At 33.6% G+C, this 230686-nt stretch carries 210 protein-coding genes and 2 pseudogenes (1 of these 212 cut by a window edge); 130 read left to right on the top strand and 82 right to left on the bottom strand.

What is annotated here, in order from left to right; genetic code table 11:
* The first annotated feature begins 111 nt into the window (after positions 1-111).
* The 3 genes from P0R33_RS03375 (at position 112) to P0R33_RS03365 (ending at position 1310) form a co-directional block, all read left to right on the top strand.
* The gene (locus P0R33_RS03375) at positions 112-567 is read left to right on the top strand and encodes a hypothetical protein (RefSeq protein WP_219071281.1); all 456 of its coding nucleotides are present in this window, start codon (positions 112-114) and stop codon (positions 565-567) included.
* Between the two features lie 258 nt (positions 568-825).
* The gene (locus tag P0R33_RS03370) at positions 826-966 is read left to right on the top strand and encodes a hypothetical protein (RefSeq protein ID WP_179005270.1); all 141 of its coding nucleotides are present in this window, start codon (positions 826-828) and stop codon (positions 964-966) included.
* 134 nt (positions 967-1100) lie between these two features.
* The gene (locus tag P0R33_RS03365) at positions 1101-1310 is read left to right on the top strand and encodes a hypothetical protein (protein WP_044047735.1); all 210 of its coding nucleotides are present in this window, start codon (positions 1101-1103) and stop codon (positions 1308-1310) included.
* Positions 1311-1753: 443 nt separating this feature from the next.
* Here P0R33_RS03365 and P0R33_RS03360 read toward each other — a convergent pair whose 3' ends face one another.
* Both P0R33_RS03360 and P0R33_RS03355 read right to left on the bottom strand, forming a co-directional pair.
* Positions 1754-2512, bottom strand: a complete 759-nt coding sequence (locus tag P0R33_RS03360; RefSeq protein WP_219071280.1) for an SDR family oxidoreductase — start codon at positions 2510-2512, stop codon at positions 1754-1756.
* Positions 2513-2746: 234 nt separating this feature from the next.
* A complete protein-coding gene (locus tag P0R33_RS03355) occupies positions 2747-4930 on the bottom strand; it encodes a hypothetical protein (protein ID WP_223704598.1) in 2184 nt (727 codons plus the stop codon).
* Positions 4931-5535: 605 nt separating this feature from the next.
* Between P0R33_RS03355 and P0R33_RS03350 the strand changes: the two genes are divergently transcribed.
* The 7 genes from P0R33_RS03350 (at position 5536) to P0R33_RS03320 (ending at position 12306) form a co-directional block, all read left to right on the top strand.
* Entirely contained in the window at positions 5536-6702 is a 1167-nt protein-coding gene (locus tag P0R33_RS03350; RefSeq protein WP_219071279.1) for a zinc-dependent alcohol dehydrogenase, read from the top strand.
* Between the two features lie 179 nt (positions 6703-6881).
* The gene (locus P0R33_RS03345; RefSeq protein WP_219071278.1) at positions 6882-7169 is read left to right on the top strand and encodes a hypothetical protein; all 288 of its coding nucleotides are present in this window, start codon (positions 6882-6884) and stop codon (positions 7167-7169) included.
* A gap of 414 nt (positions 7170-7583) precedes the next feature.
* Positions 7584-8222 carry a ferritin-like domain-containing protein gene (locus P0R33_RS03340; RefSeq protein WP_149207791.1) on the top strand — a complete coding sequence of 213 codons (639 nt, stop codon included), beginning with the start codon at positions 7584-7586 and terminating at the stop codon, positions 8220-8222.
* A 324-nt stretch (positions 8223-8546) separates the two neighbouring features.
* Entirely contained in the window at positions 8547-8780 is a 234-nt protein-coding gene (locus tag P0R33_RS03335) for a hypothetical protein (protein ID WP_149207790.1), read from the top strand.
* A 267-nt stretch (positions 8781-9047) separates the two neighbouring features.
* Complete coding sequence (locus P0R33_RS03330; protein WP_219071277.1) at positions 9048-10214, top strand: PQQ-dependent sugar dehydrogenase; 1167 nt, start codon at positions 9048-9050, stop codon at positions 10212-10214.
* Between the two features lie 2 nt (positions 10215-10216).
* Entirely contained in the window at positions 10217-11176 is a 960-nt protein-coding gene (locus P0R33_RS03325; RefSeq protein ID WP_219071276.1) for a gluconolaconase, read from the top strand.
* 29 nt (positions 11177-11205) lie between these two features.
* Complete coding sequence (locus P0R33_RS03320) at positions 11206-12306, top strand: catalase family protein (RefSeq protein ID WP_219071275.1); 1101 nt, start codon at positions 11206-11208, stop codon at positions 12304-12306.
* A 96-nt stretch (positions 12307-12402) separates the two neighbouring features.
* Here the strand turns inward: P0R33_RS03320 and P0R33_RS03315 are convergent, their stop codons facing one another.
* The 4 genes and pseudogenes from P0R33_RS03315 to P0R33_RS03300 form a co-directional block, all read right to left on the bottom strand.
* Positions 12403-12627, bottom strand: a complete 225-nt coding sequence (locus P0R33_RS03315; RefSeq protein ID WP_012024726.1) for a hypothetical protein — start codon at positions 12625-12627, stop codon at positions 12403-12405.
* Between the two features lie 306 nt (positions 12628-12933).
* The gene (locus tag P0R33_RS03310; RefSeq protein ID WP_219071274.1) at positions 12934-13089 is read right to left on the bottom strand and encodes a hypothetical protein; all 156 of its coding nucleotides are present in this window, start codon (positions 13087-13089) and stop codon (positions 12934-12936) included.
* Positions 13090-13356: 267 nt separating this feature from the next.
* Positions 13357-13926, bottom strand: coding sequence for a hypothetical protein (locus P0R33_RS03305; protein ID WP_219071273.1), 570 nt, complete (start codon positions 13924-13926; stop codon positions 13357-13359).
* A 352-nt stretch (positions 13927-14278) separates the two neighbouring features.
* A pseudogene (locus tag P0R33_RS03300) lies at positions 14279-14458 on the bottom strand (DNA polymerase IV); the annotation flags it as partial.
* Between the two features lie 545 nt (positions 14459-15003).
* On the opposite strand from P0R33_RS03300, the gene P0R33_RS03295 reads away from it, so the two are divergent.
* Both P0R33_RS03295 and P0R33_RS03290 read left to right on the top strand, forming a co-directional pair.
* On the top strand, positions 15004-16401 hold the full coding sequence (locus tag P0R33_RS03295; protein ID WP_276174212.1) for a Shedu immune nuclease family protein: 1398 nt from the start codon (positions 15004-15006) through the stop codon (positions 16399-16401).
* A 510-nt stretch (positions 16402-16911) separates the two neighbouring features.
* The gene (locus P0R33_RS03290; protein ID WP_276174211.1) at positions 16912-17763 is read left to right on the top strand and encodes a restriction endonuclease; all 852 of its coding nucleotides are present in this window, start codon (positions 16912-16914) and stop codon (positions 17761-17763) included.
* 63 nt (positions 17764-17826) lie between these two features.
* Here P0R33_RS03290 and P0R33_RS03285 read toward each other — a convergent pair whose 3' ends face one another.
* The 5 genes from P0R33_RS03285 to P0R33_RS03265 are packed head-to-tail and all read right to left on the bottom strand — an operon-like array spanning position 17827 to position 23020.
* Positions 17827-18345 (bottom strand): hypothetical protein, encoded by a 519-nt coding sequence (locus tag P0R33_RS03285; RefSeq protein WP_276174210.1) that lies wholly within the window; start codon positions 18343-18345, stop codon positions 17827-17829.
* Positions 18346-18392: 47 nt separating this feature from the next.
* Positions 18393-19325 (bottom strand): phage exclusion protein Lit family protein, encoded by a 933-nt coding sequence (locus P0R33_RS03280; protein WP_276174209.1) that lies wholly within the window; start codon positions 19323-19325, stop codon positions 18393-18395.
* Positions 19326-19340: 15 nt separating this feature from the next.
* A complete protein-coding gene (locus P0R33_RS03275) occupies positions 19341-21431 on the bottom strand; it encodes an AAA family ATPase (protein WP_276174208.1) in 2091 nt (696 codons plus the stop codon).
* 4 nt (positions 21432-21435) lie between these two features.
* Positions 21436-21882, bottom strand: a complete 447-nt coding sequence (locus tag P0R33_RS03270) for a hypothetical protein (RefSeq protein ID WP_276174207.1) — start codon at positions 21880-21882, stop codon at positions 21436-21438.
* Positions 21875-23020, bottom strand: a complete 1146-nt coding sequence (locus tag P0R33_RS03265; RefSeq protein ID WP_276174206.1) for a hypothetical protein — start codon at positions 23018-23020, stop codon at positions 21875-21877. Before P0R33_RS03265 ends, P0R33_RS03270 begins: the two co-directional genes overlap by 8 nt.
* A gap of 522 nt (positions 23021-23542) precedes the next feature.
* Between P0R33_RS03265 and P0R33_RS03260 the strand changes: the two genes are divergently transcribed.
* Positions 23543-27436, top strand: a complete 3894-nt coding sequence (locus tag P0R33_RS03260; RefSeq protein WP_276174205.1) for a hypothetical protein — start codon at positions 23543-23545, stop codon at positions 27434-27436.
* A gap of 46 nt (positions 27437-27482) precedes the next feature.
* Here the strand turns inward: P0R33_RS03260 and P0R33_RS03255 are convergent, their stop codons facing one another.
* From P0R33_RS03255 to P0R33_RS03225, 7 genes are all read right to left on the bottom strand, one after another.
* Positions 27483-28196 (bottom strand): hypothetical protein, encoded by a 714-nt coding sequence (locus P0R33_RS03255; protein ID WP_276174204.1) that lies wholly within the window; start codon positions 28194-28196, stop codon positions 27483-27485.
* A gap of 43 nt (positions 28197-28239) precedes the next feature.
* Positions 28240-28977, bottom strand: a complete 738-nt coding sequence (locus P0R33_RS03250; protein WP_276174203.1) for a UPF0489 family protein — start codon at positions 28975-28977, stop codon at positions 28240-28242.
* A gap of 24 nt (positions 28978-29001) precedes the next feature.
* Complete coding sequence (locus tag P0R33_RS03245) at positions 29002-29619, bottom strand: hypothetical protein (protein WP_276174202.1); 618 nt, start codon at positions 29617-29619, stop codon at positions 29002-29004.
* Between the two features lie 14 nt (positions 29620-29633).
* The gene (locus tag P0R33_RS03240) at positions 29634-30758 is read right to left on the bottom strand and encodes an HNH endonuclease (RefSeq protein ID WP_276174201.1); all 1125 of its coding nucleotides are present in this window, start codon (positions 30756-30758) and stop codon (positions 29634-29636) included.
* Positions 30759-31038: 280 nt separating this feature from the next.
* Positions 31039-33027: a conjugal transfer protein MobC gene (mobC, locus tag P0R33_RS03235; RefSeq protein ID WP_276174200.1), complete on the bottom strand. Its 1989-nt coding sequence runs from the start codon at positions 33025-33027 to the stop codon at positions 31039-31041.
* A 16-nt stretch (positions 33028-33043) separates the two neighbouring features.
* The gene (locus P0R33_RS03230; RefSeq protein WP_276174199.1) at positions 33044-34309 is read right to left on the bottom strand and encodes a relaxase/mobilization nuclease domain-containing protein; all 1266 of its coding nucleotides are present in this window, start codon (positions 34307-34309) and stop codon (positions 33044-33046) included.
* The gene (locus P0R33_RS03225; RefSeq protein WP_276174198.1) at positions 34294-34686 is read right to left on the bottom strand and encodes a plasmid mobilization relaxosome protein MobC; all 393 of its coding nucleotides are present in this window, start codon (positions 34684-34686) and stop codon (positions 34294-34296) included. Before P0R33_RS03225 ends, P0R33_RS03230 begins: the two co-directional genes overlap by 16 nt.
* Before the next feature lie 291 nt (positions 34687-34977).
* Here P0R33_RS03225 and P0R33_RS03220 point away from each other — a divergent pair, with 291 nt between their 5' ends.
* The 3 genes from P0R33_RS03220 (at position 34978) to P0R33_RS03210 (ending at position 37309) form a co-directional block, all read left to right on the top strand.
* Positions 34978-35268 carry a hypothetical protein gene (locus tag P0R33_RS03220; protein WP_276174197.1) on the top strand — a complete coding sequence of 97 codons (291 nt, stop codon included), beginning with the start codon at positions 34978-34980 and terminating at the stop codon, positions 35266-35268.
* Positions 35269-35454: 186 nt separating this feature from the next.
* Positions 35455-36963, top strand: a complete 1509-nt coding sequence (locus P0R33_RS03215) for a MauE/DoxX family redox-associated membrane protein (RefSeq protein ID WP_276174196.1) — start codon at positions 35455-35457, stop codon at positions 36961-36963.
* 88 nt (positions 36964-37051) lie between these two features.
* Positions 37052-37309 carry a hypothetical protein gene (locus P0R33_RS03210; protein WP_276174195.1) on the top strand — a complete coding sequence of 86 codons (258 nt, stop codon included), beginning with the start codon at positions 37052-37054 and terminating at the stop codon, positions 37307-37309.
* Between the two features lie 59 nt (positions 37310-37368).
* Here P0R33_RS03210 and P0R33_RS03205 read toward each other — a convergent pair whose 3' ends face one another.
* Entirely contained in the window at positions 37369-37971 is a 603-nt protein-coding gene (locus P0R33_RS03205) for a prolyl oligopeptidase family serine peptidase (protein WP_276174194.1), read from the bottom strand.
* Between the two features lie 121 nt (positions 37972-38092).
* On the opposite strand from P0R33_RS03205, the gene P0R33_RS03200 reads away from it, so the two are divergent.
* From P0R33_RS03200 to P0R33_RS03165, 8 genes are all read left to right on the top strand, one after another.
* Positions 38093-38461 carry a hypothetical protein gene (locus P0R33_RS03200; protein WP_276174193.1) on the top strand — a complete coding sequence of 123 codons (369 nt, stop codon included), beginning with the start codon at positions 38093-38095 and terminating at the stop codon, positions 38459-38461.
* A gap of 12 nt (positions 38462-38473) precedes the next feature.
* Complete coding sequence (traK, locus tag P0R33_RS03195; protein WP_276174192.1) at positions 38474-39097, top strand: conjugative transposon protein TraK; 624 nt, start codon at positions 38474-38476, stop codon at positions 39095-39097.
* Positions 39098-39177: 80 nt separating this feature from the next.
* Complete coding sequence (locus P0R33_RS03190; protein ID WP_276174191.1) at positions 39178-39546, top strand: hypothetical protein; 369 nt, start codon at positions 39178-39180, stop codon at positions 39544-39546.
* A 4-nt stretch (positions 39547-39550) separates the two neighbouring features.
* Positions 39551-40837: a conjugative transposon protein TraM gene (traM, locus tag P0R33_RS03185; RefSeq protein ID WP_276174190.1), complete on the top strand. Its 1287-nt coding sequence runs from the start codon at positions 39551-39553 to the stop codon at positions 40835-40837.
* 17 nt (positions 40838-40854) lie between these two features.
* A complete protein-coding gene (gene traN, locus P0R33_RS03180) occupies positions 40855-41685 on the top strand; it encodes a conjugative transposon protein TraN (protein WP_276174189.1) in 831 nt (276 codons plus the stop codon).
* Positions 41686-41712: 27 nt separating this feature from the next.
* Positions 41713-42516: a hypothetical protein gene (locus P0R33_RS03175; protein ID WP_276174188.1), complete on the top strand. Its 804-nt coding sequence runs from the start codon at positions 41713-41715 to the stop codon at positions 42514-42516.
* A 27-nt stretch (positions 42517-42543) separates the two neighbouring features.
* Positions 42544-43575 (top strand): hypothetical protein, encoded by a 1032-nt coding sequence (locus tag P0R33_RS03170; RefSeq protein WP_276174187.1) that lies wholly within the window; start codon positions 42544-42546, stop codon positions 43573-43575.
* Between the two features lie 22 nt (positions 43576-43597).
* On the top strand, positions 43598-43885 hold the full coding sequence (locus tag P0R33_RS03165; RefSeq protein ID WP_223704642.1) for a hypothetical protein: 288 nt from the start codon (positions 43598-43600) through the stop codon (positions 43883-43885).
* A 707-nt stretch (positions 43886-44592) separates the two neighbouring features.
* Here P0R33_RS03165 and P0R33_RS03160 read toward each other — a convergent pair.
* Complete coding sequence (locus tag P0R33_RS03160) at positions 44593-45900, bottom strand: site-specific integrase (RefSeq protein ID WP_276174186.1); 1308 nt, start codon at positions 45898-45900, stop codon at positions 44593-44595.
* 879 nt (positions 45901-46779) lie between these two features.
* Between P0R33_RS03160 and corA the strand changes: the two genes are divergently transcribed.
* The 13 genes from corA to P0R33_RS03095 all read left to right on the top strand — a co-directional run bounded on the left by corA (position 46780) and on the right by P0R33_RS03095 (position 68763).
* A complete protein-coding gene (corA, locus tag P0R33_RS03155; protein ID WP_276174185.1) occupies positions 46780-47853 on the top strand; it encodes a magnesium/cobalt transporter CorA in 1074 nt (357 codons plus the stop codon).
* Between the two features lie 66 nt (positions 47854-47919).
* Positions 47920-50013, top strand: coding sequence for a phosphate acetyltransferase (gene pta, locus P0R33_RS03150; protein ID WP_276174184.1), 2094 nt, complete (start codon positions 47920-47922; stop codon positions 50011-50013).
* 113 nt (positions 50014-50126) lie between these two features.
* Positions 50127-51311 carry an acetate kinase gene (locus P0R33_RS03145; RefSeq protein WP_276174183.1) on the top strand — a complete coding sequence of 395 codons (1185 nt, stop codon included), beginning with the start codon at positions 50127-50129 and terminating at the stop codon, positions 51309-51311.
* Positions 51312-51415: 104 nt separating this feature from the next.
* Positions 51416-54160, top strand: a complete 2745-nt coding sequence (locus P0R33_RS03140; protein ID WP_276174182.1) for a histidine kinase — start codon at positions 51416-51418, stop codon at positions 54158-54160.
* A gap of 244 nt (positions 54161-54404) precedes the next feature.
* Complete coding sequence (locus P0R33_RS03135) at positions 54405-57425, top strand: SusC/RagA family TonB-linked outer membrane protein (RefSeq protein ID WP_276174181.1); 3021 nt, start codon at positions 54405-54407, stop codon at positions 57423-57425.
* Positions 57426-57429: 4 nt separating this feature from the next.
* Positions 57430-58884 carry a RagB/SusD family nutrient uptake outer membrane protein gene (locus tag P0R33_RS03130; protein ID WP_276174180.1) on the top strand — a complete coding sequence of 485 codons (1455 nt, stop codon included), beginning with the start codon at positions 57430-57432 and terminating at the stop codon, positions 58882-58884.
* A gap of 18 nt (positions 58885-58902) precedes the next feature.
* A complete protein-coding gene (locus tag P0R33_RS03125) occupies positions 58903-59802 on the top strand; it encodes a LamG domain-containing protein (protein WP_276174179.1) in 900 nt (299 codons plus the stop codon).
* Positions 59803-59876: 74 nt separating this feature from the next.
* Positions 59877-61265 carry a glucoamylase family protein gene (locus tag P0R33_RS03120; RefSeq protein WP_276174178.1) on the top strand — a complete coding sequence of 463 codons (1389 nt, stop codon included), beginning with the start codon at positions 59877-59879 and terminating at the stop codon, positions 61263-61265.
* Positions 61266-61276: 11 nt separating this feature from the next.
* Positions 61277-61990 (top strand): prolyl oligopeptidase family serine peptidase, encoded by a 714-nt coding sequence (locus P0R33_RS03115; RefSeq protein WP_276174177.1) that lies wholly within the window; start codon positions 61277-61279, stop codon positions 61988-61990.
* Between the two features lie 92 nt (positions 61991-62082).
* A complete protein-coding gene (bglX, locus tag P0R33_RS03110; protein ID WP_276174176.1) occupies positions 62083-64383 on the top strand; it encodes a beta-glucosidase BglX in 2301 nt (766 codons plus the stop codon).
* Positions 64384-64473: 90 nt separating this feature from the next.
* Positions 64474-65247, top strand: a complete 774-nt coding sequence (locus P0R33_RS03105; protein WP_276174175.1) for a glycerophosphodiester phosphodiesterase family protein — start codon at positions 64474-64476, stop codon at positions 65245-65247.
* A 32-nt stretch (positions 65248-65279) separates the two neighbouring features.
* Positions 65280-67202, top strand: a complete 1923-nt coding sequence (locus tag P0R33_RS03100) for a discoidin domain-containing protein (RefSeq protein ID WP_276174174.1) — start codon at positions 65280-65282, stop codon at positions 67200-67202.
* Between the two features lie 169 nt (positions 67203-67371).
* The gene (locus P0R33_RS03095; RefSeq protein ID WP_276174173.1) at positions 67372-68763 is read left to right on the top strand and encodes a M20/M25/M40 family metallo-hydrolase; all 1392 of its coding nucleotides are present in this window, start codon (positions 67372-67374) and stop codon (positions 68761-68763) included.
* A 69-nt stretch (positions 68764-68832) separates the two neighbouring features.
* Here P0R33_RS03095 and P0R33_RS03090 read toward each other — a convergent pair whose 3' ends face one another.
* The 16 genes from P0R33_RS03090 to P0R33_RS03015 all read right to left on the bottom strand — a co-directional run bounded on the left by P0R33_RS03090 (position 68833) and on the right by P0R33_RS03015 (position 81550).
* Positions 68833-69135 carry a hypothetical protein gene (locus tag P0R33_RS03090; protein WP_276174172.1) on the bottom strand — a complete coding sequence of 101 codons (303 nt, stop codon included), beginning with the start codon at positions 69133-69135 and terminating at the stop codon, positions 68833-68835.
* A 3-nt stretch (positions 69136-69138) separates the two neighbouring features.
* Positions 69139-69591, bottom strand: a complete 453-nt coding sequence (locus P0R33_RS03085) for a hypothetical protein (protein ID WP_276174171.1) — start codon at positions 69589-69591, stop codon at positions 69139-69141.
* An 89-nt stretch (positions 69592-69680) separates the two neighbouring features.
* Positions 69681-70355 (bottom strand): YiiX family permuted papain-like enzyme, encoded by a 675-nt coding sequence (locus P0R33_RS03080; protein ID WP_276174170.1) that lies wholly within the window; start codon positions 70353-70355, stop codon positions 69681-69683.
* 99 nt (positions 70356-70454) lie between these two features.
* Positions 70455-71360, bottom strand: a complete 906-nt coding sequence (locus tag P0R33_RS03075; protein ID WP_276174169.1) for a hypothetical protein — start codon at positions 71358-71360, stop codon at positions 70455-70457.
* A gap of 20 nt (positions 71361-71380) precedes the next feature.
* Positions 71381-72199 carry a 3-deoxy-8-phosphooctulonate synthase gene (gene kdsA / locus P0R33_RS03070; protein ID WP_276174168.1) on the bottom strand — a complete coding sequence of 273 codons (819 nt, stop codon included), beginning with the start codon at positions 72197-72199 and terminating at the stop codon, positions 71381-71383.
* 266 nt (positions 72200-72465) lie between these two features.
* Positions 72466-73170: a hypothetical protein gene (locus tag P0R33_RS03065; RefSeq protein ID WP_276174167.1), complete on the bottom strand. Its 705-nt coding sequence runs from the start codon at positions 73168-73170 to the stop codon at positions 72466-72468.
* 15 nt (positions 73171-73185) lie between these two features.
* Positions 73186-73638 carry a 2-dehydro-3-deoxyphosphooctonate aldolase gene (locus tag P0R33_RS03060; protein ID WP_276174166.1) on the bottom strand — a complete coding sequence of 151 codons (453 nt, stop codon included), beginning with the start codon at positions 73636-73638 and terminating at the stop codon, positions 73186-73188.
* A 28-nt stretch (positions 73639-73666) separates the two neighbouring features.
* Positions 73667-74347 (bottom strand): lysoplasmalogenase, encoded by a 681-nt coding sequence (locus P0R33_RS03055; protein WP_276174165.1) that lies wholly within the window; start codon positions 74345-74347, stop codon positions 73667-73669.
* An 8-nt stretch (positions 74348-74355) separates the two neighbouring features.
* Positions 74356-75627 carry a sterol desaturase family protein gene (locus tag P0R33_RS03050; RefSeq protein ID WP_276174164.1) on the bottom strand — a complete coding sequence of 424 codons (1272 nt, stop codon included), beginning with the start codon at positions 75625-75627 and terminating at the stop codon, positions 74356-74358.
* Positions 75628-75691: 64 nt separating this feature from the next.
* Positions 75692-75967 carry an ATP-dependent Clp protease adaptor ClpS gene (locus P0R33_RS03045; protein WP_012025489.1) on the bottom strand — a complete coding sequence of 92 codons (276 nt, stop codon included), beginning with the start codon at positions 75965-75967 and terminating at the stop codon, positions 75692-75694.
* Positions 75968-76002: 35 nt separating this feature from the next.
* A complete protein-coding gene (gene prmA, locus P0R33_RS03040; protein WP_276174163.1) occupies positions 76003-76836 on the bottom strand; it encodes a 50S ribosomal protein L11 methyltransferase in 834 nt (277 codons plus the stop codon).
* A gap of 245 nt (positions 76837-77081) precedes the next feature.
* Positions 77082-77834 carry a triose-phosphate isomerase gene (tpiA, locus tag P0R33_RS03035; RefSeq protein ID WP_276174162.1) on the bottom strand — a complete coding sequence of 251 codons (753 nt, stop codon included), beginning with the start codon at positions 77832-77834 and terminating at the stop codon, positions 77082-77084.
* A 90-nt stretch (positions 77835-77924) separates the two neighbouring features.
* Positions 77925-78422, bottom strand: a complete 498-nt coding sequence (locus P0R33_RS03030) for a TlpA disulfide reductase family protein (RefSeq protein WP_276174161.1) — start codon at positions 78420-78422, stop codon at positions 77925-77927.
* Positions 78423-78735: 313 nt separating this feature from the next.
* Positions 78736-79758: a hypothetical protein gene (locus P0R33_RS03025; RefSeq protein ID WP_276174160.1), complete on the bottom strand. Its 1023-nt coding sequence runs from the start codon at positions 79756-79758 to the stop codon at positions 78736-78738.
* A 102-nt stretch (positions 79759-79860) separates the two neighbouring features.
* The gene (locus tag P0R33_RS03020; RefSeq protein WP_276174159.1) at positions 79861-80961 is read right to left on the bottom strand and encodes a BT_3928 family protein; all 1101 of its coding nucleotides are present in this window, start codon (positions 80959-80961) and stop codon (positions 79861-79863) included.
* A 49-nt stretch (positions 80962-81010) separates the two neighbouring features.
* Positions 81011-81550 carry a DUF1599 domain-containing protein gene (locus P0R33_RS03015; RefSeq protein WP_276174158.1) on the bottom strand — a complete coding sequence of 180 codons (540 nt, stop codon included), beginning with the start codon at positions 81548-81550 and terminating at the stop codon, positions 81011-81013.
* 215 nt (positions 81551-81765) lie between these two features.
* Here P0R33_RS03015 and folP point away from each other — a divergent pair, with 215 nt between their 5' ends.
* A complete protein-coding gene (folP, locus tag P0R33_RS03010) occupies positions 81766-82590 on the top strand; it encodes a dihydropteroate synthase (RefSeq protein ID WP_276174157.1) in 825 nt (274 codons plus the stop codon).
* Between the two features lie 138 nt (positions 82591-82728).
* Positions 82729-83361 carry a hypothetical protein gene (locus P0R33_RS03005; protein WP_276174156.1) on the top strand — a complete coding sequence of 211 codons (633 nt, stop codon included), beginning with the start codon at positions 82729-82731 and terminating at the stop codon, positions 83359-83361.
* A gap of 35 nt (positions 83362-83396) precedes the next feature.
* Here the strand turns inward: P0R33_RS03005 and rlmH are convergent, their stop codons facing one another.
* The 7 genes from rlmH to P0R33_RS02970 all read right to left on the bottom strand — a co-directional run bounded on the left by rlmH (position 83397) and on the right by P0R33_RS02970 (position 89129).
* Entirely contained in the window at positions 83397-83870 is a 474-nt protein-coding gene (gene rlmH, locus P0R33_RS03000) for a 23S rRNA (pseudouridine(1915)-N(3))-methyltransferase RlmH (protein WP_276174155.1), read from the bottom strand.
* Between the two features lie 125 nt (positions 83871-83995).
* Positions 83996-84316 (bottom strand): antibiotic biosynthesis monooxygenase, encoded by a 321-nt coding sequence (locus tag P0R33_RS02995; protein WP_276174154.1) that lies wholly within the window; start codon positions 84314-84316, stop codon positions 83996-83998.
* 53 nt (positions 84317-84369) lie between these two features.
* Positions 84370-85785, bottom strand: a complete 1416-nt coding sequence (locus P0R33_RS02990; protein ID WP_276174153.1) for an adenosine deaminase — start codon at positions 85783-85785, stop codon at positions 84370-84372.
* Between the two features lie 412 nt (positions 85786-86197).
* The gene (locus P0R33_RS02985) at positions 86198-86482 is read right to left on the bottom strand and encodes a GNAT family N-acetyltransferase (RefSeq protein WP_276174152.1); all 285 of its coding nucleotides are present in this window, start codon (positions 86480-86482) and stop codon (positions 86198-86200) included.
* A gap of 5 nt (positions 86483-86487) precedes the next feature.
* The gene (locus tag P0R33_RS02980; RefSeq protein ID WP_276174151.1) at positions 86488-86883 is read right to left on the bottom strand and encodes an OsmC family protein; all 396 of its coding nucleotides are present in this window, start codon (positions 86881-86883) and stop codon (positions 86488-86490) included.
* A 3-nt stretch (positions 86884-86886) separates the two neighbouring features.
* Positions 86887-87768, bottom strand: coding sequence for a pirin family protein (locus P0R33_RS02975; protein WP_276174150.1), 882 nt, complete (start codon positions 87766-87768; stop codon positions 86887-86889).
* Between the two features lie 260 nt (positions 87769-88028).
* Entirely contained in the window at positions 88029-89129 is a 1101-nt protein-coding gene (locus P0R33_RS02970; protein WP_276174149.1) for a DNA alkylation repair protein, read from the bottom strand.
* 238 nt (positions 89130-89367) lie between these two features.
* On the opposite strand from P0R33_RS02970, the gene nadC reads away from it, so the two are divergent.
* From nadC to priA, 7 genes are all read left to right on the top strand, one after another.
* Positions 89368-90225 carry a carboxylating nicotinate-nucleotide diphosphorylase gene (nadC, locus tag P0R33_RS02965; protein ID WP_276174148.1) on the top strand — a complete coding sequence of 286 codons (858 nt, stop codon included), beginning with the start codon at positions 89368-89370 and terminating at the stop codon, positions 90223-90225.
* Positions 90226-90304: 79 nt separating this feature from the next.
* On the top strand, positions 90305-91228 hold the full coding sequence (locus P0R33_RS02960) for a YihY/virulence factor BrkB family protein (RefSeq protein ID WP_276174147.1): 924 nt from the start codon (positions 90305-90307) through the stop codon (positions 91226-91228).
* 1 nt (position 91229) lies between these two features.
* The gene (locus P0R33_RS02955) at positions 91230-91658 is read left to right on the top strand and encodes a DUF2147 domain-containing protein (RefSeq protein ID WP_276174146.1); all 429 of its coding nucleotides are present in this window, start codon (positions 91230-91232) and stop codon (positions 91656-91658) included.
* A 10-nt stretch (positions 91659-91668) separates the two neighbouring features.
* Entirely contained in the window at positions 91669-92415 is a 747-nt protein-coding gene (gene bla-B1-FLAV, locus P0R33_RS02950) for a subclass B1 metallo-beta-lactamase (RefSeq protein ID WP_276174145.1), read from the top strand.
* A gap of 66 nt (positions 92416-92481) precedes the next feature.
* Positions 92482-92718: a hypothetical protein gene (locus P0R33_RS02945; RefSeq protein ID WP_276174144.1), complete on the top strand. Its 237-nt coding sequence runs from the start codon at positions 92482-92484 to the stop codon at positions 92716-92718.
* Entirely contained in the window at positions 92718-93122 is a 405-nt protein-coding gene (locus tag P0R33_RS02940; RefSeq protein WP_276174143.1) for a type II toxin-antitoxin system VapC family toxin, read from the top strand. Before P0R33_RS02945 ends, P0R33_RS02940 begins: the two co-directional genes overlap by 1 nt.
* Positions 93123-93166: 44 nt before the next feature.
* Entirely contained in the window at positions 93167-95617 is a 2451-nt protein-coding gene (gene priA, locus P0R33_RS02935) for a primosomal protein N' (protein WP_276174142.1), read from the top strand.
* Here the strand turns inward: priA and P0R33_RS02930 are convergent.
* Complete coding sequence (locus tag P0R33_RS02930; RefSeq protein WP_184163564.1) at positions 95614-96312, bottom strand: LytTR family DNA-binding domain-containing protein; 699 nt, start codon at positions 96310-96312, stop codon at positions 95614-95616. The two genes, priA and P0R33_RS02930, sit on opposite strands and share 4 nt — an antisense overlap.
* A 177-nt stretch (positions 96313-96489) precedes the next feature.
* Between P0R33_RS02930 and rpsF the strand changes: the two genes are divergently transcribed.
* The 9 genes from rpsF to P0R33_RS02885 all read left to right on the top strand — a co-directional run bounded on the left by rpsF (position 96490) and on the right by P0R33_RS02885 (position 115000).
* On the top strand, positions 96490-96831 hold the full coding sequence (gene rpsF / locus P0R33_RS02925) for a 30S ribosomal protein S6 (protein ID WP_026729424.1): 342 nt from the start codon (positions 96490-96492) through the stop codon (positions 96829-96831).
* A 5-nt stretch (positions 96832-96836) separates the two neighbouring features.
* Positions 96837-97133 carry a 30S ribosomal protein S18 gene (gene rpsR / locus P0R33_RS02920; protein WP_002987043.1) on the top strand — a complete coding sequence of 99 codons (297 nt, stop codon included), beginning with the start codon at positions 96837-96839 and terminating at the stop codon, positions 97131-97133.
* A gap of 68 nt (positions 97134-97201) precedes the next feature.
* A complete protein-coding gene (gene rplI / locus P0R33_RS02915) occupies positions 97202-97642 on the top strand; it encodes a 50S ribosomal protein L9 (protein WP_276174141.1) in 441 nt (146 codons plus the stop codon).
* 128 nt (positions 97643-97770) lie between these two features.
* A complete protein-coding gene (locus P0R33_RS02910; RefSeq protein WP_276174140.1) occupies positions 97771-98244 on the top strand; it encodes a DUF6495 family protein in 474 nt (157 codons plus the stop codon).
* Between the two features lie 1201 nt (positions 98245-99445).
* Positions 99446-109153, top strand: coding sequence for a gliding motility-associated C-terminal domain-containing protein (locus P0R33_RS02905; protein ID WP_276174139.1), 9708 nt, complete (start codon positions 99446-99448; stop codon positions 109151-109153).
* Positions 109154-109197: 44 nt separating this feature from the next.
* Positions 109198-110130, top strand: coding sequence for a type IX secretion system membrane protein PorP/SprF (locus tag P0R33_RS02900; protein WP_276174138.1), 933 nt, complete (start codon positions 109198-109200; stop codon positions 110128-110130).
* An 11-nt stretch (positions 110131-110141) separates the two neighbouring features.
* Positions 110142-112079, top strand: coding sequence for an OmpA family protein (locus P0R33_RS02895; protein WP_276174137.1), 1938 nt, complete (start codon positions 110142-110144; stop codon positions 112077-112079).
* Positions 112080-112323: 244 nt separating this feature from the next.
* Entirely contained in the window at positions 112324-114330 is a 2007-nt protein-coding gene (gene ligA / locus P0R33_RS02890) for an NAD-dependent DNA ligase LigA (protein ID WP_276174136.1), read from the top strand.
* A complete protein-coding gene (locus P0R33_RS02885) occupies positions 114317-115000 on the top strand; it encodes a hypothetical protein (protein ID WP_276174135.1) in 684 nt (227 codons plus the stop codon). The genes ligA and P0R33_RS02885 overlap by 14 nt, the downstream gene beginning before the upstream one ends.
* Here P0R33_RS02885 and P0R33_RS02880 read toward each other — a convergent pair.
* Positions 114987-115898, bottom strand: coding sequence for a metallophosphatase (locus P0R33_RS02880; protein WP_276174134.1), 912 nt, complete (start codon positions 115896-115898; stop codon positions 114987-114989). The genes P0R33_RS02885 and P0R33_RS02880 overlap by 14 nt on opposite strands.
* A gap of 132 nt (positions 115899-116030) precedes the next feature.
* Entirely contained in the window at positions 116031-116810 is a 780-nt protein-coding gene (locus P0R33_RS02875) for a 5'-nucleotidase (RefSeq protein ID WP_276174133.1), read from the bottom strand.
* A gap of 47 nt (positions 116811-116857) precedes the next feature.
* Between P0R33_RS02875 and P0R33_RS02870 the strand changes: the two genes are divergently transcribed.
* The 13 genes from P0R33_RS02870 (at position 116858) to P0R33_RS02810 (ending at position 129242) form a co-directional block, all read left to right on the top strand.
* Positions 116858-117370 carry a hypothetical protein gene (locus P0R33_RS02870; RefSeq protein WP_276174132.1) on the top strand — a complete coding sequence of 171 codons (513 nt, stop codon included), beginning with the start codon at positions 116858-116860 and terminating at the stop codon, positions 117368-117370.
* A 14-nt stretch (positions 117371-117384) separates the two neighbouring features.
* Positions 117385-118266, top strand: a complete 882-nt coding sequence (dapA, locus tag P0R33_RS02865; RefSeq protein WP_276174131.1) for a 4-hydroxy-tetrahydrodipicolinate synthase — start codon at positions 117385-117387, stop codon at positions 118264-118266.
* Between the two features lie 135 nt (positions 118267-118401).
* Positions 118402-119196, top strand: coding sequence for an outer membrane protein assembly factor BamD (gene bamD / locus P0R33_RS02860; protein WP_276174130.1), 795 nt, complete (start codon positions 118402-118404; stop codon positions 119194-119196).
* Positions 119197-119204: 8 nt separating this feature from the next.
* Positions 119205-119522: a DNA-directed RNA polymerase subunit omega gene (locus tag P0R33_RS02855; protein WP_007807938.1), complete on the top strand. Its 318-nt coding sequence runs from the start codon at positions 119205-119207 to the stop codon at positions 119520-119522.
* A 9-nt stretch (positions 119523-119531) separates the two neighbouring features.
* The gene (gene coaBC / locus P0R33_RS02850; RefSeq protein ID WP_276174129.1) at positions 119532-120746 is read left to right on the top strand and encodes a bifunctional phosphopantothenoylcysteine decarboxylase/phosphopantothenate--cysteine ligase CoaBC; all 1215 of its coding nucleotides are present in this window, start codon (positions 119532-119534) and stop codon (positions 120744-120746) included.
* A gap of 70 nt (positions 120747-120816) precedes the next feature.
* On the top strand, positions 120817-121701 hold the full coding sequence (locus P0R33_RS02845) for a DUF4835 family protein (protein WP_276174128.1): 885 nt from the start codon (positions 120817-120819) through the stop codon (positions 121699-121701).
* 54 nt (positions 121702-121755) lie between these two features.
* On the top strand, positions 121756-123408 hold the full coding sequence (gene recN, locus P0R33_RS02840; protein WP_276174127.1) for a DNA repair protein RecN: 1653 nt from the start codon (positions 121756-121758) through the stop codon (positions 123406-123408).
* 9 nt (positions 123409-123417) lie between these two features.
* Positions 123418-123939, top strand: a complete 522-nt coding sequence (locus P0R33_RS02835; protein ID WP_276174126.1) for a tetratricopeptide repeat protein — start codon at positions 123418-123420, stop codon at positions 123937-123939.
* Between the two features lie 21 nt (positions 123940-123960).
* Complete coding sequence (gene fabV, locus P0R33_RS02830) at positions 123961-125151, top strand: enoyl-ACP reductase FabV (RefSeq protein ID WP_276174125.1); 1191 nt, start codon at positions 123961-123963, stop codon at positions 125149-125151.
* A gap of 127 nt (positions 125152-125278) precedes the next feature.
* On the top strand, positions 125279-126277 hold the full coding sequence (locus P0R33_RS02825) for a glycosyltransferase (protein WP_276174124.1): 999 nt from the start codon (positions 125279-125281) through the stop codon (positions 126275-126277).
* Between the two features lie 2 nt (positions 126278-126279).
* Positions 126280-126876, top strand: a complete 597-nt coding sequence (coaE, locus tag P0R33_RS02820) for a dephospho-CoA kinase (protein WP_276174123.1) — start codon at positions 126280-126282, stop codon at positions 126874-126876.
* 59 nt (positions 126877-126935) lie between these two features.
* A complete protein-coding gene (locus P0R33_RS02815; RefSeq protein ID WP_276174122.1) occupies positions 126936-128522 on the top strand; it encodes a HAMP domain-containing sensor histidine kinase in 1587 nt (528 codons plus the stop codon).
* A 3-nt stretch (positions 128523-128525) separates the two neighbouring features.
* Positions 128526-129242 (top strand): response regulator transcription factor, encoded by a 717-nt coding sequence (locus P0R33_RS02810; protein WP_008463080.1) that lies wholly within the window; start codon positions 128526-128528, stop codon positions 129240-129242.
* A 217-nt stretch (positions 129243-129459) separates the two neighbouring features.
* On the opposite strand, the gene P0R33_RS02805 is transcribed toward P0R33_RS02810, so the two are convergent.
* The 8 genes from P0R33_RS02805 to P0R33_RS02770 form a co-directional block, all read right to left on the bottom strand.
* Complete coding sequence (locus P0R33_RS02805; RefSeq protein WP_276174121.1) at positions 129460-130206, bottom strand: acyl-ACP thioesterase domain-containing protein; 747 nt, start codon at positions 130204-130206, stop codon at positions 129460-129462.
* Between the two features lie 84 nt (positions 130207-130290).
* Entirely contained in the window at positions 130291-131211 is a 921-nt protein-coding gene (miaA, locus tag P0R33_RS02800) for a tRNA (adenosine(37)-N6)-dimethylallyltransferase MiaA (RefSeq protein WP_276174120.1), read from the bottom strand.
* A 163-nt stretch (positions 131212-131374) separates the two neighbouring features.
* Positions 131375-132214: an ion transporter gene (locus tag P0R33_RS02795; protein ID WP_276174119.1), complete on the bottom strand. Its 840-nt coding sequence runs from the start codon at positions 132212-132214 to the stop codon at positions 131375-131377.
* A gap of 30 nt (positions 132215-132244) precedes the next feature.
* A complete protein-coding gene (locus tag P0R33_RS02790; protein ID WP_276174118.1) occupies positions 132245-133606 on the bottom strand; it encodes an exonuclease domain-containing protein in 1362 nt (453 codons plus the stop codon).
* Between the two features lie 86 nt (positions 133607-133692).
* Positions 133693-134352: a YggS family pyridoxal phosphate-dependent enzyme gene (locus P0R33_RS02785; protein WP_276174117.1), complete on the bottom strand. Its 660-nt coding sequence runs from the start codon at positions 134350-134352 to the stop codon at positions 133693-133695.
* A 6-nt stretch (positions 134353-134358) separates the two neighbouring features.
* Positions 134359-134853: a hypothetical protein gene (locus P0R33_RS02780; RefSeq protein WP_276174116.1), complete on the bottom strand. Its 495-nt coding sequence runs from the start codon at positions 134851-134853 to the stop codon at positions 134359-134361.
* Positions 134854-134867: 14 nt separating this feature from the next.
* Positions 134868-135755, bottom strand: a complete 888-nt coding sequence (locus P0R33_RS02775) for a 3-hydroxyacyl-CoA dehydrogenase NAD-binding domain-containing protein (protein WP_276174115.1) — start codon at positions 135753-135755, stop codon at positions 134868-134870.
* A gap of 90 nt (positions 135756-135845) precedes the next feature.
* Entirely contained in the window at positions 135846-136811 is a 966-nt protein-coding gene (locus P0R33_RS02770) for a Gfo/Idh/MocA family oxidoreductase (RefSeq protein WP_276174114.1), read from the bottom strand.
* Positions 136812-137024: 213 nt separating this feature from the next.
* Between P0R33_RS02770 and P0R33_RS02765 the strand changes: the two genes are divergently transcribed.
* Positions 137025-137666 carry a protein-L-isoaspartate(D-aspartate) O-methyltransferase gene (locus P0R33_RS02765; protein ID WP_276174113.1) on the top strand — a complete coding sequence of 214 codons (642 nt, stop codon included), beginning with the start codon at positions 137025-137027 and terminating at the stop codon, positions 137664-137666.
* 28 nt (positions 137667-137694) lie between these two features.
* Here P0R33_RS02765 and P0R33_RS02760 read toward each other — a convergent pair whose 3' ends face one another.
* From P0R33_RS02760 to smpB, 3 genes are all read right to left on the bottom strand, one after another.
* Positions 137695-138702: a helix-turn-helix domain-containing protein gene (locus P0R33_RS02760; RefSeq protein ID WP_276174112.1), complete on the bottom strand. Its 1008-nt coding sequence runs from the start codon at positions 138700-138702 to the stop codon at positions 137695-137697.
* Positions 138703-138784: 82 nt separating this feature from the next.
* Complete coding sequence (locus P0R33_RS02755; RefSeq protein WP_276174111.1) at positions 138785-139423, bottom strand: hypothetical protein; 639 nt, start codon at positions 139421-139423, stop codon at positions 138785-138787.
* 85 nt (positions 139424-139508) lie between these two features.
* Positions 139509-139964 carry an SsrA-binding protein SmpB gene (gene smpB, locus P0R33_RS02750; protein ID WP_223705569.1) on the bottom strand — a complete coding sequence of 152 codons (456 nt, stop codon included), beginning with the start codon at positions 139962-139964 and terminating at the stop codon, positions 139509-139511.
* A 139-nt stretch (positions 139965-140103) separates the two neighbouring features.
* On the opposite strand from smpB, the gene P0R33_RS02745 reads away from it, so the two are divergent.
* Together P0R33_RS02745 and P0R33_RS02740 are read left to right on the top strand one after the other, a co-directional pair.
* Complete coding sequence (locus P0R33_RS02745) at positions 140104-140760, top strand: hypothetical protein (protein ID WP_276174110.1); 657 nt, start codon at positions 140104-140106, stop codon at positions 140758-140760.
* 107 nt (positions 140761-140867) lie between these two features.
* Positions 140868-141092 (top strand): VF530 family protein, encoded by a 225-nt coding sequence (locus tag P0R33_RS02740; RefSeq protein WP_276174109.1) that lies wholly within the window; start codon positions 140868-140870, stop codon positions 141090-141092.
* Positions 141093-141094: 2 nt separating this feature from the next.
* Here the strand turns inward: P0R33_RS02740 and P0R33_RS02735 are convergent, their stop codons facing one another.
* The 3 genes from P0R33_RS02735 to P0R33_RS02725 all read right to left on the bottom strand — a co-directional run bounded on the left by P0R33_RS02735 (position 141095) and on the right by P0R33_RS02725 (position 143173).
* A complete protein-coding gene (locus tag P0R33_RS02735; protein WP_276174108.1) occupies positions 141095-141649 on the bottom strand; it encodes a DUF3575 domain-containing protein in 555 nt (184 codons plus the stop codon).
* Positions 141650-141761: 112 nt separating this feature from the next.
* Positions 141762-142310: a GNAT family N-acetyltransferase gene (locus P0R33_RS02730; protein ID WP_276174107.1), complete on the bottom strand. Its 549-nt coding sequence runs from the start codon at positions 142308-142310 to the stop codon at positions 141762-141764.
* Positions 142311-142321: 11 nt separating this feature from the next.
* Positions 142322-143173, bottom strand: a complete 852-nt coding sequence (locus P0R33_RS02725; protein ID WP_276175683.1) for an aldose 1-epimerase family protein — start codon at positions 143171-143173, stop codon at positions 142322-142324.
* Between the two features lie 185 nt (positions 143174-143358).
* Between P0R33_RS02725 and P0R33_RS02720 the strand changes: the two genes are divergently transcribed.
* Complete coding sequence (locus P0R33_RS02720; protein WP_276174106.1) at positions 143359-145623, top strand: M1 family metallopeptidase; 2265 nt, start codon at positions 143359-143361, stop codon at positions 145621-145623.
* A gap of 197 nt (positions 145624-145820) precedes the next feature.
* On the opposite strand, the gene P0R33_RS02715 is transcribed toward P0R33_RS02720, so the two are convergent.
* The gene (locus P0R33_RS02715; RefSeq protein WP_276174105.1) at positions 145821-145988 is read right to left on the bottom strand and encodes a hypothetical protein; all 168 of its coding nucleotides are present in this window, start codon (positions 145986-145988) and stop codon (positions 145821-145823) included.
* 201 nt (positions 145989-146189) lie between these two features.
* Between P0R33_RS02715 and P0R33_RS02710 the strand changes: the two genes are divergently transcribed.
* The 11 genes from P0R33_RS02710 to argH all read left to right on the top strand — a co-directional run bounded on the left by P0R33_RS02710 (position 146190) and on the right by argH (position 157505).
* Positions 146190-146837 carry a GNAT family N-acetyltransferase gene (locus P0R33_RS02710; RefSeq protein ID WP_276174104.1) on the top strand — a complete coding sequence of 216 codons (648 nt, stop codon included), beginning with the start codon at positions 146190-146192 and terminating at the stop codon, positions 146835-146837.
* Between the two features lie 55 nt (positions 146838-146892).
* A complete protein-coding gene (locus P0R33_RS02705) occupies positions 146893-148086 on the top strand; it encodes an argininosuccinate synthase domain-containing protein (RefSeq protein ID WP_276174103.1) in 1194 nt (397 codons plus the stop codon).
* Between the two features lie 54 nt (positions 148087-148140).
* A complete protein-coding gene (locus P0R33_RS02700; protein ID WP_276174102.1) occupies positions 148141-148452 on the top strand; it encodes a hypothetical protein in 312 nt (103 codons plus the stop codon).
* 12 nt (positions 148453-148464) lie between these two features.
* Entirely contained in the window at positions 148465-149442 is a 978-nt protein-coding gene (gene argC, locus P0R33_RS02695) for an N-acetyl-gamma-glutamyl-phosphate reductase (RefSeq protein ID WP_276174101.1), read from the top strand.
* A 90-nt stretch (positions 149443-149532) separates the two neighbouring features.
* On the top strand, positions 149533-150672 hold the full coding sequence (locus P0R33_RS02690) for an aminotransferase class III-fold pyridoxal phosphate-dependent enzyme (RefSeq protein WP_276174100.1): 1140 nt from the start codon (positions 149533-149535) through the stop codon (positions 150670-150672).
* A gap of 96 nt (positions 150673-150768) precedes the next feature.
* Positions 150769-151962 (top strand): glutamate-5-semialdehyde dehydrogenase, encoded by a 1194-nt coding sequence (locus P0R33_RS02685; protein WP_276174099.1) that lies wholly within the window; start codon positions 150769-150771, stop codon positions 151960-151962.
* A gap of 192 nt (positions 151963-152154) precedes the next feature.
* Positions 152155-152916, top strand: a complete 762-nt coding sequence (gene proB / locus P0R33_RS02680) for a glutamate 5-kinase (protein ID WP_276174098.1) — start codon at positions 152155-152157, stop codon at positions 152914-152916.
* Between the two features lie 95 nt (positions 152917-153011).
* The gene (locus P0R33_RS02675; protein ID WP_276174097.1) at positions 153012-153965 is read left to right on the top strand and encodes an N-acetylornithine carbamoyltransferase; all 954 of its coding nucleotides are present in this window, start codon (positions 153012-153014) and stop codon (positions 153963-153965) included.
* A gap of 96 nt (positions 153966-154061) precedes the next feature.
* On the top strand, positions 154062-154835 hold the full coding sequence (gene argB / locus P0R33_RS02670; RefSeq protein ID WP_276174096.1) for an acetylglutamate kinase: 774 nt from the start codon (positions 154062-154064) through the stop codon (positions 154833-154835).
* Positions 154836-155082: 247 nt separating this feature from the next.
* Positions 155083-156153 (top strand): M20 family metallo-hydrolase, encoded by a 1071-nt coding sequence (locus P0R33_RS02665; RefSeq protein WP_276174095.1) that lies wholly within the window; start codon positions 155083-155085, stop codon positions 156151-156153.
* A 71-nt stretch (positions 156154-156224) separates the two neighbouring features.
* On the top strand, positions 156225-157505 hold the full coding sequence (argH, locus tag P0R33_RS02660; protein WP_256634510.1) for an argininosuccinate lyase: 1281 nt from the start codon (positions 156225-156227) through the stop codon (positions 157503-157505).
* An 83-nt stretch (positions 157506-157588) separates the two neighbouring features.
* On the opposite strand, the gene P0R33_RS02655 is transcribed toward argH, so the two are convergent.
* The gene (locus P0R33_RS02655) at positions 157589-158905 is read right to left on the bottom strand and encodes a T9SS type A sorting domain-containing protein (RefSeq protein ID WP_276174094.1); all 1317 of its coding nucleotides are present in this window, start codon (positions 158903-158905) and stop codon (positions 157589-157591) included.
* 260 nt (positions 158906-159165) lie between these two features.
* Here P0R33_RS02655 and P0R33_RS02650 point away from each other — a divergent pair, with 260 nt between their 5' ends.
* Together P0R33_RS02650 and P0R33_RS02645 are read left to right on the top strand one after the other, a co-directional pair.
* On the top strand, positions 159166-160167 hold the full coding sequence (locus P0R33_RS02650) for a DUF2157 domain-containing protein (RefSeq protein WP_276174093.1): 1002 nt from the start codon (positions 159166-159168) through the stop codon (positions 160165-160167).
* Complete coding sequence (locus P0R33_RS02645; protein ID WP_276174092.1) at positions 160164-161327, top strand: hypothetical protein; 1164 nt, start codon at positions 160164-160166, stop codon at positions 161325-161327. Before P0R33_RS02650 ends, P0R33_RS02645 begins: the two co-directional genes overlap by 4 nt.
* Before the next feature lie 171 nt (positions 161328-161498).
* Here the strand turns inward: P0R33_RS02645 and ytxJ are convergent, their stop codons facing one another.
* Positions 161499-161888: a bacillithiol system redox-active protein YtxJ gene (gene ytxJ, locus P0R33_RS02640; RefSeq protein WP_276174091.1), complete on the bottom strand. Its 390-nt coding sequence runs from the start codon at positions 161886-161888 to the stop codon at positions 161499-161501.
* Positions 161889-162092: 204 nt separating this feature from the next.
* On the opposite strand from ytxJ, the gene clpB reads away from it, so the two are divergent.
* The 4 genes from clpB (at position 162093) to P0R33_RS02620 (ending at position 167791) form a co-directional block, all read left to right on the top strand.
* Entirely contained in the window at positions 162093-164690 is a 2598-nt protein-coding gene (clpB, locus tag P0R33_RS02635) for an ATP-dependent chaperone ClpB (RefSeq protein WP_276174090.1), read from the top strand.
* A 393-nt stretch (positions 164691-165083) separates the two neighbouring features.
* Entirely contained in the window at positions 165084-165968 is an 885-nt protein-coding gene (locus tag P0R33_RS02630) for a DUF808 domain-containing protein (protein ID WP_276174089.1), read from the top strand.
* Positions 165969-166310: 342 nt separating this feature from the next.
* Positions 166311-166724 (top strand): hypothetical protein, encoded by a 414-nt coding sequence (locus tag P0R33_RS02625; protein WP_276174088.1) that lies wholly within the window; start codon positions 166311-166313, stop codon positions 166722-166724.
* A 176-nt stretch (positions 166725-166900) separates the two neighbouring features.
* Positions 166901-167791 carry a carbon-nitrogen hydrolase gene (locus P0R33_RS02620; RefSeq protein WP_229351629.1) on the top strand — a complete coding sequence of 297 codons (891 nt, stop codon included), beginning with the start codon at positions 166901-166903 and terminating at the stop codon, positions 167789-167791.
* Between the two features lie 287 nt (positions 167792-168078).
* Here P0R33_RS02620 and P0R33_RS02615 read toward each other — a convergent pair whose 3' ends face one another.
* The gene (locus P0R33_RS02615) at positions 168079-169338 is read right to left on the bottom strand and encodes an OmpA family protein (protein WP_276174087.1); all 1260 of its coding nucleotides are present in this window, start codon (positions 169336-169338) and stop codon (positions 168079-168081) included.
* A 203-nt stretch (positions 169339-169541) separates the two neighbouring features.
* Entirely contained in the window at positions 169542-171053 is a 1512-nt protein-coding gene (locus P0R33_RS02610; RefSeq protein WP_276174086.1) for a choice-of-anchor I family protein, read from the bottom strand.
* A 187-nt stretch (positions 171054-171240) separates the two neighbouring features.
* On the opposite strand from P0R33_RS02610, the gene P0R33_RS02605 reads away from it, so the two are divergent.
* On the top strand, positions 171241-172281 hold the full coding sequence (locus P0R33_RS02605; RefSeq protein WP_276174085.1) for an agmatine deiminase family protein: 1041 nt from the start codon (positions 171241-171243) through the stop codon (positions 172279-172281).
* Positions 172282-172755: 474 nt separating this feature from the next.
* On the opposite strand, the gene fahA is transcribed toward P0R33_RS02605, so the two are convergent.
* Positions 172756-174039: a fumarylacetoacetase gene (fahA, locus tag P0R33_RS02600; protein ID WP_276174084.1), complete on the bottom strand. Its 1284-nt coding sequence runs from the start codon at positions 174037-174039 to the stop codon at positions 172756-172758.
* 109 nt (positions 174040-174148) lie between these two features.
* Between fahA and glyA the strand changes: the two genes are divergently transcribed.
* The 5 genes from glyA (at position 174149) to P0R33_RS02575 (ending at position 178666) form a co-directional block, all read left to right on the top strand.
* Positions 174149-175423 carry a serine hydroxymethyltransferase gene (gene glyA, locus P0R33_RS02595; RefSeq protein ID WP_276174083.1) on the top strand — a complete coding sequence of 425 codons (1275 nt, stop codon included), beginning with the start codon at positions 174149-174151 and terminating at the stop codon, positions 175421-175423.
* 125 nt (positions 175424-175548) lie between these two features.
* A complete protein-coding gene (locus tag P0R33_RS02590; RefSeq protein ID WP_026729503.1) occupies positions 175549-176142 on the top strand; it encodes a tRNA-(ms[2]io[6]A)-hydroxylase in 594 nt (197 codons plus the stop codon).
* A gap of 295 nt (positions 176143-176437) precedes the next feature.
* Positions 176438-177478 carry a GMP reductase gene (locus P0R33_RS02585; RefSeq protein WP_276174082.1) on the top strand — a complete coding sequence of 347 codons (1041 nt, stop codon included), beginning with the start codon at positions 176438-176440 and terminating at the stop codon, positions 177476-177478.
* 2 nt (positions 177479-177480) lie between these two features.
* A complete protein-coding gene (locus P0R33_RS02580) occupies positions 177481-177978 on the top strand; it encodes a GNAT family N-acetyltransferase (RefSeq protein WP_276174081.1) in 498 nt (165 codons plus the stop codon).
* A gap of 28 nt (positions 177979-178006) precedes the next feature.
* Positions 178007-178666 carry a hypothetical protein gene (locus tag P0R33_RS02575; RefSeq protein WP_276174080.1) on the top strand — a complete coding sequence of 220 codons (660 nt, stop codon included), beginning with the start codon at positions 178007-178009 and terminating at the stop codon, positions 178664-178666.
* A gap of 31 nt (positions 178667-178697) precedes the next feature.
* On the opposite strand, the gene P0R33_RS02570 is transcribed toward P0R33_RS02575, so the two are convergent.
* Positions 178698-179276 (bottom strand): pentapeptide repeat-containing protein, encoded by a 579-nt coding sequence (locus P0R33_RS02570; protein ID WP_276174079.1) that lies wholly within the window; start codon positions 179274-179276, stop codon positions 178698-178700.
* 156 nt (positions 179277-179432) lie between these two features.
* Between P0R33_RS02570 and aspA the strand changes: the two genes are divergently transcribed.
* The 7 genes from aspA (at position 179433) to P0R33_RS02535 (ending at position 187154) form a co-directional block, all read left to right on the top strand.
* On the top strand, positions 179433-180842 hold the full coding sequence (aspA, locus tag P0R33_RS02565; RefSeq protein ID WP_276174077.1) for an aspartate ammonia-lyase: 1410 nt from the start codon (positions 179433-179435) through the stop codon (positions 180840-180842).
* A gap of 150 nt (positions 180843-180992) precedes the next feature.
* A complete protein-coding gene (locus tag P0R33_RS02560) occupies positions 180993-182267 on the top strand; it encodes a BamA/TamA family outer membrane protein (RefSeq protein WP_276174076.1) in 1275 nt (424 codons plus the stop codon).
* A gap of 101 nt (positions 182268-182368) precedes the next feature.
* Positions 182369-182986: an outer membrane beta-barrel protein gene (locus P0R33_RS02555; RefSeq protein WP_276174075.1), complete on the top strand. Its 618-nt coding sequence runs from the start codon at positions 182369-182371 to the stop codon at positions 182984-182986.
* A 166-nt stretch (positions 182987-183152) separates the two neighbouring features.
* Positions 183153-183827 carry a response regulator transcription factor gene (locus P0R33_RS02550; protein WP_276174074.1) on the top strand — a complete coding sequence of 225 codons (675 nt, stop codon included), beginning with the start codon at positions 183153-183155 and terminating at the stop codon, positions 183825-183827.
* A gap of 1 nt (position 183828) precedes the next feature.
* Complete coding sequence (locus P0R33_RS02545) at positions 183829-185211, top strand: HAMP domain-containing sensor histidine kinase (protein WP_276174073.1); 1383 nt, start codon at positions 183829-183831, stop codon at positions 185209-185211.
* An 83-nt stretch (positions 185212-185294) separates the two neighbouring features.
* On the top strand, positions 185295-186017 hold the full coding sequence (locus tag P0R33_RS02540; protein ID WP_276174072.1) for a hypothetical protein: 723 nt from the start codon (positions 185295-185297) through the stop codon (positions 186015-186017).
* A gap of 189 nt (positions 186018-186206) precedes the next feature.
* Positions 186207-187154 carry a bestrophin family ion channel gene (locus tag P0R33_RS02535; RefSeq protein ID WP_343592115.1) on the top strand — a complete coding sequence of 316 codons (948 nt, stop codon included), beginning with the start codon at positions 186207-186209 and terminating at the stop codon, positions 187152-187154.
* A 215-nt stretch (positions 187155-187369) separates the two neighbouring features.
* Here the strand turns inward: P0R33_RS02535 and P0R33_RS02530 are convergent, their stop codons facing one another.
* Positions 187370-188791 (bottom strand): PLP-dependent aminotransferase family protein, encoded by a 1422-nt coding sequence (locus P0R33_RS02530; RefSeq protein ID WP_276174070.1) that lies wholly within the window; start codon positions 188789-188791, stop codon positions 187370-187372.
* Between the two features lie 107 nt (positions 188792-188898).
* On the opposite strand from P0R33_RS02530, the gene P0R33_RS02525 reads away from it, so the two are divergent.
* From P0R33_RS02525 to P0R33_RS02500, 6 genes are all read left to right on the top strand, one after another.
* Positions 188899-189813: an EamA family transporter gene (locus tag P0R33_RS02525; protein WP_276174069.1), complete on the top strand. Its 915-nt coding sequence runs from the start codon at positions 188899-188901 to the stop codon at positions 189811-189813.
* Between the two features lie 328 nt (positions 189814-190141).
* Entirely contained in the window at positions 190142-192406 is a 2265-nt protein-coding gene (locus P0R33_RS02520) for an acyl-CoA dehydrogenase (protein ID WP_276174068.1), read from the top strand.
* 207 nt (positions 192407-192613) lie between these two features.
* Complete coding sequence (locus P0R33_RS02515) at positions 192614-194260, top strand: DUF6377 domain-containing protein (protein ID WP_276174067.1); 1647 nt, start codon at positions 192614-192616, stop codon at positions 194258-194260.
* A gap of 205 nt (positions 194261-194465) precedes the next feature.
* Complete coding sequence (locus P0R33_RS02510; protein ID WP_276174066.1) at positions 194466-196682, top strand: glycoside hydrolase family 3 C-terminal domain-containing protein; 2217 nt, start codon at positions 194466-194468, stop codon at positions 196680-196682.
* A 138-nt stretch (positions 196683-196820) separates the two neighbouring features.
* Positions 196821-197468 carry a DUF1349 domain-containing protein gene (locus tag P0R33_RS02505; protein WP_276174065.1) on the top strand — a complete coding sequence of 216 codons (648 nt, stop codon included), beginning with the start codon at positions 196821-196823 and terminating at the stop codon, positions 197466-197468.
* Positions 197469-197529: 61 nt separating this feature from the next.
* A complete protein-coding gene (locus tag P0R33_RS02500) occupies positions 197530-198651 on the top strand; it encodes an acyltransferase (protein ID WP_276174064.1) in 1122 nt (373 codons plus the stop codon).
* 476 nt (positions 198652-199127) lie between these two features.
* On the opposite strand, the gene tyrS is transcribed toward P0R33_RS02500, so the two are convergent.
* From tyrS to P0R33_RS02485, 3 genes are all read right to left on the bottom strand, one after another.
* Entirely contained in the window at positions 199128-200330 is a 1203-nt protein-coding gene (gene tyrS, locus P0R33_RS02495; protein WP_276174063.1) for a tyrosine--tRNA ligase, read from the bottom strand.
* A 512-nt stretch (positions 200331-200842) separates the two neighbouring features.
* On the bottom strand, positions 200843-201949 hold the full coding sequence (locus P0R33_RS02490) for an NADH:flavin oxidoreductase (protein WP_276174062.1): 1107 nt from the start codon (positions 201947-201949) through the stop codon (positions 200843-200845).
* 7 nt (positions 201950-201956) lie between these two features.
* A complete protein-coding gene (locus P0R33_RS02485) occupies positions 201957-202259 on the bottom strand; it encodes a metalloregulator ArsR/SmtB family transcription factor (protein ID WP_229351565.1) in 303 nt (100 codons plus the stop codon).
* A 234-nt stretch (positions 202260-202493) separates the two neighbouring features.
* On the opposite strand from P0R33_RS02485, the gene P0R33_RS02480 reads away from it, so the two are divergent.
* On the top strand, positions 202494-202985 hold the full coding sequence (locus P0R33_RS02480) for a TlpA disulfide reductase family protein (protein ID WP_276174061.1): 492 nt from the start codon (positions 202494-202496) through the stop codon (positions 202983-202985).
* Positions 202986-202996: 11 nt separating this feature from the next.
* Positions 202997-203467, top strand: coding sequence for a hypothetical protein (locus P0R33_RS02475; protein ID WP_276174060.1), 471 nt, complete (start codon positions 202997-202999; stop codon positions 203465-203467).
* Positions 203468-203557: 90 nt separating this feature from the next.
* Here P0R33_RS02475 and P0R33_RS02470 read toward each other — a convergent pair whose 3' ends face one another.
* From P0R33_RS02470 to P0R33_RS02460, 3 genes are all read right to left on the bottom strand, one after another.
* Positions 203558-204058: a hypothetical protein gene (locus tag P0R33_RS02470; protein ID WP_276174059.1), complete on the bottom strand. Its 501-nt coding sequence runs from the start codon at positions 204056-204058 to the stop codon at positions 203558-203560.
* An 82-nt stretch (positions 204059-204140) separates the two neighbouring features.
* A complete protein-coding gene (locus P0R33_RS02465; protein ID WP_276174058.1) occupies positions 204141-204986 on the bottom strand; it encodes a chromate resistance protein ChrB domain-containing protein in 846 nt (281 codons plus the stop codon).
* Positions 204987-205004: 18 nt separating this feature from the next.
* Positions 205005-205388, bottom strand: coding sequence for a hypothetical protein (locus tag P0R33_RS02460; protein ID WP_276174057.1), 384 nt, complete (start codon positions 205386-205388; stop codon positions 205005-205007).
* A gap of 212 nt (positions 205389-205600) precedes the next feature.
* On the opposite strand from P0R33_RS02460, the gene galA reads away from it, so the two are divergent.
* The 7 genes from galA (at position 205601) to P0R33_RS02425 (ending at position 214768) form a co-directional block, all read left to right on the top strand.
* Positions 205601-208423: a beta-galactosidase GalA gene (gene galA / locus P0R33_RS02455; protein WP_276174056.1), complete on the top strand. Its 2823-nt coding sequence runs from the start codon at positions 205601-205603 to the stop codon at positions 208421-208423.
* 101 nt (positions 208424-208524) lie between these two features.
* Positions 208525-209394, top strand: a complete 870-nt coding sequence (locus P0R33_RS02450; RefSeq protein ID WP_276174055.1) for a helix-turn-helix domain-containing protein — start codon at positions 208525-208527, stop codon at positions 209392-209394.
* A 229-nt stretch (positions 209395-209623) separates the two neighbouring features.
* Positions 209624-210031, top strand: a complete 408-nt coding sequence (locus P0R33_RS02445; RefSeq protein ID WP_276174054.1) for a cupin domain-containing protein — start codon at positions 209624-209626, stop codon at positions 210029-210031.
* Positions 210032-210163: 132 nt separating this feature from the next.
* Positions 210164-211147, top strand: coding sequence for an aldo/keto reductase (locus P0R33_RS02440; protein WP_276174053.1), 984 nt, complete (start codon positions 210164-210166; stop codon positions 211145-211147).
* Between the two features lie 55 nt (positions 211148-211202).
* Positions 211203-212255 carry an NAD(P)-dependent alcohol dehydrogenase gene (locus P0R33_RS02435; protein WP_276174052.1) on the top strand — a complete coding sequence of 351 codons (1053 nt, stop codon included), beginning with the start codon at positions 211203-211205 and terminating at the stop codon, positions 212253-212255.
* A gap of 185 nt (positions 212256-212440) precedes the next feature.
* Positions 212441-213313: a helix-turn-helix domain-containing protein gene (locus P0R33_RS02430; RefSeq protein ID WP_276174051.1), complete on the top strand. Its 873-nt coding sequence runs from the start codon at positions 212441-212443 to the stop codon at positions 213311-213313.
* Positions 213314-213406: 93 nt separating this feature from the next.
* Entirely contained in the window at positions 213407-214768 is a 1362-nt protein-coding gene (locus P0R33_RS02425) for an amidohydrolase (RefSeq protein WP_276174050.1), read from the top strand.
* 220 nt (positions 214769-214988) lie between these two features.
* Here P0R33_RS02425 and P0R33_RS02420 read toward each other — a convergent pair whose 3' ends face one another.
* A complete protein-coding gene (locus tag P0R33_RS02420) occupies positions 214989-215576 on the bottom strand; it encodes a DUF4142 domain-containing protein (protein ID WP_276174049.1) in 588 nt (195 codons plus the stop codon).
* Positions 215577-215823: 247 nt separating this feature from the next.
* Between P0R33_RS02420 and P0R33_RS02415 the strand changes: the two genes are divergently transcribed.
* From P0R33_RS02415 to P0R33_RS02390, 6 genes are all read left to right on the top strand, one after another.
* Positions 215824-216141: a hypothetical protein gene (locus P0R33_RS02415; protein WP_276174048.1), complete on the top strand. Its 318-nt coding sequence runs from the start codon at positions 215824-215826 to the stop codon at positions 216139-216141.
* A 132-nt stretch (positions 216142-216273) separates the two neighbouring features.
* Entirely contained in the window at positions 216274-216798 is a 525-nt protein-coding gene (locus P0R33_RS02410; RefSeq protein ID WP_276174047.1) for a hypothetical protein, read from the top strand.
* A 260-nt stretch (positions 216799-217058) separates the two neighbouring features.
* Positions 217059-217298 (top strand): Rho termination factor, encoded by a 240-nt coding sequence (locus tag P0R33_RS02405; RefSeq protein WP_276174046.1) that lies wholly within the window; start codon positions 217059-217061, stop codon positions 217296-217298.
* 41 nt (positions 217299-217339) lie between these two features.
* The gene (locus P0R33_RS02400; protein WP_276174045.1) at positions 217340-218434 is read left to right on the top strand and encodes a DNA topoisomerase IB; all 1095 of its coding nucleotides are present in this window, start codon (positions 217340-217342) and stop codon (positions 218432-218434) included.
* An 82-nt stretch (positions 218435-218516) separates the two neighbouring features.
* On the top strand, positions 218517-218678 hold the full coding sequence (locus P0R33_RS02395; protein WP_082586828.1) for a DUF1328 domain-containing protein: 162 nt from the start codon (positions 218517-218519) through the stop codon (positions 218676-218678).
* A gap of 87 nt (positions 218679-218765) precedes the next feature.
* The gene (locus P0R33_RS02390; protein WP_276174044.1) at positions 218766-219410 is read left to right on the top strand and encodes a DUF5661 family protein; all 645 of its coding nucleotides are present in this window, start codon (positions 218766-218768) and stop codon (positions 219408-219410) included.
* An 83-nt stretch (positions 219411-219493) separates the two neighbouring features.
* Here P0R33_RS02390 and P0R33_RS02385 read toward each other — a convergent pair whose 3' ends face one another.
* A complete protein-coding gene (locus P0R33_RS02385) occupies positions 219494-220057 on the bottom strand; it encodes a hypothetical protein (RefSeq protein ID WP_276174043.1) in 564 nt (187 codons plus the stop codon).
* Positions 220058-220246: 189 nt separating this feature from the next.
* Between P0R33_RS02385 and P0R33_RS02380 the strand changes: the two genes are divergently transcribed.
* The 3 genes from P0R33_RS02380 to P0R33_RS02370 are packed head-to-tail and all read left to right on the top strand — an operon-like array spanning position 220247 to position 222321.
* Positions 220247-220822: a ferritin-like domain-containing protein gene (locus tag P0R33_RS02380; RefSeq protein WP_276174042.1), complete on the top strand. Its 576-nt coding sequence runs from the start codon at positions 220247-220249 to the stop codon at positions 220820-220822.
* A gap of 18 nt (positions 220823-220840) precedes the next feature.
* Positions 220841-221611 (top strand): endonuclease, encoded by a 771-nt coding sequence (locus tag P0R33_RS02375; protein WP_276174041.1) that lies wholly within the window; start codon positions 220841-220843, stop codon positions 221609-221611.
* Positions 221608-222321, top strand: a complete 714-nt coding sequence (locus P0R33_RS02370) for a DUF72 domain-containing protein (RefSeq protein WP_276174040.1) — start codon at positions 221608-221610, stop codon at positions 222319-222321. Before P0R33_RS02375 ends, P0R33_RS02370 begins: the two co-directional genes overlap by 4 nt.
* Positions 222322-222430: 109 nt before the next feature.
* Here P0R33_RS02370 and P0R33_RS02365 read toward each other — a convergent pair whose 3' ends face one another.
* Complete coding sequence (locus P0R33_RS02365; protein WP_276174039.1) at positions 222431-222931, bottom strand: pyridoxamine 5'-phosphate oxidase family protein; 501 nt, start codon at positions 222929-222931, stop codon at positions 222431-222433.
* Between the two features lie 199 nt (positions 222932-223130).
* On the opposite strand from P0R33_RS02365, the gene P0R33_RS02360 reads away from it, so the two are divergent.
* On the top strand, positions 223131-223562 hold the full coding sequence (locus P0R33_RS02360) for a response regulator (protein ID WP_276174038.1): 432 nt from the start codon (positions 223131-223133) through the stop codon (positions 223560-223562).
* A 2-nt stretch (positions 223563-223564) separates the two neighbouring features.
* On the opposite strand, the gene P0R33_RS02355 is transcribed toward P0R33_RS02360, so the two are convergent.
* From P0R33_RS02355 to P0R33_RS02345, 3 genes and pseudogenes are all read right to left on the bottom strand, one after another.
* A complete protein-coding gene (locus P0R33_RS02355; RefSeq protein WP_346429616.1) occupies positions 223565-224308 on the bottom strand; it encodes an ATP-binding protein in 744 nt (247 codons plus the stop codon).
* Positions 224309-224350: 42 nt separating this feature from the next.
* Positions 224351-224641 (bottom strand): annotated as a pseudogene (locus P0R33_RS02350) (PAS domain-containing protein); the annotation flags it as partial.
* An 18-nt stretch (positions 224642-224659) separates the two neighbouring features.
* Positions 224660-226378 (bottom strand): PAS domain-containing protein, encoded by a 1719-nt coding sequence (locus P0R33_RS02345; protein ID WP_276174037.1) that lies wholly within the window; start codon positions 226376-226378, stop codon positions 224660-224662.
* A gap of 210 nt (positions 226379-226588) precedes the next feature.
* Between P0R33_RS02345 and P0R33_RS02340 the strand changes: the two genes are divergently transcribed.
* Together P0R33_RS02340 and P0R33_RS02335 are read left to right on the top strand one after the other, a co-directional pair.
* The gene (locus tag P0R33_RS02340) at positions 226589-226930 is read left to right on the top strand and encodes a hypothetical protein (RefSeq protein ID WP_276174036.1); all 342 of its coding nucleotides are present in this window, start codon (positions 226589-226591) and stop codon (positions 226928-226930) included.
* Positions 226931-227257: 327 nt separating this feature from the next.
* Positions 227258-228064: a hypothetical protein gene (locus P0R33_RS02335; protein ID WP_276174035.1), complete on the top strand. Its 807-nt coding sequence runs from the start codon at positions 227258-227260 to the stop codon at positions 228062-228064.
* Between the two features lie 69 nt (positions 228065-228133).
* On the opposite strand, the gene P0R33_RS02330 is transcribed toward P0R33_RS02335, so the two are convergent.
* Together P0R33_RS02330 and P0R33_RS02325 are read right to left on the bottom strand one after the other, a co-directional pair.
* Positions 228134-228394, bottom strand: coding sequence for a SemiSWEET transporter (locus tag P0R33_RS02330; RefSeq protein ID WP_276174034.1), 261 nt, complete (start codon positions 228392-228394; stop codon positions 228134-228136).
* A 188-nt stretch (positions 228395-228582) separates the two neighbouring features.
* Positions 228583-229428 carry an SDR family oxidoreductase gene (locus P0R33_RS02325; protein WP_276174033.1) on the bottom strand — a complete coding sequence of 282 codons (846 nt, stop codon included), beginning with the start codon at positions 229426-229428 and terminating at the stop codon, positions 228583-228585.
* Positions 229429-229816: 388 nt separating this feature from the next.
* Here P0R33_RS02325 and P0R33_RS02320 point away from each other — a divergent pair, with 388 nt between their 5' ends.
* On the top strand, positions 229817-230686 hold the 5' portion of the coding sequence (locus P0R33_RS02320; RefSeq protein ID WP_276174032.1) for a response regulator. 351 nt of this gene lie beyond the right edge of the window; only the first 870 of its 1221 coding nucleotides appear in the window; its start codon is at positions 229817-229819; the stop codon falls past the right edge of the window.

Genomic DNA, 230686 nt, shown 5'->3' with positions numbered 1-230686 from the left:
TTATCAGTGATTTAGTACTGTGTATTTTGTAAGAGCTGTATTTTAATTTTATAACGCAGCGGGGAAAAGCTGTGTTAAATTTGAAGTTTATACGAATAAAATTTAATTATTATGAAAACAGCATACTCATCCACTGTTCCTAAGGAATTAAGCAGCGGCCTGATCATTTTTGCAGGAGTTGCGCTTTTCTTTTTACTCATGGAGTTTTTGAATCTCTCCCATGTATTTTATCTGCGTTTATTGAATGTGTTTTTTATATTTTACGGCGTAAACAGGATTTTAAACATTAACCTTGCCCAAGGACAGAATAATTTTCTTTTTAATGCGGTATCAGCCATGATTACTTCGTTTATAGGCGTAGTGCTTAGTCTTGCTGCACTTATGATCTACAGTTATGCCCGGGGAGGCGACCATTACGTTGAATCCTTGTCCCAGACCTTTATGTTCGGAGCGGAACCTTCGGTTCCCATCTATATCCTTTGCCTTTTATTTGAAGGAAGCGCTTCGTGTATTGTGGTGACACTTGTTCTGATGCTCTGCAGAAACAGCAAGTTTAGAGCCGATTAAATATTTTGTTTTCAATTTTCGGCCTTTCATTGAAACAAGGATCTTTTTCTGCACATACGGAAGGATTTAATTTATTGATTTTTAATTATGTAAGCATTCTGTCAAAAAAAAATAGGGCTTTCTTTCCCAGCTGGCTATTTTATAAAACAGGAATGCAGGATGTTCCAATTATGAAAAACCTGATTTTAAAGCTGTAAGCTTTTTAAATCATGGTGCAGTATTTTTACGTTTTCTTTAAAATTATAAAATCACAGCGTAATGAAACTATTTAAAAGCAATAAAAAGCACATCATCGACCGTGCACAGCAATCACAGAAGAGAAAAGGAGCTATAATAAACGCAATGGTCATTTCAATAGTATTCTTTATTGCCGTGCTGCTGGTTTCAGTAATAGTGTAACGGCGTCTATTTAAAAAAAACTTGCTAATTTTTAGATTTTACCATAAAGTTTTGTAATAAAACACTGAAATTATGTAAGAATATAAGCAGGTTTTCTTTTAACTTGGGATTTCAAACTAAAAAAATATATTGTTATGAAAATCAATTTTAAATCTGGGTTTGCAGTTCTGCTGGTGCTTGCAGGGCTTTCCATTTCGTGTAAAAAAAATGAGACAGTTCCTGCTGAAACCAATGATACTTATGCAGACAGCTCTGCTGTTGTGGCTGATACCATCAGTACGGTTCCAGCCGATACTGTTGGGACCGATACCTCTAAAACTATGACTCCGCCGCCAGCAAAGTAGGTTCTTAATTAAAATAAATGGTTATTATTAATTCAAAAAGCCTGCAGAAATATAATTTCTGCAGGCTTTTTAATTTTTTCCAGCTTAGCCACTGCCTTGTAAATATTTGTATAAGTTTCGACCTAAGCTTTTTAGCAATTGATTTTCCTGGATTCCTATTTTATGGAAAGGCAATGCGCCACGATTTTGCCACAAAACTTAGACCGGTGAAATATCTTTAAAAACCGATTTAACTTTTTGTGGCAAAATTGAAGGCAACTCCAAATCTGGAAATATTCGAAACCATATTTATTTAAACTTGATTTTGCCAAATTTAAGATTTCAAAAAGATTGTGCCAAGGTGATTGGGGGAAATTATTGAGAACGGATTAAAAAACTGTATCTATATCCATGAAATATATATTTACGGATCTTTATCAAAAGCCAGAATAAATGCGTTTCTATTAAATGATCTGCAGGTGCGGACGGATCTGCATCGTGACGATATCGCATCTTTTTGGCTGCGAGAGACAAAACAAAGTGCTCATTGCAATATCGTAAGCTTCCAGCATCTCCAGTTTCTCAACTTTCTCATGCTGCACTTTCTTCGGATCGGTCTGCATGTCACTTGTCACAGCGCCCGGTTCAATAAGGGAAACCTTGATCCCAAGAGGATTTAGTTCCTTGCGAAGTGAGGTGCTGAATCCGCGAATGGCTGTTTTTGTGGCTACATAAATGGTGCTTTCAGGCGTGCGGCTCTCCGCACTCATTGACCCGATATTGATGATATGTCCTGATTTGTGCTTTTTCATTCGTGCAGCAGCTGCCTGAGCAAAGGCAAGATAACCGGTAATGTTGGTATCGATCGCGTATTTGTAATCTTCATAAGTTTCCCCTGTTAGTCCCGGGGCTGCAACGGCCGCATTATTGATAAGGATGTCTATTCCACCGAGTTTGGTATCTGCTATTGACAGTATTTTGTCAATGTCCTCCTTTTTGGTAACATCTGCGGGAGTACCGTAAAGTTCGCTGTCCGGGAACTGCTTTTTTATATCTGCAACGGCTTTTTCAAAATCTTCCCTATCCCTTCCAAAAATAAGTACGCGCCCGCCAAGAGAAACCAAGACATCGGCAATTGCTTTTCCTATTCCGGTTGTTCCACCCGTTATAACTATTTTTTTATCCTTGATGTTCTGTCCAAAGTAATTTGTTAATTTTTCCATAAGTGTTTTTTTTTTTAAGTTATTATTATCTATTCTGTCCGGCATACTAAATTGAAATGTCACGGTAATACAGTGTCATAGTATGAAATTGGTGCGCAAATCTGGTTTTATCTATGCCATGTTACTATGTACAGATGCACATACTAAAAAAAAACCGTACTTGCGATCATTCTTTCCTGTAGATTTTTAGGTTCATTTTTCACATTCTGGGCCTTTAAACTGCAGGATCAAAAATTACCACTGAATTTTTACGGTGCCCCGGCCTGAAATTTTATACTCGTGTATATTCGCATTTGCTGTAAAAGGTTTTTGTGTTTGCTTATCCTGCAAGACCTCCATTTTAATGCTGCTGTTTTTAATTTTTATAATTTTTAAATTGCAGTTCAATTCTTTATCACCATCTAATTTTATGGTGACTGTATTTCCCCTTTTACTTTGATGAATAATGGGATAATCAACAAAAAGTAGAAACTCATCGCCAATTTTGATGTACTGCCTTGGCACGACACCAAAGGCCATTCCGGCGCCATAGACTTCCTGACCGACCTTGCCGCTTTTCTCCCAGCCGTTGTATAAATCTTCAAGTGGAATCCACAGATCAGCCTGAACTTCTCCGGTTTTAACTTCTTCAGAAATCATATCAAAAGGGAGCATAGCGGGATAGTAATAGGCAATCCTGCCGACAGCATATTTTATAAACTCGGGAATTAGTGTTCTCAGTGCCGGAAGAATCTCAACATCTTCTGCCTGAACCATATATTCTGACAATGCTGCATAGACTTCCATCTCCTCATATGCGGCGGTATAAGGGGCATCATTCAAGGGAAAAATGGAGAAGAAATTGGTATAATTTTTACCAAATCCGTATCTGCAGTCATAAAGCTGAATATTTTTAAATAATCCCGTCAGGCATCTGTAACTTAAATCGAGGTAAAGTTTTTTATTGGTAATTTTGTATAATTCCAATAAAGCCCCGGCTGCAAAAGCAGTGTTATTGGCTTGATACAGAATGTTTAATCCGAGTCCTTCCAGTTTTTTTGCCGCTTTTTCTGCTTCGTTTAAGTATCGTTTTTCTTTAGTTATCTTAAAAAGCAGCAGCATCAAATGCGCGTATGCCCCTGGAACATCCCTTTCTCCTCCAGCGCCCGGTGCCGTTTCTTTTTTGATGACCTCAAGGGTTTCCATATTATAAAATACAGGCCACTCATAATTGAAATGGTGTGCCGTTCTTATAACATATTCTATCGAGTCAAGCACAAGTTTTTCTGAAGTTTTATCACCCCATAAGGCAAGTCTGGCCAGATTCATCAATGGATGATGCAGATACCAGGAATCCATCACCATTTCTTTTTTCTGCTCTTCGGACTGATCCAGTTTGTCAACCATCGAGGGAAGCCAGCGGTTTATGCAGTTTATTTTTTCATCATAAAATTCAGGTAATCCTTTAATTAAATCTTCGCAGATAGGCTCTTTTTCGCCGCCCCATTTTTCATATTCTTTAAAAGGAGCCAATACGGCAAGCTGGACCATACTTTCGGGCGGCGTTTCATAGTCGCATAAGTAGGCATTTAAATAGGGGTGTCCTAGCTTTTGTGTCCAGGAACCCTTATTAGTCGTTAAATCTGAAACCACTTTCTGAGCGATTTCCGGCCAGTTGTGATATTCGATCCGCGGCTGTTCAAGCAGTTTATATACCGTGACCAGATTATTTAAAAAATGCTCGCAGATTGTTGTTGTCTGATCAAATATCTCAGTATGAAAAACGACATAGGCATTCGAGATAGTGAAGGCTTTTCCCGCCGGAAGAGGCAGTTTATCAGTGGTCGGTAGTTGAAACCCGATTTCGGGCCAGCTTCCGCCTACTGTATTTTTGGATTCCGTTTCCGTAGCTTCACAATACTCGGATAGTGATGTAAGGTTTTGAAAATAAAAAAACGAACCTGTCTGCGGTTTTGTAATGCTCGCAAAAAGAAGTCCGGAGCGGGATCCTAACTGTTCCATGTGAATTGTTCCGGCAGTATTAGCAATATTCCCGCTTTGCGTCAGCGGAATTATGTCCCTCGGCCAAAATGGCATCAAGAGAGGAATATTAGCATTGAAGGATGTGGTGTAATGCAAAACTGGTGCTTCAGCAGAGGGAAATTCAATACGGACCTCATAATTGCCAAGTCTGGAATTGAGTACTACGATTACAATATCCTGGTCTTCAAAAAGATTGGTAACTTCAAAACAGCTGTTCATGGCAAATGCGGCACGAAAGGCTATTTTCCCAGTACCGGGCATTATAGCAACAATCCAAAGCGAATCGCCCGTATTATAAAATTGATACGTGGAAGAATGAATTTTTTTCTCCAAAAGTATTTCACTATTTTCAATATCTGCCTGGGCAGTTGCGCTCCATGGTGTAACTGTATGCATATTGATCATTTTTAGTTTATAAAAAGTGATATCCAGTGAATAGGGAATGAGAGATTCAGCCTGTATTTAGAAGCACATTAAAATTATTCCCAGTTAAAGAGAACAAAACCAGTCACAACCGCTCCTATAGAGAGCAGAAGGAAATAAGTTAATAGGCCGTAATTTCTAAAAAAGGCATCCATCATCCAATTGGTTTATATCAAATTTCGGCATATCATTAATTTTTCTTCTTACATAATTTGTACTAGTTCTTACAAGATTTTCCAAAGATGAGAATTGGTCATAGTAATTGATTACTCTCCTGAAATGGCTTTGGACCAAAGCTGGTCTCCAGAAAAAGAACGGAGACAGTAAAATAAAAAGCTTGTAGAAAGAAAATTGGAAGCATACTATGCCTATTGGGCTTTCTTGCGCGTGCCAATGACGAACCCTCTAGGCTCATTCACTAACATAAAATTGTCTGCAGGTTATTGCCAATATGTGATGCGGAGCGGAGATCATACCTGAACAACAGTGTTTTATCTGTAAGAATTTAAGATGATCCTGTAAAATTAATGCCTTAAATTATAGTTACTTAGCTATCACTTAATTTTAAAAAGGACATCATGAAAGCAGCAGTTATTCACGGACCTGGTTCGATTAAATATGATACGGTAGAAGATCCAAAAATCATAGCACAGGATGATATTATTCTAAAAGTTACTTCCACGGCAATATGCGGATCGGATCTGCATATTTATTCTGGTGCCATGCCAACAACTCCCATGGTGCTTGGCCATGAATTTATGGGTATTGTGGAGGAAACGGGCTCGGCTGTCACCCACCTGAAAAGAGGGGACCGAGTTGTGGTTCCTTTCCCGATTGCCTGCGGGAATTGTTTTTTCTGCAATCACGATGTTCCGGGCAACTGTGAGCACAGCAACCCCGAACATTACGGTCCTGAGGGTGGAATTCTCACAGAGAAAGGCGGGGCACTTTTCGGTTATACAGACCTCTATGGCGGGTATGACGGAGGTCAAGCACAGTATGTGCGCGTACCATATGCCAATTACGGACCCAGAGTTGTTCCTGAAGATCTAAGTGATGAGCAGCTTCTTTTTCTAACCGACATATTCCCGACAGGCTATACCGGGGTGGACTGGGGGGAAGTCAAGGGCGGGGAAACCGTAGCGATATTTGGTTCGGGACCTGTTGGTATCATGGCGGCCAAAAGCGCCTGGCTTAGAGGCGCGGCGCAGGTCATTGTAGTTGACACACTTCAGTTTAGACTCGATAAAGCTAAAGCTACAGCGGGCTGTACCACAATTCTATGGCAGAATGGGCCTAAAGATGTTGTTGAACAGATCCGTTCTCTTACAAATGGCCGCGGCGCAGATGTCTGCATTGACGCGGTTGGATTTGAACCGGACCGTAATTTAGCTGACCGTATTAAGGCAACCATCAATTTCGAAAAAGGATCAACAAAAGTTTTAGAAGCCTGCATGAGCGCCGTAAGAAGAAGCGGAATTGTTTCTGTTTTGGGTGTTTATCCTGTCAACTATGATAATTTTCCGATAGGACAGTTTTTTGATAAAGGGATAATCCTAAAAGGAGGGCAGGCTCCGGCTCACAAACACATTGATAAACTTTTAGAATATGTGGTTCAGGGAAAGGTGAAGCTAGAAGACATTATAACGCACAGACTGCCGTTGAGTGAGATTTCACATGCTTACGATATTTTCAAAAAACGTGAAGACGGATGTGTAAAAGTAGTACTTGATCCGTGGAAATAGAAATAATTCTTCAACGCGTCATGCTTATTATATCTAAAAACCGATTGCGTTAAATATAATTATCGCTCTGGTTATTAATTGTTTAAAGTACTAAATCTGTAAATACTTCATTTAATGATATAACGATCTCAACTTTTAAGATATTAACTTTGAGGTTATTGAAACTAAAATAGGACATTATGAAAACAATATTAAAAACTTCATTCCTTACACTGATCTTTACCCTGGTGCTATCTTGTAAAAACAATCAGAATTCCAGCACAGATCCATACGCAGATGAAACAGATTCAACGCAGGCAGCTGTTGACAGCATTGGAGCTGACTCGGATACGACCCGTACAAGTACAAATGGAACAACTGGTGCTACCGGCGAGGGTTCGACTGGTTCTGGTTCGGATGGAACTACGCAAAAAGGGACTACAACCATAAACAAAGATTCAACATCTAACAGTAAAGGCAGTAAATAGCTGCCAAGGTTGATTATTTATATTTCTATTTAAACCTGCATCCTGTTTGGATGCAGGTTTTTTTGTGTGCACAATCCTTCTATCTTTTGGAATTTAAACGTTTAAAAAAATCGTGCATCCATGGTGCTTGCTGCCACATTTTATGCTTCTTATAGTTTTTCTCACACATAGTAAGCGCGACGGCGGTTTCAAGTAAACTGGTTCTTCAAAATACTAGCAGCCTTTAGTGTTTTTTAAGTGTAATAGGTTCGAATAATTATTGGCAGCTTTTGTTTCCGATGTATTAGTTCGCGTCTGTAACCTGCTGATCTATATTGCTATGAGGTTTGAATACTGTAAGATATAACGGATCATTATGTAAGGCTCTCTGTTGATGGCTTTGTACATTTGGATATAATATTAAATTAAAAAATTATGGCAACTACAGCAAAAAAAACTACGGCGGATAAAGCAAAAAGTACGGCATCCAAAAGTACTGCATCAAGAAATACTGCATCAAGAAATACTGCAAAAACTGCATCTAAGAGCACAGACGGAAAAGTAAAAGCAAAATCGACTGCTGCCGATGGACTAAGAGAACTATTTGTAGATTCATTGAAAGATATTTACTGGGCAGAAAAAGCCCTGACTAAGGCTTTGCCAAAGATGGCTAAGAATGCGACTTCCGAGAACCTGATAACTGCTATCAACGATCATCTTAGCGTTACAGAAGAACAGGTTAAAAGACTGGAGCAGGTTTTTTCTTTAATTGGCGAGAAGGCTGCGGCCAAGAAATGCGACGCAATGGAAGGACTTATCAAGGAAGGAGAAAGCATTATGGAAGAAACCGAAGCAGGACCTGTTCGTGACGCAGGAATCATAGCAGCATCTCAGAAAATTGAGCATTACGAGATTGCAACATACGGTACATTGGCAGCTTTTGCTACTACACTTGGCGAAGATGATGCGGTACTGCTGCTGGAGAAAACATTGGCGGAGGAAAAAGAAGCAGATACACTGCTTACCGAGGCAGCCTATAATACCATTAATTTTGATGCAAACGAGGAAGATTAGGCCTAGGAATAATATAAAAGTTGGCCTGTACTGTGAGTACGGGCCTTTTTTATAAGCGTTACTAGTATGCAGATTACCTAAAGTTCAGATCAGGTATTGTAATCCGGTTAATAAATACAAATACAGTACCTCGCAGGTTATATAATCTACAGCTCATCGAAAGGAAGGTGAAATTTACAGGTCAGGCCTGCAGTCAGCTTATATTATTTGTATTAAGAACTTATAAGAGATGTCCAGCTGATGCAAGTTTTGGAGTACTGTTTTTTTTCATATATGATATTATATTTATTTTTATTATGCAACATTTAAAAATTACAAGAATAAATGAAAGATTTATTAGAGAAATTTGAAAACGATTTGAAAATACATCTCGAAAGTACTTTTGCTTCGTCCAATCAGGAAGATCCGATCAGAAAGTTGGACGAAACAGAAAAGACTGTCTTTGATTACGTCGACAATTACCTTTTGGAATCTTCCCTTATCGCAAAAGATGTAGAAAGATCTGTACAGCTGATTTTGGACGAATTTGCTAAATCAAAGATTAAATACATCCAATAACCGACGAGGAAATTTAGTTTATAAAAATTTTCGTCCTGTCTCACTATCTAGTACTGCCGCTGAGAACTCAATTCTGCCTGCCAGACCCATTTTACCCATTCCAATCCTACTTGAATTTTCCCATCTGCTGTAAATCCTATAAGTATTAGAGCATATCTTGTAATTGATTACTATTTATTGGTAATACTTTTGGATATGCAAATCAAGACTAATATTCTCATTTTAAAGTATTTGAGCAGCTATTGATAACTAATTAATTTACGCTATATGAAAACGAAATACCAGTTTACTGCATTTCTATGTGTGATGGGGCTGCTTTCCTACGGCCAGAAAGGCATACCTCCTAAAGAAGATACCAAGAAAGTGACCATTACCAATTTCCCTACCCATCTTGAGTACAGTTCCTCACTCGCATCGGGCCTTAAAACGGCAAATGGCTGGCAGGCGACCCCTGCCGCGATGGGACTTGGAAAACCAAGGATGCTGTATATCGGCAAAAAAGGCCAGCTCTATGTTACAAGACGCGATGCGGGAGATGTGCTGATGCTGACCGATACCAACAACGACGGCAGGTTTGACGATATGACACGTGTAGCTGATTTTCCAGGAGTACACGGCATTACGGCCAAAGATGATTTTATGTACCTGTGCAATAACAACAAAGTACTTAGATATGCATTAAATGCTGATGGAACTTTGGGCAAGGCCGCCGATACGCTGATTAAAGATCTGCCGAGCGGCGGGCAGCATGCGAACCGCACGATGGATTTCGGGCCTGACGGCAAATTGTATATCTCAGTGGGAAGCGTCTGCAACGACTGTAAGGAAAGCGATAAGGAAACTGCCGCCATGCTGCAGGTGGACCCGCAGACTTGGAAAAGAACGCTTTATGCGTCAGGGCTTCGAAATACCATCGGTTTTGACTGGCAGCCTCAGACCAAAGAAATGTGGGGTGTGGACAATGGCGGAGACACTAAAGGAGACGACTGGCCTCCCGAAGAATTAAATAAGATTATTATGGGAGGCAATTACGGATTTCCTTTCGCCTACGGCAAGAAGGAAGTGGATCAGAGCAGGGAAGACCCTGTGGGCAATACCAAGGAGGGCTGGGTCAAACCTACTCAGGCATCTATACTGGATTTCCCGGCGCACAGCGCCCCTATTGCTTTTGCATTTTTCGACAGCGGTAAAAATAAAGGAGATGCACTGGTGTGCTGGCACGGCTCATGGAACAGACAAAATCCGAGCGGTTACAAAGTGGAACGCATCAAATTTGACAGCAAGGGCAATCCCACAGGGTCTGAAGATTTCTTAACGGGATTTTTAATCGGCAGCGAACGGTTCGGCAGACCCGCAGGACTGGCGATCGGTTCTGATGTGGTTTATATATCAGATGATGCAAATGGTATTATTTATGCACTCAAACAAAAATAAAGATGAAAAAATATATTATACTACTGTTAGCAGCCCAGTTAACGTGGGCTCAGCAGCCAACAAAACGCATTGAATTTGAAGCGCCTGAAAGTTATCCCGAGGGAGTGGCTTTCGATAAGGCTGCCAATGTGTTTTATGTATCCTCGGCAAGATTGGGTACCGTTGGAAAAGTTACCAAAGAGGGCAGGTATTCGGAATTTTATGCCGATAAAACCCTTAAATCAACCTACGGGCTGAAGGTGCATCCCGACGGAAAAAGGCTTTTTGTCTGTGCAGGCGATGCCAACTATAGCAAATTCAGCACGCCTGATACCAAAAAGAAAATGGCAAGGCTTCTTATCCTTGACCTTAAAACAGGTAAGAAATTAAATGATATTGATCTGGGCGGGTTTATTGCTGGAGAACATTTTCCTAATGACCTGGCTTTTGACAAAGAAGGGAATGCTTATATCACGGATAGTTATGCATACGCTGTGTATAAAGTGGATGCAAAAGGAACAGCGTCAGTATTCAGCACAAACGAACTGCTTAAAACAGCAGGAGTCGGACCCAATGGAATTGTTTATCATCCGGAAGGTTTTCTGCTGGTAGCAAACAATGGGAAAGGAGCACTTATAAAATTGCCGATTTCAAATCCCAATAGCGGGACAAAGGTAAAAATAGAGCAGTTCTTTCCAAGCGCAGACGGTATGCTTTTAAATGACAATTCCACTTTGACACTAGTGCAGAATGGAGGAGTAAACAAAATATTCAAGATTAAAAGCATCGATAATTGGACTACGGCAGAGGTTTCGGAATCCACTTCTGTAGAAGACCGTTTTGCCTTTCCTTCTACTGCGGCTGTTTCGGGCAGTGAAACCTGGATCATGAATGCGAATTTCAGCGAACTTACTGAAGGTAATAACGTACCATCAAAAAAGTTTTCCCTGCAGCAGGCCGTGTTTGCTCCTGTAAAAAAATAAAAGATTAAAAAAACAATAACATACCATACATGATAGAGTATATTCCTTACAGTGATTCGATCGAAGTTATACAGCCCGACGAACAGGAGATCAGCCAGAAAATTATAGATTCGATGGCAAGGGTTAACCGCCTGATGTACGAGAAATACCGACATGCCATACGCGATGCGCATGCCAAAAGCCATGCTGTATTGAAAGGCGAGCTTAAGGTATATGATAACCTGCCCGAACATCTGGCACAGGGGTTGTTTGCCAAGGCCAGAACCTATCCAGTAATTGTGCGCTTATCAACGGCGCAGGGCTCCATCGTACCCGATAAAATGTCAGCATTCAGGGGTATGGCCATAAAAGTAATCGGAGTGGAAGGAGAAAAGCTGCTGCCAGAACTCTCAGACGCCGTGACCCAGGACTTCCTTATGGTAAATTATCCTGTCATTCCAACCGGAACGATAAAGGAATACCTCAAGATGCAGGAGGGGCTGGAAAAGCAGGCCGACAGCGGGGAGCTCTTTCAGGAAATCGCGCAGAAGGCCGCTGTCGGGGTGCAGAATGTACTTGCCGCAGTAGGTCTTGCTGATGATACCAATCAATTGAGCGCACCGGGACCGCATATCCTTGGGGATACTTATTTCAGTATGGCAGCACTGCGTTTTGGGGATTATGTGGCCAAAATAAATGTTAAGCCGCTTTCGGATAATGTAAAGGAATTAGCGGGGAAGAAAATTGATAAGGATATTATCGACGCAGATGAGCACGCTTTTTTAACAAAAATTGTTGCTGATTTTTTCCAGTCTGCTACAGCGGAATATGAAATCGGCGCACAGCTCTGCACCGATTTGGAAATCATGCCCGTGGAAGACGGATCCGTGCAGTGGCCCGAGGACCAGAGTCCTTATCAGCCTGTTGGTAAAATTACTTTTCATCCGCAGCAAACTTTCAGTCCCGAGCGCCGTGTGTATGCAGACGACACGTTGAGTTTTAATCCGTTTCACAGTCTGGCTGATCACCGTCCGCTGGGCAATATTATGCGAGTGAGACAACTGGCCTATGAAACTTCAAGCCGCTACAGGCACCATATGAATGCTAAGGCAAGGATAGAACCAGTCAGCATTGACCAGCTGCCAGATTAATTGCCGCCCTGTAAAATAATAGATTAAAAAAGCCTGCGAGATGATTACATTACGCAGGCTTATATACTTTGGTCATCCTCGGAAAAAGTAATATCTTTAATCCTCATCATCTTCATCTGCCTCAGATTCATCTAAAGTTCTTCTGTCGGCATCGTCATGATCCAGTTCGGTAGGCTGGTGGTCGGCAGACCTTTCGTCTTTATAATGCTGGTTCACGCCAGGATCGGTATGTTCCATGGTTTCGGACTGGATGGATTCTTCCCCCATATGATACAGACTGTCGTCCTGACGGTAAGTATCGTAGTTTTCTTGTGGTATCATAATGTTAAAATTAGATAGTTAATAAATGCTGCTTTATCTGCAGTCTTTTCTTTTCTTGTAATTTAAAGAGCAGTAAAGTTACGGTAGAAAGAGCCGGACTATATTACAGTCTGTATCTGTTTAATTACATTATTTTCAGATTATTATTGTTTTTACTGTCAGCCAATTAAATGCAAAGGTCATTCCTGTGCGCACTGTAGCACGCATCCTGATGGGGAAAGGACGTATTAAAAGGATGCAATACAAGAATGCAGACTCAGAAACTGTTATAAGGCGACTGAGAGCTGCCAAGCTTTCCTGCATTCATTAATTTTTTGAAACAGCAAGTGAGTCGTTTTTGATTATATAATTTTCTTTGCGGTTCGAGGCATCATTTTCATCTTCGCATAGTGCTTCACAGCTGATGTGCAGCGCCGCCATTAAAACCGATAGTATCACAACTTTGGAAAATAGTGCTTTCATAAACATTTGTTTTTTGGTTAGCTTAAAATGTACTTGACTCAATAAAAATAAAGTACGCTCAAAATCCTGTTCTTACATTTTTTTTGCCCTTTGTTATATAATTTTAAGCAGCTAGGATGTATGTGATAATTCAGCATTATAGGCTGATTGGCAATAGGCAGATTATTAAATGGATGGAGTACCCGGCTGTCTGATGCGGTTATAAAAGGAAATCACATAAAAAAAACCGTTATTGGTAACGGTTTTATATGGAAAAAAATAAGAGTATTAAAATTTTCGCTGGGATGGTCTGTAATTGTGGACTGCACCATTATCTGTTTCATCTCGGACGCGTTCATCTTCTTTAAGCTCCTCGTTGCCAAGTTCCCCAATTTCAAATTCCTTGTTTACGGGATTATCGTGATCGGGTTCAATGGTTTCAAAGCCGCCGTTTTGAGTTTCATCACTCTGGGGCGCATCAATGTCAGTTTCAAAACCTTCAGAAGGATCATTATTTATAAGATCCTCTTCAATGTCCTTCTCGGTTATATCTTTGGATCCGCTGTCGGATTCATTATCAAGATTTTCTGAATCGTATGGATTACTGTCTTTATCACTGTCCTGCACGTCTGAATTGCGGACTTTTAATTTCTGCTGCTCCGCGTCTGAAGGTTTTTGTTGATCGGAACTGCTGCCGATCTCTTCCGTGCTCAGATCATCTGCATAATCGGGTTCGGCATTCTCTGTAAACGGGTGGGCGTCAGGGGAGGCAGTTTTCTGCTGTCCCTGCTTGCCTAATGCTGTATTTTGGAAATTTTTGTCATCCTGACGCTCATTTTCCTTTGTATCTGTTTTCATAACATTATATTTTTAAATTAATTTTTTGCTGTCGTCTGTCGCTAAGAGATTGTCCCGCAGGGAGGATCGTTGCGGCCGTGTAATTCTTTCTTACCAAAATTATAGCGGAGAGGTACAATTTTCTTTACAGAATAATGAATTCCAGTTATAAAATAGCTATCAGACAAGCAGGCAGATCCAATATCATACGGGTAAATGCTTCAAATACTGATATGCAGCATAGCTGCTGCATCAAGCTGCTTTGCTGCAAACAATAATTCTCTCGAAAAGAACATTTGTGACAGGGAAAATCATCCAGCCGAATGTTGCCGCAGCACAGGGAATGATAGGCGTGGCAGTTGAGAAACATGATTTATTTTTTGCGTTTTAAAATTTCGTCTTTATTGTTAGGTTTGAAAGAGACGCATGCGCATCTCCTCACGGCGTCAAATCCGTAGTGGGTTTTCATCCTGTCCATTGCCTGATAGAGCGACAGCATTTCTTCAGTATCTTTGAACAGGACAATCTGATAGGTTTCCCTGACCAGTCCGCTGAGTACAACTGTGTAATTGATGTGGGTATACAGTTTCGAACCTAAAGCTGTCAAGCCTTGATTTTGCTGGTTTTTCATTTTTTGAAATGGCGATGTGCCACGATTCTGCCACAAAACTTGATTCAGTAGCTTTTGCAATTTTAGGACTCTGTTTAATAAGCACAAACCTTACTTTGCAGGTGCAAGCTTTCTTAAATTTTATCTGTCTTTAAATTTAACTTTCCACGATTCTGCAACAAAAGCTAAAAGCTGTAACATTAAAAAATTAAAAATAATTCTCCTTAGGTTTTTGTGACAGAAATAGTATAAATTGTATAATGAAAGCTGGTATTTTAACTTTTTTCACCTCAGCAATGTTTCTCTGAAAATAAAGAAACTGGATTGGTCAGGTTTGTGCCTAATTTTTATGAAAGTTCTACTGTTCTTAATTTTTAAAACCACCACTAAAAATAACTTACGGTTTTCCGTAATTATATTTAGATATTTTTTATGTTATTTGTTATTACCGAATTGTTTACAGATGTCTAATATTGCACTAAAGTACAATGGATAATTTTTTAAAATTGATTAAAGATCTGGCATGGCCGGAGTTAATAATTGAAGATGAAATTTCAATTAAGGATACAGATAAGGTAATTTTTAGAAAAAATAGCGGGAAAGGTGAATTGCTCCTGGTGCAGCGGTATCTTGAAACTGTGCCGGCAGTGAATGAAGGTGATGAGGAACTAGAAAGAGTGGCCTTCAGGTACATTTATTCTAATCTAGAAATGATAAAATTCCCTCTTAGTTTCCCTATAGAAGAAGTTCTCACAAAAGATCTGAAACTGAGGCATTATGCTTCCATTGACGATGTGTTTCATTTTAACTCCAGACAAATCAAGATTTTGGAAATCACAGCTGAGACAGACAGATTTGAACTGCAGGAGAACAAACGTACCCTTCTTTTTAACCCTACAGAATTCTTGAGAATATTAAGCACATATAACGGCTTTTATACCGAAGGAAAGAGCTATTCTAAAAAGCTGATAAATTATAAGTCAAATGAATTTCAAAAGAGTTATTTCGGCATTGAAAAGGAGAAGAAAACGCTGTCAAGCAAGGGTGAATTCAGTTTTCTCATAGACCGCTTTAATATCCCGACCAAAAAAAACAAAACGGATTTTGAACGCTATTTAAACGATAATGATCTACTGGCACTCCAGGAACTAAATCTTAAACTAATTCAGAAAGAAGTATTTGGAGCGGATTACCTTACAAAATTAAATGATTATTTTATAAAAGTAAGATTAGAGGAGATAATATCCCTGGGACGCGAAATACTGAATCTGAAAAGTTCCAGTCTGGTGAGTGCTGCGGCCAAAAAAACGATTGCTAAGGTTGAAAGCGATGGCAGGAAAATAAAGCAGATGGAATCTGTATGGCAGAAATATTTCGAAAACTATCTTTCCTTTCTGATTTTTTCATATCAAAAGCTCTATCCTAAAATTGAGTTAAATGTCGATCTAAGTAAAAAGTATCCTGATTTTATAGGTATAAACCATTTTGGAGGAGTGGATATCCTGGAAATTAAGACGCACTTAAAACATGTGGTTACCAAAGATCCAAGCCATGATAACTATGCTTTTTCTTCAGAATTGAGCAAGGCCGTCATCCAGACTATAAATTATATGGATGCCTTGATACAGGAAAAGATAAAGAGTAAAACTATTAAGGAGGATCTCAAAGGAGAGATACTTGAAGGAAACATTTACCGCCCACGTGGAATCATTATTATTTCTTCGTACGAATATCTTGCTAAGGGAATAAAAGTTACGGATCCTGAATTTAAAAAGGTGCAGAGGGATTTTACAAAACTCAGAAATGGGCTTCATAACATTCAGATTCTGACTTTTGACGAACTTTTAAATATGGCGGAAAACTATAAGGACAATATTGTGAAATAAAAACAGATTTTGTATTGGCTCAAATGAGTTCTGAGTCCTTTTGAAGGTTGCTGTTATTTTCCTTCCGTGAAACTGATCATATATAGCAGGGCTGCGTAGCAGCAGTTCTGTAAAAGTTCCAGCTTCAGATTTTATAATTATAGATTAAGTCAAAAAGTATTTTTTAATGCATTTTTTTAACTCATTAAAGCTAATCTGTTCCACCAGTTTTTTCAATCGTTTATGTTTGGTCTTTGCCTAAAGTTTTTTTTAGGTATTTTTATTTAAACAAACAATAAAATACTGACATGAAGAAGGATATCTATTATGTTTTTGTAAATTAGCGTTAAGTAGAGATTGATTTAACAATTATGAGGGAGTTGTTTCAGGTGCAAAACTATTAAGTTTATAAATTCGAGACTACTGTTTCCTTAAATCTTTCGAGAAGTGAAATCGTGATATTTTTTAATGTATAACAATTCGGTTTTAATTACAGTAAACAGAATTTTTTCATTAATTACTGCATAAGCTATGGATGGAACAAATACTTTAGATTGGAAGACTTACGAATCCATTACAAAATATATTTATGAAACCCTTGGGAAAGAAACTGGGGTCAAGGTTAAGGGATATGGCAGCAGTTGCAAGGTTACTGGCAAATCGGGGATAAACCATCAAATAGACGTGCTGACTTCTCATTCTGACGGTGTACATACCTATGATACCGCTATAGAATGCAAGTACTGGAAAGAAAAGGTAAACAAGGATATCGTTATGAAGGTGTCTGAGATTATTGATGATGCCAGTATCAATAAGGGGGTCATTGTTTCGAAAGGCGGTTTTACACCAGACGGCATTACTTTCGCAAAGTACCGAAACATTGGTTTGGTAGAATTAAGGGAAATCAATGACAACGACTTGGAAAAGCATCGCAGAGAAATAGATACGGGGGAATTCAGAATCAACCTGAATATATTGATTACAAGTCCAGTGATACTAAATTTAGATATCGGCAATAATCGAATGCTTGAGTTTGAGCATGAGCTGGATTTTTATAATTATGCAATTATTCTTAGTAATGGAAAGCAGGTTTTACTATCATCATACGCTGAAGATTTCAGGCGTGAGGTGGGTAAAGGTCACAAAGAGAAACTGCAAACAAAACGCCATAAGATTCCAGGAAGTATTCTAGTTCACAGGATAACCAATGCATCTATAAGTCTGGATGAGATAACATTTACAGGCAAGCTTACCGAAATTGACGCGAGCAAAAAAATAGAAGTCAAGCTTGTAGATAAGGTCTGGCTGATTATGAAATCAATTTTTGACGAAAGGATATTTACCTTTTCCCAAACCGGAATTATTTCAGAACATAAAAAATAGGATATTAATAATATGCATATTTCTGGGGAAAAGTACTCATAAATAAATGTGGAATATTATTGATTATATTTCCCAGCGTTTGTCCAGATTTTTTCGCTTAACTTTAAAACCGCTTACAGCGTATTTAACTCCTCTAACAATTGAATATCCGGCAATACCCGCTAAAACGGCACCTGATCCTACAACTATTATACCCGCTGCAGCACCCCCTCCAACTATTGCGCCAGCTGTCGCTAAGCCTGACATTATTCCGGCTCCAGATAATCCCGCCGTTCCAAGTCCTCCGACTATTGTAGGTATACTTGCAAGTCCTAATCCTGCACCTACTAGAGGACCTATTTTTTCAGAGTATTTTTCTTTTTCTGCTTCACTTAATTTTGCATATTTTTCAAAACCAATTACAATTAGAATAGCAGTCTGCTTTAGCATTTCCTCAGATGGTTTACTCTGATTTTGTAACAAGCGGTTCAGAGTAGAAACAGAACAATTAAGTGCTAATGCTATTTTAGGGACATTTAGTTTGTTCTCTATTATATAAGTGGAGAAGACCACATGGTAATTTTCCGAGTTAATATTTGACATATTGAAGATTTGATTGGAATTATTTTGTATTATTTAAAGAAAGGTGATTAGAGATCCTGCTTTTTGATCTGCGAACACATTTGATAAAAAAAAATTTTAAAATCATCTACAAAATTTGGATAAGAAAAACCAAGTTGAAATTGATTATCCCAAAGTTTTATCGCTAAGGTTGCTACTCCCCAGATAGGTTCCTCAGGAGGTGCATCTAAGATTGAGAGATAAGTTTTTATTCTTTCATCGGTATCAGGATGAGTTTCTTGTCCATAAACATTATCCTTTAAAAATAGCATACTAACAAAACCCATGAGAAGGCCGTATTCAACAGTTTTTTTATTTTCATCATCCCGACAATTCAAAAGTAACTCGATTGCTCGATTATCCGCTTCAATCTCCTTTTCAATACTAGTTTGATTCTTTTTATTGAAGTGATCTAATTCTAGATGCGCGTACTCATGTGCCAATATAAAAGTCATAGCATACATATATAAACTATTAGTTCTAAGAACATGAAATTCCTCTTCCTCTGAAAATTCTTCAGGATTTGGAAGATATTTTTTGTCCCAAGGAGAATAAGCTACTACTAAAGATTTGCCATATTGAAAAAGTTCTTCAGTTATATTTAATAAAGCTACGTTCACTTCCTCTATATTTGCTTGCCCTTGCTTTTTTTGCATTGGTTTAGCAACCCCTTCCTCATACATAACAAATAAACTAAAGCAATTTATCCAGACAAATGACATAAAAGTTTCATGAATATTAACTTTACCTGTTTCATCAACGTAAGGCTTCTGTTTCTGTGTTATTGCTCTAGGCGAAACGTGATAATAAATACCAGGAAAAAGTTTGCCAGAATTTATCATTTCTTGAATTTCCTTTGCAAAATCACCATGCAAATTTTCAAACCGATTACTTAAATTGTGCTTTAAGACGCGAATAGGCTGTTCTCCAGTATGACTGGGAAGTTTTATACTTTTTTTCATTAAAAACGCCAAATATTAATATTGCATAGGTTGAATGCATTTGTCTTTTCGATCATGCGAATCGATAATATTAATTGTATAGTCTTGATCTTTAATTAATTTAGTTTCTTCAAGAATATTTAAAAGATCCACCTCTACCTTGTTAATTTGACCATTTTCAGAAATTGTTACTTTATCTTCTTTCGAAATTGCAACCAATATTTGTCGATCCTTATTCTTGCTGGTTTCCTTTAGCAATTCTTTTAAATCCGCAGATGCTATCGCGTGCTGTCCTGGTTCGTCAAGAATTAAGATTCCAAGATGTAGTTCAGCTTTTACTAATAAAGTCATATAGAATGCCCATTGTGCGCGAATGAAATCACTAGCTGACGATAGTAATCTAATAGGTTGCGGTGTAATGGTGCCGACACTTACAACTGGGAATAGTTTATTTGATTCCTCTTGAGAAATGTAAATACGTGAAAGTATTTCTTTGGAATAGCCAAATTTTTCCAAATAGTGAATAAACTGATTTTTGAAATCATAAATCTTTTTCTGATCAAGTTCAAAATGGCGTTTAAGCACTTCTTTTCGAGCTCGTATCTGTGCAAGTTTTTCCGAGATTTCCATTAAGTCTGTCTTAAATCTCTTAAATTGATGCCTAATCTTAGTCATTTTTTCAAGTTCAAACTTTATACGGATTTCTTCGTCAATGCTTATACGTGAGGGAATTCGTGAATCGTCCAATAGCTCTTTATCTAGAATAGACAGAGTGTTTTTTAATTCACTAATTTTCTCTTGGTAATAATTGACAATTTTGTCAAAACGTTCACTAAGATTTTGTGAACTTTTAAGGTAGGATTCGTACAAGCTTCGTTCGGACTTATAAAATGATATCGATTTTGAACCGTCAACTCGGTCTATATTTTTAAGTTCGATGTTGGGATTAGTTAATAAAGATGAGTTGCAGACAGGACAATTTTCCACAGCTCCAATATGAAAAGATTGCAGCTTGTTAAGTTTATTTATCCCTTCAAGAGCTTCGATCTCCCTGCTTAAATGGTCAACTGTAAATAAATAATTTTTTATTTTGATTTCTTCATTTACTTGCTGTTCATTAACTTTCTGTAGTTCCTTATTTAAAAAGGCTAATTTTTTGCTTACTTCTTCTTGCTTTGATAAAATTTCGGTACTGGTTACCTTGGAAAGATCCAAGGTATTGTTTATAGTTAAAATCCGATTTTTTTCGGTAAGATCTGATATTATTTGCTCCAAGGTACTATAATTGCCTTTGGTATCTCTAGTCTGTAAATCAAGTTTTGAGATTTTTGCCGGTGAAAGTTCAGCTGTAAATGTTTCTGTAAGGTTCGCGGTTAACAGATTGTAATATGACGTAATAGTTTGAAAAGTTTCGACAGTATTTGTCCAAACATTTTTATATTCCTTTTCGCGCTGCTTTAGTTTATCGAGTTCAAACTCTTCTATTAATCCGCTAAGACCTAATGTATATTCTACAATTTTTTGTTTGGCTTTTTTTGTGTTAAAAACAGGAATCTGTGCAAAGAAATCTGACCAGCCTTTTGTCTGCTCCACGAATGAGCTCGCAAATATCTGCTGCAGGTACAGTATTTTTTGTGTAGTTCCGTCATCATCGACAAAAAGCGGTATTGGTATTTTTGAAAAATCAGAAAGCCATTTATAAAAGCCGTCAGAATGGTCAGTATCACCTGCAGCGTGTATAAACTTTTCCTGAGGTGATTCATCATTGATCTGGACGCTAATCAAATTAGGGTCTTCCTCATAATGAGATTTTATAACCCTTGTAATTATAGCCTTTTCGCCATCTTGGTTGCTGATTTCTAGTTGTGCGGACGATTCAAAAACATTAAAGTTCTGGTTATTGTACTTGAAACTAGTTTTTAAACATTCTTTCAGGCCGTCAGAATTACCATAACTGGCCAATTGTTCCATACCTAGGCAATAATAGATGCAGGACAATACTGTAGATTTACCGCTAGAATTGTCGCCAGAAAGAATATTTAGTCCAGAACTAAAGCCATATTCGAAACCAAATTTTCCACCTTCAGTTTCTGTGACCAATGCCTTAATTGAGTGAATCTTGATCATTTTTCTACCAGATTAATTGTTGTTTTTTTAGTTCGTTCATACTAACAGCTTTGCACCATTTCGTAATTTCTTTACGAATTTCTGGCATTATATTGTTTTCTTCTATTTCTGTAACTATGGATAGTCCTGTAACACTTAAGCCAAAACTAATAACTCCATTACTGTCTTTTATTACCAAGTACTTTTTCTCATGCGATAAAATTATGTTTTTGCGCAATGAACCGGAGATTTCCCAAGGGGAAGAAAGCAAAGTTGATAGCTTTTTTACGGAAACATTTTTCTTTACGGCATCCAAAATAAATGCGATCTTCTTTAAAGGTACTGAAAGCGTTTTTCCATTAACCGAATATTTTATAATCAGCAAGATCATCAATATGTTAATCTGATCGTTGTCTTGATATCCTTCAAGAATCTTGATCCTATTTCCTTTTATTGTTATTTTTTCATTCATTCCCTAATATACTTAAACTGCAATCTGCTATCCATTCACTAATTCCATAAAATGCCAAAAGCTTTACATCCGAAGCGGAAAATACAGAACCTAAACAATTTTGCAAATAACTTTCATATTCATTTTTGATGTTTGAAACGCCAAGACGAGCCTCCATTTTATTATTTGCATATATATTTTTATCTTCTAGGTCATAAACTCTGTAGGCCTTTTTATATAGAGTAAACAATTGTTCATTATTACGTAATTCGACTGTAATGTATGCTTTGCCAAGAAGCAATTTTTTTATGATATGCCTTTTGTTTTTTTCTAATTGATCTTCAGGATATATGTTAGGAAGTTTGTCGTTAATATATTTAAGTTGCGGTTTATTAAGATCATTATTCTCCCATTCAGTAATAGCATCCTCATCAATGGCATCAAAAATAGCTTCTAAGGAACTTGCGTTCAGAGTTGGATCAAAATTTAGTTCCTCAGAATCCATTATTGGAAGTTCTATGCCTAAAATATTAAGAGCAGATAAAGCATTTACACTTACAAATTGAATTTGCCCGTCATCTCCTTTATTTGGAATTTCGGTCATGACTCCTGCGCATACCAGCTCCGTATGATTTTCAATAAACAGCCCGGAACCTGACCATCCGCCTAACCAGTCACTACCAGAGCTATAAGTGTTGTTAGTTAAAAGAACTTTATCGACATCGCATAGGAAATGATAGGTAATTTTATCGCAATCTGTATTGAAAGTTAATTTTTTGTGAGTCACCGAAGTTTTAGAGCTTTCATACTTTCCGCGAAACATCAGCGAGTGTGCTGGGTTTTTTGGAATTGAGCAGAATTTTGGACATGTGAAATTTGCTAGAGCTGATTTGCAATCTAATTTAAGAATTATAATATCATGCTCTTTTGCCAAATCGTGATTTCCCACCAACTCTAAAATCGGATGTGCAAGACCAGTATGGTCTACGACATTCCATTTTTGGAGGTCAGGTGATTGGTCAAATTTTTTTCCAAATAAATTATGACTTGCTGTTAAACATAGCAGATCTCCATTCCATGGGAAAATTACTGAACTTCCAATAAATTTTCCATCTTTATGAATTAGCCCCGTAGTGGTATTTATATTAGGAGTATTCATTCTTCAGGAAATTTTAAAAATTGAATTACTTGAAAATCCAAATTAAGTGTTTCTTGTTCTTCAAGCGTTAAAAGTTTGTCCAAAGGCAGAGGGTAATTCGAATAAATTGTAATTGGGTGGTCATTTGAAATAGGGGCAGTGTCTCTCTTGATTAAGTAATCAAGAGAGGTTTTAATGATATGCATCTTAGTGATTTTCTGGACTCAGACAATGGGATTGCCTGACTGGTTTTAGGATGCTGGTCGCTGCCTCCAGTCACCTGTTTTTTAGTGCATACTGTGCTTTTGACTGAAAATTCCGCTAATTTTCATTGTAATTACTATATTTACCATATATAAAGCCTAATGCTACTTTTAGGCATTTATAGCCATGAAATGAGGTTTAAAAACAATGAAGGCATAGTTGAAATTTGCCAAATATCAATATGTTTTGTCATTTTTCAGTAAAGATCTGGAATGGAGAAAATTTTATATTTTTTTTAAACCTAGTTCAAATCAATGTTTCGGTAAATAAATATATTTTATGAGTGTTACTAAATCTGGCCCTTCGGGATACCATTACCAGTATTTAACAGGTCTGTATTTATATCTCTACTATAGAACCTTTAAAAGAGTTACAGCAGTAATTATTGACAGTAAAGGCAAGGGGGATATTTGTTTGGTCTTTAAAGAAAAAGGCTTGGATATGCAGTTTGAATTTGAATGCAAAGAAAGAAAACCTGCACTTAATGAAAATTACTTCTTAAAATGCATTACTAAGTTCGATCCTTACAGTAATGATAGTTATGTTCTTTCAAAATTAAATGATAAAACAACGGAAGAATATTTTATTGTTACTTCAGCAAGAGCTGGGCAATTTAGCGAAGATTTGTCGATAATTGCAAATAATGCCAATCTGATAAAGTATCAGCAAAAACGAACTAAGACAGTACTTAAAGAATTTAAAGAGGCAGTCATTAAGCTTCAGGGGGACTCTGAGATGCGAAATAAATTTGTAGATACCCACCTCAAAAAACTAAATATTGAAGAAATTGAACTACTGCTTGATAAAATAACCATCATTGATCAACTTGACGCTTTTTCTATCAGAGAAAAGATTGGCGTTTTACTCAGTAAATCTAAAGTTGCAGTCTCACATCAGGAAACGTTAGTTCTTCAGTTATTAGAGATTATAAGGGATTCTTCAGGGACTGACTATAATATCCTGGACGATTTGAAATCCCTAATTGACCAAAATCTTTCGTTTCAACCTGAGATTTTGCAGCCGTATGTAAAAATCGGAAATGAAGATATCCTTCTTGGTGAACTGAAGAAGAATAAACTTTTGTTGCTTTCCGGTGCTTCATTATGTGGAAAGACTCAGAGATGTCATCAAGTAGTAAGAGAACTTCATAATGAATTTCCGGGATTTAATTATTTGATAACCTCAGACATACGGGAAGCTGAACAGTTCATTTTTAGCGGAAAACCAGAAGAAGGGCGAATCTGTTATCTTGAAGATCCTATCGGACAGCACCCTTCCGATATCGATTATGGCGATGTAAAAAAACTAGAAAATTTTGTTCGTAATTTATCTCCTAATAAGGACCATTACCTGATCTGTACCGCAACATCACAGCTGACAGATAAATTGTCAGAAAGCGGATATCTGTCTGCACACAACTGGCATGATTTAACTTTAACGGATAATTCAAAGGCTTTTGAAATATGGTCTGAATTGACAGATTCGGGAAAGAAGATCCCAGCGCAGTTAAATAAGCTAGTCAGGCAGGCAATTACGTTTTCGACAGGAAAAGATATGCTGCAGCCTGGACAGCTGGCATTCCTTTCCAGAGTAGTCGCTTATAAGTCAATTCCGTCAACATTAGATGAACTCAGACATTTGGCACAATTCAATGCACAGAGCATTACAGATTTGATTAAAAAAGATCAAAATCTAATACAAGCTATGGAGATTTTGGCCATGGGAGCTTCAACAAATTTTGGACCGTCGCAGGCTGATCTTGAATATATTGATGCTGATGAAAAAGATTATTTTCCAGGCATTAATAAAATTACTTCTTCTATTTCTGGTATCTCTATAGGAAAATCAGCTGATTATAAAATTGCTGAATACAAAGAACAATTAAGGGAAAATAAAGCATTCCTAAATTCAGTCTCTAATCTTATAGATTTAGGCTATCTGACGACTTATGGGGAACAATTTGTTTTTGCGCATCCTGTTTACCAGGAGGCTGGTCGTAAATTATGGTCAGGAAACAATCCTATGAGATTTACCGCTTCTCTGCAAAAAGTAAAAATGATAGTTGGATGTCTTAATGCAAAAATGGCGCTTCAGGGGGTCAAAAATTTATACTTACTATTTAAAAACACCTCCAAAGCCGATGATCATCAGGAGCTTATAACCATAGGAGAACTAGCAGCAAATTCTACATTTGTTACAGTCCGTGATGAAGCGGCTCTTTTTTTAATCTCTTGTTTTGATTATTTGAATGCAGATAGTAAAGACAGATTAAGGAGTATATTTGAGAGTCGATTCGAATCTGGGAGCACAAAATATTTCTGGAAGGACAATATTGCATTCGTGCCAGATTATAAGCATATCGAGGTTGGTTGGTTCGGCAATGAGTGTTTGAGCAAAAAGGATACTCAAAAAGCATGGGAAGATTTCGTGGAAGATCCTCGCTTATTACCAGTTGAAACTGCTGCCCTGCTTTTGAAATCACTGATTAGGGCCACTAGAACGAATCCCCAACCGCTTTCTTACGATATAAAAGCGATTAAAACCTTTCTAAATTATGACGAGGCATTTATTCGCGAATATGCGGCATATCTTTTGGCGGCCAGCATAAATGTGGATACTTTCAGTGAACTCAAGGAAATTTATTATGAAAATGATGCCTTTGTTAAATTTCAGCTTATAAAAGGGCTTTTTCGTTCATATCCTTATTTAAGGGATAAAGGCAGGCGAAAGGAAGTTCTTGATTTTATGCGTTCTATTTTTGATGACCGTTTCGTAACTTATGGTGCTGTTGCTTTTTTTACACAATTCTCAGCTGGTTATACCAGTGCAACATTTGACTGGTGGTATGAAATCAAACCCGCAGCCCGTAAACCTATGTGGTATTTGTGGGGCGAATTAATGCCTATATTATTTAAGTACCTGCCATCGGACATAAGGATTAATAATGGGCGTTTTCACAATACGCTAAATGAGGCACCTTTAACAGATAAATGCAAAACAGAGTTATTGGATGCATTCATAGACTGGTTAAAGCTATACTTTAAAGACCCCGATCGACGTTTCGGCCTTGATGATGTTTTCTTTTCTTTTTTTGATGAAACTTTTGAAAAGATCAATAGAACAAAGCGTTTAGAAATGATTAAAAGTTTACTAGAAATCGATTATGAATCTTTTCAGAGCATCATCATAAATCAGTTAGTGAGCAAAAATAAATTGTTGAATAAAGAAGAATTCAAACTGTTATTGGAGAAAATCCCAACCTGTTGCCAGACGGCAAAGTTGGTGGCTTTCACGAATAGTGAATCAAATGATGAGGTTCAAAAGGCTGCCCTAGGTTACATAAGTAACGGAAAGAATGCAAATGAGGTTATCGATATGATACCGGATAATTTAATGGGGAATATTATCTATACGACTTATCTCAACTATTCTATGCTGAACTATTCCAACATAAATACAATTTTATGGGATTCAGTTTTAAAATATTATTTGGAGCATCCGGAAAAAAAGAATTTCGTTTTAGCTGTACTGGTCTTTTTTGAGGATATATTTAAACTACAGAGTACTAGGAACGGACTATGGGTAGATCATGAAAAAATATTTGAAGCCATCGTAAAGGACTGTAGTGATACGAATTTAAAGTTTATATCATTACTGCTTATTCTTCAACTGATGAATGATAGATATGCGGAAAGTGACACATTTTTAGATACATTGTATAAAACTGAAAATCCAGATTTGATTAACTTCATCCAAAAGCATATAATTGATAACATTGAATGCATATCGAATGCATCAAACCTCGAACTTTTAAAGAATTTAATAACAGTGGAATCGGTTAATAAAAATTTATATTATGACTTATTCATAAATAAAATATTTGAACTAGGACTTGATTATACTGATGATGAAGAATTGGAAACTTCCACTTCAACAGTTATTAAATTTGCATTAGAAAGCAGGAATTTGCGACTTTTAAAGAGCTTTGATATTATTGAGCAATGGTATTCGATTAGAAAGGCTTCGCTAGATAGTAGACTTGCTGAAGTTATTGACGCTTCAAGGAATGCTTTCATTGAAAAATGCCAAACTCAGGAAGAAGAAATAGAACTTCAAATTAAATCTATTTTTGAAGAATGTGCAGGAAGGACTGATTTAGAGATTTATTTATAGATAGGTATTGATTGCTGATATTTCACTTTAATAAAAAAAACGATTTTTAATAGTCCTGCCACCAATCGTAATTATTGGAATCCGGAACTATGTCGTAAAGATGATCCAGTTTTCTCGCAAATAATCTTCGTAAATTGTTTCCAATTTGGGTTTCAGCAGAAAGTTCGAGCAGATAATTATCAAGATATTCGTTAAGAAGCCTGCTTAAAATATTTCTGTCGACACGGATCGTACCGTTATCTTCGGTTAAAAAAATATGTTCATTACCATTGTATAGTCTTTTGGCGTTTATTACCCAATTTCCTTTTGTTCTTGCTTCATGCATCAGACCACATCGCACACTGCTGTAAAAATCTTTCGCTTTAAAAGGATCATTTAGAATCTTCACGCCTGCTGTGGTATATCTGTAAAAATGATTTTCAAATATTTTTTCAGTCTGAAGAAATTTTATGAAACAGTGGTCAGCTAATTTGTATTCGAATGAGGGGCTGTTACCGTTTTTTCTGTAATTATGGATTTGGCCTGATTTAAAAGTGGCAAACATTTCTATTAAGGCACATTGAATTGTCATTATCGTGAAGCCCTCACCTTTTAATATTCCTGGAACCTTTACTCTGTTTATGGGTGACAGGTAATAGTTTTCAATCCTAGTTCTGAATAGGTCTATGATATTTTTCCAGTCATCACTATAATCATAATTATTGTTAAGGTTTGTTCTTATACTATGCCATTGATTTTTGTCGAGAATCTGTTTTTCCATTTAAATTCAATAAGTGATTTAATATTGCAACGTCTTAAGAATATTATTTTTTTATTAGATCTAATAAAGTTTCAAGAAGAAACTCTACAGATAAATCAGCGTCGTGTTCACGAACCCAAACCGCAATCCATTTACTTTCTTTTGCAATAGATATCCCTCTGGCTTTTTCGAGAAGCATCTTGAAAAAAGCCGTGTCTTTGGGAGTTATTGATTCCTTTGTCTGGAAAAAGTCTAAGTCGATATCCAATATGTAATTCTTTATCCATTCTTCACGCGGGATGCAGAGATCGAAGAGGCTAAACCTTCTTTCTAAATCGGGACTGTTAATTATCGTTGATGGGAGGTGGTAAGATTGAGAATTATTGATGACGGGCTGTCCGTTATAATTTTCATTTCCATTTATGCAATACACCCGGTCAGGTTTGTTATGATATGAATCATGGCTGTACACAAGCGCCTTTTTTATAATACCGGCTCTGATTGCCGCATCTATATGTTCATCATGCTTCAAATCATTAATTATATTCCAATGTCCGCCAAACATTTCTGAAAGCAGTCTGGATTGTTCTTGATCCCACTCTTCTTGTGATTTCCATCGCTTTCCTGAATATGATATTGTGTCCAAGAATCCTTGGAAGGCTCTGTGAAGATCGGTGTGATGATCAAATGTTAGAAGATATGGCTGCTCATCTCGAAATTGATTCCAAAATTTGAGTACATGGTGGTGCTCCTCACAGATAAAAATCTGTTTATTATTAATTTCAAATTGTTCACTTTCCATTTCTTAAGTATTTTTAAAGACCCTTTAAATGCTGTTCAATAACGCTGCTTTATACATGTCAAGCCGCTCATTGCCTCTTATGGGAGATTGCCCTGAGGATGAAGGTATTATTTCTATCCTTATGGTCCTATTGGTGAATTTTAAAATCGTTGATTTAGGAAGTCTGCCTTTTGGAATTTTAAAGGTATATCCGTTCAGACTGCAATACTGATGCAGCCATGCTAAAGTGCTGCTGCTTTTGGAGCTGCTTGTCACAATAAGCGTTTTGATATTGGGATGGTTGTCGAGCAGACGGAAAATGTCTGTAAATTCAATAGGAAAGAGCGCATTGTCATTTGAACTGGTCTTCTGCCTATATATTACGGTGCAGATATCTGCAATACCAAGCCCCAATTTTGCCAAAACTTGTTTTCTTAATTTTACAGGATCCTTTTCTTGCGAATCTTCTGAGCCTAAACCTGCAATATCAAATAAAATCTTCCAAAATTCATTATTAGGATTAGGATAGTAAAATTTATAACTTCCTCTGTTTCGCTCATGCGTGGGAAAGGTGCCTAATATTATTTTATCAGCCTTTTTTGGAACAAATGGCTGCCACGGGTGTATCTCTTGTGCAAATGTATTTTTGGTAATATAATCCATAAAGATAATGGTTATTAATTTATTATATGATTTCTAATAAGATTTTTATTTAGTTTATAATCCACAATGACCTGAGTAAATCTATTCTGTTCCATTACATTCAGACCTGGAACGAGAAACTGATATGATATCTGTCCGTTAAAAAGGCTGATCCGTGCACTTAAGAATGTTTTTGTCTGATAAAGAAATATATTATGAGTGTTGACTCCAGAATCAAGGATGCTGTTTTTGCGCTCAAGGCCGGCTGAAAATTTTTTGTCTCCCGTGTTGACAAAATCTAAATAGGGCTGCATTACCATCTGGGATCTGGCAGCAGGGTAATAATGGAAGATTGTGTTTAAGGTAATTTTCACCAGTGCCTGTTCACTTTTTTTGGAGTCGAAATTGAAACCAACTGAAATTTCCTTCATATTTTCAGTATTAGGAGCATAAGAAGTCATTAGCCTTTTGGAATCACTGAATTTAAGGAGTGCCAGAATAAATTTTACTGCATCTTTCTTTGTTCTTGCCCTGATTTTTAAATTTCCACTGTCGTCAAGATATATCCGAGGATCCATGAATTTATGCAAATGATGTGAATTTGGAATCTGATTTAGAAAGATTTCATTTTTTATTTTCAGTTGTTCCGAAAAGCTCGTAGGCGAATATTTATTATCTATTTTTTCAATCTGAACAAATTCAGGTGCCTTCTGCTTGGATTCAGGAAGTTTTATGACAATGCGCAAGTTACTATATTTCCATGCCTTAAATTTCTTCATTAGGGTATTGAGATTATCGAGCTGGTCAGTTTCAACATAAAAAACATCATTAATCTGCATGATTTGCGGGCGAATGTAAACCTGCATACTTTCAGACTGTCCCACTTCGTAAACCACTTTTGTGATATCATCTTGACAGAGGAGAATAGGGGCTTTGAAAGCTGAAACTGCGTTTCGGGATTTATTTCCAACAATCCCCTGGCAGCTTCTCATTAAGGCAACAGGAGATTTCTGATAAAGCTCCCTTTCAAGATTAGAAAATGCACTGTTGCAGGAACTGCATACGCATTCCATCATGATGTTTTCTCCTCCCAAACCGAGAGGAAAAACATGTTCCGTATTTTTATCATAATTTGAATTACAGTAAATGCAGGTATACATGGCAGAATTTTAAATTTTTCAAATTTTAATCCACAGTATTTTGCAGCAATAAAATTCATTTAGTATTTATGTGAATGCTCTATTACGATAAGTTGCATAACACTTTTTCTAATTGTATAACAGACTGGATCCATTAAAGATAACTGCGTTAACAAATTTAGGCAATAAATTTTAAGACTATCAGAGTTTAAATTAAAAAGAAGAACATTTCTTATCGTCTATTTTACAAGAATATTGGAGACTATGACTAGATCAAGGCAGCATATTTAGTATAAAAATTTTATTTCTTTTTTTTGATAACTAAATGAGACAGGGCAGGGTCATGCAAAAGACGCTCCATTTCTGAATTTACAATTTCGGATATGTCTTCTTTTATCTGCAGATAATTGCGTTCAATCATTGTGTTGTTTATAATGCGCACCGGGCTGATTCCGTGATATGAGTCTTCTTCTTTTTTAAGCTGCTCGTGATCATTTATTATTTCGGAATGGAATGTTTTCAACTCAATTTTACAGTCGGGATTATCGGCTGTAATGCCGACAAATTCGCCAGAGCTCAAACAGGAAATCTTCGAGGAAGGCACGGCAGCTTCCAATTGTTTTGACCTGCTGATGGAGGTGTCCGAGCTGTTTATCGAAATACTCTCACGGTCCTGCATTATTTTTCCAAAACGTTCAGATAGCTGTTTTGCGGTATCGCCATTGACCTGTCCGCTGATGATATTTCCGGTGATATTGAGTATGACATCCGCCTGCTCTCGGCCATAATCCTTACGCAGCTGGCTGAAGTCCTGAATCCCCAAACAGGTGCTTACTTTATTGCTTCGGGCTGTAGCTATAAGACTGTCCATATTATTGAGATAGATAGTTGGGAATTCATCAAATATAATGCTGCTTTTAATCCTGTCTTTCTGGTTTACCTGCTTGATGAGCCTGCTGACATAAAGCGAAAGTACTGCACCATAGGTCTGGATTTTAAGTGGGTTGTTTCCCATGCATACGATCTTAGGATCTTCAGGATTATTAATGTCAAGTGTGAAGTCATTTCCAGAGAGCACATAATAAAGCTGTGCACTGGAAAGCCTTGCCATTGATATCTTAGCTGAGGCTATCTGGCCCTCCAGCTGCTCCATGACATTCTGAAGGTAGGCACTGACAAATGGATCTATCAGAATCTCTATTTCTTTTTCAGTTCTCAGCAGCGTAAAAAGGCTGTTATATTCAACCTGCATGAGTTCAATTACATGAGGCAGGGTGCAGAACTCGCCGTTATTGTATTTACGCAGATACCATATTACAGCAGTAAGAAAATTGATAGGAGATTCAACGAAAAAGTCTCCTTGCTTTTTTATCCATTCACGGTTTAATCCCAAAAGAATAGTGCGTGCTGATTCAGCCGCATCTGTAATGTCGTCCATTGATTTTGGGTCAAGGGGATTGCATCTGTGCGTACGGCTCAGGTCATCAAAGTTAATTACATAGAATTTCGGTTCAACCTTGTATAAATGCCTGTTCTCAAGCCAAGTATTATAGGTTATTATGCTGAGGTCATCAAACTTAAAATCATATACAAACATTGAGAAACCTTTGCGTATGTGCTGGGTTATGATATGACGGATCACGAAATAGGATTTTCCAGAGCCCGGCGTTCCTGCAACCAAGATTCCCCGAAAAGGGTTTATTATATTAATCCAGCTTTTTCGTACTTTGTTTTTTAAATTATATTGTGCCGGCAGGTTAATGGAATATTCATTTTCAAGGAGCCTTTCTTCCTGCGGAAATGTTTCATTTTCCCTGTTGAAAATGTCCTTGCGACTGAGATTTCTTCTTATGATTCTAGAAAGCAGTGTTCCCCCTGACAGCAAGAGCAGATATCCAGCAGCAGTGAACAGCATATAGAGAACAAGTTTGTTTTCCACATTGGACTGCATGAAGAGAAAAAAGTAACTCAAAAAATAAGACAGAAATCCCAAAGCAATATAGCAAAAAGCAGTTTTGAAGCCCAGCTTTTCATTTTTTCTGCCCTTTGCCCCAAGCAGGGAAATGCATAAAAATGCCATAGAAAACAGTTTGGACAAATGAAAATAATCAAAGAGTCCCGTGCGAAAAATATTGGCTAATATTTGATCGGCAAAACTGCCTGCAAGTCCCCATATTTTAAACACATTATATCCGTAATAATAGAAATGAAGACCTAATAATATAATGCTGATAAGCCTTGTCATATCCAAAATTTTTCTAAGCGCCTGTTCATTTTCACCTGTCTGCATAAACTTAGTTTTTTAGTTAATAATCGGACTGTCCTTTTCCTTTTTTTTGTTTCTTTTTTCTTTTCAGCTGAGAGGGAACAAAATCAGCTGAAAACTCAGGCTGCATAATCGAATCAATTATCTTCTGCAGCTCGCCTGCAGAAATAAACGACGTCTGCGATGGTCTATTTTTTAATGCATTATCTTCAAGATTTTTAACGGCGGCACTGCCTGTGCCGAAACTTTTGATACTGCAGCGTTCTTCGATGCCAGAAGCTGAGTAAGACTTTCCTAGAGAGCTTCCGTTAGAAACACATTTTGTTTTATGGTCTATATAGGTTAAGCCATAAAGAATGCCCTGTTCATTTCTTCGTTCAACGGTCTTGATTCCTTCTTTTATCAGAATTCTGTCAAGATCAAAAACTGACTTTATTCTGTTCTGCATAAAGGCGAGATCAACTGCATTTTTTGCTCTTTTTAAATGAGGATTGCGAGATGTTTTATTTACAGCAAATTTTAATTCCAGATTTTTAAGGGTGGGTTTCATGTAAAAACTGCTGGCTTTTAAGGGAACACCCACAGGATGTTTTTCATCGTTCAGGATCTGGTAAGCGAGACCTTTATGGAGAAACATTCTTGAATCTTTACTGCCCTGCACGGCGGTAACATTGTAGAGATTCAAGACTGCATTTAATTCTCCTATTGTGGTATATTTATAATTAGGAATTACTGCGTTTAATACAGCAGTAATTGCTTTTTTAGTTTCAGCTGTTCCATACTTTATAACACTGCTTTGCGCAGGTTTTATTTTCAGGATCTTTTCCTTTTGGCAGGACTGTGCAGGAACCAGATTGAATGCCTTTTCAATTTCTTTACGAGCTGTTTCAGATTGGTTCCTGCCTATGTTCTGCATGTCAATTCTCTTTCCGTCAGACTTCACTTTTACAGAGACGATATGGATGTGGGGATGTCCTGCATCATGATGCTGGTACACCAGATATGGCTGGAATCCGAACCCGATGTTTTCCATATAGGAATGCGCAATTTTCATCAGCTTTTCTTTAGGAATATTGTTATCAGAGGAATCAAAATTGAGTGAGATGTGCACACTTCCGCGCTTGACATTAGTATTTAATTCCAGCTGTTTTAAAAGAAGTTTCAGCCTTGAATCTTTGTGAAGCTCGGAGGCTTCTACAGGATAATTTCCTTCTCCTATAAGTATTGCTTTTCCTGCTTCTACTTTATTTTCATTGTAATTGAAAATGCTTCTGACCGATGGACCTGTGTTTATGACTGCAACCATTTTTCTGCAAGATTTCGGATAGTCATTCTAATATCTTCAATAGAACTGAAAAGCATTTTTTTATCTGTTTCAAAACCCATAATCCACATTTTGAAATCAGTAATATGTGAAAGGGAGTGCAGCTTTTTCACTGCCTGATTAAAATTATTTCCAATGGGATTCAGCTCTGTTCTGAGTCTAGTTAATTCAGCTATCATCTCATCAAGAGATTCGTTTCTGTATTTTAAAACAACAGGTTTTCGGAGCAGATTTTTTCGGGCAAAATCACTCAGTTTTGGGCAGAGAGAGTCTGCAAAATATTTGTGCAGGATCTTATATTCCTCCTCATTTAGCCTTAGATGAAGCCATCTGTTTCTGTTTTTTTTCTCGTCTTCCATCATTTTTCCTTTTCATTCAACATTACAAATCTTCCAGTTTTCACTGCCAGCGAGTTCCGAGCAGAGAGGCAGCAAGATATCGGTTGTGATACAACCGGACATCTTGCAGATTGCAGGAACGTGGCAATCTTTCGGAGCCTGAATAAAAAACTCAGACTTCTTTCAAATACTCAGACGAATTTATGCAGGAAAATCCAATGCATCCCATCATAGGTAAATTTTGCTTATGATGCTTTGATGCATCATTGCTAACTTTAGGCTTTGATTTATTAATTTAAAAATGCTGAAATTATGAGTGCAAAGAATTATGCAGCCAAGGTGTTTGATACTGTATTGAGCATCCCTGGAATGAGTGAGCCGGTGAAGATTGATTTGAAAATTTCACGCAAAAATGTACTGCTTTTATCCCACTTTATAGAAAGGGGATTGCTGCTGGAAAAGGATGAAAGTAGTCTCATGGGAAGCATAGCACAGGACGAAATTACCGAACTAAAAAACATCTCGCAGGAATGCCTTCAAAAGGCTGGCCTTGTCGAACTCAATCAAAAGCTTTTGACTTTTATCGAAGACGGTAAGGTATAAATAGGAGAAACTGAAAAAACTCGAAAATGCTTTATGGATTTTTAATCTGTAGAGCATTTTTTTATTATTTAAGAGTTAAAAATGAAACTGGTATAGTTTTGATGTTTATTGGTTTGTTTTTGATGTTTTTTCTTTCAATTTGCTGATTTACATTTGTTTTATATTAAAATAAAATTTGCCGAAGACATGGAAAACTCTAGAATTAACAACAATATAGTTTCTATCGTTAGCTTTTTATTTATACTACTATTTGTGTACGCAGCTGTAAATAAATTATTTGAGTTTGAAACTTTTAGGGTGCAGCTAGCACAGTCACCGCTTATAAGTGTTTTTGCGGCATGGGTTTCTATTTTAGTGCCTTTAATAGAGTTACTTATATCGTTGATGCTTTTATTTCCTAAGTCACGTTTTGCAGGACTTTATGCAGCGCTATGCCTGATGACTATGTTTACTGCTTATATTTTTATAGTGCTGCATTTCAGCTCCTTTGTGCCATGTTCATGTGGCGGAATCCTAGAAAAGATGTCCTGGAATGTTCACCTTGTTTTTAATTTCTTTTTTATCATTCTCGCTTTAACTGGTCTACGGTTTTATGATGATTACCAAACAAGAATAAATTCAAATATTACAAAGGCATCCAAGTTAAAAAGGGCTGGACTAATAATGTTTTTCAGCATAAGTGTTGTAATTGTTTTGTTCCTAAGCTCAGAAGAGATCATTCACAAAAATAATCCATTTATTCGGCGATACATTAAAAAGACTGTTAAAGCGGTTTATAATAAAGATTTAAAATTTAACTCGTATTATTTTGCAGGCGTTAGTGGAAGTAAAATTTATCTGGGGAATTTAACGGATCCTTTTGGAGTACTAAGCATAGACACTCTTCAGAATATGAGTGCAGAACATAGAATTAAATTTATTGATGATGGAGAGCCTTTTCGTAAGATTTTTGCAAAGGTGAAGCCACCCTATTTTTATCTGATAGATGGTACCGTTCCAATTGTTTACAAAGGGAATATCAAAGATTGGAAAGTAACAGGTAAAATAAAAGATATTCCACGTTTCACAGCTGCCGAACCAATAGACAGTGTAAGCCTGTTCTTACGAAATAATACAGGTCCCAATTCAGGCCATCAGTTAGGCATATACAGCGAAAGTTTTAAACCAAATACGAAATACTTTCCTGCGCTTTTGCAGAAGCAGATTGACGGTATTTTCGATACAGACGGGATGCTGCTTTATAACAATGATCTCCATGAAATGATATACGTCTATTATTATCGAAACGAGTTTATAATTTCCGATAAGAAAGGAAACTTTAAGAGAAGACATACAATCGATACGATCAGCAGAGCCATGATAAAAGTTTCGGATTTAAAAGATCATACTGAGCGCCGTTTAAGTTCCCCGCCATTTTTTGTAAATGCACTATCAGCCACTATTAAAAACCTGTTGTTTATACATTCGAAAGTTCCGGGACGCTATGAGGATGATCAGATTTGGAAGAGAGCATCAGTGGTTGATGTATATGATATTAACAAAGGAATTTATCTGCTGAGTTTTCCTCTTTTTACAGAAAATAATCAAAAAATAAAAGATATGCGTGCAACTAATACGCATCTATACATTCTCAGCGGTAACAATCTAGATATCTATTCCTTTAGGGGAATCTTGAAAGAACAGCTGAAAGAATAGTAAATTATAATATACCAGCGCTGGTTGCAGGAAAGAGATCAACACCTGCTAAAAAAGTAGATCGATGTTTAATTTAATATTAACTATTATGAAAAAGACATTTTTAAAATCGACCATGCCTTTTACTGCTGCGGTAGTATTAGGAATTTCAGGTGCGTTCTTCACCACCTCTATGCAAAGTGCATCGAAATTAGCACCTCGTGACGGTTATATCAACAGCCTGTCAGGTGTCTGTGATGTCCAAGTGCAATGTTCTGACAATAGCAATAATCCAATTTGTAAAGCAAATGGACAGACTGCTTTTGGTAAAGCGAATAATTGTGGGGAGACACTTTATATGCCATAATTAATTTAAATAATCATTAAAAGCAATGCAGTTCTAAATGAACTGCATTGTATATTTTATTATCCACGATTTTCAATCCATTCAAACGCCTTTTCATTTTTAAGAAAGTGATTGAACCACTGCAGTATTCTAATTGAAAGATCCTTTTGGTTATATGGATCCGAAAATGAATGTTCTTCTTCTGGATAAAGGAGCATTATATTGTTTTTCTCAAGACGATGCATTGCAAGATAAAGTTCAATACTTTGATGCCAGTCAACCTGCTGGTCATTTTTTCCACTCCAAAAAAGAAGCGGTTTGTTGATGTTTTCTACATTGTTCAGCGGCGAATTATTTAAATAAGTAAGAGGCATTTCATAAGCAGAAACTCCTAATCTAAACTGTCCAATATTAAACTTTATCATATGGGGTTTTCCGGTACGCCAGTTAATCGCATGGTAGAAACTGTTCAGATCTATCGGGGCAGCGCCAGCAACCGAAGCTGCAAATATATCAGTCTTACCTGAAATGTATGCAGTCTCATAGCCTCCAAAAGAATGTCCCATAAGTCGGGTTAGCGAAATTCTGAGAATTCTTTTCGAAGCTTCTTCATTGTGTATTGATACTCTCAGAACATTCCAGCTTGTGGTGCTTTCGATTTTAGGACCTCTGGTGTTCGGCATTGCGGTCTTTGACGGATTCCAGCATACCCTGACAGTCTGGCTCGCCAGGTATATAAACATTTATCTCTGGCTTCCCGTTGCAAACATTTTCGGCAGCATTATCGGGAAGATTCAGGAACAGATGCTGAGGCTGGATATCTCACAGATTAATACTTCGGGAGATACTTTTTTCAGCAGGACCGATATCGGATACTTAATTTTCATGATTATAGGAATTGTGGGGTACTTTACTGTGCCTTCCGTGGCCAATTATATCGTGCATGCATCAGGAGGAAGTGCATTGGGACAGAAAGTGACAAGCCTGTTTAGCGGATCAACTTCTACTGTGATTGGTGGTGCTGCCACTGGAGCAGGAATGGTAATGGATTCAATGGGAAATGCAGCAGGCAGAATGAGCCAGAGCATGTCATCTTCAGCAGCTGCGTCACCTTATTTTGAGGAAAAAGGAAATTACATGAGCGAGAAGCTCAAGGGAAACTCTAAAAATTAAAAGCACTCGATTATGTTTAGTAAAATGAAAAATATAGATACTGCTTTTCGTCATATAAGAGGATTTACCATGCTGGTTATCCTTTGCTGCGCTGCCATAACCTCTTATTCTATTTATAAAAGTTTCAGTTCCGTCGCTTTGATGGACGACAAGGTTTATATCCTCGCAAATGGAAAGGCACTTGAGGCATTTGCATCAGACCGTAAGGATAATGTACCTGTTGAAGCAAGGGATCATGTCAGGACATTCCATCAGTTTTTCTTCAGCCTTGACCCAGATGATAAAGTAATTAAAGCCAATGTTACCAAGGCCTTGTATCTGGCTGATAATTCTGTCAAGCGTATATACGATGATCTAAAAGAAAACGGATATTATTCGGGAATTATATCAGGAAATATAAGCCAGACTGTTATTGTAGACAGCGTCCGCATTGATATTAATGAATATCCCTACCGCTTTAAATGCTATGCCCGGCAGAACATCATAAGGACAACAATCATATTGAACAGAAATCTGATTACAGAAGGAACGCTGCGAAATGTTTCAAGGAGCGATAACAATCCGCATGGTTTTCTGATTGAACGCTTCAATACTCTTGAGAACAAAGATCTTGGAACAGTAAATCGAAAGCCATGAGAAGTCTGATGCGAAAACAAAGACAGAATGTAAAGTCTTCAAGGTCATATCTGATGATCAGATTCTGGTGGGTAACAAAAATGAATAGGCTGACTAGAGACCTTTCAAATTCACAGCTTAAGTTTTCAGTAATCATTTTTGCGACCCTTGGAACGATTTTATGTGTTTATAACGCATTGAGCGGTTTTCTGTCAGAAAGTCAAAAATCAATGAACATTGATGCAGTAAAAGTGCTTAAGCCAGCTTATAGTGATAAGGGAGGCCATATGCATTCTCTGGATCTGCCATTTAACAAATATGCTGAGAGATCCAATCTCAGCAGATATATTGACAGTGTGATAAATGCAGCAGACTTAACCGATTTGTCTAAAAATCAAAATTCCAACGCTGAAGATTTTAGCAGCAGTCCAAAGCTCAGGGAAACTAATTCATCTAACTATAAAAAATAAGATTATGGAACATAAAACACTTTTAGCCAGAGAGAAAAAGAATCGCAGTATGATGCTGGTTCTTCCACTGCTTGTTCTTCCATTTATAACCATGCTGTTCTGGGTGCTTGGAGGAGGCAAAGGAACAGAAAATCCAATTTCAACAACTGAAAAAAAAGGATTTAATATGCTGCTTCCAAATCCAAAACTAAAGGAAGATTCCAGTTTGGATAAAATGAGCTATTATGACCAGGCATCAATTGATTCGATAAAACTGCAGGAACAAAAAAAGAAAGATCCTAATTATTCGGTTGTTGCGGAAGATAATGATAATCTTGAATCAAAACGTTTTTTTGATACGGATGGGGTTGCATGGAATGATAAACAAAACGGACTGAAAACAGACTATCTAAAACCAGAGAATGAAAAGAAGATGTACCAGAAACTTGAAGCGCTCAAGAAAGCTATTGCGGAGCCTCCAAAAGAATATCAGAGCGGTCAGGATTTTAATGAATTTCAGTACCAGAAAATGCCTCACGGTGAATCAGCCGAGTTGAAAAATCTTGAACAGCTCATGGCAGCCATGAGTGCGCCTTCTGAGCCTGATCCTGAACTTGCCCAGCTTGGCGGTATGCTGGAAAATATTCTGGATATCCAGCACCCAGAACGTGTACAGGAAAAACTGCGTCAGAACTCAAAGCTTCAAAAAGGAAAAGTTTTTTCAGTGAACAGAAAAGCTGAAGAGCAAAACCTGAGCTCTCTTCAGACCAACAAAGTAAATTATGAGCAGTCAGCAAATTCATTTTATTCGCTTGATGGTGAAATCAAAGATGAACAAAATCAGAACGCAGTTGAGGCAGCGGTTCATGAAACGCAGACGATTGTCAACGGTTCTATCGTAAAAATCAGACTTGCAAGTGACGTTTTTATCAATGGTGTACTAATTCCAAAAAACAGTTTCGTTTTTGGGACAGCGTCACTTAAGGGAGAAAGGCTTGAAATAAAGATCAATACCATAAAATACCAGAATTCCATTTTCCCGGTTGAACTATCCGTCTTTGATATAGACGGCATTAAAGGCATTTACATTCCTGGAACTATAAACAGGGATGTAGCAAAAGCATCCGCTGACGGGTCCATGCAGAGTATTGGACTGGCAGGAGTCAGTGATTCTTGGGGAGCCAAGGCGGCAGGAATGGGAGTGGAGGCAGCCAAATCACTTTTAAGCAGGAAAGTTAAGCTGATAAAAGTAGCAGTCAAGGCAGGTTACAAAGTGCTTCTCTACGATGAAAAAGAAAAGAATGAACAATAACTTTAAACTAAAAGAAAATGAAAAATTTAAAGACACTAATTATCACATTTATTTTTCTGGCTGGTTTTTCAGTTTCTGCACAGTATGATGCTAAAGCCGAATTTAATAATATACAGCTTAGCTATTCAAAAACCACCAGCATTTTATTTCCGTACGCGGTAAAAAGCCTGGATGTCGGAAGCCGTGATGTTCTGGTGCAGAAAGCTAAAGGAGTGGAAAATATACTGCTTCTTAAAGCTGGAAAGCAGAATTTTCCGCAGACTAACCTGACTGTTGTAACATCTGACGGCAATCTTTACAGTTTCATTTTAAATTTTGATGATCTGTGTCCAACATTAAATGTGGATGCACGATTACGAATTGGCGAGGATAAATCGCTGCTGTTTTCCCTTGAGAACGAAAACCAGAAAGAAATAAAAGAATATGCCCTGCTTGCTTTATCCAAGAAAAATAAGGTAAGCGGACTGGGCTCAAAAAATGCAGAAATTGAATTTAAGGTTGACGGCATTTTTATTCATCAGGACGTGATGTATTTCAGAGTGTTTTTAGGGAATGATTCCAGAATTAATTACGATGTGGATCAGCTTCGTTTTTTTATCCGAGACCAGAAAAAATCCAAAAGAACTGCAGCTCAGGAAATAGAACTGACACCGCTTTTATGCACCGGAGAATTTAGCAGGATTTCCGACAAATCACAAACTACAGTAGTATTTGCGATATCTAAATTTACGATACCGGAAAAGAAGAAATTCACAATGCAGGTCTTTGAGAAAAATGGAGGCAGGAATCTTGTACTTAATATAAAAAACAGGCACCTGGTAAATCTTGAAATACTGGGTAACTTATAATCAGTACTAATTTTAAATGTGAATATTATGAACGAGAAAAATGTACAGTATCTGAAAGACCAGTTAAAATATACTGGATTCGGAGAAACTTTTGATACTGAATTAAGAGAGAATATCCAGAAAGGGGATAAGGACTTTAAATTGATGCATACCGGTATTATGAACAATGGTGTCCCTAACAAAGATACAGTAACCGTTGAACTGAATTTTAAAAAGTCCGACCAGAGCGATATGTATTTTTTCAATAGCTATCAGGTTAATCTCCAGAAAGAGGATAATAAGCCGGGATTGGAACAGACTTTTTATATTAATAATGATAATACCAGCATCACTCTTAAAGAGGCGTATAATTTGATGGAGGGCAGATCGGTCAATAAGGATTTAAAGAATAAGGACGGTGAAGCCTATAATTGCTGGATTCGTATGGACTTCAAAGAAAGTGACGACCGTGGAAATTTCAAACTTCAGCATTATCATCAGAACTATGGATATGATCTGGAAGCTTCGCTGGAAAAGCATTCGATAAAAGAACTTCTGACACCTCAGTACAAGGAAGATCTGATGAACTCTCTGAAAAAAGGCAATCTGCAGTCCGTAACTTTTGTGGTGGGAGGAGAGGAGAGAAAACAGTTTGTGGAAGCTAATCCCCAGTTTAAGACTATTAAGGTTTATGATTCTTCTCTACAGAGAATAAATGACCGTGAAAGCAAGAACGAGAAGCAGTCGCAGTCCAAAGGAAAGAGCGCAGACCTGGCTGACAATTCCGATGAGACCTCTCAGAAAGAAAAAAAAAGTAATTCCCGTTCAAAAAATGCGGGCAGATCGGTTTAAGGTGCTTAAACAAATTAAAACTGAGTTATGTCTTCTGAAAACAATCGAGTAGAAAATGAGATAAAAGTCTGGCAGTCCAAGGAAGAAAAATTAAAATTTTTATTTCAGAACAGCCCGCAGATAGAACGCTCTTTTGGCATAGAGAAACTGAAATTTTTTAAGATGCTCCTTTTTAAATATAAAAAGACGAAAGCCGTAGATGAAAAAATAACTCTAAGGTTTCTTAAGCATGAATTTAATAAATTGAAGCATCAAGTCTATCCTAATATCATTGTCCGGCTTTTAAATGAAGTGCTTAGTTCTGTTGTTTTTGAAAGGATAGATAAACAGGATTATCTTAGAGATCTGGAATTAAACAAGAAAACTTTAGAGGAACAGCTTATAAAAAGCGGTTTTCATGTGGCTTATGGCAAAGTATTGGAGCATATGCAGGAGCAGCAGTTAAATTTTTCTATTCCTGTTTCTTATCACATCTCAGAGAATGAAAGACTTGAACATTCACTTCAATTTGTAAAAGATGCGCAGGGGGATTACCAATTTGATGGATTCAGATCAATTCTTTATACAGATTCGTCGCCATCCAGACGCAGTACACATTACTTTAAGAATGAGAAAACTGAGGGCTTCAGCGCTGCAGAGGCATATGAAATGCTGGCAGGAAGAGCAGTGCTTAAAAGCGGGACTTGGAAACAATTTAACTTTAATGATAAAGACCTTAATGAAAATTATCGGATGCATGAATTTCCGCAGGCATATGGCTACAATGTCAGCAATGCTTTAAGAACAGTTCCTCTTAAAAATGATGATTACCAAACATTCGAATCCCTGGCCGATTCTTTGAAAAAGGGGAGGAGGGAAGAAGTTCTTCTTATGATACAAGGGAGAGAAATGAAGGTTTTTTTGGAAGCAAATCCACGCTTTAAAACCTTGAATTTTTATAACGACAGGATGCAGAAACTTAGTCTGGCGGAAATTAAAAACGGTTGTAAAATTAGTCCGCTGCTAAAGCCGCAGCAAAATATTGAGTTGCAGACCGCAAAAAAATCTCATCATATGTGATGTTTATTTATCTTATACAGTTATGGAAAATCTTAATCTTTTATCGGGATTTTTTCAGGCAATCGAAAATGACTTCAGAATCAGCACAACTCACATTGCTATTTTTGCCGCCTTGCTTCAATTTCGTGCAAGCAAAGATTTTGTAAATCCTATTCAGGCTTACAGCATAGAAATCCAGAGTATTTCTAAGATCATGTCTCACAAAACCTATCAAAAATGTATGCGTGAATTGGATGAGTACGGTTATTTGATTTATGTGCCTACAAAGAATAAGAACAGAAGGAGCAGTATTTATTTTCACTTGGAATAAGTTGTACTGAAAAAATTGAAAGTAGACAGAGTTTTGTTTTAAAGCAGATGATCAAATATTATAATGAGTAAAACCAGAATTTTATGGAAGAATTTATAACGAAAGATGATTTAAGACAGTTCGGGCTTTTCATGGCCGATACAGTGCGTACTGCTGTTGCGGAAGCATTTCAGCCAAAAAATTTTGAGCGGTAATCTGAGTGGCTGAAAAGTAAAGCTGTCCGTAGGCTGCTTGATATTTCTGCAGGCTCGGTGCAGAATCTTAGAACCTCGCAAAAAGTACGTTTTAAAAAGGTGCTTGGATCTTATTATTATAACAGGGAAGATATTCAAAAACTCTTTAGCGATGACAAAGATTAATAGATTAAAAGAAAGCCATATAATGAGCTTTTTGTGTATGTACGCTAATGATCCCAAACTAAATGTCTGGCACCTGTCAATTTTGACAGCTATACTAGGGTTAGGATACAGGCAGGGGCAGAGGAGGAGAATAAAAGTAAGTCGCAGTAAAATTATGGAGTTATCCCATGTGAACACTCTGCCAACTTATCATAAGTATTTTAAACAACTTCAGGATTTAGGGTATATTGAGTACACTCCATCTTATCATCCCGGCTATAAGAGCGAAGTAAAACTATGTAAAAAGAGGCTATCTCAAAATATTTGAGATAGCCTCTTCTAAGTTTGAATATGTCTTAAAAATATTTATCAAGAAGAAATGTTGTATTTTTTCTTGATTGCCTGGATTTCTTTTTCCAGTCTACTGAGAACAGCTAAGTCTGGTTTAGATATTTTCTTCTCAGTTTTGTTGAGTTTTCTATTCAGGAGTGACATTTCGCGTCCAATTGTAGCTTGTTCGGTTATAGCATACGCTTCGGTCTGCTTTACTGAGGCGTGCCCAAGCAGTTCTTTTACTACATTTATTGGAACATTATTATTTAATGTTACAGTGCTTCCAAAAGTACGGCGTGCAATGTGTGTATTTAATGTAAATGGAAACCCGCAGAGAATTGCAATCTCTTTAAGGTATTCATTCATCTTCTGGTTGGATGAAACTGGTAGCACCGTTCCGCGTTGAATGCACAGCTTATGATCTTTATATTTCTCGATGATTTTTAGCGCCTGAGGGAGCAGCGGAACATTAGTCGTAGAATTAGTTTTCTGTCTTTCAGACATAATCCAAAGGTTTCCATCGATGCCTTCTTTGATATCAGTTTTCTTTAGCTGGTAAGCATCTATGTAAGCAAGTCCAGTGTAACATTGGAATACAAATACGTCCCTGACAACATTAAGCCTGTCAGTGGTAAAATAGTGCCTTTCCAGTTCATACAGTTCCTGAGTGGTAAGCGGTTTCTTTACCAGTTTTGTTTTTCGCCCCTTAAAGTTCTTAAAAGGATCCTTTGTGATTAATTCCTTATCAATCGCGCGGATTACAATCTTTTTGAAATTTGCAATGTATTTTAGTGTAGTGTTATTGCTGCAGTCGCGCACTGTTCTAAGATAAAACTCAAAGTCCTTGACAAACTCAAGATTCAAATCCGCAAATTCAACATCCTCATTTTTAAACTTGAATTGAATAAAAGCTGTCAAATGGTTTTTAGTAATTGTAAACCTGTCAAGAGTGCCTTTTGCATAACCTTTTCCCAGAAGCGCCTTCATTTCATCGTTGTGTTTTTGAAATTCTTCCAGCACCTTAATCTTTGGTGCTGTTCGTCCGAGAATTTGATCCATGATTTTTTCAGCACTAATTGATTTACCGCTGTACATCATTTCTGTTTTGATTTCATTGATTTTAATAGTCAATGAATCTAGGAAGAAGTTTAAAGATTTAGCATCCTCTTTAGTTCCCACTGCGCGTTCTCCCTTTTGGTCCCATCGCGTAATGTCCCATTTTCTCTTTGTCGATGCTTCTTTTGGAATGCCGTCTACGGTTATTCTGAAATAAACCGTTCTAATTTTACTCTCTTTGCGGGGTATTTTCAAAAAGAAAACTAACCCAAAACTGTTTTCTAACATAATTCAGCTTTTTAGATTAATAAATGTAGAATTATAGCATCAAAAAAACAAGTCGTTAACCTCGTTAACCCCTTTGTTTATAAGGGATTGTTTAAAATTCTGTGGCACATTTTCCCGACACATGAAAGTGCCACGATTTTGCCACAGAGATTTTGTGCGGTTTTAAAAAATATGAAATGCAGGATGAAATAAAAAAAGCCTGCGAATCTTACGATTTGCAGGCTTTACCACGTTTTTTGCGGGTTTTTGAAAAGATTGAAAAACTTTCGTTTCGGCTTCTTTTACCCTTTTTGTGGGGAGAGCAGTATTGAAACCTACGAGGATCAATTTAACCTACTAAAAATATTATTATGGCGTTGCTTGGAATGATGCATCCTTTCTATTTCATCAATATTTTCGGCGCTGATATAGCATAATGAATATAACGGTAAGATTTAAGAAGAGATAAAAAAATGGGAGTTCCAGTTTCCTTTTTAATGATCAGGGAGAATTTCTTTCTTTCTTATTAAAAAACTTAGTTTTATTAAGAAACTATTCCTGCTATAATGAAGTTTAAAATGATTACCTTTCAGAATGGAAATATGTTGTTTTGTAAAATAAAATAAGAGGTTTGTACCATATTTGTACCACGACGTTGTGAAGTACTGATATACTTGGAATGTTATTTTTGAAGAGGTAAAATAATTCTTTTATATTAAGTAATTAATACAAAGTATTAAGATAGAAAACCGAGTCAGAAATGACTCGTTTTTTTTTATGGATATAATTTAATGTAGAGACGCACCGCAGTGCGTCTAACCGCAGTTTTTCTACAAACTGATAATTGTCATTTCCTGTTCAAATTCTTTTTCGTAATATTACTATTGTAAAATTTCTAGAATGAGAAAGATCAAATACAAGAAAGGACGCAAGCTGCAGCATGTTACATTAGAATATACAGGAACGCACAAAGAGCATGAAACTGAGATGCAACTTTTTGTCTACGATGATAATGATGTTGTTGAGTATGATAAGTTTACAGTACTTGCCCTTAATTCTTGTTTTGATTACACTAAAAACAATTGGCTTAATATTCACGGTTTAAACGATATCAATCTGATAAAAACGATTGGAACTCATTTTAAGCTTGATGATTTCCTTCTTGCCGATATTTTAAATACAACTAAAAGAACGAAGTTAGAAGAACAGCAAAATGTTTTATTCTTCAATATAAAATCTCTTTTGCCTTCTGAATATTCAGATAATATTAGTGTAGAACAAATTAGTTTTATTCTAAAAGAAGGTATTCTGATTTCTTTTCAGGAAAAACGAAGTGATTTCTTTACACACATTCGCGAGCGTCTTCGCACGCATGCAGGAATTGTGAGAACCAAAAAAGTAGATTATCTCTTGTATTTGCTTTTAGACGCTGTGATGGAAAACTTCTACATTACCATTGAAGATGAAGAAGATAAAATAGAGGAATTAATCAATTTAACCAAAAAAGGAGCCGATCCTGTTATTTTAGAAAAAATTGAAAATCATAGGGATAACTTTAATTTTTTAAAACGTTCGATCGTGCCTTTGAGAGATTCGTTATATTATCTTAAAACAATTAAAGATGATGATGAAAATAACGGTCTTATACAAAAGGAAACGTTTAATTTTTTTATCAGACTGCATCAAAAGAGTCTGGAGCTTTTAGAACAAATTGAATCGGATATGAGTGCTTTAGAAAGTGCTTCAAATTTTTATTTTTCGGAGCAAAGCCGAAAAATGAATGAAATCATGAAAACGCTAACTATCATTTCGGCAATATTTATTCCATTAACTTTTATCGTTGGGGTTTACGGAATGAACTTTGAAAATATGCCAGAGCTCAAAACAGAAAACGGCTATTTTGTGGTTATGGGAATTATGTTTTTACTTGTAATAGGCTTAATTGTTTATTTCAAGAAAAGGCGTTGGTTTTAACGTTTGTTTCAGCATAAAAAGAATTGAAATATCTAATTTTGTTATTTAGAATAAATATAAATAATTATGAGTAAAGCAATATATATAGCCACTAGCGATCACAATAGTGGGAAATCAATTATCACGCTCGGTTTGATGAGTATTCTGATTGGTAAAACAGCCAAAGTAGGATATTTTAGACCTATAATTGAAGATTTTGTAGATGGCGAAGTGGATAATCATATTGAGACAGTATTGTCTTATTTTAACCTTGATATTCAGTTTGAAGATGCTTACGCAATTACCAAAAGCAGATTAATCAAGAAAAAGAATAAAGGAAAAATAGGAGAGGTCTTAGATACCATTATTGAAAAATATAAAAAGCTCGAAGAACGTTTTGACTTTGTTTTGGTTGAAGGAACAAGCTTTACGGGAGAAGGAACTTCTATTGAACTTGATTTAAATGTCCTGATTGCCAAAAACCTCGGAATTCCAACAATAATTGTCGGTTCGGGCGTTGGTAAAACTTTAGAAGAACTTTTAGACAGTTTGTATTTGGTTTACGATTCTTTCAAAGTAAAAGAAGTTGAAGTTTTATCAGTTTTTGCGAATAAAGTTCAGCCAGAAAATATCGAACTGGTTACAAATAGTCTTAAAAAGACTTTACCTTCAAATGTTTTAATTAATACGATTCCGCTGATTTCGAGTTTGAATAATCCGACGATGCAGGAAATTGTGAACGAATTGAATGCTAAGGTTTTATTTGGGGAAAACTATTTAAACAACGAGATTGGTCATTATAGTGTTGGAGCAATGCAACTTCATAATTATCTGGTTCATTTACATGACAATGCTTTGGTAATTACGCCTGGCGATCGTTCTGATATTATTTTAGGAGCTTTGCAAGCGAATGAATCGGCCAATTACCCAACAATTTCTGGAATTATTCTAACAGGAAATATTGTTCCTGAAGAAAGCATTTTGAAACTTATCGAAGGACTTTCTGCCATAGTTCCAATTATTGCCGTAGATGGTGGAACGTATCATATTACCAATAAAATTGGTTCAATTAAATCTGAGATTTACGCTAACAATACGCATAAAATTGAGACTTCTATAATTACGTTTGCAAAATATGTTGATAATGATGCTTTATCTGAACGATTAATCACTTTTGAAGCAGAAGGTATGACGCCGAAAATGTTTCAATATAACATGGTTAAAAGAGCTAAACAGCACAGAAAACATATTGTACTCCCAGAAGGAAATGACGATCGAATTATTACTGCGGCATCTCGATTGTTAGATATGGATGTGGTTGATATTTCTATTATTGGAGATAAAAAACAAATCGAAAGTAAGGTTGTAGAACTCGGAATTACATTTGATTTTTCTAAAGTAAATATCATCAATCCAAAAGAATCTGAACTTTACGAAGATTATGCCAATACCTATTACGAGCTTAGAAAAGCTAAAAACGTAAGTATTACAATGGCAAGAGATTTGATGGAAGACGTTTCGTATTTCGGAACGATGATGGTTTATAAAGGACATGCAGATGGAATGGTTTCTGGTGCAGCACATACTACGCAACATACAATTTTACCAGCACTGCAATTCATTAAAACAAAACCAAATTCATCTGTGGTTTCTTCTGTATTTTTTATGTGTTTAGAAGACCGAGTTTCTGTTTTTGGTGATTGTGCCATTAATCCAAACCCGACAGCAGAACAATTGGCAGAAATTGCCATTTCTTCTGCAGAATCAAGTTTAGCTTTCGGAATTGAACCTAAAATTGCGATGCTTTCTTATTCTTCTGGCTCATCAGGAAAAGGAGATGAAGTAGATAAAGTTAGAACGGCAACAGCAATCGTAAAAGAAAAAAGACCAGATTTAAAAATCGAAGGGCCAATTCAATACGATGCAGCGGTTGATTTAACTGTTGGAAAAAGCAAAATGCCAGATTCTGAAGTCGCAGGGCAGGCAAGTGTACTTATTTTTCCGGATTTAAATACAGGAAATAATACCTACAAAGCCGTTCAGAGAGAAACTGGAGCATTGGCAATTGGGCCAATGTTACAAGGTTTAAACAAGCCAGTAAACGATTTGAGCCGTGGTTGTACAGTAGATGACATCATTAATACAGTGGTAATTACAGCGATTCAAGCGCAAGGAATGTAAATAGTTGTAAATTGTTAATGATCAATTATAAATTCCTTTTATAAAAATAAAATTAGTCTTAAGAAAAAAACTCAAAACCTTAGAATTTTAGCATCTTAGCACCTTTAAAAAAAATGAAAATACTAATTATAAACTCAGGAAGTTCTTCAATTAAATATCAATTAATGGTAATGCCAGAAAACGAAGTAATTTGCTCGGGAATGATTGATAGAATTGGTTTAGAAACATCAAATGTTACTTTTAAAACAGCGGCAGCTTCGCGCGAAGAAACACTTCCAATCCCGAATCATAAAGTAGGTTTGCAGAAAGTAGCAAATATGCTTTTAGATCCTGAAAAAGGAGTAATTAAATCTACTTCAGAAATTGCGGCCGTTGGACATCGTGTAGTACATGGCGGAAGTGATTTTAGTGATACAGTAAAAATTGATGAGAAAGTAAAAGCAAAAATCAAACAACTTTTTGAATTGGCGCCTCTTCATAATCCAGCAAATCTGGAAGGAATTAACGTAGCGGAAGAAATTTTCAGTTCGGCAGAACAAATTGCAGTTTTTGATACCGCTTTTCATCAAACAATGCCAGAAGTAGCTTATAAATATGCTATTCCAAATTATCTTTTAACAGAAAATAAAGTTCGTGTTTATGGTTTTCATGGAACAAGTCATAAATATGTTTCTGAAAAAGCAATTGGTTATTTGGAAAAGAATTCCAAAATAATTACCATTCATTTAGGAAATGGCTGTAGTATGGCAGCTATTAAAGACGGAAAATGTATCGATACTTCGATGGGATTTTCGCCTTCAAATGGGTTAATTATGGGAACTCGCGCTGGAGATATTGACCAATCTGTAGTTTTTTATATGATTAAAAATTTAGGCTACACTCCAGATGAGGTAAATGCAGTTTTACTAAAACAAAGTGGTATGCTTGGACTTACAGGTTACAGCGATTTGCGTGATATTGAAGCAGAAGCAGAAAAAGGAAATAAAGATTGTCAACTAGCATTGCATATGAACGCTTACAGAATCAGAAAGACTATTGGTTCTTATACAGCTGCTCTTAACGGATTGGATGCTATTGTTTTCACAGCTGGAATTGGAGAAAATTCATCTTACATGCGAAACTTAATTTGTACAGATATGGATTATTTCGGAATCGAAATTGACAAAGAAAAAAATCAAATTCGTTCTAAAGAATTAAGAGAAATTAATTCAGCAAATGCAATTGTAAAAGTCTTAGTAGTTCCAACTGACGAAGAATATGAAATTGCAAATCAGGTTTATCAATTGCTTGATAATTAGAATATTCGTATTTTATATAATGAAAGCTCCTTTATTTAGGAGCTTTTTTTATGCTTTTAGTTTAAGTTTTTTGTCAGTATCTTTGAATTTAAAAACGAAATATCTTGAAATCGATACTTTTAAAATCTCTTTTCTTCTTTTTCATTGCTTTACAGCTTCAAGCACAAGAATTACTTCCATTTGTCGAAAATTACAGCAAATCAGATTATCAAGGTGATAATCAAATTTGGAATGTCGTGCAAGGAAAAGATGATGCCATGTACTTTGCCAATAATCATTATTTACTTCGTTACGATGGAGTAAAATGGGAAAAATATACACTTCCAAACAAAACTATTATTCGCTCAATTTTAATTGAAGGCGATAAAATCTATTCAGGTTCTTATAAAGAATTTGGTTATTGGTATAGAAAAGATGGAACAATGCATTATGTTTCGATAACTAAAAATCTAAGATTGTTTGATGAAAAAGATAATGAAGAAATCTGGAAAATTTTCAGATTTAATGGTTCGTTATATTTTCAATCTTTCAATGATGTTTTTATTTATAACGGAAAATCAATTAAGAAAATTAAATTTCCGTTTCTTATTTCATACTGTTTTGCAGTAGATCAAAATTTATATGTTGCTTCTGTTCAAGATGGAATTTTTAGAATGAAAGATAAACACATTGCCAATCCAAAAGGTTGGGATGTATTAAAAAAGACTGTTGTCCATGCTATCGAAAAATATCAGAACAAAACATACATTTTTACACAGAAAAAAGGTGTTTTTGTTGTGGATCAAAATCGTTTAAAAAGTTGGGACAATCCGATAAATGAGATGCTAAAATCTGCAACAATAAATGTTGCAAGATTTATTAAAGGAGAAAAACTGATTGTCGGAACTGGAAATCGCGGTATTATCATTTTAGATTTAAAAACCAATTCTTATAAAAACATCGAACGTGACAATGTTTTAATGAATAACTCGGTTTTGAGTTTAGGATTTGATAAGGAAGATGATCTTTGGGTTGGTCTCGATAATGGTATCGCGCATGTTGAGGTCAATTCTCCAATTTCTTTCTTTTATGACAATTCGGGTATTTTAGGCTCTGTTTATGCCGTTGCAACAATTAATAAAGGCTATTTGATTGCTTCAAATCATGGTATTTTCGAATATAGTGCCGGAAAATTTAATATGATGTCTAATACGCAAGGGCAGGGTTGGAATATTTCACTAATTGAAGGAAAATATATAATAGGTCATAATGATGGTACATTTTCATATGAGAATAATACTTTAACTAAAATCAATGGAGTTAGTGGTGGTTGGAATATGTCAAAAAGTAGCATAAACAATACTTATTTTCAATCTACTTACAGCGGTATTTTAGTTTACGATGATCCTTCCAATTTGTCTCATTATAAAATAATTAAGGATCTTGCAAAGCCTATTAAATATGTTGCCCAGAATAAAAAGAATGAAATTTGGGCAGCAGACAATTATCGTGGATTGTATCGTGTTTTATTAGATGATAATTATAATACTTTAAAAGTTGAAAATGTTACGCAACAAAGTAAAATCAAAAACGATTTTGGAATAAAGATTTTTGAGTTTAGAAAAGAAATTCTCTTTCTAATTAATAATGTTTGGTATACTTATAATTCAATTTCTAATAAACTAGAAGAAAATGATTTATTTAATGCAAGTTTTAAAAATGTAACAGATATCGTTTCTATAGATGAGGATCATTTTATGGTTTTACAAAACGGAATCTTATATCATATTTATGCAGAAGGCAACAAATTTATTTGGAATATTATTCAGGAAAAATATTATAAGGGAAAATTGATCAATGAAAATTTGAGAATTTTTAAAACAGCAAATGATTATTTGTTTAATCTCGATGACGGATTTATTTCTTTAAAACTTCAGTATGAAAATAAGCAAAATTCGAAAGTTGAATTAGAAGCTTTTAGTAATGATGTTTTAATTCCGAATGAATCAAAAATAAAATTCAATACCGAATTAAAGATTAATGTTATTTCTGGAATTTATGGAGCTAGTAAGCCTAATTTGTTTTATAAACTAGATAAGAGTAAAGAATTTGTTCCAATTTCTGATGGATTAATAATTTTGAACAATTTAAGTAGCGGTTATCATTCGGTACAGATATTTAAACACGATGGTGCAACTTACGACAAAGTTTTATCTTATAAGTTTAAAGTTGCCGAACCTTGGTATTTTTCTTTTTGGATGATCCTTCTTTATTTGCTAATTATTGGTGCCGTTTTATTCTTTTACTATAAATGGAATAAACTTCGTTATATGCAAAAATTAAAACTACAGGCAGAAGAATTAAAACATCAGAGAGAGATTCTAGAAATGGAATTGAAAAAAGAGAATGAACTTAATATTCAGGAATACGAAAAACATATTTTAGAACTAGAACTGCAAACAAAATCTTCTGAGGTCGCTGGTAAATCATTGTCAATTGCCAAACAAACAGAGATGATTGATAAAATTCAGACAATTTTAGAAACTGAGAAAGATTTCAGCAAACTTAAAAACGAAATCAAAAAAGCTATAAAGATTAATGAAGTGAATAAACACGAGTGGGAAATATTTGAAACCAATTTAAATCAAATTCACAACGAGTTTATTATTAATCTTTCTAAGAAATATCCGCACTTGACTCCAAAAGATATTAAATTATGCGTTTATCTTAAAATGAACCTGTCTTCTAAGGAAATTGCACCTATGATGAACATCTCTTTTAGAGGTGTAGAACTGCATAGATATCGTCTAAGAAAGAAATTAAACCTCACTCAAGACGAAAACTTGTCGAAATTTTTATTAACTCTGTAAGTTTTGATTTTGTTTTTTACATAATTTGTATTTTTCAATATCATTTTTTATATAATTACCATACATCATTACTACATCATAATGATATGTTAAATAATTTTTATTAATATTTAAAGTGTTGATTTTGATTTGTTTAAATGTAAAATTTAACATAATGATGTAGCTATGTTGTAGTGGTATTTGATGTACTACAACGTTGTAATTGTTTAATTTGGCTCTACTAACTTAAACGATTACGTACTGTATGAAAAATTTTATTTTTAGCTTTTTAGCACTCTTGTTGCTGCCTACATATATGATGGGGCAGGCACAAGTAATTAAAGGGAAAGTATTAGACAGTAGTGGAATGGGTGTTCCGGGTGCTATTATTAGTGCTTCAGAATCTAGAACTTCTGCTGATGCCGACTTTGATGGTAATTTTACCATTAATGCTAAAGTTGGAGAGACCTTAAAAATCTCCATGCTTGGTTTTGACTCTGTTTCTGTACCAGCAACGGCAGGAGCAATGACAATTACTTTAAAAGAATCGGGTGATACCGCTTTAAAAGAAGTAGTAGTTATTGGTTATGGTACTAGAAAAAAGGTAGATAATACTACTGCAATTTCTTCTATAAAAGCAGAAGATATCACAAAAACTAAAGTTATTAATGCTTCTCAAGCTATTCAAGGTAAAGCTGCTGGGGTGCAAGTAACTGCTTCAGATTTACCAGGAAGTACACCTTCTGTAGTAATTAGAGGTTTAGGTACTGCTTTAGGAGGTAGATCTCCATTATATATTGTTGATGGTATGGCAACAGAAAACATCAATAATATTAATGCTAATGATATTACTTCTTATGATATCTTAAAAGATGCCTCTGCATTAGCTATTTATGGTACAAGAGCAGCAAACGGGGTTATCATTATTACAACTAAAAAAGGTAAAGGTGATAAAGTTTCTGTAGAAGTTGAAAGCTTTGGTGGTGTAAGAACGCCGCTGAAAAGAGTAAAAATGGCTGGTAGTAATAAATATGCTCACTACACTAATTCAGCTTTACAATCAACAACTTACTCTCAAGATCAGCCTGTTAATACAGATTGGTTTGACGAAATTACAAGAACAGGAAGTTATACTCAAAATAACGTATCTGTTTCTGGAGCAACGGAAAGTGTAAAATACTTTTTCAGTTTAGGTAATTATGAAGAAAAAGCTGTTTTAAACGGTTTAGATTTCGGACGTACTACTTTTAGAAACAATAATGAATACAAGATTTCTAAAAAACTGACATTAACTCAAAACTTCAGTTTAACGTCTACAAAATCAACTCCAAAACCTTTGTCAGCTTTTACAAATGCTTACAAACAATCTCCTGTAGTTCCAGTGTTTTTTCCTGATGGAAAATATGGAGTTGCACGTGTTGGTGACAATGGTTTTGCAAGTGAAACAGGATCTGCAATTAATAACGTTGGAAACCCAGTGGCTCAGTTGGATTTCTTCGACGAACAACAGCGCAGTATTACATTGCAAGGAGGTCTAAAATTAGATTATGAAATTTTACCTTCTTTAAAATTCACATCTCAATATAATGGTGAGTATTATACTTGGAAAAATTATAACTACAGCGATACTAAAAATATTTGGGTAGCAGCAAATCCTGACAGACAGGCTAGTGAATATGAGCAATTATTTCCTAATGCAAATATCAATTCATTAACAAAAGGAAGAGAAGAATATTATAACTGGAGTTTGTCAAACTACTTGACTTACAATAAAGTATTTAACGAAATTCACGATGTGGAAGTTACCGCGGGTGTTGAAACATACGTTAAGGGTGCAAGAGAAAAATTGACAATAGTTAGAAAGAATGTAAATTCAGATTCTAATTACTGGGCTCTTAAGGATAATGAATATGCTACAAACATAGTAAGTTATAAAGATGAGGTTTTTAACGAAACTAAATTAGCTTCTTACTTAGGTCGTTTCCAATATAAATTATTAGATAGATATTTATTTACTGGAACTGTTAGACGTGACGGATCTTCAAACTTTGCAAAAGACTACCGTTGGGGAACTTTCCCTGCGCTTGGTGCTGGATGGGTAATTTCTAAAGAAAAATTCTTAGCAGACTCTAAAGGAATCAATTTATTGAAATTAAGAGGAAGCTGGGGTAAATTAGGTAATCAAAATGTACCACTTAATAGTCAAGGATATACTTCAGGACTTAATGCATATTTAGGAGGTTCTATCTTGCTTGATGGAACTACAATTACATCACAAATCGATCCAAGTTTATCTTGGGAGATTACAGAAGAATCTTCTGTAGGTTTAGATTTTGAATTCTTAAACAGCAGATTAAAAGGATCTTTTGATGTGTATGACAAAAATACAAACAACGTAATTTTAAATACAAAACCTTATTTTACATCTGGAATTACAGCTGCATCACCAGCTCACGTTGGAGAAGTATCTAACAAAGGTTATGAGATTTCATTACGTTGGGATGACAAAATTGGAGAAAACTTTAGCTACTATATCGGTGGTAACTTTTCTAACAACAAAAACGAACTTACAGGTTTGAAAAATGTAGTACTATCTCCAGTTATTGGTGGTGGATTAGGAAATGGTCAAGACACAAAATTACTTGACAATACAACTGTAGGTCAGCCATTAGGAAGTTTCTACATCTATGAATATGCTGGTTTTGATCCTGCAAATGGACAAATGTTATACTATAATGCAGCAGGAGATAAAGTAACTCAAGATGCATTAAGCGCTACAGCTGATAAAAAATATGTTGGTTCAAGTTTACCAAAATCTAACTATGGAGTTTCTTTAGGATTTGTTTACAAAAACTTTGATTTCTCTGTTGATGGATATGGTACTTCTGGAGCAAAAGTGTATAACGGTAAAAAAGCACAGCGTTTCTCTGGTGAAAACATTGAAAACTCTCTTGCTACAGATTTCTGGACGTTAAACAATACAACGGCTTCAAATCCTGCACCATTTAATCAAGTACCAGTTGCTTCTACATACTACCTAGAGTCTGGTGATTTCTTTAGAGTTAACAACATTACTTTAGGTTACAAATTACCATTACAAGGAGATGGATTTGTAAATGCATGTAGAATTTACATAAATGCAATTAACCCATTTATTACACAAAAATTCTCAGGATTTTCTCCAGAGTTAAATGGAGACGGAAATCCTTACGGAACTCAGGGAGTAGAGCTGGATGCTTATCCAACTTTAAGATCATTTGTAATTGGTGCTAATTTAAAATTTTAATATTATGAAAAAGATATATATAGCAACGTTTGTATTATCATCATTGTTTTTTACGGGGTGTGCAGACGACTATCTAGATGTAGATCAAACAGAATCTATTTCGACAGACGATACAGAACTGTTTAATAATGAAGCAGGAGCTGCTCAGTTTGTAACAGCAATCTACAATAAGTTTTTAAATTGGGATATGACTTCTTTTGGATGGATTGGTCTTTCAAGTATCACTTCTGATGATGCTGACAAAGGTTCTTCTCCTGGAGATACTGGAACAGATAAAGATGTATTGGACGCCTTGACTTACAACGCTTCTAATCCTTCTGCAGAAAGTACTTTTATTGCTAATTACGATGGAATCAACAAATGTAATCAGGCATTAAATATGCTTCCAAAATTGGATAAAGTTGATGCAGCTTTAAGAAACAGACTAGCTGGTGAAGCTAAGTTTTTAAGAGCATTTATGTATTTCACTTTGGTAAAATGTTACGGAGGTGTTCCAATTGTAGACCATTTACCTGTTCCAGGTTCAGATGCTGACAGAATTATGCAGTTAACACGTAAAACTGCTCCTGAGGTTTATGCATTTATTGAAAGCGATTTAGCTGATGCAATCGCTGCATTACCAGAAAAAACTGCTTATTCTGCAAATGAAAAATCAAGAGTTTCAAAAGGTGCTGCTTATGCATTGTTAGCAAAAGTAAGTTTGTACCAGAAAAAATGGCAGCAAGTTGTTGATAACGCTAACAAAGTAACGGGTTATTCTCTTGTAGCTAATTATGCTTCTATGTTTAGAGCAAGTGGAAAATTTGATTCTGAATCTATTTTCGAAATCTATGCTCAAGGAGCTATACCTGCTAAAGGAATTGAAGGATATTCTAATACACAAGGCGCTCGTGGTACTGGTGGCTGGGGCTGGGGTTTCAATACACCATCTCAAAGTTTAGTAAATGCTTACGAAGCTAATGATGTTAGAAAAGCAGCAACAATCATTTTTAGAGGTTCAACTTTATACGATGGAAGAGTGGTGCCAAATACAGTTGAAAACGAAAGATACAACTATAAAGCGTATTCTTCAGCGTATACAGATGCATGGGAAACAGATGTTGATATTAAGTATTTGAGATTTGCTGAAGTGATCTTAATGAAAGCTGAAGCATTAAACGAATTAGGTCAAACTGGAGAAGCTATTCCTTTATTGAATCAAATTAGAAACAGAGCAGGTTTAGGAAATACTCCAGCAGCTTCACAAGCAGATGTTAGAATTGCAATCTGGAAAGAAAGAAGAGTAGAAATGGCTTTTGAACACGATAGATTTTTTGATTTAGTGCGCACAGGTCAAGCGAAAGCAGCTTTTGCTGTAGATGGAAAAACATTTACTGAAGGCAAAAATGAATTATTCCCTATTCCGGCGACATTCATTAAACAAGCAGACGGCTTATCAGCTCAAAATCCTGGTTACTAATCCTTAAAACTAATTAAAATGAAAAAAAATAAATCTATTTTATTACTTTCTTTAGCTTTAGCTTCAAAAATTTTTGTAAGCTGTGAGGATAGTATAGATAAAACTAACAGTCCAATTCCATACGAGTCAATTGGAGGATATGAGAATTCTGATGAAGTTGCAGCTACACATTTAGTTTCTAAATTTAGTTTCGACGGCACAATTGAAGATTCAAAAGGTGCGATTACTGGCGGAACAGGAACAAATGTTTCTTATGAAACTGGTGTAAAAGGAACTGCTTATAAAGGTTCTACAACTTCTTTTATTGCTTATAATAATGTAGCGAATTCTGTTGTAAATTTAAAGAACATTACGGTTTCTATGTGGATCAAAACTGATCCGCATACAGGAGGAGCTCAGTCATTGTATATGCTGCCTAAGAAAACAGATTTCTGGGGTAATATTTTTACTCTTATTGAAGGAACTGGTCCAGCAACTACAATGTTGATGAAAAATCATATTCAAAGAGATGTGACACCAAGTATTCCTTGGGCAGGTCAATTTATTGAACATGGAGGGACAAATCTTTTGCCTAATATGTTTGGTGCTTGGAAACATGTGGTTTGGTCATACAACGGAACAAGTTCTACTTACAGCTTATACATTGATGGCCAAAAAGTTGTTTTACCAACATCTATTTCAAAGAGGTATGCAAGCGATCCTGCTACAGGTGGTGGTCCTTTTGGAGAGTTGGCTAGTTCTGAAGTGTCAAAATTCATTATTGGAGGTTATCAGCAACATTTAGGTGCTCCTTGGGGGAATCCTGATGGTTGGATGCTACATTACACTGGTTTAATGGATGAATTCAGAATTTATGATTCTGCTCTTACAGATCCAGAAGTTACCGCTCTTTATAAATTAGAGAAAGATAAAAGATAAAGTTTTAAAAAAAACATACACCTGAATTGTATCGGGTGTATGTTTTAATTAATATAATTATAGAAATTGATAAAATGAAGTTAGGTTTATATATTATAATGTTTTTAAGTGCTGTTAGTTCATGTTCTTCTTCTTCATCTGAGGGAGGAAATACGGGAGGTACACCATTACCAACAAATCCAACAACGCCGACAAAACCGTTAACGGATACGGAAGCAATGGATCAAGTTCAAAAAGATGCAATTAAATATTTTTGGGAATATGCTGATCCAAATTCAAAATTGGCAAGAGAAAGATATCTTACAGAAGATCCAAATTTTGAGTCAAACATTATAACTACTGGAGGTTCTGCATTTGGATTAATGAGTATAATTGTAGGTGTAGAAAGAGGTTTTTTACCAAGAACAGAAGCTGTTTCTAGACTTACTACAGCATTAAATTTCCTTGAGAAAGCAGATAGATTTCATGGTGCTTGGTCACATTGGATGGATAATACTTCTGGTAAAGTTATACCATTTGGTACAAAAGATAACGGTGGAGATTTAGTAGAAACTTCTTTTGTTTGTCAAGCTTTAATTACGATTAGAGAATACTTTAAAAACGGAAGTACAACTGAAAAAGAATTAGCATCTAAGGCTGATGAACTTTGGAAAGGTGTAGAATGGGATTGGTATACAAGAGGTGAAAATGCATTGTATTGGCACTGGTCACCAAATTATGGCTGGGATATGAACTTCAAACTTGAAGGTTATAATGAGTGTTTGATTACTTACATTATGGCGGCTTCATCACCAACACATCCAATTTCGGCTGAAGCTTATCACCAAGCTTGGGCAAGAAGTGGCGCTATTGTAAATGGAGGTGTTCAATACGGAATTCCAGTTGTTTTAAGTTACAACGGAGCAGTTGGAAATGTTGGACCAATGTTCTGGTCTCATTATTCTTACTTAGGTTTAGATCCAAATAATCTAAAAGATAAATACGCAGATTATTGGCAATTGACACAAAACCATGCGAAAATTATGGTTCAATATAGTGTTGCTAATCCAAAAGGATTTAAAGATTATTCAGATAAATGTTGGGGATTAACAGCAAGTTATACTCGTAATCCTGATGGAACAACTGGTTATACTGCTCATCAGCCAAATAATGATAATGGAGTAATTTCTCCGACTGCAGCACTTTCATCTTTTCCATATACACCTGTAGAATCAATGAAGTTTTTACATTATTTGTATGATGAAAATAGAGCAAAATATGTTGGAATAGCGGGACCATACGATGCTTTTTCTCCACAGTATAATTGGGTGACGCCACGATATTTAGCAATTGATCAGGGAACTATTGCTCCTATGATTGAAAACTATAGAACTGGTTTGTTATGGAAATTGTTTATGAATGCATCAGATACAAAACAAGGTTTGAAAAAACTCGGATTTACTTCTAGTAAATACGGAATCTAATTCCCTTTTTAATGAAATATAAATTAGTTTTCATATTCCTGATATTTTCAATATTTGGTTTTAGCCAAAGCGAAACAACTGGGAAAATTAATACCGTTATAATTTCCAAATATGAGTTGGGTTATGAACTGCATCGTCCAGCGAATACCAAAGAAAAAAAGCCATTGATTGTTTTTATTTCTGGAGACGGAGAAAAAGGGACAGATATTGAAAAGGTTAAAATAAATGGACCATTTAAGTATTTAAAAACGCATCAACTAGATGCGTATGTTCTAGCTCCGCAATGTAAGGAAGATGAAAATTGGGATATAGAATCCATTTATCAGTTGATTCAAAAAGTTCAGAAAGAGAATAAAATTGATTCAGAAAGAATATATGTTACTGGTTTGAGCTCAGGAGGTTGGGCTTCGTGGAATTTGGCTTTTGCACATCCGGATCTATTTGCAGCAAACGTACCTGTCGCTGGTTTTGTAGATTTAATTCAGTTAGAGCACGCTTGTGAAATAGCCAATATTCCGACCAGAATTTTCCACGGATTGTTAGACGATGTGGTAAATGTGGATTATGCAATCACGATTTACAAAGAATTGAAAAAATGCAATGCAAAAGATGTAAAGCTGACCATTTTTGATGATGCTAATCATGACAGCTGGACAAGAGTGTATGATAATCAAGCAATCTACGACTGGATGTTTCAGCAGAAAAAAACGAATACAAACAAATAAATAGAATAGAATGAAATCACTTTGATTCAAATGAAAAACTGAACGAAGAAAAGTGATTCCATGTTCCGATTAAAAACAAATATTAAATACACATGAAAAACAAATTAGTCTTGCTTTTTTTAGGATGCGCTGTTTTGGGTTATGCTCAAAAGAAGCCTGCTAAAAATACAGTAAAAATTAAACCAAAGTCTGAATTTGTGGCGGAGTTAATGTCAAAAATGACTTTAGACGAGAAATTGGGTCAGTTAAACTTGCCAACATCTGGTGATATTACCACAGGGCAGGCAAACAGCTCAAATGTGGCAAAAAATATTGCTGAAGGTAAAGTGGGCGGTTTGTTCAACATTAAGTCAGTTCAAAAAATTAAAGAAGTACAGAAAATTGCGGTGGAGCAAAGCCGTTTAAAAATTCCGTTGCTTTTTGGTATGGACGTTATTCACGGTTACGAAACAACATTCCCAATTCCGTTAGGATTATCTTGTACTTGGGATATGGCTTTAATTGAAAGAAGTGCGCAAATCGCGGCAAAGGAAGCGAGTGCAGACGGAATCAACTGGACATTCTCACCAATGGTTGACATTTCTCGCGATCCAAGATGGGGAAGAGTTTCTGAAGGTTCAGGAGAAGATCCATATTTAGGAAGCCAAATCGCAAAAGCAATGGTTAACGGTTATCAGCAACGTGATCTTTCTAAAAATAATTCAATCTTAGCTTGTGTAAAACACTTCGCATTATATGGTGCTCCAGAAGGCGGGCGTGATTATAATACCGTAGACATGAGCCATATCAGAATGTTTAACGATTATTTTCCACCTTATAAAGCTGCTGTTGATGCTGGTGTAGGTTCTGTAATGGCTTCTTTCAACGAAGTTGATGGAATTCCTGCAACTGGAAACAAATGGTTAATGACAGATGTTTTAAGAAAACAATGGGGTTTCAAAGGTTTTGTAGTAACAGATTTTACAGGAATTCCTGAAATGATTCCACACGGAATGGGAGATCTTCAAGATGTTTCTGCTTTAGCATTAAATGCTGGCGTTGAAATGGATATGGTTGGAGAAGGTTTCTTAGGGACTTTGAAAAAATCTTTGGATGAGAAAAGAGTTTCTATTGAAACAATTGATAACGCAGTTAGACTTATTTTAGAAGCAAAATACGATTTAGGATTATTCCAAGATCCATATAAATATTGTAATGAGAAAAGAGCAAAAACTGAAATCTTTACAATGGATAGCAGAAAAGAAGCTCGTCAAATTGCAGCACAATCTTTGGTATTATTGAAAAACCAAAACCAGTTGTTGCCACTTAAAAAATCAGGTACAATTGGACTTATTGGACCATTAGCAGATGCTAAAGAAAACATGCCAGGAACTTGGAGTGTGGCTACTAAAATGGAAAATGCTGTTTCATTATTGAGAGGTATTAAAGAAGTGGCTGGAGCTGGAACTAAAGTTTTATATGCAAAAGGAAGTAACTTAGATTACGATGAAACTTTTGAAACTAATGCAACAATGTTCGGTAAAACATTACACCGTGATGCACGTTCAAAAGAAGATTTATTAGCTGAAGCTTTAAAAGTTGCTGAACAATCTGATGTAATTGTGGCGGCTTTAGGAGAATCTGCAGAAATGAGCGGAGAGTCAAGCAGCCGTACGAATTTAGAAATTCCACAAGCGCAAAAAGATTTATTAAACGCTTTATTAAAAACAGGAAAACCAGTTGTTTTAGTTTTATTTGACGGACGTCCGTTAGTAATTACTGATGAAGAAAAAACAGTTCCTGCAATTTTGAACGCTTGGTTCGCTGGTACAGAAGCGGGTTACGCAATTGCTGATGTTTTATTTGGAGATGTAAATCCTTCAGGAAAATTAACTTCAACTTTTCCAAGAAGCGTTGGACAACTACCAATTTATTACGCACACAAAAACACAGGAAGACCGCTTTCTAATACTGAAGGTAAATTCGAAAAATTCAGATCAAACTACATTGACGAAAGAAACGAGCCTTTATTTCCATTCGGATTTGGTTTAAGTTATACCACTTTCGATTATTCAAACATCAAAATTTCTTCTGATAAAATGAATGCATCTGGAAAATTGAAAGTAACTGTTGATGTAACAAATACTGGAAATTTTGACGGTAAAGAAACGGTTCAATTATACATTAGAGATTTAGTTGGTTCAGTAACAAGACCAGTTAGAGAATTAAAAGGTTTCCAAAAAATTGCTCTTAAAAAAGGAGAAAAACAAGCAGTAAGTTTTGATATTACTGTAGAGGATTTAAAATTTTATAACTCTGATTTACAATTCGTAGCAGAGCCTGGGCAGTTTGATGTTTTCGTTGGAGGAAATTCAAATGCCGACAAGAAAGTTAGTTTTGAGTTAACTAAATAGTTGGTTTATTGATTAGTGAAAAGCCCTTCGTATGGAGGGCTTTTTTTCTAAAATCACAAATCATTTTTGTAATTTTTAAACTACATTATTATGAATGTTATTAAAATATCGAGTTTAGCATTTCTTATTGCTTTCTCATCTTGCAATGCGCAAAAAAATGCCATCGTAGCCCATCGTGGCGCGTGGAAAAAGAATAATCTCCCAGAAAACTCAATAGCTTCTTTAAAGCATGCAATCGATTTAAAACTTCCAGGTTCAGAATTTGATGTTTGGAGAACAGCTGATGATTCACTTGTAATCAATCACGACGCGCATTTCAATAAATTGCTTATCGAAGAAACTAATTATGCTGATTTGATAAAATTCAAACTTTCTAACGGAGAAAAACTCCCAACATTACACGAGTATATTTCTGAGGGAATTAAAAACAATAAACATACTCTTTTAGTTTGCGAAATAAAACCTTCGGAAATCAGTAAAGAAAGAGGACAAAAAACTGCTGTAGCAGCAGTCGAAACCATTAAAAAATTAAAAGCCAATAAAAATACCTGCTACATCAGTTTTGATTATGATATTCTAAAGAAAATCAGAGAGATAGATCCAAAAACTTCTTTGCAATATTTAGAAGGAAATAAATCTCCAAAAGAAGTAAAAGCAGATAAAATTAACGGAGTCGATTATCACTATTCTGTATTTCAAAAACATCCAGAATGGATAAAAGAAGCCAAGGATAATAAAATTATCCTGAATGCTTGGACCGTAAATGAAGCAAAGGATATGGATTGGATAATTGATCATAAATTCGATTATATCACAACAAATGAACCCGAACTTTTAAAGGAAAGATTACAGGCAAAAAAATAATCTTTTTGACTTTATAAACTTAAAATCTAACCATGAAAAAAATATATAAGTATTTAACGCTGCCAATTTTTTTGATAACAATGTTTTTCAATCAAAATCTATTGGCACAAAAGTTAGGCAAAACGGAATGGTTTGATCCTAATAAACCTGCAACGACTTATTGTAATCCTATTAATATTGGATACAACTTTACAACCCACAATCATAACGGAATTCCAGAATCTCGTCGTTCAAGCGCAGATCCAGTTATTATAACTTATAAAGGTGAATATTATTTATTTGCAACAAACCAAGCAGGTTTCTTTTGGAGTAAAGATATGTCAGATTGGAATTTTGTTTACGGAAGTTTCCAAAGACAACCAGGCGACGACGATCAATGCGCGCCAGCTGCTTGGGTGGTAAACGATACTTTATTTTATGTAGGTTCAACTTGGAAAAGAGATCATCCAATCTGGAAAACGGCTGATCCAAAATCAGGAAGATGGACACGTCATGTAGATAAAGCAATGCTTCCAACTTGGGATCCAGCAATTTTTCAAGACGATGACAAAAAAGTATACATGTACTACGGTTCAAGCGGAAAATTACCGCTTGTTGGAGTAGAAGTAGACTATAATACTTGGCTTCCAAAAGGAAATCAAGCTGATTATGCTGAATTGTATAAAGCAACTGAAGTTGAGGATATTCAAAAAGTTTACGGACAAGTTAAGGAAGTGGCAATTTTAGATCCTTCTGCTCACGGATGGGAACGTTTTGGACCAAACAACGATATGGAACCTGCACCTTGGGGAAATTTTATTGAAGGAGCTTGGATGACCAAACACAACGGAAAATATTACATGCAATATGGTGCGCCTGCAACCGAGTTTAAAGGTTATGCAAATGGTGTTCACGTAGGTGATAATCCGTTAGGGCCATTTACGTATCAAAAACACAATCCGATGTCTTATAAACCAGGTGGATTTGTAATTGGTGCTGGACACGGAAATACTTTTGCAGATAATTACGGAAATTACTGGAATACAGGAACGTGTAAAATATCTATAAAAGATCGTTTTGAGCGTCGTATTGATATGTTTCCTGCTGGATTTGATAAAGATGATGTAATGTATTCTATTACTTCTTATGGCGATTTTCCAATTGTATTACCAACAAGTGAACGCGATCAAACTAAAGGCGCTTCATCAGGATGGATGCTACTTTCCTATAAAAAACCTGTAATAGTTTCTTCTTCTGAGGAATGTATGGAAGTCGAAACACACAGAATGGATAATGGTGGTAAAAAAGTCTATGAGAAATTCTGTTACGGTCCTGAAAATTTAACAGATGAAAATATTCAAACATATTGGTCTGCTAAAACAAGCAATCCGGGCGAATGGCTTCAAATGGATTTGGGAAGATCAATGGAAATAAACGCTTTGCAGATTAATTACGCAGATCATAAAGCGACGCAGTATAATAAAGCGATGGATATTTATTATCAATATAAAATATTCATGTCTGATGATGCTGTAAATTGGACTTTGGTTGTAGATAAATCTAAAAATGATAAAGATGCACCTCATGATTATGTAGAACTTACAAAGCCTTTTAAAGCGCGTTATATCAAAATGGAAAACATTCATAACGCTTCAGGTTTATTTGCAATTTCAGATTTCAGAGTTTTTGGAAACGGATTGGCTTCAAAACCAAAAGCAGTTGCTTCTTTCAAAGTAGATAGAAATAAAGCCGATTCTAGAAACGCAATGATTTCTTGGAAAAAACAAAGTGATGCCATTGGCTATAATATTTATTACGGAATTACGCCAGATAAATTATACAACAGCATTATGGTTTATGGTGATAATAATTATGATTTTAGAGGTTTAGATAAAGGAACAAAATATTATTTTACCATTGAAGCTTTTAATGAAAATGGTATCGGAACAAAAAATAAGATTATCGAAGTAAAATAATTTTTATTTGATGAATCTGTAAAAGCTCCTGTTGCAAATTGAAGAATTTGTAATAGGAGCTTTTTTTTTGAGAAAAGGTTTAAGAAAAAGCTTTCGAACTGTCTTAAATTTTGTTCCTTTGTGAATATGCTGAATAGCAGATTAAACTCCAAAAATTACTAGAAAAACTATGAAAAAAACGATTCTTTTAACTGCTTTAGTTTTAAACGGATTGACATCTTTTGCCCAGTCAAACGATGAAAAAAACATCAAATTATTTTACAAAAAAGCATTAACCGAGGCAAAATGTTATACTTGGTTAGAATATTTATCTAACGATATTGGCGCTCGTTTATCTGGATCTAAAGGAGCAGAATTAGCTGTAGATTACACTAAAAGACAATTAGAAAGTCTAGGACTTGATAAAGTGTATCTGCAAGAAGTTATGGTGCCTCATTGGGTTCGTGGAGAAAAAGAAACGGCTTATATTTTAAATGGAAAAGAAAAAACTGTTGTTCCAATTTGTGCATTAGGAGGTTCTGTAGCAACTCCAAAAACTGGTCTGACAGCAGAAATCATCGAAGTACAAGGAATTAAAGAATTAGCAGAATTAGGAGCCGATAAAGTAAAAGGAAAAATTGTGTTTTATAACAGACCAATGAATCCTGAAAACATTGAAACTTTTACTTCTTATGGAGCTTGTGTTGACCAAAGATATGCTGGAGCAAAAGAAGCTGCAAAGCTAGGAGCGGTTGGAACAATTGTTCGTTCTATGAATTTACGTTTAGACGATTTCCCTCATACTGGAGCTCAAAGTTATGGCGATCTTCCAAAAGCGCAATATATTCCAACAGCTGCAATTAGTACAAATGGAGCCGAATTGTTGAGTAAATCATTAAAAGTGAATCCTGCATTGAAGTTTTATTTCAAACAGTCTTGCGAAACTTTGCCAGATGCTTTGTCTTATAACGTAATTGGAGAATTGACAGGAACTGTAACACCAGAAAATATTATGGTTGTTGGAGGACATTTAGATTCTTGGGATTTAGCAGACGGTTCTCATGACGATGGAGCAGGAGTGGTGCAGAGTATGGAAGTAATCCGTATTTTAAAAAACTTAAATTACAAACCTAAAAATACGATTCGTGTTGTTTTGTTTATGAATGAAGAAAACGGTGGAAAAGGCGGTGCTAAATATGAAGAAGTTTCTAAGCAAAAGAAAGAAAACCATATTTTTGCCTTAGAGAGTGATTCAGGCGGATTTTCACCACGTGGATTTTCAATTGAAGCTGATGATGTTAATTTGAAAAAAATTCAAGCTTATAAAGATCTTTTCGAACCTTATTTGGTTCATAGTTTTACAATTGGACATGCAGGTTCAGATATTAGCCATTTAACTTCTCAAGCTATTGTAAAAGCGGGATTAAAACCAGATTCTCAACGTTATTTTGATTATCACCACGCAGCAAACGATAAGTTTGATGCTATTAACAAAAGAGAGTTAGAACTTGGTGCAGCAACAATGACTACTTTAATGTACTTATTAGATCAAAACGGAATCGAGATTAAAAAAGCAAATTAAGATTTTTAAATAAAATTTTAGAAAGCCATAAGTTTTTACTTGTGGCTTTTTTTTGATTACGATTTAAAATCAATATTTCATTACAATCAAATAATAAAAAAATGTAATTGGAATATTTGAAACCAGAATAATGATTTTTATACCAATATCTTTTCGCTGGAGTGGTAAATGAATAAACTTTTCAACTAAATGGACAAACATTATCAGGTTTACAATAATTGAAAACAAAGCAAACGGCCACGCAATAACCAAAACAGTAGCATTTTCTTTAGAAATTATATAAAACAGAAACAAAAGTGTAGTGATAATAAAGGTGCCAATTGCTAATTCAGTTGACTGTTTTTCTTCAAAAGTTTTAGAAATCTTTTGCATGATTTAAATATTAAAAGTTTGTTGAATAGTTTGTATAGGTTGATAAAGCATTCTCGAGAAATCTAGATAATGAAACGAATGCGCTTTTTTGCCTCTTTTATATTGTCGAATGAAGTAGTTTATTCGCTTCGGATAAAAAATTGTTCCCGTTAGAATTACCATGTACAGGTATAAACTTCTTTTTCCGTTTCCAAATAAATAATACTGCATTCCGATTTCTTCGTAAACTGAAACCCCTGTATTTGTTAAAACATGAATAATATCGTGATCCTCCAGTTTTTCCTGAATATCAAAATGATTTTTGAAGAGAAAATTACCCAAACCAAATCCTAAGCTTTCCTCGGGATAATTCATCAATTTAGATTTATCAATATTCCAAGGTTCGTTTTTCTTGAAAAATTTTTGATAGGGTTTCTTAGAAAATTCATACAGTTTTTCAATTAAAAAATCTCTCATAAAATATATTTTAAAAGTTCTTTGAAATTCAAAGTAATTAATCAAATAAAAAAAGCTAGAAAAAATCTCGACTAGCTTTTTATGTATATTTAATAAGTGTCTATTACAGTTTTCAATAAATTAGAATCGGCAAGATCGGAAGGAGCAACGACTTTTTCTTCTAGCGGAATATCATTTCCATAACGTTCTTTCAATATTTTCTGAACTCTAGAATCTTCTAAATTAAAATCTTTCAACTCACGCAATTTTGACAATTCAATTCCAGCGGCATTTTTGTAAATCTTCCAAATCAATTCGGAACAATAAATTCTATTGTCCGTCCATTCAAAATAAGCGTCATATTCCTTGCCATCAAACTGCTGGCTGTATTCTTTCATTTTTTCTATAATCTGTGAGTTTAAAGCGCTTTCATCTTTTAACCTTTTAACGACGTATTTATTATCCCTTCCATGTTTGATCCAATCTTCAATTGGAGTCAGTTTTACTGGTTGAACTGCTTCAAAAACAAACCATTTTCCGTTAATATCATAAATAATTCCGCAATGCGAAAACTTTGATTTTGTGGCAATACGCACCGCTTCGCACTGTTTTGATTCTGAAGTTTGAAAAATAACATCACCGTCTTTAAATTTACTAGCAACTACTTTTTCATTTTTTGTTCCCGTAAACGGATTATTAGGAAAAACTTTGATAGCGACAAATAATGCGCATGCAAAACTTAAGATAAAAGTAATCAGCGGAAATAAAATTTTTTTCTTTTTCATAAAGTATAATTTAAAGTACTTTGAGATACAAAGTAAATAATAAAAAAAATAGCTGCCAAATAAAATGACAGCTATTTTTAAATATATTTTTAGCAAATATTAGATTCTAAAGATACCTCCAACTGCAATAATTCGTTGAAAATAAGTAAAGTGTTGAGAAGCTTTGTCTTCATTGCTTGTTGTAGTTTTAATATCTGGCATATTAATATAACCACCTTTTAACTCTCCTTGAACATAAAAATGTTTAAAAAAGGTAATGTTTAAACCCGCTTTTGCAGAAACACCATAACCAGAAACGTGAAAATCATCATGACGTTCTTTTCCTAAAAGAGTAGTATTTGTTTTTGGATATAAAATACCAGCTCCTAATCCTTCAGTTAAGTTAATTTGAACTTTATCAATATTTGGCAATCCAAACCATTTTGAAATATCATCAAATCTCGCCACCTCAGTATTAATGTAGTTCAAACCATCAGTATGCTCATACATTAAAAATGCAGGACCATTTGCAGGAATTTCACCATTATCATAACCACCTTCTTTAGCTCCGCCTTGCGACATATCTACAGGTCTATTATTGTATTCGCCGTTGTAAATCGATCCAGGATCATTTGTAGGTAAATTAATAGTTCCGTTAACATTTGCAGTTTGATTTTGCGACATTACATATTTCATGTGGTCAACACCAATTGTAACAGTATAATGATCGCTAAAAAAATAACCTAATCTCAAATTGGTTTGAGGAATAGTCATGTTAGCAGGATTAATGTAATCAACATGCCAGCCTTTTGGTTTATCATGAGCTGCCATATTTTCAACTGTAAAGTTGTAATCCTTTCCTCTGAAATTTACATCAGATTTAGAATAACTTTCTCTGTTTCCACCCCACATTACAAAGAATTTTCCTTTATTGTGCGCAGCGTATTTTTGTACTGGAATTTCCTCCTGAGCAAATGTGTTTAAAGAAACACAAGTCAGTAAGAAAAATAAAAATTTTGTTTTCAAAGAACTTAAGTATTATAAAATTAAAATGCGTTAACTGTTTTTCTGATAGCAACTAACTTGTTCATTAAACCTTCAAAATAGTCTAAATGAAGCATATTTGCACCATCACTTTTTGCATTAGCAGGATCAAAATGCGTTTCGATAAAAATACCGTCAACACCAACTGCGATTCCAGCTTTAGCAACGGTTTCGATCATATCTGGTCTTCCGCCCGTGACTCCAGCAGTTTGATTTGGCTGTTGCAAAGAATGCGTTACATCCAAAACTGTAGAAGCATATTGCTGCATAGTAGGAATTCCTCTAAAATCAACAATCATGTCTTGGTAGCCAAACATAGTACCACGATCTGTAACCATAACATTTTCATTATTACAGTCTAATACTTTTTGTACAGCATGTTTCATGCTTTCTGGACTCATAAATTGTCCTTTTTTCAAGTTTACCACTTTTCCTGTATTTGCCGCAGCAACAACAAGATCTGTTTGGCGAACTAAGAAAGCAGGAATTTGTAAAACATCTACATATTGAGCTGCCATGTCGGCATCTTCGTTAGTGTGAATATCTGTAACAGTTGGAACATGAAATGTTTCTGAAACTTTTCTTAAGATTTTTAATGCTTTTTCGTCACCAATTCCAGAAAAACTATCAATTCTAGAACGGTTTGCTTTTTTAAAAGATCCTTTAAATACATAAGGAATCTGAAGTTTGTCGGTAATGCCAACTAATTTTTCAGCAATACGCAACGCCATTTCTTCTCCTTCGATAGCACAAGGCCCCGCCAATAAAAAGAAATTCCCGCTGTCAGTATGCTTAATTTGAGGAATATGTTGTATGTTCATAATATGATTTTTTGACAGTGCAAAGGTAGTCATGATTTATGAGTTTAAGATGAAGATTTAAGATTATTTTATGAATCCCGATAGCCATCGGGACTGCTATCCGCTGTAATCTTTTTCTTAAAATCCTTTTTTTCTTTGGTTCTTGCAGGAGCTTCCGTTGGTCGCTCTACAAAAACCAGAAAAAATAGGCTTTTTCAAAAAAGGATTTCCGCTTCTATCAGGGCTAGGGGTTTTGTTAAATTACGAAAATTTAAGTTAAAAGATAATTATCGCATCCAACCTTCAACTACATAATTTCTTTCAGTAATTTTATAATCTTTTTGTTTGTTTTGCGGTTCGTACCATAATTCTATTCTTGCAGCATACTTATCTCCCCAAGAACCTTCATAAATAGTAAATTCGCCAGAATAAAATTTTGGTTCTAGACTTGAAACTTTTATTTCAGATTGATTTTTAATTCTATCCTCAGACAATATATCATTACTAGTAATTTCAAATACTTTGATGTAAAAACTGCCTAATTCTTTTGTTTTTATATTTGTGTAGAAATTATAAATTCCAGGTTGGCTAGAATGTGATAAAACTAAATTTTCTGTTTCAAATTCTTTATTTTCGGGAATCGAATCTAATGGTTTCGATATTTCGATATTATTAGGTATTACTTTATGAGCACCGTAAAAATCTGGCGGAGAAAAAACTAATAAAATAGCAACCCATATATATAAGGAAAATGAAATTATAAGCTGTGGAAATAAATAATACCATTTTCCAATTACAATCTGTACAATCGATGAAATAATATTTCCTGCAATATTTAAATAAAGCGTAAATAAAAATGCATCAATTAAAAAATCTCTTTTTAATATACTGCCTAAAATATAGAGAACAATAGGAATTACATAGAAAGCAATTGGAAGCCACCAAGTTTTAAAATACTCTATAAGAGCATTTTTTATTTTGAGAAATATCATTTTACGGTAAGAGATTTAATTCTGTTTCAATCTCAATCCCATCGGAACCATTAATATTCCTTTTTCATAAATATTCAAATAAAGTTTGATCGGTTTCTTTTGTCCTTCCCATTTTAACTCGTAAACATTCAAAAATCCAGCACCCATATTACTTCTTTTTGTTGGAAACGGACAACAGGTTTCTAATTTAGTATAGGTAATTTTTTCTCCACTTGGTCCGGCTAAAGCATTAAGAAAACGAGATTCGTTTAAAGCTTCATTATTAGTGTTTTGGAAAAATATATTTACAGGATAATCAGGATCGTAACCGTATTTTTTGTCTTTCGCAAATTGGTTAATGACAAAAGTATTGTCTTTCTTCAGAACTAAATCTGGAGCATTATCGTCTACATTTTTTAAAGTTGATTTTGTGCTTACACATGAAGTTACGGTAAGCAATAAGACAATAAAAAAGGCAATTTTTTTCATGAGTTTGGTTGTTATAAATAGAAGTAAATTATTCTTGTGTTTTCTTTGGATTTAGTTTTAAAATACCAACTACAATCAGATATTGTGCCAGAAGATAAGTAAGCATAATAAAAAAAGAGCTTTTCGGAATTGGAGCATAAAATTTATTTACAGCCAAAATGCTATCAGAAACAACAAAGAAAAGTGCACCAAAGAAAACCAGATAATTTCCAGGTTTTTCCCAAACTAAAAGTCCATTAACAGCAAATAATAACATAATTGAAATTATGGAAGCATAAACACTAACAGGAATTTCAAGATCTCCTAAATGTGGTATCAAAAAAGAAACCATTCCGATAAGATACAAAGCAATCAGAATGCTGCCAATAATAAAAAGTGTTTTATTCTGCTTTTTTCTAATTTTATTCTGTTTATTAAACAAAACACAGTAAAGAATATGGGCCGTTAAAAAGGCTAAAAGACCAAATATAAAATAGGTTTCGCCAAGATCACTAAAAAGCAAGATTACATCGCCAATCCACGAAAAAAGAAGCGCGGCAAGCAAAGTATTTTGTGTTGGAAATTTTCTATAAAAATAAGCGCCAAACCCGATAACAGGTATTAAAATAGGTTTTAAAAACAGATCAAAGCTCTCAAAACCTGACAAAAGAATGATTAGATAGACTATACTGAACGCAATATAAATCTTGAAAAAGTAAGAATTTCTCATAATAGGGGTTATGAATTTATATATTGGTTTTGTTTGATTTTAAATTCAAAATGTACAAAATAAATTGTTGCTAGAAAAGATAAAATCAGATAGGCAAAAATAATATAATTACTAATTGGAATTACGCGATTTAATCCGAACCAATCGCCATAATAGGTAATTATACAAATTACAAATCCTAATCTTAGTGTTTCCCAAAATGAGACAAATTTACTTTTGTCCATTAATTCAGAGTAGCTGTAGATTGTCAGGAAAATAAAAAAGCCATAAACAAATATGCTGGGAAGCCCGATTTTAGCAATATTATCGAATAAATAACTCACAAATAATAATGTAATTAAAACTTGAGCGACCGACCAGTAAATTAATTTTGGCGAATTTTGAGTTCCATATTTTTCAAAATCAAAAACATTTTCAATTTTGTTTACAGGATATTTTTCTTCAAAATTTTCTGGACGCCAACCTGTCGGTTTAAACCAAATTGTCAGTTTGTCTTTCCATTTCGGAGCGCGCCAAGCATCTGAAATTAATAGACTTAAATGCTGAAAATTAATCTTAATCGGATTCCAAGTATTTGCTGGTCTCGTAATTCCAAATACGGGCGGAACATCATCTAATTCTTCCTGAAAAGTTCCAAAAAGCTTATCCCAAAAAATAAAAATCTGCGAATGATTTTTGTCTAGATATTCTGGATTAATAGCATGATGAACACGATGATGCGAAGGAGTAACCAAAATATGCTCGACAAAACCCATTTTTTTGATGTGTTTGGTATGATACCAAAATTGTAAAAATAAATGTATAGGAAGTGTAATGGCAATAACAGAAGCTGGAACACCAAGTAATGCAGCCGGAATCAATAAAAAAGTAAATAAATTGACTAAACTGGCAATTGGCTGACGAAGTGCACAAGCAAGATTAAATTCTTCACTACTGTGATGAATGGCGTGTTTGTTCCAAAGAAAGTTAATTTGATGCGCCAATCGATGGCTCCAATATCCGTAGAAATCAATAACAAAAAAGGCAATAAAATAGGAGAGAATATTTGCTTCTAGATGCTGTAGGGCAATTTTAGAAACCAGCCATTCATACGAAAGAAAAGTGATGCTTAATCCTAAAACATCTTTGACAGAATTAGTAATTCCAGAACTTATGCTTGATACACTATCAATTAGAGGTGCTGTATCATTTTTTGTGTAAATGCCGTAGATTTTTTCAATAACTATTAAAGCCAAAAAAATAGGCATTGCAATAATCAATATCTTTCCATATTCCTCCATAAAAAAAGCATTCTATTTCATTCAAATATAGAATAAAATAGAATGCTTTTTAAATTATTTGCAATTAAACAATTTCGGCGCTAAGTCCAGCTTCCAAAAGTTGTGTACATTGTGGTTTAAGTTTTTCGATCGGGCCTGTTTTTACAGTGCATTTTCCGTTGTAATGTACAATTAAGGAACATTGTTCTGCTTGTTCTGCTGTGTGGTCGCAAACTCGCATTAAAGTATCAATAACGTGGTCAAATGTATTTACGTCATCGTTATACATTATAATTTCATTATTAAAAACAGCTGCTTCTTTCTCGCGAACTTTTTCTCTTACTTTTTCTTTAGTACTCATCTTATTTAGTTTTTTGTACTTTGTAATTACTCTATCTAATTTACGTATTTTAATGATACCCAGTTGTTTCTTTGTAGCTTTTTAACATAGGTTAGTCCTTTTTCGACGCAAGATGCATCTATAAAAGGAATATCTTCTTCATAAAAACCGCTAAAAAGAATAATTCCTTTTGGGTTCAAAGCATCAACATAAGCCTGCATATCATTTAGTAAAATATTTCTATTGATATTGGCAATAATTAAATCGTATTTTTTTCCAGCCAATAAAGCGGCATCGCCTTCGTAAACGCTAATATGTTTGCAGTTATTGCGCTCGGCATTTTCTATAGAATTCAAATAACACCAATTGTCAATGTCAATTGCATCAATAGGTTCTGCGCCTTTCATTTCTGCTAAAATGGCAAGAATTGCAGTTCCGCAACCCATGTCAAGTGTTTTAATACCTTTTACATCCATTTCTAATAAATGCTGAATCATCATGTGAGTTGTTTCATGATGACCTGTTCCAAAACTCATTTTTGGTTCAATTAAAATATCAAATTCAGCATCTGTTTTTGGGTGAAAAGGAGCGCGAACATGACATTTTCCATCAACGTCAATTGGTTCAAAATTTTTCTCCCATTCTTCGTTCCAGTTAACCTGATCGATTTCTTCAATTGTATATTCAATTTTAAATTCTTCAGATTGTAAAATATAAATATCATCCAGAATATTCTCATCCCATAAATCCTTTTTCACAAAAGCCGAAATTCCGTTTTCTGTTTCTGTAAAACTTTCAAACGCTTTTTCGCCCAATTCTGCCACTAAAATTTCCGAACCCAATTCTTTTGGCTCAATTGTAAAATGATATCCTAAATAGATGTTTGACATAAATAAAAAATTTTTGCAAAGGTAAGAATAGAAAGTAGAAGTTGTCTAAAAATCTAAAAGAACATTCTTATTTTAAGAATAATTTAAAATAAAAAAGTGTTCGCCGAGGTGAACACTTTTTTATATGTAGGATTTCAAAATCTAAAATCTAAAATCTAAAATCTAAAATCTAAAATCTAAAATCTAAAATCTAAAATCTAAAATCTAAAATCTAAAATCTAAAATCTAAAATCTAAAATCTAAAATTAGATAGCTGTTACAATAGCTAAGAAATCATCAGCTTTTAAAGCAGCACCTCCAATTAAACCTCCATCAACATCTGGTTTACTGAAGATTTCTTTAGCATTTTCTGGTTTTACAGAACCACCGTATAAAATAGAAACTTCGTCAGCGATTTCAGCTCCAAAAGCTTTACGGATAGTTTCTCTAATAAATTCGTGCATTTCTTGTGCTTGTTCTGGCGAAGCAGTTTCTCCAGTTCCGATAGCCCAAACAGGTTCGTAAGCTAAAACAATTTTAGACCAAGATTCTTTTGCAATATGGAAAACACCATCACGCAATTGGTTTTCAACAATATTGAAATGATTATCAGATTGACGGTCTTTCAATTCTTCTCCAAAACAGAAAATAACTGTCATGTCATGTTTTAAAGCCGTATCAACTTTATTTGCGATTAAAGCGTCAGTTTCGTGAAAAATAGCTCTACGCTCTGAGTGACCTAAAATTACAGTGTTAACACCGATGCTAGTTAACATATCTGCAGAAATTTCTCCTGTAAAAGCACCACCTTCAGCTTGGTGAACGTTTTGTGCAGAAACTCCAATAGTTGTATTTTTTAATTTTGTAGCAGCAGCTTGTAAGTTTACAAAAGTTGGAGCCACAATTACTTGTGCATTTGTTTTTGCTGGAATTTTAGCAATTAACTCGTTTAATAATTCTTCAGTTTGAGCAGCATTTTTATGCATTTTCCAGTTTCCTGCAACAATCGATTTTCTCATTTTGGTAGTTTTATATTATTTTTTTGTTTTATGAAGTATATCAAAATTGAAATTGAAATTGAATTTTGACATTGATATTGATATTGAAAATTATTTCAATGATTTTAAAGTTTCGTCGATTTTAGCAAAATCAGTTTCGATAGCACGGTAAAGAGCAATGTTTCCTTTTTTATCCACAATGATGTAACGAGGAATCCAGTCTAAGTCAATCGCTTTTCCGAAAAGACCTTTCATTCCGTCATTCATCATGTAATGATCGCCTTTGTTTAGTTCGTGTTTTTCGATTCCAGCTTTCCATTTTTCAGCCGTTTTATCGGCAGAAATAAATAAGTAAGAAACATCAGGATTGTTGGCTTGTAATTCTTTTAATTTTGGCATTGCTTTTACACAATCGCCACACCAAGAAGCCCAAACTTCGATTACCAAAGTTTTGCCTTTGTATTTTTTTAAGATGTTTTTAAAAGTAGTTTGGCTATTGTCTGTTCCCAATAATTTTTCAGCTAAAGCTTCTTTAGAAAAAGCTGTTTTTTGAGCTTGTGAGCAAGAAAAGGTAATAAATGCAATTACTACTAAAGCAATTTGTTTCATATGTAATATAAATTATTTTAAAATTAAATACTGAATTCACAAAGTTAAACAAACAAATTGAAAGCCAAATGGAGATTAACAAAATTTGAAGACTCGTTTGTTTTGTAACAATAAGTTAAATTTTGGTTAGAAAAACAAGAATGAAAACGTAATAGTAGAGAAGAAAAAGCTGTATTTTTTTATTCCTATTTTTTTGGATTGAAAAAAAAGAATGATTTTTTGATTTAATGGATAATTTTTAGAGCAAAAAAACGCCAGATTTGAAGTGAAAAAGCTTTCAATAAATTTAAATTATAAATTATTTTTTTGTTGATTATTTCTTTTTTACAAAGTGATTATATGTCATTAAAAAAAATGGGAATGTTACAAAAGTTAACCATATTATAAATTGTCTTGGAACGATTTCGAAATAATAATTAAAAAAGAAAATAGTACCAACAAAAAGAATACAAAATTTAGAGTCTGATTTGCTTACTTGTGTATCTGAATATCTATCAATGTGTTCATTTTTGAGTTCACTTATTTTGTTAGAATATTTTACAAAAAAGAACATTTTCCAACTTGGCAAAAAACCAATAAGCATCATAAAATTCTGAATCATGTAAATGCTTGAAACACCTAAAAGAAAATATTGAATGGCAATATAAGTTCCTTGTACTAATTCATTAGTGCTTACAATATTTCCATTGTAAAAAATCCCATGTAAATTATCGATTGCAAAAAACATCATAATGATCGAACTCCAGATGCTTAGGGTTAGTTTTATAGTATCAGATAAATAAATTTTAGTAAAAGCATTAAAAAGAGAAAATAAGGAAAGTGAAATTACGATAATAAGAAATGTTCTTAAGATGATATTATCAAATCTTGCCAAACCATTATCTACAACCCAATAAATCATAGATATTGAAAGTATCAAAGTTGTACCTTCTGTTAATTGAGGAGCAATTCTTCTCTTATTAAATATTCGTGAATAAATAACATATATTATAAAGAAAGCAATAGGCCAAGCTAAAATGCTAACATTTAAAATAAGCATTAAATCAAATTTTGCATTAGGCGAGATGTAATATAAAAAGAGACATAAAGAAAAAGTGAAAACATAAGAAATGATTCCTATTAAAACAGCAGTTGTCCAAGTTTTTGTAATTCTTTTACTTTCAAAAATAACACCTGCTATTAACGCTAGAATATGAAGAGGAATCAAATGAACACCTTCAGTTTCGTAAAATTTAAAATCGCAGATAGTATAAAGAATTAAAAAGAATAGAAACGTAAAAAGGTAAAGATTTTGTGAAAACTTGACAGTAAATCCATTTTTTAGTCTTACACTCATATTTCTTGCTTGTTTTAAATATATATATTAGAAAAAACGCCAATATATCTAAAAAAAAATAGATTATTGGCGTTCTGTAAATTTCAGATATTTTTAAATTTGTTAAAGCTTCAAATCTTCAACATCATTATAATGTACTTTTTGAGCGATAGTTCCGTTATGTACAACCACAATACTTGGATTTGCTCTTTCAACTGTTTTTAAAGCAGTTCCATCGCAGAAATAGAAATCAATATCTAAAGCGTAGTTTTTCTTCGCTTTAGCAATTTCTTCTGCTCCAGAAGCCGTCATTCCGATTACTTTATAACCTTTTGCTTTTGCATCGGCATTAACTTTTGCTAATTTTTTCATTCCTTCTGGATTCGATAAATTCAAATCGTAAGTAACGAAAATTAATAATTTTGGTTCTTTTAATAATTCTTCTTTGTAATCAGAATCATCTTTTGTCATTGTAAAATCGTGAATTGGCGGAACGTAACCTTCAGAAATCACTTTGTCTTTTCTGTCTACAAATGTTGCGCCTTCTGGAATATTCATCAAATCTTTTTCTGTAAATTCTTTGTCAACACCATTTACTTTGTAGATAAAAATCATTTCTACAACCGATTTTGGCGCGCCTTCCGGAATTTCCATTCCTTTCTCAATGTTTGTTCCCACTTTATAAGGACGGAAATCTTTAATTGGATTGTGGTTTAAAACCCAAACCGCCATAAAAACGCATAAAACAATACTGATTAACGTGATAATATTAGTAACTAATTTCGAAAATAATGGTTTTACCAATTTTTTATTGATGAATAATATCAGGATAAAGAAAAGTAAAACAATATCTTTTGTGAATGATTGCCAAGGCGTTAAATGTAAAGCGTCTCCAAAGCATCCACAATCTTTTACGACATCAAAATAAGCAGAGTAGAAGGTAAGGAAAGTGAAGAAAACAATTAAAAGCAATAAAGCCCAAATCGTTAGTTTTGATTTATAGCCAACCAACAGCATTACACCCAAAACTACTTCTAAAATCACTAAAAAGATCGCCAATCCTAAAGCCAATGGTTCTAAAAATGGCATATTGAAAACTGGCTCGCTAAAATACTCAGCTAATTTATAAGAGAATCCAACAGGATCATTCAGTTTTATTAATCCAGAAATTATAAATAATATACCGACAAATAATCGGGAAAATTGAGTAATAATGTTTTTCATGGGGAAATATTTAAATTTAAAATTCCAATTTACTTTTTGGAATTTTTATTTATTTAATTGGTTCAAGAATTAAAGCAAAAACAGAATAATTAATCATATCTTGATAATTCGCATCGATTCCTTCAGATACGATTGTTTTTCCTTTGTTATCTTCAATTTGCTTAACGCGAAGAAGTTTCTGCAAAATCAAATCAGTTAAAGAACTTACACGCATATCGCGCCAAGCTTCTCCGTAATCATGATTTTTAGCTTCCATTAAGTCTTTGGTCAACTTTACTTTAGCATCGTATAATTCAGTTGCTTTTTCAACGTCAAGATCTGGCTGATCTACAACGCCCAATTCCAACTGAATTAAAGCCATAATCGAATAATTGATGATTCCGATAAATTCGCCTTTTTCATCTTCATCCACTTTACGGACATCGTTTTCCTGTAAACTTCTGATTCGTTGTGCTTTTATGAAAATTTGATCGGTTAACGATGGCAATCTTAAAATTCGCCATGCACTGCCGTAATCTGTCATTTTATTGATAAACAACGTACGGCAAACCGCGATAACATTATCAAAATCTTGGGAAGTATTCTTCATTTATATGCTGTATATTTGCTAAAATTTCTTCAAAAATAAGGATTAAATTAAAGAGTTTCAAGTTTCAGGTTTTCTTTGTGTCAAGTTTTTTCTAAACAAAGTGTTAATGCTGATGACTTGAAGCTGAAAAATGTTTCAGGTTTCAAGTTTCAAGTTTTGGAACTTGCGCAATCTATGTCAACTTGAAACTTAAAACAAATAAAACTTGAAACAAAATGTTTATTAACTGCAAAGGTGAACTTATAAATTTATCGATTCCTAAAGTAATGGGAATTCTGAATGTTACGCCAAATTCTTTCTTTGACGGAGGAAAATATAAAAACGAAGACGAAATTATTCCGCAAGTAGAAAAAATGCTTTCTGAAGGCGCGACATTTATTGATATTGGTGCATATTCAAGCAAACCAAGTGCGGAATTTGTTTCAGAACAAGAAGAAATTGACCGTATTGTTCCAGCAATTGAATTGATTTTAAAACACTTTCCGAAGACTTTATTATCGATTGATACTTTTAGAGCCGAAGTTGCAAAAGCAAGCATAGAAAGTGGCGCTGCGATTATAAACGATATTGCAGCAGGAGAATTAGACGATAAAATGTTTGATGTTATTGCAAAATACAATGTTCCGTATATTATGATGCACATGCGCGGAAATCCGCAAACAATGCAAAGCCTTACAGAATATGACGATATTGTAAAAGAAATGCTTTTTTATTTTTCTGAAAAAGTAAGACAAGCAAGAGCTTTAGGAATCAACGATTTGATTTTAGATCCAGGTTTCGGTTTTGCCAAAACAACCTATCAGAATTACGAAGTGATGCAAAAAATGGAACTTTTTAATTTGTTAGAATTGCCTGTTTTAGTTGGAATTTCAAGAAAATCTATGATTTATAAAACTTTAGATATTACTCCGCAAGAAGCATTAAACGGAACAACTTTTTTAAATACAATTGCTTTGACGAAAGGAGCAAAAATTCTTCGTGTTCATGATGTAAAAGAAGCGGTGGAATGTGTGGCTTTATACAATAAATTGTATATTTAATCATCTAGTTTGTCATTCCGAGGAACGAGGAATCTCCACGAGTAGCTCGACAAAGATTGGCGAATTTCTGGACGGAGTTTCTTGCGGAGATTCCTCGTTTCTTGGAATGACAAACTTTGTGCTAAAATTAAAATGAATATGAAATATTTTACTCTAATTCTTGCTTTCATTCTTTTCTCTTGCGGAAAAAAAGAAGATGTTTTACTTCCAAAATCTAACGTAACAATCGTAAAAGATGTACAAGATCTTTCGCCAATTTATATCTTTTTTAAAATCGAAGGAAAAGATACAATTGCTGACGTAAACCGAAAAAGCAGTATTATTTCGACCAATTGGATTTTGAATATTGACAAACGTCTGCCTTTAAAATTGGTCATTCCTGAAGTAATGAAATTGCAGGAAAAAAAGCGAGCTGACAGCGCACACAAAAACGAAAATGCCGAAAATTATTATTCGTACGCAGATTCTATCGGAAAAAATTTGGCCTTTTTACCTTTCACGAAAGTGTATTATAAAACAGAAAAACCAACTAGAGGAAATTTTGTAGTTTACTTTAAAAAAGGAAAAAAACAAGTTTTTATAGGTAATAAGGAAATAAAAATAGCAGAAATATTAAAGCATTTTTATAGCATAAAGTTTGAAAAAGTGTCAAACTTGGTCTTTTTATTCGATAAGGAAATGAGTTATGAAGAATACATTCAATATAAAATTTTGCTTCAAAAAGATGTAACTCACAATCTTGATGTACTTCCTATAGAATTCATTTTCTAAAACTGAATACTGAAAACTGCGACTGAAAACTAATTTTACTGGTGATGATAAGGTTCATTTCGTAAAATCGTAAACCCGCGGTACAATTGTTCGATAAAAAATAAGCGAACCATTTGATGCGAGAATGTCATTAGCGAAAGCGAAACTTTTCCCTGCGCTTTTTTGTAAACCGTTTCAGAAAATCCATAAGGTCCGCCAATAACAAAAACTAAAGTTTTAACTCCGGAGTTCATTTTCTTTTGTAATTCTTCTGAAAAACCAACGCTGGAGAAGTTTTTTCCGTTTTCATCCAATAAAATCAATTGATCGGTTGGCGAAAGTTTTGACAGAATCAATTCGCCTTCTTTTTCTTTCTGTTGACTTTCAGATAAGTTTTTTACGTTTTTGATATCGTGAATAATCTCCAAATCAAATTTGATGTAAAAAGACAAACGCTTTGTATAATCGTCTATCAAAGTCTGAAGCGACTTATTATCTGTTTTGCCAATGGCGATGAGCTTTATATTCATGTTTTTTTCTTTTGCCACTAATTGCACGAATTAGCGCGAATTTAATTTTTATTTTTTAGCCACAGATTCAAGGGATTTCCACAGATTAATTTATTTGTATTGAAAAAAAAATCTTTTTAATTCTTTTAATCTGTGGCAAATAAACTTTTTTTATTCTCAAAAACTCTTTCAAAATGTTCTACGATAGGAAACGGTTCGTAATAATGATGTAAAATCTTTTTCCATTCTAAATACGCTTCAGAAGTTCTAAAACCTATTGTGTGATCTTCAAGCGTATTCCAATCGACTAATAAAAGATATTTGTTTTCGACTTCAAGACATTTTTCTAAACGATGTCCCAGATAACCATCTATTGATGAAATATATTGACTTGCTTTGGCAAAATCAGCCTCAAATTGATTTGCTAATTCTGGTTTTACGAAAAGAAATGCGGCTTCTAGAATCATGATTTTAAAGTTGACAAACCTAACAGGTTTTTAAAACCTGTTAGGTTTAGAGGTTAGTTTTTAGAAAACTTCGCTTCAAAAGTTTTAAAACGGTTATCTAAATCTTTAATTAATTGTTTTTTAACCGATTCATCTTGAATAAAACTGTAATTGATGCTGTTATAAACGTATTTTTTAATCGTTTCATAATTAACATCCTGATATCTTTTTGCCAATAAAACATATTGTTCAGTCATATTACTTCTTAAAATTCCTGCATCATCTGTACTGATTACAATTGGAACATTAAATTCTTTGTAAAGCGTAAATGGATGTCTGTTTTCTTTCACTTTTAAAATGAATTCGTTACTCACTAAATTGATCTCAATCGGAATATTATTTTTAGCCATATACTTCAGCAAATCGTATGAATTAGATTCGTAAGCAATGTCAACTCCGTGACCAATTCGGTTAGCTCCAGCAATGTAAATCGCGTCATTAATATGCCAAGTTAATTCTTCTGGTTGAACCAAACCTAAAGTCAATTCGCCAGCATGAAGTGTGTATTTTACGTTTGGAAATTTAGAGTGACAGTATTTAAACATCACCATGTGTAACCAATAATCTTTCATAGAATTTTCTCCATGTTCTGGAGAAACTATATTTACACCTCCTGTTAGTTTGCTTTCGCTTGACGAAATAAAAGCGATAGTCAGATTTTTGAATAAATCTACAGGTTCCATAAAACGCAGCACAAAGTTTTGATAACGCATTGTAAAACGTTCATCGTCGATTTTTAAATCTTTATGAAGTTTTCCTAAAAAGTTATTATTGAAATCGTCAGCATATTTTTTAGCGTCTTTTTTCTGAAGCGATTTATACAATTCATCTAAAAGTTTTAAAACTGCTTTTTCATCTTTTTGATTTGCAGCCTGACGTAATCTGTTATTAAAATCACTTAAATCAGAAACATTCATATCACACGGAATCGTTGATAATTGTGTTTCGATATAAGAAACATTTTCTGCAATGGCACGTTTTTTTAATTCAAGCATTCCTTCTGCAAAATGACCTTTAATTGTAGGTTCAAATTTCATAAAAGAATCAAAAAACTGATCGTCTGAAGGTACAGAACCGTTATAATCTTTAACTGACCAAGTTTGCATAATTTGCTGTTGATAATAATCAAGTTTTCCATCATTCTTTATAGAAGAAAAAGTCTGCCAGTTTCCATTTGCAGGTTTGGTTTTTGAAACTGCCATAGTTTCTATATTCAAATAAAAATCTTCAGCAATGGCTCTTTCTAAAAGCGGTTCTGCATAAACGGATCCTGAAAAATGGTGATGTAAGTCGCCTCCTTTTGGCATTTGTTGAAAAAAAGCTGTTAAGAGAGCTTCATTATTTCTGATTTTTTCCAAATAACTTTCAGCCGATTGAGAAAAGCCGATTTGTGCTATAAAAATACAGAAAAGCGTAATTATCCTTGTCATACTCTAAGATTAAATTACGCGCAAATATACGACTTTTCGGAGAGATTTAAAAATTGAATTTCGTTGTGTACATTTTTTACCGCAAAGTTCGCTAAGGTTTTTCGCAAAGCACACTAAGTTTTTTGGAAATAGGATAAAGATTTTAAAGTTCACAAAGCTTTGCTTAGAAAAACTTAGCGAACCTTGTGTAGTACTTTGCGTGCTTTGCGGTTAATTTCGTTGCGTAGATTTTTTACAGCAAAGAACGCAAGGTTTTATAATATTCTAAAGCTATTATAAACGCAAAAGTTCGCAAAGCTTTACTAAAAAACTTTGCGAACCTTGCGTAATCCTTTGCGAACCTTGCGTAATCCTTCGCGAACTTTGCGGTTAAAAAAACTTAGAACCTTAGCATCTCAGAACCTTAGAAGCTTCAAGAAAAAAGCACATCACGAATTTCCTCAACCTTATCAAAAACGCTTTTTGCAAAAGGACAAAGCGGAATAATTTTTACATTGTTGGCTCTTGCATATTCTACAGCGGCTAAAACCAGTTTTTTACCAACACCTTTTCCGTTAAAATCTGGACTTACTTCTGTGTGATCAATAATAAATTTACTGTCTCCTGCCCAAGTGTAAGTCATTTTTCCAGCTTCTTTGCCATCTTCTACGGCTTCAAAGTAGCCTTTTTTAGTGTCGTTTATTTGTTGAATTTCCATATTATTTATACTAAAGAAGTTTCTATTTTAATTGTGTTTATTAATGTTTTATGAACAGGACAGCTGTTGGCAATTTTCAAAATTCGCTGTTTTTGAGCATCATCTACATTTCCTGTAATTAAGATTTTGGTTGAAAATAAAGAAACAGTATGTTCTTCATTTTTTTCAAAATCTACCCAGATCGAAAGTTCTGAAACATCCCAAGCTTTTCTGTCTATATACATTCGCAACGTAATTAAGGTGCAGGAAGCGAGAGAAGAAGCCAGAAGTTCAAACGGACTAAATCCTAAATTTTTCCCACCTATTTCTTGTGGTTCGTCAGAAATAAGAATATTACCAGTTTTAGAAGTTATTTCTGTGCGATATTTTCTTGTATCGATTGTTGCTTTAACTGTATCCATAAGTTATTTGATTCTTGGTTCTGGTAATGGAACAAATTCTGTTTCGCCTGGAACTTTAGGGAAAGTCTGTTCTGTCCAGTCTTTTTTTGCTTTTTCGATGAGGTTTTTATCCGAAGAAACGAAATTCCAAAAGATAAAATGTTCTTCAGGAAAAGGCTGTCCACCAAAAATATAAACCGTAGAATTTTCTGCAATTTCAAACTCACAAAGAGAAGCTTCAGTTGTAATCAAAATTTGTCTCGGATCGTAAACATGTTCGCCATTTTTGATACTTCCTTCTAAAATGTACAAACCGCTTTCGCCGAATAAATCTTTTCCAATATTGATTTTCTTAGCTTCTTTGCTTTTAATCTCAATAAAATACAACGGACTATAAACAGGAACTGGAGATTTTTTGCCAAAAGCTTCGCCAGCAATTAATTTGTATGAAACGCCATCTTCTTCCCAAGCTGGAATATCATCTGCTTCAACGTGCGTAAAATTAGGTTCCATTTGTTCCAATTCTTTTGGAAGCGCAACCCAAATCTGCAATCCGTGAAGCATTTTATCTGAATGTCTTAAATACTCAGGCGTTCTTTCAGAATGGACGATTCCTTTTCCGGCCGTCATCCAGTTTACGGCACCAGGTTTTATTTCTAATTCTGTTCCTAAACTGTCGCGATGCATAATGCTTCCTTCAAACAAAAAAGTCAAAGTTGAAAGTCCGATGTGCGGATGCGGAGGAACATCCATATTTTCGTGATCACTTAAATGCGCAGGTCCCATATGATCGATAAAAACAAATGGTCCGACGGCTCTTTTTTCACGGAAAGGCAATAAACGCCCAACCATAAAGTTGCCAATATTGGCAGCACGTTCTTCGATAATTAAACTGATATTTGACATGTGGTATTTTTTATTTGATTTGAAAACAAAATTACAGTTGTGATAGAAATCTGTAACTTAATTTAGATTAAGAAAGTTTGTTTTTAGATTTTTGAATTATAAAAGTAAGGAAAATCTAGAATAATTCATTTGATTTTGTCATTGTAAAACAAAGTACGTTTTTTGTCAGACTGAGCGAAGTCGAAGTCTCGCATGCTGAATCACTTTGGTGGACTTCGACTTCACTCAGTCTGACAATCTTGATGAAGACTCCTTTCTGATTAATCAATCAACTCAAATTCCAAAACCTCACTTTCAGTTCCATTAATAATAATCGACAATTGATGCATTCCAGTATAAAAAACTCTCGTTGTAATCAATTTAAAAGACTGATTTCTCTCAATCTTAGTTAATTGATTTGGATGATAAATTTTCTCACTGATTTTAAAGACTTTTTTTGCCAAATGTCCTTTTGCTTTTTTGTAATGAACCGCATATTCTAAACGAACTGTTTTGGCATCTTCGTTTTTATTATTTAAGTGAAAGTGAAACTGTAAATAATCTCCGATTTTTACAGTAGGCGTTTTAATTTCAAATAAAGAAAGTTCAATATTAGTGCTTTCTAAACCATAATGACTTAAAATTTCTGGATGTCCTTGTTTTAATAAAGTTCTGCATCCGTGTTTAATAATTCCGTCTGTTTCTTTGGTTTGACCTTTCCATTTATTGGCGATTTCTAACACAATCTGTGGATTATCTTTTGCAATATCATTTAAATTATTGGCAACACTTCGGCGAACATATTCCGAAGGATCGTTTTTTAAATTCTCTAAGATTGGAAGAATGGAAGAAGGATCTTTTTTTAGAAACGGAATCGCCATTGCCCACGGTAATCTAGGGCGAGAACCTTCACTTGCTAAACGACGAACGTGATGATTTTTGTGTAAAGACCATTTTGTCATTTCGTTGATCATTTGTTCTTTGTATTTTAGAATGAAAGGACGAACAGCAAATTCACAGCTTATAAATTGAGTGATAGAAACAAATGCTTTTGATGAAGTTTTAAAATCTTCTAAACCATAGATTTCGATATAATCGGCGAAGAAAATAAAAGCCAGATTACTGTCTGCAAAGTTGTTTTTTCTTAAATTTTTGATGATTTTGTCAATTAAAGAAACGGCTTCTGGAAAATTCTGTGGCATAAATTGATGAAACACAACTGTGGTGTGTTTCATTCTTTCTTTCCATTCTTTTTGAGCAAAATCGTCTTCGTAAATGGCTTCAATAAATTTTTGTTTATTGAATGCTGGATGTACTTCGGCAACAGCCTGACTAAATTTTTCGTAAAAAGAAGCCGAGTAAATATCTTTAATTAATCCCATAATTTTGTTTGAATGAACTTCAAAGATATTTAATGTTTTTAATTGTAGAGGTACATTTTGATTGAAAAATTATTAGCCACAGATTACACAGATTAGCACAGATTTTTTAAAATCATTTTAATCATTTTAATCTGTGGCTAAATGTAAATTTTAAGTTGATAAGAAACTTTTCAGACAAAGTAAACTTTCAAATCCATAAAATATATCCTAATTTAGCATTATTATAAAAAATAGAAAAATGATAAGTAAAGCTGAATTTCAAGCAGAATTACAACTTTTGATAAAAAATGCCATTAGAGAAGATGTAGGTCCAGGCGATTACAGTTCGCTTGCCTGTATTCCTAATACAGCTCATGGTCAGGCAAAATTATTAGTAAAAGATCAAGGAATTATCGCTGGTGTTGAACTTGCTAAAATGATATTTGAACATGTAGATCCGAATTTGAAAGTGAAAACTTTTATTGAAGACGGAACGCACGTAGAATACGGAGAAGTTGTTTTTGAAGTTTCTGGAAGCTCTCAATCTATTTTAAAAGCCGAAAGAGTAGTTTTGAATACGATGCAAAGAATGTCTGCAATTGCCACGAAAACAAATCATTTGATGCAACTTTTAGAAGGAACAAATGCTAAAATTTTAGATACGCGTAAAACAACTCCAAATTTTAGAGTAGCTGAAAAATGGGCTGTAAAAATAGGAGGTGGAGAAAATCATCGTTATGCTTTGTACGATATGATTATGCTGAAAGATAATCATATTGATTTTGCAGGCGGAATTACGCGCGCTATTGCTAAAACAAAAGAGTATTTAAAAGAAAATAATCTGGATTTGAAGATTATTGTTGAAGCAAGAAATTTGGATGAAATTAGAGAGATTTTGTTAAGCGATGGAGTTCATAGAATCTTGATTGATAACTTTAATTATGAAGATACTAAAACGGCTGTAAAATTAATTGGATCAAAATGCCAAACAGAATCTTCAGGAAATATTAGCGAAAAAACCGTTCGCGAATATGCATTGTGCGGAGTAAATTATATTTCTTCTGGTGCTTTGACGCATTCAGTTTATAACATGGATTTGAGCTTGAAAGCGTTTTAAGGAAGTTATGAGTTTTGAGTTATAAGTTATGAGTTTTGTAAATCTAAAATCAGAACTCTAAAATCTAAAATCAAAAAATATGTCGCAAGAGATAGAAGCTCGGATTGAGAAAATACCCGTAATACGGAATCTGGCCCGACTTTTAAAGACTATAAAATTGCCTTGGCTAGAAGGATTCTCGCTGTATGATTTGCTTGAAATGTACACTTTAGGAATTCTTGAAGGTGCTTTCTCTTATCATGCAAGTGCTGTTTCTTTTAGCTTTTTTATGGCGTTGTTTCCTTTTGCGCTGTTTATACTAAACTTGATTCCGTTTATTCCGATAGACAATTTTCAGGAAGATTTTCTGCAATTCGTTCAGCAAAGTGTTCCGCCGAATACTTATGATGCAATTAGTAAAATTATAAGCGACATCTTAAATAATAGTCACTCAGGCTTATTATCATCGGGTTTTTTGCTTTCTATTTTCTTAATGGCAAATGGAATTAATGGAATTTTGAGCGGTTTTGAATCCTCTAAACATGTTTTTGATAAAAGAGGTTTTTTTAGTCAATATTTAGTTGCATTGGCAATATCGCTTGTAATGACTATTATTTTGTTTGTAACAGTCGCTACAATCGTTGTTTTTGAGGTCTTTATTCAAAAAACGATCATTCAAGATGTTTTAAGTGATAGAATTCCATTGATTATTTTAGGAAGGTATTTGTTCGTAATTTTAATGATTTTGATAACATCTTCAATATTATTACGTTATGGAACAAAACAGTATAATAAAGTGCCATTTATTAGCATTGGATCTGTTTTTACGACCATCTTAATTGTTATATCTTCATTCTTTTTTGGGATTTGGGTTATAAAATTTTCAAAATATAACGAACTTTATGGTTCTATTGGGACATTATTAATTCTAATGTTTTATATTTGGATAAACTGTATGATTCTGCTTTTAGGGTTCGAATTGAATGCTTCTATCAGAAAATTAAAACAAAAAAAAAATAAATAATATGAAAAATTTGATGCTAACTATCGGAGTATTCTTCTTTGCCTTGACCATGCAAAGCCAAAGTGTAATTGGAAAATGGAAAACCATTGATGATGAAACTGGAGAAGCAAAATCTATAGTTGAGATTTATGAGAAATCAGGAAAAGTTTACGGTAAAGTTGTAGATATTCTTCGCGATAGTCATAAAAAAGATGTTTGTGTAAAATGCGATGGTGCTGAAAAAAATAAACCAATTTTGGGAATGGTAATTATGAACGGTCTTAAAAAAGATGGTTCTGAATATAATGGAGGAACAATTTTGGATCCTACAAGCGGTAAAAAATACAAATGTTATATCACTTTAGAATCTGCTGATAAATTAAAACTTCGCGGTTATGTTGGAGTTTCTTTGATGGGAAGAACTCAATATTGGACAAGAGTGAAAAATTAATTCAAAATAAATGCGAAAATTAACTTCGATAATTTTATTCTTAGTTGTTGTTTCAAATAGTTTCGGACAATCTAAGAATTCGCCATTACAAATAAGTCATCTTTCAGGTGACTTTTATGTTTATAGAACATTTAGCGATTATAAAGGAACAAAGATTTCGGCTAATGCCTTGTATTTGCTTACAGATAAAGGTGTTGTATTATTTGATGCGCCTTGGGATAAATCGCAGTTTCAGCCTTTATTAGATAGTATAAAGGTAAAACATCATAAAGAAGTTATTATGCTTTTTGCAACACATTCTCATGACGATCGTGCGGGTGGATTTGATTTTTATAGAAAAAAAGGAATAAAAACCTATTCTATTAAATTAACGGATTATATTCTTAAAAAAGAAAATAAACCAAGGGCCGAATTTTTAATTCCAAACGATAAAACGTTTACAGTTGGGCAGCATACTTTTGAGGTTTATTATCCAGGAAAAGGACATGCACCCGACAATGTTGTAGTTTGGTTTAATAAAGAAAAAGTGCTTTACGGAGCCTGTTTTATAAAAAGTACCGATGCTAAAGATTTAGGTTATTTGGGTGATTCTGAAGTGAAAGAATGGAGAACGTCTATTGCAAAAGTTCAAACGAAATTCAAAAATCCAAAATATATTATTCCAGGTCATGAAGGGTGGAATAGTCTAGAATCTTTAAACCATACTTTGAAAATGGTTAATGAGTATTTGGCTCAAAAATCATCTGGAAAAAAGTAACAGATAACTATTAAATTCAAATTGTTGTTAAAATAGTTTAATTTTGTTTGAACTAAAATAGAAGATATGACTGTAACGGATAAAAATATATTGGAAACCTATTCAAACTTATTTGAAGGACTTAGCTTTTCAAATAAAATTGAACTTATAGAACGATTAACAAAGTCTATTAAAAGTAATAAATCAAAAGAGAATAGTTTTTATAAATCTTTTGGTGCTTTTGCGTCTGAAAAATCTGCAGAAGAAATTGTTTCTGATATAAAAGCTAATAGAAACTTTAAGAATAAGGAAATTAAGTTTTAATGGGATATTTACTAGACACAAGCATGTGTGTTTTCTTTCTTAGAGGAAAACTAAATCTTGACAAAACAGTGAAGCAAGTGGGTTTGGAAAATTGTTATATTTCTGAAATAACAGTTGCTGAACTTCGTTTTGGTGCTGAAAACAGTGATAATCCTGTAAAATCTAATAAAGCAGTTGATTTTTTTTTAAAAGGATTAACTATACTTCCCATTTTTGGATCAATTAAAAGATATGCGATCGAGAAAGTTAGGCTTAGAAAAATTGGAAAACCTATTAACGACGAATTTGATCTTTTAATTGGAGTAACTGCAATTGAGAATCAATTGATTTTGGTTACTGACAATATTAAAGATTTTAAACTTTTAGACGGAATTCAAATGGAGAATTGGTTTGAAAGAAATTAATTTCTTTGTTCAAATTTATTCTCAATCTTTATTAAAATATCTACATGTTTTTTATCGAAGTTATTTTACCGCTTTCCTTAGCAAAAACCTTTACATATCGTATTTCTGAGGCCGAATATCATTTCATTGAAAAAGGAATGCGTGTGGCGGTACCTTTTGGAAAAAGTAAAATATACACGGCTCTGGTTTTGGATGTTCATGAAAATGCTCCAACGCTGTATGAGGCAAAAGAAATTCATGAAATTTTAGATGAAAAACCAATTGCAACCGAAATCCAGATTAAGCACTGGCTTTGGATTGCAAATTATTATATGTGCGGAATTGGGGATGTGTATCGCGGTGCTTTTCCGAGTGGATTATTATTAGAAAGTGAAACTATTGTTTCGCATAAAGCTGATGTAATAATTAATGACAGCGAACTTTCAGATGATGAATTCTTAATTTATGAAGCGCTACATCACCAAAGCTCTTTGAAGGTTCAGGAAATCGTTTCGATTTTAAATAAAAAAAATATACTTCCTACACTTCAAAAATTAATAGCGAGAGATGTTATTTTTTTAGAAGAAGAAATAAAAGAAAGTTACAAGCCAAAATTGGTTCGATATGTAAAATTACATGCCAAATATGAATCTGATAATGGCTTGCAAGAATTATTGGAAGTATTAAAAAGTGCCAATAAGCAAAAAGAAATTGTTCTAACTTATTTTCAGCTTAGTGCTTCTGAGAAAAAGCCAATAACAGTAAAAAAACTTACTGAGGCATCGAATTCCACATTAACAACTGTAAAAGCTTTAATAGAAAAAGAAATCTTCGAAGAATATTTTTTACAGCATGATCGAGTTACTTTTAATGGAGAAAAATCAGAAAAAGAACTTGTACTTAGTGAAGCGCAAGAAACTGCTTTTACTGCTATAAAAAACAGTTTTTCTGAGAAAGAAGTTTGTTTGCTTCACGGCGTTACTTCAAGTGGAAAAACCGAAATTTATATCAAATTAATTGAAGAATACTTGCAAACAGGCAAACAAATTTTATATCTCTTGCCAGAAATTGCATTGACGGCTCAATTGGTTTCTCGATTACGTCTTCATTTTGGAGATAAAGTAGCTGTTTTTCATTCTAAATATAGCAATAACGAAAGAGTTGAGGTTTGGAAACAAACACTTGAAAATTCTGAAAAAGCACAAATTGTAATAGGAGCGAGGTCGGCTTTGTTTTTGCCTTTTAATGATTTAGGGTTGTTAATTGTAGACGAAGAACACGAGCAGACTTTTAAACAAACAGATCCAGCGCCAAGATATCATGCGAGAGATGCTGCAATTGTTTTGGCAAATTTTCATAATGCAAAAGTGTTATTAGGTTCGGCAACGCCAAGCATAGAAACTTATTTTAATGCTCAAGCGGGTAAATATGGTTTAGTTGCACTTTCAGAACGTTATAAAAATGTTCGAATGCCAGAAGTTCTTTTGGTAGATTTGAAAGACAAGCATTTCAGAAAAAGGATGACAGGACACTTTAGTGATCTTTTAATAGAAGAAATTGCGGAGGCTTTATCTTTAGGCGAACAGGTAATTTTATTTCAGAACAGACGAGGTTATTCTCCTATTATAGAATGTCTCACTTGCGGGCACGTGCCTCATTGCCAGCAGTGTGATGTGAGTTTGACATATCATAAGCATAAGAATCAGTTGCGTTGCCATTATTGCGGTTATTCAATTGCTAAACCCACAAATTGTCACAGCTGTTCCAGTATAGATTTAACTACAAAAGGTTTTGGTACGGAACAGATTGAGCAAGAATTAATTTCTTTATTTCCAAAAGCAAAAACGGCTCGTATGGACCAAGATACGACTCGAGGTAAATTTGGTTTTGAGAAAATAATAGATACCTTCAAAAATCGCGAAATTGATATTTTGGTAGGTACGCAAATGCTAGCTAAAGGTTTGGATTTTGATAATGTTAGTTTAGTTGGTATTATGAATGCCGATAATATGCTGCATCATCCTGATTTTAGAGCTTTTGAACGTAGTTTTCAAATGATGACTCAAGTTGCCGGAAGAGCCGGAAGATCAGAAAAACAAGGAAAAGTTGTAATTCAAACTTACAATCCAAATCATAACACAATTCAGCAAGTTACAGACCATAATTATATAGGTATGTATAAAGAGCAATTGTATGACAGACAGATTTATAAATATCCGCCTTATTTCAGAATTATCAAGCTGACTTTAAAACATAAAGATTATGATAAATTGAAAGAAGGTTCTATGTGGTTATATCAGGTTTTGAGTCAAAATCTGGCAATACCTGTTTTAGGACCAGAAGAGCCAGCGATTAGCAGAATACGAAATGAATATATAAGGACTATATTGATTAAGATTCCGCAAAATCTGCATTTAGGAAATACAAAAAAAACTATTCAGAAAATGTTGAATAGTTTTGAGGCTGTTGCTCAATATAGAGCTATAAAAGTCGTCGTTAATGTAGATTTCTATTAAGAAGGAGTAGAAAGCGCTTTTACTAAATCTTCTTTTTTATTTCTGCTCAATGGAATTTTAGTAATTCCAATTTCTGCAAATTTGCTGTTAAAGCGTTCTACCTTATCTATATTAATAATGTATGATTTATGTACACGAATAAATTTGTCTTTTGATAAATCATTCTCAAAAGATTTCATTGTAGAAAGAACCAGATTACTGTCATCTTCAGTAACTACTCTAACATAATCTCCAAACGCTTCAATCCATTTAATTTTTGAAGTGAAGATTTTAAGTTTTTTAAGATTACTTTTAATGAAGATATGTTCGCCTTCTTCTTCTTTAATATCTTTTTTAAGCAGATGCATATCAATTGCTCTTTTTACAGAAGCATTGAAACGATCTACGGCAATCGGTTTTTGCAGATAATCAGTGGCGTCATAATCAAAAGCTTTTAAAGCATATTCGGCTTTAGAAGTAATGAATATAATCTGAGGTTTAGATTTTAGTCCGTCCAGAAAATCAAAACCATTTATAACCGGCATTTCAATATCAAGAAATATTAGGTCGATATTATTTAAAGAAATACAGCTTTTTGCTTCAATTGCATTAGAAAAATCTCCAATTAAATGCAATCCAGGATGATTATTTACCAACTTGGCAATAATTGTCCTTTGTATAGAACTATCATCTACAACAACACAGTTTAGTTTCATAACTTTAAATTTAGAATAAATTCAGGATAGCAATAGTAAAAGTAATGGTTTTTTTGGAAAAAAAACTAAAGTCAACGTATATTTTTTGCATTATGACGAATAAAAGAAAAAATATGTTGGTTATTTAAAATTAATCATTACTTTTGCACCCAATTTTAACAAATAAATTTTTTATTTATGAATCATTATGAAACTGTTTTCATTTTAAATCCCGTTTTATCTGAGGTTCAGGTGAAGGAAACAGTAACGAAATTTGAAGAATTTCTTACTAGTAGAGGAGCTGAAATGGTATCGAAAGAGGATTGGGGTCTTAAAAAAATGGCTTACGAAATCCAAAACAAAAAAAGTGGTTTTTACCATTTATTCGAATTCAAAGTAGCTGGAGAAGTTCTTGTAGCTTTTGAAACTGAATTTAGACGTGACGAAAGAGTTATGCGTTTCTTAACTGTAAGTTTAGATAAACATGCTATTTCATGGGCGGAAAGAAGAAGAGCTAAATTAAAATCTACTAAAGCGTAATTATTATGTCTACAATTGAGCAATCTGCAAAAGGAAAAAAAGACGGAGATATCAGATATTTAACGCCTTTAAACATTGAAACAAACAAAACTAAAAAGTATTGCCGTTTCAAAAAATCAGGAATCAAATACATCGATTATAAAGATGCTGATTTCTTATTGAAATTCGTTAATGAGCAAGGAAAAATTCTTCCTCGTCGTTTAACTGGAACTTCATTAAAATACCAAAGAAAAGTTTCTGTAGCTGTAAAAAGAGCTCGTCACTTAGCTTTAATGCCATACGTGGCCGATTTATTAAAATAGTATATAAAAATCTAGTCGCTGGTTTCTGTTTAAGCAGAACCTAACTTCTAAAATATAAGGACAACAACATGGAAATTATTTTAAAACAAGACGTACAAAACCTAGGATTTAAAGATGATGTAGTATCAGTAAAACCAGGTTACGGTCGTAACTTCTTGATTCCTCAAGGATTCGCTACTTTAGCTACTCCTTCTGCTAAAAAAGTTTTAGCTGAAAACTTAAAACAAAGAGCTCACAAAGAAGCTAAAGTTGTTGCTGATGCAAAAGCTACTGCTGAAACTTTAAAAGCTCTTGAAATTAAAATCAGTGCTAAAGCTGGTGGAGAAAAACTTTTTGGTTCTGTTACTAATATCGATATTGCTGAAGCATTAGAGAAATCAGGTAACGCTATCGATAGAAAATTCATCACAAGCGGAATCGTTAAACGTACAGGAAAATACAACGCAAGCATCCGTTTACACAGAGATGTTATCGTTGAATTACCATACGAAATTGTTGCTGAAAAGTAATATTTCGAAATGCTATACTAAAATCCCGATGAAAATCGGGATTTTTTTTTAATATATAGTTAGTTAATAATTAGACTTATGGTTGATGGCTTATAGCCTGCAGCGTAAAGCATAAAGCCTAAAATAAAATGAAATACGCAAGATTAACAAAAGAACAGTTTGATGAATTGCATGCTGAATTTGCAAGCTTTTTAGCGACTCAGACAATTGATAAAAAAGAATGGGATGAACTTAAAATAAACAAGCCAGAAGTAGCGGAGCAGGAATTAGATGTTTTTTCTGACTTGATTTGGGAAGGAGTATTGTCTAGAGCTGAATATTTAGAGCATTTTTCTAAAAACCATATCTTTTTATTTCATTGTTTTGATACTTATATTCAATCTATAGTTTTAAAATCTCTTTCTGCCGAAACAGATTTTTTAACAAAAGAAGGCCTTCAGTGGTTAAGTGATAATATGTTTACTGATAATATTGAGATGAAAGTTGGGAAAAAAGTATTTACTGAAGAAAGAAATATTTCTATTTTCGAACTGATCAAACAAGGAGCATTTTTAAGTGATGGTCAGCTTTTTAATCAAATTAATACCATTATTGAGTCTTAAACTCTAAGTAACCTTTTTGAAAAAGACAAACAATTAATCTATAATTGTTTGTCTTTTTTTTATTTTTTTAACTTTTGTTTAAACTTTTTGTTTTGAAATAGCAGGTATTTCTACGTGTTTATTTTAAATCTTTCAATCTTTTAGATTCCTAGAAATCCCTGAACAGTTCGTCGACTTTTTAGTATGCATTACGGATAATTTTTAACTTATTTTTTATTTAATTGTAGGAATTTATTTTCTTTTTATCTTTTTAACATATTTTCGTCGATTTTTTGTTTAAGAAAACTATAACGACTTAATTTTGTTAAAATGCTTGATTTTTCTGATGTTTTTAAAAGTTGTTACTTACTTATTTAGATGTGTAAAGATAAATTATAAGAATTTTATCCTTGTTTTGTGTTTTTGTTTTTTCTAATTTTAGAATACAAAAGTTAAACAAAGTTTTGCTTTAATGTTCTTAGAAAATGAGAGATGATTTTGGGGTATTTTTTAAGAAATAAAAAAAGCTCTTTCATTTTAATTTTTCGGGATTGAAAATCATTAATAACTTAATAAGTCTGTCTATGGAGTTGACAATTACTTTCTTTATCAAATTTACTTTAGTTGTTTGTTTTGTTTTAGCTTTAAATTATTTTTTAAACTTAGTTCGTCGTAATGATAAATTAGGTCTTCCTTCACAATTAAAGTTTTTATCTGAGTTTTTATTTTTTAATAAACTGCATTTTTCATGTCCGTTTCGACGGGTTTGTTAAATGTGGCAGATTTTGCTACGTATAGAATTACGAACATTTTGATTTTTAGAAAACTAATCAATCTAAAAAAGAGAAAGAAGTAATCAGCTTTTATTAAAGAATGTTCTTCTAAATATATAAAGAGAATTCCCCATTCTGCTTAAACCAAAAATTTTCATTATGAAAATTAGACCTACAACAAATCACTCCTCTTGGAAAATTGACTACAATCATTTTTCCTCCAAAAAAACGGAATGTATTTTATCTCGTCGAGATAAGATTTGTTCTAGGGTATGTTTTGACATACCGAATTCAACATAATTTTTTTTGCAAAACGATTTCTAAAAACTTGATTTTAGGTTTTTAAATTTTGTTTTAACTGTTTGATTTATAATTGATTGTTTAATTGCGTAGGTGTTTGTGCCTATTGCGAGAGGTGTTTTATTGTCCATTTTCTAATCTTCCAAATTATGAAAAAAAAATTTACTTTTTGTAATCTCAAACTACACAAGAGATTATTAGGGCTTTTAACGTTGTTTCTAATATGCAGTAATGTGTTTTCACAAACTATTTGTAGACCTACGTCTGAAACAAATAGTCAAGGTGGATTACTGTGTGTTGGATTAAATGTTGATAGTCCTGCCAACGCTTATGATAGCGCAGGCTTAAGCACTTTTGCAACCCTAACCAGCGTGGTCGGGGTAGGTTGTTTTGTTGAAGAGACATTAAATTTAGGTCAGACGGCGAGAGCTGGAGATCAAATTGCTATTTATTTTGGTACTGGCAATGGTCTTCTTGATGTAAGTTTGTTGTCGAATGCTTCGATTCAAACTAAATTTAATGGAACTAATGTTGGTTCGAGCGTGGCTTTAAATAGTCCGCTTTTAAATTTGAATTTACTTACCGGTAACACTGTCGCGGTGGCAAAGTATACTTTGACAGGCGATGCGAATCAAGTGCAAATTCAGGTTGGTGGGCTTGTAAATTTATTAACGGTCCTTAGAATTTATGATGTTCGTTTAGAATATGCGCAACCAACTGTTGCGGGAGGTTTAACACAAACAGTTTGTTCTGGATCTACAGCTACGCTTACCGCAACACCAGCCGCAGGAACTACTATAGCGTGGTATGGTTCTGCTTCTTCTACAACTGCATTAGCAACAGGAAATACTTTTACAACTCCTGCATTGACTAATAATACTACATATTATATAGGAATTTCAAGAACAACAGGATGCGAAGGAAATGTTCGAGTACCTGTTGTTTTAAATGTTTCTAATCCAGTTGCTCCGGCAGTTAGTAATACAGGAACGACAGTTTGTTCTAGTGGAGCAACACAGCAAACAACTTTGTCACTTGTAAATGCTATTCCTGGAACAACATATTCTTGGTATTCTACAGCAACGGGCGGAACGGCCTTAGCAACAGGAACTACATACTCGCCAACGGTTCCCTTAGGTACTACTTCTTTTTATGTTGAAGGAGTTATAGGAACTTGTATTAGTCCGACTCGTACTCAAGTAAATGTTGTTTCAACAGCAATTCCAGCTACTCCAACAGTTTTAACACAAAGTGTTACAATTCAATCTGGACAAAATGCCACTCTAAGCGCCTCAACTTCTGAAGTTGGTGCACAATTAAATTGGTATGATGTACCTACAGGAGGAACAGCAGTTGCAACTAACACAGCAACTTTTACAACTCCGATTTTGACTGCTACCAAAACTTATTATGTAGAGGCACAAAGTCCAAACGGAAGTTGTGTGAGCGCTGCAAGAGTTCCTGTTTTGGTTACGGTTCAACCAGCATCTTTAGTTGGCTGTCTTGAAGCTGGAAGTCAGCAGATAGTTCAAAACGGTGTATGTTTATTATGTAGTTCTACGAATCCAAATAATGCTGTTGACGGAAATCCAGCAACTGCAACAAGACTTAATGTTCCAGTCGGTTTGATAAATGGTTATGTTCAGCAAACATTACAATTTAATAATCCTGGAAAAGCTGGAGATATTGTAGATGTTGAAATGGAATTACCAGGAGGTTTAGCAGATTTATCTTTATTAGGTGCGGTTAGTTTAGCTACTTATAATGGAGCCACGTATAATAATGATAGAGTTGCAATAAATAACCCTTTAATTACTTTACAATTATTAAGCGGTAATCGTTTTAGAGCCAGCGTTACGGCAGGTGCAAATTTTGATCGCGTTGAAATTCGATTGGGAGGTTTGGCAACTGTATTGACAAGCGCAGATATTTATCAGGCTACTTATAGATTTAAAGCGCCAACGTTTTCTGGCACGACAACAATTTGTAGCGGACAAACTGCTACCGTAACTGCATCACTTGCAGTTGGTGAGACGGTAAATTGGTACAGTGCTGCAACGGGAGGAACTTCATTGGCCTCTACTGCAACGTTTACTACACCAGCTTTAACAGCACCAACAACATATTATGTGCAAGTTACAAGAAATGGTTGTGTAAATAGTGAAAGAAATCCAGTTCAAATATTGATTACTAATCCAGTAGTGCCAGTTGTTACTGCGTCACCAACAACAATTTGTAGCGGACAATCTACTACATTAACTGTTCAGGCGCCAATAACAGGTACAACCTATAATTGGTACGATGCTGCTACAGGAGGTAATTTAGTATTTACAGGTACTTCATTTACGACTCCTGCATTAGCGGTTAACACAAGTTATTACGTAGAAGCTGCTATTGGAGATTGTACATCAGCAACGCGTACTGCGGTAAACTTAACAGTTAGTCCAATACCAGCAACACCAACTTTTGCATCATCAAATGTAATTATACAATCTGGTCAGACAGTTACATTATCTGTACAGAATCCAGTTGCAGGTGTTAGATATAATTGGTTTGATGTTCCTACGGGAGGGGCTTCAATAGCTTTTAATACAACATCGTATACACCTAATCCAGCTCTAACGGCAAACAAAACATATTATGTTGAAGCTGTTAATGTAGGTACTGACTGCGCTAATCCAACAAGAGGAGCAATAACAGTTACTGTAATTGCAAATGCAAGTACCTGTTTGCAAGCAGGAACACAAATAACAAGTAGAGATCCTGGTCTTTTGTGTGTTGCTTGTACAGACATAAATCCAAATAATTCTGTAGATGGTAATATTAATACATTTGCTCAATTGAGTATACCAGTTGGACTTTTAGGAAGCTATATCGAACAAACACTTATTTTTGCTAATCCTGGTCAAACTGGAGATATAATAGATGTAGATTTAGAATTACCTGGCGGTTTAGCAGATGTAACATTATTAGGGGGTGTGAGTCTTGCAACTTTTAACGGAGCTATTTATAATAATGATAGAACGCCGATCAATAATAGCTTAATTGGTATTCAACTATTATCAGGAAATAAATTTAAAGCAAGCTTTAAAGCAACAGCACCATTTGATCGTGTTGAAATTAGATTAGGAGGACTTGCTACCGTATTAAGTAATTTGTATATCTATCAAGGAGCATACAGATATCCAGATGCTACAGTAACTGGAGCTGCGGCACCAATTTGTGTTGGTGGAACCGCATCATTAACTGCATCTTCTACAGGAACAGAAACATACACTTGGTATGATGCTGCGGTAGGAGGAAATATAGTAGCGGTAAATCCAACAGCTCCTTTAACAGCTTCGACTACTTATTATTTACAAGGAACAAGAGGAACTTGTGAAAACAGTATTCGTCAAGCAGTTACAGTTAATGTCTTGCCAATTCCAACAGCTGCGGATATTGTAATTCCAAGCCCAGCTGAAGCTACTTGTGCAGGTGGTATAGTTTTAAATCCATCTACAGCTATTGCTGGGGCACAATTTAAATATTATACAGACCAAAATAAAACTCAGGAAATTATAACTGGAACTACTGTTGTAGCTCAGCCTGGAGTAACTTTTACGAAAGATGCTACAACTGGCGCACTGACAATTGCAGGATTAAATGCAGCAGGAACTCCTTATAATTATTTTATTGCGGCTTCAAATGGTGGGACTTGCGAAAATGTAATTAATGATTTAAAACAAGTCACAGTTAATTTTCCTTCAACTACTGTTCTAACTGTAAATGCCAATCCAGCTCCTGGCTGTGGTAGTTTTAATTTAGGAAATGCAATAACAAATTTTGATTCTACGGGAAATACTACTTATACCTTTTATGATCCTTCAAATAATGTAATTACTGCTGATGCAGCTGCTAATATAACAACTGGTGGAGTTTATTCAATTGAAGCTCAACGTACAGGAGATACTTGTCCAGCGGCAAGACAATCTGTAACAGTTGTTATTAATGCTTTGCCAAGCTTAGTGGTAACAAATCCTCAGGAATCTGTGAATGTAGGAACCAACGTAACTTTAACAGCAACTTCAACTGGTACTGTAACTTGGTTTGATCCGCAAGGGAATGCATTAGCAGGACCACCTTTTACAACTGGAGCGTTAAGTGCACCAGGCGTTTATACTTATACAGCAGTTGCTAGTGATGGAACTTGCAGTAGAACAGCAACAAAAGTGATCAATGTTATTGATTTAAGTAGTTGTCAATCTTTGTCAGAACGTGTTTATGCAACAGGACAATCTTTTAGTTCAATAATTACAGGAACTGTTACTAATGGAACAAATGCTGTTGATGGAAATCCACAAACATTTTCAACCATTACAACAGGAGTTGGACTTTTAGGAGTTGGAACAACTTGGCAGAGTTTAACTTGGCCAGCAAATATCGTTAAAGGAACACCTGTTACAGTTAAGTTAGGATCAGAATACAGTTTATTAGCTGTTGGTCAGAATTTATCTGTAGTTGGAACTAAAAATGGAGTTGACATTGGAGCGATGCAATCAGTATCTGGTTCATTATTAAATTTAATTTCTGGAGATAATACTTATGAGTTTACTTTTGTTCCTTCAGATGCTTCAGGTCCGCAAGATTATGACGGAATCAGAATTCAATCTGCATCATTAGTAAGTGTTGCTCAAAATACAAAAGTATTTGATGCTCATTACAACAGACAAGTTGCAACTGTAGCATGTACTCCTGGAGACATTCAGGATATTTTCTACGGTGCAACAGATTTAGTTCTTCCGGTAGGAGCAGTAACTGCTGCTGTAGGAGTAAGTGATGCATGGAATATTGCTGATAATGATGTTACAACTTTTGCAACTATGTACAGTGGAGTTGGTGCTTTAGTAGCAGCTGATTTAACAGTACAATTTAAAACTCCTTCTGTAGTAAGCGACACTTTAAGAATAGTGATTTCTAAACCAGGAGCACTTTTAGATGTTAATTTACTTACTGGATTTACAATTCAGCGTTACTTAGGTAATGTTGCTGTTGGAGCTCCAATTCAAAATACAAGTACATTATTAAGCATAAGATTACTGCCAGGAAATTCTTTGGCAATGGTCTTGGTGTCTTCACCAACAGAAATTTACGATAGAGTTAGAATTCGTTTAGGAGGTGTGGCTGGAGTATTAGATTTCCTAAGAGTTCATACTGTTGAAAGAACAGCAAATACGACAGTTATTGGTGCAGATCCGCAAAATAAAATAACGGTTTGTCCAGGAAGTACTATTACACTTCAGATACCTGAAGAAGCTTGTTCTACCTATATTTGGTATGATGCGATTACTGGTGGAAATTCACTATCTACAGGTATTTCTTATACATTGCCAGCTAATTTACCAGCAGGAATTTATAAATATTACGTGCAACCAGTACGTTATGGATGTGAAACTTTTGCAAGAGGTGAGGTTACAGTTGAAGTAAAAGCTTCAGCTCCAGTTAATGCTTTAACAGACATAACTTTGAATGGAGGAACATCAACATCTGTTTGTACAGCTACTGGATCAGTAACTTTAGCAACAAGTTTGAGCGGAACACCATTATTAACTAACCCAGTTTATTCTTGGTATAGTTTTAATGGAACAACAAGTCAGCTTATTCCAGGAGAAACTACAGCGCAATTAATAGTAAACGGTTTGGCTCCAGGAACATATACTTATTATGTTGGAGTAACTTCAGATCAATTTTGTTTAACTGCAGAAGCAGATAGAAAACAGATTACGTTTACAATTTTACCTCCTTCTACAGCAAATGATATCTTAGTTGATGATGTTACGGTTTGTCATGATGCGCCAGCAACATTAACTCCAACTGCGCCAGCCTTAGCAAGCCCTTTATTCACTTGGTATCTAGATGCAAATAAAACACAGCCAATTGCTAATGGAGCAGTTATCAACGGCGTTACTTATACTATAAGTGCTGCAGGAGAGTTAACAGCAACAGGATTAACTGAGGCAATGAGTCCAATTACTTATCATGTAGCCGTTTCAAGCACCAATACTTGTGAAAACCTTGCCGGAACATTGCAAGATGCTGTAATATTAATTAATGATCCAAACACGCCAACTACTTTAGATAATACTCAGGATTTCTGTTTGTCTACAACACCAACGGTTGCTAATCTTCAAGTAAATGAAACTAATGTAGTTTGGTATACCACACCAACTGGTGGACTTCCTTTAGCATCTACAACACCTTTGGCTAATGGAGTTTATTATGCAGGAGCTACAGATATAGTATTTGGATGTGAAAGTAGTGTGAGATTAGCTGTTACAGTAACGGTGACAGATCCGGGAACACCTACATTAGTAACAGCAGGAACGCAAAACTTCTGTTTAGTAGATGCTCCTACATTTGCAAGCATTCAAACAGCTCAGACAAATATTGTTTGGTATACAGCTGCAACAGGCGGAACTTTAATTCCATCAACGACAGCTTTAACAACAGGACAATATTTTGCAGCAATTTCTGATCCGACAACAGGATGTGAAAGCGCTACAAGATTAACAGTTGATGTCATTGTAAATAATCCTACAACTCCTACATTGGTAACAGCAGGAACACAAAACTTCTGTTTGGAAGATGCTCCGACATTTGCGAGCATTCAGACAAATGAAGGTAATATCGTTTGGTATACAGCTGCAACAGGCGGAACGTTAATCCCATCAACAACAGCATTAACAACAGGGCAATATTTTGCAGCAATTCTAGATCCAGCAACAGGCTGTGCAAGCGCTACAAGATTAACAGTTGATGTAATTGTAAATGATCCAGGAACACCGACTTTGGTAACAGCAGGAACACAAAATTTCTGTCAGGAAGATGCTCCTACATTTGCAAGCATTCAGACTAATCAGGCAAATATAGTTTGGTATACAGCTGCAACAGGTGGGACTTTAATTCCTTCTACAACAGTATTAACAACTGGACAATATTTTGCAGCAATTTCTGATCCTGCATCAGGATGCGAAAGCGCTACAAGATTAACAGTTGATGTAATTGTAAATGATCCTGGAACACCTACATTAGTAACAGCTGGAACACAAAACTTCTGTTTAGTAGATGCTCCTACATTTGCAAGCATTCAGACAACTCAGACAAATATTGTTTGGTATACAGCTGCAACAGGCGGAACTTTAATTCCATCAACGACAGCTTTAACAACAGGACAATATTTTGCAGCAATTTCTGATCCTGCATCAGGATGTGAAAGCGCTACAAGATTAACAGTTGATGTCATTGTAAATAATCCTGCAACTCCTACATTGGTAACAGCAGGAACACAAAACTTCTGTTTGGAAGATGCTCCGACATTTGCGAGCATTCAGACAAATGAAGGTAATATCGTTTGGTATACATCTGCAACAGGCGGAACGTTAATCCCATCAACAACAGCATTAACAACAGGGCAATATTTTGCAGCAATTCTAGATCCAGCAACAGCCTGTGCAAGCGCTACAAGATTAACAGTTGATGTAATTGTAAATGATCCAGGAACTCCTACTTTGGTAACAGCAGGAACGCAAAATTTCTGTCAGGAAGATGCGCCTACATTTGCAAGCATTCAGACTACTCAATCTAATATTGTTTGGTATACAGCTGCAACAGGCGGAACTCAAATTCCATCAATAACAGTATTAACAACTGGACAATATTTTGCAGCAATTTCTGATCCTGCATCAGGATGCGAAAGCGCTACAAGATTAACAGTTGATGTGATTGTAAATGATCCAGGAACACCGACTTTGGTAACAGCAGGAACACAAAATTTCTGTCAGGAAGATGCGCCAACATTTGCAAGTATTCAGACAACTCAGACAAATATTGTTTGGTATACAGCTGCAACAGGCGGAACTCAAATTCCATCAACGACAGCTTTAACAACAGGACAATATTTTGCAGCAATTTCTGATCCAGCTACAGGATGTGAAAGCAGTACTAGATTAACTGTAGATGTATTGGTAACAGATCCAGCAACTCCTACTACGACTTCTGCTGCGCAAACTTTCTGTTCAGGAACAAATCCAACAGTTGCTAATATTCAAGTAAATGAGAGTAATGTAATTTGGTTTACAACGCAAACTGGAGGAACAGCTTTGGCTTCTACAACAGCTTTAACAACCGCAACTTATTATGGAGCGATAAAAGATCCAGTAACAGGTTGTGAAAGCAGTGTAAGATTGCAAGTTGCTGTAACGGTTGGAAATACAATTAATCCAACAACAAACAATGCAGCTCAGACTTTCTGTTCTGCAAATGCACCAACAATTGCTAATATTCAGGTTAATGAAAGCAATGTAACTTGGTATACTTCTGCAACAGGAGGAACGCCAATTGCAGCAGGAACAGCATTAACTTCTGGAATTTATTTTGGAAATATTGTAGATGCAGCGACAGGTTGCGAAAGTACAACTCGTTTACAAGTTACAGTTACGGTTGTTGATCCAGCAGGGACTCCAACAACAGCAAATGCAACTCAAAATTTCTGTACTTTAAATTCACCAACAGTTGCTAATATTCAAGTAAATGAAGCAAATGTAGTTTGGTATAGAACAGCAACAGGAGGAACGGCACTTCCAGCAACTACAGCGCTTACAACTGGCATCTATTATGGTGCGATTTCTAGTGCAGTTGGATGTGAGAATCCAGTAAGATTAGCAGTTACGGTAAATGTTAATGCACCAAGCGTAGTTACAACAACAAGCACAAATCAGAAATTCTGTTTAAATGCTGCGCCAACAGTTGCTAATATTCAAGTAAATGAAGCAAATGTAGTTTATTATACTACTGCGACTGGCGGAACACCATTACTAGCGAATACTCCTCTTACAGCAACGACTTATTATGCCGCTGCATCGAGTAATACGACTAACGGTTGTGATAATGCACCAAGATTAGCTATTACAGTTTCATTCGAAAATGACGCTGCTTATCAAATTACAACAACAGATGATACTCCATGTGTTTTCAAAGGTGTAACGTATTCAATTGCAAACGGAAAATCTAATTATCTATGGACAATTGTTGGAGGAACAATCGTTTCTGGAGGTTCTACAGCAGATGGTTCTGTAACCGTTTCTTGGTCAGATATTGGACCTGGAACAGTAACGGTAGCTTACGTTAATACTTGTGATGAAAGAACAATCAAAACTCTAAATGTTAGTGTGTCAAGCTGTTCAGATTTGACAATTACCAATACAGTTAATAATCCGACTCCAAATTTTGGAGAGCAGGTAACATTTACGGTAACGGTAAATAATGTTGGAGAAGGAGACTTTATCAATACAATTGTAAGTAATTTGATTCCTAGTGGTTTAGAGTTGGTAAGTTCTTCTACATCAACTGGAACTTTTGATCCGACAACGCAACTTTGGACAATTCCAAGATTAAATGCAGGTCAAAGTGTAACACTAACAATTGTTGCTGAGGTACTGCCAGGCGGCAATTACACAAGTACAGCAACTGTAGAAACTTCAACTCCTTTAGATGTTGATGCAACAAATAATTCTGCTTCAGTAACATTAGAACCAATTTGTTTAACTGTTTACAATGAGTTTACACCAAACAATGACGGAAAAAATGACTTCTTCAGAATTGATTGTATCGAAACTCATCCAAACAACGAATTGAAAGTATTTAACAGATACGGAGCATTAGTGTACAGTAAAGTACATTATGAAAATGACTGGGACGGAACTGCAAATGTATCCGGAGTTGTTAATAGAGGAGATATGTTGCCAACAGGTACTTATTTTTATGTGATAACCATTGGAGATGGAACGGTTAAAAAAGGCTGGTTGTCTATTATGAGATAAGCGACTTCTATTAATCAAATTAATTAAACTAAATAAGTATCGTTATGAAACTATATATAAAATCATTAGAAACGTATTTCATTTTAATATGTTCTTTTATCACGGTTTGTGCCACAGCACAGCAAGAACCTCAATATACTCAGTATATGTATAATACTATGTCAGTAAATCCAGCTTATGCTGGGTCTACTGGCTCTACTGAAGCAGCTCTTTTATACCGTTCTCAATGGGTAGGGATTTCTGGAGCTCCACAAACGCAATCATTTTCTATACATTCTCCTCTTAGAAATGAGAATCTAGGGTTAGGATTGAGTATTGTTAACGACAAAATAGGTCCTTCTGATGAACTATATTTCGATGGAAATTTTGCTTATTCAATTCCTTTAGGATATGAAAAAAGACTTGCTTTCGGTTTGAAAGCAGGAGGAAGAATGCTAAATATCGATTGGTCTAAAGGAAGATATTATGATAGTGATGATGTTTTGTTAAATCAGAATATCAACAATCAAATTAAGTTAGCAGTCGGAGCCGGAATTTACTATTACACCGACAAATGGTACGTAGGACTTTCTGTTCCTAGTTTTATGAGAAGCAATTATTATGATGATGTTCAGGAGTCTATAGATTATGATCGTTTGCATTATTATTTAATGGGAGGTTATGTTTTCGATTTGAATCCAAATTTGAAATTTAAGCCAGCATTTTTAGTGAAAGCCGTGAGTGGAGCACCAATTACGGCAGACGTATCAGCAAATTTTATGATTCAAGAAAAGTTTGTTATAGGAGGATCGTATCGAACAGATGATTCTGTTAGTATACTGGCTGGTTTTCAAATAGCTCCAAGTTTTTTCGTTGGATATTCATTTGATTACACTGTAAGCCAATTGAACAAATACAATGATGGTACACACGAAATCATCTTGCGTTATCAATTTGTGCAAAAACAAAGCAAAATTAAATCTCCTCGATTCTTCTAAAAATAAAACTTATGAGAAAACTATATATCCTATGTTTAATTTTGAGCGTTACGTTTAGTTTCGCTCAAAAAACAAATTTGAAGAAAGCCGATGCTTTGTTTAGAGATTATGCCTACTTAGATGCTTCTAAAGCCTACGAGGAAATTCTACAAAACATCAAAGATCCTTCAACTCAGACATTGAAAAATGCAGCAGATTCGTATTATTTTATTTCTGATTCTAGAAATGCACTTAAATGGTACAGAAAACTGTATGAAGCTCAAGGAAACAATCTGACTGATATTTATTATTTGCGTTATATCCAATCGATGAAAGCCGTTATGGATTATGATGAAGCAGATAAAATCACGAAAGAGTATCTGAATAAAAAAGGAGATAAAGCAGAAATTAATCGATATGTTGACCAAAAGAAATATATGGACAGCGTAGCGAAAACTAAACCGCTTTATACCATTAAAAATTTAGATATTAATACTAGTAAATCAGATTTTGGAGCTACTTTTTTCAAAGATAATATTGTCTTTACATCAGCTCGTGACACAACCAAGTTTAGCGAAAAATTATATACTTGGAACAATCAGCCATTTCTAAACTTGTATTTTGCAGAAAGAAATCCTGCTGATGGAAGTTTATTTAATGAAACGGTTTTTCTGCCGAATGTAATGACAAAGTATCACGAAGCAACTGCAAGTTTTGATTCTCAAGGAAAAACCATTTATTATTCTACTAACATTGTAAAGAAAAATAAACTGGTTATTGATGAAGCAAGAATCAATAATTTTCAAATCATCAAAGGATCAATTGTAGATAATAAACTAGAGAATCCACAAAAAGTATTTTTTGATAGTGAAGAATATTCAGTAGGACATCCTGCTTTAAGCGAAGACGGACAATGGCTTTTCTTTGCATCAGATATGCCAGGCGGTTACGGAGAAACAGATTTATATGTGGTAAAAATTGCAGGCGACGGAACAATGAGTTCGCCAGCCAATCTCGGACCAACTATCAATACAATTGGGAATGAAGTATTTCCATTTTTCCAAAACGGAGTTTTATACTTTTCTTCTGATGGACATTATGGTTATGGAGATTTAGATGTTTACGAAAGTAAATTTCTAGCCGACGGAAATTTTACAACGCCAAGAAATCTTGGAGCACCAGTAAATAGCAATAAAGATGATTTTTCTTTTATAATCGATAGAGCTGGTACTTATGGTTATCTGTCTTCTAATAGAGCTGGAGGAAAAGGCGACGATGACATTTATTCTTTTGTAAAAGGAAAACCAGTCTGCAATCAGAGCATTTCTGGAATGGCAATCGATCATAAAAGCAAGAAACCATTGGCAGATGTTACCATTATGGCTTACAATTCATTTAGTGAGATTTTGGGAGAAACCACAACTAACTTTGAAGGTAAATACGCTATAGAAGTTCCTTGTAATAAAGTAGTTAAAATGATTGCTGCAAAACCTAATTACAGCAGCGATGATAAAACGGTAGAAACAACAGGTAATAACGGTGGCGAAATCAAAGATGTAAACTTTGAATTGAGTAACTATGATGATTTGGTTGTGAAGAAAAAAGGTGTCGAAAAAGTAGATGTAAATCCGATTTACTTTGACTACGATAAATTCGATATTACACCAAAAGCGATAGAAGAATTGTCTAAAGTAGTTTTCATTATGCAAAAATTTCCAAAAATCATTATTAAAATCGAATCGCATACAGATTCACGCGGAAAAGATGCTTACAACTTGAAACTTTCAGACAATAGAGCAAAATCAACAAGAGATTATATTCTTTCACAAGGAATTGATCCATCTCGAATTGAAAGCGCAATCGGCTATGGCGAATCTCGCTTAATTAATAAATGTAAAAATGGTGTAAAATGTACAGAAGAGGAACACGTCTTGAATAGACGTTCCGATTTTATCATTATTCAAAAATAGTTCTATATTTGCATTGTAAATCTTTGATTATCAATAAAAAATATAAAACGTCAAAACCATTTGGAAGTTGGTTTTATTAATTCTTTTTTAAGAATAATGGACAAGGAGAAAATCAGATTGCATGAATTTGCAGTCTGATTTTTGATTTTTTAAAACTTTCACTTTTTGTGCTTTCGAACAAAAATAAATTCTAATTTTGATATAAAGTTTTTCACATTTATAATCTGCAATATTTTAGAATTTTATGAGCATTCAAGAGACCATTCAAAACCTTAGAAATGAACTTAATCAACACAATTATAATTATTATGTGTTAGACAATGCTACAATTTCAGATTATGATTTTGATGTTAAATTGAAAGAGCTTCAAGATTTAGAAAACAAAAATCCAGAATTTTTTGATGAGAATTCGCCAACGCAAAGAGTCGGTGGAGCAATTACCAAAAACTTTAAAACAATCGCACATCAATATAGAATGTATTCTTTAGACAATTCATATTCTAAAGAAGATCTTTTAGATTGGGAAAATCGCATTCAAAGAGTATTAGGAAATGTTAATTTGCAATATACTTGTGAATTGAAATATGATGGCGCTTCTATTAGTATAAGTTACGAAAACGGAAAATTAGTTCAAGCATTAACGCGTGGAGACGGTTTTCAAGGAGATGAGGTAACGAATAATATTAAAACTATAAAATCAATTCCTTTACACTTAAAAGGAAACTACCCAGATAAATTTGATATTCGTGGCGAAATAATTCTTCCATTTGCCGGATTCGAAAAAATGAATCAGGAATTAATAGAAATTGGCGAAACACCATATTCAAACCCAAGAAATACAGCTTCAGGAAGTTTAAAACTGCAAGATAGCGCTGAGGTTGCCAAACGCCCTTTAGAATGTTTATTGTATTTTGTTACAGGAAATAATCTTCCATTTTCTTCACAATTTGAAGGTTTAGAATCGGCGAGAAATTGGGGCTTTAAAGTTCCAAAAGAAGCAAAATTGGTCAATAACATGCACGAAGTTTTTGATTTTATAGATTATTGGGATGTTCACCGCCATAATCTTCCTTACGAAACCGACGGAGTTGTAATTAAAGTTAATAGCATTCAACATCAAGAAGAATTAGGATATACGGCAAAATCTCCTCGTTGGGCAATTGCTTATAAATTTAAGTCTGAGCAAGTTTCAACAAAATTAAAATCAATTTCGTATCAAGTTGGAAGAACGGGTGCTATTACGCCAGTGGCAAACCTTGAGCCTGTACAGCTTGCAGGAACTATTGTAAAAAGAGCTTCCCTTCACAACGCAGATCAAATCGAAAAGTTAGATATCAGAATAAATGATGCTGTTTTTGTTGAAAAAGGAGGAGAAATTATTCCAAAAATTATCGCGGTAGATTTAGACAAACGTCCAGAAAATTCAGAACCAACGCAATATATTACGCATTGTCCTGAATGCCAGACAGAATTGGTGAGAAACGAAGGCGAGGCAAATCACTACTGCCCAAATTTTTACGGATGTCCGCCTCAAATTATTGGTAGAGTTCAACATTACATTTCAAGAAAAGCAATGGATATTGAAGGACTTGGAGGAGAAACTGTAGCTTTACTTTTCAAAAATAATTTGGTTCATAATTATGCCGATCTTTATGAATTGAAAGTAGATGATATTCTTCATTTAGAAAGGATGGCCCAGAAATCGGCTGAAAACTTGGTAAATGGAGTTCAAAAATCAAAAGAAATTCCATTTGAAAGTGTATTATTTGCACTTGGAATTCGCTTTGTTGGTGAAAGTGTAGCTAAGAAATTAGCAAAACACTATAAAAATATTGATGCACTAAGCCAAGCTTCGTTAATGGATTTGATTTTGGTTGATGAAATTGGAGAAAGAATTGCAAAAAGTGTTATTGAATTCTTTGAAAACGAAGAAAATAAAAAGATCATTGAACGCTTAAAAAGCTACGGAATACAATTTGAAATTGAAGAAAAAATAAATCCAAATGCTACAGAAAAATTCGTTGGAAAAACATTTGTAGTTTCGGGAGTTTTCAGTCAATTTTCAAGAGATGAATTAAAGAAAACCATTGAAGACAATGGAGGGAAAGTGGGAAGCTCGATTTCTGCAAAAACAGATTTTGTTGTTGCAGGAGATAATATGGGACCAGCAAAATTAGAAAAAGCGACTAAATTGAATATTCCAATATTATCTGAAGAAGATTTTTTAAACAAATTAAATGAAACCGAATAAACCGTCATTAATTTTGTTTTTTCTGGCATTGTTGTGTACCATCATTTTTGATTGGACACAACAAGACGTTTTTGCGACGTATGCCAAAGCAATTATTCTTCCGGCTATTTTTATTTATTTTTTGATAAGCAGCGAATTCCAAATTGGTAAAACAGAAGGAGGCATCTTTTTCTGTTGTTTTGTAGGACAAGTTTTTGACTTAATGGATATAGAATTAGGAGGCGTAATTAGTTTTCTTATTGTCTATCTCTTAATTGTATTTATATTTCTTAGAGAACATGAAAGAATACAGTTAACAAAAAGGGATGTCCTGCCAATTTCGATTGTAGTAGTTTTTATTGTCTATTTATTAATTTCAGTTTTAAGCATAAAATTAGACAGTTTAGACAGATTTAATTTCATTTACATCTTATACGGAGTTGTACTAAGTATAATGAGTTATTTCTGTTTTGTAAGTTACATCACAAAAGGGACACATATTACTTTATTAATGTCCCTAATGGCTGTAAGCTATATCTTTTCAGATATATTTTATATTTTCAATGAATATTTCTCTTATTCTATTGTTTTGGTTTTAATACGAGACGTGACTCAAATTCTAGCTTATTATTTTATGGTAGAATATTTTTTAGAAAAAGCCAAAATTCAGAGCAAACCTATACAACAATAGAAGCACTTTGATTAGTGTGAGCTTTGTCTTTATCGAAATAAAAATCTATTCTTCCTAAGTTAATTCCGTAACAACCAACTTGGTTAACCAAAACATCTTTTCCAGCTTTGTTTTTTACGATAGTTGGTTTATCTAAGAAAGTATGTGTGTGTCCTCCAATAATCAAATCGATGTCTTGAGTTTGAGCAGCAAATTTCAAATCAGATATTTTGTCAGCATCATCTTTATAATTGTATCCAATATGCGAAAGACAGATTACTAAATCACATTTCTGTTCGTGTTTTAGAAGCTTAGTCATGTCTTGAGCAACTTCAACAGGATCGTTGTAAACTGTTTCCAAATACATTTTTTTGTCTACTAAACCGGCTAATTCAATTCCAACACCAAAAACACCAACTTTAATTCCGTTTTTATTGAAGATTTTGTATGGTTTTACTTGACCATCCATAACCGTATTTTTAAAATCGTAGTTCGAATTGATAAAATCAAACGTAGCATGTGGAAGCTGAGCGTATAATCCGTCTAGACCATTGTCAAAATCATGATTCCCAATTGTCGAAGCATCATATTTCATCATACTCATTAATTTGAATTCCAATTCTCCTCCATAATAATTAAAATATGGAGTTCCTTGAAAAATATCTCCCGCGTCCAATAAAAGCACATTTGGATTTTCTTTACGAATAGTTTCAATTAATGCAGCACGACGAGAAACACCGCCTTTATTAGGATTTCGAGGATCATCAGCAGGAAAAGGATCGATATGGCTATGCACATCATTAGTGTGTAGAATAGTTAAATGTTTAATATCGTTAGTTTCAAAACTGCTCAAAGACAATCCTAAACTTAATAGGGCAGTACTTGCTGCTGTTTTTTCGATAAACTCTCTTCTTTTCATTTTATATTTTTTTTTGCCAAAGGCTATGTCGTTTTTAATATTTTTTGCCACTAATTTCACGAATTAACACTAATTGATTTTTCAAAATAATTTTAAAATTTGTGCAAATTTGTGTAATTCGTGGCTGACCTTTTATTCTTCAGTAATTCTGATATTTTTCGGAGCAAGAACGGTATCTACTTCTTTAAAATAATCAATCAATACATTTCTAAGCTTATAGTTTAGGTCAAATTTCTGAGTGCTTTTTGCAAAGAAAGTCATGCTGTCGCCGCCATTTGCTAAATAATCATTGGTTGCCACATAATAAGTTTTATTAAGATCAAGCGGTTTTCCTTGAATCTGAATGTCTTTGGCTGTATTTTGTTTTGTAATTGTAAAAGTCATTCCAGACAATGGCTGAGGTTTTCTCTCCTTTATTATATAAGCCGCAATATCTTGAATTTGCTCACCTTTTAGGGCTAACACAACCAAATTATTTTCAAAAGGCATAATTTCAAAAGCAGTTCTTGTAGTTACATTTCCTTTAGGAAGAATAGCACGAATACCGCCATGATTTAAAAGACATAAATCTATATCTTTATTTTCACGCGCTTTAAAAACTAGATTTCCTCTTTGTAAACATACATCAGCTAATAAACTTCCAATGCTAGTTTGCCATTTTCCAGTGCTTTTGTCTAGCGTTTCAGGACAAAAAGCCAAAACATTATCTAAATCTTGGTTAATGTGATCGCGATAAGGCTTTATAAAGTTTTCAATTTCTGGTGTTTCCGAAGCTTTTTCCGTAACAGGAAGCTGTTTTCCTTCAATCTTAGTTAAATTGTAATTTTTCGTTCCACAAGAAGAGATTGAAAAAAGTGTTAAGAATATAACAAAAAGTTTTAAAAATCCGTTATACTTTTTTAGTTTTACCATTTTAAATGCAACTTAAATAATTAATTTTGTAATCTGGTAAAAGTACTATGTTTTTGAATTATATAAAGGAGTTTTTTGTAAAAAAATCATTAAAAAATAACTTGAGTAATGAAAATAACAAAGTTTTTTCCAGAAACGTTCAAACAATTGGTTTATTGATAGATGAAAGCAATTTTGATCATTCAGAAGCTTTAATAAAAGAATTAACGCTTCACGGAATTGCTTCGGAAAATATAAAAACTGTTGCCTATACTGATAAATTCAAAGAAAAAGAAACCTATTTGAGGCCGACTTTTGGTAAAAAACACATTAGTTGGAATGGAGAAATAGCAGAAGATTTTTTAAGTGAATTTATAAATTTGGAGTTTGATATTTTGTTGAGCTATTATGATGTCGAAAATGTCTTCTTAATGATGATTACAAATAAATCGAAAGCTAAATTTAAAGTCGGATTTTCTAATGTAGACAATAGATTAAACCGTTTGATGATCAATACAGAATTACAAAACTATAAACTCTTCGTTTCGGAATTGTTTAGGTATTTAAAAAATATAAAATAAATTACAATTAAAATATGCAATCATTAATAGGAACTGGTGTTGCTTTAGTAACTCCATTTAAAAAAGATTTTTCAGTTGACATTGAAGCTTTACATCGAATTGTAAACTTTTCTATAGATGGAGGAGTGGAGTATCTTGTTGTTATGGGAACAACTGCAGAAAATGCAACCTTAACGGCAGATGAAAAAGAATTGGTTATAAAGACTGTAATCGATGTAAATAAAGGAAGATTGCCTCTAGTTTTAGGAGTTGGAGGAAATAATACTATGCAGATTGTTGAAGAATTGAAAACTAGAGATTTTTCTGCTTTTGAAGCAATTTTATCTGTTTCACCATATTATAATAAACCAACACAAGAAGGAATTTATCAGCATTTTAAAGCTATTGCTGAAGCTTCTCCGATTCCGGTAATTTTATATAATGTGCCAGGAAGAACATCTAGCAATATGCTTCCTTCTACAGTAATTCGTTTGGCTAATGATTTTGATAATGTTGTGGCTATTAAAGAAGCTGCAGGAGATATGGCGCAAGCGATGCAGATTATTAAAAATGCACCAAAAGATTTTCTAGTAATTTCTGGAGATGATATGCTGGCGCTTCCAATCGTTTTAGCGGGTGGAGCTGGAGTTATTTCCGTAATCGGGCAAGGTTTTCCTAAAGAATTTTCAGAAATGATTCGTTTAGGATTGAATAAAAAAGTCGCTGATGCATACAAAACGCATTACTTTTTATCAGACAGTATTGATATGATTTTTGAACAAGGAAATCCAGCTGGAATCAAACAAATCTTCCAAGCACTTGGAATTGCTGATAATACCGTTCGTCTTCCATTAGTTTCTGTTGACGAATCTCTAGCAGAAAGACTAAATGACTTCGTAAAAAATAGCATTAAATAATTGTTAAAGTGTTAGTATTTTAAGATACTAAAAAATTATTTTGCAGTAGCTAAATTAATAACTAAATTTGCCACCGATTATTCGGTGTTATTTTGCTTTGGCATAATTGTCTGAAATCGTAATAATAATTAGAAAATGAAAAAAATAGTATCGCTATTAATTGTTGTAACTCTTTTTTGTTCTTGTGGAGAATATCAAAAAGCGTTGAAAAATGAAGATGTTGCAGCAAAATTTGAAATGGCAACAAAAATGTATGATGCCGGAAAATATTCAAAAGCGATTCGTCTTTTCGAGCAATTGGCAACTTCTTATAGAGGAAAGCCTCAAGCAGAAAAGCTGTTTTATATGTTTTCACAATCTTATTATAAAACGAAACAGTATTATTTAGCAGGATATCAATTTGAAGCTTTCGTTTCTGGTTATCCAAGAAGTGAAAAAGTACAGGAAGCAGCTTTTTTAGGAGCTTACAGTTATTCAAAACTAGCGCCTGTTTATAGTTTAGATCAATCAGATACAGTAAAAGCATTAGATAAATTACAGGCTTTTATCGATAATTATCCAAATTCAGAATACATAACACAGGCGAATGAAGCAGTTCAAAGACTGAATGGGAAATTAGAGAAAAAAGCATACGAAAATGCTAAAGGTTACAATACAATTTCAGATTACAAATCAGCTTTGATTGCTTTTGATAATTTTATCGCTGATTTTCCTGGAACACCTTTTAAAGAAGATGCCTTGTTTTATAAATATGATTCGGCATATCAATTGGCAATTAACAGTGTGCCTTCTAAAATGGAAGAACGTTTAAATGTTGCCAAAGTAGCTTATGGAAACTTAATTAAGTTTAAAAGCGATACGAAATACAAAGTTAAAGCGGACGAAATGAACGCTAGAGTTGAAACAGATTTACAAAAATTTACTAAATAAATAAAGTCATGGATTTAAAAAAGACGAATGCTCCTGTTAATACAATAACTTATAACAAAACAGTTATTGAAGAGCCAACAGGAAATGTGTATGAGGCAATTACCATTATGGCTAAAAGAGCAAATCAAATTAATTCAGAGATTAAAAAAGAATTGACTGAAAAATTAGAAGAGTTTGCTACTTATAATGATAGTCTTGAGGAAGTTTTTGAAAATAAAGAACAGATCGAAGTTTCTAAATTTTACGAAAAATTACCAAAACCACACGCTTTAGCTGTTCAAGAATGGTTAGACGGAAAAACTTACCACAGAGGTTCAAACAAATAATATAGTACAATGTCAGTTTTAAACGGGAAGAAAATTTTACTGGGTGTTTCCGGTGGAATTGCAGCCTATAAAACAGCCACTTTAGTACGACTTTTTATAAAAGCAGGTGCACATGTCCAAGTGATAATGACACCTGCTTCTAAGGATTTTGTAACTCCACTTACATTATCTACTTTATCTAAAAACCCAGTACATTCTAGTTTCTTCAATCAAGATGATGAAGGCGAAGTTTGGAACAATCACGTTGAATTAGGTCTTTGGGCCGATTTGATGCTGATTGCGCCTGCTACTGCCAATACTTTGTCTAAAATGGCAACAGGAAACTGCGATAATCTCTTAATTGCGGCTTATTTATCTGCTAAATGTCCAGTCTATTTTGCGCCTGCAATGGACTTGGATATGTACAAGCATCCTTCTACTTTATCTAGTTTTGCTGCTCTAAAACAGTTTGGAAATATTATGATTCCTGCTGAAAGTGGAGAATTAGCAAGTGGTCTTTCAGGCGAAGGGAGAATGGCAGAACCAGAAAATATAGTTGCCTTTTTAGAAGCTGATTTAGAAAGTAAATTGCCTTTAAAAGGAAAAAAAATATTAGTTACTGCAGGTCCAACATACGAAGCGATAGATCCTGTACGTTTTATAGGAAATCATTCTTCTGGTAAAATGGGGTTTGATATTGCCAATGAAGCGGCTAGTTTAGGAGCAGAAGTTTTTTTAATTGCAGGACCAACGCATTATAAAGCAAAAAATGCTTTAGTAAAAGTAACAGATGTAGTTTCGGCACAAGAAATGTACGATGCCTGTCATTTATATTTTGGCGAAGTAGATGCTGCAATTGCTGCGGCAGCTGTTGCAGATTACAAACCTAAATTTGTTGCAGATCAAAAGATTAAGAAAAATGATGCAGAATTTTCGATTGAACTTGAAAAGACAAAAGATATATTGTCTTCTTTAGGTGCAATCAAAAAAAATCAGTTCTTAATTGGATTTGCATTAGAAACTGAAAATGAAATTGAAAATGCTAAGTTGAAAATTCAGAAAAAAAACTTAGATTTGATTGTTTTAAATTCCTTACAAGATAAAGGCGCCGGTTTTAAAAAAGAAACAAATAAAGTAACCTTTATCGACAAAAATTTTGAAATTGAACCGATGGAATTAAAATCAAAAGAATCTGTTGCGGCTGATATTTTGAATAAAGTTGTAAAGCATTTTTCAAAATCATAAATTTGAAATATACGCCTAGAACATTAAATCGAGAAGATTTGTGTTTATAAAATTAAATTTTTAGATGATTATGAATAAGATAGTTACGCTATTGTTTTTTTTAAGCTTTGGTTTTGTGCAAGCGCAACAGCTAAACTGTACAGTAACTATTAATACTGAGCGACTTACGAATCCGAATAATCAGGTTTTTAAGACGCTTCAAACTTCTCTTTCTGAGTTTGTTAATAAAACAGACTGGACAGGCTCAGCTTTAAAACAAAACGAAAGAATAAACTGTTCGATGTATATCACTTTATCATCTAACAATTCAGATCAGTTTACAGGAACTATTCAGGTGCAATCTTCTAGACTGATTTTTAATTCGACTTATTCTTCTCCGATTTTAAATTATAACGATAAAGATTTTAATTTCAGATATACAGAATACGAACCGCTGTTGTTTAATCCGACAACTTACGATTCGAATTTAGTTTCTGTGATTTCTTTTTACTGCTATATGATTTTGGGTATGGATGCCGATAGTTTTCAAATGGGAGCGGGGAATCCGTATTTTCAAACGGCACAAAATATTGCCAATGTAGCGCAACAAGGAGGATTTAAAGGTTGGAGCCAAGCAGATGGACTTCAGAATCGTTATTTTTTAATAAATGATATGATTGCGCCAACTTACAGTGATTTACGTCAGACTATGTATGCGTATCATACTGGTCTAGATGCTATGACTTTAGATTTAAAAGCTTCAAAAGAAAAAATTAAATCTTCGTTGATGCTTATCGGAAAATTAAATTCAGTTAAACCAAACGCTTTTATTACTCGAGTTTTTTTTGATGCCAAATCAGATGAAATAGTTTCAATTTTTTCTGGTGGTCCAAGTATTAATGTTTCTGATTTAACTGATGTTTTGAATAAAGTTTCGCCTTTAAACTCAACAAAATGGTCTCAGATTAAGTATTAATTCTGTTTTCGTTTTTATAAATCTTCACTAAATTTCATTTTACAAAACTGCTCTATGATTACGTCGCTGTCAATTAAAAATTATGCTCTAATTGAAAAACTTGCAATAGATTTCTCTAAAGGTTTTTCTATAATTACAGGTGAGACAGGTGCGGGTAAATCGATTATATTAGGTGCAATTGGTCTTGTTTTAGGAAAAAGAGCCGATTTAAGTTCTTTAAAAAATAAAGAAGAAAAATGTGTAATTGAAGCCCAATTTGAAATTGGGAAATATAACTTGAAAGAATTCTTCGAAGCCAATGATTTGGATTATGAAGACGAAACAATTATTAGACGTGAAATTCTTCCTTCGGGAAAATCACGTGCTTTTATAAATGACAGTCCTGTAAATCTTCAAGAATTGCAAGATTTAAGTTTGTATTTAATTGATATTCATTCGCAACAGCAAACTCAAGAATTGTCAGATGAAAATGTACAATTTAAAATTATTGACGCCATTGCTAATAATGGAGATGTTATTTCTGAATATCAAAAACTCCTAAAGTCTTATAAAACAGATAAATCCAAGTTAAATGCTTTGCTCAAAAAACAAAGCGATTCTGGAAAAGAGCAAGAATACAATACATTTTTATTGAATGAATTGGTTTCGGCTCAATTAAAATCTGGCGAACAAGCAGAATTAGAGTCTGATTATGAAAAACTGAATAATGTTGAGATCATTAAAGAATCTCTAGATAAATCTTTGGTAATTTCAAATGAGGAACAATTTGGTGTTTTTCATAATTTAAATGAAATAAAAAATGCGTTGCAAAAAGTAGCGGCATTTTCGCCAGAATATCAAAATCTATTTGAAAGAATAACGAGTTTAGCAATTGAATTTGATGATATTTCTAAAGAATTAGAAAGTTGTTCAGAGAAATTGTTGAATGATCCAGCGCAATTAGAATTAGTAAATCAGAAATTACAATTGATTTATAATCTTCAGAAAAAACATGCGGTAAGTTCTGTTGATGATTTATTGCAAATTCAGGCAGATTTAGGTAATACTTTGTTGGAGCTTGATAATATGGACGAAGAAATTGCTTCTTTATCTAAAATTATCGAACAAAAAACAATCGAATTGGATAAATATGCTGATAAAATTCATCAAAATAGAATAAATGCTATTCCGAAATTATCAGAACAGTTAATTTCGATTTTACAAACTTTAGGGATGCCTAATACACGTTTTAAAATGGAACTTTTACCATCTGAAACCTATTTTCAAAACGGAAAAGAAGAATTGCAATTCTTATTTTCTGCAAACAAAGGAACCGATTTTGGTTTGTTGAAAAAAGTTGCTTCAGGAGGAGAAATGTCTCGTATTATGTTGGCTGTAAAAGCGATTTTAGCAAAATATTCGAAATTGCCAACTTTAATTTTTGACGAAATTGACACTGGAGTTTCTGGAGAAATAGCGATAAGAATGGGAGAGATTATGAAGGAAATGAGCGCTACAATGCAAATATTTGCCATTACACATTTACCGCAAATTGCCGCAAAAGGAGATTCTCATTTTAAAGTTTCAAAATCTACAGTTGGAGATGATACCCAATCTGAATTGAAGCTTTTGTCGCAAGAAAACCGAATTTTAGAAATTGCTCAAATGTTATCTGGAGCAAATGTTTCTGATTCGGCATTAAACCATGCAAAACAATTATTGAACTAAAATATAGAAATGGAAAGTTTGAGTTTTTACGAAAATCAATTTATAAAAGCAGATGCATTAATTTCTGAAGGAAATTCTGCAGATGCAAAAGAATTACTAGAAGATATTTTGTCTCAATATCCTGATTTTGGAAAAGCCCATAATCATTTGGGATGGATTTATTATAATAAATTAAGTGACTACGAAAAAGGAGTGTATCATTATAAACTAGCAATGAAATTTGATTCAAAATATCCTGCTCCTTATCTTAATTATACTTATTTATTAATAGATCTTGGTCGATACGCTGAAGCAAAAGAGCATATTAAATTTACTTTAGCAAATTTAGAAAATGCAGATAACTCTACTTATAACAGTGAATTAGGTAGAATGGCAGAATATGAAGGTGAATTTGCGGCAGCTTATGCTTATTATAAAGGAGCTACTAAAAATGCTTTAAACCCAAATTTTATTGACAATATGAATGCCAATATGAAAAGGGTTAAGGATAAAATGTCTATTTTTGAAAAATTAAAACTGAAATTCAAATAATACAAAAAAAATAATTACAAGATGATTATAGAACCTAGAATGAGAGGATTTATTTGTTTGACTGCCCATCCAACGGGAGCTGAGCAAAATGTAAAAAATCAAATCGAGTACGTAAAATCTAAAGGAGAAATTGCTGGACCTAAAAAAGTTTTGGTAATTGGTGCTTCTACTGGTTTCGGATTAGCTTCAAGAATTACTAGTGCTTTTGGTTCTGGTGCATCAACTATTGGAGTATTTTTTGAAAAACCACCAGTTGAAGGAAAAACTGCTTCTCCAGGATGGTACAATTCTGCAGCATTTGAAAAAGAAGCTCATAAAGCAGGTTTATATGCTAAAAGTATCAATGGTGATGCATTCTCAAATGAAATAAAAAGAGAAACTTTAGATTTAATCAAAGCTGATTTAGGACAAGTTGATCTTATAATTTATAGTTTGGCTTCGCCTGTGCGTACAAACCCAAATACAGGTGTTACGCATCGTTCAGTTTTAAAGCCAATTGGACAAACTTTTACAAACAAAACAGTTGATTTTCATACAGGAAAAGTTTCAGAGGTTTCTATCGCTCCTGCAAACGAAGAAGATATTGAAAACACAGTGGCTGTTATGGGTGGTGAAGACTGGGCAATGTGGATTGATGCTTTAAAAGCTGAAAATTTATTAGCAGAAGGCGCTACAACAGTTGCATATTCTTACATTGGGCCATCATTAACAGAGGCGGTTTACAGAAAAGGAACAATTGGTCGTGCAAAAGACCATTTAGAAGCTACGGCATTTACAATTGAAGATTCTTTAAAATCTATCGGAGGAAAAGCTTATGTTTCTGTAAATAAGGCATTAGTAACTCAAGCGAGTTCTGCAATTCCTGTAATTCCTTTATATATTTCACTTTTATATAAAATTATGAAAGAAGAAGGAATTCATGAAGGTTGTATCGAGCAGATTCAGCGTTTATTCCAAGACAGATTGTATAACGGTTCAGAAGTTCCTGTTGATGAAAAAGGAAGAATCAGAATCGATGATTGGGAAATGCGTGATGATGTTCAAGAAAAAGTAGCTAAACTTTGGTTAGAAGCAACTACAGAAACATTACCTGAAATTGGAGATCTTGCTGGATACAGAAATGATTTCTTAAATTTATTCGGATTTGAATTTGCTGGTGTTGATTACACCGCAGATACAAACGAAGTTGTTGAAATTGAAAGTATCAAATAACATATTTTACTTATCGTAAAACAAAAAACCATCAATCAAAAGTTGATGGTTTTTTTGTTAATATACCTTATCTTTGTTAAAATTTTAAATATTTAAAAATTACCCTTTAATAACCGCACACTCTGCTATGATTTTTTCTCTAATTGTACCCGTGTATAATCGTCCTGATGAAGTTGATGAACTTTTAGAAAGTCTCTCAAAATCAGATTATAATGAAGCTTTTGAAATTGTTCTCGTCGAAGATGGATCTTCAGTGCCATGCCGAGATGTGGTGATGAATTATCAAGGAAAATTAAACATATCCTATTATTTTAAAGAAAACTCAGGTCCTGGAGATTCAAGAAATTATGGAATGCAGAGAGCAAGAGGAGATTATTTTATCATTTTTGATTCAGATTGTATTATTCCGTCGCAATATTTAACAGAAGTTCGTAAAGAATTAGATGCTAATTATGTAGATTGTTTTGGAGGTCCAGATAAGGCGCTTGATAGCTTTTCGGATATTCAGAAAGCAATTAATTTTGCGATGACTTCATTTTTGACTACAGGCGGAATTAGAGGTGGTTCTGAAAAGATAAATAAATTTCAGCCAAGAAGTTTTAATATGGGTATTTCTAGAAAGGCTTTTGAAGCTTCAAAAGGTTTTGGAAACATACATCCGGGCGAAGATCCGGATTTATCAATCCGTTTATGGAACTTAGGATTCGAAACTAGGCTGTTTAAAGAGGCTTATGTATATCATAAAAGAAGAATTGACTGGGAAAAATTCTCTATCCAAGTCAATAAATTTGGGATTGCGCGACCGATTTTAAATAGTTGGTATCCAGAACATAACAAGCTAACTTTTTTCTTTCCGACGCTATTTATATTAGGTTTATTATTAGCTTTTTTATTGTTAATTTTCAATATTGATATTTTATTACAATTATATTTCGTATATTTCGTTATAATTTTTCTTACAGCAAGTATTCAAAATAGAAGTGTCAAAATTGGATATTTGTCTGTAATAGCAGTTTGGAAACAATTTTTTGGTTATGGCACAGGATTTTTAAAATCTTATATAAAAGTGATTTTATTAAAGAAAAAACCACAAGAAGCATTTCCACGTATGTTTTTTAAGGTATAATAATGACAAAAGTTATCGGTCTTACAGGAGGAATTGGCAGTGGCAAAACGACTATTGCAAACTATTTTAATGAATTGGGTGTTCCTGTTTATATTGCCGATGACGGTGCCAAAAGAGTAATGCAATCTCATGATATTCTTGAGGAATTAAAATCTGTTTTTGGCAAAGACATTTTTGATGGAGAAGTTTTAAATAGAGCAAAATTAGCTCAAATAGTTTTTAATGATAAGGAACAATTGGCAAAATTAAATGCAATTGTACATCCAGGAGTAAAAAGAGATTTTGAAATATGGATGCAAGGTTATGAAAATTATGATTATGTAATTTATGAAGCCGCTATATTATTCGAAAGTGGTCGTTATAAAGAATGTGACGTAATTATAACAGTTACAGCTCCTGAGGAAATAAGAATAGAACGTGTTATCGAACGAGATAAAACAACGAGAGAACAAGTTTTAAGCAGAATGAAAATGCAATGGAATGATGAAAAACGAATTTCTAAGAGTAATTTCGTGATTAATAACGATAATCTTAAAATTGCTAAGGAAGAAGTTGTTAAAATTCTTAAAATTTTAAATATAAAACAAAATCAGTCTTAAATGTTAATATTTGGTTAATGTATTATTTAGTATATTGTTAAAATATTAATTTTGTTTCGATGAATAAATTATTTTTTAGAATACTTGTTTTGTTAATGAGTTTGTCCTTAATCGGGATAATTCTGGTTCAAGTATTTTGGTTCAATTCTTCGTTCAAGAATAATGAAGAACAATTTAAATACCACGTTACTCAAGTAATTGGAAATGTTGCAGAAAAACTGGAACAGCAAGAAGAGTACAGTTTCTACGACAAATACAACCGTATTAAAGACAGTACGGGGAAAATTCCAAAAAAAGAAGATCTGCTGGAAGTACTTTATGTACAAAGAAACCCGAAAACAAATAAAACAATTGTTTATTCGAGTACTTTGACATCAGAAGATTATGATATAAATGGATCAGTTTTTGATAAAAAGTTCAGTAATGAACGTTTTAAAAATTTCAGCTCAAAAAGAGTCACTGAAGTTTACAACAATAACAAGGGTATTGATAATAATAGTTTAGGACAAAGTATTTTTCCGGATGATAGAATAGAAAAATCTGGAAGTTTAGATATTTTAAATAAAGTTCAGCAACAAATTCAATATAAAGACATTGCTTCTTTAACTCCAATTGAAGGAAGAGTAACAAAAGATAGACTTTTCAAGTTATTAAAGAAAGAATTGGGAGAATATGAAGTTAAAACAAAATTTGAGTTTGGAATTTATAGCAGTGGTGTTCCAACCAAAGTAAAGTCTGATGGATTTCATTACGATAAAGACGCTACTTATAATATTCCAATTTTTACTGATAACGAAGGAAATAGTAAATATGAATTGTCAGTTACTTTTCCGCAAAAAAAGAAATTCTTATTATCAGAATTATTAAGCATTACTATTCTATCAATTGTATTTACACTGATTATTATAGTTGCCTATACAAGTGCGTTAAATCAATTACTGCGTCAGAAGCATATTTCTGAAATCAAAACCGATTTTATTAATAACATGACGCATGAGTTTAAGACTCCAATTGCAACTATAAATTTAGCTCTAGATGCTATTAGAAGCCCTAAGGTTATTGAGGATAAAGAAAAGGTTTATCGTTATCTCCAAATGATTAGGGATGAGAATAAAAGAATGCATGCTCAGGTTGAAAATGTATTACGTATTTCTAAACTTGAAAAAAGAGAACTTGATATTACAAAAGAACCTACTGTAGTTACTGATATAATTGACGACGCAATTGAACATGTAAATCTGATATTAGAAGACAGAGAAGGGACGGTAGAAAGACATTATAATGCAGCGAGAACAACAGTTTTAATTAACGAAGTTCATTTCACAAATGTGTTGGTTAATATTTTAGAAAATGCTATAAAATATTCTCCAGACACTCCTAAAATTGAAATTTTTACAGAAAATGTAAAAGATGTAATTTTAATTAAGGTAAAAGATCACGGTTTAGGAATGAGTAAGATAGCTCAAAAGCGAGTTTTTGAGAAATTTTACAGAGAACATACAGGAGATCTGCACAACGTAAAAGGTCATGGTTTAGGTCTGGCTTATGTAAAAAGAATTGTCGAAGACCATAACGGTCAAGTATATGTAGAAAGCGAAAAAGGAAAAGGTAGCACCTTTATAATAAAAATACCATTAATAAATTAAAATATGGAAAATACTAACAAAAGAATACTTTTAGTAGAAGATGACCTAAATTTTGGGGCGGTTCTTAAAGATTATCTAATGTTAAATGACTTTGAAGTTACTTTAGCTAAAAACGGTATGGAAGGTTTCGAAAAATTCAAGAAGGATGTATACGATTTATGTATTCTTGACGTAATGATGCCCTATAAAGATGGCTATACTTTGGCTAAAGAAATTAGAGAAAAGAACAGTGAAGTGCCAATTATCTTTTTAACTGCAAAATCAATGAAAGAGGATGTGTTGAAAGGATACAAAGCTGGTGCTGATGATTATTTAAATAAACCTTTTGACTCTGAAGTGCTTTTAATGAAAATTAAAGCAATCATTCAAAGAAAATCTGCTGATACAAAAGCAGAGCAAGTACAATTTGAGTTTAACATTGGTAAATTCCACTTAAATTCTAAACTAAGATTCTTGACTTTCCAAGATGAAGAGCCTATTAAGTTATCTCCAAAAGAGAATGAATTGCTTAAAATGCTTATTCTTCATGAAAATGATTTAATGCCAAGAGAATTAGCACTTACTAAAATTTGGAGAGATGACAACTACTTTACTTCAAGAAGTATGGACGTTTACATCGCTAAATTGAGAAAATACTTAAAAGCTGATGAAGATGTTGAAATCTTAAACATTCATGGAGAAGGTTTCAGATTAGTAGTAAAAAGCAAAGTTTCTGAATAATATTTTAGAAATCACCTATAAAAAATAAAGGCTCTGAGAAATCAGAGCTTTTTTATTTTTAATTTCAATTTAACGCAAGCTTGTCATTTCGACGAAGGAGAAATCTTCGCAAGAAGCTCTACAAAGATTGGACATTCGTTGCGGAGTTACTCGCGAAGATTTCTCCTTCGTCGAAATGACAATATTATGGGTTAAGTTTTGTGAGATTTAATAAATTTTATTTCCAATGCAACTCCAAAGCAAAACAAGTTTTTTCGCCTTTTGTAATACTGAATGTTGCTGTTGTATGATCGTCGTCTTCGCTTTCATGAATTACAACTTGATCTTTTAAAGAAAGCTCTTTCATAAAGTTCATTTCGAAGCTTTTTACTTCTTGTTTCATAATTCTTTTCGGATCAACATGGTCTAAGCACCATTCTAAATATTTTACATTATTAACATGATTTACAATATCTAAATCAGATAAATAAACTGTTTTTTCGAATACAGCTTCTTTTTCGTGATTGATGTTTATTTTAGAAAAACCTTCTTCTGTTGCTCTATTTTCTGGAAATAATTCGAAATGTTCGTAAGGTAAAGCTAAAGCTTCAGGTCGACGTGCTTGTGTGTTAAAAACGGCCCAATAAGTTTCGCAACCTACTATTTTTTTACCATTTACATACATTTCTAAAGCACGAACAGAACGTGAATTTTCTAAACTGTTAATCCATGTTTTTACGGTTACAACATCTTGCCATTTTGGTAAAGCATGAACTTCAACACGCATTCGGCTTAAAACCCAAGCTTGGTGAAATTCTTGCATATCATAAAAGCTAATTCCTCCAACCTCAGAATGCGCTGCCGCGGTTAATTGTAAAATATTACACAAATCGGTATATTTTAAGAAACCTGTTGGTGTGCATTGTGTGAAATTGATTTCCCAGTCTTTACTTAAAACTGATGTGAAATTTGGAGATATTGGCATTTTTTAATTTTAGATTTTAGATTGTTGAGTTTTGATTTTTTTCTTTGGAAAATAGAAACAAGAGGAAAGAAAAAAGACTTTATTTTACTTTAGAAGGTTTTCTATGTAACTTATGATTTCTTTTCTATCTGTCGCGTAATCAAACCATTTTGTATTTTCGTTTCGTTTGAACCACGTTAATTGTCTTTTAGAGAATCTTCGCGTGTTCTTTTTGATTTCTTCTATTGCAAAAGGCAAAGTGAATTCTCCGTCAAAATAACTAAATAATTCTCTATAACCGACCGTTTGGAGCGCATTTAACGCTTTGTTAGGATAAAGTGCTTCGGCTTCTTTTAATAATCCTTCGTTCATCATAATATCAACACGTTGGTTGATTCTGCTGTAAATGATTTCTCGATCGGCATCTAAACCAATTAAAATAGGAGTGAAGTCTCGGTTGTTTTTCTTTTGATTCAGAAAAGATGAATATGGTTTTTGAGCGCCAATACAAACTTCTACAAAACGCATCATTCGTTGTGGGTTTTGTAAAGTCTGCGGATTTTCTAAAGTTATTTTTTGATAATATTCTGGATCTAAACTTTTTAATTGTTCCTGAAGATATTCGATTCCGAGTTTTTCGTAGTTTGAATTTACTTCTGAGCGAACTTTGGGATCAATTTCAGGAAATTCGTCAAAGCCTTTTAAAATAGCATCGACGTATAATCCTGAGCCGCCAATTAGAATTACAAAATCATTGGTCTGGAATAGTTCTTCAATTTTAGCTAAAGCTTCTTTTTCGTAATCACCAACAGTATAGTTCTCAAAAATAGATTTATTTTGAATGAAATGATGTTGGGCTGAATTTAATTCTTCTTGACTTGGAACTGCGGTTCCGATAGTCATTTCTTTGAAAAACTGACGGCTGTCGCAAGAAACGATTTCGCATTTAAAATGTTGTGCCAAAGCAATACTCAAGGCTGTTTTGCCTATAGCTGTTGGTCCGACAATGGTAATTAGGTATTTCATAGTTTTTAGCCCAGATGGAAATGGAAACCCCGGACTTATATTTGTTGCATTTTTTTGGTGTAAAAGAGCGACTCCCGACGCTTCGGGAGAAACTCCTTTTATGCCTTAAAAAGTTACAAATATAAGGAGGAGTTGGAATGTACAGCTGGATTGGCTTCTAAAATTAATTATTTGGAAGTTCTGTTCCGCATTCGTAACAATATTTTGCGTTGTCAAAATGCACTTGTGACTGACATTTTCGGCATGTTTTTTTTCCGCTTACAGAATTATTTCTTAAACTGCTTTTGGCAAATTCGGCAGTTACAATTCCGGTTGGAACGGCGATAATTCCGTAGCCTAAAATCATAACAAATGCTGCTATAAATTGTCCAAGTGGCGTTTGTGGCGAAATATCTCCGTAACCAACTGTTGTTAATGTTACGATTGTCCAATAAATTCCCATTGGAATACTTGTAAATCCTGATTCTCTACCTTCGACTAAGTACATTGTGGTTCCGATTATTACAGTACTGATGAGCACAAAATAGATAAAAACTAGAATCTTTTCTTTACTGGCTTCTATGGCTTCTTTTAATTGTAAGGATTGATGGTTAATTTGCGGAATATGTAAAATTTTGAATAATCGCAAGAAACGTAATGCTCTTACAATCGATAGAATGCTTGCGCCAGGAAAAAAGATAGATAAATACATTGGTAAAACGGCAAGTAAATCGATAATTCCGTAAAAACTGAAAATGTATTTAACAGGTTTTTGAATCGATATTATCCTTAAAATATATTCGATTGTAAAGAATATTGTAATTACCCATTCGCAGATTATTAGTTGTTCGTGGTATTTAGAGCTGATTCCCTGAACGGTATCTAACATTATTAAAAGAACGCTCAGTAAAATTAAACCCAGTAATACTAAATCGAACATTCGTCCTAAAATGGTATTAGTGCCATATAGAACGATTTTGACCTTTTCTCTAAAGATTTCGTACTGTGATTTTGTGTTTTTCATATCCTTAAAGATAATCCAATTTTTACTGTCTTAAAGATGAAGTATTTTTAGTGATTTACTTTTTCGAATGTAGTTTTGAATAATATTTTTTACATCGCGATTGTGCTGCATCGGAATAAGAATGTTTTTTAATATTTCAATATTCGTGATTTGATAATTCAAATCGTAGTAAGCGTAACCTTTGTAAGCTCCATTTTCGATCAAAATGGCACTTCTTTCATTAACATTTCTGCCTCTGTCTATTAAAATCATGCTTTTGTTTTCAAAACTATTTTCTGAAATAAATTGCTGAACTCTTAAATTGTAAGTTTCTGGAGCAACTTCGCCTATGCATGCGCCGTCACATTCTTTGATTTTATATTGAAAGCATTCTTTTTTAGATTGGTATAAACCAGTCAGTTTTTGACACAAAAAGTATTTTGCCGTGATTTTGAAAAGTGCATTTTTGCCTTCTTGTAAAGATGCGTACGATGTAATTTCTCTTTTACGTCCATCAGCTTTTTCAAGTTTTAGATTGATGTATCCATTAGCATCTTTTTCAGCATATAGAGCAAAAGGAAAAACGCTTTTCTTTTGCGAACGATTGTATCGTGGTCGGTTGATTTTTACTTCCTGACTTTCTTTTAATAGTGCAATTAATTCGCTTCCCGTTTCGTCATAAGTGATTGTAAAAACTTCTGCCTGAATTCTTTTGCTTTTGGTTGTAATTCCTGTAAAATGCTGATTTACTCTTTTTTTGATATTTTGACTTTTACCAATATAAATTAGAGTACCTGCTTCGTTGTATATATAATAAACACCTGTTTTTGGAGGCATTTGATTAATTAAATCCAGAAACTTTGGAGAAATTCCTTTTTCGACTTCTAGTTTTATAAAATCTTTTACGATTGTTTTTTCAACATCTTTTTCTAAAAGCATTTTGAAAAGTTTAGTCGTTGCCATGGCATCTCCGCTGGCACGATGTCTGTCTGCCATTGGGATTCCGAGTGCACGAACTAGTTTTCCTAAACTGTATGAAGGTTGTTCTGGAATTAATTTTTTAGCTAATTCGACGGTACAAAGGGTTTTAGCTTCAAAATCGTAGCCTAAACGTCGAAATTCGGTTCTAAGAATTCTATAGTCAAAAGATGCGTTATGAGCCACGATAACGCAGTCTGAAGTAATTTCGATAATGCGTTTCGCAACTTCATAGAATTTTGGAGCCGACTGTAACATAGCATTATTGATTCCGGTCAGTTTTACAACAAACGGTTGGATTGGAATTTCAGGATTGACAAGGCTTATGAATTGATCAACTACTTCATGCCCATCAAATTTGTAGATAGCGATTTCGGTAATTCCCTCTTCATTAAATTGTCCCCCAGTGGTTTCTATGTCTAGTATTGCGTACAAATTCAGTGTTCAGTCTCAGTTTTTAGTATTCAGTTTTTTCTGTAAAGGCGTATTATTTGTTCGCTTTACAGGATTTGGTGTCGAAATTATCTTCCTCCAAAAATGCTGCTCCCAATGCGAACCATTGTGCTTCCGCATTCTATCGCTAATTGATAATCTCCAGACATTCCCATCGATATGGTGTTCAGGCTGCAGTTTTCAGTTTTCAGATTTTTTATCGAATCAAAAATGGATTTTAAATGGGTAAATTCTTTTTTAATCTGGTTTTGGTCTTCAGTGAAAGTTGCCATTCCCATCAAACCTAAGATACGAATATTTTTTAACTCTTTGAACTCCACAGAAGTTAAAAGTTCATTTAATTCGTTTTCATCCAAACCAAATTTAGATTCTTCTTCGGCAATATAAATTTGAAGAAGACAATCAATTATTCTATTGTTTTTTAAAGCTTGTTTATTGATTTCTTGTAATAATTTCAAACTGTCAACACCGTGAATTAAAGTCACATAAGGCGCCATAAATTTGACTTTATTCGACTGAACGTGACCAATCATATGCCATTGAATGTCTTTTGGCATTTCTTCCCATTTTTCGGTCATTTCCTGAATTTTGTTTTCTCCAAAAATACGCTGCCCAGCTTCATAAGCCTGCATCAAGTCTGAAACAGGTTTTGTTTTTGAAACAGCAACGAGAGTTACGTGTTCAGGTAATGAAGTTTTAATTGTATTTAAGTTTGATGCTATTGACATTTTTATTTATTTTTTTGAAAGCTGAACATGTAATTTTTCATTTCTTTCTGACGGAATGTAAAAATCTATCTTTTTATCTTCCATTTTTAATTTAGGATCAAATCCAGGTCCTTTTGCCTCATTTTTTAAGTATGTGTAAAAAGAACCCACATCACTTTGATAAAGATTTCCAAAAAATTTATCATAGCAGTTAACAGAACCACAAAAATAACCTACTATTTTATCATCAAGATTAACGACTATTACTTCAAAATTTGCTTTTAGATTTAAATCCCTTAAATATAGAATTAAAAAATTGTGTTTTCTTTTTTTGTCAAAACTTTGAGTACTTTTGAAGACACAATTTTTGTATTTCTTGTTGTTAATATCTAATTGATAGTTATTTTCTTGTTTTAAGATTCGGGTTGTTCCAAAGAAATATTTAATAGTCATTGGTTTGTACAAATAAAGAGCAATTAAGCTACAAACAATCAGAATGACTAAAGAAAATACTCTTTTCATAAATTAATTAAAGTTTATAAAAACTGCTTCGAGATTTTCTCTGCTTTTTTGCTTTCGCTATAATCGTAAAAACCTTCTCCAGATTTCACTCCCAATTTCCCAGCTCTCACCATATTTACTAATAATGGGCAAGGAGCATATTTTGGATTTTTGAAACCTTCGTACATGACATTTAAAATGGCAAGACAAACATCAAGGCCAATAAAATCTGCTAATTGAAGCGGTCCCATTGGATGTCCCATTCCTAATTTCATTACCGTGTCAATTTCGTAAACTCCTGCAACTTTGTTGTATAATGTTTCGATTGCCTCGTTTAGCATTGGCATTAAAATTCTGTTTGCCACAAAACCAGGATAATCGTTTACTTCAACAGGAACTTTTCCTAATTTTTCAGATAAAGTCATGATAATTTTGGTTACTTCATCGCTTGTATTGTACCCGCGAATGATTTCAACCAATTTCATAATTGGAACAGGATTCATAAAGTGCATTCCGATAACACGTTCAGGATGTGCAACAACAGATCCGATTTGTGTAATGGAAATTGAAGACGTATTAGTAGCTAAAATGGTATTGTGAGAACAATATTCATTTAATTGTTTGAAGATATTTAGTTTCAATTCAACGTTTTCTGTTGCAGCTTCAACAACCAAATCAACGCCAACAACACCATCTTTAATTTCTGTATAAGTAATAATATTAGTGATTGTTTTAGCAACATCTTCTTGCGTAATTGTTCCTTTTGCAAGCATACGTTCTAAATTGGTTGCAATAGTTGCCATTCCTTTATCTAATGATTTTTCAGAAACGTCAATTAATTTTACAGTAAATCCGCTTTGCGCGAATGTATGAGCAATGCCGTTGCCCATTGTTCCTGCTCCAATTACAGCTATTGTTTTCATTTGTATGATGGTATTTTATTTTACGATTAAGCCACGAATTCACAACTTGATTGTGACTTTCGTGGCCAATATTTTAAATTTTTCTTTTAACTATTTATCGAAACATTCGATTATTTGATAGGCTACACGTAAAGCATCAGTTGCTTGTTCTAATGTTACAACTGGAGTAGTATCTGTATTGATTGCATTTGCAAAAGATTCTAATTCATCTAAAATCGCGTTATTTTGCTCAACATCAGGATTGGTAAAATAGATTTGTTTTTTTACACCTTCTGCATTTTGTAAAATCATATCAAAATCTCCAGGAACTTCTGGCGCATCTTTCATACGAACGACTTCACATTTTTTCTCCAAAAAGTCTACAGAGATGTAAGCATCTTTTTGAAAGAAACGTGATTTACGCATATTTTTCAACGAAATTCTACTAGCAGTTAAATTAGCAACACAGCCATTTTCGAATTCGATTCTCGCATTGGCAATATCTGGAGTTTCACTAATAACAGATACACCGCTTGCGTGAATATCTTTTACTTTTGAATTAACAACACTTAAAATAGCGTCAATATCATGAATCATTAAATCAAGAACTACAGGAACGTCTGTTCCGCGTGGATTAAATTCAGCCAAACGATGCGTTTCTATAAACATCGGATTTTCGATCATATTTTTTGTGGCAATAAAAGCAGGATTAAAGCGCTCAACATGTCCAACTTGCCCTTTTACATTGTATTCTTTTGCTAAAGCGATAATTTCTTCAGCTTCCTCAACCGTATTTGCAATTGGTTTTTCAATAAAAATATGTTTTCCTGATTTAATGGCAACTTTTGCGCATTTGTAGTGCGAAAGGGTAGGAGTAACAATATCAATCACGTCGACAGCGTGAATAAGTTTTGCAATAGTGCTGAAATTTTTATAGCCAAACTCTTTTGAGATTCTTTCGGCATTTTCTTGATTTTCGTCGTAAAATCCAACTAATTCGTATTTGTCAGATTGTTGTAATAAGCGTAAATGTATTTTACCAAGATGACCAGCACCTAAAACTCCTACTTTTAACATGAGAATGTATTTTAAACAAAAATAGAATTTATTTGTTGAATGTAAAAATGAATTTAGCTAATTGTGAGTTCAGAATCATGAATTATAAATTATCAGACACGCCTTTTCGACTTTTAGCTTTGGACTTTCGACTGTATTAATTTATTATTTAAAAATCAATATTTGAAATCCTGTTTTGTTTCTTATTTTTGCGAAAATAAAACCTACCCAATTTTGAAAGATACTGCCAAACATCAAGGACTTCGCAATCAATTAGTAACCACTTTAGAGCAAAAAGGAATTACTGATAAAGCAGTTCTAGAAGCAATAAAAAAAATCCCGAGACATCTTTTTTTGAATTCAAGTTTTGAAGATTTTGCCTATCAGGATAAAGCTTTTCCTATAGGTGCGGGGCAGACTATTTCTCAACCTTACACTGTTGCTTTTCAATCGCAGCTTTTAGAAGTGCAAAAAGACCATAAAATTTTGGAGATTGGAACGGGTTCTGGATATCAAACCGCAGTTTTGTTTCATCTTGGTGCAAAAGTTTATACTGTAGAAAGACAAAAGGAATTGTTTAAACAGACTTCTATCTTATTTCCAAAATTAAATATTCGTCCAAAACATGTATCTTTTGGCGATGGTTACAAAGGACTTCCGAATTTTGCACCTTTTGACAGCATAATAGTTACAGCGGGCGCACCGTTTATTCCGCAACCCTTAATGGCACAATTGAAAATTGGAGGAAGATTGGTAATTCCGCTTGGAGAAGACGTTCAGATTATGACTTTATTAATTAGAAAGAATGAAACGCAATTTGAAAAACATGAATTTGGAGAATTTAGATTTGTTCCTTTATTAGAAGATAAAAATTAATGAGAAAGCCCAGTTTTAAGCTGGGCTTTTATTTTGTAATTAATTGAATAGCTAGATTTAGATTTTCTTTTTCAATTTTTAAGATATAATTTATAAAAATCGATTTGTCATTCTTGACTTGACTTTTTTCAAAAACAGATAAATATTCTTCTTTGCTGTTTTGATTAGCTTCAATTGTGGCATAAACATAATTATGTTGAAGTAAAATCCAATTTAACAGCAAATTTGCCATTTGATGATTTCCATTTTCAAACGGATTAATCTCAAGTATTTTTAAATAAGCTTCAGAGGCAAGAATTATGGGGTTAATATTATTTTTGTGCAGTTCGTACCAATTGAAAAGTAAATTCATTTCACGCAAAATCAATGAATCACTTTTGTATTTTCCTAAATTCTCAGATTCAATCCCTCTAAACATTAAATTATGAATAAACAGAAAGTCTTTTTCGTTTAAGAAAGTTTTCTTTTGAATTAAATCTTTAATGTAAACTAGTATTTCATGAAAGTTTATTGCCTCAAGATGATTTTGCATACTTTTTCCAGAAATAGTCAATCCGTCATTTATTACAGATTTTATTTCATTTTGTGTTAATAAATTTCCGTTTGAGTTAATACTGCTGAAAATAAATTGTAGCTCTAAAGTTTTTGAAATTTGACGTAATTCAAAATGGTTAAAAGATTGAATTTTATTTTTTAATATTTCAATTTCATCTAAAATGATTTGATAAGAAGAAAGTAATTCAGAATTCAACTCTTTTTTATTTTTCTGAATTTCTTGTTCGACTAAAAGCAAGGCTTTTAAAGCAAATTCTTCATCTCCAATTTCATAAAGAATTTTTTCTTTAAGCCAGGCTATCATTAAAGTCTCGTAATCAATTTCTAAAAGTTGAGACAGCTTAACGATTTGATCTTTGGTTGGTTTTCGTGTTCCAGATTCAAATTTGCTAATCAAAGCCTGATCAATTCCTGCAAGTTGTGCCAATTCGCGGGTTTTTAAACCTTTTTCTTCTCTAGCATTTTTTAGAAGCGATTTCATTATGAATAATTTAGTCTTGACCAATTTAGTCAATTTTATTTACGTAAAAAAAGCAACTAAATGAAAGTTGCTTTTTTTGATTTTATTTTGGAGGTAGAGATCCGTCTTTTCTCATTTCCTTGACTACTGCCAACATAATTGCGTCGACAGTTTGTCCTAAATCTGTAACATTTTGCGATTCTGTAGTTCCTGTCCAGATTAATTTATTTTCTTTTAACGAAAAAACATTGGTTTCTACCATATATAAAGTCGATTCTTGATAATAACCCGGATCGTAAAAATTAGGAGAATACATACCGTACCAATTACCGAAACCATAACCATACATTCCAGTATACATTCCGTCAAATCCTCCGTAATACATACCTGTATAAGTTCCAGGCACGTAGGTGGTTTCCTTTTCTTTACTGACTAAGCGCATACTCACAACTCCGTCAAAATTCTCGTCTTGAAGAACCTTTAGTTTTTGCTCTTTAGTAAGTTGATCCGCGGCACCTAAATATTGATATGAAGTTTTAAACACAGGATTACTTGCTGCAATTCTGTTTTCGGCAATTCGCCTTGAAGCTTCGTCTTTGACTAAAGCAACAACCAAAACCTTTTTAAATTGTTCTTGTGCAACAGTTACTTTTGGATCTCTCCAGCTGTTTACGATAGTGGTGTTACTGCCGCATCCTATAAATGCAAAACTGGCAATCAGCAAAATAAAGTACTTTTTCATATTTTACAGTTAAATTGGTTATAAGTAAAAATAACTATAAAATACTAATAAATAAGTGTTTGTGCTAAAAATAAAAAAAAGCTTACTAATTGTAAGCTTTTTTTATACGGTCTAAATCACGTTTTGTATCTTGTTCTTTTAAAGATTCGCGTTTATCGTAGTTTTTCTTCCCTTTACAAAGTCCAATTTGCAGTTTGGCTAAACCTTTCTCGTTTGTAAATAGCTTTAACGGAATAATAGTTAATCCTTTTGCCTGAACGCTTTTATGAAGTGTTTTTAATTCTTTTTTGTTTAAAAGTAATTTTCGCTCACTTCTTGATTTGTGATTGAATTGATTTCCAAAAGAATATTCTTCGATGTAAGTATTGATAGCAAAAAGTTCCATACCGCTAAACTCGCAGAAACTTTCTGTAATATTTGCTTTTCCTAGACGTATAGATTTGATTTCGGTACCTGCCAAAACGATTCCAGCAGTATAGGTATCGATTATTTCATAATCAAATCGTGCTCTCTTATTTAATATATTGACTGATTTTAACATAATGCAAATGTAAGACAAAATTGAAAACTTTATAACTGTGCAAGATAATTAAAGTTTTTTTTTAATCTATGATTTTAATCATTTCCGAGAGAAAAGCTTACGGCTAAGTTTGTTTCATAATTTAAAATAAACTTTAAAAATGAAAAAAATTGTAACATTAGTGAGTATCGTGTTATTTGGTTTAACTGCTAAGGCTCAAGATGCATCTCAAGGCTTAAAAGGAGCTTGGTTTGCAACTTCTCAATTCGGTTATCAACAAACTAAAACTGGCGACGTAAAAGGAACTAATTTATCTGTTCTTCCAATTGTGGGAACATTTATTACACCATCTGTAGCAGTAGGTGCAGGAATAGGTTATATTAATATCAAATCGCAAGGTTATGATGATGCCAGTCCAGATCTTAAAACACTAGGGAATACAAATTTATTTGTTTTTCAACCTTTGGCTAGAAAATACTGGAATGTGGCAGGATCTTTATATTTCTTTGGGCAAGCTGCAATACCAGTAATTACTGGAAAAGAAAAAGAGAGTAACTTAAAAGTAAATCAAGTTGGTGTGTCGGTATCTGGTGGTTTCGATTATTTTGTAACTAAAAATTTCTCAGTTGAGTTTTCTTACGATTTAGTAAATTTCACTTCAACAACTCTAAAACCAGAAAATGGAGAGAAAACAACTGTCACAAATTTTGGATTAGCTCACGTAGCTAATGTTGATTCATATTACAATACAGCTTTAGGAGGAAGTGCTCCAAACTTAACTTCTCCAATTTCTGTCGGATTTAAATTCGTTTTCTAATTATTCTTTATTTGATTGATGTAAAATTCTATTTCGTAATTTTGCATAAAAAGAAAGACCGTACTTTTTTGCAGTACGGTCTTTTTGATATATTTAAAAAGTATAAAATGGAAAATAAATCAAAAGATCCTTTACACGGAATTACACTTCAAAAAATTGTCGAAACTTTAGTCGATTTTTATGGTTTTGATACTTTAGGAGAATTGATTCCTATTAAATGTTTTATTTCTAATCCAAGTATAAAATCGAGTTTGACATTCTTAAGAAAAACAGATTGGGCGCGTAAAAAAGTAGAAGAGCTTTATGTAAAAACGCTTCCTAAGTTAAGCTGATTTTATAATTTATAAGAAATCATAACTCCTCCGCGGTACGGAAGCCATTCACCACTTTTATTATAATTGGGGGCTTTTTCATATCTACCTGGAGTTCCATCGTTGTAATAGCCATGGTAAAAACCTTGATGCCAACCGCCTCCAACAAAAACATCTAGCAAAAATTTGTCATTTAATTTAATGTTGTAGCCGACAGTTGCGCCAATTCTATAACCGAAACCATCTTCATAGCGATTACTGTCCCAATAATTCCATTTTTGCAATTCGTATTTATCTGCGCCTATATGAGCTCCAGCATAAAAGCCATTGTATTTTTCTTTGAAATGGTAACGAATCTCTGGAGTTACCGTAATAAATTTCATTGGATGATTCCCGTTAAATGATTCCCAAAATGAAGCCATTACATCGGCACTAAAAGTGGTCTTTTCTCCAATACTGGTTTCTATTCCAACATTCGGAACTAATAATAGGGCAGTCGCTCCATTAAATTTTACAAAAGTCTGACTTTGTAATTGTATACAAAATAAAAGAACAATAAGGGCTGGTATTTTTTTCATAAAAATGTTTTCGAATTCAAAATCAGCTCTTTTTAACCGATTTCGAGCGCAAATATAACGCATAAAGGCAGATAAGTATTGTGTTGACGAGAGATTTAACAAGAATAAAAATCTATTTTTCTAGTAATGAATAGATTACCTTGTCTAAAAATTTTCCGTCATAAAATTCAGACTCTTTAAAATGCGCTTCTTTTGTAAATCCGCATTTTTGAAGCACTTTTTCCGAAGCATAGTTTTCTGGAGCAATTACAGCTTCAATAGAATGCAGCTTTAAATCTTCAAACGCATATTTTATAAGTCTTTGAACAGCTTCTGGCACAAAACCTTTTCCGTGAAATTCTGGTAAAATCATATATCCAATTTCAGCTCTATAATTCTCAGGTTGAAGTCTATAAAATCCAATAAATCCAATTAATTTAGAATCATTTTTAAGTCTGATTCCCCAATTAATTCCTTCGTTTGTTTCGATTTTATCAGAAATCATTTTGATGTGTTCCAAAGCCTCATCATTGTTTTTTACCAATGGTCTCGGAATATATTTCATTACTTCAGGATTTGAACGTAATTCAAAAACTTCATTAACATCTTTATCTGTAATTCTATCCAAACGCAAACGCTCTGTTTCGATAATTGGAAAAGGAGAAAAATTAAATTCTAACATTTTGTAATGTATTATGATATTGTAATACTGAATTTTGCAGCAAAACTTTTGTTTTCTTCTAAAGTTAAAACACCTTCTTTTTCGAATAAATTCCCAGAATTTTCATCAGTGTCAGAATAACCAAGCCAAGGCTCAATACAAACAAACGGAGCGTTTTCTTTAGTCCATAAACCTAAACTTGGAAAGTCTTTAAAATCTACTTTGACATAAGGTTTTGAATTTTCAAGAATAGTTAAAGATTTAGATTCTAATGTTTTAAAAATTAAAGCATCATTTTTAAAAAGCTCATAATTTAAAGGAACAATCTTGTTTACTGTTTCTAAAATTTTAGTTTTTGATGAAATCAAATCATTTTCAAGAAGATAATATTTCAGATTTTCTTCTTTTTCAAATTCGAAAGCATAATCCTCAAAATTATTTGGTAATGCAATAGCAGGATGTGCTCCAATTGAAAAAGGCATTTTTTCAGTTCCTTTATTTATGACTTTATATTCTAGTTCTAAAGAATTTTCATTTAATGAATAGATCAACTGTAGTTCAAAATTAAAAGGATATTTCTTCAGCGTTTCTTCAGAAGATTTTAGAGAAAATATCGCTTTATTTTCACTTTTTTCAATCAATTCAAATTCCATTTCACGCGCAAATCCATGACGAGGTAAATTATATTCTTTACCGTCGATTTTATAAGTGTTGTTTTTTAAAGTTCCTACGATAGGAAAAAGAACTGGCGAATGCTTTCCCCAGAAATCAGGGTTTCCTTCCCATATATATTCTTTGTTTTGATTGTCTTTTATAGAAAATAATTCAGCTCCAAGATGATTTATGGAAGCCGTTAATGTTGAATTTGAGATTGTTGTAGTCAAAATAGAATGTCTAAAGTGAATAAATTTTACAGTGATGTAAATATATTTTATAAAAATTACTTTTCTGAGAAAATCGCTCAAATTATTTTATTGATAAAATTTTGCTAAAATTTAATTTATGTTTTGAAATTTCTCTACGAATAGCTTTTTTTTTCATTAATTTGCTACATAAACAGCTAAAAAATATGAAAAAGCAATGTGCAAAAGCCATTTTAACCGCGGCTTTATTTTTTGGGATTTCATCGGTTTGGGCGCAGCAAACTCCGTCAGCGTCAGCCACGAATCCAGTAAATAATTACAATTATCATGATGCCTTTGGTCCTCATTTTTATACTAAAAATGGAACTTCAACTCGTACAGCGAGCGGTCAGCCGGGCGTTGAGTATTGGCAAAATAGAGCCGATTATCAAATCACAGCAAAATTAAACGGAACAACAAATGAAATTGTAGGTACAGATGAGATTACTTACACTAATAATAGTCCAGATAAATTAGGTTTTCTTTGGCTGAATTTAGATCAGAATTTATTCAAAGAAGATTCTAGAGGAAATGCAGTTGTGCCTTTAACAGGTAGCCGTAACGGGGCTCAAGGTCAAGTTTTTGATGGAGGAAATAAAATTAAATCTGTAAAAGTAATTTCTGGAGGAAAAACTAAAACAGAAGTTGATGCGAAATATATAGTTACAGATACCAGAATGCAGATTTTTCTTCCACAAGAATTGGCTGCAAAAGGAGGTTCTGTAAAAGTAAAAATTGAATTCTCATTTATCGCGCCATTCGAAGGTTCTGACAGAATGGGAGTTCTAGAAACTAAAAACGGAAAAATCTTTACTATTGCACAATGGTATCCGCGTATGTGCGTGTATGATGATGTACGTGGGTGGAACACGCCTCCTTATTTAGGTGCATCTGAGTTTTATTTGGAATATGGAGATTTTGACGTGAAATTGACCGTTCCTGGAAATCACTTTGTAGTAGCTTCAGGTGAATTGGTTAATGGGCAGGAAGTGTTTTCTGCAGATCATTTCAAAAAATACAAAGAAGCTTCTAATAGCGATAAAACGGTAACAATTCGTTCTGAGCAAGAAGCAAATTCAGCTTCAGCTGCGGGAACAGATAAAACATGGCATTATAAAATTAAAAATGCGCGTGATTTTTCTTGGGCGTCGTCTTCAGCATTTATCTTAGACGGAGCAAAAATCAATCTTCCGAGTGGTAAAAAAGCATTAGCATTATCGGCTTATCCTGTTGAAAGTGCAGGAAAAGATGGTTACGGACGTTCTACAGAGTACGTGAAAGCTTCAATCGAACATTATTCTAAACAATGGTTCGAATATCCTTATCCAGTTGCAACTAACGTTGCTGGAAACGAAGGCGGTATGGAATATCCTGGAATCGTGTTCTGTGGATGGAAATCTAAAGGAGCAGATTTATGGGGAGTTACAGATCACGAATTTGGGCATATCTGGTTTCCAATGATTGTGGGTTCAAACGAAAGATTATTCGGTTGGATGGATGAAGGTTTTAATACTTTTATCAATTCATTAAGTACTGCTGCATTTAATAATGGAGAATACAAAGAACCAGCGGCAGATTTGCACGAACAAGCAGAGTCATTTACACGACCTGATTTGGAAACTATCATGAGTTCTCCTGACAATATGAAAGAACAAAATATTGGTATGTTGTGTTACTTTAAACCAAGTGCAGGTTTGATAATTTTGAGAGAGCAAATTTTAGGAAAAGAGCGTTTTGATACTGCATTTAGAACTTATATCCAACGTTGGGCTTACAAACACCCGCAGCCAGACGATTTCTTTAGATCTATGGAAAATGTTGCTGGAGAAGATTTAAGTTGGTTTTGGAGAAGCTGGTATGTAAACAACTGGAGATTTGATCAAGGAATTAATTCTATTAAATATGTGAAAAATGATCCTGCAAAAGGAGTTGTAATTACAGTTGAAAACTTTGATAAAATGCCAATGCCAATTGTTTTAGATGTTAAAACAAAAAGCGGAAAAGTCAGAAGAGTAAATCTTCCTGTAGAAATCTGGCAACGTAATAACGAGTGGTCTTTTAAACATAATTCTACTGAAGAAATAGAAAGTATAACTTTAGATCCAGATCACGTATTTCCAGATAATAATGGCTCAAACAATGTTTGGACAGCTGGAAAAGGTAAAATTGAAAAAGATATTATTTTAGATCCATATTTAGGAACATTTTCAACTTCAAGAGCGCCTCTTAAAATTGAAGTTACTGAGAAAAATAGTACTATGTATGTTGAAATTACAGATTTTCCTAAGTTTTCAGTTAAACCAGTAGAAAACGAAAAAGACACATTTGAGTCTAAAGGAGCTGGTTTAAAATTCAAATATAATGAAGCAAAAACAGGATTTGATATGATTGTTTTAGGTAACGGACAAGTAATTCCTTTTACAAAAAACTAAATATAAAATCTTATTAGTATACAAACCCGATGGTATTTTTATCATCGGGTTTTCTTTTGTCTTGAAATTTTTGGTTTCAAGTTTATGGTTTCAAGTTTGTTTAGTTGAGTTAGAAGGAATAAAAACCTCAGAACCTTAGTAACTTAGAATCTTAGCGTCTTCAAATAATAACTTTTCATTAAAAAAATGTTAGAATTTTAATTTTTTCTTTTGTGAATAAAAAAAAGATGTACTTTTGCACCGATGAATAAAATAAGTTTACATATAACTTCTTTGTCACGGACAAACTCACCGATTACTTCTCCCGAAGTACGGACACTAGCTCTATAGTGTTCACTGAGTTTTATAGCCGTATATTTATTCATATCCATTTTTCATTTTGAAATCACATAATTTGTCCATTGGACAAACATATCCTAAAAGTATTTATTATTTTGTAAATTTTCTTGATCAAGCTTTTGATTTTGAGAATGTTACTTCTGTTTTGCTTAATTTTATTGGATTCAATTCTGGATTTCAAACGAATCAATATGCTTTAATTTTTAACTCTAACTTCAATTATTGAAATGAAGATCTCTATTGTTGTTACCCAGGAAGAACACTTCAAATTCGCACAAGAAATTTGCGATACGATAGAATCATCTGCCTTGTTAAGAGGTACGGGGATTGCTAAAAGAACTCCTGAGTACATTCAGAAAAAAATGGCAAACGGTGATGCAATGATTGCTTTGGCTGATGGAAAGTTTGCAGGTTTTTGTTACATAGAAAGCTGGCAGCACGGAAAATTTGTTGCTCATTCTGGATTAATTGTGCATCCAGATTATAGAAGTCATGGTTTGGCAAAAAAAATAAAATCGAAGGTCTTTGATTATTCTTTGAAAAGATTTCCGGATGCTAAAATATTTGGAATCACAACTGGTTTAGCAGTTATGAAAATTAACTCTGAACTAGGTTATAAACCAGTTCCTTTCTCAGAATTGACAACTGATCCTAGTTTCTGGGCTGGCTGTAAAACCTGTACAAATTTTCCAATTTTACAAAGTAAAGAAAACAAAATGTGTCTTTGTACCGGAATGTTGTACGATCCGAAAGAAAAACAAAAAACACCGCCAAGACATCCTTTTAACGAGGCTGTTTTAAGCAGACTTAAAAAAATTAAGCAGGCTTTTTTTTTAAACAAAATATTGTCATTGTTTTTTTTATTTAAAATTTAATCAAAAATAAATCTCAAACTGCTAAATACGAAAGTATTAGCCAAAATTATAAAAAATGAAAAAAGTAGTATTAGCTTATAGCGGAGGATTAGATACCTCGTATTGTTTGAAATATTTAAAAAATGAAAAAGGATACGAAGTTCACACTGTTCTTGTAGATACAGGAGGATTTTCTGCTGAAGAATTAACAGCTATTGAAAAAAGAGCTTATGAGTTAGGAAGCGCACAACACGCCAACTTAACAATTTTAGATAAGTATTACGATAAAGCTATAAAATATCTGATTTTTGGAAACGTATTAAAAAACAATACATATCCATTATCAGTAAGTGCAGAGCGTGTTTTTCAAGCAATTGAAGCAATTAAATACGCTAAAAAAGTAGGAGCAACTGCAATCGCTCACGGAAGTACAGGCGCTGGAAACGACCAAATTCGTTTCGACTTGATTTTCCAAACTATTGCTCCAGAAATCGAAATCATTACTCCAATCAGAGATTTAAAACTTTCAAGACAAGAAGAAGTAGATTATTTATCTAAAAACGGAGTTCACTACTCTTGGGAAAAAGCACAATATTCTATTAATAAAGGACTTTGGGGAACAAGTGTAGGAGGAAAGGAAACTTTAACTTCAGGACAGCCATTACCAAGTGAAGCTTATCCATCTCAATTAAAAAAAGAAGGAGAAGAAAAAGTAACATTGCATTTTGAGCAAGGAGAATTAGTTGGAATAAACGGTAAAACAGATAAACCTTCAAACAATATTGTAGCTCTTGAAAAACTGGCAAGTGCTTATGCAATTGGTAGAGATATTCACGTTGGTGATACAATTATCGGAATTAAAGGAAGAGTTGGTTTTGAAGCTGCAGCGCCATTAATTATAATAAAAGCGCACCATTTGTTAGAGAAACACACTCTTGGAAAATGGCAACAATACTGGAAAGAACAATTAGGAAACTGGTACGGAATGTTATTCCACGAAGGTCAGTTCTTAGATCCAGTTATGAGAAACATCGAAACTTTCTTACAAGATACGCAAAAAACAGTAAATGGAACCGTAACAGTTTCATTAAAACCATACCATTTCTCACTTGACGGAATCGAATCTGAAAATGATTTAATGAACACAGGTTTTGGTCAATATGGAGAAATGAACAATGCTTGGACATCTGACGATGCAAAAGGATTTATCAAAATTCTTGGAAATGCACAAAACATATTTTCATCTGTAAATCAATTAGATCATGATTAATTTGGCATACATATAATGATTACTGTCGCTATAGTATTTATTATAATACTAATAATGTTTGGACTTGCATTGTTTTTTAAAGATGATTTAGGTGTAGTATTTCTTACTAATAGAAATTTTGTAGCAGGTATTTTATCTGTTTCGATAATAGCTTTAAGTTACATTATTTTGATTTTTCCAAGTCCAATTGAACCGATCAATCAAGTATTTGCAATATTTAGTACAGTTCCTTTTATGTTAGTTTTTTTTGGAGGAGGATTTATGCTTTTTCTAGGATTACTAATAGAAGTAATAATTCTCTTTTTTGTAATTAGAGCATTTTTACCAACTCAAAATAAAAATTTAGATAAAAATAATTTTAGTTAAAAAATAGAAACTATGATTAATGTCGGAATTATTGGTGGTTCGGGCTACACGGCCGGAGAACTCATCAGAATTTTAATGTATCACCCAAACGTAAACATCGATTTTGTTTACAGTACAACAAATGCTGGAAAGCCACTTTCTGTGGCACACCACGATTTGATGGGTGACATTGAAATGAATTTTACAGCTGAAATCAATCCAAATGTGAATGTTGTTTTCTTGTGTTTAGGTCACGGAAAATCAATTTTATTTTTGAAAGAAAATCAGTTTGCGAGTCATACCAAAATCATCGATTTAGGAAATGATTTCAGATTGAATAAAGACGCTCATTTCGAAGGAAAAGATTTTATTTACGGATTGCCTGAAATCAATAAAACCGAAATTAAAAAAGCAAATTATATTGCAAATCCTGGTTGTTTTGCGACTGCAATTCAATTGGCTTTATTGCCTTTAGCAGAACATAATCTACTGAATAATGATGTTCATATAAATGCCACAACTGGAAGTACAGGAGCAGGAGTAAGTCTTTCAGAAACTTCTCATTTCAGCTGGAGAAACAACAATATGTCGCATTACAAAGCTTTTGAGCACCAACATTTGGGAGAAATTGGAGAAAGCTTAGTTCAATTACAAGACGATTTTGATAGCGAATTGCTTTTCATTCCGAACAGAGGAGATTTTCCAAGAGGGATTTTTGCCACGCTTTATACATTGTGCGATGATAGTTTGGAGCAATTGGTTGCTAAATATGAAGAGTTCTATAAAGATGAACCTTTCGTAACCATTACTACAACCAACATCAACATGAAACAAGTGGTGCAAACGAATAAATGTATCATTAGTTTATTGAAAAAAGGAAACCGGGTTCTCATAACATCAATTATCGATAACTTAACCAAAGGTGCTTCGGGACAAGCGATTCAAAACATGAATTTAATGTTCGGATTAGAAGAAACCACAGGTTTACATTTGAAACCAAGCGGATTTTAATAATAGTTGATAGTTGTTGGTTTATAGTTGATGGAAACATCACATAAGACCATCAACCAACAACAATCAACCAACAACTAAAAAGAAAAAATGAACTTATTCAACGTTTACCCATTATACGACATAACTCCAGTAAAAGCAGTAGATTGTACAATTATTGACGACAAAGGAGTAGAATATTTAGATTTATACAGCGGACATGGTGTGATTTCTATTGGACACACACAGCCGGATTATGTAGCAAAATTGAAGAATCAGATAGATAACTTAGGTTTTTATTCAAATGCCATTCAGAATCCTTTGCAGGTAGAATTGGCTCAGAAATTAGGAAAGCTTTCTGGTCTTGAAGATTACGAATTGTTTTTATGCAGTTCTGGAGCTGAAGCGAATGAAAATGCTTTAAAATTAGCATCTTTTCATAACGGAAAATCAAGAGTTGTAGCTTTTGATAATTCTTTCCACGGAAGAACTTCTGCAGCTGTTGCGGTTACGGATAACATAAAAATTGTTGCTCCAATTAATGCACAGCAAGTAGTTACTTTTTTACCTTTAAACCAAATCGAATTAGTTGAAGCTGAATTAGCTAAAGGCGATGTTACAGCAGTAATTATCGAAGGAATTCAAGGAGTTGGAGGTTTAGACCAAGGAACAACTGAGTTTTTTCAGGCTTTAGAGAAAGCATGTAAAAAACACGATGTTGTTTTGATTTTAGACGAAGTTCAATCAGGATACGGAAGAAGCGGAAAATTCTTTGCTTTCCAACATCACGGAATTAACGCTGATATTATTTCAGTTGCAAAAGGAATGGGGAACGGATTTCCGGTTGGAGCGATTTTAATCTCTCCAAAATTCGAAGCAAGTTTTGGATTATTAGGAACGACTTTCGGCGGAAGCCATTTGTCTTGTGCAGCAGGAATTGCAGTTTTAGATGTAATCGAAAAACTGGATTTACAAAAGAATGTAAATGAAGTTTATGAATATTTCTTAGAAAAAATCAAAGAAGTTGAAGGAATCAAACAAGTAAAAGGAAAAGGATTAATGCTAGGAGTAGAGTTTGATTTTGATGTTGCAGCTTTAAGAAAGAAATTAATAATCGAAAAACACATTTTTACGGGAAGTGCAAACAATAAAAATCTATTAAGAATTTTACCGCCTTTGACTGTGAAAAAAGCGGATATCGATACGTTCGTAAAAGCTTTAAAAGAAAGTTTAGAAGAATTAAAAAACTAAATACACAATTATCCTAGCAGGTTTCTAAAACCTGTTAGGTATCAATAAGTTTCGATAAAAAGAAACAACCAAAAAACAACCAACCCACTTGAAATTATGAAACCATTATCAATTGAAACACGCGATGCGGTTTTGCGGACTATGGCAAAGCTGGTCGAGCAGGAGCGGAATGAGATAATCTTGACCAATCAGGAAGATCTTGCCGATTACGACGGCTCAGATTTAGCGATGGAAGAACGCTTAAAAGTAGATGATAAAAAAGTTGACGAAATGATTTTATCATTAAACCAATTGGCTTCTCAGGAAGATCCCGTTGGCGTTGAGCGCTTTCATTTTACTCATGATAATGGAATAAAAGTGGTCAACAAAACCGCCGCTTTCGGAACGATCTTAATTATTTATGAATCTCGTCCTGATGTTACAATAGAAGCGGGAGGAATTGCTTTTAAATCTGGAAATAAGATTCTATTAAAAGGAGGAAAAGAGTCTTTAAAATCAAATTTGAAAATCGTAAGTCTTTGGCACAAAGCTTTAGAAGATAACGGAGTTTCAAAAGACTGGGTGGAATATCTGAATTACAACAGAACAGAAACTCAGGCTTTTTTAGAAAAACCTACTCAAAAAGTCGATTTAATAGTTCCAAGAGGCGGAGAAAAACTAATTGAGTTTGTAAAAGCGCATGCAACGTGTCCCGTAATCGTAAGCGGACGAGGAAATAATTTTGTTTACGTTCATGAAAAAGCAGATACAGATTTGGCTTTAAAAGTAATTTTAAATGCTAAAACAGCTAAGATATCAGCTTGTAATGCTTTGGATAAAGTTTTAATTGATTCGAAACTTCCCAATTTTGAAGGTTTTACTGCAATGCTGATTGAAGAGTTAATAGAATCAAAAGTTGAAGTTATAGTAGATAAATCATTAGAGAATTTCGAAAATACCAAAACTATCGTAAACGAGGATATTTGGTACGAAGAGTTTTTAGATTATAAAATTGTGATTGGAACCATCGATTCTCAAGATCACGCAATCGATATGATTAATAAATATTGTGGAGGACATTCTGCAGCAATTATTACGAGAGATAATGAAGTCGCACAGCAGTTTATGGAATCGATCGATGCCGCAGCTGTTTACCAAAATGCTTCAACCCGTTTCACAGACGGCGGACAATTCGGACTTGGTGGTGAATTAGCAATAAGTACCGATAAACTTCACCAAAGAGGTCCAATTGGTTTACAACATCTCGTAACAAACAAATGGTACGTTTACGGAGAAGGACAGATAAGATAATTTTAGATTTTAGAGTTCAGATTTTAGATTGATGATTAACGATTTTTGATTTAAGATTATTGGAATTTGGAATTTATTTTTTGGAATTTAACTATAGATAAAGCTTTGCGAACTTAGCGTTTGTAAGCACAAAGTATATCAAAAAACCTTGCGCACTTTGCGGTTAAAAAAAATCGCATCAAAACAACAACAATGGGTAAGAAACGGATTTTATTAAAAATAGGAAGCAATACTTTAACCAAAGAAACAAATCATATTTCGCGGGGAAAGATTGAAGACCTAGGAATACAGATTGCGGCCTTAAACGATGAATATGAGTTTATCATCGTAAGTTCGGGAGCAATTGCGGCGGCGAAGCAGTTTGTGAAGCTGGATAATCAAGATAAAGATGTTTTTGTAAAACAGGCTTTAGCTTCAATCGGACAGCCTCATTTAATGCGGATTTACAATGAAAATTTTAAGGATTTAGGCTTAAATACTTCGCAGTGTTTGCTTTCTTATTCTGATTTTGAAAAAGAACAGACCAAAAAGAACATTGTAAATACCATTAATGTATTAGTTAAGAACAATTACATTCCGATTATTAATGAGAATGATACCGTTGCCACAGATGAGATTCGGTTTGGAGATAATGATAAGTTAGCAGCTTTAACAGCAGTTCTTTTAAATGTTGATATTCTGATTATTGCAACTAATACAAACGGAATTTATACAAAGAATTCAATTCACAATGAAAATCCGGAAACGATAAAATTGGTAAATGATTTGAAGTCGCTTGAAAAAGAAATCGGCGAATCAAAATCATCACATGGAACAGGAGGAATGCAATCTAAAATAGAAGCAGCCGCAATTTCAAAAGCAGCCAACATCGAAACCTGGATTGTCAATGGATTAAATGATAATTTTATTTTAAAGGCATTAAAAGACGAAATTCCTTTTACGAAAATAATCTAATAAGTCAATTAGAAAATTAGAAAATTAGTTAATTAGACAATGCATAATTATCAAATTTTCTAATTATCACATTATCTAAATTAAAAAGAAAACAAATGAATTATATTTCAATAAAAGACATCAACTCATTATCAAAATGGGTAAAGCAAGCGATCAAGATCAAAAAGAATCCGCTTAAAAATCAAAGTTTAGGAAAGAATAAGACTCTTGGGATGTTATTCTTCAACCCAAGTTTAAGAACACGTTTGAGTACTCAAAAAGCGGCTTTAAATTTAGGAATGAACGTTATGGTAATGAATTTTACCAATGAGGGATGGACATTAGAATTCGAAGACGGAGCCGTTATGAATTCTGGCGCATCAGAACATATTAAAGAAGCGGCAGAAGTAGTTTCACAATATTGTGATATTATTGCAATCCGTGCTTTTGCTGGTTTGGTTGACAAAGAAAAAGATTATCAGGAAACTGTAATTTCAGGATTTTTGAAATACGCTACAGTTCCAATTGTAAATATGGAAAGTGCTATTCGTCATCCGTTGCAGTCATTAGCAGATGCGATTACAATGGAAGAATTCAAACCTAGACATAAAGAAAAACAAAAAGTTGTTCTTTCTTGGGCACCACATCCAAAGGCTTTACCACAAGCAGTTGCGAATTCATTTGTAGAAATGATGCAGATGCAAAAAGATATGGATTTTGTAATCACACATCCAGAAGGTTACGAGTTAAGTCCAGAAATAACAAAAAACTGCACAATCGAATATGATCAAAACAAAGCGTTTGAAAATGCCGATTTCGTTTACGTAAAAAACTGGAGTAATTTCAACGATTACGGAAAAGTAACCAATAGCGATCCAAATTGGACTGTTACGGCTGAAAAAATGGCTTTAACCAACAACGGAAAATTCATGCATTGTCTTCCTGTTCGTCGTAACGTAATTGTAAGCGACGAAGTTTTAGATGGAGAAAATTCAATCGTAATCGAACAAGCGAATAATAGAACGTATTCAGCACAATTAGTTTTACAAAAGATTTTGAAGAAAATATAATTTTTTAAAGTTGCTAAGATTCTAAGCTACTAAGATGCTAAGAAACTTTGCACATAAAAAACTTAGTATCTTAGAATCTCAGAACCTTAGAATCTTATGAAAGTTACCGTAATCAAAATAGGTGGAAACATCATTGACAATCCAGCAGAATTAGAACAATTCTTAACCGATTTTTCTAAAATTGAAGGCTATAAAGTTTTAGTTCACGGCGGTGGAAAATCGGCTACGAAAATGGCGCAGAGTATTGGTTTAGTTCCGCAAATGATCGACGGACGCCGAATTACAGATGCTCCAATGCTTGATGTTGTGGTAATGATTTACGCTGGACAAATCAATAAGCATATTGTGGCGCAATTGCAGGCTAAAGACAACAATGCAATTGGTTTTTCTGGAGCTGACGGAAATTTAATTCAGTCAACAAAAAGAAATCACCCGACAATAGATTACGGTTTTGTAGGCGATGTAAAACAAGTCAACACCAAATTACTGGCAACTTTATTAGAAGCTGGAGTTGTTCCTGTTTTCTGTGCAATTACACATGATAAAAATGGACAATTGCTAAACACGAATGCTGACACCATTGCAAGTGAATTATCAATTGCTTTATCGGAAGTTTTTGATGTTACGCTGACTTACTGTTTTGAAAAACAAGGTGTTTTAATGGATTCAGAAGATGATTCGTCTGTAATAACCCAAATCAACGAAACATTATATAATAAACTAAAAGAAGAAAAAGTAATCCATTCTGGTATGATTCCAAAATTGGATAACTGTTTCAACAGTTTATCAAGGGGTGTGCAGAAAATCAAAATCGGGCATCACAGAATGCTTCAAAATTCAGATATTCCGCATACAACTATTACATTATAAAAAATGTTGCCACAAATTGACGCTAATTTACTCTGTTAATAGAGAAAATAATTTTAGAAATACATAAAAAAGTTTGTTTTGATTTTAAATCTGTGACAAAAAGATAATTTATGAAAATCCGTGCAATTAGTGGCAAAAAAATAGAGCGCACAAGGTATTTTAAATAAATTTGCGCAAGTAAAAATGGTCAAAGGAAAGCTCAAAAACTTTGCTGCTTTGTCCCTTTGAGCCTTTGAACCTTATTAAAATGAAAAATATAGATACGCTTACCCAGGAAGCAATTAGTTTATTAAGAAGTTTAATCGAAACCCCTTCATTTTCTAGTGAAGAAGATCAGACAGCTCTTTTAATCGAAAATTGGTTCAATCAAAATGAGATTCCTTTCAAGAGAGAAAACAATAATTTGTGGGCTTTCAATAAATATTTCGACGAAAACAAACCAACACTTTTATTAAACTCACATCACGATACTGTACGACCAAATCAAGCTTATACAAATGATCCCTTTAAAGCGATTGAAAAAGACGGAAAATTATTTGGTTTAGGAAGTAATGATGCAGGAGGATGTTTAGTTTCGTTGCTAGCAACTTTTGTATATTTTTACGAAAATGAAAACCTTTCTCACAATATTGTAATTGTAGCTTCTGCAGAAGAAGAAAGTAGCGGAAAGAACGGTTTAAACAGCGTTTTAAAAAGCTTACCAGAATTAGATTGCGCCATAGTTGGAGAGCCAACTTTAATGCAATTAGCAGTTGCCGAAAAAGGTCTTTTAGTTTTAGATGTAAAAGTAAAAGGAACTGCAAGTCACGCCGCACATCAAAATGACGACAACGCTTTATACAAATCAATTCCAGTAATGGAATGGTTTAAAAACTATAAATTCGACAAAATATCAGACGTTTTAGGTCCTGTAAAAATGACTGTAACGCAAATTAATGCAGGAAAACAGCATAACGTAGTGCCGTCAGAATGTGATTTGGTTGTAGACATTCGCGTAACAGATCGCTATACAAATGCCGAAATTCTGGAAGTGGTTAAAGCAAATGTAAACGCCGAAGTAACGCCAAGATCAATGCATTTAAACGCATCTTCTATTCCAGTTGCGCACGGTTTGGTTCAGGCCGGAATAGCATTGGGAAGAACAACGTATGGTTCGCCAACGCTTTCAGATCAATCCGTTTTAAGCTGTCAGTCTTTAAAATTAGGGCCAGGAGAAACATTGCGTTCACATTCAGCAGACGAATTTATTTTTGTAAATGAAATTGAAGAAGGAGTCGACCTGTATATCAAAATACTAACTGATTTCTTTAAATTATAAGTAAATATCGAAGTCAAACCTAACAGGTTTTTAAAACCTGTTAGGTTTCTTCCGAAATAAAAATACTACCTATGAAACTTTGGGAAAAAGGAATACCAACAGATAAACAAATCGAACAATTCACCGTTGGAAACGACCGCGAACTGGATTTAGTTTTAGCAAAATACGATGCTTTAGGTTCAATCGCGCACGCCAAAATGTTGGGACAGATTGGTTTATTAACAGCTGAAGAAACGACTTCTCTAGTTGATGCATTAAACGAAATTATCGCAGACATCGTAGTTGGAAATTTCGAAATCGAAGACAGTTTTGAAGACGTACATTCTAAAATCGAATATCTTCTAACCGTAAAACTTGGCGATGCAGGAAAGAAAATCCACACCGCGCGTTCTCGTAACGATCAGGTTTTGGTTGATGTTCATTTGTATTTGAAAGATGAATTAAAAGCGATAAAAGAACAAGTAAAAACTTTGTTTGACTTATTGATGGAATCGGCAGAAAAACACCAAAATGTTTTATTGCCAGGTTATACACATTTACAAATTGCTATGCCATCGTCATTCGGAATGTGGTTTTCTGCTTACGCCGAAAGTTTGATTGATGACATTACGATGTTGAACGCTGCTTCAAAAATTGTAGATCAAAATCCGTTAGGATCTGCTGCAGGTTACGGAAGTTCATTTCCAATCAATAGAACATTTACAACACAGGAATTAGGTTTTGAAACCTTAAAATACAATGCCGTTGCGGCACAAATGAGTCGTGGAAAAGCAGAAAAAACAGTTGCATTTGCCATGACAAGTGTTGCGGGAACATTATCAAAATTTGCGATGGACGTTTGTCTGTATATGAGCCAGAACTTTGATTTTATTGGTTTACCGGCGCATCTTACAACAGGTTCAAGTATTATGCCTCATAAAAAGAATCCTGATGTTTTTGAATTAATCAGAGGAAAATGCAATAAAATTCAGGCACTTCCATACGAAATCACTTTAATCACCAATAATCTTCCAAGTGGTTATCACAGAGATTTACAGCTTTTAAAAGAAGGTTTGTTTCCAGCAATTCAAACTTTAAAATCTTGTTTGGATATTGCAATTTTCTCAATAAAAGATATTACAGTAAAAGATCATATTCTAGAAGATAAAAAATACGATTATTTGTTTACAGTTGATACTTTAAATGAAATGGTTGTAGAAGGAATGCCATTTAGAGATGCTTACAAAGCCGTTGCAGAACAATTGGAAGCGGGAACATACAAATCTCCAAAAGAGACGAAACACACGCACGAAGGAAGTATCAACAATTTATGTTTAGATGCAATAAAAGATAAAATGAAAGCAGCTTTTTAGTTTTTTGTTAAATGTAAAAAGTGAGCTGTAAAACTAAAAAGGTCATTGATTTGTTTCAATGACCTTTTTGATTTATCCAAATTTTAGTTTTTTACTAATTTAAATGTTTTGCTTCTGTTTTCAATTTGAACTTTGCAGATGTAAATTCCTTTCGCAAGATTTCCCACATTGAGTTCTAATTTTTCATCAGCAGTGATATTTTTAGAATGCGAATATACTTTTGATCCATTCGAAGAAAATAAATCCACTTCAGCCAAACCATTATCAGAGCTTGAAAAATCAATATTTAAAAGTCGGTTAATTACTGAAGGATAATATTTCAAATCTAGATTATTTAAGCGGTCATTTAAGCCTAAATTATTGCAACTTGTAGATAAAGTGCCTTGTGCAGTAACTTGTAGAGTCGCCCCAGCGCCACATGTTGGGTTAGAAACAAATCCAGCAACATTAGCAATCGGTAAAACGCTGTAATTATAAGAAGGTTTTGTTACAGCAGTTCCAGAGTTTGCTGGAGCATTTAAACAATCGGTAAAAGAAATGCCAATTGTACCGCCATCTGTGCTTACGTAACTTTTGAAAGCAGTTCCAATTTTAGCAAAATCTGTTCCTTCTACATAACAAGTTGTATTGTTGCTTCCTCCGCCTAAACCAATTGCCAAAGAACCTGATACAGAAGTGTTATAATAGCAATTTAAAATATGAAGTTCAGCATTTCTGGCTCTCGGCATCCTTTCTTTACAGCCTTCTGCCCAATAACAGTTTTTAAAAGTTATGCTGTAATGTCCGTCAGAAGGAGCGTCAGTTTTAGAAGATCCTACTAAATCAGAAAAACGGTGATCATCGGCTCCTCCAGAACCTCCCGCTTTTGGAGTTTTCAAATATGTAAATTTGCACCAAGAAACAGTCACATTATCTGCAGCGCCTTTATTGTCGAAATTACCATCCATTCCATCTTGAAATTCGCAATGATCTACCCAAATGTTTGTTGCTTCAGATGTCAAATTATCTTTACCGTCGACATCGTAAGCGCCTGGTCCTTCAAAAATTAAATTTCTAATAATGACGTTATTTGAGCCAGGTTTTAAATTTAAAATTCCAGAACCCGCGGCAGTCTGATCTAGATTTATTAATCTCGCTCCCGGAAGTCCAATTATGGTTTTGTCATTTACTTGCAAACTTGTATAGGTGCAGTTTATAGTTCCAGAAACTAAAATGACTTGCGGAGTTGTTAATTTTAATTTTGCGGTTAAATCAGCAAGAGTAGATACAGTAACAGGAGATGCGCTTCCTCCGCCAGTTGCTGAAGCTCCAAATCCTTCAGGTGCACTCATAAAATAATTTTGGGCAAAAAGAAAGGAGCAAGGCAGAAGCAATGCCAATAAGATAAGTTTTGTTTTCATTTAAGTGTGGTTTTTTGTGGTTTAATAGTTTAATGTAATCGATTGCACAAATGTATAAGAATAAAAATAATTTCAAATTAATTTATCAAATATTTATGGTTTAATGCTTTGATTTTTAGATTAATAAGTGTTGTTTTTACACTATTAAATCTTAATTTGTTCTTTCATAATGTTTTAAGAATTAAGAAAAGGTTTTAAATGAAAAGCAGAAAATTCATGCTAAATACATATATTTGATATGCCAGTTTATAATCATGCCAATGAAAAAATTTAATGAAGAAGCAACTCTCAAACTTTTCGAGAAAGGCTTAGTTACTGAAAATCAGTTTGAAGAAATAAAAACATATCGAAATCTAAACATCTTTTCATTAAATGCAGAATTAAAATTATTTCTGTATTTATCAGTACTATTGTTTACTTCAGGAATAGGAATTTTAATTTATGAAAACATCGATTCAATAGGGCATATCGCAATTCTTTCTTTGCTTTTGATTGTAATCGTCGTTTGTTTTTATTACTGTTTTAAAAATTCTAAAGGTTTTCAGAAACAAGAAACTACTTTTGACCATCCTGTTGTAGAGTATTTGGTTTTAGCAGGAAATATTCTGACTTGTATTTTTATAGGATATCTTCAGTTTCAATACAAACCATTTGGCGAACATTACGGATTAGCAACTTTAGTTCCAACCATTGTAAGTTTCTTTTGTGCTTATTATTTTGATAACCGAAGTGTTTTGACAATTGCGATTACGGGTTTGGCGGCTTATGTAGGGCTTTCGGTTACGCCACAAGATATCTTTAACGACACTAATAATCTTTATGCGAGCCAAAACTTGAGTTATTCTGCTGTGATGCTCGGAATTTTATTGATTTTATGGACAATTTACAGCAGACGAATTTCTTTAAAAACACATTTTGGTTTGGTATTTCTAACTTTTGCCTTGCATATTATTAGTATTGCCTCAATTAGTAATTTAACTAATTATGATTTTCTAACTTGGATAATATTTGCCCTTATTTTGGCAGTTTCTACCTATTATTTTTATAAAGCCAGTTACGATTATAAAGCAATGTCTCTCTATGTATTTATGATTGTATACGCTTACATCGGTGCTAATATAGTTTTGTTTAGAATTTTTGAGAATGTAGATTTTTCTCAAATATGGGAATTATTTATTTTCCTGCTTCCAGCATATTTTGTTGGTTCGATTATAATGTTTATTAAATTGATTAAAAACTTCCATAAAGAAATAGCCGAATGATAGCATACGATAAAAGAAAGTTAGATAATGAAGTTTTGGCCGATGAAGCAGAAACTTTGTATAAAGGAGGTTTTATTAATAAAGAACAGAAGAAATTTGTAGAAAAAGAGTTGCCTGTTTTAAGAAGTCAGGATAACATTTTGGTTAGAATTGGTTTCTTTCTATTAGGAAGTTTGCTTTACAGTTCTATTTGCGGAATGATTTCTTTGTTTGGATTAAGTTCAGAACATGTGTACTTTCAAATTTGTTTTTACATTTTTGCTGCCATTGGTTTTGCTGGAGCAGAATTTCTTGCCAATCAAGAATATCATAATCATGGTTTAGATGACGCTTTTATTTTAGGCGCAATTTCACAAGTTGGTATTGCAGTAGCGATAACAACAGAAGGTTATGAAACTGTAATCGCTTTTTTTGTGGCTGTTTCTGCCTTTTTTATGTTTCTGCGCTATTTGCATGTACTGTCGATGTTGGTTTTTTGCATAGCAGTAACTGCATTTTTGTTTTTTGAAATGTTTGAATTTGGAGATTTTGGAAAAGCTATTTTACCCTTTGTTGCAATGGTTTTTGCAGGAGCTTTTTATTTTATAACAAAAAAAATAATCAAGAATCTAACAGAAAGTTACTATTACAATGGGCTTTTGCTGGCAAATAGTTTTTGTCTGGTTTTGTTTTATTTTTCTTGTAATTATTTAGTTGTTAGAGAACTTTCAGGAGAACTTTTAGGAACAGAAGTTAAGCCAGGAACCGATATTCCGTTTGCGTTTATCTTTTATGCATTTACATTAATTGTTCCGATTATTTATTTGGTTCAGGCTTTAAGAACAAAAGACAGAATAATGTTTTGGATAAGTTTTCTAGCGATTGGATTTTCATTTTATACAATTCGATTTTACTACGCAGTTTTGCCAATCGAAGTCGCGCTTACATTCGGTGGATTAGTTTTGTTTGCAATAGCGTATTTTTCGATTAAAAAATTAAAAGAAAAAGAAAGCGGATTAACCTTTAAACCAGACAGAATCAATCATTCCGATAATTTCTTAAATGCAGAAGCTTTAGTTGTAGCCTCAACTTTCGGAATGAAACCCGAAGTAAAAACAGTTTCTCCGATGGAATTTGGAGGAGGAGGTTTTAGCGGCGGAGGATCTGGAGAAAGCTTTTAAATTAAGTTTGCCACAGACTAAAAGGATTAAAATGATTTCTTTTGTTTTGCCACGAATTACACGAATTTACACAAATTAATTCGTGAAAATTCGTGTAATTCGTGGCGATATGACAAAGATCAGAAAATCATTTTAATCATTTTAATCCTTTTAATCTGTGACAAAAAAAACTTATACTTTGCTTTTCAATGCTTCAGCATTAATATCGCTATGTGAAACATTATAAACCGCTTTTCCATTTTTAATTAAAATCAATTGTGGAGATTCGTGATAAACTCCAAATCTGCTAGCGATTTCGTTTGAAATATCTCGGTGGGCTATTAAATCTAAGAAATAAGCATCGACAACACTTTCAAGATCAAATTCTCTTTCAAATTGTTTTAAAGCCATTCGGCTAATGCTGCATCTTGTGCTGTGTTTGAATATTACAACTGGTTTTTCATTAGAAATAGCTTCGATCTCCATTAACTGAAGTATATCTGTTAATTCTGTCCAGTTGACGTTACTTTTTTGAGCTTCTGAGTTCTCTGAACTTCCGAAGATTGAATTAAAAAAACTCATGTTTGACTTGTTTTATGACTTTTTGACGCGATAAAATCGCTAAAACACGATTTTTAATGTCATTTTGTCTGTTTTTTGTGTATGGAATATAATTTGAATATTCAATAGCAAAGTTAAATCTTTTGAGTTAAAAAAATATCTCAATAAGTCTTAACTTTAATGTAATCGAATATTTAAACAAAAAATCAATCAAATCATAAAAATATGAACATAAATAAATTTACTATTAAATCGCAAGAAGCCATACAGTTGTCGCAACAATTAGCACAGCGAAATGGCCAGCAGCAAATTGAAAATGAACACATTTTCAAAGCTATTTTTGAAGTAGATGAGAACGTAGCGCCATTTATTCTGAAAAAATTAAATGTAAATGTTCCATTATTTCTTCAAATTTTGGACAGTACAATTCAAAGTTTTCCAAAAGTTTCTGGAGGCGATGTTATGCTTTCGCGAGATGCAAATAAAGCTTTGAATGAAGCTGAAATTATAGCACAAAAAATGAACGATGAATACGTTTCGATCGAACATTTAATTTTGGCTATTTTCGACTCAAAAAGTAAAGTTTCTCAAATTTTAAAAGATCAGGGAGTAACTGGAAAAGGGTTAAAAGCAGCAATCGAAGAATTAAGAAAAGGAGAAAGAGTAACTTCAGCTTCAGCTGAGGAAACTTATAATTCTTTGAATAAATATGCTAAAAACTTAAACGAATTAGCTCGTACAGGAAAACTAGATCCTGTAATTGGCCGTGATGAAGAAATTCGTCGTGTATTGCAGATTCTGACTCGTAGAACAAAAAATAATCCAATGCTTATTGGTGAACCTGGAGTTGGTAAAACCGCAATTGCAGAAGGTTTAGCGCATAGAATTGTGGACGGAGACGTTCCGGAAAACTTAAAAGATAAAATCGTTTTCTCACTCGATATGGGAGCTTTGATTGCCGGAGCAAAATATAAAGGAGAATTCGAAGAACGCTTGAAATCGGTTGTAAAAGAAGTTACAGCCGCAGACGGAGATATTGTTTTGTTTATCGATGAGATTCACACGCTTGTAGGTGCAGGTGGAGGAGAAGGCGCAATGGATGCGGCAAATATCCTAAAACCAGCTTTGGCTCGTGGTGAATTGAGAGCAATTGGGGCTACGACTTTAGATGAATATCAAAAATATTTTGAAAAAGATAAAGCGCTTGAAAGACGTTTTCAAAAAGTACTAATCGACGAACCAGATACAGAAAGCGCAATTTCGATTTTGCGCGGAATTAAAGAGAAATACGAAACGCACCATAAAGTTCAAATCAAAGATGAAGCAATTATTGCAGCAGTTGAACTTTCTCAGCGTTATATTACAAATCGTTTCTTGCCAGATAAAGCAATCGATTTGATGGATGAAGCGGCTTCTAAATTGCGTATGGAAATCAATTCAAAACCTGAAGAATTAGACGTTTTGGATCGTAAAATCATGCAATTGGAAATTGAAATCGAAGCTATTAAACGTGAGAAAGAAGAAAGCAAGCTGAAAATTTTAGGTATGGAATTAGCCAACCTAAAAGAAGAGCGAAACGAAATCTATGCAAAATGGAAGCAGGAAAAAGATATCGTTGATGGAATTCAGGCTGTAAAACACGAAATTGAAGACTTTAAATACGAAGCAGAACGTGCAGAACGTGATGGTGATTACGGAAAAGTAGCTGAAATTCGTTACGGAAAAATAAAAGAAGCACAAGAACGTCAGGAAAATTTGCAAAAACAATTGTTAGAGTCTCAATCTGGAAATTCTTTAATAAAAGAAGAAGTAACCAGAGAAGATATTGCTGAGGTTGTAGCAAAATGGACAGGAATTCCGGTTACAAAAATGCTTCAGACCGAAAGAGAAAAACTATTGCATCTTGAAGACGAATTACACAAACGTGTTGTTGGTCAGGAAGAAGCGATTGAAGCTGTGAGTGACGCGGTTCGTAGAAGCCGTGCTGGTTTACAGGATATGAAAAAACCTGTCGGATCGTTCTTGTTTTTAGGAACAACGGGAGTTGGTAAAACGGAGTTGGCAAAAGCTTTGGCAGAATATCTTTTTGATGATGAAAATGCGATGACTCGTATCGATATGAGTGAATACCAAGAACGTCACAGTGTGAGCCGTTTAGTTGGTGCGCCTCCAGGATATGTAGGTTACGATGAAGGAGGTCAGTTAACAGAAGCGGTTCGTAGAAAACCGTATTCTGTTGTGCTTTTGGACGAGATCGAAAAAGCCCATCCAGATACTTTCAATATTTTATTGCAAGTTCTAGATGAAGGACGTTTGACGGACAACAAAGGGCGTCTGGCTGATTTCAGAAATACAATTATTATTATGACCTCAAATATGGGAAGTAATATTATTCAGGAGAAATTTGAAAATCTAAAAGGAAGCGTTGAAGCAGCTACAGAAGCAGCTAAAAATGAAGTTTTAGGATTATTAAAACAAACTGTTCGTCCTGAGTTTATCAACCGTATAGACGAAATTGTAATGTTCACGCCGCTTACAGTAGAGAATATTTCAAGAATTGTAAGTTTACAGTTGAAGAGCGTTACCAAAATGCTGGCACTGCAAGGCATTACAATGGACGCAACTCCAGAAGCTATTGCTTACTTGGCAGATAAAGGTTATGATCCGCATTTTGGAGCAAGACCAGTGAAACGTGTGGTTCAGCGAGAAGTTTCAAATCAATTGTCAAAAGAAATTTTGGCAGGAAATATTACAACAGACAGCATCATTTTATTAGATGCTTTCGATGGCAATTTGGTTTTCAGAAATCAGACAGCTAAATAATTTTTTTTTAAGTTAATCTGAGAAGAACATCAGTCGAAAGGCTGGTGTTTTTTTTTACCGTGAATTCTGAAACTTTTAATCTAATTCATATAACATAATATTTTCAAAAAAGACACAATTTTAAATAAATAAAAATCAGCAAATTATTAATTAAAATTACAAAATCATGAACAATATTTTTAGAGGACTTTTAGCCGGTTATGGCGCTAAAAAATTAGGAGGAGGTTGTTTCGGAACTATTATCGTTTTTATTATTCTTTGGGTTTTGCTAGGTCAATGTAGCTAAAAGCAAATTCAGAAAATTACGAATAAAAAGATAAATTTTGATGCAATATTATTGGGAAGATTAATTCAAAATGTCTAGATTCGCAACACTAAAAATAAATTTAAAAAATGGGTTCAGGTTTTTTCGCTCTGTTAGATGATATCGCAGCAATTATGGATGATGTTGCAGTAATGAGTAAAGTTGCTGCAAAAAAAACAGCTGGAATTCTAGGCGATGATTTGGCTGTAAATGCCGAAAAAGCTTCAGGATTTGCTTCTTCAAGAGAACTTCCCGTTTTATGGGCAATCAGCAAAGGTTCTTTGTTGAATAAAATTATTATTCTTCCAATAGCATTTTTATTAAGTGCATTTTTTCCGATAGCTATTATAATAATTTTAGTTTTAGGAGGACTTTTTTTAGCATACGAAGGAGCCGAAAAAATTTACGAATTTATTTTTCCTCACAATCACGAAGAATCTGAAGGAATTACCGATGAAGTTTTGACTGAAGAACAGATTTTATTAATCGAAAAAGATAAAGTAAAATCGGCAATTGTAACCGATTTCATTTTATCAGTCGAAATCGTAATTATCGCATTAGGTACTGTAATGGAAGAACCACTAATACAGAAGATAATTGTAACTTCGATAATCGCGCTTGTGGCAACAATCGGAGTTTACGGAATTGTGGCACTTATCGTTAGGATGGATGAAGCAGGTTTTAAGCTTATAAAACATAGTAAAAGCGAAAAGAGTCTTTCAAGATTTATTGGAAATTTATTAGTAAAAGCGCTTCCGTTAGTAATAAAAGGTTTAACTGTTATTGGTACAATTGCATTACTTTTAGTTGCAGGAGGAATCTTTGTACATTATATTCCGTATTTTCATCATTTATCAGAAGAAATTAAAATTCCTGCTATTATTAAAGAATTTACAATTGGTTTAGTTCTCGGATTTATTGTTTTACTTTTTGTAAATCTCTTCAAAAAGATTTTCAAAAAGAAAACAGCTTAATAAAAAATCAAAATATATTTTAAAAAACATCAGTTAACGCTGGTGTTTTTTTTTGTTTTTGGAGCAGAACGAATCGTTTTCAAAAGAACATTTGGTCCCGCTATCCACTATATCTTTTCATCCGCAAAAAAGCGGATAAAAAGGATGTCGTTTCTATCGGGGCTAATCAAGAAATATTCATTTTTATAAGAAATAACCGTATTCCTTTAATCTTTTTTTAATAAATAAGCATTTGATTTACAAATGTTTAATGTTTTAATGAAAATTTTTAACATTTTACTAAAGCAACCAAAGCAATCTTCTCACATCTTCATAGTAATTAACAATTAATTATTATTTTATATGAAAAGTTTTAGATTAAAATCAGTTTTGGTAGTATTATTTTTATCAATTGCATTTGTTTCATGCAATAACGATGACGATGAAACAACGCCAGCTACAACATCAAAAGCAGCTTTGGCAACCGAAATTAAAGGACCAGCGACAGGAAAAGTAAATGAAGAATTAAGCTACGATGTAACTTATGTTGTTGATAATGCTTGTGGAGAATTTGATAAAATCTCAGAAGTAACAATTGGAGAAGTAAAAGGTTTGCAAGTAATGGCGAAATATCCAAAAGAAGGAGTTTGCACGCAGCAAGTTCCAGAACCAAAAAAGACGGTTTACAAATTCAAAGCAACTACAAAAGGAACTTTCGAAATTAAATTCAAAAAATCAGAAACTGAATTCGTAACTCAGAAAGTAGTAATCGAATAACAACTAGTTTAGTTGATATTTTTTTAGGTTGATAAGCCATTTTGCAGAAGTTTTATTTTAAACGGATGTGAAATGGCTTTCTGATTTAAATTGTCGTTTTCTTCCATGTTATATAAAAGTTATAGACTTTGCCATTCCTTTAAAAAGTATTATTTTTGCACTCTAAATTTTATGTCATGCCGAAAAGAAAATATAAAATATCAGTAATTCAGTTAAATCTGAATGATGTCGCTGAAAATAATCTTAAAAAATGTATCAGCTGGGTAAGAGATGCTGCAAGTCAAGGAGCAGAGGTAATCTTACTTCCTGAGTTATATAGTAGTCATTATTTCTGCCAAAGTGAAGATGTAGATAATTTTGCATTAGCAGAACCATTATACAGTACTTCTTTTGTTGCTTTCAGCGAATTGGCAAAAGAATTAGGAGTAGTAATTATTGTTCCTTTCTTCGAAAAAAGAATGGCAGGAATCTATCATAACAGTGCTTACATCATCGATACAGATGGTACAGAAGCTGGTTTATATCGTAAAATGCACATTCCAGACGATCCGCATTTCTATGAAAAATTCTATTTCACTCCAGGAGATTTAGGTTTTCAAGCAATCGAAACTAAAAAAGGAACAGTAGGAACGTTAATCTGCTGGGATCAATGGTATCCAGAAGCAGCTCGTATTACGGCTTTAAAAGGTGCTGAAGTTTTATTCTACCCAACAGCAATTGGATGGCATCCGAAAGAAAAAGAGCAATACGGAGAAAATCAGTACGGCGCTTGGATGAATGTAATGAAAGGTCATGCTGTTGCAAATGGCGTTTTCGTTGCAGCCGCAAACCGAATTGGATTAGAAAAATATATTGAAGGAACAGAGGGAATTCAATTCTGGGGAGCTTCTTTCATTGCTGGACCACAAGGTGAGATTTTAGCGCAAGCTTCACACGATAAAGAAGAAATCTTAATTGCTGAGGTTGATTTAGATTTACAGGAAAATGTTCGTCAAAACTGGCCATTCTTCAGAGACAGAAGAATTGATGCTTTTGGTGATATCGTAAAAAGAGCAATCGATAAATAATTAGATTTATCTCAAATGTAAAAAAGGACAAAATGTATATTTTGTCCTTTTTTTTGTAAGCTTCGGAGAAGCGAAATATTTATAGAAAAAATAAATGTTTACGATATAAAGCTCCAGCGGAGCGACACATTTTAGAATATAATATGTCGCTCCGCTAGAGCTTTTCCCATTTGTATTATTGAAGTTCTATAACCATTTCGCTTCTCCGAAGCTCTATGAGTATTTTTTATAGCAAAAAGGTGGTTTCAAATATCGAAACCACCTTTTAATATATATATAGACTAAGATTATTTTACTTGGAAAGTAACTCTTCTCACGATTTGACGTGCTTCTTTAGAATTTTTGTTCACAGAAGTATCTTCTCCGTTCGCAATAACATTCAATCTTGAAGCATCAATTCCAGCATTTACAGCTACTTTTTTCACAGCTTCAGCTCTTTTTCTAGATAATTCAGTGTTGTAATTTGTATTTCCGATTTCGTCAGCGTAACCAATAATGTCAGCAGATTTTCCTGGATTGTTTTTTAAATATTTCACTAAGAAATCAACACCAGATAAAGAAGCATTTGTTGGTTTAGACGAATTAAAGTCGAAATAAACATTTACATAACCTCCGTTAATTAATTCTTCAACAGTGTTGTTTGTATTTGTTCCAGCGCCTTTCTTTTCGTAAGTTTTATCTAAATAGCTTTCTAACTCATCTGGAACACCATTTTGGTTAGTATCAATAGATTGTCCTTTTGTATTTACTGCAACGCCAGCAATACTATTTGGTTCTAAATCGTATAAATCAGCAACTCCATCTTTGTCTGAATCGATAAGACCAGTTTCGATTAAGTCTACTCTTTTTTCCAATTCACCAATTCTGTCTTCTTCACCAACCCAGTCAGCATGTTTTGTTTGTTTTCCTAAGTAGAAAGTTAAACCAACAGAAGCATTCAATAAAACTCCATCAAAAGAACCAGTAGTTGTATTACCCATTCCGTCAAAGTTCCAGTTTTGTCTTCCGTTAACAATTCCGGTAAGATCTCCTGTTAATGCTACTCTGTTGCTTAATCTAATTTGTCCTGTTAAACCAGCAATTCCGTGAGCCATGTAATCTTGACCTCCAAAACCAGTTTCTGTACTAATTTGAGCAACTCCAAAACCACCATGGGCTAAAAGACCAAATGTGTTTGTCCATGTTTCAAAGTTTAAAGCACGTCCAACGTTTACAACTCCTTGTAAACTCGCTCTTACGTAACGGCTTTCAAAATCCGGAGTATTCTTTTTCTCTTTAAATTGATCGTAACCAACATCTAATTTCAAACCAAATTTTGGATTAAACATATATCTAACACCTAAATCTCCATGGAAAAAGTTTGCTGATTCTGTTGTGTAGCCTGGTGTCATTGCTCTAGTTGGTTTGTTAACACCACCATTTAGCTCAATAGACCATTTGTTATATTCTTGATCTACATTTGGTTTTGTAGATGTGGTAGCCATATTTTGTGCACCTGCGGCAAAGGATAGTAATAATAAAGAGGCTGATACTAATTTCTTTTTCATGATATCAAAAATTAAATTGTTTTTATTTTAAACTCATGAGCAAAATTAGGCTACACGTTTCAAGTACGTGTTGTATATTCAATTACATAATTTCCATGTTTTGGCTTACAATTATGAAAATTAGTTAATTAAGTGTCAATAAAAAGCAAAAAAAAGAGCAAAATTTATATTTTGCTCTTTTAAAAATTCGGATAATTTTATGATTATTTTAAATCTGGCTGGTAAATTTTTACTGTTCCATCACCTTCACTGCTTACAACCAATAAACTTCTTTTAGTAGGGCTTTTTGAAGCTGGAATAAATAATAATCCTTCTGGAGCGTCACCAGTTTTTACAATTTGTAAAAATTGAGGAGAAGTTGGATTTGTTACATCATAAGTTAAAAAAGCATCAGATCTTTCCAAACCAACAAATAAAATGTTTTGATTTCCCATTTTTGCTACATATACAGCTTCTGGCTCAGAACCTTTATCATCGCTTCTTTTGTCATCATAAAGTCCTAGTTCATGAGCTTTTTTATCAAGATCATTTTTACTGTCGTAAACAATTTTTCCAGTATTTCCGTTCCAGATAGAAAAAGATCTTGCTCCAAAACTTACTAATTCATCTATATCTCCGTCTCCGTCGGTATCGCCCATATCGGTAACAAGGTTCAATCTTCCTAAATTAGCATCTAATTTTAAATTAGCATCAGGGAAAGCCGTAGCATCAAGTTTTACGCTTTTCATTCTCTTAATATCTGTGTAAGCGTTATATTCTCTTGCATCACCTTCGTTTGCAGTAACAAAATAAGGAACATTGTTAGCAGAAAAATGACTGATTGCGTCTGGCATGAATAATCCTTTTACTTTCCAAGGATTGAAAGCAATTTTATCATCAAGATCGCTCACATCAATAGCGTTTTCTGCCGTATTGTAATCTTTTAAACCTAAAGGATAAATAGCAGTAATGGTTTTAGAAGTCAAATCAACTTTTGCAACACCATTGTTTTCTTGTAAAGTAACCCAAGCAGTTTTTGAATCATCAGAAATTGTAATATATTCTGGTTCAATATCCTGAGCGAAACTCTTAGCGAATTTAGAAATTCTGAATCCGTCTTTTGATAAAGCAGTAGCTTGACTTGCAAATGAACTGAAATCTAAAGTTGTTACAGTATAAGTGCTCGTTTCAATAATAGAAATAGTTCCGTTTGGATCTTGCGAATAATCTGTATTTGGCTCGCCTTCGTTAGCCGTCATAATATATTTTCCGTCTGGAGAAAAAGTAACCATATCTGGTAAAGCTCCAACGGTTACTTGTTTGATTAAGCTGTAATCTGAAGTGTTGAAAATAACAACTTTTCCATTTGCTTGTTTGTTTGCAGTAGATTCTAAAGCAACAGCAAGTTTTCCGTCAAAAACAGAAACACTATTTGCAGCACCCTCGTAAGAAGCTAATTCGATTTTTCCAATTTTTGCTGGTTTTGTTGGATCTGTAATATCAATAACATCAATTTGGTTAACACCGCTGTTGTTTACTGTAAATAATCTTTTTGTTTTTTCGCAATATGCAGAGATTTCTGCAGCCGCTTCTCCGCCAATTGTAATAGATCCAATTTCTTTAAAAGTTGCTGGGTTTTCGTTTACAACTACTTCTTGTTCGTTGCTGTTGTCATCATTATTACAGCTTGCCAAAATCAAAAGGGCAGCTAGTAATGAGATCGATAATTTTTTCATGTGTTAGTTTTTAGTTTCGAGTGCAAAAGTAATTCTGTGGTTTCTGTTAAATATTAAGAATGTATTATATAATCTTTAACTTAAATTTTGCAGGATATTTTTTGTGAAATAACACATGAATTTCAATCAAATGTTTTATAATCCTAACGAATGCTTATCTTTGCACTTTCTAAATTAGAACGTATTTATGTCAACAAATAATAGAAGGTTTCCAGCAGAATGGGAAAAACAACAAGGAATTGTTTTGTGTTTTCCGCATAATGGTAACGATTGGCCAGGAAAATATGAAGCTGTTCAATGGGCTTTTATAGAATTTATTAAAAAGGTAGCCACTTTTGAAACTGTTTTTTTGGTTGTAGCAGATGAAAAGCTAAAAGAAAAAGTTGCTGATATGCTAGAAAGAGCACGTGTTAACGTGAAAAACGTTTCATATATCATTCATAAAACCAATAGAAGCTGGATGCGTGACTCAGGACCGATTATTGTGAAAAATGGTTCGAAAAGAGAAGCTTTAAACTTTAATTTTAATGGTTGGGCGAAATATAAAAACTATCAGTTAGATAAATTTGTTCCAGGTAAAGTTGCTGATTTTATTGATGTTCCTTTAACGCAAGTTGTATATAAAGGAAAACCAGTAATTGTAGAAGGTGGCGCAATCGACGTAAACGGAAAAGGAACTTTGTTAACTTCTGAAGAATGTTTGATGCACCCAACAATTCAGGTTCGTAACGAAGGTTTTACAAAAGAAGATTACGAAGCAGTTTTTAAAGAATATCTTGGCGTAACCAACGTAATTTGGTTGGGCGATGGAATAGAAGGTGATGATACTCACGGACACATCGACGATTTATGCCGATTTGTAAATGAAGATACAATTGTAACAATTGTAGAAACAGATAAAAACGATTCAAACTATAAGCCATTGCAGGATAATTTGAAACGTCTTCAAAATGCAAAATTAGAGAACGGAAAATCTCCTGTTATTGTTGCGCTTCCAATGCCAAAACGAGTTGATTTTGAAGATTTAAGATTGCCAGCAAGTTATGCTAATTTCTTGATTTTGAATAATTGCGTTTTAGTGCCGACATTTAATGATAGTAACGATCGTGTAGCTTTAAATATATTGTCAGAATGTTTCCCTGACAGAGAAGTAATCGGAATCAGCTGTATTGATTTCATTTGGGGATTCGGAACTTTGCATTGTTTGAGCCAACAGATTCCGGCTTAATAAATAGGAGCAAAGAGACAAAGGTACAAAGTTGCAAAGTTTTTGTGCTTTTGTCAGGCTGAGCGAAGTCGAAGCCCACGCAAAGATTTTCGTCAAAGTATTGTAAAGATTTAATCTCGCAAAGTTGCGAAGGCGCAAAGTTTTTATGCTTTTGTCAGGCTGAGCGAAGTCGAAGCCCCGCAAAGTATAAGTATAAATAAAGCGTACTATTTGTCATTTCGACGAAAGGAGAAATCTCCGCAAGTAACTCCGCAACAATAAACTAATCTTTGTCGAGCTTCTCGTGGAGATTTCTCCTTTCGTCGAAATGACAAAAATGGGAGAAACTTTGCGCCTTCGCAACTTTGCGAGATTAAAGACATTCAAAAAAAATCATTTTAATCTTTTTAATCTTTGGCAAAAAAGCATAAAAAAACCTTGGCTATAACCAAGGTTTTTCTATTTCTATATTTTTTCAGATTCTAAATCTGCTCTTCATTGTCTTGTAAAAGGAGGTAATAATTGGCTAGAAACTTCACCAAAACCAATTCTAACTTCAGCATTTTCGCAGAAACCTCTAATAATAACAGTGTCATTATCTTCAATAAATTTACGCTCGCTTCCGTCGCTTAATTTTAACGGATTTTTTCCTCCCCAAGTTAATTCCAACATAGAACCAAAACTATCCGGAGTTGGTCCAGAAATTGTTCCAGAACCCATCATATCACCAGAATTTACTCGGCATCCATTTGATGTATGGTGTGTCAATTGCTGAGCCATTGACCAGTACATGTATTTGAAATTGGATTTTGAAATTACAGTTTCTTCCTGATCTTCAGGTTTTAATGAAACTTCTAAATGAATGTCAAAAGCTTTTTTTCCTTTTGTCTGTAAATAAGGAAGAGGAGAAGGATCTTGTTTAGGACCTTTTGTTCTAAAAGGTTCCAAAGCATCCATCGTAACAATCCACGGAGAAATTGAAGTCGCAAAGTTTTTTGCTAAAAATGGTCCTAGAGGCACATATTCCCATTTCTGCATATCGCGGGCGCTCCAATCATTTAGTAAAACCATTCCGAAAATGTAATCTTCAGCTTCGTAAGTTGAAATGTTTTCGCCCATTACATTTACATCAGTAGTAATAAAAGCAGTTTCCAATTCAAAATCAACTAATCGCGAAGCACCAAAAACAGGTGTTTCATGTCCAGCAGGCAAAGTTTGTCCCATTGGTCTGTGAACTGGAATTCCAGAAGGTACAATTGTAGAACTTCTACCATGATATCCAACCGGAATGTGAAGCCAGTTTGGCAATAATGCATTTTCTGGATCACGGAACATTTTACCTACGTTTGTGGCATGTTCTCTGCTCGAATAAAAATCGGTGTAATCGCCAATTAAAACAGGCAATTGCATCTCTACATCGTCGATTTTAAATATAACAATATCTCGGTGTTTTGTTGAATCTCTTAGCTGTGGATTGGTTTCGTCAAAGATATCAGCGATACGATTTCGAACCAGACGCCATGTTTTTTTTCCGTCAGAAATAAAATCATTTAGCGTATCCTGCATAAACATATCATCGGTTAAATCTATTCCTTCAAAATAGTTTAATTGTTGTAAAGCCCCTAAATCTATAGCATAATCGCCAATTCGAGTTCCTACGGTAACGACATTTTCTTTGGTAAGAAACACGCCAAAAGGAATATTCTGAATAGGGAAGTCGCTATTTTCTGGCACTTCTAACCATGATTTTCTACTGGTATCGTTGGCGGTTATAGGCATGTTTAATGTTAATTATTTGTTGAAAAATTGTATGTCAAATATATCATAATCTAGCAGTTTGACAAACGTTTTTTTGTATTTTTGCGTGAAATTAACGAAAAACATAGAAATGCAACGCGACGAACAAATTTTTGATCTTATCCAAGAGGAAAAAGAAAGACAAATTCACGGACTTGAGCTTATCGCTTCAGAGAATTTTGTAAGTGATGAAGTAATGGAAGCAGCTGGTTCTGTTTTAACTAACAAATATGCTGAGGGCTATCCTGGCAAAAGATACTACGGCGGTTGCGAAGTAGTTGACGTTATCGAGCAAATTGCTATTGACAGAGCTAAAGAATTATTTGGTGCTGAATACGCAAACGTACAGCCACATTCTGGTTCTCAGGCAAATACTGCTGTTTACCATGCTTGTTTAAATCCTGGTGATACTATTTTAGGTTTTGATTTATCTCACGGAGGTCACTTAACTCACGGTTCTCCTGTAAACTTTTCAGGTCGTTTATACCGTCCTGTTTTTTACGGTGTTGACGCTGAGACTGGTCGTTTAGATTATGATAAAATTCAAGAAATTGCAACTAAAGAACAGCCAAAATTAATTATCGCAGGAGCTTCGGCTTATTCTCGCGATATGGATTTTGCTCGTTTCAGACAAATTGCTGACAGCGTAGGTGCAATCTTATTTGCTGATATTTCTCACCCAGCAGGTTTAATTGCAAAAGGATTATTAAGCGATCCGATTCCACATTGTCATATTGTTTCTACAACAACTCACAAAACATTAAGAGGACCTCGTGGAGGTTTAATCTTAATGGGGAAAGATTTCCCAAATCCACAAGGATTAACAACTCCAAAAGGAGAAATAAGAATGATGTCTTCTCTATTAGATTTAGCTGTTTTCCCTGGAAACCAAGGTGGACCTTTAATGCACATTATCGCTGCTAAAGCGGTTGCTTTTGGTGAAGCATTAAAAGATGAATTCTTTACTTACGCAATGCAATTACAAAAAAATGCAAACGCTATGGCTGATGCTTTCGTAAAAAGAGGTTACAACATTATCTCTGGCGGAACAGATAACCACATGATGCTTATCGACTTAAGAAATAAAAATATTTCTGGTAAAGAAGCTGAAAACGCATTAGTAAAAGCTGAAATTACAGTAAACAAAAACATGGTTCCTTTTGACGATAAATCTCCATTTATCACATCTGGAATTCGTGTTGGAACAGCTGCAATCACAACTCGTGGTTTAGTTGAAAAAGATATGGAAACTATCGTAGCTTTAATTGATAAAGTTTTATCTAATCATACAGATGAAGACGTTATCGAAGAAGTTGCCGAAGAAGTAAACGAATTAATGAGCGAAAGACCGATTTTTGCGTATTAAAAATTAGTCGAAAAGTTTTTAAAGTCGAAAGTCAAAAGTCTATTTTTTGGCTTTCGATTTTTGCTTTTAAGACTTTTTATTTTCGACTTTGGACTTTGGACTTTCAAACTTTAAGACTTAAAAAAATGGGCGTATTAAGATTACAATTGCCAACAGACCCAAGATGGGTAAATATTGTTGAGAAAAACATCGAAGAAATCTTGACAGATCACGCTTGGTGCGAGCAAAAAGCCGCAACAAACGCAATTACGATTATAACAAACAATCCAGAGCATCAGGATTTGGTTCAGGATTTACTGGCTTTAGTAAAAGAAGAAGTAGATCATTTTGAACAAGTGCATAATATTATCATCAAAAGAGGATTGAAATTAGGTCGTGAACGTAAAGATGATTACGTAAACGAATTGTATCAATACATGAAAAGAAGCGGAGACGGAAGCCGTGTTTCTGGACTTGTAGAAAGATTGCTTTTTTCTGCAATGATTGAAGCTAGAAGTTGCGAACGTTTTAAAGTCTTGTCTGAAAATATTCAAGACGAAGAATTAGCTGTTTTTTATAGAGAATTAATGGAAAGCGAAGCTGGTCACTACACCACTTTCATAACTTACGCACGTAAATACGGCGTTGGAATTGACGTTGAAAAACGTTGGAGAGAATGGTTGGCATTCGAAGAATCAATTATTACCAATTACGGAAAAGGAGAGACGATTCACGGATAGTTTTTAGTGTTCAGTTTTTTTAGTATTCAGTCTCAGTGGCAGTTTTCATTTTTTACTTTGTGAGTCTTTGTGAAAGCTTTACGAATCTCTGTGAAATTTGATTATGCTTTTGTCAGGCTGAGCGAAGTCGAAGCCCGCGCAAAGTATATATCAGCTTCAAAATAATATTTAATCACCGCTTCCGCGAAAGTGAATCAATATCATAATTGTTCAAAAGTTCGGGTTTTTGTTAATCTAAAATCTGAAATCAGCAATCTAAAATTCTTATATTTGAAAGTAACCAAAATCTTGAAATATGAGAATAGAAATGGATTTAAAGCTAGGCTTTAAAGATGTAATGTTTAGACCTAAAAGATCAACGCTTAAAAGCCGATCTGAGGTTTCTTTAGAACGAAATTTCAAGTATTTGCATAGTTCGGCAGATTGGTCAGGAATTCCGATTATGGCAGCAAATATGGATACGGTTGGAACTTTTGAAATGGCTCAGGTTTTGGCAAAAGAAAAACTTTTTACGGCCATTCATAAACACTACACTTTAGAAGAATGGAATAATTTCTTGAAAAATGTAACTCCAGATTTTTATGATCATATTGCTGTAAGTACGGGAACTGGAAAGGAAGATTTTGACAAAATCGGACAAATAATTACGGCAAATCCTTTTCTTAAATTTATTTGCATTGATGTTGCAAATGGATATTCAGAGCATTTTGTTCAGTTTTTGAAGAAAACCCGTAAACAATATCCAGATAAGATTATTATTGCAGGAAATGTGGTGACAGGAGAAATGACTGAAGAACTTTTGTTGGCTGGAGCAGATATAGTAAAAGTCGGAATTGGACCAGGTTCTGTCTGTACTACTCGAGTTAAAACTGGTGTAGGTTATCCGCAACTTTCTGCAATTATAGAATGTAGTGATGCTGCTCATGGTTTGGGAGGACATATTATAAGTGATGGCGGATGCAAAACTCCAGGTGATGTAGCAAAAGCTTTTGGTGCAGGAGCCGATTTTGTTATGTTGGGCGGAATGCTTGCTGGACATACAGAAAGCGGTGGAGAATTGATCGAAGTAAATGGCGAAAAATTCAAACAATTTTACGGAATGAGTTCTAAAACTGCAATGGACAAACATTCTGGAGGCGTTGCTGAATATAGAGCGAGTGAAGGGAAAACAGTTCAAGTTCCGTTTAAAGGAAATGTGATTGAGACTGTTTTAGATATATTGGGCGGGATTAGAAGTACTTGTACTTATGTTGGTGCATCAAAATTAAAAGAATTGACTAAAAGAACGACTTTCATCCGCGTAAGCGAACAGGAAAATCAAGTTTTTACAAAATAAATATGATTAAAATTACCGAAGCATTTCTTGAAGATATTGCTAAAATTCAAGAAATCGCGCATATAACTTGGCCAATAACTTATGGCGAAATTTTGACTTCAGAACAATTAGATTATATGTTGAATTTAATTTATTCTGATGAAGCGCTTTCAAAACAAATTCAGAATAAAGAACAGTTATTTTATTTAATTTCAGATTCTGCATCCGTTATTGGTTTTATCGGAATTGAACATCATTATAAAAATGAAGCTATAACTAAAATTCATAAAATCTACCTTTTGCCAGAAACACAAGGAAAAGGTTATGGTAAAGTAGTTTTTAATTCTATTGAAAAACTAGCTTTAGAGAATAATTCAAAAGAACTTTTATTGAACGTAAACCGCTTTAATACCGCTTTAAACTTCTATAAAAAATTAGGTTTCGAGATCAAAGAAACGGTTGATATAGAAATTGGAAATGGGTATTTAATGGAGGATTATGTGATGGGAAAAGGGTTGTAATTAAATTGAAAACGAAAATCATTAGCAAATGGATTTTATTAAAAATTTTTTAAATAAGACAAAAAAATACGAATTTGAGTTTAATGAAAACGGAAAACATCAACTAGGAGGTGAAATACCAGACGAGTTTATAATACCAGAGAATGAATTTAAATCAAATTTTCAATATTTAGGTTATATAAATAATGATGATGAAGTTTTCAATTGGCTTCCCTTTAAATTAAATTTAATATGTCCAATATATTTAGATATTGATTTAATATTTCTGGATTATGAAAAACCAAATGAGCCAAAATTAATTTATCCGAAAAACACATCAGAAATAGGAAGTGCTTATACAACTTTAGATATCAATTCAAGAGTAATTTATGAGGCTCAAAATTTTTCTTTAATTGAATTTGATGGCGTAACAGAAGATAATGAGTTTGATATTAAAGGAATTGCAGGAAAACCTCATTGGGACCAAAAACAGAATATTCCAAAGTGTCCTAAAACAAATAATAAAATGAAGTTTGTTTGCCAATTGACAAGTTGGAATGATGTGCCAACAAAATATACAAATGTAGTTGCCGACAATGATTATGAACAAAATTTGTTTTCAAAAATGAACTTTTGGGATGATGGAAGCTTGTATGTTTTTATAGAACCAGAAGCAAAAACCGTTTGTTGTTTTATACAAAACACATAAAAGTCAGTTGCTTGCATTGATTTTTATTCAATCAACTCACAAGTATATCATGCATAAACAATAATCCTTTCACTTCATTCAAAGAAAAAATAGCTTTCTTCAGTTTCGTTTTAGTTGGATCAATAGTATAATTGTAACTTGTTTTAAAATCGGCTTTGTTGGCGATGGCTTTGTTGAATTCGGAACGGTATAAATCGCAATTATCAAAAACTACACTGGTTAAATCTGTTGCCATAAAATCAACAGCAATTAAACTGCAATTGGTAAAAATTGTTCCTTTTAGTTTTAAAGTGTAAAACTTCGAGAAATCGAGAATACAGTCATTAAAACCAATTTCAAAAATAAGTTTGTCGCACATGGCGAAATTTACTTCTTTAATTTCGCATCGATTAAAAGTTGCAGTTCTAAAAGCTACATAATTAATTTTTGCTTCAGTAAAAATGCAATCATTAAAAACACAGTCGATAAAAGTAACAGCCAGAAAAGTACAGGCAGAAAAGTTACAATTATTAAAAACGCAACATTCGAAGTCCTTAAAATTTAAGTCATCTTTTGCGTAAATAATCGTATTGTATTCTCTATCAAGAAAATATTCGCTTTCTTTTTTCAACTCTTTCGGGTAATTATTTGAGGGTGAAAAGTTACTAATTTACTATAGAAAAATCGGAACAAATTATAAATGATTTTGATTTCATTCGCATTTTTAATTGATAAAATAATGTAGCTTTACACTTATTTTTTAGTCAAAATTTATCAATTTCATTATATGGAATCAACAAGAAAGGAACATGATTTTTTAGGAGAATTAGAAATTCCGAATCATTTATACTACGGAATCCAGACTTTTAGAGCTGTTGAAAATTTCAATATCACAGGAATTCCGATTTCGAAAGAACCTTTGTTTATCAAAGCTTTAGGTTATGTAAAAAAAGCGGCAGCTTTGGCTAATAAAGATTGTAATGCAATCGATCCAAAAATTGCCGAAGCGATCTGTTACGGAAGCGATCAGGTAATTGCGGGTAAATTTGATAAAGAATTTGTGAGCGATTTAATTCAAGGCGGCGCGGGAACTTCAGTAAATATGAATGCAAATGAAGTTATTGCAAATATCGGATTGGAATATCTTGGACACAAAAAAGGAGAATACAATTTTCTTCATCCAAATAATCATGTAAACTGCTCTCAGTCAACAAACGATGCTTATCCGTCGGCATTTAGAATCGCTTTGTATTTGAAAATGGAAAGCTTTATTAAAACTTTTGCTGGTTTGGAAGTTGCTTTCGCTAAAAAAGGCGAGGAGTTTAAAGAAGTTTTAAAAATGGGAAGAACACAGTTGCAAGACGCTGTTCCGATGACTTTAGGACAGGAATTTAAAGCCTATGCAACCACAATTGGAGAAGATATTCAACGCTTGAAAAATGCACAGGAATTATTATTAGAAATTAATATGGGCGCAACCGCAATTGGAACAAAAGTAAATGCTCCAGAAGGTTATCCTGAAATTTGCGTAAAATACTTAGCCGAAGAAGTTGGAATTCCTTTAACGCTTTCGCCAGATTTAATTGAAGCAACGGTTGATACAGGAGCCTACGTTCAAATTATGGGCACTTTAAAACGTTCGGCGGTTAAAATTTCTAAAATTTGCAACGATTTACGTTTATTAAGTTCTGGGCCAAGAACAGGATTAAATGAAATCAATCTTCCAGCGCGCCAGCCAGGTTCTTCAATAATGCCAGGGAAAGTAAATCCGGTAATTCCAGAAGTTGTTAATCAAACTTGTTTTTATGTAATTGGTCAGGATTTAACCGTTACAATGGCGGCAGAAGCGGGACAATTGCAATTGAACGTTATGGAACCTGTTATTGCTTTTGCCATGTTTACATCGTTAGATTATCTTTCAAATGCGATTCAGACTTTAATCGATAAATGCATTAACGGAATTACAGCAAATGTTGACCATTGCTACAATATGGTGATGAATAGCATTGGAATTGTAACGCAATTAAATCCAATTATTGGTTACGAAGAAAGTGCCAGCATAGCAGGCGAAGCTCTGAAAACAGGGAAAAGCGTGCATGAAATTGCTGTTTTAGAACGAAAGTTAATCACTCAGGAAAAATGGGATGAAATTTATTCTTTAGAAAATCTAATTCATCCAAAGTTTATTACAAAGTAATTTTGTCTTAAAAATAGAGAATAACAAGCCGTCAAGAAATTGATGGTTTTTTTTGTGCTTTTAATAATTATATTGTGTAAAGTGTTGAAAATGAATTATATTTACTAAAGAAGTAAAACTTGATTTTTTAGAAATTAAAACTTTACGAGCATGAAATTCTCTAATAACAAAAATTTTCAGCATGCTATAAAAGTAACAGTTTTACTTTTTATACTTCCATTGTTTCTTAATGCTCAAAGTGAATTTGAATCGCAAAATCAAGATGAATGTCCTCCAAAAACTATTTTAGAGCTTTTTAAGAAAAAGGATTCTGCTTACGTAGTTAAACCTACAAAAAATGACTTTTTCCTTGTAATTCCAGCAATTGGTTCTCAGCCCGCCACAGGTTTTTTCTTTGGTGCAGTTGCGCAATATACTTTCAAGGGAAAACAAGAAAACGATAAATATTCTGTTGCCAATCTAGGTATACTTTATACTCTAAAAAAGCAATGGATGATTAATGTTAAGAATAATATCTTGTTAAAAAACAATAAAATTTTTCTTAGTGGAGATTATCGATTTTATATTTTTTCGCAACCCAATTATGGACTTGGAACCGATATTATTCCGCCACGAAGAGACCGTTCTGATGGTTTTAGCATTGATTCTATTGCGCAATCAATGGATTACAATTATTTCAAATTTCACCAAACCGCTTCTTTTGAAATGAGAAAGAATTTTTATGTTGGCGGCGGTATAAACATCGATTGGTACACCGATATTCAAGACAAAGAACTTGATGTTGAAAACGGAAATTTAACCTATCATTACAATTACAGTCAGTTGCACGGTTTTGATAATTTAGAATATTTTCTAACGGGAGTAAGTTTGAATATGGTTTACGATTCTCGTGATAATCAGGTAAATTCTTCTCGAGGCTGGTTTGCAAACATCAATTATCGTTTTAATCCAGTTTTGTTTAACAATCAAAAATATAGTAATGTACTTTACGCGGAGTATCGACATTTTGTACCTCTTTCGCATAAAAATGACCGTTATATTTTGGGTATTTGGGCTTACGGACAATTTATAACCAGAGGTGAAGTTCCATATTTAAATCTTCCTGCCATTGGTTGGGATCAGCGGAGCAGGAGTGGAGAAGGTTATACGCAGGGTTTATTTAGAGGAAATGGACTCATATATCTTTCAACCGAGTTTAGATTTCCAATTACCTGCAATCAAATGCTTAGTGGAACGGTTTTTACCAATTTTGTAACGGCAAGTAATGCTGATAATAATACAGGACTTTTTCATTCAATTCAGCCAGCGGCAGGAGTTGGATTTAGAATTTTAATTGATAAAAAAACAAGAACCAATTTAGTTGCCGATTATTCTTGGGGAAATAATTCGAAAGGATTTTACTTAAATGCAGGTGAAGTTTTTTAATGTAAATGTTTGATAGTGTGAAAATTAAGTGGTGTGAATATTAATTTTTAGAAGAAAAAACTTAAATTTGATATACCATTTAACTTTCAAACACAAAATTTATGAAAAAGTACAGTTTATTATTAGTTGTATTTCTGTCGGCGATAGGAATGCAGGCTCAAGATGCAAGGTCATTTTCTCTTAATTTATATGGGGGTTACAATTTTTCAGATAAGTTAGATTATGACGGTTATTCTGCAACAATAGAAGATGGTTTTCAATATGGAGCAGGATTTGAATATTTCTTTTCAACAAATAATTCAGTTGAATTAAAGTATTTGAGATCAGATGTAAAAATACCATTTTATGATCCTTCCGGAAGTCAATTAAATTCTAACGATAAAGGCGCATTTAATTTCATTTTATTAGACTTCACTCATTATTTCGATACAGGATCGAATCTTCTGCCTTATTTGGGTGCTGGTGCAGGAGTTGGTATAGTTGAATCACCTCAAGGCGGTAGCGGAACTTATTTTGCATGGGATATAAAAGGAGGGGTAAAGATTAAAACTGCTTCTACAGTGTCAGTAAATATTAATGCCTATTTACAATCTATGTCGGCGGCGGTTGGTGAAAGTTATTATTGGTCATATTGGGTTGGACCAGTTGCAGTTAATGATTACATCTCAACGTACCAATTTGGTCTTGGAGCAGTATTAAGTTTTAATTTCAAAAATTAAGGATTTACAGCTTTAAAACATAAATAAATAAAGATGAGCAGGCTATTTGGTCTGCTTTTTTTATGTTTTGGCATAATTGTTCATAATAAATCATAATTTCTATCCGTAATAAGTACTATTTTTAAAACTCAATGCTTATTTTTGTTGTATATACAAACTTCTTAAGATGAAATTACTGATAGTTGAAGACGAACCAAATCTATTATCGATACTACGAAAAGGATTTGCTGAAAATAATAATGAAGTAAGCGTTGCCATGGATGGTAAAACAGCCTTGGAGATGATTCACAACTATACCTTTGATGTTGTCGTCTTAGATGTAATGCTTCCAGATATTAACGGAATCGAAATCTGCAGAAGACTTCGCGCAAGCAAAAACTTTGTTCCAATTTTGCTTTTAACAGCTTTAGGAACTTCAGAAAATATTGTAACAGGACTAAACGCTGGTGCAGATGATTATTTGGTTAAACCATTTAAGTTTGGAGAATTAGATGCAAGAGTAAATGCTTTGTACAGAAGATCGCATCAGGAAACAGAAAAAATAGATACCATTATAATTGCTGACTTAGAAATAAACGGACGAGCAAAATCTGTAAAAAGAGGCGGAGAAAATATTACTTTGACTGCAAAAGAATTTAAACTTCTGTATTATTTAGCAAAAAACACAGGAAGAATTGTTTCAAGAGATCAGATTTTGGATAATGTTTGGGATATCAATTTTGATATGAATACTAATGTTGTCGATGTATATATTACTTATTTAAGAAGAAAAATTGATAAGCCTTACGGTACCAAATTAATTCACACAATGAAAGGTTTGGGCTATGTTATAAAGCCATAAAATGGATATTAGAAAAAAAATTACCTTTAATTACGTTGCCCTTTCTACCTTTAGTACGTCTCTATTGTGTATCATTGTTTTTTTTCTGTTTAGAGAAAATAACCGCTATCACTTTCTAAAACGTTTAGATGATAGAGCTAAAATCGTTTCTTCTATTCATTTTCAAAAAGATCCAGAAAAGATTAAGTATTATAAAAACCTTAAAAAAAATGGACTTGAAGAATTAATTGAAGAAGAAGAATATGTATTGAAAATTAATAGTGAAAACAGTTTTGATTACAATACTAATTTAAATCTTCCTAACACTTTTTATACCAATATATTAAAAACAGGAAAAGATTCTTTTGAAAGGGATAACAAATATTATTTAGGTCAGATTTTTCAAGAAAATAACCAAAAATATATGGTAATTGTCGGAGCGAGAGATCGCAAAGGAAAAGACACAACTGTATATATTGTCAAAATTATGCTTTTTGGCGGAATCGGTTTTGTTATTCTGGCGTTTCTTTTAGGACGATTTTTAGCCAAACGTGTCATTAATCCTGTAGCGCGAATTACCAAAGAAGTAAAAAGAATAAGCGCTTCTAATCTTCATAACAGACTTCCAGAAGTTAAAAATTCTGATGAAATTTCAGATTTGACCAACACTTTTAATAATATGCTTGATCGATTGGAAACTTCTTTCGAAATACAAGCTAATTTTATTAATAATGCTTCTCACGAATTAAAAACGCCGATTACGACTATTATTGCCGAGTCAGAAATTATGCTGCTCAAAGAACGTGAAGTGGCAGAATACGTAGAATCTTTAGAAAATATCTACAGCCAAGCTTCAAGATTAGGAAATCTAACAGAAAGTCTTCTTAAACTAACTCAAACTGGTTATGACGGACAAAAACAAGTTTCGGATATTGCCAGAATTGATGAATTACTATTGGATGTAAAATCGGATTTGGATAAAATTTATCCTGATAACCGAGTAAGTGTTAGGCTTAATTTTGCTCCAGAAGATTCTAATTTACTTTTATTGCCTTGTAATAAACCATTATTAGAATTGGCAATCAATAATATCATTACAAACGGGGTAAAATATTCTGATAATAATGAAGTTTTTGTAAATCTTTCGGCAAATGACGAAATGATTAAAATTACAATTAACGATATCGGAATCGGAATTCCGCCTGAAGATATTCCGCATTTGTACGAACCTTTCTTTAGAGGGAAAATAGCGACCAAATACATTGGTTACGGTTTAGGATTGCCGCTTGCTTCTAAAATTATTAGAATGCATCAGGGAGAACTGCAAGTTCAGTCTGAACAAAATAAAGGTACAATTGTAACTATCATTTTTAAAAAATTGAATATTAAAAAATCTAATGTTTAATTTTAGAAAATTCTAATTTTAGATTAATAAGCGTCTAATTTTCTGAGAGTTATTTTGTAAGTATAAACTAAAAGATTGTACTTATGAAAAATTTTCTAATACCTACGACTTTAAAAGACGATACAATTCTGGCTGTAAAATCTGCTGTGAATCAGTCTAAAAATACGGAATCGGAAATTATTTTAGCATTAGTTTCAGAAGCGCCAGATACTTTTTCTTCGTCTAGTTTTTTAAGAGAAATGAGATCTGGGCTTACTAAAAGTCAAGAAGAGGTTCTAGAAACCTGTCGTTATATTATTGATCATACTCCAAATGTCAAACTAAAGGTTCATAATCAATACGGACTTTCAGCACCAATTTTTAAACGTCTTATCGAAGCGTTTGCTGTTAAATTGGTAATTCTAACTCATTCTTATAAACAAGAAACAAAGAAAATTCACCAATATTTGGTGCAATTGGCTGGAAACCAAAAATGTCCGATTCTTCATTTAAGCACAGAAATTAACAAAGACGTGCTTCATAAAGCGCTTTACGTAGAAAATTCAAGCCGAAACATTCATGTAAAAGATGTTCAGGAATTTTTAAGCGCTAATTTCTCTTTCGAAATTGTAAGCCAGACCGCTAGTTTTGAAGATAACTACGAAAGTGTTGCGCCATTTCTATCAGAAGCTATTTCTAAACACAATATTGATATGTTGGTAGAAACTCGAAAAGGCGAAAAAATCAAATTTAAAAAATCTAAAAAAGAAAATGTCAATGAAAAGTTAGGACTTCCTGTGCTTTCATTGTATGAAGAGATGGTTTAAAAAGTTATTAGTCCTTAGTAATTAAAGAGTACTAATGATTCCTGTTTAACTAATTGTATAGTAACCCCCATTTTACAAATGCAAGAATAGTAAAAACTAGATTGTTATTATTTATAAAATCTAATAGCTAAGGACTAATTGCTAATAACTAGATAGTTGTAATATTAATTTAATTTAAATGCCGGAAATATGTTGTTAAAGAAAAGAATACCAATGAAGTACGTTCTCGGGAAAATTAAAGTAGAAATTGCATTAGTATTGGCTTATACCGTACTATTTGAAATATTTCATCATTATTTCATCAATCTTCCTGTAGATATCCCGATTGCCATTCCAACCATGATTGGAACCATAATATCCTTACTATTGGCTTTTAAGTCTAATCAAGCTTATGACAGATGGTGGGAAGCAAGAATTGTTTGGGGAGCCGTTGTAAACGATTCTAGAACTTTAATTCGTCAGGTTTTAACGTTCTATGAAGATCCAGATTTTTCTGTTGAAGCTAGCGAATTCAAGGAAAATTTTGCAAAAAGACAAATTGCGTGGTGTTACAGTTTAGGTCAGTCACTTCGAAATAGAGACGCAATTGCTCCTCTTAATGGTTTGATGAGCGAGGAAGAAATTAAATATATAAAAAATCATCAAAACGTTCCGAATGCAATTTTAATGCTACACGCAAGAGATTTGCGAAATGCAAAAAATGAAAAGAGAATAAATGTCTACCAACAAGTAGAAATTGATAATACTTTGTCAAGATTATGCGATGAAATGGGAAAATGTGAAAGAATTAAAAACACCATTTTTCCAACAACATACAGCATGTATATCAGATTAACATTGTGTTTGTTTATTTTGCTTTTGCCTTTCGGATTGACAAGTGTTTTAAGCTGGTTTGCAATTCCGTTGATTACAGCAATTGGTGGCGCTTTCTTTTTAATCGAAAGAATGGCGATTCATTTGCAAGATCCGTTTGAGAATCGACCAACCGATACGCCAGTTACAACTATTGCAAACACAATAGAAAGAAATATTAAACAAATGTTGAATGAATATCAAAGTGAATTTGACATTTTAAATGAATTTGAATCAAAAGACGAGCCTAAGAAAGTCGAAAAAGGCGCTTATTTTGTCTTATAAATAAACATTTTGGTTATGTTTAATTGTTGGCTGGACAGTGAGTAGTTGCACTGTTCAGCTTTTTTTTATTATTTGAACACATAGAAACATAGTTTTTTGAATGTAAAAAAGGCGTTTCACTTATTTGAATGCACATAGCTATGTGAGAAACTAGTTTCTTTCTTTGTTCTTTTTCGAAAAAGTGAAATCTATGTCTCTATGTGTTAAAAAAAAAATTATAGCTGCTTCGCCAGTCTCCCTAATGTCTGAATAGCAATTCTCAATTCATTAGACCAAGGAAGCCCAAAACTCAATCGCATACAATTTGAAAATTGATTTTGAAAGGAGAAAATCCTTCCCGGTGCAATACTAATTTTATGTTTTAGCGCCAAATTATAAAAAGCCGCTGTATCGATTTTTTTATCTAATTCTACCCAAAGAAAAAATCCGCCTTGAGGCTGGCTTACTTTTGTTCCAGCAGGAAAAGATTCTAAAACTGTATTGATATAATTGGTGCAATTTCGATTTAAAATCTGGCGTATTTTTCTAAGATGGTTTTCATAACGACCATTTTTCAAGAAATCTCCAACTACTTCATGCGTAATTGTAGAATTAGAAATGGTATGATATAATTTAGTTCTTAAGACTTCTTTTTTAAATTTTCCTGGAGAAACCCAACCAACGCGATAACCAGGAGCTAAAGTTTTAGATACAGAACTACAGCACAAAACAATTCCGCTTTCATCATAAGTTTTGCAATTTGTTGGTCGGCTTGTGCCAAAGTACAAATCGCCATGAATATCATCTTCAATTAGCGGAACATTGTAGAAATCCATCAATCTAACAATTTCTTTTTTATGTTCATTTGGTAGCATACTTCCAGACGGATTACTGAAATTGCTCATCAAAACACAAGCTTTTACTTTATTTGTAGAAAGTGTTTTTTTAACGGCTTCGAGTTCAATTCCGGTTGTCATATTGGTTGGAAGTTCCATCACGTACAAGCCCAAAGATCTGGCCAATTGCAAAATCCCAAAATAAACCGGACTTTCGGTAATAATAGTATCTCCAGGTTTTGTCAACGTTAATAGACAATCTGAAATTGCCGAAATACAGCCAGGCGTGGTTATAATATCATCTTCAGTAAGAGAACCGCCCCAAGTAAAAGACCAACGTGCAATTTCTTTTCTTAAATTACTATTTCCTTCAATTTCCTCATAACTCGTTCCGCTGTTTTGTAATTGACGCATCGCTTGAACCATTCCTTTATTCAGTTTTGCAATTGGAAGTAATTCATTAGACGGAAAACCAAGAGAAAGCATCGTAATATCTTTTTTGCGCATATCGCCATAAACTAGATCAACTAAGTCTTCACGATCAATATTTTCAAGAGTCAAAATCGGTGTACTTGCCGAAGGTTCTGGAATTACGCGTGCAGAAATATTACTTACATAATAACCTGATTGAGGGCGAGATTCAATCAAAGAACGGCTTTCAACTTCATAATAAGCTTTGCTTACTGTGCTCATGCTGTAACCTGTTTCGGCACAAACTTCTCGTATAGAAGGCAATTTGTCGCCAACATTTAAAAGTCCCGATTTAATCTGTTTCTCGATTCGGTCAGCAAATTGAAGGTATAAGTAATTCGAATTTTTCATAAAAATAAAAACTGTTATGCTGCAATTTACAAAAACTGTATCTGTATTGCTGTTTTATTTTTTAGAAATTTGCCTCATCAAAGAAAATAAATTCAAAAGCAATTTTTGTGAAGACAACAAAATATTATATAGCAGCAATCTCAGCCTTTGTAACGTGGGGACTTTTCAGCTTGGTTTTAAAACCAATTCATGAATATCCTTCGTTGGATATTTTGTTTTTTCGAGTTTTTAGCTGTGGTATTTTGATGCTTTTAATTGCTTTTATATTCAAAAGAAAACAAATAAAAGAAACCATTCAAATCTTTAAATCTTTATCAAAATCAGAAAAAAGAAAATCGATTTTATTGAATATTGGCGGAAGCGCATTTTTGATGGCAAATTGGTTTACATTTATTTATGTAGTCAATCATGTTAGCGTAAAAGCGGCTTCTCTGGCTTATCTCGTTTGTCCAATTCTGACGACTTTATTGGCTTATTTTATTTTGCACGAAAAGCTTCTAAAAACACAATGGCTTTCTGTAGGTTTAAGTATTTCAGGATGTTTGCTTCTTTCATACAGCGATATTATGGATATGTTTTTTAGTATCATTATTGGTCTAACGTATGCAGCATATTTAGTAAGCCAGCGCGCCAATAAAGGTTTTGATAAATTTATTGTATTGACTTTTCATATAACATTAGCAGCATTGTTTTTGTTACCTTTTTATCCGGTTTTTGGGGGACCGGTACCAACGGAATTTAAGTTTTATCTCTGCATTGAGACCATTGCAATTATGTTTACGATAATTCCGTTGTTTTTAAATTTATATGCACTTTCTGGAATCAATTCTTCAACAGTTGGGATGCTTTTAAACATCAACCCGATGATTGCATTTGGATTAGCGGCTTTTGTTTTTAATGAAAAAATATCGCTTTTGCAGATTACCGCTTATGGTATAATTTTTACCGCAGTGTTAGTTTTTAATTCACATCATATTTTTGCCATAAAGCAAAAATTGACCTCAATATCCAAGGGTTCTTAATTCTTAGTTTTCATATTTTTTATTGGTTTAAAATCGAAAATTATCAGAATCTTAACAGGATGTTTAAACAGGAATGAGTATTTTTCATTCCTGTTTTTTTTTGCTATAAACAGAAAAAATATTTAGCCACAGATTTCACGGATTAAAAGGATTATAGTCTTTGTGCAAAAAAGTGTTGCCACGAATTGCACTAATTTTCACGAATTAAATTGTTTTTAGAATAGGTAATAAAATTTGTGAAAATTAGTGGAATTCGTGGCGAATAAAAAAAATCATTTTAATCTGTGAAATCTGTGGCAAAAACTATTAAAAACCGAATACTATTTATATGAAAATATCCAAACTTCAAGCTTTTACACCCTTATTTTATTTAGTGTGGTCAGATGATTTACTGACACAGAAAGAATTTTCTACTTTAAAAAATTTCATCAATTCGCTAACTGTTTTATCAGAAGAAGAAAAAGGATATTTATTATCTAAAGTTGATATTTCAAATCCGCCTTCGCGAAATGAACTCACACAATGGAAATCGGATATTGAAAAAAGTATTCAGGATACTTCTTCTATAAAATCGATTTTTGATATTGCAAAAGCACTTTCAGGCAACGATTTAGATTTATCTCCAATAGAATCAGATTTTAAAAAACTAGAAAATGATTTAGGAATTTTGGGCGAAGAAGCGCTTCAGAATTTCAAAACAAAAACGGGTTCTTTTACCGCAAATTCTCATACAAACGCAAGTTTTGACATTCAGAAAATCACAAAAATTTTAGACGGAAAAGAAGCAACAATAATTGAAAAAGTAAAATCGGTTATTTCTAGACCTGAATTTGCTTATGAAACTTCTACAGATATTAATGTTTTCAGAGAAACGGTCTACAAATGGTGTAAAATTTTAGCCGATGAAAATCTTGGAAGTATGGCTTATCCGAAGGAATACGGTGGAGGAGGAAACGTAGAAGATTATTTTGCTATTATGGAAACGCTGAGTTACCACGATTTAAGTTTGGTAATAAAATTCGGTGTTCAGTTTGGGCTTTGGGGAATGAGCGTTCAATCTTTAGGAACAGAAAAACATTATGCTAAATATTTGAAAGACATTGGTTCACTAAAACTTCCAGGCTGTTTTGCGATGACCGAAACACATCACGGATCTAATGTAAAAGGTTTAGAAACTACTGCAACTTACAATCATAATGATCAGACTTTTACGATTCATACACCAAATAAAAATGCTCAGAAAGAATATATCGGAAATGCAGCAGTTCATGGACAAATGGCAACTGTATTTGCAAAACTAATTATCGACGGACATGATTATGGCGTAAATGCTTTTGTTGTCCCGTTAAGAGATTCCAACGGAAATGTTGCAAAAGGCGTAACCATTGGCGATTGCGGACATAAAATGGGACTAAACGGGGTTGATAACGGAACAATTAGTTTCGACAATGTAATAATTCCGAAAGACGATATGCTGGATCGTTTTGCTTCTGTAAATGAAAAAGGCGAATTTGAAAGTCCGATTCCGAGTGATAACAGACGATTTTTTACAATGTTAGGAACTCTGGTTGGAGGAAGAATCGGAATTCCGCGTTCTGCTTTAGCGGCTGCAAAATCAGGATTGACAATTGCTGTTCGCTACAGCGATCAAAGAAGGCAATTTGGACCAGAAGGCGGATCTGAAGTTCCGATTTTAAACTACAGAATGCATCAACGTAGATTATTGCCACATTTGGCAAAAACTTATGCGGTTCATTTTGCCCTTCAATATCTTACAAATAGATTTTTAAATAGAACCGAAGCAGAAATGCAGGAAATCGAAGCTTTGGCGGCCGGAATGAAATCGTATTCGACTTGGAGCACGAGAGATATTTTGCAAGAATGTCGTGAAGCTTGCGGAGGAAAAGGTTATTTGTCTGAAAATAGGATAGATGCCTTAAAAAACGACACTGAAATTTATACCACTTTTGAAGGCGATAATACGGTTTTAATGCAATTGGTGGCTAAAAATCGTTTGTCTGAATTTAGAAAATCGTTTGGAGAAATGGGTTCTTTAGGAATCATTAATTATGTTTACGAAAACGCTAAAACGGCAATTACGGAGAAAAATCCAATAGCGACACGCAGAACAGATGACGAACATTTATTAGATAGCGAATTTCATCTTCAGGCTTTCGTTCATAGGGAAAAAACAATTTTGGCTTCGGCAGCAAGACGTATTAAAAAATTGGTCGATGGCGGTTTAGAAGCGTATGATGCTTTTAATGTTGTTCAGCATCAAATGATTGATGTGGCTCAGGCTTATTTGGAAAGAATTGTTTTAGAACAATTTCAAACTGCAATAAAAGAAGTTGAAGATTTGCAATCTAAAGCCATTTTGACAAAATTGAATCAATTGTATGCACTTTCTCAAATAGAAAAAAATAAAGCTTGGTATTTAGAAGACGGATATATGGAAGCAGTAAAAACGAAAGCAGTTCGAAAAATTGTCAATCAGCTTTGTTGGGACATTCGTCCAGACGCTGTGGCTTTGGTAAATGCATTTGATATTCCAGAAAGCTGTTTAGCTGCACCAATTGCAGTAAATCTTTAATTTTGAAATAAAACTATAATAGATGATTTCAGTTTAATAAATTTAAACTGAAATCATTTTGTTTATAACTGGATTGAGTTTGTGATTTTTTTATTTATAGCAAAATCTAAACGCAACCCATTTTTAGTACATTTTAACCACATTTAAATAATTCGTTTTTTATATTTTCGCTTTGCTATATTTGTAATTCCTTTATATTAAATCGTCTTGAAAAATTATTACTTGTTTCTAATTCTTATTTTGATAAATTTTCCAGTTTTTGCATTGGATAATACAGATGTTATTTTAAAAGAATTAAATGAAGCGATTAAAAATAAACAGCATTATGTAAAGATTAAAGAAGAACGAATTTTCAACTTCAAAAAAATAAAATCGGAGAATTTGACAAAAGAGCAAGAGTATAATTACAACAAAACATTATACCTTGAATATCAAAAGTTAAATACAGATTCTGCCATTCAATATGTAAAAAAGAATTTAAGAATTGCAGAACAACTTCAAAACAAAGAACTTTTAAATTTAGCACAATTACAATTAGTTACGCTTTATTCTTCGTCAGGAAAATATCGTGAATCTGAAGCTATTTTAAAAAGTATAAATAAAAAAAATCTGTCGGCTTCTTTGCTTCCAAACTATTACATTTCGTATCGAGAGTTTTTTGAGCATTATGCTGCAAATAGCGATAATCGACAATATAGAATACAGATTGGAAAATATCGTGATTCATTATTAGCAGTTCTAAATCCGAATACTTTAGATTATCAAATAAATAGAATTCAGCAGAATATTTTCATTCATAAAAAATATAAAGAACCAGAAAAGCAATTACTTTCTTTATTAAGTAAAACAAAAGAGGAAAGTCCGAACTACGCAATGATCACTTATTTGCTTGGTAAAATTGCTGAAGCGACACATCAATTAGAATCGAGAAAAAAATATTACGCGCTTTCTGCCACTTCCGATATTAAAAATGCCAATAAAGACAATGCTTCATTGCAAGAATTAGCTTTGGTTTTTTATGAAATTGGAGATGTAGATATGGCGTATAAATTGACGCAATCTGCTATTGAAGATGCGCTTTATTGTAATGTTCAGTTTAGAACTTTATTGATGTCAGAAGTTTATTCGATTATCAATACCGTTTATCAGGAACGTGAAGCAGAGCGTAAAAGCGAATTGCAAATTTATCTGCTTTGCATTAGTTTGCTTTCTTTGTTTTTGCTGGTTGCGATTATTTATGTGTACAAACAAATGAAGAAAGTTTCGAGAATTCGAACAGAACTTTATGAAACAAGTCAGAAACTAGCAGAATTAAACAAAGATATAACCGAAACCAATAGCCAACTTCAAGAAAGTAATTTGCAATTGTCTGAATCTAATTTAGTTAAAGAAGAATATATTGCGCATTTTTTCAATCTTTGTTCTACTTATATCAATAAACTGGAGAATTACCGCATCATTTTAAATAAAAAAGCCACCGCAAAACAGTTTGACGAAATTTACAAAATTCTAAAATCAACAACTTTGGTTGATAATGAATTGGAAGAATTGTACAAGAATTTTGATATTATATTTCTGAATTTATATCCAACATTCGTTAAAGATTTTAATGCTTTATTAATTCCCGAAGAACAAATTGTGCTTAAACAAAATGAATTATTAAATACCGAACTTCGAATTTTTGCTTTAATCAGATTAGGAATTACAGATAGCGTTAAGATAGCTGCATTTTTACGTTACTCTTTAAGCACAATTTATAACTATCGAACAAGAGCTCGAAATAAGGCAGCCGTTTCGCGAAATGACTTCGAAGAAATGGTTATGAAAATCGGTATAATGTCTTTGAAATCATAAATATTTATTTTAAATCTACTACTTTTTTTGTTAGTTTTTTTATTTTAAATATTTGTAAATCAGTATTTTATTTTTTTAAACCACTACTTTTTTCTATCTAAAAATGTAACTTGTACGATAACGTTTTAGTTTTACAATATGATAGAAAAAGTTTTATAATAATACTTTATACTATTATCTAACTAATGCTTTAATAATTACTGTTATGTTAAAAAACGTTAAAACAATTGTTGTTTTACTTTTACTAAGTTCTTTTGGGATGAATGCCCAAGACAAAGTTCCAGTTTATCTAGACGATAAAAAACCAATGAATGAGCGTGTAGAAGATGCGCTTAAGCGAATGACAACCGAAGAGAAGATCGCCATGATTCATGCGCAATCTAAATTTAGTTCTCCGGGTGTAAAACGTCTTGGAATTCCGGAAAACTGGATGACCGACGGACCACACGGAATTCGTACAGAGGTAAAATGGGACGAATGGGATCAAGCAGGATGGACAAACGATTCTTGTATCGCTTTTCCTGCGCTTACAGCTCTTTCATCAACTTGGAACAAAGAATTGGCTTCTTTATATGGTAAATCAATAGGAGAAGAAGCGCGTTTTCGTAACAAAAATGTATTATTAGGTCCTGGTGTAAACATTTACAGAAGCCCATTAAACGGTCGTAATTTCGAATACATGGGAGAAGATCCGTTTTTAGCTTCTAAAATGGTTGTTCCTTATATTAAAGGAGTTCAGTCAAATGGAGTTGCTGCCTGCGTAAAACACTTCGCTTTAAACAATCAAGAAACAAATCGTAATTCGGTTAACGTAATCGTTGACGACCGTGCGTTGTACGAAATTTATCTTCCAGCTTTTAAAGCTGCTGTTCAAGAAGGTGATGTTTGGGCAATTATGGGCGCTTACAATAAATATAAAGGACAACAATGTTGCCACAACGAATATTTATTAAACGATATTCTTCGCGGAGAATGGGGTTTCAAAGGAGTTGTAGTTTCGGATTGGGGTGGAGTTAATGATACTAAACAAGCAATTCACAACGGTTTGGATATGGAATTTGGTTCATGGACAAACGGACTTTCTTGGGGAACAAGTAATGCTTATGACAACTATTATTTAGCAAAACCATATTCTGAAATGATCAGAAAAGGTGAAGTTGGAACCAAAGAATTAGACGAAAAAGTGCGTCGTATTTTACGTTTGTCTTTCTTAACTACAATGGATAGAAATCGTCCTTTTGGATCTTTTGGAACAGAAGAACACGCTTTGGCTGGCCGTAAAATCGCTGAAGAAGGAATTGTTTTATTGCAAAACAACAATAATATTCTTCCAATCAATCTTTCTAAAACTAAAAAGATTGCTGTAATTGGAGAAAATGCCATCAAAATGATGACAGTTGGAGGAGGAAGTTCTTCGCTTAAAGCAAGATACGAAATTACTCCGCTTGAAGGTTTGAAGAAAAGAATCGGAAACCAAGCTGAAATTGTATACGCAAGAGGTTACGTTGGAGATCCTACAAGTAATTATAATGGAGTTATTGCTAAAGTTAGTTTAGAAGAAAAACGTCCTCAGGCAGAATTGACTGCTGAAGCTTTAAAAATTGCTAAAGATGCAGATATTGTTCTTTTCATTGGAGGTTTAAACAAAAGTGAAAACCAAGACGATGAAGGACACGATCGTAAACATTTAGAATTGCCTTATGGTCAAGACAAATTAATTAGCGAATTAGCAAAAGTGAATAAAAACATTGTTTTCGTAAACATTTCTGGAAACGCAGTAGCAATGCCTTGGATTAAAGAAGTTCCAGGAGTTGTTCAAGGCTGGTTTTTAGGAACTGAAGCAGGAAATGCTTTGGCGAATGTTTTGGTTGGAGATGTTAATCCGTCTGGAAAATTATCTTTCACTTTCCCAGTAAAATTAGCTGATAACGGCGCGCACGCTTTAGGAGAATTTCCTGGTGGGGATGAAGTAAAATACAATGAAGGAATTTTTGTTGGTTACCGTTGGGTTGACAAAAATAAAATCAAACCTTTATTTCCTTTTGGATATGGTTTGAGCTACACAACTTTTGCTTACGGAAAAGTTACGGCTGACAAAAAACAGATTAACGCTGGAGATAAAATTACATTCTCAGTTAATGTGAAAAATACTGGAAGTAGAGAAGGATCAGAAGTGGTTCAATTGTACATTACAGATTCGAAATCTTCATTACCTCGTCCGATAAAAGAATTGAAAGGTTTTGAGAAAGTAGCTCTTAAAGCTGGAGAAGAAAAAACAGTAACGTTTACAATTGATAAAACGGCTTTAAGTTTCTTCGACGATAAAAAACATGACTGGGTTGCAGAACCTGGTGATTTCGAAGCAATTATTGGTGCTTCATCAACAGATATAAAATCTAAAGTGGGATTCTCACTTAAATAAGTTTTTATTTCTAAAAATTGGTTGGTTTGTAAAGCTGCAAGTGTCAAAATTTGCAGCTTTGCTTTTGTCTTAAAAAAGTTAGATGTTAGAAGTAAAATGTTAGACGTTTTGCTTTCTCTAAATTAGAATCAAATAAAAATGAAAAGACTATTATTTTTTACAATTGGACTTGTATTGTGCCAAAATATTTCAGCACAAACGCTCAATAAAATGCAATGGTTTAATGAACCTGAAAAATGGGAAATTAAAAACAATGCTTTAATTATGAATGTTACCGCAAATAGCGATTATTGGAGAATTTCTCATTACGGATTTACTGTTGATGACGCGCCTTTCTACTACGCAAATTATGGCGGTGAATTTGAAGCTAAAGTAAAGTTGACAGGAAATTACATTGCTAGATTTGATCAAATGGGTTTAATGATTCGCATTGACGAAAAAAACTATATCAAAACAGGTGTTGAGTTTGTTGACGGAAAATTTAATGTTAGCACCGTTGTCACACACGATAAAAGCGATTGGAGTGTAACAACTCTAGATAAAGTACCGCCTTTTATCTGGATTAAAGCCGTTAGAAGATTAGATGCCGTTGAGATATTCTATTCTTTTGATGATAAAAATTACATCATGACCAGAAACGCACCGTTACAAGATAATACGCCAGTTATGGTTGGTTTAATGGCTGCTTCTCCAGACGGAAAAGGCTTTGAAGCTAAATTCGAAAACTTTTCTGTAAAACATTTGCCAGATCAAAGAAGAGCGGAATGGCTTAAAAACCATCAATAATTGTTAATTGTAAATTATCAATTATCAATTAACCACTAACAATTAATAATTCACCATTATTATGAATGATATTACACCTAAAAAACACTACGAAATTCTAGATGGTCTGCGTGGTGTTGCAGCTATTTTGGTAGTTGCTTTTCATATATTTGAAGCTTTTGCTGGCGGAAATCGTTTCAAGCAAATTATCAATCACGGATATCTTGCCGTTGATTTCTTTTTCCTTTTATCTGGATTTGTTGTCGCTTACGCGTATGACGATCGCTGGGCAAAAATGACACAATGGGAATTTTACAAACGCCGATTAATTCGTCTCCAGCCAATGGTAATCATGGGAATGATCATTGGTGCGATCTTTTATTATTTTCAAGCTTCAGATATATTATTTCCAATGATTGGAGGAATGGAAGTTTGGAAAGTAATTCTAACTATGGTAATTGGTTTTACATTATTGCCAATTCCGCCTTCTTTGGAAATTAGAGGTTGGGGAGAAATGCATCCGTTAAATGGCCCAGCGTGGTCACTTTTTTTCGAATATATCGCGAATATCTTATACGCCTTAATCTTCCGTAAATTTTCAAATAAAGTAATGTCGGTTTTTGTATTGATATTTGCTGGATTGCTAATCAATTATACCGTTTTTGGACCAAAAGGTGATGTAATAGGAGGCTGGTCACTAAATTTAGAACAGCTCAATGTTGGTTTTACACGTTTATTATATCCATTTTTTGCGGGAGTTTTGTTATGTCGTTTGGGGAAACTAATTCATGTAAAAAACGCTTTCTGGATTTGTACCCTTTTGATAACAATTGTTTTAGCGCTTCCAAGATTAGGAGATGAAAATAGCCTTTGGCTAAATGGTATATATGAATCGATTTGTATTATTTTAATTTTCCCGCTTATTGTATCGATTGGCGCGGGAGGAGAAATTAAAAACGAACTTTCTTTAAAAATATGCAAAGCTTTAGGAGATATTTCTTATCCGATTTACATTACGCATTATCCTTTAATTTACTGGTTTACAGCTTGGGTTGTAGACAATAAAGTTTCAATGGCAGATGGATATTTAGAAGGAATTGGAGTTTTAATTGTAAGCATCATTTTAGCTTTTGTCTGCTTAAAGTTATATGATGAACCAGTTAGAAATTGGCTTGTAAATAAATTTCAAAAAAGATCTAATTAAGAGACAAAGAAACAAAGTGACAAAGGTGCAAAGTTTTTTATACTTTATCCCTTTGTATCTCTGCAAGCTTGTAACTCAATAAAAACATTGAATTTCTAAATTTTGTTAGTTGTAGATATTCATTAAAAGGATAAACTTAATTGTTTATCCTTTTTTATATTTTGTTTACAAATTTTTGCATTAGACAATCATTCCGTAGGAATGTTTCGTTGGTAGAAAAAAAATAATGACCAAAACATTTACGTTCCGTAGGAACGTTTGATATACGAAAGAATTAGAGACACGAAAGCAAACGTTCCTACGGAACGTAAAACCCGGCAACAAAATTATTTTCTACCAACGAAATGTTCCTACGGAACAAAGAAATATCTAAAAAAATGGTCGCCTCACTTTTGAGACAGCCATAAAAAAAAATAATAAAGAGAATCAAAAAGAAAACCTCTGTCCCTTTGAGCCTCTGCCTCTTTGAACCTTCATTACAATAATTCATAAAAATTTCTTTTCCCAATTTTAATTTTGGTCTCTTTTTTTAATGAAATCAATTCGTACGGATTTATAATTTTTTCGTGATTAATCTGAACGGCGCCACTTTCAATCAATCTTCTGTTTGCCGATTTCGTAATGTCATTTTTGATTAAAGCACACAAATCAATTAATGCAATTTCATTCAATTCATTTCCTAACGAAGAAATCATAACCGACATAAATGATTTTGCCTCTGCATTTTTATTTTGAAATTGATTGATAAAGAATTTCTCTGCATCTTCAGCGCTTATTGCATCATGGTATTGCGTTATAATGTTTTTTGCAATTAACTTTTTAATGTTCATCGGATTTTCGATTTCAAGTCTTTTCTTAATTTCTTGTTTTTCTTTGAATGAAAAATCGGTTGTCAGATCTAAAAATTCTAAAATAAGATCATCAGGAATTGACATCGTTTTGCCAAACATTTCATTAGGTTCATCTGTTAAGCCGATAATATTATTTAGAGATTTACTCATTTTTTCCTTTCCATCAAGACCTTTTAACAAAGGCATGCATATTACAATTTGTCCAGGCATCTTGAAATTTTCTTGCAATTGCCTTCCCATTGTACAATTAAAAAGCTGATCTGTGCCACCCATTTCGATATCGGCATTAATTTTAACCGAATCAAAACCTTGTAAAATTGGGTAAACCAATTCGTGCATTGCAATCGGAGAATTCTCTGCAAAACGCTTATTGAAGTCATTTCTGTGCATTAATTGCGCAACAGTTACATTAGACATAATCTGAATCACTTCGGAAAAAGAAAGTTTGTCCAGCCAGTCAGAATTAAAAACAATCTGTGCTTTATCAACATCAATAATTTTTGACAATTGTGCAATGTAAGTTTCCGCATTATGTTGAACCTCTTCTGCATTTAAAGGTTTTCTGCTTTTGTTTTTTCCAGTTGGATCGCCAATTTGAGCTGTAAAACTTCCTACTATAATTACAATTTGGTGCCCTAAATCCTGAAACTGTTTCAGTTTTTTTAATACAACGGCATGTCCCAAATGTAAATCGGGAGCCGTTGGATCAAAACCAAGTTTGATAATCAGTTTTCTGTTTTCTTTTTCCGCCTGATTTAATTTTTCTTCCAAACCATTTTCAGGAAGAAAGATTGCGGTGTTTTCTTTAAGTTTTTGAATTGTTTCCATTTTTTTGAAAATAAAAAAGCCCGGACAAAATGCCCGGGCTTTAAGGTTTATATAATTTATCTATTTAATTTACAATAGTGAATACGTTGAATTATATGCATAGCCTATCCGAGCAGATATTATTGCATAATAATAAGTGCTGAAAAAAGGAAGACGTAATATGCTGTTCAAGAATTTCATGACTGCAAAGATAAAATTTTTAATTATGTATTCAAAAAAAGCATTTTTCATTTTGAACCTTTCTTAAAATATTTAATTTTTTACGTTCAGTAGTAATGTATGAAATGCTAGAGCATTTAGAACGATACCCAACGTTCCTACGGAACGTGAAAACCGGCAACAACATTATTTTCTACCGACGAGATGTTCCGATGGAACAAAATAATAGATAAAAAAAAGTGGTTGTCTCATTTTTTGAGACAACCACTTTTTTTAAATATAGTAATAAAGACAATCAAAAGGAAAATCTCTTTCCCTCTGAACCTTTGCCTCTTTGAACCTTTAAAAAAAACTTATTCTAAAACCAATTGGCCTAAAGCTTCTTTACTAAAACCTTTTAACTCCTCAGTTTTTCCAGCTTTAATTTTCGCAACCCAATTCGGATCAGATAAAAGAGGTCTTCCAACAGCAACTAAATCAAAATCGCCTCTGTCGAAACGTCTGTTTAATTCTTCCAAAGAAGTTGGCTGAGAACTCTCTCCAGCAAATGCGCCAAAGAAATCGCCAGAAAGTCCAACAGAACCTACTGTAATAGTTGGTGCTCCAGTAACTTTTTTAGCCCAACCTGCAAAGTTTAAGTCAGAATCTTCAAATTCTGGTTCCCAGAATCTGCGTTGAGAAGCGTGTATAATATCAATTCCTGCATCAACAAGCGGAGTAAGCCAAGCTTCTAATTCCTGCGGATTTTTGGCCAGTTTATAATTGTAATCAGAAGGTTTAAATTGAGAAAAACGCATGATCACAGCGAAATCATTTCCAACTTGTCTTCTAATTTCTTTTATAACTTCAATAGCAAAACGATTACGTTCCGGCAATGTTTTTCCTCCGTAAATATCTTCACGTAAATTGGTTTCAGCTCTAAAGAATTGATCGATTAAATAACCGTGTGCACCATGAATTTCGATAGTATCAAAACCTAATCTTTTAGCATCAGCTGCAGCTTTACCAAAAGCAAGAATAGTATCTTCAATATCTTTTTCAGACATAGCAATACCATTTCTAAAATCTGGACGATTCAAACCAGACGGACCTTCAAAAGGAACAGGAGGAACCCATCCAGAATGATGATTATCCATAATTCCCATATGCCAAATTTGTGGTCCCATTTTTCCGCCAGCAGCGTGAACTTCATTAATTACTTTTTCCCATCCTTTTAAGGCTAAATCGCCATAAAAATGAGGAACATTTGCATCATTTGAAGAAGAAGCTCTGTCAATTACAGTTCCTTCAGATAATATTAAACCAACTTCGCCTTCAGCTCTTTTTTGGTAGTAAGCGGCTACTTCGTCAGTTGGAACTCCGTTTGGAGAAAATGAGCGCGTCATTGGCGCCATTACGATTCTGTTTTTCAGGTTTAACGTTTTTAAGTTAAACGGAGAAAAAAGGTTGTTTGTACTCATAGTAATTTTACAAATTAGATTGAATTAATTTACTGAGTGCTTCAAAGGCACCTTCGTTACGTTTATAATAAGTCCATTGTCCAACACGTTTGGCTTCTATGAATCCAGCGCGTTGTAAAATAGACAGGTATTCTGATACTGTAGATTGTGTCAAACCAGCTTTAGCCTGAATTTGCCCAACACAAACTCCGTGTTCAAATCCAGCGTGCTGCAATTGATCAGGAAAGTTGATTTCAGGCTCTTTTAGCCATTCCAGCATTTGCAATCTGGATTTATTTGATAAGGCTTTAAATATTTCTATCTTTTCCATGATGCAAATATATCGACTTTTCCCGATATGCCAATTAAGTAAAAAATATTTAGGATAATTTTATGATGAAGTAGAGGAAATGAGGAAGAATTTGTAAAGAAAAATTATATTTGCTTATGAATTAATCTCGCAAACCGAAACCGATTTTATTCTCATTTCTTCGTAGAAATGACAAATGTTGAGGCAAAACATGATTAAAAAACAACCCCAAATCCAAATAAAACTTAATCTATTATGAAAAAAACTTTACTCATTGCAGCATTTTTATGTTGTGTAGTTACCAATTCAAAAGCACAAGTTGTAGGCGTTGATGTTGGAGATATTGCACCAGAAATAGATCTTCCAAATACAAAGGGAGAAAACGTGGCACTTTCGTCATTACGAGGTTCATTGGTTTTAGTAGATTTTTGGGCTTCTTGGTGCGGGCCTTGCATTAAAGAACAGCCATTATTAGTAAAATTGCACAATGCTTATCCTGAAAAATTATCTATTTATGGAGTTTCTATGGATACTAAAAAGCCATTGTGGACAGCTGCAATTGCAAAGGGAAAATTACCTTGGATAAATGTTAGCGATTTAAAATACTGGCAATCTCCTTTTGTTGCTGACTATAGATTGCAATCTGTTCCGTTGAATTTTTTAGTGGATAAAAACGGAATTATTTTAGCAAAAAATATTCATGGAAAAGCTTTGGAAGATAAAATTAAAAGTCTGTTGGCACCGTGATGATTCATAAAATGGAGTCAAACCTCTCTCTGTCAGATTTTCGTTTAAGATTGCAGAATAATATAGAAATTGGTTCTTTAAAAGTGAATCTAAGACGCTTTAGGCTATTTCCCATTTTTGGCGGAGTAAAACCTTTTTACGGACTTTTTGATGATAATAGTTTTCGATTAACTATAAATTCATCGACATCGCCAACTATTTTTATTGTTAGAGGAAATTACAAGAATATTGATAATAGGGTTAATGTGAATTATATTGTTGAAGAAAACAGCAAATTTCAGCTGCTTTGGACAAAATTTTCTCCAGTAGTCTTTCTAATATTCATCAATATATTTTTTCTTTTCTTTGGAAGAGGTCTCAGGCGAGCAACTACAATTGTGAGTTTGTTTCTTCTGCTTGTCATTTTCTATTCCAGATGGAAAGAAGAAAGGAAAAGGAAAAAATTAGAACGAAATTTTATTAGAATCTTTGAAATTAAATGAGTAAAAAAGATTGCGGATAAAATTTTGACAAAGATTAATCCGTTAAGCAAAACTTGAAACCTGAAACATGCGAAACCTGAAACTAAAATTTTAAAAAGCAATTCCAAATTGAAAACCGATTGTAATAGAAATAGGATGATCATTTCCAAAACGGACAGGTAAAGGAACGGCAACAAAATAACTGCAATTATCACTTTTGAGTACAGTTTTATTTATGACAGGTGTAAAACCATATCTACCGCTGCTTTCAAAAGCGGCTCTTCCTGCAAAAGTGTAACCATTTCCTAAAGCTACTAAAACGCCTGGATGAAATAATAAATTAGTCACTTTATCACTGTCTCCTTGAACTCTAATATTTGGAACAACTTCAAAAGAAAAACCTATTTTTTGATTTTTCCAAATGTTGATGCCAGTTGGAAATCCGACGGCATAATAATCTCTAAAATTTACGGTCGTTTGTTCACTGCTAAAAGTGGCGATTGGATGAAGAATTCCAAAATAGCCTGTAATTTTTGGATATGTAGTTTGAGAAAATCCAGAGAAACTTAAAATAAATAAAGTAATTGCGTAAAAGTGTTTTAATGATTTCATTGTAGTTTTTGTTAATTAATAAAACAAAATTATCGACAATGAAAGTTGAGAAATAGAACACTATTTACCTTTTGTATCTAGATTACTTTTTTAAAGTGTTTTTTCTATAAGAAGAAGGATTTTTTCCTGTTTGCAATTTGAAGATTCTGGTAAAATGACTTTGATCTGAAAAGCCCGTCATATAAGCTATTTCGGTTAAAGTATAAGAGGTATTTTGAATAAGATTGATTGCTTTTTCTATCCGAAGTTTACGCACGTATTCACCGAAATTTAAATCTTCAAAATATTTAGAAAACTCTCTCGATAAATAAGATGGATTCAATTCTAATTCGTTTGAAATTTTCTTTAAATCAAAAGTAAACTGTGCATCAATTTGATCCTGAATGATATTTTTTAATTCCTTAACCCATAAAGGCGTTTTTTGATTTGATTTTTTTTCAATCAAAAACTTATTATAAACTTCGTGAAGTAAACTTTCAAATGGGCTATTTTGAAGATGATTTTGTTTGTGTAGATATTTTGCCCAGCTATACAATGCATCGTATAATTTTAGGCCAGTTTCGAGCAATTCGGTATCGTTTGTAATATTATGAGAAAGTCCAGCTGAAATTGCCCAAAGTCCAGCTGCTTCTTTGGCAAGATCGTGGCGGTCGGTGTCGGCGCCACGAACAATTTTTGCCATAATTAAAACTGCTGGATCGCTTATTTGATACTTTTTAATGATGTAATCAAAAGTGCATTCTTCGTTATAATGTGTAAACTCAACATCCGGAATGTCAAACGGAATTGCGTCTAATTCCTTCGCTTTTGCTACAACTTCATCAAAGGGTACATAAATAAATTCGGCCTCTGTGTCAACAAATTTTTTGATTAGCCACGGACAGGCAATTCTATCGATTTTAGGTCTTTCTCTAGTAATCCACTTCATTTTGTAAAGAAAAACAAATTAATTTCCATCAGTTGGATTTTTCTTTACCCCTCCAAAACTTGTTTTCAGCATTTCTCTAATCTGAAACTGCGTCTTGTTTCCCGATGCGCTTTTCCAATCTTTCAAATCAAATATATGAATTTGATCTGCGTAAGGATTTGTTAAAAATGAAATTCGTGAAATTGCGTATTTATAGTATTTCAGTTCGTGAGAAACATGACGATTTGGAACAACAATAAGTATGTTTTCCCATTTCAAAAAGTCCTTCGGAACATCGTTTCGTTCTAATAATCCTAAAGATTCAAAAAAAGCATTAATCTTCTGATCGTTAAGCTCGTTAATCTTATGATCGAGGGTTTTAAATTTACTGTGGAGTCTATTTTCGTTTATAATAGTACTCATAATTTTTTTCGCTTTTTTATGATTTTAAAATAAAGTTACATCAAAAGAAAATCATTTTTGATTTTGAAGCCATTAGATTCATTCTAAATTTTGAATGCCATTTTACGGCTTTAAATATTAGGGAGTTATCATATTTTGATAAAATACTATCGATTTCTTTTCTTCAAAAGCTTTATTTTTATCGTTATTTGATTTTACTAACAAACCAACCTATGAAAACCACTTTTACTCAAAAAGCAATTTTGTTGTTTTTTCTCTTTTTGCTATTGCCAATTTCTGCTCAGAATAAATCGGCTAGAGAATTAATTTTAATTGATAAAGATTGGCGGTTTTCATTCGGACATTTATACGATACCAAAAAAGATTTCGGTCACGCCGAAGGTTATTTTTCATACTTAACTAAAACTGGATTTGGCGACGGACCAGCTGCTTCAGGATTTGACGATCGCGCGTGGAGAAAATTAGATTTGCCACACGATTGGGCCGTAGAACAGCCTTTTAGCGAAAGCGCCAGTTTTAGCCACGGATTTAAAGCTGCTGGTAAAAATTTTCCGGAGAAAAGTATTGGTTGGTACAGAAAAAAAATAACGATTCCGAATAGCGATTTAGGGAAAATTATTTCATTAAAATTTGATGGCGTTTTTAGAAATTCAAAAGTCTTTTTTAACGGATTTTATTTAGGAACTGAACAAAGCGGTTACAATGGTTTTGAATACGATGTATCGGCTTATGTAAATTATGGCGGTGAAAATACGATTTCTGTTCGTGTTGATGCTTCAATGGAAGAAGGCTGGTTTTACGAAGGCGCTGGAATTTACAGACATGTATATCTGCAAAAAACAAATCCGATTTATGTTAAGACAAATGGAACTTTTATAACCTCAGAAATTAAAGGAACCAATGCAGAAATAACGGCAGAAGTTTCTATTGAAAATAAAGGAAATTCTAAAGGTGATTTAGAAATTATTCAGACGATTTTTGATGCTTCGAATAAGCAAATTTCTACTAATTCTGAAAAAAATAATACACCAGAATTTTATAAAACATCAAAATATATTTCAAAATTAAACGTCAAAAATCCGCTTTTATGGGATGTTGATAATCCGAATTTGTATCGTTTGGTAACTAAAATTAGGCAAAATGGAAAAGTCATTGACATTTATGAAACATCTTTCGGAATCAGAACAATAAAGTTTGATCCAGAAAATGGTTTTTTTCTAAACGGAAAACCTTTAAAACTAAAAGGAACAAACAATCACCAAGATCACGCTGGAATTGGAACAGCGCTTCCAGACGAAATTCAATATTATAGAATTAAAAAGCTGAAAGAAATGGGTTCTAATGCTTATCGTTGTTCGCATCATCCGCCTACGCCAGAATTATTGAAAGCTTGCGACGAATTAGGAATGTTGGTTATTGATGAAACTCGTTTAATGGGAATTAATGATTATCATCTGAATGATTTAAAACGAATGATGGAGCGCGACCGAAATCATCCAAGTATTTTTTGCTGGTCGGTTGGAAATGAAGAATGGCAAATAGAAGGCGGAATTATTGGCGAAAGAATTACCAATATTATGCAGGATTTCAGCAAAAGCATTGATCCGACAAGACCTGTAACGGTGGGAATTAGCAGCGGATTTAAAAGTGGAATATCTTCTGTGGTTGAAATTATGGGTTATAATTATCTCGGAAACGGCGATATTGATGCGCACAGAAATCAGTTTAAAAATCAGCCAGGAATGGGAACAGAAGAAGGTTCGACTTTTGCAACGCGCGGAATTTATTTTACTGATGATGCGAAACACTATCAAAGCGCTTACGATAAAAAACCTCGACCGACTTTTTACAGTATTGAAGAAGGTTGGGAATTCTACGCAGAAAGACCTTATTTGGCAGGAATGTTTATTTGGACAGGTTTTGATTATCGCGGAGAACCAACGCCTTACGACTGGCCTTCTGTAACATCGTATTTTGGTATGATGGATGTTTGCGGTTTCCCTAAAGACAATGTTTTTTATCTGAAATCTTGGTGGGGAAAAGAACCCGTTTTGCACTTATTGCCACATTGGAATTGGAGTGGAATGGAAGGCAAAGAAATAGACGTTTGGGCCTATTCTAATTGTGATGAATTAGAGCTCTTTCTAAACAAAAAAAGTTTAGGAAAAAAGAAAATGGAACAAAACGGACATTTAGAATGGAAAGTAAAATACGCACCTGGAACTTTGGAAGCTGTTGGTTATAAAAACGGTAAAAAAGTTTTGACAGAAACTCAAAAAACGACTGGGAAAGCAGAAAATATCAAATTGTCTTTAGATAAAGAAAATATTTTGAAAGGAAATGTTTCTGTAATAACAGTCGAAGTTACTGACAAAAATAGTATTCATGTTCCAACGGCAAATGATGAAATTATGTTTTCTATAAAAGGCGGTAAAATTTTAGGAGTAGGAAATGGCGATCCAACTTCGCTGGAAAGCGATCAATTTATTGATGACATTGCTTTGGTTGCTATAAGTAATTTTAAAGAACAAAAAGTTAATACTGTTTCTTTGCCTCAGCAATTGCCAAATTATTCTGAGAACGAATGGACGGAAGCTTTTAAAGATCGAGATTATAAAAAACAAACGCCATCTTATATTTATAAAGGAGAATTTGATTTGAAAAACAATTCGGCTTCAAATGTTGTGAGTTTCTTTTACAAGAAAATTGGTATTCTAGCTATAGTTTTCATTAACGGAAATAAAATAGAACCAAGTGCAGAAGATTCTCAGAAATATATTCTAAGTTCATCAATTTTAAAAGAAGGAAAAAATACGATTCATATTGCAGCAACGCCTTCACAAAAAATAAAAGATTGGGATGTTATGAATACCGATCCAGGAATTATTCAAGTAATAACACCAGCAGAATCTTGGAAAAGAAAACTTTTTAATGGTTATGCTCAAATCATTATTCAAAAAGATGAAAATGCCAAAGAAGTTATTTTATCCGCTTCCGCGAAAGGATTAAAAGCTGGAAGTTTGAGTTTAAAATAGTTTCAGGTTTCAGGTTTCAAGTTTTATGCGTCGCGTTAAACCTGAAACCTGAAACAAAAAAATAACAAAATAATATTGTTTGATTTTCATAACTTTGCAAAATGAATAATCAAACAGAAACTCAGAATTGCGATTTTACTTCAGATTTAAAACTGAAAGGCTTTAAAGTGTATCAAATAAACGGAGATCAAAGTAAGATTCCCGTTTACAGTCGTAGAGATTTTTATAAAATCTGTATCAATACTAGCAAAAGTCTTATACAATACGCAGATCGCGGAATTGAAACTGACGGAACAATTTTGTTTTTCGGCAATCCGATTATTCCGTATTCTTGGGAAACGCTTTCTGAAGGTTATGAAGGTTATGCCTGTGTTTTTACAGAAGAATTTCTACGAGCAAAAGACCGTTCTGAAACACTTCATGAATCGCCTTTATTTAAAATAGGAGGAACGCCAATTTTTTCTTTAAATGCTGAACAAAAGCTTTTTATAGATTCTTTGTTTCAAAAAATGATTAAAGAATATGAAACAGATTATGTTTTTAAAGACGATTTAATGCGTAGTTACGTCAACTTGATTATTCATGAATCGATGAAAATGCAGCCTTCAGAAAATTTCTTTAAACATAAAAATGCCTCTTCTAGAATTACCTCTTTATTCTTAGAATTGTTAGAAAGACAATTTCCGATAGAAACTAAAAACGAACCTTTGGCATTAAAAACACCTCAAGATTATGCGCAAAGTCTTGCTGTACATGTTAACCATTTAAATCGTTCGGTAAAAGAAGTCACAGGAAAACCGACGACGGCGCATATTACAGAACGAATTATTAATGAAGCAAAGGCTTTGTTGCAACATACAGATTGGAGTATTTCGGATATTGGTTATTCACTTGGATTTGAATATCCGAGTTATTTCAATAATTATTTTAAAAGACTTACAGGCACAGTTCCAAAATCGCTTCGAGTGTAAATTGTTTCAATTTCATAATTTTTTGTTTGAATATTGTTATTTTCAGAAAGTCATGTTGACCTAATTTTGCCTTGAAATTACAACGCTGAAATAATTTATCAGTTTTGGAAAAACTAAATTACTACTTCATAAAGCGGATTCTAGCTTTTTAAAATTTAGTTTATAATTCTGATAATGAATTAGATAAGTTGTTTTTAATATAGTCAATCTCAAAAAAATAAGTAAATTTATGTCAACAAATTATTCAACCGTTATTGAAGAAGGAAAAGTCCCGAATACTTATATGACGGGTGACGTATCCTACAAAAAACAAACTAGTGATATTCATCCAGAAAACACTGTTATTAAGGAAGTTACTTTTGAGCCTTGCGCAAGAAGTAATTGGCATAGCAACGTAGGTCTGCAAATGCTGATTGCAAAAGGAGGAACTGGATATTACCAAGAAAGAGGAAAAGCCGTTAGAAAGCTTCAAAAAGATGAGGTAGTTACAATTTTACCGGGTGTAGAACATTGGTACGGAGCAACTCCATTTGATAAATTCTCTTATGTTGCCATTATCACAGAAGTAGATAAAGGTCATGGAACTTGGTTAGAAAAAGTAACTGATGGAGAATATTTTCTTTTAAGCAGTCTTTAAAGATGCTAAGTTTCTGAGATACTAAGGCTCTAAGTTTTTAGTACTGGCAAATCTTTGCGCACTTTGCGGTTAAATCTGAAACTTGAAACCTGAAACCTGAAACAAAAAAACAACCCTAAAACAAAAATAAAAATGAAAAAACGCATTTTAGGAAATAGCGGTCTTGAAGTCTCTGCATTGGGACTTGGCTGCATGGGAATGAGTTTTGGTTATGGTCCAGCTCATGATAAAAAAGAAATGATTGATTTAATTCGTTCTGCTTATGAAAAAGGAATAACTTTTTTTGATACAGCAGAATGTTACGGTCCATTTTTGAACGAAGAACTTTTAGGAGAAGCCTTAGCTCCATTTCGCGATAAAATTGTAATTGCAACGAAATTCGGTTTTTTAGAAGGTGATTCTAAAAAAGGACTAGATAGTCGTCCTGAATGGATTAGAAAAAGCATTGAAGGTTCATTAAAAAGATTGAATACAGATGTTATCGATTTGTATTACCAGCATCGTGTTGATCCAAATGTTCCGATTGAAGATGTTGCGGGAACAATTAAAGATTTAATTCAAGAAGGTAAAGTAAAACATTTTGGACTTTCAGAAGCTGGCGTTGAAAACATTCGAAAAGCGCATGCTGTTCAACCTGTTACGGCGCTTCAAAGCGAATATTCACTTTGGTGGAGAACTCCAGAAGAAGAAATTTTTCCAGTTTTAGAAGAACTAGGAATCGGATTTGTGCCTTTTAGTCCGTTAGGAAGAGGTTTTCTAACAGCAAAAATTGACGAAAACACGCAATTTGATAGCTCAGATTTTAGAAATTCATTGCCTCGTTTTGCTCCCGAAGCGAGAAAAACAAATCAAGCTTTTGTAGATCTTTTAGGGAAAATAGCTTTAGAAAGAGGCGTAACTAATGCACAAATTGCTTTGGCTTGGAATTTAGCGCAAAAACCTTGGATTGTACCAATTCCGGGAACTACAAAATTGCATCGTTTAGAGGAAAATTTGGGAGCAATTAATCTAGAACTTTCAACAGAAAAAATTGCGGCAATTGAAACGGCATTAGCACAAATTAAAATTGAAGGATCTCGTTATCCAGCACATTTAGAAAAACAAGCAGGTAAGTAAATCAGTTATTTAAACCTGAAACTTGAAACTTGAAACAAAAAACAAACTATAAAAAATGGAAACAAAAAACATAAAAGCATTTGGTACAGAAGCGGCTGACGCGCCTTTACAAACATTAGATATTAAGCGTAGAGCAGTTCAGGCGCATGATGTGGAAATTGAGATTTTATATTGCGGAATCTGTCATTCAGATTTACATTCGGTTAGAAATGAATGGCATGGTACTATTTATCCGATAGTTCCTGGACATGAAATTGTTGGACGTATTGTAAAAGTCGGCGATCATGTAAAAAATTTTAAAGTTGGCGAATTAGCTGGAGTTGGCTGTTTGGTTGATTCTTGCAGAGAATGTGAACATTGTAAAAATGATTTAGAGCAATTTTGTGATGAAGGAAATATCCAGACCTTTAATTCGCCTGACAAGCATTTAGGCGGACAAACTTTTGGAGGTTATTCTCAAAGTATTGTAGTTGATGAAAGCTTTGTATTGCACATTTCAGATAAATTAGATCTTGCAGGAGTTGCTCCATTATTGTGCGCAGGAATTACAACTTATTCGCCATTAAAACATTGGAAAGTTGGTCCTGGTCAAAAAGTTGGAATCGTAGGAATTGGAGGTTTAGGTCACATGGGAATCAAAATAGCAAAAGCTATGGGCGCTCATGTTGTGGTTTTTACAACTAATTTATCTAAAACAGAAGATGCAAAACGTCTTGGAGCAGATGAAGTTGTATTGTCTACAGACGAAGCGCAAATGGCAGAACATGCTAGAAGTTTAAACTTTATTTTAGACTGCGTTTCTGCAGAACATAATATCGATGCTTACTTAAATTTACTAAAAGTTGACGGAACACTTACTCTTGTTGGAGCTCCAATGGATCCGCTTCCTGTAACGTCTTTCAGTTTGATTTTAGGAAGAAGAAGTTTTTCGGGTTCTCTAATCGGTGGAATCGCAGAAACTCAAGAAATGCTTGATTTCTGTGCAGAACATAATATTACAGCTGATATCGAATTGATTGGCGTAAACGAAGTAAATGACGCTTACGAAAGATTATTAAAAGGAGATATCAAATATCGTTTTGTAATTGATATGGCTTCTTTGAAATAAGATTCTAAGACTCTATGATTCTGAGATTCTGAGTTTTTTTGGTATCTAATCACAATATTTCAACATCTAGAAAGTAAAAATAGATGCTGAGATTAAAGACAAAATAAAAAAACTTAGAATCTTCGCATCTTAATAACTTAGCCTCTTTTTTGTATTTTTGAAAAGAACAATCAAAAGCAAATTCTTTGAATAAAGATTCAATTCCTGTTTTATCTGTTGGCAATATACTTGGAGAAGAAACTTTAGGTATTACCTTATTTCGCCATAGCGTAAAGGGAAGAAATGCTTTTGAACAGCCTCATAAACACGATTTTTACCTCGTGTTTTTTGTAGAAAAAGGATCGGGAATTCATAATGTCGATTTCACAAAATACACCGTTGATGATTATCAGGTTTTCTTTGTTAGGCCTGGCCAAGTGCATAATTGGCTGCTAAATGAAGATACAATAGGTTTTCAGCTGATGCTTTCATCTGAAATTGTAAATGTATTTTCAGGTTTAACGGCATTGCCTTTTTTTGAACAAAATGTTCCTTATTGCCTTACATTGAGCGAAAGCAGATTTCAGGAATTAAAAAAACATCTTCATGATATTGAATTATTGCTACTCGAAAATGATTTGTTAAACAAAGAAATCACGTTGTTGCAACTTCATTTATTATTAAAATTGTTGCAGAAAGATTATTTAATTCAGTTTCCAGAACATGATTCTTCTTCAAAACCAGAAAAGATTATTAAACAGTTTAATTTTTTGATTGATCATAATTTTAATGAAGAATCTTCGGTACATTTTTATGCCGATAAATTAAATATTACACCCAATTATCTCAATATTCTTTCGCAACGCTATTTAAAAATTCCTGCTGGCGATGTTATAAAAGAAAGAACAATACTCGAAGCAAAACGTCTGCTTACTAGTACAGACTTATCAATCAAGGAAATTGCTTATCAGTTAGGGTTTAACGATAATACTTATTTTACTAAAGTATTTAAAAAGTACGTTGGCAAAACACCAGGCGATTTTAAAGAAAGTTATAAATTTTACCATCCTTATCCGTAATATTACCGTTCATTTTTCGGTTTCTAAACGAATTTTGCATAATACTTTTCAATATAAAATTTGAATCGTATTATAAAATGTAAAAATCAAGATATGGAAGAAAATCTCATAAGCAGAAAGAAGTTTTTAGGATTAGGAGCAGCGGCAACAGGCGCAGCGTTGTTTTCTGGAATTGGAGCAAATGCAGCTTCGCAAGTTTTGCCGGTTATGGAAGAAAATAAAACTTCAGGAGAATATATTTTAAGCAATGTAAGATTGGAAGATGGTTTTGAATACAACGAAAAAAATGAAGTTGTAGCCACAAAAACAAACTTATACAATCTGCATATTGCTAATGGTAAAATCAAAAGTATCATTTCTGGAAAATCTGATTTAAAACTAAAAACCATAGATGCAAAAGGACTTTTAATGCTTCCGGGTTTGCGAGATATGCACATTCATATCGATAAAACATTTTATGGTGGCACTTGGAATGCAGCTCCTAGAAAAGGATATACCGTAAAAGATATGATTACGCTGGAGCAAAAATTGATTCCGCAATTATTACCCGATTCACAGCGAAAAGCAGAAGAAGCGATTAAATTAATGCAAAGTCAAGGAAGCTATTTTGCTAGATGTCAAACAAATATTGATCCCGTAAGCGGACTGAAAAGTCTGGAACATCTTTTGGCAGCATTAGAAAATAATAAAGATAGTTTTGGATGGGAAATTGTAGCTTTTCCGCAACACGGAATTTTGTATTCGCAGTCAGAACCGTTATTGCGTGAAGCGGCTAAAATGGGAGTTGATTTTATTGGAGGCTTAGATCCGACAAATGTTGATGGCAATATGGAAAAATCGCTCGATGTGATGTTTCAAATTGCTCTGGACAATAAAAAAGGAATTGATATTCATTTGCATGAATCACCGCCATCTGGAAAAGCTGCAATCGAATATATTATAAAAAGAACAGAAGAAAATAAAGAACTGCAAGGAAAAACATATATAAGTCATGGTTTTGCTTTGGCAAGAATGGAACCAAAAGATATGGAGAAAATTGCCGAACAAATGGGCAATTTAGGAATTGGAGTAATTTCGACCATTCCGATTGGAAGAACTATAATGCCAATTCCGACGCTAAAAAAATACGGAGTAAAATTGATGACAGGAACAGACAGTATTGTCGATCACTGGCAGCCTTTTGGAACTTGCGATATGCTAGAAAAAGCAAAATTATGCGCACAACTTTACGGATGGACTGACGAATTTGGTTTAAGCCGAGCACTTCATATTGCAACAAAAGACGAAATTTTACCATTAAATGATGCCGGAACACGAACTTGGCCATTACCAGGAAACGATGCCGACTTTATTCTAGTAAAAGCAAGCTGTTCTGCCGAAGCTGTAGCACGTCTTCCAAAAAGAGAAGGAGTTTTCTTTAAAGGGAAAATGATTTCAGGATCTTTAAAAGTATAGGTTCAAAGGAACAAAGGGACAAAGGTTCAGAGGCTTTCAAAAAAACCTTTGTCCCTTTGTGCCTCTGAACCTTTGTCCCCAAAAAAAACAACCCCCTCAAGCAATTCAACTCTTGAAGGGGTCTTTAGCAAAGATTTGAGGTTCTTAGATGCTACATTTAGAACCTTAGAATCTCAGAATCTTTACTTCTAAAAATAAATAATAACCAATTAAATTTATTTTACTTTTTGTCTAGGTTTTGTTTCAGCAATTTAGCGTGTTCTAAATGTGCCGTTAAACCTGCAATATTATTAGCTGCCCAAGTTCTAACTTCTTGATCGTTGGCATCTTTAGCGGCTTTTTCTAGTTTTTTGATTGCTTTTTCGTGACCGTCAATCATTAAGTCAGCGAATTTTTTATCGAAATCAACACCAGTTTTTTCGTTCAATTTATTGTATTCCTCTTGTCCGTCTTCAGTTAAAGAAGTTGGAAGAGTAAAGTTTTTCGCTTTTGCTAATGCACTAACTTCAGAAGCCGATTTAGTATGCTCATCAACAAGCATTTTACCAAATTTTTTCACTTCAGCGTTTGTACTTTTAGTTTGTGCCAGTTTACCAATTTCAATTTCTGCCAAATTTACTTCAGCCTGATCTACTAAGAACTCAGAATCGTCTTCTTTGCTGTCAATAGAATCGAATTTTGCCTCATTTGCATCTTCTGCTACTTCTTTTGGATCTTCTTGTTTAGTTTCATTTTTACAAGATTGAAGGCATAATATAAGTAGTCCTGCTCCTAAAATGGTTTTTCCGGCTAATAGTAACTTTTTCATGATTTTAATAGTTTAAATGTTATAATGTAAAATTATTCAGAAGATGTAAGAAAATTTTACAGGATTTTAAAAGATTGTTATAGGATTTTTATATTTTTAATTCTGATAAAGAATGTATGATTTATCAAGTAAAATTAAATTTAGAAAACTAACATGTAGAATATCAATGAAAATAGCTAGAACAATTTGTTTATTTATCTTATTTGGAATTTTTTGCATTTACATAAATTTTTTCTCGCCATTTGTAATGCCTTGGCAAAGAGAAGATGCTATAAAAAGTGCTTTGAGTTGGGGACAATTAGAAAAACTTCCTGAAAATGCAGAGATTATTGATATGGAAAAAAGAGGCTCAATCTTTACACGTCAATTTATAATTGAGTTTGAAAGTTCTGAATTGGAAATAAAAAAATGGATGCTAAAGAGTAAAGGATTCAAAAATAATATTCCAAAAACTATAAAAAACACCAAAATCTATCTCATTTATCCAAGAGAAGATTTGGAATCATCTGGAGGAAAAGTCGAAATAACCGGAAACAGAGTTTTAATTAATATGAGTTGGAGTTAATTTAATCTAATCCAAGACACAAAAGGCAGAAATAGATTGTTTTCAAATGAAGATAATTACCCTGCAAATAAAGAATTTTGTCATTAAAAAAAGCTACAAAATCATTTTATTACTATTATGAAAAAAACGCAAATGTTTACCATTGTAAATATAGTATTGTTGGGCATTTTTATTTTGCTTGGATTTTATTTTAAATCTGCGAAAAGTAAATATCTGAGAACAGACATTTACGCATTTAAAGAAGATTCATGGAAATATTCAATCGTAATTTCTCTTCTATTATTAGTGATAATAGTTTTTTATTTCATTTATTTTTTAAAGAAGAAAATAAGAATAGGTAATTTGCTTGTAATTATGCTATATGCATTTATGATTCCGTATTTTTTTAAAACTTACATCGATAACTTTTTGCTTTACATTAATACAAAATTTGTTCACGAAGTAGCTGTTGTAGAATATAATATAATTGAAAACAAAGAAAATAAAGTTTATGAATTATATGACGGCAAAAATTTTATCGATGAAAAAGAAGAATTGGATAAAATCAGCAATCATATAATTAGTTCAAAATATAAGTCAATTCATGAGTATAAAAATAAAGATGTTATCAAGGTAGAATTTACTAATGGTTTATTAAATGTTAAATATTTAGATTAAAGAAATTAGTGCTTTTTAATATTTAAAAAAAAAATCCCAACTCCCTATAGAGTTGGGATTTTTTTTTGCATCAACCATCAACCATCAACCATCAACCATCAACCATCAACCATCAACCATTAACTTTTACATTTCCACTTTCAGAATTCCCATCCCACAAATTTGAAAATTCAAACCATAATTGTATAACAGAATCGCCTTACTTTTTGAGGAACTTTGACTTATCAGATTTTTAGAAATAATCTTTAAAAATTAAAGTTATGCCAGATCCAAGAATTAAGAATGAAAAGCAATATGAGGCGTTGGTGAAAAAAGGATACAGCAAAGAAAAATCCGCTCGTATTGCCAATACGCCAGATGCAGGTGAAAAAGGCGGAAAAGCCAAACCTTATGAAGAATGGACAAAAGAAGAACTTCAAAAACAAGCGAGTAAAGTCGGAATACAAGGAAGATCTTATATGAATAAAAAGAGTTTAATTGACTCTCTAAGAAATAATTAAAATTTGAAATGAATTAATAGTGTGATAAAAAATTAAATATCATGAATGCTGCGAGAAAAGAAATTTTAATGAATCAATTGATAAAAACACCGCATTTAGTAATAGAAAAACTAGATCTGGAGTATATAAATGATAATCAATTGACGATTGTAAGATGTCGCGAAGGAGAAAATTTCGTTTATAAAAAAAACGGAAAAAATGTAAAGAGCAAACATGAAATTAAACGCATTAATAGTTTAGTGCTTCCACCGGCTTGGGAAAACGTTCGAATCACATCGATAACAAACGGTCATTTACAAGCAGTTGGAACAGATTTAAAAAATAGAAAGCAATATCGCTATCATCCAAAATGGAATCTGATTCGAAATCAGACTAAGTTTTATAAAATAGCGGCATTTGGTGCAAAACTTCCATCGATTCGAAAACAAGTTGATCTTGATTTGGAGAAGAAAGAATGGTCGAAGGAAAAGGTAACGGCTTTAGTCATTCGGTTGATGGAAGAAACGCACATTAGAATCGGAAATGAAAAATATGCTAAAGACAACAAATCGTACGGACTTTCTACTTTGAGAAAACGTCATATCAATATCAATAAAAATTCACTTCGATTTGAATTTGTCGGCAAAAAAGGCAAACAGCATACGATAACTACCCGAAATAAAAAACTGATAAAATTAGTTAGCCGATGTGAAGAAATTCCAGGTTGGGAAGTTTTTAAATATTACGATAAAAACGGAGAAAAAAAGGTATTAGACAGCCATATGGTAAATGAATACCTTCATAATATATCTGGAGAATATTTTAGTGCGAAAGATTTCAGAACGTGGGCGGCGTCTATTATTTTCTTCGAAAGTTTGATGGAAATGGGAATTGCTTCAACTGAAAAAGAAATTAAACAGAACGTTATAAATGCTTTCGATTTAACTGCTGAAGCGCTTGGAAATACTCGAAAAGTTTGCAAAGATTATTACGTTCATCCGCTTTTGATTTCTACTTATGAAGACGGTTCTATTGAGAAATATTTCGATAGGGCAAAAAAGAACCGAAGCACTAGAAAGTATTTTACAAAATCAGAAATAGCATTTTCAGAACTGATTCAGAATTATGAAATTAATCTAGAATCAGAATGTTCATAAAAGAGTTCGAGCTTCTCTTCAAAAGCTTAAAAACACATACAGACAAAATCAAAAAATCAGTATTAACTAAAAAACTATTATTATGTTACGTTGGACAGTCACATTTATTATTCTAGCCATAGTGGCGGGAATATTTGGTTTTGGTGGAATTGCCGCTGGAGCCGCTAGTATAGCAAAAATTTTATTCTTCATATTTTTAGTCTTATTTGTTATTTCTCTAATCAGCGGAAGAACAAGAGTTTAATAAAAATATCAATAAATAAAAGCAAACAAAACGACACATTTATTTGAGATGTGTCGTTTCTGGTTTCAATCTAAAATAATAATAGTCATGGGAACAAAAAGCGGTGCTTATCAAGATGTATACGTCAAAAGAGACGATGCAATGGTGAGTTTGAAAAATGATGTTACAGATTTTTGCGAAAAATATATAAAACCGGTTCATCCTGAAAATTGGGATTGGTCGATACGAGATTTTGAGGATCCAAAAAATGATCCGACAGATGCAGAGGCAAGAGCTATTGCAAATGTAGTTTTTAAGGATCTAAATGATAGAAAACACACAGATGTTGATCTTTCTACCATGAATAATGTGCATGCGATAAAGGCTTATTTGGATCCGAAAAGCAAACATGAAGCGTTTAATATGGAAGAATTTGCTTTTGCTTTAAAAGTTGAACTAGAACATGGAAAAATAAAAGATGTCAATGTGACCAATAATCATCCTTTTTTAACCGCCATGATTGCACTTGCACATATGACAGAAAGTTTAACTTATTATAAAAGATTAAAAGTGATGGAAGCTGAGGGCGAAATTTATGAGATTCTTCGAAAACTAGAGCATTCATCTCAAAAAGAAAAATGGCAGAAAGAATTGCACAAAGCAGAGTTGGAGCTTAAAGAAGCAAAAGCCGGATTGGCTGAGCGTTTGGAAAAAATGGACGATATTCCAGTATTGAAAATTATTGGAGATTAAGTTGAATTTTTAAACTCAAAAAAACCGTCCCGTTTTTAAACGGGACGGTTTTTTATTTTTACAATTTTTTTTAATTTAAAATTTTATAATCGGCGAGGATCATTTTCAGGGTATTCTTTATCGTCGTTATCTTCTTGAACATCATCTTCGATATAATCATTATCGTCTATATCTTCTTCAATATATTCTTCTTCTTCTTCTTCTTCTTCTTCCTCTTCCTCGTCATCATCATCTTCTTCATCATCATCTTCTTCATCTTCATCCTCATCTTCGTCAAGATCTTCTAGAACCTCTTCGGTTTCATTAAAATCATAATCGTCTTCTCCTGCGTCTGAAGGATTGTCTAGTTCATCTCTTTCTTCTTCCAGTTCAACTTCATAAATGTCGTCGTTGTTGTCTTCTAAATCTCTGTCGTTATGAAAATCATCATTTAGATCATCCAAATCATCATCCGTAAGATTTTCATTTGGATTTGGGCGGTCTGGATTATGTCCGTTTCTAACCATATAACCACGTTCTGCAATTTCTCTATTGTCATTGTCTGGTTTGGTTGCATCGTCTTTAAGATCTTTTCCTAAATTTCTATCAGACGAAAAGTGACTATTCATCTCTCTGTAATTACTGTTTTTTTTATCTATAGTGCTCATGACATCTTGTTTTTATGATTTGTATATTACAAAGCTAGTCATCATAATAGAGGAACTTATTATAGAATTATAAAGTCTAATTGTATAATTAACAGATGTTTAGAATGCAATTTATATTCTAAATCATATAACCAGTCCCATTTTGTAGCTATTAATTTTATAATCTTATTAATCGCAAAAAATAAAACCATGAAAACTGCAGATAGTAAAAAAGAAACTACTTCAAAAAAAGAAACAACTCCAAGAGGAGTTACTAAACCAAAATCGAACGCAGCATCTGGATTGACAGAATTGTTTGAAGATGGATTAAAAGATATTTATTGGGCAGAAAAAGCTTTGACAAAAGCATTGCCAACAATGGTAAAAAATGCTTCTTCGGTTGAGTTAAAAGATGCAATCGATAATCATTTGACAGAAACTGAAGAGCAAATTGTTCGTTTAGAGCAAGTCTTTAAAATTATTGGACAAAAACCTAGTGCCAAAAAATGTGACGCTATGGAAGGTCTAATTGAAGAAGCAAAAGGAATGCTTGAAGAAACTGAAATAGGAGTAGTGCGTGATGCTGCAATTATTGCTGCGAGCCAGAAAATTGAGCATTACGAAATTGCAACTTATGGTACTTTAAGACAATTTGCCGAAACTCTTGGTTTGCCAGAAGCAGCAACTTTGCTAGAACAAACCCTAGATGAAGAAAAAGGTGCTGATAAAATACTGACAGAAGTCGCTGTAAATGCCATTAATCTCGAAGCCGCAGAAATCGAATAAAGTTTAAATACCACCAAAGTGCAGTTTTTTAAACTGCACTTTTTAATTAATGAATATATGCCCGAAGGTCCGTCTATAGTAATTTTAAAAGAAGAAGTAAAACAATTTTCTGGACAGAAAGTAATTTCTGCATCTGGTACAAGTGCTATTGATTTTGCCCGAATACAAGATAAAACTATTGACTCTTTTAAAACTTGGGGAAAACACTTTTTAATTTGTTTTGATTCGTTTAGCATCAAAATTCAATTGCTGATGTTTGGAACTTACAAAATCAATGAAAGAAAAGTAGCTAAACCAAGATTAAGTTTGATTTTTGAAGATGGCGAACTCAATTTTTATACTTGTTCTGTTAAGATTTTAGAAGGCGATATAAACAAACATTACGATTGGAGTGTTGATGTAATGAATGACAATTGGAATCCTAAAAAAGCCCAACAAACGCTCGAGGAATTACCAAATGTTATGATTTCTGATGCTATTCTGGATCAGAATATTTTTGCAGGAGTCGGAAACATTATTAAAAATGAAGTTTTGTATCGCTGTTATGTTCACCCAGAATCTATTGTTGGCAAAATTCCACCGCACGAAATAAGCCAGATTATTGCCGAATGTTCTACTTACAGTTTCGAATTTTTATACTGGAAAAAGAAAGCTGAACTCAAACAGCATTGGGAAGTTTATACCAAGAAAAAATGTCACAGATGTAATCTTCCTATTTATTGCAAGAAAACTGGAGTAAGAAAGCGAAATAGTTTTTTCTGCACAAACTGTCAACAATTATATAAATGAAAAATCAAATAGCAATAGGATGTTCCAGCTTTTATAACCGTTTTTGGAAGAATATTTTTTATCCAAGAAATCTGCCTTCAAAATCATGGTTCGATTTTTATTGCCAGCATTTTAATACTTACGAGTTTAATGGAAGTTTTTACAAATTTCCTACCGTCAGAGTTTTTAATAATTGGTACAATAAAACTCCAGAATCCTTTTTGTTTTCAGTCAAAGTTCCCAAAGAAATTACACATATCAAAAAACTAAAAGATTGCGAAGGGCTTTTAGATGACTTTTATGAAGTTTGTAAATTCGGAATGAAAGAAAAGTTAGGTGCGATTTTGTTTCAATTTCCTCCAAGTTACGATTTTAGCAGACAAAAATTAGAAAGTCTTATCGGACTTCTCAATTACGATTTTAACAATGTAATTGAATTTCGCCATAAAACTTGGTGGAATGAAGAAGTTTGGAACGCTTTTAAAGATAATAATATAACCTTTTGCAGTGTAAGTTATCCTGATTTGCCTTCTACAATTTTTAAAGATTTTCCGTTGATTTATGTTCGTTTTCACGGAGTCCCAAAATTGTTTCATTCTAGCTATTCTACTGAAGAATTGCAGAAATTGAATGAAGATTTAAATTCAAAAAATGGATTTGTTTATTTTAATAATACAGCAAGCGAAGCAGGGATTTTAAATGCTTTAGAGTTGAAAAGAATGCATATTTGAATATGTATGTAACCGCAAAGTCCGCAAGTATTTACGCAATGCACGCAAAAGAAATTAATCTTAGCGAACTTGACGTAAATACTTGCGGACTTTGCGGTTAAGTAAAACGTTACAATTTCAAATTTCCTTCAATTCCATCATCCATTGTATGTCCTGTAACGAATGCTGCCGTCATTTTAGCAATTGCTACCATTTTTCCGTTTTTGTTATTCCAATAATAACCATCTTCAGGAACAAATTTAATCACGCTTAAATTTGGATCGTCAACGCCACCTGGCATCCAGATTTTTACCGTAGGATTCCATAATCTTTCAATAGTTTCTTTATCATGTTCGATAGTTGCAGTTCCGTGCAGTGTAAGAAATTTATCGTGTGGCTCAGAAAAGAAGATTTCAACCATCGGATTTAATGTAATTTCAGCATTCTGACTGCTGTTTCTGTCTGATAAAAACCAAAGTTGTCCTTTATCGTCAATTTCTTGAACAGACATTGGTCTTGATTGCAATCTGTACTCATTGTAGGTACAAAACATGCAAGTTTTAATATTTTCAGCAAGATCTTTAATTTTCTCTACTGCAAATTCATCTGTAAGGTCTTTATGATCGCCCATAACATTATATTTTAAGTTTATATTTACTTCTAATTATTTGATTATGGTAAAGTTGGCTCTTTTTAAAGTTTTTCCGATTATATAATTAAACTTAGAAATTATGATATTTCAATTCTTAATGTTTGTATAAGAATTAGACTAAATTTAGAGCGTTATGAATAAAATGCCTTATATTTGGTAAAATTTCCTAATAAATGCCATGACAGATTATACCATTTTTTATACAGACGACGATGAAGATGATATTAGTATCTTTTCTGATGCAGTAGAATCGATACCCCAAAATATTATTCTTCAAACTTATTCTGAAGGGCAAAAATTGCTGAACGCTATTTTTAATCCGCCTTCAACTCCTTATGTTGTCTTTTTAGATTTAAATATGCCTGGAAAAAATGGGTTTGACGTTTTAGAAGAAATTAGAAAATCGGATCAGAATAATGAAATTCCTGTCGTAATATATTCAACTTCAAGCGAAGCAGGTATTATTGAAAGATGCAGAAAACTTGGCGCAAACTATTTCATAACAAAGCCTGTTTTAATGCGTGATATTATCAAAGCAATAGAACACGCCATTCAAATCGATTGGAGTGAGTTTAGTCCAACGCAATCTAACTTTGTTTTTAAATCCTGATTTTAAGTCAATTCTGGAATATAAACATTAAAAACAGCACCTTCGCCTTTTTCGCTAGAAACCGTAATAATGCCTTTATGATTTTCAACGATTTTCTTTACAATGGCAAGTCCAATTCCAGTTCCTTTGTATTCACTTTCGGTATTTAAACGCTGGAAAACTTCAAAGATTTTTTCTTTGTAAACAAGTTCAAAACCGATTCCGTTGTCTGAAACTTGCAAATGATAATATGTTTTATCTTTAAATTCAGCATCTGGAATTAATTTTCCGTCAATTTTTTCTCCAGAAATTTTTACTATAGGAGGAATTCCGGGTTTAGAAAACTTCAATGCATTTTCTACTAAATTATGAAGCAATTGTCTGAATTGAAACTGAATAATAGTTGCTTCTCCAAGATTTGCATATTCAACAATCGCATTTTTTTCTTCAATTCGATCCGAAAAATCACTTACCACTTCTTCAGCAATTTCATCAATATTGACTGTTGTAAAAACTCTTTCGGCAGAATTAGTTCTAGAATAGGTTAATAAATCCTGAATTAAATTCTGCATTTTTTTGGCAGAAACTTCGATTCGAGCTAAATAAGTTTTGGCAATTGCCGAAATATTCTGTTCATCTAAATCGGCAAGTCGGCTGGCAAAAGTTTGAATTTTTCTAAGTGGTTCCTGAAGATCATGACTAGAAATATAGGCAAAAGACTGTAGTTCAATATTCATATTGACTAAATCTCTGTTTTTAATTTCCAATTGTGTAGTACGTTCCAAAATCTGTTCTTCAAGACGATTTGTAAAGTTTTTTTGATCTTCGATATCAGTGCTCGTTCCAACCCACATTTGTATTTTTCCAAATTCATCTATTTGAGCAATGGCACGGCTCAACTGCCATCTGTATTCGCCGTCTGAACGCTTAAAACGATGAATAAATAGAAAGTCTTTTCCTGATTTTACAGATTCCATCCAGAGTTTTACATTTTCTTCGCGATCGTCTGGATGTACAATTTGCAGCCAACCATTTTTTTCAATTTCATCTTTGGTTATTCCAGAATAATTATAAAACGTTTCATTAAAATAATTTAAATTTCCTAACGTATCACTTGTCTATATAAGATGCGGCATGGAGTCGGCAAGGAGTCTGAATTTTTTCTCGCTTTTAAATAATATTTGCTGAATATCTCTTTCGTCAGTAAAATCCATAACGGTACCTAACATTTTGGTAGGTTCATTATTTTCATCAAAAAAGACTTTTCCGTGTACTTTTATCCAGCCAATTGTATTATCTAATTTTAAAATTCGAGCTTCATATTTGTAAATACTATTTTTGAGCGCTTCTGCAAGCGCTGCTACAACGATATGTTCATCATCAGGGAGAATTCTGTCTCGAATATCCTGATGCACGATTTTTGTATTCTTTTGAAAACCAAAAAGATCCAGAATATTATCGCTGTAGATTAATTTTCTAGTTCTAAGATCTAAATCCCAAGTTGCGATTTCTCCAATTTCTATGGCTAATCTTGCCCTTTCTTCTGCCGTTTCTACTTTTTTTCTGGCTTTTACTTTAGAGGTTACATCGTAAACCGTGCACATAATACCAGATGCTTTTCCGTTTTTTTCGTAAAGCGTTGTGTACTCGTAATCGAGGTAAAATTTTTTCAGTTTTCCTTTAATATCGACATAAGCGACAGATTCGTTTTCGCGAATTGTTTTTCCATTCGAAAGCACTTCATTTAGCAATTCGGGATATTTTTGATTTATTAATTCTGGGAAAACTTCTAATAGAGGTTTGCCAATACAATCTTTTTCTTCTCGCTGCCAGATGTCATGCATCATTGTTAAATTGGCCATTTCGATGGTATATTCTTTTCCTCTAAAAATAGCCATTGCAATAGGAGATTCCATTACAATATTTCTGAATGCTTTTTCGCTTTCAGACAAAAGATGTCTAGCTTTAACTTCCTCAGTTACTTCATAAGAAATTACAATAACTCCTGTAATTTCTGCATTTTCTTCTTTTAAAGGATAAAAAACAAGATTAAAATACCCTAATTCTTTCTTGTTGTATCTATTTAATGTTACGGCTAATTCATCTGTATAATAAGGAACTCCTGTTTCAAAAACATTTTTTAATAATGAATATGTGGTTTCTTTTGCTTCAGGAACCGATTCAAAAATAGGTTTGTTTAAAATGTCTTTTTCTTCTTTGTCAATAATGTGTAGATAAGTCGAATTAGCCATTTCTACAACTAAATCTGCACCTTTCAAAATGCAAATTCCTAGTGGCAATTGTTTTACTGTATTTCTGAATCTTTTCTCGCTTTCTTCAAGGTTTTTACGAGTAATGACTTGTTTTGTAGTTTCATTGCAAATTACTAAAACGCCAGCTGTTTTTCCGTTTTCATCATTTACCGGACTATAGCTAAAAGTCCAATATACATCTTCCATTTTGCCATTTCTATAAATAGGCAGCAATTGGTCTTCGTGCCAAGTTGCTTCTCCTTTATTTAGAACTTGATCGATTAAAGGTTTTATGAAATCCCATATTTCTGGCCAGTAATCTGCGCCTTTTTCTCCAAGAATTGCCGGATGTTTTCCGTCATTTCCAAGACTCGGACGATAAGCGTCATTATAAAAACAAATATGATCTGGTCCCCAAAATAAAAACATGGGAAATTTAGAATTTAAGAGAATGCCTATAGTGGTTCTAAGACTTTGTGGCCAAGATTCTACAGCACCAACCGCTGTTTGGCTCCAGTCTTTGGCTCGAGTAAGTTTACCCATTTCTCCTCCATTTGCCAGAAAAGCATAATTATTATTACTCATTAAAATTTTGATTTATATTCTCAGAAATAGCCAAATTTATTTCTATTCTAAAGGTAGTAATTCCTGCGTAAAATTTGACTTGTTTAAAATTAATAAAAAATAAATATTCGGTCAAAATTGATTTTTGAATGAGCTAAGATTAAAATCGTTAGAGTTAATTTTATCTGTTTTCAATACGGAAATTTGAATAAAAGATTAAAAACAGAAGCCATGAAAAGAGAAGATTCTAAACACGAAATCGACAATATAAAAAGATATCAAGAAGAAGGATATAATGTGAGTTATTTGTTTGAAAATGATCATCTTATTAATGCAGAAACCAAAACCGCATATAAACCCGAAGATATTTTTATTGTGGCGCATCATCGTTACGAAGGAATGAGTGATCCTGATGATATGTCAATATTATATGTGATCGAAACAAAAGACGGAGCAAAAGGAACACATTTATTAGGATATGGCCCGACGGCAGATTTAGAAGAAGCCGAATTTTTTAAAGATATCCCGAAAGCAAATTATTCTAAAAATGCAGACATAAACGAATTGACATAAAAGAAATAAAAATAGATTGATATTTTTATTTTGCTGATGAGCAGTTGTTTCAAATTTATTTGGAGCAGCTGCTTTTTTTTTGAGCAGCTAAGATTCTGAGTTTCTAAGGGACTAAGATTTTTTAGACAATGTGAAAAAACTTAGAACCTCAGAACCTTAGTCACTTAGAACCTCAAAATAATAATTATGAAAATTCTCTCCGAAATTGTATAAAGGTTTGAGAGACAATATAAACGAAATTTGAATTATAGAAATGAAGAGAAAAACCGAAGTTAGTTTTTGTACGTAAATAATTACTAACTGATTTACTAAAACCAAACCAAAATAATGAAAAAACTTTACATAAATACAGGAGGATTTGATGCTGTTTTTAATAATCTTAAAGATAGTTTTGGAGGTGATTTGCTGATTACTTCCAACGAATACACATTAAAAATAAAATCAAAATGGGCGAGCGGAAGTATTTCTGGAGTTCGTTTTGAAAAAGAAATGACCTATCTAAATTTTGATTTGACTTTTAATCAAGATGTTAGTTTAAGTATAGAATCTCATCCGATGGCGCCAGTATTTTTTGCTTATTGCGAAAAAGGAAATGTACTTCACAGTTTTGGTGCCAATGGAGAAATCAAATCCCTGAAAAAAGATCAATCTGGTATTATGAGCAATTCGTCAGCCATTAATAGTGTGCTATATTTTGAAAGCCATAAACAAATTCAGTTTTCATTAATCGGAATGCCAACGAATAGTGATAACAGTAAATCTGATTTTGCAGATCAGGTGCGTACTATTTTTGTGCCTAATTCTGGAAATTATATTTATATCGGAGCTGAAAATCAGAAAATTGGAAATAAATTTAAAGAACTTAAATCTATTCCGCAGCAAGGAACAGTTCGTTATTTGCTGATGAAAAGTATTTTACGCGAAGTTTTAGAATTAGAGATAGCGCAACATAGTTATAATTATTTAACGCCATTTGTGCCTATTTTGAATTTTGCGGCAAAGCAGTTATCAGAAATTAAAAAACTTTCCTCTTTAAATTTGAGTGCCATTGCGGCGCCTGTAGTTTTTCTGAAAAGAAATTTGCAATCCAAAACTTTGGCTTTAAAACCATATAATCAAAAATTAGCTAGCTAGTAAGCATCTTATATCTTCACTTTCAAAAAAACAGCTTTGGTCAAGCTGTTTTTTTCATTTAAAGAGTTTTCATTCTTTTTCGTAATGCAGAATAAAATAAACCATAATGAGGTTTAAAACCAAAGAAACGCTGTTGGTAATAATTATCGGAAGATCGTTTTTTAGAATGCCATAAACAATCCAAATTGCAATTCCGAAAGTGAGAATTCCAAACATTTTTAGAGAAATCTCTTTTACTTTTTTGGTTTTCCAAACTTTTAAAATCTGCGGAACTGTCGAAATCGTAATGCAAGCTCCTGCAAAAAGACCAAGAATATCTATGTAATTCATTTTTTCTAAGGTTCTAAGGTTCTAAGGTTCTGAGGGACTAAGAGGCTGAGGTTTTATGTTTTAAATCTCGCAAAGGCGCTAAGTCCCAAAGTTTTATTTTTTATGAATCTGCTTGAAGCTAACCTTTGCGACTCTGCGACTTTGCGAGATTTTAAAAAAAACTTTTTGCGAACTTTGCGTTTAAAAAATCAACCAACCAATTCGCCACCATTTATATGAATAAACTGTCCAGTAATATAACTGCTGTCTTCGCAAGCCAAAAACACATATGCAGGCGCCACTTCAGAAGGCTGTCCAGCTCTTTCCATCGGATTATCTTTTCCGAAATCCGATAATTTGTCAAAGCTTGCCACAATAAGCGGTGTCCAAATTGGTCCAGGCGCAACACCGTTTACACGAATTTGTTTTTTCGCTAACATCGTAGAAAGCGATCTTGTAAAACTAACAATCGCGCCTTTTGTACTGGCGTAATCTGCAAGATGTTCGCTTCCGCGAAAAGCCGTCACAGAAGTTGTATTAATAATCGTATCTCCTTTTTCTAAATACGGAAGTGCAGCTTTTGTGATATAGAAATAGGGATAGATATTGGTTTCAAAAGTTTTTTGGAGCTGCGATGCCGTTATTTTTTCTAAATCCGTTTGCGGAAATTGTATCGCAGCATTATTCACAATAACATTAATCTTCTTAAATGTCGTGTAGCATTTTTTTATTGCAGCTTTGCAAAACTTTTCATCTTTCAAGTCGCCGCTAATCAAAAGGCATTGCTGTCCTTCTTTTTCAATCATCGCTTTTGTGTCTAAAGCATCTTTATTTTCTTTTAAATAGATAATGGCAATATTGGCGCCTTCTCTTGCAAAATGTACGGCGACACTTCTGCCGATACCACTGTCGCCGCCAGTTATAAAAGCAGTTTTTCCTTTTAATTTTCCACTTCCGATATAGTTTTCTCTAATAATTTCTGGTTCAGGATTCATTTTATGTTCATTGCCAGGAAGATTTTGTTTTTGCTCAGGAAAGGTTATTTTCTTTTTCATAATTTTCTCTTTTTTAAGCTCTTTCATGCTTTTAAAATTAGATGAAAATTGAAATTTTACTTGTCTTAATAGGAATTTTGTTTGCCTCAAAAGAGTTAAATCTAGTTTAATTGTACGGAAATACATTCAATTTTGTAAAATGTTAAAATAACAGGAATTTTCTAATAAGTTCATACTCACTCTCGCTTTCAAAATAACCATCTAAAAAGTGGGAATTCTGTAACTATTTTCGATTTAGATAAAAAACCGAGTAGTTATTTTTTTATACATTTGAGATTTTCCATATCATTTTTAATGGTCTAATTTGAGATTAATTAAAAAAATAAGAAAAATTTTACATTCATTTTAAAATTATCATTTTGATTTACAACCGATTTAGTTTCCAGACATGGTATTAATTGTAGACGATATAAGGGCCAATATTATTGCCTTAAAGAAAACATTAGAGCTGCATAATATCGATGTCGATAGTGCCGAATCTGGTGAAGAAGCGCTGAAAAAGATTTTAAAAACTGATTATTGCTTGATAATCATGGACGTTCAAATGCCAGGACTTGATGGATTTGAAGTTGTAAAAATCCTTTCTGGAAATCAGCGTACAAAAGATATTCCTGTTATATTTCTTTCGGCTTTAAATACCGAGAAAAAATACATTTTTAAAGGTTACGAAACGGGTGCTGTAGAATATATTACAAAACCGGTTGATTCTGATTTATTGATTTTAAAAGTCAAAACTTTTATTAAAATCTACGAACAGCAAAACGAATTAAAAGTGATGAAAGATCTTCTTTCTAAGGAAATAAAAATTAGAAAAGAAGCACAGGATAATCTTGAAATTAAAATTGCAGAAAGAACCAAAGAATTGGTTCAAAAAAATGAAGAATTAGAACTTAGAAATCACGAATTACAGCAATTTTCTTGGGTTGTTTCGCACGATTTAAATGAACCTATTCGGAAGATTCAGATTTTTATTAAAATAATAAAAGATCTATACCTAAAAACAGACGATAAAGCGATAGATTATGTAGATCGTACAATAAAATCTGCAGAAAGAATGCAGACTTTAATTACCGATCTTTTGGCTTATTCTAGACTTTCGGCTCAAGTTAAACCTGAAAAAACAGACTTAAATGAGGTTTTGCAAGAAGTTCTTTCTGATTTTGATTATTTAATTGAAAGCAAAAATGCGACAATAAAAACCAATGAACTTCCAACAGTAGACAGTATTCCAAGTCAATTGCGTCAAGTTTTTCAGAAT

The organism is Flavobacterium sp. YJ01 (assembly GCF_029320955.1).
Classification (GTDB): Bacteria; Bacteroidota; Bacteroidia; order Flavobacteriales; family Flavobacteriaceae; genus Flavobacterium.
The sequence above is the reverse complement of the archived record's forward strand: the minus strand, read 5'-3'. Positions and strand labels throughout refer to the sequence as shown.

Excerpts from the sequence above, each read along its gene's own strand:
- P0R33_RS03375 (WP_219071281.1), top strand. The coding sequence starts at position 112 with ATGAAAACAGCATACTCATCCACTGTTCCTAAGGAATTAAGCAGCGGC.
- P0R33_RS03370 (WP_179005270.1), top strand. The coding sequence starts at position 826 with ATGAAACTATTTAAAAGCAATAAAAAGCACATCATCGACCGTGCACAG.
- P0R33_RS03365 (WP_044047735.1), top strand. The coding sequence starts at position 1,101 with ATGAAAATCAATTTTAAATCTGGGTTTGCAGTTCTGCTGGTGCTTGCA.
- P0R33_RS03360 (WP_219071280.1), bottom strand. The coding sequence starts at position 2,512 with ATGGAAAAATTAACAAATTACTTTGGACAGAACATCAAGGATAAAAAA.
- P0R33_RS03355 (WP_223704598.1), bottom strand. The coding sequence starts at position 4,930 with ATGCATACAGTTACACCATGGAGCGCAACTGCCCAGGCAGATATTGAA.
- P0R33_RS03350 (WP_219071279.1), top strand. The coding sequence starts at position 5,536 with ATGAAAGCAGCAGTTATTCACGGACCTGGTTCGATTAAATATGATACG.
- P0R33_RS03345 (WP_219071278.1), top strand. The coding sequence starts at position 6,882 with ATGAAAACAATATTAAAAACTTCATTCCTTACACTGATCTTTACCCTG.
- P0R33_RS03340 (WP_149207791.1), top strand. The coding sequence starts at position 7,584 with ATGGCAACTACAGCAAAAAAAACTACGGCGGATAAAGCAAAAAGTACG.
- P0R33_RS03335 (WP_149207790.1), top strand. The coding sequence starts at position 8,547 with ATGAAAGATTTATTAGAGAAATTTGAAAACGATTTGAAAATACATCTC.
- P0R33_RS03330 (WP_219071277.1), top strand. The coding sequence starts at position 9,048 with ATGAAAACGAAATACCAGTTTACTGCATTTCTATGTGTGATGGGGCTG.
- P0R33_RS03325 (WP_219071276.1), top strand. The coding sequence starts at position 10,217 with ATGAAAAAATATATTATACTACTGTTAGCAGCCCAGTTAACGTGGGCT.
- P0R33_RS03320 (WP_219071275.1), top strand. The coding sequence starts at position 11,206 with ATGATAGAGTATATTCCTTACAGTGATTCGATCGAAGTTATACAGCCC.
- P0R33_RS03315 (WP_012024726.1), bottom strand. The coding sequence starts at position 12,627 with ATGATACCACAAGAAAACTACGATACTTACCGTCAGGACGACAGTCTG.
- P0R33_RS03310 (WP_219071274.1), bottom strand. The coding sequence starts at position 13,089 with ATGAAAGCACTATTTTCCAAAGTTGTGATACTATCGGTTTTAATGGCG.
- P0R33_RS03305 (WP_219071273.1), bottom strand. The coding sequence starts at position 13,926 with ATGAAAACAGATACAAAGGAAAATGAGCGTCAGGATGACAAAAATTTC.
- P0R33_RS03295 (WP_276174212.1), top strand. The coding sequence starts at position 15,004 with ATGGATAATTTTTTAAAATTGATTAAAGATCTGGCATGGCCGGAGTTA.
- P0R33_RS03290 (WP_276174211.1), top strand. The coding sequence starts at position 16,912 with ATGGATGGAACAAATACTTTAGATTGGAAGACTTACGAATCCATTACA.
- P0R33_RS03285 (WP_276174210.1), bottom strand. The coding sequence starts at position 18,345 with ATGTCAAATATTAACTCGGAAAATTACCATGTGGTCTTCTCCACTTAT.
- P0R33_RS03280 (WP_276174209.1), bottom strand. The coding sequence starts at position 19,325 with ATGAAAAAAAGTATAAAACTTCCCAGTCATACTGGAGAACAGCCTATT.
- P0R33_RS03275 (WP_276174208.1), bottom strand. The coding sequence starts at position 21,431 with ATGATCAAGATTCACTCAATTAAGGCATTGGTCACAGAAACTGAAGGT.
- P0R33_RS03270 (WP_276174207.1), bottom strand. The coding sequence starts at position 21,882 with ATGAATGAAAAAATAACAATAAAAGGAAATAGGATCAAGATTCTTGAA.
- P0R33_RS03265 (WP_276174206.1), bottom strand. The coding sequence starts at position 23,020 with ATGAATACTCCTAATATAAATACCACTACGGGGCTAATTCATAAAGAT.
- P0R33_RS03260 (WP_276174205.1), top strand. The coding sequence starts at position 23,543 with ATGAGTGTTACTAAATCTGGCCCTTCGGGATACCATTACCAGTATTTA.
- P0R33_RS03255 (WP_276174204.1), bottom strand. The coding sequence starts at position 28,196 with ATGGAAAAACAGATTCTCGACAAAAATCAATGGCATAGTATAAGAACA.
- P0R33_RS03250 (WP_276174203.1), bottom strand. The coding sequence starts at position 28,977 with ATGGAAAGTGAACAATTTGAAATTAATAATAAACAGATTTTTATCTGT.
- P0R33_RS03245 (WP_276174202.1), bottom strand. The coding sequence starts at position 29,619 with ATGGATTATATTACCAAAAATACATTTGCACAAGAGATACACCCGTGG.
- P0R33_RS03240 (WP_276174201.1), bottom strand. The coding sequence starts at position 30,758 with ATGTATACCTGCATTTACTGTAATTCAAATTATGATAAAAATACGGAA.
- mobC (WP_276174200.1), bottom strand. The coding sequence starts at position 33,027 with ATGCAGACAGGTGAAAATGAACAGGCGCTTAGAAAAATTTTGGATATG.
- P0R33_RS03230 (WP_276174199.1), bottom strand. The coding sequence starts at position 34,309 with ATGGTTGCAGTCATAAACACAGGTCCATCGGTCAGAAGCATTTTCAAT.
- P0R33_RS03225 (WP_276174198.1), bottom strand. The coding sequence starts at position 34,686 with ATGGAAGACGAGAAAAAAAACAGAAACAGATGGCTTCATCTAAGGCTA.
- P0R33_RS03220 (WP_276174197.1), top strand. The coding sequence starts at position 34,978 with ATGAGTGCAAAGAATTATGCAGCCAAGGTGTTTGATACTGTATTGAGC.
- P0R33_RS03215 (WP_276174196.1), top strand. The coding sequence starts at position 35,455 with ATGGAAAACTCTAGAATTAACAACAATATAGTTTCTATCGTTAGCTTT.
- P0R33_RS03210 (WP_276174195.1), top strand. The coding sequence starts at position 37,052 with ATGAAAAAGACATTTTTAAAATCGACCATGCCTTTTACTGCTGCGGTA.
- P0R33_RS03205 (WP_276174194.1), bottom strand. The coding sequence starts at position 37,971 with ATGCCGAACACCAGAGGTCCTAAAATCGAAAGCACCACAAGCTGGAAT.
- P0R33_RS03200 (WP_276174193.1), top strand. The coding sequence starts at position 38,093 with ATGCTGAGGCTGGATATCTCACAGATTAATACTTCGGGAGATACTTTT.
- traK (WP_276174192.1), top strand. The coding sequence starts at position 38,474 with ATGTTTAGTAAAATGAAAAATATAGATACTGCTTTTCGTCATATAAGA.
- P0R33_RS03190 (WP_276174191.1), top strand. The coding sequence starts at position 39,178 with ATGAATAGGCTGACTAGAGACCTTTCAAATTCACAGCTTAAGTTTTCA.
- traM (WP_276174190.1), top strand. The coding sequence starts at position 39,551 with ATGGAACATAAAACACTTTTAGCCAGAGAGAAAAAGAATCGCAGTATG.
- traN (WP_276174189.1), top strand. The coding sequence starts at position 40,855 with ATGAAAAATTTAAAGACACTAATTATCACATTTATTTTTCTGGCTGGT.
- P0R33_RS03175 (WP_276174188.1), top strand. The coding sequence starts at position 41,713 with ATGAACGAGAAAAATGTACAGTATCTGAAAGACCAGTTAAAATATACT.
- P0R33_RS03170 (WP_276174187.1), top strand. The coding sequence starts at position 42,544 with ATGTCTTCTGAAAACAATCGAGTAGAAAATGAGATAAAAGTCTGGCAG.
- P0R33_RS03165 (WP_223704642.1), top strand. The coding sequence starts at position 43,598 with ATGGAAAATCTTAATCTTTTATCGGGATTTTTTCAGGCAATCGAAAAT.
- P0R33_RS03160 (WP_276174186.1), bottom strand. The coding sequence starts at position 45,900 with ATGTTAGAAAACAGTTTTGGGTTAGTTTTCTTTTTGAAAATACCCCGC.
- corA (WP_276174185.1), top strand. The coding sequence starts at position 46,780 with ATGAGAAAGATCAAATACAAGAAAGGACGCAAGCTGCAGCATGTTACA.
- pta (WP_276174184.1), top strand. The coding sequence starts at position 47,920 with ATGAGTAAAGCAATATATATAGCCACTAGCGATCACAATAGTGGGAAA.
- P0R33_RS03145 (WP_276174183.1), top strand. The coding sequence starts at position 50,127 with ATGAAAATACTAATTATAAACTCAGGAAGTTCTTCAATTAAATATCAA.
- P0R33_RS03135 (WP_276174181.1), top strand. The coding sequence starts at position 54,405 with ATGAAAAATTTTATTTTTAGCTTTTTAGCACTCTTGTTGCTGCCTACA.
- P0R33_RS03130 (WP_276174180.1), top strand. The coding sequence starts at position 57,430 with ATGAAAAAGATATATATAGCAACGTTTGTATTATCATCATTGTTTTTT.
- P0R33_RS03125 (WP_276174179.1), top strand. The coding sequence starts at position 58,903 with ATGAAAAAAAATAAATCTATTTTATTACTTTCTTTAGCTTTAGCTTCA.
- P0R33_RS03120 (WP_276174178.1), top strand. The coding sequence starts at position 59,877 with ATGAAGTTAGGTTTATATATTATAATGTTTTTAAGTGCTGTTAGTTCA.
- P0R33_RS03115 (WP_276174177.1), top strand. The coding sequence starts at position 61,277 with ATGAAATATAAATTAGTTTTCATATTCCTGATATTTTCAATATTTGGT.
- bglX (WP_276174176.1), top strand. The coding sequence starts at position 62,083 with ATGAAAAACAAATTAGTCTTGCTTTTTTTAGGATGCGCTGTTTTGGGT.
- P0R33_RS03105 (WP_276174175.1), top strand. The coding sequence starts at position 64,474 with ATGAATGTTATTAAAATATCGAGTTTAGCATTTCTTATTGCTTTCTCA.
- P0R33_RS03100 (WP_276174174.1), top strand. The coding sequence starts at position 65,280 with ATGAAAAAAATATATAAGTATTTAACGCTGCCAATTTTTTTGATAACA.
- P0R33_RS03095 (WP_276174173.1), top strand. The coding sequence starts at position 67,372 with ATGAAAAAAACGATTCTTTTAACTGCTTTAGTTTTAAACGGATTGACA.
- P0R33_RS03090 (WP_276174172.1), bottom strand. The coding sequence starts at position 69,135 with ATGCAAAAGATTTCTAAAACTTTTGAAGAAAAACAGTCAACTGAATTA.
- P0R33_RS03085 (WP_276174171.1), bottom strand. The coding sequence starts at position 69,591 with ATGAGAGATTTTTTAATTGAAAAACTGTATGAATTTTCTAAGAAACCC.
- P0R33_RS03080 (WP_276174170.1), bottom strand. The coding sequence starts at position 70,355 with ATGAAAAAGAAAAAAATTTTATTTCCGCTGATTACTTTTATCTTAAGT.
- kdsA (WP_276174168.1), bottom strand. The coding sequence starts at position 72,199 with ATGAACATACAACATATTCCTCAAATTAAGCATACTGACAGCGGGAAT.
- P0R33_RS03065 (WP_276174167.1), bottom strand. The coding sequence starts at position 73,170 with ATGATATTTCTCAAAATAAAAAATGCTCTTATAGAGTATTTTAAAACT.
- P0R33_RS03060 (WP_276174166.1), bottom strand. The coding sequence starts at position 73,638 with ATGAAAAAAATTGCCTTTTTTATTGTCTTATTGCTTACCGTAACTTCA.
- P0R33_RS03055 (WP_276174165.1), bottom strand. The coding sequence starts at position 74,347 with ATGAGAAATTCTTACTTTTTCAAGATTTATATTGCGTTCAGTATAGTC.
- P0R33_RS03050 (WP_276174164.1), bottom strand. The coding sequence starts at position 75,627 with ATGGAGGAATATGGAAAGATATTGATTATTGCAATGCCTATTTTTTTG.
- P0R33_RS03045 (WP_012025489.1), bottom strand. The coding sequence starts at position 75,967 with ATGAGTACTAAAGAAAAAGTAAGAGAAAAAGTTCGCGAGAAAGAAGCA.
- prmA (WP_276174163.1), bottom strand. The coding sequence starts at position 76,836 with ATGTCAAACATCTATTTAGGATATCATTTTACAATTGAGCCAAAAGAA.
- tpiA (WP_276174162.1), bottom strand. The coding sequence starts at position 77,834 with ATGAGAAAATCGATTGTTGCAGGAAACTGGAAAATGCATAAAAATGCT.
- P0R33_RS03030 (WP_276174161.1), bottom strand. The coding sequence starts at position 78,422 with ATGAAACAAATTGCTTTAGTAGTAATTGCATTTATTACCTTTTCTTGC.
- P0R33_RS03025 (WP_276174160.1), bottom strand. The coding sequence starts at position 79,758 with ATGAGTGTAAGACTAAAAAATGGATTTACTGTCAAGTTTTCACAAAAT.
- P0R33_RS03020 (WP_276174159.1), bottom strand. The coding sequence starts at position 80,961 with ATGAAAAACATTATTACTCAATTTTCCCGATTATTTGTCGGTATATTA.
- P0R33_RS03015 (WP_276174158.1), bottom strand. The coding sequence starts at position 81,550 with ATGAAGAATACTTCCCAAGATTTTGATAATGTTATCGCGGTTTGCCGT.
- folP (WP_276174157.1), top strand. The coding sequence starts at position 81,766 with ATGTTTATTAACTGCAAAGGTGAACTTATAAATTTATCGATTCCTAAA.
- P0R33_RS03005 (WP_276174156.1), top strand. The coding sequence starts at position 82,729 with ATGAAATATTTTACTCTAATTCTTGCTTTCATTCTTTTCTCTTGCGGA.
- rlmH (WP_276174155.1), bottom strand. The coding sequence starts at position 83,870 with ATGAATATAAAGCTCATCGCCATTGGCAAAACAGATAATAAGTCGCTT.
- P0R33_RS02995 (WP_276174154.1), bottom strand. The coding sequence starts at position 84,316 with ATGATTCTAGAAGCCGCATTTCTTTTCGTAAAACCAGAATTAGCAAAT.
- P0R33_RS02990 (WP_276174153.1), bottom strand. The coding sequence starts at position 85,785 with ATGACAAGGATAATTACGCTTTTCTGTATTTTTATAGCACAAATCGGC.
- P0R33_RS02985 (WP_276174152.1), bottom strand. The coding sequence starts at position 86,482 with ATGGAAATTCAACAAATAAACGACACTAAAAAAGGCTACTTTGAAGCC.
- P0R33_RS02980 (WP_276174151.1), bottom strand. The coding sequence starts at position 86,883 with ATGGATACAGTTAAAGCAACAATCGATACAAGAAAATATCGCACAGAA.
- P0R33_RS02975 (WP_276174150.1), bottom strand. The coding sequence starts at position 87,768 with ATGTCAAATATCAGTTTAATTATCGAAGAACGTGCTGCCAATATTGGC.
- P0R33_RS02970 (WP_276174149.1), bottom strand. The coding sequence starts at position 89,129 with ATGGGATTAATTAAAGATATTTACTCGGCTTCTTTTTACGAAAAATTT.
- nadC (WP_276174148.1), top strand. The coding sequence starts at position 89,368 with ATGATAAGTAAAGCTGAATTTCAAGCAGAATTACAACTTTTGATAAAA.
- P0R33_RS02960 (WP_276174147.1), top strand. The coding sequence starts at position 90,305 with ATGTCGCAAGAGATAGAAGCTCGGATTGAGAAAATACCCGTAATACGG.
- P0R33_RS02955 (WP_276174146.1), top strand. The coding sequence starts at position 91,230 with ATGAAAAATTTGATGCTAACTATCGGAGTATTCTTCTTTGCCTTGACC.
- bla-B1-FLAV (WP_276174145.1), top strand. The coding sequence starts at position 91,669 with ATGCGAAAATTAACTTCGATAATTTTATTCTTAGTTGTTGTTTCAAAT.
- P0R33_RS02945 (WP_276174144.1), top strand. The coding sequence starts at position 92,482 with ATGACTGTAACGGATAAAAATATATTGGAAACCTATTCAAACTTATTT.
- P0R33_RS02940 (WP_276174143.1), top strand. The coding sequence starts at position 92,718 with ATGGGATATTTACTAGACACAAGCATGTGTGTTTTCTTTCTTAGAGGA.
- priA (WP_276174142.1), top strand. The coding sequence starts at position 93,167 with ATGTTTTTTATCGAAGTTATTTTACCGCTTTCCTTAGCAAAAACCTTT.
- P0R33_RS02930 (WP_184163564.1), bottom strand. The coding sequence starts at position 96,312 with ATGAAACTAAACTGTGTTGTTGTAGATGATAGTTCTATACAAAGGACA.
- rpsF (WP_026729424.1), top strand. The coding sequence starts at position 96,490 with ATGAATCATTATGAAACTGTTTTCATTTTAAATCCCGTTTTATCTGAG.
- rpsR (WP_002987043.1), top strand. The coding sequence starts at position 96,837 with ATGTCTACAATTGAGCAATCTGCAAAAGGAAAAAAAGACGGAGATATC.
- rplI (WP_276174141.1), top strand. The coding sequence starts at position 97,202 with ATGGAAATTATTTTAAAACAAGACGTACAAAACCTAGGATTTAAAGAT.
- P0R33_RS02910 (WP_276174140.1), top strand. The coding sequence starts at position 97,771 with ATGAAATACGCAAGATTAACAAAAGAACAGTTTGATGAATTGCATGCT.
- P0R33_RS02905 (WP_276174139.1), top strand. The coding sequence starts at position 99,446 with ATGAAAAAAAAATTTACTTTTTGTAATCTCAAACTACACAAGAGATTA.
- P0R33_RS02900 (WP_276174138.1), top strand. The coding sequence starts at position 109,198 with ATGAAACTATATATAAAATCATTAGAAACGTATTTCATTTTAATATGT.
- P0R33_RS02895 (WP_276174137.1), top strand. The coding sequence starts at position 110,142 with ATGAGAAAACTATATATCCTATGTTTAATTTTGAGCGTTACGTTTAGT.
- ligA (WP_276174136.1), top strand. The coding sequence starts at position 112,324 with ATGAGCATTCAAGAGACCATTCAAAACCTTAGAAATGAACTTAATCAA.
- P0R33_RS02885 (WP_276174135.1), top strand. The coding sequence starts at position 114,317 with ATGAAACCGAATAAACCGTCATTAATTTTGTTTTTTCTGGCATTGTTG.
- P0R33_RS02880 (WP_276174134.1), bottom strand. The coding sequence starts at position 115,898 with ATGAAAAGAAGAGAGTTTATCGAAAAAACAGCAGCAAGTACTGCCCTA.
- P0R33_RS02875 (WP_276174133.1), bottom strand. The coding sequence starts at position 116,810 with ATGGTAAAACTAAAAAAGTATAACGGATTTTTAAAACTTTTTGTTATA.
- P0R33_RS02870 (WP_276174132.1), top strand. The coding sequence starts at position 116,858 with ATGTTTTTGAATTATATAAAGGAGTTTTTTGTAAAAAAATCATTAAAA.
- dapA (WP_276174131.1), top strand. The coding sequence starts at position 117,385 with ATGCAATCATTAATAGGAACTGGTGTTGCTTTAGTAACTCCATTTAAA.
- bamD (WP_276174130.1), top strand. The coding sequence starts at position 118,402 with ATGAAAAAAATAGTATCGCTATTAATTGTTGTAACTCTTTTTTGTTCT.
- P0R33_RS02855 (WP_007807938.1), top strand. The coding sequence starts at position 119,205 with ATGGATTTAAAAAAGACGAATGCTCCTGTTAATACAATAACTTATAAC.
- coaBC (WP_276174129.1), top strand. The coding sequence starts at position 119,532 with ATGTCAGTTTTAAACGGGAAGAAAATTTTACTGGGTGTTTCCGGTGGA.
- P0R33_RS02845 (WP_276174128.1), top strand. The coding sequence starts at position 120,817 with ATGAATAAGATAGTTACGCTATTGTTTTTTTTAAGCTTTGGTTTTGTG.
- recN (WP_276174127.1), top strand. The coding sequence starts at position 121,756 with ATGATTACGTCGCTGTCAATTAAAAATTATGCTCTAATTGAAAAACTT.
- P0R33_RS02835 (WP_276174126.1), top strand. The coding sequence starts at position 123,418 with ATGGAAAGTTTGAGTTTTTACGAAAATCAATTTATAAAAGCAGATGCA.
- fabV (WP_276174125.1), top strand. The coding sequence starts at position 123,961 with ATGATTATAGAACCTAGAATGAGAGGATTTATTTGTTTGACTGCCCAT.
- P0R33_RS02825 (WP_276174124.1), top strand. The coding sequence starts at position 125,279 with ATGATTTTTTCTCTAATTGTACCCGTGTATAATCGTCCTGATGAAGTT.
- coaE (WP_276174123.1), top strand. The coding sequence starts at position 126,280 with ATGACAAAAGTTATCGGTCTTACAGGAGGAATTGGCAGTGGCAAAACG.
- P0R33_RS02815 (WP_276174122.1), top strand. The coding sequence starts at position 126,936 with ATGAATAAATTATTTTTTAGAATACTTGTTTTGTTAATGAGTTTGTCC.
- P0R33_RS02810 (WP_008463080.1), top strand. The coding sequence starts at position 128,526 with ATGGAAAATACTAACAAAAGAATACTTTTAGTAGAAGATGACCTAAAT.
- P0R33_RS02805 (WP_276174121.1), bottom strand. The coding sequence starts at position 130,206 with ATGCCAATATCTCCAAATTTCACATCAGTTTTAAGTAAAGACTGGGAA.
- miaA (WP_276174120.1), bottom strand. The coding sequence starts at position 131,211 with ATGAAATACCTAATTACCATTGTCGGACCAACAGCTATAGGCAAAACA.
- P0R33_RS02795 (WP_276174119.1), bottom strand. The coding sequence starts at position 132,214 with ATGAAAAACACAAAATCACAGTACGAAATCTTTAGAGAAAAGGTCAAA.
- P0R33_RS02785 (WP_276174117.1), bottom strand. The coding sequence starts at position 134,352 with ATGTCAATAGCATCAAACTTAAATACAATTAAAACTTCATTACCTGAA.
- P0R33_RS02780 (WP_276174116.1), bottom strand. The coding sequence starts at position 134,853 with ATGAAAAGAGTATTTTCTTTAGTCATTCTGATTGTTTGTAGCTTAATT.
- P0R33_RS02775 (WP_276174115.1), bottom strand. The coding sequence starts at position 135,755 with ATGAAAACAATAGCTGTAATTGGAGCAGGAACAATGGGCAACGGCATT.
- P0R33_RS02770 (WP_276174114.1), bottom strand. The coding sequence starts at position 136,811 with ATGTTAAAAGTAGGAGTTTTAGGTGCTGGTCATCTTGGTAAAATACAT.
- P0R33_RS02760 (WP_276174112.1), bottom strand. The coding sequence starts at position 138,702 with ATGAAATCGCTTCTAAAAAATGCTAGAGAAGAAAAAGGTTTAAAAACC.
- P0R33_RS02755 (WP_276174111.1), bottom strand. The coding sequence starts at position 139,423 with ATGAAAAAGTACTTTATTTTGCTGATTGCCAGTTTTGCATTTATAGGA.
- smpB (WP_223705569.1), bottom strand. The coding sequence starts at position 139,964 with ATGTTAAAATCAGTCAATATATTAAATAAGAGAGCACGATTTGATTAT.
- P0R33_RS02745 (WP_276174110.1), top strand. The coding sequence starts at position 140,104 with ATGAAAAAAATTGTAACATTAGTGAGTATCGTGTTATTTGGTTTAACT.
- P0R33_RS02740 (WP_276174109.1), top strand. The coding sequence starts at position 140,868 with ATGGAAAATAAATCAAAAGATCCTTTACACGGAATTACACTTCAAAAA.
- P0R33_RS02735 (WP_276174108.1), bottom strand. The coding sequence starts at position 141,649 with ATGAAAAAAATACCAGCCCTTATTGTTCTTTTATTTTGTATACAATTA.
- P0R33_RS02730 (WP_276174107.1), bottom strand. The coding sequence starts at position 142,310 with ATGTTAGAATTTAATTTTTCTCCTTTTCCAATTATCGAAACAGAGCGT.
- P0R33_RS02720 (WP_276174106.1), top strand. The coding sequence starts at position 143,359 with ATGAAAAAGCAATGTGCAAAAGCCATTTTAACCGCGGCTTTATTTTTT.
- P0R33_RS02715 (WP_276174105.1), bottom strand. The coding sequence starts at position 145,988 with ATGAATAAATATACGGCTATAAAACTCAGTGAACACTATAGAGCTAGT.
- P0R33_RS02710 (WP_276174104.1), top strand. The coding sequence starts at position 146,190 with ATGAAGATCTCTATTGTTGTTACCCAGGAAGAACACTTCAAATTCGCA.
- P0R33_RS02705 (WP_276174103.1), top strand. The coding sequence starts at position 146,893 with ATGAAAAAAGTAGTATTAGCTTATAGCGGAGGATTAGATACCTCGTAT.
- P0R33_RS02700 (WP_276174102.1), top strand. The coding sequence starts at position 148,141 with ATGTTTGGACTTGCATTGTTTTTTAAAGATGATTTAGGTGTAGTATTT.
- argC (WP_276174101.1), top strand. The coding sequence starts at position 148,465 with ATGATTAATGTCGGAATTATTGGTGGTTCGGGCTACACGGCCGGAGAA.
- P0R33_RS02690 (WP_276174100.1), top strand. The coding sequence starts at position 149,533 with ATGAACTTATTCAACGTTTACCCATTATACGACATAACTCCAGTAAAA.
- P0R33_RS02685 (WP_276174099.1), top strand. The coding sequence starts at position 150,769 with ATGAAACCATTATCAATTGAAACACGCGATGCGGTTTTGCGGACTATG.
- proB (WP_276174098.1), top strand. The coding sequence starts at position 152,155 with ATGGGTAAGAAACGGATTTTATTAAAAATAGGAAGCAATACTTTAACC.
- P0R33_RS02675 (WP_276174097.1), top strand. The coding sequence starts at position 153,012 with ATGAATTATATTTCAATAAAAGACATCAACTCATTATCAAAATGGGTA.
- argB (WP_276174096.1), top strand. The coding sequence starts at position 154,062 with ATGAAAGTTACCGTAATCAAAATAGGTGGAAACATCATTGACAATCCA.
- P0R33_RS02665 (WP_276174095.1), top strand. The coding sequence starts at position 155,083 with ATGAAAAATATAGATACGCTTACCCAGGAAGCAATTAGTTTATTAAGA.
- argH (WP_256634510.1), top strand. The coding sequence starts at position 156,225 with ATGAAACTTTGGGAAAAAGGAATACCAACAGATAAACAAATCGAACAA.
- P0R33_RS02655 (WP_276174094.1), bottom strand. The coding sequence starts at position 158,905 with ATGAAAACAAAACTTATCTTATTGGCATTGCTTCTGCCTTGCTCCTTT.
- P0R33_RS02650 (WP_276174093.1), top strand. The coding sequence starts at position 159,166 with ATGAAAAAATTTAATGAAGAAGCAACTCTCAAACTTTTCGAGAAAGGC.
- P0R33_RS02645 (WP_276174092.1), top strand. The coding sequence starts at position 160,164 with ATGATAGCATACGATAAAAGAAAGTTAGATAATGAAGTTTTGGCCGAT.
- ytxJ (WP_276174091.1), bottom strand. The coding sequence starts at position 161,888 with ATGAGTTTTTTTAATTCAATCTTCGGAAGTTCAGAGAACTCAGAAGCT.
- clpB (WP_276174090.1), top strand. The coding sequence starts at position 162,093 with ATGAACATAAATAAATTTACTATTAAATCGCAAGAAGCCATACAGTTG.
- P0R33_RS02630 (WP_276174089.1), top strand. The coding sequence starts at position 165,084 with ATGGGTTCAGGTTTTTTCGCTCTGTTAGATGATATCGCAGCAATTATG.
- P0R33_RS02625 (WP_276174088.1), top strand. The coding sequence starts at position 166,311 with ATGAAAAGTTTTAGATTAAAATCAGTTTTGGTAGTATTATTTTTATCA.
- P0R33_RS02620 (WP_229351629.1), top strand. The coding sequence starts at position 166,901 with ATGCCGAAAAGAAAATATAAAATATCAGTAATTCAGTTAAATCTGAAT.
- P0R33_RS02615 (WP_276174087.1), bottom strand. The coding sequence starts at position 169,338 with ATGAAAAAGAAATTAGTATCAGCCTCTTTATTATTACTATCCTTTGCC.
- P0R33_RS02610 (WP_276174086.1), bottom strand. The coding sequence starts at position 171,053 with ATGAAAAAATTATCGATCTCATTACTAGCTGCCCTTTTGATTTTGGCA.
- P0R33_RS02605 (WP_276174085.1), top strand. The coding sequence starts at position 171,241 with ATGTCAACAAATAATAGAAGGTTTCCAGCAGAATGGGAAAAACAACAA.
- fahA (WP_276174084.1), bottom strand. The coding sequence starts at position 174,039 with ATGCCTATAACCGCCAACGATACCAGTAGAAAATCATGGTTAGAAGTG.
- glyA (WP_276174083.1), top strand. The coding sequence starts at position 174,149 with ATGCAACGCGACGAACAAATTTTTGATCTTATCCAAGAGGAAAAAGAA.
- P0R33_RS02590 (WP_026729503.1), top strand. The coding sequence starts at position 175,549 with ATGGGCGTATTAAGATTACAATTGCCAACAGACCCAAGATGGGTAAAT.
- P0R33_RS02585 (WP_276174082.1), top strand. The coding sequence starts at position 176,438 with ATGAGAATAGAAATGGATTTAAAGCTAGGCTTTAAAGATGTAATGTTT.
- P0R33_RS02580 (WP_276174081.1), top strand. The coding sequence starts at position 177,481 with ATGATTAAAATTACCGAAGCATTTCTTGAAGATATTGCTAAAATTCAA.
- P0R33_RS02575 (WP_276174080.1), top strand. The coding sequence starts at position 178,007 with ATGGATTTTATTAAAAATTTTTTAAATAAGACAAAAAAATACGAATTT.
- aspA (WP_276174077.1), top strand. The coding sequence starts at position 179,433 with ATGGAATCAACAAGAAAGGAACATGATTTTTTAGGAGAATTAGAAATT.
- P0R33_RS02560 (WP_276174076.1), top strand. The coding sequence starts at position 180,993 with ATGAAATTCTCTAATAACAAAAATTTTCAGCATGCTATAAAAGTAACA.
- P0R33_RS02555 (WP_276174075.1), top strand. The coding sequence starts at position 182,369 with ATGAAAAAGTACAGTTTATTATTAGTTGTATTTCTGTCGGCGATAGGA.
- P0R33_RS02550 (WP_276174074.1), top strand. The coding sequence starts at position 183,153 with ATGAAATTACTGATAGTTGAAGACGAACCAAATCTATTATCGATACTA.
- P0R33_RS02545 (WP_276174073.1), top strand. The coding sequence starts at position 183,829 with ATGGATATTAGAAAAAAAATTACCTTTAATTACGTTGCCCTTTCTACC.
- P0R33_RS02540 (WP_276174072.1), top strand. The coding sequence starts at position 185,295 with ATGAAAAATTTTCTAATACCTACGACTTTAAAAGACGATACAATTCTG.
- P0R33_RS02535 (WP_343592115.1), top strand. The coding sequence starts at position 186,207 with ATGTTGTTAAAGAAAAGAATACCAATGAAGTACGTTCTCGGGAAAATT.
- P0R33_RS02530 (WP_276174070.1), bottom strand. The coding sequence starts at position 188,791 with ATGAAAAATTCGAATTACTTATACCTTCAATTTGCTGACCGAATCGAG.
- P0R33_RS02520 (WP_276174068.1), top strand. The coding sequence starts at position 190,142 with ATGAAAATATCCAAACTTCAAGCTTTTACACCCTTATTTTATTTAGTG.
- P0R33_RS02510 (WP_276174066.1), top strand. The coding sequence starts at position 194,466 with ATGTTAAAAAACGTTAAAACAATTGTTGTTTTACTTTTACTAAGTTCT.
- P0R33_RS02505 (WP_276174065.1), top strand. The coding sequence starts at position 196,821 with ATGAAAAGACTATTATTTTTTACAATTGGACTTGTATTGTGCCAAAAT.
- P0R33_RS02500 (WP_276174064.1), top strand. The coding sequence starts at position 197,530 with ATGAATGATATTACACCTAAAAAACACTACGAAATTCTAGATGGTCTG.
- tyrS (WP_276174063.1), bottom strand. The coding sequence starts at position 200,330 with ATGGAAACAATTCAAAAACTTAAAGAAAACACCGCAATCTTTCTTCCT.
- P0R33_RS02490 (WP_276174062.1), bottom strand. The coding sequence starts at position 201,949 with ATGAGTACAAACAACCTTTTTTCTCCGTTTAACTTAAAAACGTTAAAC.
- P0R33_RS02485 (WP_229351565.1), bottom strand. The coding sequence starts at position 202,259 with ATGGAAAAGATAGAAATATTTAAAGCCTTATCAAATAAATCCAGATTG.
- P0R33_RS02480 (WP_276174061.1), top strand. The coding sequence starts at position 202,494 with ATGAAAAAAACTTTACTCATTGCAGCATTTTTATGTTGTGTAGTTACC.
- P0R33_RS02475 (WP_276174060.1), top strand. The coding sequence starts at position 202,997 with ATGGAGTCAAACCTCTCTCTGTCAGATTTTCGTTTAAGATTGCAGAAT.
- P0R33_RS02470 (WP_276174059.1), bottom strand. The coding sequence starts at position 204,058 with ATGAAATCATTAAAACACTTTTACGCAATTACTTTATTTATTTTAAGT.
- P0R33_RS02465 (WP_276174058.1), bottom strand. The coding sequence starts at position 204,986 with ATGAAGTGGATTACTAGAGAAAGACCTAAAATCGATAGAATTGCCTGT.
- P0R33_RS02460 (WP_276174057.1), bottom strand. The coding sequence starts at position 205,388 with ATGAGTACTATTATAAACGAAAATAGACTCCACAGTAAATTTAAAACC.
- galA (WP_276174056.1), top strand. The coding sequence starts at position 205,601 with ATGAAAACCACTTTTACTCAAAAAGCAATTTTGTTGTTTTTTCTCTTT.
- P0R33_RS02450 (WP_276174055.1), top strand. The coding sequence starts at position 208,525 with ATGAATAATCAAACAGAAACTCAGAATTGCGATTTTACTTCAGATTTA.
- P0R33_RS02445 (WP_276174054.1), top strand. The coding sequence starts at position 209,624 with ATGTCAACAAATTATTCAACCGTTATTGAAGAAGGAAAAGTCCCGAAT.
- P0R33_RS02440 (WP_276174053.1), top strand. The coding sequence starts at position 210,164 with ATGAAAAAACGCATTTTAGGAAATAGCGGTCTTGAAGTCTCTGCATTG.
- P0R33_RS02435 (WP_276174052.1), top strand. The coding sequence starts at position 211,203 with ATGGAAACAAAAAACATAAAAGCATTTGGTACAGAAGCGGCTGACGCG.
- P0R33_RS02425 (WP_276174050.1), top strand. The coding sequence starts at position 213,407 with ATGGAAGAAAATCTCATAAGCAGAAAGAAGTTTTTAGGATTAGGAGCA.
- P0R33_RS02420 (WP_276174049.1), bottom strand. The coding sequence starts at position 215,576 with ATGAAAAAGTTACTATTAGCCGGAAAAACCATTTTAGGAGCAGGACTA.
- P0R33_RS02415 (WP_276174048.1), top strand. The coding sequence starts at position 215,824 with ATGCCTTGGCAAAGAGAAGATGCTATAAAAAGTGCTTTGAGTTGGGGA.
- P0R33_RS02410 (WP_276174047.1), top strand. The coding sequence starts at position 216,274 with ATGTTTACCATTGTAAATATAGTATTGTTGGGCATTTTTATTTTGCTT.
- P0R33_RS02405 (WP_276174046.1), top strand. The coding sequence starts at position 217,059 with ATGCCAGATCCAAGAATTAAGAATGAAAAGCAATATGAGGCGTTGGTG.
- P0R33_RS02400 (WP_276174045.1), top strand. The coding sequence starts at position 217,340 with ATGAATGCTGCGAGAAAAGAAATTTTAATGAATCAATTGATAAAAACA.
- P0R33_RS02395 (WP_082586828.1), top strand. The coding sequence starts at position 218,517 with ATGTTACGTTGGACAGTCACATTTATTATTCTAGCCATAGTGGCGGGA.
- P0R33_RS02390 (WP_276174044.1), top strand. The coding sequence starts at position 218,766 with ATGGGAACAAAAAGCGGTGCTTATCAAGATGTATACGTCAAAAGAGAC.
- P0R33_RS02385 (WP_276174043.1), bottom strand. The coding sequence starts at position 220,057 with ATGAGCACTATAGATAAAAAAAACAGTAATTACAGAGAGATGAATAGT.
- P0R33_RS02380 (WP_276174042.1), top strand. The coding sequence starts at position 220,247 with ATGAAAACTGCAGATAGTAAAAAAGAAACTACTTCAAAAAAAGAAACA.
- P0R33_RS02370 (WP_276174040.1), top strand. The coding sequence starts at position 221,608 with ATGAAAAATCAAATAGCAATAGGATGTTCCAGCTTTTATAACCGTTTT.
- P0R33_RS02365 (WP_276174039.1), bottom strand. The coding sequence starts at position 222,931 with ATGGGCGATCATAAAGACCTTACAGATGAATTTGCAGTAGAGAAAATT.
- P0R33_RS02360 (WP_276174038.1), top strand. The coding sequence starts at position 223,131 with ATGACAGATTATACCATTTTTTATACAGACGACGATGAAGATGATATT.
- P0R33_RS02345 (WP_276174037.1), bottom strand. The coding sequence starts at position 226,378 with ATGAGTAATAATAATTATGCTTTTCTGGCAAATGGAGGAGAAATGGGT.
- P0R33_RS02340 (WP_276174036.1), top strand. The coding sequence starts at position 226,589 with ATGAAAAGAGAAGATTCTAAACACGAAATCGACAATATAAAAAGATAT.
- P0R33_RS02335 (WP_276174035.1), top strand. The coding sequence starts at position 227,258 with ATGAAAAAACTTTACATAAATACAGGAGGATTTGATGCTGTTTTTAAT.
- P0R33_RS02330 (WP_276174034.1), bottom strand. The coding sequence starts at position 228,394 with ATGAATTACATAGATATTCTTGGTCTTTTTGCAGGAGCTTGCATTACG.
- P0R33_RS02325 (WP_276174033.1), bottom strand. The coding sequence starts at position 229,428 with ATGAAAAAGAAAATAACCTTTCCTGAGCAAAAACAAAATCTTCCTGGC.